Raw genomic sequence first — 230,686 nt, 5'->3', positions numbered from 1 at the left:
GGCCGCAGAGACCAGGGGGAAGCGACTGTTTACTAAAAACACAGGTCCGTGCGAAGTCGCAAGACGATGTATACGGACTGACTCCTGCCCGGTGCTGGAAGGTTAAGAGGACCGGTTAGCCGCAAGGCGAAGCTGAGAATTTAAGCCCCAGTAAACGGCGGTGGTAACTATAACCATCCTAAGGTAGCGAAATTCCTTGTCGGGTAAGTTCCGACCTGCACGAATGGAGTAACGACTTCCCCGCTGTCTCAACCATAAACTCGGCGAAATTGCAGTACGAGTAAAGATGCTCGTTACGCGCAGCAGGACGGAAAGACCCCGAGACCTTTACTATAGTTTGGTATTGGTGTTCGGAGTGGCTTGTGTAGGATAGGTGGGAGACGTTGAAGCCCGGACGCCAGTTCGGGTGGAGTCATCGTTGAAATACCACTCTGGTCACTTTGGACATCTAACTTCGGCCCGTAATCCGGGTCAGGGACAGTGCCTGATGGGTAGTTTAACTGGGGCGGTTGCCTCCTAAAAAGTAACGGAGGCGCCCAAAGGTTCCCTCAGCCTGGTTGGCAATCAGGTGTCGAGTGTAAGTGCACAAGGGAGCTTGACTGTGAGAGAGACATCTCGAGCAGGGACGAAAGTCGGGACTAGTGATCCGGCGGTACATTGTGGAATGGCCGTCGCTCAACGGATAAAAGGTACCTCGGGGATAACAGGCTGATCTTGCCCAAGAGTCCATATCGACGGCATGGTTTGGCACCTCGATGTCGGCTCGTCGCATCCTGGGGCTGGAGTAGGTCCCAAGGGTTGGGCTGTTCGCCCATTAAAGCGGTACGCGAGCTGGGTTTAGAACGTCGTGAGACAGTTCGGTCCCTATCCGCTGCGCGCGCAGGAAATTTGAGAAGGGCTGTCCTTAGTACGAGAGGACCGGGACGGACGAACCTCTGGTGTGTCAGTTGTACTGCCAAGTGCACCGCTGATTAGCTACGTTCGGATGGGATAACCGCTGAAAGCATCTAAGCGGGAAGCTCGCTTCGAGATGAGATTTCCATACACCCTCGGGTGTGAGAGGCCCCCAGCCAGACCACTGGGTTGATAGGCCGGATGTGGAAGCGAGGACTAACGACTCGTGAAGCTGACCGGTACTAATAGGCCAACAACTTACACCACACAGATACATACAAAACTCTGCTTGCGTCCACTATGTGGTTCCCAACCAACAACCCCCCAACACCGGGGTTGTCACGGCACGGAACCAACACAACTGAAGAACAACACCACAATGTTGTAACCACCAGACTTCCCACCCCCGGACAAAATACCGGGCGGGCGGGTACAAGGGTTACGGCGGTCATAGCGTGGGGGAAACGCCCGGTCCCATTCCGAACCCGGAAGCTAAGACCCACAGCGCCGATGGTACTGCACCCGGGAGGGTGTGGGAGAGTAGGTCACCGCCGGACACACATTGGTCGAGGCCCCAACCACCAGGTTGGGGCCTCCCACATTTAACCCACCAATCACCGGTATCAAAACGGGCCTTCGCCACCGCCTAGACTTACCGTTTATGACCCCCCGAACGCCCAGTCCCAGGGACCGGCGTGCAACCATCCTGGATGTGGCAGCCGCTGCAGGCGTATCGCGCCAAACCGTCACCCGGGCCATGAATGACATGGCAGGCATCAGCGCGGAAACCCGCGCCCGGGTCCAAAAGCTCGCAGCAGAAATGGGCTACAGCCCCAGCCGCTTCGCCAAGGGCCTTGTGCAGGGCGCGCGGATCTCTGTTGGCCTCGCCATCCCGGACCTGACCAACCCCTATTTCCCGGCCTTTGCCTCAAGCGTGGTGGAGGCCGCCACGGAGCGCGGCTGGAACGTGGTGGTGGACGACTACGGCCACGGGACCGGCAGCGCCGTTGACGCCGCCGCGCGGCTTGCGCCCCAGGTGGATGCACTGATCGGATACCTTGCACCCCACCAGGACGAGGCGCAGGCGCTGATGGGCCGCCGTCCCGTCGTCGCCCTTGACTCCCCGGACGCCGGCACCGCCGGCAGCATCTCCTTTGACTACCGTCACGCTGCCAGGCTCGCCCTCCGCCATCTCGCATCCCTCGGGTGCCGGAGCATCCTCTTCCTGGACTCGGACCAGGGCGGCCCCGCCGGCAGCCGGAGCGCGGCCGCCGCCGCGGTGGCAGCGGAGGCAGGCATCCAGCTCGCCCGCCTCCAGGCACAGCCATCGGCGGCCGCGGCACGGTCGGCGGTGGCCCTCCATCTGGCCGGAGGCGGGAGCCCCGATGGCATCCTCGCCTTCAACGACCTGATGGCAGCCGGCGCCTTGAAGGCACTGCGGGAGTCAGGCACCTCCGTCCCCAATGAGTGTGCCGTCATCGGCATGGACGGGATACCGCTGGGGGAACTGCTCACACCTGAGCTGACCACCCTCGCACTGGACCTGCGCGCCGTGGGCCGCGCCGCCGTCGGACTCCTGGATGGTTTACTCACAGGTGCCATCCAGGACCGCACCCCAGGCGCCCACCTGACCCTGCAGCACCAACTGGTCCTCCGGCAATCAGCCTGACCCCTACTCAAATCATGACCGAGCGGATAGGCTTAACATGCAACTGCGTGAACGTTCACGTAGGCACTTCCGAAACTCCCCTCAAGGACCTCCATGCCAGCCCACACCCCTGCCGCAACTGCCGGCCACGGCTCCGCTCCGGCGACCAGACCCTCCTACCGCAGACTCGATCCGGCTGCCGCAGACGTCGCAGAATTAGCCTCGCTGGGACCCGGCCGGGGAAGCCTCCCGGCGCGGGCCTACCTGGAGTCCGACGCACCCCGGCTCCTACTCAACGGAGAATGGCAGTTCCGGCTGAGCCCGGGAATCCGGGCGGCCCCACACGACGACTGGCAGCAGGGCAATGACCTCTCCGGCTTCACCCCGCTGCCCGTCCCCTCCAGCTGGAACATGCACGGGCACGGCTCTCCGGCCTACACCAACGTGCAGTTTCCCTTCCCGGTGGAACCTCCCTACCCACCGGACGCCAACCCCATCGGCGATCACCTGGTGACCTTTGAGGCCGGCCCGGAGTTCTTCCCGCACGCCGTGCTCCGGTTCGACGGCATCGACTCGGCCGGAACCGTGTGGCTGAACGGAGTGGAGCTCGGGACCACCCGCGGAAGCCGCCTGGCCCACGAATTCGACGTGTCCGGCATCCTGGTCGAGGGAGCCAACACGCTGACCGTGCGGGTGGCCCAGTTCTCCGCCGCCAGCTATGTGGAGGACCAGGACATGTGGTGGCTCCCGGGGATCTTCCGGGACGTCACCCTGCAGGCGCGGCCGGTGGACGGCATCGACGACGTCTTCGTCCACGCCGGCTATGACCCGGGCACGGGCGAGGGCACGCTCCGCGTCGAGGTGAGCCGGGCCGGGCGGGCGATTGACGCCGTCGTACGCATTCCGGAACTTGGCCTGGAACTTCCAGCAGGGGCGGAGCAGCGTGTCCCCGGCGTGCAGCCCTGGTCCGCCGAAGTTCCCCGCCTGTATGGCGCAACGGTCAGCACCCCGGGCGAGACCGTTGCCCTGCAGGTGGGTTTCCGCAGCATCGTCATCGAGGACGCGCAGTTCAAGGTGAACGGCCGCCGGATCCTGCTCCGGGGAGTGAACCGCCACGAGCACCACCCCGGCTGGGCCGTGTGGTTCCGCGGGACGTGGTGGAGGCGGAGTTGCGGCTGATGAAGCAACACAACATCAATGCCATCCGGACCTCGCACTACCCGCCGCACCCGGAGTTCCTGGCGCTGGCAGACCAGCTGGGTTTCTACGTAGTCCTGGAATGCGACCTGGAAACGCACGGCTTCCACAGCGCCGGCTGGGCACAGAACCCCAGCGACGATCCGCAGTGGGAGGAGGCCCTGCTGGACCGGATGCAGCGAACCCTTGAGCGCGACAAGAACCACCCTTCCGTGATCATGTGGTCGCTGGGCAACGAGGCAGGCACCGGCCGGAACCTTGCGGCGATGTCCCGCTGGGCCAAGGACCGTGACCCGTCCCGTCCCATCCACTACGAGGGCGACTGGTCCTCACCGTACGTGGACGTCTACTCCCGGATGTATGCCAGCCAGGCCGAGACGGCGCTCATCGGGCAGGGCATCGAGCCGGCGCTTGAGGACGCCGAACTGGACGCTCGGCGCCGAGCCATGCCGTTCGTGCTGTGCGAATATGTGCATGCCATGGGAAACGGGCCGGGTGGCATGACCGAGTACCAGGACCTGTTCGACACGTATCCGCGGCTGATGGGCGGTTTTGTCTGGGAGTGGCTGGAGCACGGGATCCTTGTTCCCTCCCCGGGCGGCGGTGAACACTTCGCTTACGGCGGGGACTTTGGCGAGGAAGTCCACGACGGCAACTTCGTCACGGACGGGCTGGTTGATGCCAACCGCAAACCTCGTCCCGGGCTGTTGGATTTCAAGAAGGTCATCGAGCCTCTGGGCATTGACGTTTCCTCCTCATGGGCCCGCTTCACGCTGCGGAACCGGCAGGACTTTGCGGACACCTCCGCCTACCGCTTTGAGTACAAGGTGGAGGACGACGGCGGAACACGGTTGGAGGGAACGGTGGCCGTTGCGCCGCTTGCGGCGCAGTCCACGGCTGTTGTTGAGCTGCCGGCGGAGGTTGCCGCGTGTGTGGCGGGGTTGGCGCAGGACGCGGGTGCGGTGCTCACCGTCAGCGCTGTGCTGGCCGCCGATACTGGGTGGGCTGCCGCAGGACACGAGGTTGCCTGGGGGCAGGCTGTCCGCCTTGCCTCACCAGGCACGGGGGTGCAGGCCCGGGACCTGGTGGAGGCCGGCCAGGACGAATTGCAGCTGGGTACCGCGGTGTTCAACCGGGCAACCGGCATGCCCACATCCATTGGCGGACTTCCCGTGGAAAAGTTCGGCCTGGTCCTGTGGTGGCCCCCGACCGACAACGACCTCGGCCGCGAGTGGGGAAGCCCGGACGAACGGCCCCTTGCGACGCAGTGGAAGGACGCAGGACTCCACCGGCTCCGCACCCGCCTGCTGGGCATCCGGGCGGAATCTTCTCCTGACGGCGGAGAGTACCTGCGCGTCAGCACGCGCATGGGTGCCGCGGACAAGCAGTTCGGTGTGCTGGTGGATTACCTGTGGACCGCCAGCTCCGACTCCCTGGGACTACGGACGCAGGTCAGGCCCGTGGGGGACTGGGTCAATGCCGGCTTCGAGGTGGAATGGGCGCGGATCGGGCTGGAGCTGGTGCTGGGTTCCCGGACCACCGGGGTGCGGTGGTTCGGCCAGGGCCCGCACCAGGGCTACCCGGACACCGGCCAGGGTGCGCGGACGGGATGGTTCGAGCTGCCCCTTGCCGCGCTGGACGTTGAGTACGTCCGTCCCCAGGAGTCGGGAGCCCGGTCCGGCGTGCGGTCCGCTGTCCTGCACGCCGGCGGAAGGGAGCTGCACCTTTCCGGCGAGCCCTTTGCCCTCACAGTCCGGCCGTACAGCATGCAGGCTCTGGATGCCGCAAACCACAGGCCGGATCTGGTGCCGGACGGGCGGAGCTACATCTACGTGGACCATCTCATGCGTGGCGTTGGCACCGCCGCCTGCGGCCCCGGCGTTCTGGAGCCGTACCGGCTGAAGCCGAGGCAGTCCGACTTCGAAGTGGTCCTCAAGGTACTGGGGTAGGGAAGTCCCGGCTCCCCCTTCGGCTACTCCCTCGGCTCCTCTTCGGATGTGAGCCACTCCATAGAAGCAGCAAACGAGCTTCAGAAGCGGAAATCTCTTGCCCACGCTGCCGGAAACCGCGGAATTCCGGGGTTTCCGGCAGCACAAGAGGCCCCCGGGGGTCGATTTGCGGTTGGGTGTGGGGGCGGGTATTGTTTTCTGAGTCGCCGCCGCTGAAGCGGAAAGATAGCGGCCAAACCCCTTACTGAACGGCCTGGAAATGGTTCGCCTCTTGGCGTGCCGGACGCGGGTGGGGCTGGTTTCGGAGTGGAGTGGATCGCGGTAACGCTGATTTGCGAAGCTTGTTGGAACCGGGTAAGTTTGGAAAGTTGCTCCGGAGCGAGCCTGGACGTTGGTTTGGGTGGTGCCGGGTGTGTCTGTTGTTTGAGAACTCAATAGTGTGCCAAGTTTGTTGATACCGATTATGTATGTAATTGGTTGATTGTGCTGTGCCGCCACCCCGTGGTGTGCATGGTGTTTTTAGCTGGTTTCAAATTTTGTGCAGCTGTTTCTGCCGTTATTTCCGGTGGTTGTGGTTGTGTCTGTTTTTGTTTTACTTCAACGGAGAGTTTGATCCTGGCTCAGGATGAACGCTGGCGGCGTGCTTAACACATGCAAGTCGAACGATGATGCCAGCTTGCTGGTGGATTAGTGGCGAACGGGTGAGTAACACGTGAGTAACCTGCCCTTGACTCTGGGATAAGCCTGGGAAACTGGGTCTAATACCGGATATGACCTTCCATCGCATGGTGGTTGGTGGAAAGCTTTTGTGGTTTTGGATGGACTCGCGGCCTATCAGCTTGTTGGTGGGGTAATGGCCTACCAAGGCGACGACGGGTAGCCGGCCTGAGAGGGTGACCGGCCACACTGGGACTGAGACACGGCCCAGACTCCTACGGGAGGCAGCAGTGGGGAATATTGCACAATGGGCGAAAGCCTGATGCAGCGACGCCGCGTGAGGGATGACGGCCTTCGGGTTGTAAACCTCTTTCAGTAGGGAAGAAGCGTAAGTGACGGTACCTGCAGAAGAAGCGCCGGCTAACTACGTGCCAGCAGCCGCGGTAATACGTAGGGCGCAAGCGTTATCCGGAATTATTGGGCGTAAAGAGCTCGTAGGCGGTTTGTCGCGTCTGCCGTGAAAGTCCGGGGCTCAACTCCGGATCTGCGGTGGGTACGGGCAGACTAGAGTGATGTAGGGGAGACTGGAATTCCTGGTGTAGCGGTGAAATGCGCAGATATCAGGAGGAACACCGATGGCGAAGGCAGGTCTCTGGGCATTAACTGACGCTGAGGAGCGAAAGCATGGGGAGCGAACAGGATTAGATACCCTGGTAGTCCATGCCGTAAACGTTGGGCACTAGGTGTGGGGGACATTCCACGTTTTCCGCGCCGTAGCTAACGCATTAAGTGCCCCGCCTGGGGAGTACGGCCGCAAGGCTAAAACTCAAAGGAATTGACGGGGGCCCGCACAAGCGGCGGAGCATGCGGATTAATTCGATGCAACGCGAAGAACCTTACCAAGGCTTGACATGAACCGGACCGCTGCAGAAATGTGGTTTCCCCTTTGGGGCTGGTTTACAGGTGGTGCATGGTTGTCGTCAGCTCGTGTCGTGAGATGTTGGTTAAGTCCCGCAACGAGCGCAACCCTCGTTCTATGTTGCCAGCACGTGATGGTGGGGACTCATAGGAGACTGCCGGGGTCAACTCGGAGGAAGGTGGGGACGACGTCAAATCATCATGCCCCTTATGTCTTGGGCTTCACGCATGCTACAATGGCCGGTACAAAGGGTTGCGATACTGTGAGGTGGAGCTAATCCCAAAAAGCCGGTCTCAGTTCGGATTGGGGTCTGCAACTCGACCCCATGAAGTCGGAGTCGCTAGTAATCGCAGATCAGCAACGCTGCGGTGAATACGTTCCCGGGCCTTGTACACACCGCCCGTCAAGTCACGAAAGTTGGTAACACCCGAAGCCGGTGGCCTAACCCCTTGTGGGAGGGAGCTGTCGAAGGTGGGACTGGCGATTGGGACTAAGTCGTAACAAGGTAGCCGTACCGGAAGGTGCGGCTGGATCACCTCCTTTCTAAGGAGCACCTCCAACTCTTCTGTGCTGGTGAATGCCGGTGTGGGGGTTGTCAGGAAGCAAGCCCGCAGCATGGACGATTGTTCCGTGGCGGGTGCTCATGGGTGGAATATCAACAAATAGGTGCCTGGTGGCACGGACCGGTTTGGTTAGTACGAATGTTTTGTTCTTCTCTTCGGGGGAGGGCGGGTGTTCTGGAACGCGGCTGGTTTGGGTTGCTGGGTAGTGTTTGGCACACTGTTGGGTCCTGAGGCAACAGGGCCGGGGGTTTTCCCTCGGGTTTGTTTGTTTCTGGTTTCCCTGCCGTGACGTTCCGTGCGCCTGTTGTGGGTGTGTGGGGTGTGTGGTGTGGGGTTGTTGTTTGAGAACTACATAGTGGACGCGAGCATCTTGTATAAGAAGCAATTTCCAAGATTAATGAACCTGGATCTGGCTGCGCTGTTGATGCCCTTTGGGTGTTGGGGTGTGGTTGGTTTCTGTGGTTCTCTCGAGAAATGTTTTTGATCTTTGTGGTCAAGTTTTTAAGAGCACACGGTGGATGCCTTGGCATTAGGAGCCGAAGAAGGACGTAGGAATCTGCGATAAGCCTGGGGGAGTCGATAACCGGACTGTGATCCCAGGGTGTCCGAATGGGGAAACCCCGCCGAGCGCGCGAGTGACTCGGTGACCCGTACCTGAACACATAGGGTGCGTGGGGGGAACGCGGGGAAGTGAAACATCTCAGTACCCGCAGGAAGAGAAAACAATAGTGATTCCGTTAGTAGTGGCGAGCGAACGCGGATCAGGCTAAACCGTTCCATGTGTGATAGCCGGCGGGCGTTGCATGGTCGGGGTTGTGGGACTTTCCATACCAGTTCTGCCGGGCTGGTGGGGTGTGATGTGCGCGCATAGGTGAACGGTTTTGAAAGGCCGGCCAGAGAGGGTGTTAGTCCCGTAACCGTAATGTGTTTGTACCGCCTGTGAGAGTATCCCAAGTAGTACGGGGCCCGAGAAATCCCGTGCGAATCTGTCAGGACCACCTGATAAGCCTAAATACTCCCTAATGACCGATAGCGGACCAGTACCGTGAGGGAAAGGTGAAAAGTACCCCGGGAGGGGAGTGAAACAGTACCTGAAACCGTGTGCTTACAATCCGTCGGAGCCAGTCTGATTCTGGTGACGGCGTGCCTTTTGAAGAATGAGCCTGCGAGTTAGTGTTACGTCGCGAGGTTAACCCGTGTGGGGCAGCCGTAGCGAAAGCGAGTCTGAATAGGGCGTGTGAGTGGCGTGATCTAGACCCGAAGCGAAGTGATCTACCCATGGCCAGGTTGAAGCGACGGTAAGACGTCGTGGAGGACCGAACCCACTTCAGTTGAAAATGGAGGGGATGAGCTGTGGGTAGGGGTGAAAGGCCAATCAAACTTCGTGATAGCTGGTTCTCCCCGAAATGCATTTAGGTGCAGCGTTGCGTGTTTCTTGCTGGAGGTAGAGCTACTGGATGGCTAATGGGCCCTACAAGGTTACTGACGTCAGCCAAACTCCGAATGCCGGTAAGTGAGAGCGCAGCAGTGAGACTGTGGGGGATAAGCTTCATAGTCGAGAGGGAAACAGCCCAGACCACCAACTAAGGCCCCTAAGCGTGTGCTAAGTGGGAAAGGATGTGGAGTTGCCCAGACAACCAGGAGGTTGGCTTAGAAGCAGCCACCCTTAAAAGAGTGCGTAATAGCTCACTGGTCAAGTGATTCCGCGCCGACAATGTAGCGGGGCTCAAGTACACCGCCGAAGTTGTGGCATTCACATTTTAGCTAAGCCCTTGTGGTTCAGGCGTGTGGATGGGTAGGGGAGCGTCGTGTGGGCGGTGAAGTCGCGGTGTAAACCAGCGGTGGAGCCTACACGAGTGAGAATGCAGGCATGAGTAGCGAAAGACGGGTGAGAAACCCGTCCGCCGAATGATCAAGGGTTCCAGGGTCAAGCTAATCTGCCCTGGGTAAGTCGGGACCTAAGGCGAGGCCGACAGGCGTAGTCGATGGACAACGGGTTGATATTCCCGTACCGGCGAAAAACCGCCCATGCTGAGCGGGGGATACTAACTGCCCGAAGCCTGCCCGAGCGCCCTTGTGGTGTGAGGGTTTTGGTGGAGCGCAGGACCTGATCCCGGGAGGCAAGCGTATTAACAGGTGTGACGCAGGAAGGTAGCCGAGCCGGGCGATGGTTGTCCCGGTCTAAGGATGTAGGGCGAGTGGTAGGCAAATCCGCCACTCATGGTGCCTGAGATCTGATGGGACCCCCGTTTGGGGGGATTTGGTGATCCTATGCTGCCGAGAAAAGCATCGACGCGAGGTTTTAGCCGCCCGTACCCCAAACCGACACAGGTGATCAGGTAGAGAATACCAAGGCGATCGAGAGAATTATGGTTAAGGAACTCGGCAAAATGCCCCCGTAACTTCGGGAGAAGGGGGCCCCAACCTTGATACACCCTTTGCGGTGTGGAGGGGATCGGGGCCGCAGAGACCAGGGGGAAGCGACTGTTTACTAAAAACACAGGTCCGTGCGAAGTCGCAAGACGATGTATACGGACTGACTCCTGCCCGGTGCTGGAAGGTTAAGAGGACCGGTTAGCCGCAAGGCGAAGCTGAGAATTTAAGCCCCAGTAAACGGCGGTGGTAACTATAACCATCCTAAGGTAGCGAAATTCCTTGTCGGGTAAGTTCCGACCTGCACGAATGGAGTAACGACTTCCCCGCTGTCTCAACCATAAACTCGGCGAAATTGCAGTACGAGTAAAGATGCTCGTTACGCGCAGCAGGACGGAAAGACCCCGAGACCTTTACTATAGTTTGGTATTGGTGTTCGGAGTGGCTTGTGTAGGATAGGTGGGAGACGTTGAAGCCCGGACGCCAGTTCGGGTGGAGTCATCGTTGAAATACCACTCTGGTCACTTTGGACATCTAACTTCGGCCCGTAATCCGGGTCAGGGACAGTGCCTGATGGGTAGTTTAACTGGGGCGGTTGCCTCCTAAAAAGTAACGGAGGCGCCCAAAGGTTCCCTCAGCCTGGTTGGCAATCAGGTGTCGAGTGTAAGTGCACAAGGGAGCTTGACTGTGAGAGAGACATCTCGAGCAGGGACGAAAGTCGGGACTAGTGATCCGGCGGTACATTGTGGAATGGCCGTCGCTCAACGGATAAAAGGTACCTCGGGGATAACAGGCTGATCTTGCCCAAGAGTCCATATCGACGGCATGGTTTGGCACCTCGATGTCGGCTCGTCGCATCCTGGGGCTGGAGTAGGTCCCAAGGGTTGGGCTGTTCGCCCATTAAAGCGGTACGCGAGCTGGGTTTAGAACGTCGTGAGACAGTTCGGTCCCTATCCGCTGCGCGCGCAGGAAATTTGAGAAGGGCTGTCCTTAGTACGAGAGGACCGGGACGGACGAACCTCTGGTGTGTCAGTTGTACTGCCAAGTGCACCGCTGATTAGCTACGTTCGGATGGGATAACCGCTGAAAGCATCTAAGCGGGAAGCTCGCTTCGAGATGAGATTTCCATACACCCTCGGGTGTGAGAGGCCCCCAGCCAGACCACTGGGTTGATAGGCCGGATGTGGAAGCGAGGACTAACGACTCGTGAAGCTGACCGGTACTAATAGGCCAACAACTTACACCACACAGATACATACAAAACTCTGCTTGCGTCCACTATGTGGTTCCCAACCAACAACCCCCCAACACCGGGGTTGTCACGGCACGGAACCAACACAACTGAAGAACAACACCACAATGTTGTAACCACGAGTCTTCCCACCCCCGAACAAAACACCGGGCGGGCGGGTACAAGGGTTACGGCGGTCATAGCGTGGGGGAAACGCCCGGTCCCATTCCGAACCCGGAAGCTAAGACCCACAGCGCCGATGGTACTGCACCCGGGAGGGTGTGGGAGAGTAGGTCACCGCCGGACACACATTGGTCGAGGCCCCAACCACCAGGTTGGGGCCTCCCACATTTAACCCCAACTCCCCTTCATGGAACCGGACGCGGTGTCCCAGGAAACCCGGCAGGAAGCGCAAAGCCTTCCTCCAAGGGCTGAAAATGGGCCCCGGAATCGGTGATTAACCTCAAAAAGTCGCGGAAACACGCGGAATTTGCGGACCGGAAGCGCCCAAGCTGGTAAGTTTTCGGACAGTGGCTTGTGCGCATGCCGCGTGCAGGCTCCAGAATCAGAATCGTCCAGGAGGACATAAATGGCTAAGAACCGTAGTGAACTTGTTGCAGAGGTAGCAGGCAAGGCCGGCACCAGCCAGGCTGCCGTCAACTCCGTCCTCGATGCACTGTTCGAGGTTTTCGAGACTTCTGTCGCCGCGGGCGAGAAGATCACCATCCCGGGCTGGCTCGCCGTCGAGCGCACTGACCGTGCAGCACGCACCGGCCGCAACCCGCAGACCGGCGAAACCATCCAGATCGCAGCAGGCCACAGTGTCAAGCTGACCGCCGGCTCCAAGCTGAAGGCTGCAGTCTCCAAGAAGTAAAGCTTGTCCCTCCCGGCATGCAGCCGGCTGGAACAAGGAGCGGCAACCCATCGGGTTGCCGCTCCTTTGCTTTAACGGCCCGGCTCCAACTGCTCACTCGCATACAACCCGGATTCGCGGCGCAGGCAGGCGTAGCGGACAATGGAATGGTGTCTTCCGCCGCAACTCCACGTTCCACCGCGCCCCAGTCCGATCCTGGCAAGGGAGCTGCGGTCCGGGACGCCGGAAGCCGGGGGATCCCCGTGCCCTGGCAGCTTGCAGGCCTGGCGGCACTCTTCCTGGCCCTTGCAGCAGCACTGATCTTCTCCGGCGCTGCAGCGGCGCGCAGCGTCGCCGACCCCGGCGCCCTGGTGCGGTGGGGCCTGCCCGTCAGCAAGGCAATCCATAACGTCTCCCTGGCGACCGTCGTCGGAGGCCTGATCTTCGCCGTCGGCATCCTCCCCAAAAACCTGAACCCCCGGAACAGTGCCGTGCGGGGCCGGGACCGGGAAACTCCACCAGCCGGAGGTGCGCCCGAACATCCCGCCTTCACCCGCGTGCTCTCTGTGGCGGCCGTCGCGGGCGCCGTGTGGACCTTGTCCGCCATCGCAGTCCTGGTGTTCACCTATGCCGACGTAGCAGGGCAGGGGCTGTCCGGCGATCCCGCGTTCACCCAGGCCCTGGTGTACTTCATGACGGACATCGAAACGGGCCGGGCATGGCTTGCCGTCATCATCATTGCCGCCGTGGTGACCACCGCGCTGTTCGGCGTCAGGTCCCTGGGCGGCCTCGCCCTGACCCTCATCCTGGCCCTCATCGGCCTGGTCCCCACCGCCCTGATCGGACACTCGTCGAGCTCTTCGGACCACGAGGGCGCCATCAACTCAATCGGCCTGCACCTGGTGGGCGTGAGCACCTGGGTGGGCGGCATCATCATCCTGGCCCTGCTGTCCGGGATCCTCACGGGGTCCAAGGCCGGGGCAGCCACGGATATCACCGAACCCACGCTCCGGCGGTTCTCCACCCTGGCCGGCTTCGCGTTCGTGCTGGTCTTCGCCTCGGGCATTATCAACGCCAGCATCCGCGTCACCAGCTGGCATGATCTCTTCGGCTCGGCCTACGGCCAGCTGATCCTGGCCAAGACTGCCGCGGCGGTGGTCCTGGGCGGCATCGGCTTCATGCACCGGCAGTGGGTTATCCCGCAGCTGGGGCGCAAGGGCTCCACCCTGTCCTGGCGGCGGGTCCTCTGGCAGCTGGTGCTGGCTGAGCTGCTGGTCATGGGCGCCACCTCGGGCATCGCCGTGGCCCTGGGCCGCTCGGCGCCGCCGCAGCCAACGGAAGTGGCGGCCAATGCCTCGCCAGCCTTCATCCTCAGCGGCTACGAGCTGCCCCCGGAGCTGACGCCCGAACGCTGGTTGACCGAGTGGCGGCTGGACTGGCTCTGGGTGGGCGTGGCCCTCTTCGGCCTGGCCACCTACTTCCTGGGCGTGGCCAAGGTCCGCCGCCGGGGCGATTCCTGGCAGTGGTTCCGGTCCCTGAACTGGGTCGTCGGCCTGGTGGTCCTGACGTTCATCACGTCCGGGCCGCCGTCGGTCTATGGCCGCGTCCTGTTCTCCGCGCACATGGTGGACCATATGGCCCTGACCATGGTTGCCCCGATCTTCCTGGTGCTGGGCGCCCCCGTGACCCTGGCCCTGCGTGCGCTGCCCGCCCGCGGCGACGGCTCACGCGGGATGCGCGAATGGCTGCTGGTCTTCGTCCATTCGAAGTTCTCTCAGCTGGTCACCCACCCGCTGTTCGCCGCTGCCAACTTCGCCGGCTCGATCGTGCTGTTCTACTACTCGGACCTGTTTGGCTTCGCCATGCGCGAGCATGTGGGCCACGAGCTGATGAACCTGCACTTCCTGCTCACCGGGTACATCTTTGTGCTCAGCATGATCGGCACGGACCCGCTGCCGCGCCGTGCGCCGTACCCCATGCGGCTGCTCCTGCTGCTGGCCACCATGGGCTTCCATGCCTTCTTCGGGGTCTCCATCATGGGCGGCACCGGGCTGCTGGCCGCGGACTACTTCGGCAACCTTGGCCGCGCCTGGGGACCGTCGGCCCTCGTCGACCAGCAGACCGGCGGCGCGGTGGCCTGGGGCATCGGTGAGGTGCCAACGCTGCTGGTGGCGATCGGCGTCGCCATCATGTGGTCCAGGTCCGACCAGCGGGAGACCAAACGCGTGGACCGCGCGGCGGACAGGAATAACGACGCCGATCTGACCGCTTACAACGATATGTTTGCCAAATTGGCCGAACGCGACGCCAAGCTGGCTGAACGCAACAAGCTGGAAGGACGCTGATGAGCGAAACCGTACGCACGCATGCCCGGGTCCGGGCCTCCGAACTGGTAGGCCGCAACTGGCTGAACACCGGCGGCAAGACCCTGGACCTGGAGGCCCTGCGCGGCAAGATCGTGCTGCTGGACTTCTGGACCTTCTGCTGCATCAACTGCCTGCACGTCCTGGACGAGCTTCGGCCGCTGGAGGAGCAGTACTCCGATGTCCTGGTGACGGTGGGCGTCCACTCGCCCAAGTTCGAGCACGAGGCGGACCCGGTGGCGCTGGCCGCGGCCGTGGAGCGGTACGAGATCCACCACCCCGTCCTGGATGATCCAGAGCTGGACACCTGGAAGGCCTACACCGCCCGTGCCTGGCCCACCCTGGTGGTCATCGACCCCGAGGGCTACATCGTGGCGCACCTCTCCGGCGAGGGCCACGCGGACGGGCTCGCCGTGCTGATCCCCGAGCTCATCGCCGAACACGAAGCCAAGGGCACCCTCCACCGCGGCTCCGGCCCGTACGTGGCGCCCGAGGCAACCTCCGGCACCCTTCGCTTCCCCGGCAAGGCGCTGTTCCTGCCCGCCGGCCGCGGGTCTGCTTCAGGGGCAGCGTCCGACGGCGGCACGTCCGCAGGTGCCCCGACGTCCGGCACCTGGCTGGTCACCGACACCGGCCACCACCGGCTGGTGGAACTGGACACCGACTTCCACACGGTGCTGGCAACCTTTGGCTCGGGCACCAAGGGCTATGCCGACGGTCCCGCCGCCGGTGACACGGCCACCGCCCAGTTCAACGAACCCCAGGGCCTGGTCCTGCTGCCGGAAGATGTGGCAGCCAAGGTGGGCTACGACGTCGTAATTGCTGACTCCGTCAACCACCGGCTGCGCGGTCTGTCCCTCACGGACGGCAAGGCGTCCACGCTGGCCGGTAACGGGATCCAACGCCTGCTGGAGACCGGCCCCGCCCGCGTGGACGAGGACGCCGCGGGGTTCACGGGCAAGCTGAGCGAGCACTCGCTCGAAGTCTCCCTGAGCTCTCCCTGGGACGTGGTGTGGTCACGGAAGCTGAACGCCGTGGTGGTCGCGATGGCCGGTACGCACCAGATCTTCAGCTTCGACCCTGTGGGCGGCGAAGTGGACATCATCGCGGGCAACGGGCTTGAGGGCCTGCTGGACGGCGCCGCGCACGAATCCTGGTTCGCCCAGCCCTCAGGCGTGGCCGAGGACGCCGACGGCAACATCTGGGTGGCTGATTCGGAGACCTCCGCACTGCGGAAGCTGGTGGTTGACGATTCCGGGAAGGTCACCGTGGAGTCTGCAGTAGGCAAGGGCCTGTTCGACTTCGGCTTCCGCGACGGCCCGGCCGCCGACGCACGCCTGCAGCACCCGCTGGGCGTGACCGTCCTGCCCGACGGCTCCGTGGCGATCGCGGACACATACAACGGTGCCGTCCGCCGCTACGACCCCGCATCCGGCACCGTGTCCACCCTGGCACGAGGTTTGGCCGAGCCCTCCGACGTGATCGTGGACCACACCCACTCGGCCGGTTCCGAGCCCCTGCTGGTAGTGGTGGAGGCCAACAAGCACCAGATCGTCTACGTGCCCATTCCCAAGGAAGCACAGCAGGTGGATGAGGGCGCATCCCAGACCCACCGGCCCAAGAGCCCGGTGGCGCCCGGCGCGCTGGACCTGACCGTCCGCTTCACGGCGCCCACGGGGCAGAAGCTCGACGACCGCTGGGGCGACCCCACCCAGCTGAAGATCTCCTCCACGCCTCCCGGGCTGCTGGTCTCCGGCGGCGGAACCTCCGTGGGACTGCAGCGCACCCTTCAGCTGTCCCCGGACGTGCCCGAGGGCGTGCTGCACATTACCGCCCGCGCCGCGGCCTGCGACGGCCCCGAGACCGAGGACGGCGAGATCCCCGACCACGCCGCCTGCCACCTGTACCAGCAGGACTGGGGCATCCCCGTGGTCCTGCAGGCCGATGGTGACACGGAACTGGTCCTGGACCTGCGCGGAATGGACTGACCCTCCGCTGGTTTTGATGAACTGGCCCGGTTTCCAGAGCGTCGTGCCCTGAAGACCGGGCCAGTCCTGTCTCTGCTCCCCGAAAACTGGGCCAGTCTGGACGCGCCGTTGTCCACATAGCCTCCGTTACTTCTGCCGCAGGCCAGGGCAGGCAGGCATTGTGGCCACATGGACCCTACAGAGATCCTCAGGTCGGCCGGGGGAGTACTGCTGCGGCGTGACGTGCTGGCCGCAGGGGCTACGGAAACGGCGCTTCGGCGGGCGGTCCGGAGCGGCCGGGTGGTACGCCTGGAGCGGGGCGTCTTGGCCGTTGCAGGCGCTGATCCGGAGCTGATGGCTGCCGGCATGGCCCGCGGTCTCCTGACATGTGCCTCCGCAGCCCCGAAATACGGCCTATGGCAGCTGCGTTCCGCCGCGACGCCCCATTACTGGCACAGCAATGGGCGGAGTGCAGCCCGATGTGTCAGCCACAGGCTTCCCCTGACCCAGCAGCCGCAGCACAGGACGCTTGCAGCACTGCCCGACGTCCTGCTCCACGCGCTGCTGTGCCTGCCGGAACTCGAATCCGTGGTCATGGTGGAATGCGCCTATAACCGCGGAGACATTGAGCCCGGCCATCTCTTCCGCCTCTTGGATGGCAATCGATGCGGCAAGGCCCGGCAGGTTCTGTCCAAGGTTGAGCGCGGCGCGGACTCCCTCCTGGAAACCCTGGCCCGGGTGCTGTTCAGGGATGCCGGGATAGCCACGGAGACGCAAGTGTGGATCGAGGGAATAGGACGTGTGGACTTCCTCCTGGAGGGATTCCTCATCGTCGAGATCGATGGAATCGCCTTCCACATGGAGCCACGGCAATACAAGAAGGACCGCCGCAGGGATAACGCCGCAATACGTCGGGGCCTGCCCGTGCTCAGATTCTTCTACGACGATGTGGTTTACGCGCCGGAGTCCGTCTTGGCGCAGGTGCGGGAGGTGCTGGCGCGGGGTTCGCTGCGGTGGCCGCAGCCGAACCAGCCCAGTTTTCGACAGGACTGGGTCTAAAACTCCAGGCAGCACGTCAACTATGGGACCAAAACTGGGCCACTTTGGATGCAGGGCCTAGAAGCTCAGCATCGGGGTGACCTTGACGGTGTCGCCGGAGACGTCCAGGCGGGTGGTGAAGCTGAAGTCCACCTCTGCGTCCAGCGGGTACCAGGCCCCGGTGAACGAGTTCTGCTGGAGCGCCTCCACCTTGGCCTTGCCGTCCAGGGGCGCCACCACCCAGCGGCCGTCGAACGGCTCCACTGATACACCCGGGTACTTGGTCACGGTCCACCGGATGGTGCCGTCCTGGACCCTGTTGTTGCTGGTGTAGTAGAAGGGGCAGTCCGGCTGGAGCTTCTGTTCCTTGACGGCCTCCGCCGCGCAGCCGTCCAGGAACTCCCGGATCTTGGCTGCAACGTCGTTCTTCAGCTTGTCCGTGGCCTGGGTCAGCAGGTTGAGGGGCGCCACCGGGGCGTCCTTGGAGGTGACGGTGGCCCTGGTGGCGGGTGCCGAGAAGTACTGTCCGTCCAGGGACGCCTCGTATTCGCCCGGGTAGAACACGGCAAAGGAGTTGCGGCCGTTGGGCATATTGACCGGGACGCCGTTGACGTCAGCCTCGTTGCCGTTGACCACGGTGATATCAACGGTGGGCAGCCGGGACGGGACAAACGCCCAGGTGTTGAAGAACAGCCACTCGGTGCCGGTCTTCTGCAGGAGGAAGTCAGTGTGCAGCCGGCTGCCGTCGATGGTGTACTCCAGGGGCACCGTGACCTGGTTGTTCGGACGTTCCTCAGGGTCGCCGATCTTGATGTTCGCTACACGGGACGCCGCCGTCTGCAGCCCGGGGCCATCCAGCATTGCAGCATTGCTGGGCGGGACCGCGGCCCGCAGGAGTCCGAGTGCACGCCCGCCGTCTCCGCTCCTCAAAGCATCCAGGTATTCCCGTACCGGCTGCTGCGGGCTGGCCACGGTGTTGTTCACAACGTTGATGGCCACGATGGCTCCGGCGATGGCAAGCATGAGGCCCAGCAGCCATCCGGCCGCGATCCTCACCAACGCTTGACTCATCTGCACGTTCCTTACAGTAACGGCAGTGCGGACGCACACTAAAGTTGGCGTCCCCCTATCTTGCCGGGCAACACCCGGTTAATGCCCGACGGCGGGTGGCCGGGCCGGCATTGACACGAGCCCTGGCGGTTCCCGGGACACCCGTTGCAGGGTGGGCGCGGCAGGGTCAGCGGCGGCGGCGCCGGGACGATGTGCCGAACACGCCGCGGAGCAGTTCGCGCCCCAATTGGGTGCCCATGGACCGTGCCATGCTCTTGAGTCCGCCGCCCAGGGCGCCGCCGAGCACTCCGCCGAGGTCGCCCATCATGCCGCCCGGTTGCGGCTCGGGCTCCCGCGACTGCGGCTGCCGGGACCGCGGTGCCCGGGGGCCTTGGCCCGGGGCTTGGACGCGCGTGGTTCAGACTCACGCGCCTCCCCGTCCTCCGCGCCGCCGTACTGGGGTTCAGGATCCTGCGCGGGAACCGGGCCTGCGGCGGCCTGCTGCTGGGCCGGCCCAGGATTTCCTCCTCGATCCGGCGGGCTTCGGCGTCCACGTCGTAGCCGGCGGGCGCCGCAGGTTCCCCGGCCGGGGTGTCGGCCGCCGGACCCGTGGGCGCGGCCGCCTTGCCGGTGAGCTTTTCGTAGGCGGAGGGGTTGTCCACCGCTGTTCCGTACTTACCCAGCAGCGCGGAACCGGCCACCGTGCTGCGCACCAGGGTCTCCTCGCTGGGGCCCATCAAGGACTCGGGTGCCCGGAGCCGGGTGAGGGCCACCGGCGTGGGCGCGCCCTTTTCGTTCATGACGGTAATGACGGCCTCGCCGATACCCGCTGAGGTGAGGGTCTCTTCGAGGTCGTAGTCGCTGACCGGGAACGTGGACACCGTGGCTTTGAGCGCCTTGGCGTCCTCGGGGGTGAACGCGCGGAGGGCGTGCTGCACCCGGTTGGCCAGCTGGCCCAGGACATCGGCGGGGACGTCCTTGGGTGTTTGGGTGACGAAGAAGATGCCCACCCCCTTGGACCGGATGAGCCGGACGGTGGTGGTGATGGCGTCAAGGAAGGCCTTGCTGGCCCCGTTGAACAGCAGGTGGGCCTCGTCCAGGAAGAACACGAGTTTGGGCTTGTCCAGGTCGCCGGCCTCCGGAAGGTCCTCGAACAGGTCCGCCAGCAGCCACATCAGGAAGGTGGAGAACAGCATGGGCTTGGTCTGCAGGGTGGGCAGCTCCAGGCAGGTGACCACGCCGCGGCCGTCGGGGGCGGTGCGCAGCAGCTCGGCGGTATCGAACTCCGGCTCACCGAAGAACTTTTCCAGCCCCTGCGCCTCGAGGCCCACCAGTTCGCGGAGGATCACCCCGGCGGTCGCCTTGGACAGCCCGCCCAGTTCCTCCAGCTGGTCCTTGCCCTCGTCCGAGGTGAGGAACTGGATGACGGCGCGGAGGTCCTTGAGGTCGATCAGCTCCAGGCCGTTCTTGTCCGCAAAATAGAACACCAGCTGCAGGCTCGATTCCTGCGTGTCGTTCAGTTCCATGATGCGCGAGAGCAGGATGGGCCCGAACGAGGACACGGTGGCGCGCACAGGAACACCGTTGCCGTCCCCGCCCAGCGCCAGGAACTCCACTGGAAACGCCTTGCCCTGCCACGGCTGGCCGATGCTTTGCGTGCGTGCGGTGAGCTTGTCGCTGCCGGCGGCGGCAGTCGCCAGGCCGGAAAGGTCGCCCTTGATGTCGGCCAGGAAGACGGGGACGCCGGCTGTGGACAGCTGTTCGGCCATCATGTGCAGGGTGACGGTCTTGCCCGTTCCGGTGGCGCCGGCCACCAGCCCGTGCCTGTTCATCATGGCCAGCGGCAGCCGCACCGGCGCGTCCTTGTGGAGCTCGCCGTCGATGATGGCGGCCCCCAGCTCGATGGTGGCGCCTTCGAGCGTGTAGCCCTTCTGGATGGTGGCAAGCTTCTCTGCTGTGGTTTTGGAGGCCATGGCGCCAGCATAACCGCGGCGGCCCCGGATGCGGCGGTGGCCGGGCGGTCAGTCCGGCCGGGAATTCCGCGGAACCGGGGCGAGCTCCTTGGTGAACGCCAGCGGTCCGATGGTTTCCGGATCGGCGTCGAGGTCGAACTGCGCCTGGTAGCCGCTGGTGAGGTAAAGGTGCTTGGCTTCGGGCTGCCGCGGGCCCGTGGTGAGGTACAGCCGGGTGTAGCCGCGGGCGGCAGCCAGGGCTTCCAGCTCGGCCAGCACCAGCCTGCCCAGACCACGACGGCGGTGGGCCGAGTGCGTCCAGATCCGCTTCAGTTCCGCGGTGGTTTCGTCATACCGGCGGAACGCGCCGCCGGCGATCGACTCGCCGTCCTCCTGGATGACCAGGAGGGCTCCGTGCGGTCCCTCGAATTCCGCGGCGGGGTAGCGGTTCAGTTCCTCTGCGGCAGCCGTGCGGCCGAACAGGTCCCCGTAGCGGGTGTCGTATTCGACGGCGAGCTCGTCCAGGAGCGGCCGGACGCGCGGATCGTGCATGGGCAGGTTGAGGACCACCAGGCTGGCGGGATCAAGCGGCCTGGGACGAAGGTGTGGTTCTGCGGTCACTGGTTATTCCTTGTCACTGGTCGTTATTGTTGCCGGTCAGTTCTGTCCGGCGGCGGCTGGTTCCGGAGTCATGGCGGCCGGGGCAGACACATCCCCGGCAGCCACGCCGCGGGCAGCGCGGAGGATGGTCCGGGCCAGGGCATCGTTCTCGCGGAACGGCGCGGCGTTCGTGTTGGGCCGGGCAAAGGCGCCCGCGCCCCAGCCCGACGTTCCCGGGCCGACGCCGAAAAGGGCGGTGTGCGGCTTGCCGCCGGCCCCCACCAGCTGGTGCTGCGGGGAGACCAGGAGTTTCCCGGTGGAGTGGATGCCGTCGGAGGTCAGCAGCTGCTGCTCGCTGCCCAGGCCGCTCCCGTGCAGCGAGGCGAGCACGGGGTTCAGCGAGCGGGCCACGGACGTGGCCGGCAGCCGCGCCTCGATCAGGGCCTTCGCCGTGACGGTCACCCCGGACTGGGCGGACGAAGCAACAAAAGCCCCATGGCCTCATCGGCGGAGACCTGGAGGCCGGGACCCAGGAACTGCAGCAGGCCGGCCCGGTGCAGCGCCAGGACCTGGCGGAGCCGGTGCGGCGGCGGACCGGAGTCCACGAAGCTGAAGAAGCCGTGCCACCAGCCGTGGATGACCTGCTGCGAGCGTGCGTTCAGCCGCTCGGGCGGGACTATGCGCCCCACCTCCATATAGACGTGCAGCAGGGCCAGGAACAGGGCAAGGGTTTCGGGGTGGTCAGGGCTGTCCCGCCTAGCCAGGTCCTGCTCGATGTATCCGGCCACCGCGTCCTGGACTTCCGCGTGATCGCTGAAGCGGCGGCCGTCGAAGGGGCGGTCCAGCCGCTCCAGGTCCAGGTGCAGGCCGGCGTCAGGGACCGCTGCGGCCACCAGGTCTTTCCGCCCGGGGCTGTACCAGTCCAGTCCTGCATAGGCGGAGGCGAACCCGTCCCAGCCCATGGCGGCGCGTTCAGGGCTTCCGGTCAGAAGCTCGCGGTAATAGTAGTAGCCGGCTTCCTTGGCGATCAGGGGCCAGAGATGCCGGTGGAAGTCCAGCTCGCCATGCTGCTGCAGCAGCGCATCCACGGCGGCGGCCGTAAAGAACCGCAACGGCCCGGGAGCCTGCCCCCGGAGGGCAGCGGAAATCTTGGAGTGGTACGGCACTCCCCGCCGGGAGCCGGCCCACAGCACCGGTTCCCGTCCGGACGGAAGGTAGCGCAGCCCGGCGTCGGACGTTTCCTGGAACCTGCCGCCGCGCCCTTCCATCAGGAGGACCAGCAGGTCCACGAACGCCAGGCCCATCCCGGCGACGATGACGTCCTGTCCGGGGGCAATGGGGGAGTAGTCGACGTCGGTGGTGTAGCTGGGTGCCGCGTGGCAGCCGCCGTGCCGGGCGGCGAAGTCCGTGAAGCCGGCGGACACGGCGTCCGGGAGGGAATCGGTGTGGCCCAGGGCGGTCACCACGATGTCCGCGTGCAGGGTCCGGCCGTTGGCCAGCCCAACCTGGTGGCCGCCGCCTTTCAGTTCCGTAATGCCCACTGCGGTGGTCCGGTGGACCGTGACGCTGCGGCCCAGGGACCTGGCGGCGCGGCGGAAGAACCACTCCAGGTACTGGCTCTGCAGCTGGCGGGTGGGAAAGGTGGTGCCGGTCAGGGACCGCAGCTGGTCCCACAGCGGCTGGGGAAAATCCGGGACGTCGATGATGGAGGCGTCCAGGACGCCGGCGGCCCATTCGGCCAGCGCCGGACCCGGCGCGGCGGGGCCCTGGCAGTCCACCGACTGGTCCGTGAACATGGTGATGTCCGCGGCCATGGAGTTGAGGAGGAGCCCGGGGTCCTGGTCGTACCGCCAGATGCGGCCCGAGCCCGGGATGTGCGGCTCCACCACGTGGATCTGCAGCGGCCCGGCGAAGACGTCCGGCCGGTTGGCGGCGATCCGTTCCAGCACACCCGCCGTGCGCGGCCCGCCGCCGATGAAGGCGATGGCCGGGATGGTGGCTGGCATGGGCTCTCCTGACGGCGAGTGGGTGCGGGGACGGCGCGGAAGTGGCCGTCGGAGTGCCCATGCTAGGCAGCCGTGACGACGGCGGTCGAGCACCTGGTCACGGCCGTTAACTCCGCGTCACGGCGCGTTAAGGGACGCAAAACCGACTCATGACGCCGTGCGAAGCCCCGTGAAGTATTGCAACCATGCGCCTTGCTGGCCCGTTCCGGCCGGTCCTAGATTTGCAGCCAGCACCCCGGGGCGAGCCGCCCCGACGCCGGGCAGTCCGGCTCCAGTCCAGGAATGAGAAGTGAGGTGGCCCCGTGAGTTCAGCAACCAGGGTGGCGCAGTCAAAGCAGCCGCAACCGGCACAGCCGCAGCCGGCACAGCCCGCGGCAGCGTCACCGGCAGCGTCACCGGGCAGGGCCGGCGTCCCGGAACGGGTCCCCGCGGACTATTCGTCGTACCGCGTGGTGGCCACCAAGCATCCGTGGCGCTGGGTGGGGACTGCCGGCGTCGCCCTGGGTGTCCTGGCCGTGGCCTGGTCGCTGGCCACCAACCCGCGCTGGGAGTGGGGTGTGGTGGCGCAGTGGTTCACGGCCCAGTCCGTGGTCAACGGCCTGGTGGAAACGCTGAAGCTGACCGCCATCTCCGGTGTCCTCGGATTTGTGCTCGGCTTCATCCTGGCGCTGATGCGGCTCTCTGCATCGCCGCTGCTGGTGTCCGTGTCCTGGACGTTCTCCTGGATCTTCCGGTCCACGCCGCTGCTGGTGCAGATGCTCCTTTGGTACAACCTGGGCTACCTGTACGAGAAGATCAGCCTGGGAATCCCCTTCACGGACGTCCGGTTCTTCGAGGTCCAGACCACCACACTGATCAGCCAGTTTGCGGCAGCAGTGCTGGGCCTGACCCTGAACCAGGCCGCCTACTCGGCCGAAATCATCCGCGGCGGCATCCTGTCCGTGGACCAGGGACAGCTGGAGGCCGCGGCCGCCCTGGGCATCCCGGCCTGGCGCCGCTCCACGCGGATCGTGCTGCCGCAGGCCATGCGCGCCATCCTGCCCACCGCGTTCAACGAGATCATCGGCCTGGTCAAGGGCACCTCGATCGTCTACGTGCTGGCTTACTCGGAGCTGTTCTACACGGTCCAGGTCATCTACAACCGCACCCAGCAGGTCCTGCCGCTGCTGCTGGTGGCCACGCTCTGGTACATCGTGATCACCTCCGTGCTGAGCGTGTTCCAGTACTACATCGAACGGCACTACTCCAGGGGCGCGGTGCGGAGCCTGCCGCTGACGCCCCTGCAGAAGGCCCGTAAATTCTTCGCCACCCACGCGGCAGTGCCCACCCGGAGGAACCCCTGATGACTGAGACCCTTACCGCCCCCACAGCCACCCGCGGCCTGGTGGAAATCACCGGCGTCCGCAAATCCTTCGGCGCCACCGAAGTCCTCAAAGGTGTCAGCCTCACCGTGGAACCGGGCGGGGTGGCCGTGATCGTAGGCCCCTCCGGCTCCGGAAAATCCACCCTGCTGCGCACCATCAACCACCTGGAAAAGGTGGACGGCGGCCACATCACCATCGACGGACAGCTGGTGGGCTACAGACTCCGCGGCGACCGCCTGCACGAGCTGCGGGAAAAGGAGATCCTGAAACAGCGCACCGACATCGGCATGGTGTTCCAGAACTTCAACCTGTTCCCGCACCTCACTGCCCTGGAGAACGTGGCGGAAGCACCCGTCGTGGCGCAGGGGCGGTCCAGGAGGAGGCCCGCCGCCGCGGCCTGGAACTGCTGGACCGGGTGGGGCTCGAGGACCGGGCGGACGCCTATCCCCGCCAGCTTTCCGGTGGCCAGCAGCAGCGCGTGGCCATCGCCCGGGCCCTGGCCCTGGACCCCAAGATCCTGCTGTTCGACGAGCCCACCTCCGCCCTGGATCCCGAGCTGGTCAACGAAGTGCTGGACGTGATCCGCGAACTGGCCACGTCCGGCACCACGCTGATCATCGTCACGCACGAGATGGGCTTTGCCCGCGACGTGGCGGACACCGTGGTGTTCATGGACCAGGGCCAGATCGTGGAACAGGGCACCCCCAAGGAAATTTTCAGCAACCCCCAGGAACCGCGCACCCGGAGCTTCTTCTCCAAGGTGCTGGAACCGGCCTTCAACATCTAAGGACCACCCCATGGCTTTCCCCACCCGCGGCCTCCGCCGCAGCCGCGCCCTCGCGGCGCGTCCCGCCGTCGTACTCCTCGGCACCGCACTCCTTGGCACCGCCGCGCTCGCCGGCTGCGCCGACCCCGGCGCCTCCGCCGCCGGCAACCCCAGCGGAGGAGCGCAAACGACGGCGGCACGCAACGGCGTGGTCTACAACACCTCACCGGACCAGCAGCGGATCCGGGGCGAGAAGGACGCGGCGCTCGCCGCCAAGGTCCCCGGGCTGATCGGCAAGGACGGCAAGCTGACGGTGGCCACCACCGCCGGGTCCATCCCGCTGTCCTTCCACGCCACCGACGACAAGACGCCGATCGGCTCCGAACTGGACATCGCCCAGCTGGTGGCGGACAAGCTGGGCCTGGAGCTGGACGTGCAGGTGACGTCCTGGGAGAACTGGCCGCTGAAGACCCAGTCCGGCGACTTTGAGGCTGTGTTCTCCAACGTGGGCGTGAACAAGGACCGGGTGAAGCTGTTCGACTTCGCCAGCTACCGGGCCGCGTACATGGGTTTCGAGGCCAAAAAGTCCTCCACCTATGACATCAAGGGCGCGGACGACATCTCCGGCCTGAAGATCTCCGTGGGGTCCGGGACCAACCAGGAGAAGATCCTGCTGGCGTGGAACAAGGAGCTCGAGGGCAAGGGCAAGGCGCCGGCCACGCTGCAGTACTACTCCTCCGACGCGGACACCATCCTGGCGCTGTCCTCCGGCCGGACGGACCTGAACATCGCCCCCTACCCGTCCACCGTGTACCGCGAGAACACCCGGGACGACCTGAAGGTGGTGGGCAAGGTCAACGCCGGCTGGCCCTCCGAGACCCTGGTGGCCGCCACCACCCTGCGCGGCAACGGGCTGGCGCCGGTCATTTCCGAGGCCCTCAATGCCGTCATCAAGGACGGCTCCTACGGCAAGGTGCTGGAGCGCTGGGGCCTGTCCGAGGAAGCGCTGCCGGAATCCAAGACCATCACTGAAGAGAACTTCGCGGCCACGCAGGCATCGGCCGGCGCGGCCCCGTCAGGGAAGGCATCATGACCGCACAATCCACCGGAACAGCCCTCGAATCCTTCGACGCCGACTGGCAGGAATGGCACGCCGCCCACGAACAGCAGCGCGCCCACCCGCACGGTTTCCTGGCGGTGACCCACCTGCACTGGCTGGGCGACGAACCCGCCCGGCTGGAAGGCGTCCCGGGCACCTGGAGCGTGGCGGCCGACGTCGTCCGCGTCCTTTTGGAGCCGGGTGACAGCCTGCAGCAGGACGGCAGGGAGCTGAACACTGCGTCCGGGGCCACCGTTGAGCTTGGCCCCATCGAGGAGCGCGGCGGCATCAACCTGGTGTCCGGCGAGACCGTCATTGAGTTGGCCAAGCGCGGCGGCGAATACATCGTCCGGCCCCGTCATCCGGAAAACCCGCTGTTGCAGGCCTACCAGGGCACGCCCGCCTACTCGCCCGATGCCGCGTATGCCGTGCGCGGAACCTATGTGCCGTTCGAGGCGCCGAGGTCCACCACGGTGAGCGCCGCCGTCGAGGGCATCCAGCATGTGTATGAGGCGCCGGGCGAGATTCGCTTCAAGCTGGCCGGCCGGGAGCTGGCGCTGACCGCATTCAACGGCCACGCCCCCGGCGCCCTGTCCGTGCTGTTCACAGACCAGACCTCCGGCAAGACCACTTATGCCGCCAACCGCTCGCTGTCCGTGGTGCCGGCCGCAGACGGGTCCGTGCTGCTGGACTTCAACCGGGCCGTGAACCTGCCGTGCGCGTACACGGACCTGGCCACCTGCCCGCTGCCGCCGGCGGAAAACCGGCTGCCGGTGGCCATCGAGGCCGGCGAGAAGATTCCCTACGACCGTCAGGACCAGCAGTGAGCATCTCTTCAACCCGCCAGGGAGGGTTCCTTGCCCTTGAGCTCGACGGCGCCGGCTGGGACGGCGCGCACCTCACCCGGGCCGTGCTGGCAGCAGAGTCCGCGGGCTTCCATGCAGCAACCTTCACCGACGCACCCGCTCCGGGCCGCGCCAACGCGCTGCAGCGGGCGGCCTTCGCCGGGCCCGCCACCCGGACCATCGCCCTGGTACCCGAGGTGGACACCGTCTACACCGAGCCGTTCCACATCTCCACCCAGCTGGCCAGCCTGGACTACGTGTCCGGCGGCCGGGCCGGGTGGATCGTGACGGCAGCCGAATCGCCGGAGGCTGCTGCCGCCGTCGGACGCCCGTCCGTGACCGGCGCCGCGCTGGGTCAGGAGGCCGCGGCGTCCATCGAGGTGTCCCGGCGGCTGTGGGATTCGTGGGAGGACGACGCCGTGATCCGCGACGTGGCCACCGGCCGGTACATCGACGTGGACAAGCTGCACTATGTCGATTTTGATACGGCGGTCGGTTTCGAGACTCGTGCCGATTTTGCCGGCGCCGGCTATTCCGTGAAGGGACCGTCCATCATTCCGCGGCCGATGCAGGGGCAGCTGCCCGTGCTGGCGCCCGCGTCCCTGCTGGGGGAGGTTCCCGCGGACGCCGTGGATGCCGTGCTGGTGTCCGCACCTGCCGCCGAACTGCTGGCGGCAGAGGTCCGCGATGTGCGGTCCCGGGTGGCTGCCGGCGTTGCAGTGGTCGCCGAGCTCGACGTCGTCCTGGACTCCCGCGGGCAGGCCGCGGCGGGGCGGGTGGCTGGCTTTGGCTCCGGCCGTGCTAACTACGCCAGTTCCGCCGCCGGTCTCACGGACTTCCTCATGGAACTCCTGAAGGTGGCCGACGGCGTGCGCCTGCACCCGGCGTCGCTCTTTGTCGACCTGGAGGAACTGGGCCGCCTGGTCCTGCCGGAACTGCGCCGCCGCGGAGTCCTCCGCCCGCTGGTGCAGGACGGCACCTTCCGCGACCTGCTGGGGCTCTCACGCCCGGTGAGCCGCTACGCCACCGCCGCATCCAATGCCGCTGCGCCCGCCGGCGCGGGAAAGTAAGGGGAACCACCGTGACACAGCACAACCGTGCTAAATCCGACGTCTTTGTGCCGTCGGGCCAGATCCAGTTTGGGGTCTTCTTCCAGGGCGTGAACTCCGGCACCATCTGGAAGGCCGCCGAATCGGGCTCGCAGACGGACTTCGAATCGTTCCGCCGCATCGCCCAGACCGCCGAGCGGGGGCTGTTCGCCGCGTTCTTCCTGGGCGAGGGGCTCCGCCTCCGTGAACACCTGGGCCGCCCGCACGCGCTGGACGTGGTGGGCCGGCCGGACGCGCAGACCATGCTGGCCGCGCTGGCCTCGGTGACCACAAACATCGGGCTCGTGGCCACCCAGAACACCACGTACAACGATCCCGCCGACCTGGCGCACCGGCTCGCGTCGCTGGACCTGATCTCGGGCGGGCGTGCCGCGTGGAACATCGTGACCACTGACAACGCCTGGACCGGGGCCAACTTCCGCCGCGGGGGATACCTTGACCACGCTGACCGGTACAAGCACGCCGAGGCGTTCGTGGAGACGGCCAAGCGGATCTGGGATTCGTGGGAAACCCCGGACGGTCCTGCCCGGCGGGTGGTGCACCAGGGCCAGCACTACACGGTGGACGTGACGCCGCGGCTGCCGCGCAGCGCCCAGTACCGCCCGGTGCTGTTCCAGGCCGGCGACTCGCCCGAGGGCCGCAACTTTGCCGCCCGGCAGGCTGATGTGATTTTCTCCGCGCACCCCAAGTTCGACGACGCCGTGGAGTTCCGCAAGGACCTCGTGGAGCGGTCCCTGGCCGCTGGCCGGGGTGCCAACGCCGTGCAGATCATGCCGGCCAGTGAGTTCATCCTGGCGCCCACCGCTGCGGAGGCGGCGGAGAAGAAGGAGTGGGTGCGGAGCCTGCAGATCGGCCCGCAGCAGGCCATCGCCTACCTGGAGCAGTTCTGGGGCCGCGAGCTGTCGTCGTACGATCCGGACGGACCGCTGCCGGAGATCGATCCGGTGGTGGAGGAAACGTCCGAGACCCGCGGCAGCGGCTTCCACGGCGCCAAGGCGCGGCAGCTGGCGGACCAGTGGCGGGCCGAGGCCAAGGACAAGGGGCTGTCCATCCGGCAGTTCGTCACCTCCCGCACTGCACGGGTGGATTCCACCTTCACGGGTTCGTACGTTGAGGTGGCGGACCAGCTGGCCGAGTTCGCGCGGGTGGGGGCGGTGGACGGATTCAACATCTCGCCGTGGCTCATTCCCTCCGGCCTGGACGACATCGTCAACCACCTGGTGCCGGAGCTGCAGGAACGCGGGGTGTACCCCACGGAGTACCGCGGGAACACCCTGCGGGAAAACCTTGGGCTGGAGACGCCCGTGCGTTCTTCGGATGCGGCTGCTGAGGCGGTCCGGGCGTGATGCGGCTGATGCGGCTGGCTGTTTTTGCTGGAAGGGACGACGACGGCGGCAACGTGGGTGCCGTCGTCGACCCTTCCGCGGGGGCCGGTTCCGTTGTGGCTGGTTCGTCCGGGACCGTCAGCCTGCAGCTGACGCTGTGGGAGCAGTGGGTCTAGGGCCTGTTGCCGCCCTGCCTCGCAATGCCCAGGCTGACGGCGTGGCCCGAGGGCTGGGGCGCTAGTCGGTTTCCGGGCTCTGGCAGTAGAAGCAGGTGCCGGCGTCGCAGTCTTCTGCAGTTTCCTGTTCCGTTTGGCGCTCACTCATTTCGGGTCCTTTCCGTGCGGATTGTGAAGTAGTACCCCTTGCAGGGGTTTGCCCGGGACCCCTGCTGGGATCCCGGGCAAACGCTGGTGGTGGTGGCCTGGCGGCCGGTTAGTGGGCCAGGGCCGGTTCGGCCAGCTGAACCTTCTCCGCCTCGGTGGGCACGAAGCCCGCCTGGAGCTCGGAGCGGAGCTTGACCATGTCCAGCTCACCCTGCCACTTGGCGATTGCCACGCAGGAGACGATGTTGCAGACCGTGCTGGTGAGGGCACGGGCCTCGCTCATGAAGCGGTCGATGCCCACGATGAGGGCCACGCCGGCCACCGGCAGGGTGGGCATGACCGTCAGCGTCGCCACCAGGGCCACGAAACCACTTCCGGTGACGCCCGCCGCGCCCTTGGAGGTCAGCAGCATCATGCCGAGCATCAGCAGGATCTGGCCCCAGCTGAGGTGGATGTCGCAGGCCTGGGCGATGAACATGGAGGCGAGGGTGAGGTAGATGGCCGTTCCGGTCAGGTTGAAGGAGTAGCCGGTGGGGACCACCAGGCCCACAACGCTGCGGTCGCAGCCGATCCGTTCGAGCTTGGACAGCAGGCGCGGCAGGACCGGTTCGCTGGAGGACGTCGCGAGGACGATCAGGAATTCATCCTTGAAGTAGCGCAGGATCTGCCACAGGCTGAAGCCGGTCACCTTGGCCAGGATGCCCAGGCCGACCACCACGAAGACGATGCAGGCGGCGTAGAAGGCAAGGATCAGCATGCCGAGGTTTCCGATGGAGTGGGCGCCGTACTTGCCCACCGTGAAGGCCATGGCCCCAAAGGCTCCCAGCGGAGCCACCTTCATGATGTAGCCGAACATGATGAAAAGCAGCTTGTTGAAGCTGTTGACCACGTTCAGGGCCAGCTGGCCCGGTGCGCCGAGCTTGCTGAAGGCGAAGCCGCACAGCATTGCAATGACCAGCACGGGCAGGACCTCACCGTCGGCGAAGGCGCCAACGAAGGTGGTGGGGATGATGCTGAGGATGAAGTCCACGGGGTTGCTGCTGGGCAGTTGCGTGGTGTACTTCTGCGCCACCGAGGAGTCCAGGTGCGTGGGATCGATGTGCATCCCGGCGCCGGGCTGGAACAGCGTCACCGCGGCCAGGCCCAGGGCCAGGGCGAGTGCCGTCAGCGCGTAGAAGAGGCCAAGCGAACGGATCAGGGTGGGGCCCACCTTCTTGGTGTCCCGCAGCGAGGTGATGCCTCCGACGATGGTGCAGAACACGATGGGGGCGATCATGAACTTCACGAGTTTCACGAAGCCGTCGCCGATGGGCTTGAGGGACGAACCGAGGTCGGGCCACAGTGCGCCCACAACGACGCCGAGGGCGACTCCGATGAGTACCTGGACATACAGGTGTCCGAGGATGGATTTGATCTTCATTGAACAACTTCCTGGTTGGTGCGGCCCCTTAATGATGGGGCAAAGAGATAGGGGTGTTAGGCAGACAGCTCGGCGGCCGGGGCCACGTCGATATCTGCGGTGGCGATGTGGCGGGCTGCCCGGTGGAGGGCCACTTCGCTGACGGCGCCGGTGTCATCGGTGATGATTTCGGCGGTGATCACGCCGGCGGGCGTCCCGACCCGCAGCAAGCGGGGAGTTCCGGTGCCGGTGGAGGGTGATTGGCCTGCTGCGTTGGCTACGACCGATGACTGCAGCGAGGATGCAAGGGCAACTGCCACGGCTGAGGTCAGGCCAATGGCCGGGTGGGGTGCGAGCATGGACAGCATCCGCACCCGCACGTCGTGGCTGCCGGCGGTGATGGTTGTTCCGTCCGCGGCGATGTAATCGCCGGCTGGCGCCACAACCCCGACTTTCGGGACAGCGTTCTGCGGCGGATCCTCAGGCTTCCGCAGCCCCATGATGAGGCCGGCTGATGCCCGTGCCGCGATGAGGTCCGGCAGCTGGGCAGTGAGGTTGTCTGCCATTGAGGAAAGATCGACGCCGGCCTGGTCGGCTGCGAGGAGCACGGCAGGGGCGCCGGCGTCCACCATCGTTGCGCCCAGGGTCCTGCCGTTGACCTGGAGTTGGTCCACGGTGTTGCCGGTAGGCAGGAGTGCACCGGTGTTCTGGCCCCAGGGGCCGTGGAACGAGAGGCTGACGGGAACACCGGCGGCGCTGCTGCCCGGAACCCGTGCCAGGCCGGACTTGGGAATGTGGCCGCCGGGAGTTGGAACCGCTCCGCTGAGCACGGCGCCGGAAGTGACGTGGCGCATGCGGACCTTGGTCATGCCGTCCCGGGCGGGAACAATGCCCGTCTGGACGGCGAACAGGGCAATGGCGGTGGCGCAGTTGCCGCAGTTGGAACCCAGCTCAACGGTGGGGTCACCGATCCCTACCTGGGCGAAAAGGTAGTCGAGGTCTGCCTCGGCACCAGGGGTTGCCCAGATGACTGCAGCCTTTGACGTGGTGGACGTTCCGCCCCCGACGCCGTCCAGCTGCCGCGCATCCGCTGCGCCGAAGGCGGCTGACAGCAGTACGGGGATTTCCTCGCGGGTGGGGGCGTGGAGGGCCACGTCCCTGGCATCGAAGAGCCAGCACTTGCTGGTGCCGCCCCGGTACCAATGTCCTTTGAGTCCCACTGTATTTCTCCCTCGTAACTTGCAGGTGCTCTACTTCACAGCACCTTGTACTTCTACGATCCGGGATGGGAGCCTTCAGCACAATCGCTAATAAATGGACGACTATCTACTTTTGCTAAACTCAGTGCATGGCAATCCTCGATCTCCACCGGCTCCATGTGCTCCGTGAGGTGGGCCGTTCCGGCTCCCTGACCTCGGCTGCTGCCGCCCTTTCCTTCACCACCTCGGCGGTGTCGCAGCAGATAGCCAAACTCGAGCAGGAGATGGGCGTGGTCCTCATCGAGCGCCATCCCCGGGGCGTGGTCCTGACCGAGGCGGGGCACGCCCTGCTGCACTACGCCGACGACATCGACAGGACCGTTGAAGCTGCCCGCGCCGAAATGGGGGAGTTCGCGGGCCTTCGGCGGGGCCAGCTCCGGCTTGGGACCTTTCCCACCGGCGGGGCCTCCCTGATGCCCGACGTTGTGCTGGCGTTCCGCGCCCGCCACCCGGAGGTGGCAGTGACGGTTGTCAGCGCCCGCCGGGACGGACTGCTGGAGCGGCTGCGGCGGCGGGAAATCGAACTGACGCTGCTGTGGGACTATCCCTGGCAGCAGATCGAGGACCCCGACCTGGCCCTGGTCAGGCTGACCAACGATCCAACAGTGCTGCTGGTACCGCGGGAGCACCCCATTGCCAAACTGGGCTCGGTCCGCATCGGCGCCTTGAGCGACCAGGAATGGGTGGTGCGCGACGAGCACCCCGTGGCCGATGTCCTCAGCCGGGTATGCCGCGACGCCGGGTTCGAACCGCGGATCGCCTTCGCCGCCAACGATTACCAGGAGACACAGGGCATGGTGGCGGCCGGTATCGGGATCGCCCTGGCACCCAGGCTGGCGCTGACGGCCCTGCGCCCCGACGTCGTGGCGGTCCCGCTCGCCGGGTCCCCAAAGCGCCGGATCCTCCTGGCCCACCTGGCAAACCGGCGGCTCAGCCCCGCGGCGCAGCAGGCAACCAAGGTGTTCCGTTCCATCGCCAAGGGCACGACTTCCTGACAAAGGAGGGTGCCGCCGTCGTACGGTGCCTTTCCTGACGCCTACCGGGCCAGGGGCCCGGCAACCAGCGCCCGGGCAAGGTCCATGAATTCGGCGTGGGTCACCGGAGCGGGGCCTGCCGTCGAGGCAGCTGCCGTGTGGGTGTTCCGGGCGACGGCGAAGCTGTCGCTGACGAAGCGCCGGTGCACAATGACGCTCCCGATCGCCGGCAGGACCAGCAGGAACTGGCCGTAGTTGCCCTCCGCCATGAACGCCCCCTCCCACTGCGGGCCGGATTCCCGGGGGAGCCACCACAGGTAGCCGTAGTCGCAGGTGCCAAAACCGGTGGCCGGCGCCATGTCTGCGCGCCTGACATGGGTGGCCACGCTGTCCCTGACCCACTCCCGGGGGACATGCTGCCGTCCCTCCCACTGGCCGCCGGCAGCCATCAGCATCCCGATCTTGGCCAGGTCCCGGGCGGAGAGGAAGAAGTGGTAGGCAGGGAAGGCGGACTTTCGGGCGTCCCCGAGCATTCGCTGGCGTGTGGGGTCGTAGTCGTCGAACCCCAGCGGACCGGCCAGGTGCTTCTGGAACGCTTCGAAGACGGTCAGGCCGCTGGCCTTCTCGAAGATCGCGCCCGCGGCGTTGAAATCCCAGTTGTTGTAGAGGAAATACTGCCCCGGTGCTTTTGTGCCACGTGAAGGGAAAACATCCTCGTCACTGCCCGGGCTGGAGGGCGGATGGTAGACGCCCGAACGCGACGTCAACAGGTCACGGAGCCGGGCCGTCCGCTCGATGGGCAGCAGGCCGCCAACATCATCAACACCGAGCTCATCGACTGTGGCGTCGAGGCTGACCGTGCCGGCGTCCACCTGGATTCCGAAAAGGATCGAGAGCAGGCTTTTGCGGACGGAGGCGACGTAGCTGGCGCGGGTGGTGTCGCCGAGTTCAAGGATGGTCCTGCCGTCCTGGCGGACCAGCAGGGACGAGGTGTTCCGGGGCAGCGGAAGTTCTGGGGCGGCGGTCACGGGGCCTCCTGGTGGCGGGTAAAACCAAAGCCTGGGGACCCGGCGGAGGCCGGGTCCCCAGGCATGGGATTTGGAGGTTACTTGGTGTAGCCGAACACCTGGTTCCACTTGGCGAGGTCGTCCTTGCCGTAGGTCACGGCGTCGGTGTTCTGCATGCGGAAAACCTTGCCGGAGTCGACGGCGGGGAGCGTCACACCCATGATGGTGGGCGGTGCCACGTCGGTGCGGACCGGGTATTCACCGATCTGCGCAAAGACCTGCTGGCCCTGCTTGGAAAGGTTGTAGTTCATGAAGACCTTCGCGGCTTCCACGTTCGTGGCGGTGCCCGTCATGCCCAGATAGTAGTCGTATGAGACGAGGCCTTCCTCGGGGACGATGAACTTGACCGGAGCCTTGTCCTGGACGGCTGAGATGTTGGTGCCGCTGATGGTGACCGTGCCCACGGCCACTTCGCCGCGGGCCAGAGCCGTGGCTTCAGCGCCCAGGGAGTCGTAGATCTTGGGCTTCTGCGCAGCGTACTTGGCGAAGTAGTCGCCGCCCATCTTGGTTTCCATGAACCGGTTCAGTGCCGCGGTGCTGCCGCCAGAGCCGCCCTGGACGATGCCCAGCTTGCCCTGCCACTTGCCGCCGACGGCATCCGCCCATGACTTGGGCGCGTCGGCTTCCTTCACCAGCTGGGTGTTGTAGCCCAGGGTGTACACGGAGTTGAACATGCGGGTGAACTGGCCACCGTCCACGGAAACGTCCTTGAGGGCGGAGGCGCCGGGGACGTCGTAGGCCTTCCAGACCTTGGCGTCCTCCATGGACTTGGCAATCCGGTAGTCGGACGTGCGGATGACATCGGCGCTGAGCTTGCCGGCACCCTGCTCGGAGAGAACGCGTTCGGAGAGCTTGTTCGGGGTGAGGCGGACGACGTTGACCTTGATGCCGGTGTCCTTGGTGAAGGCGTCCACCAGGGCGCTTTCGGACGAGTCGGTGTAGCCGGAGTAGAGGGACAGGGTCTGGGTCTTGGCCTTCTCGTAGGTGTCCTTGTCCGCGATGGATTCGCCGTTGATCACCAGTCCGTTGTCGGTGTTCACGGCTGCGGTGGCAGTGACTACGCCGGCACTCTGGGCGGCGCTTCCACAGCCGGTCAGGCTGAGGGCCAGGAGCACTCCGGCGGCGGTGAGGGCGGGGAGCTTGGACGCTAACTTCATTGAGGGTGTCCCTTTCAAAGGTGGGTGTGAGGTCAGTTCTTGGTCTTGCGTTCGCCGCCGACTTTTTGGGCGATGACGGCGAGAATTCCGATGACGAGGCAGTACAGGACGCTGACGGCGGCAGCTGCCTGGCTCTGGCCGTTGTCGAAGTTGTCGAACACGAGGATGGACAGGATCCGGGTGTTCGAGGTGAAGAGGAAGATGGAGGCGCTGAGCTCACGCATGGACAGCATGAGGAACAGCAGGAACGAGGACATGATGCCGACGCGCATCAGGGGCAGGGTGACGTCCAGGACGGACCGGGTCCGTCCGGCGCCGAGCATGACCGCGCTGTCCTCGAGGTCCTGGTCCATCTGGAGCATCGATGCGGAGACGCCGCGGTAGCCCTGGGGCATGAACACTGCAACGCAGGCGACGGCGAGGATCGCCAGGGTGCCGTAGATGGGCAGGGGCAGCAGCAGCCAGGTCCAGAGCAGTCCGATGCCCATCACGATGGCGGGGACGGCAAGGGGGGTCATGGCGACCAGTTCGATCAGCCGTCCCACCTTGGACTTGGTGCGGTAGCGGATGTACGAGGCGATGAAGCTGAGGGTGGTGCCGGCGAATGCCGCGATCAGGGCCACCAGGACGCTGTTCTTGAGGGCGAGCTGGAAATCGTTGGATCCGAGGACTTCGATCAGCTTGGCGAAGCTGAGGGAATTGGCCTCCAGCAGCTGCGACATCGAGGACACGAAGGGGGTGGCCTGCATGGACGCAGCGAGCAGTGCGAGCATGGGCAGGACGACGGACACCGCGAAGTAGGCCAGGGCCAGGATGGTGAAGGGCCAGCGCATCTTGCGCAGCGGCACCTGCCGGGGACGGTTGCCCTTGCCGGTCATGGTGGTGAATTTGCGCTTGTTGATGATGCGCTGCTGGATGAGGGTCACGGCCATCAGCGCAACGGTCAGGATCACGGCGACGCTGGCAGCCTGGTTGCTCTTGGCCGGAGTGGCACTCATGAGGCGGTAGATATAGGTGGGCAGCGTGTCCACGCCGGCGGGGTTGCCGATGACCTGGGCCACGGGGAAGTTTTCCATCGTCAGCGCGAAGACCAGGACGGCGGAGCCCAGGATGGCCGGCAGGGCCAGGGGCAGGGTGACGGTCCGCAGCATGGTGCGCAGCGGAGCCCCGTGGACGGTGGCAGCCTCCTCGAGGTCGGCGTTCATCATCGACAGCGAGCTGTGCAGCAGCAGGAAAGCGTACGGGGCGTAGAAGATTCCCAGCACGAACACCAGGCCCGGCAGGCTGTAGATGTTGATGGCGGCGTCAATGCCCAGGTCGCGGAGGAAGATGTTGATATAGCCGGCGCTGGGCGAGCACAGCAGCGACCACGCCAGGGCGCCCACCAGGGCGGGGATGAACATCGGCGCCATGCCGATGAAGAAGATGAACTTCCGCCACGGCGCATCGGAGCGGGCGCAGACGAAGGCCAGGAAGGCGCCGATCAGCAGGGCGATGAGCGCCGAGCCGGCACCGACCATGAGCGAGTTGACCAACGCGCCGAGTGCTTCCGGGGTGGCCAGCAGCGCCAGGTTGGACAGCGTCAGGCCGCCCAGGGAGATGCTGCCCGGCCGGGGCACGCTGTCCGAGAACGCGGCGAGCAGGACCAGGGCCAGGGGAAGGACGATGAGGACGCCGAGGATGACCAGGACAATGAGGCCCGGTGTGTTCTTCCGGAGGCCCGAGAGGGTCCGGGCAGAGCGGTAGTTCCGGGGTTCGGGCTTCGGTGCCAGGCGGGCCTCGACGCGGCCGGCCGCCTCGGTGGTCTTGAGGCTCATGCGAGGACCTCAGCCGGCAGGATCTGGACTTCGCGGGGGTTGACGGTGACCCACACGCGGTCCCCCACCTTGTGCTGTTCGCCGCGCCTCAGCCCGCCCAGTGCGTCCAGTTCGGGCCCGGATTCCAGCTGGATCGCGTACCGGATGTCGTTCCCCTGGAAGCCCGCCACGCGTACCGTCCCCGGCCACGAGTTGGGGTGTTCGGTGGGCATGGCAGTGATCTGCAGGTCCTCGGCCCGGATGCAGACCTTGGGGGATGCGCCCGCATCACTGGCCTGCTGCGCCGACTGGATGGTGAGCTCACTGTTGGCGATGCGTGCCGTGGTGGCGCCGGTGGCCGTGCCCTCCGGGGTGCAGTCCATGATGTTGGAAACACCCAGGAAGTGGGCGATCGAGGCGCTGGCGGGTGCCTCGTACATGTGCTGCGGGGCGCCCATCTGCACAATCCGGCCGCCCTGGAGCAGGGCGATGCGGTCTGCCAGGGCGAAGGCTTCGTGCTGGTCGTGGGTGACGTACACGCAGGTGAGCCCCAACTGGAGCTGGATCTCACGCAGTTCAACCCGGAGCCGGTCACGCAGGCGGGCGTCAAGGTTGGAGAGCGGTTCGTCGAGCATGAGCACGCTGGGCCGCATGACCAGGCTGCGTGCCAGGGCCACGCGCTGCATCTGGCCACCGCTGAGCAGGCTGGCGCCGCGGTCGGCGTAGGGCTCCAGGCCGACCAGCGTGAGCGCCTCCATGACGCGCTCATCGATTTCGCTCTTGGAGAGTTTCTTCTGCTTGAGCGAATAGGCAACGTTCTGGGCAACCGTCATGTGCGGCCATACCGCGTAGGACTGGAAGACCATGCCGACGTTGCGCTTGTTCGGGGGCAGGTTGATGCCCTTTTCGGAGTCGAAGACCACAACGTCGTCGATGATGATCCGCCCTGAGGTGGGTTCCTCCAGGCCGGCGATGCAGCGCATGGTGCTGGTCTTGCCGCAACCGGACTGGCCCAGGAGGACGAGGGCCTCGCCGTCTTCGATGTCGAGGTTGAGGTTTTCGATGGCAGTGAAGCTTCCGTACTTCAGCTGCAGGTTTTGAATGCTGATTTTCATGGCTGATTCCTTGGCTGGGTTTTTCCGGTAGGGGTTTCTTTAGTCACTGGGCACCAGGATGGTGCTTTCGCTGATGACGCGGGCCGAGCGTTGAAAGGAGACTTCAGCGGGATCGGCTGCATCCAGTGCCAGCGCCGTCGTGCCTTTCAGTAAGTGGATAAAGAGTCCGGCCTCCGCCGCCGGAACTACGCTGCGCTGCACCACGCTGTCTGGTGTGCCCGAGGCGGCAGCGACGGCGACCGCGCTGGTGAGGCCGATGGCGGGGTGCAGTGCGGTCATCGAGATCATCCGGGCCGAGACGCCGGTTGCGCCTGCGGGCGGAGGCCCCACGATGCCAACCTTCGGAATGGAAGTGAGGTCCTGCGGCAGGCCCATCCTGCGGGCAGCCGCTGCGCGCAGCTGCGGGGCAAGCCGGACCAGTGCCTCCAGGGCTTCCTCGCTGCCGGTTGCGTCCAGCCCCAGGTCCTGGGCGTCGAAGAGCGCAGCCGGGGCGCCGGCGTCGATTAGTGTCGCCCGGTACCGCTTCCCGTCGACCTCGATGTCATCCGTGGCGTTGCCTGTGGGGAACTGTGCACCGTAGCTGGACCAGGAGGACTTCTGGAAGATGACGTCGATGGGGACGCCGGGGTAGTGCTGGCCGTCGAGGCGCCGCCCGCCGTAGGCCGGTACCTGCGCCCCCGGTGTGGGGATCTCGCAAACGAGGCGCAGCCCGGTCACGGTGTTCAGGATGGGGACCCGGGTGACTTCCCCGGTGGGAGCGACCAGCCCGGCATGGAGCGCGTAGAGGCCCAGCGCTGTTGCGCAGTTGCCGCAGTTGCTGGCCCACTCGACTGCCGGCTTGTCGATGGCCACCTGGGCGAACCGGTAGCGGACCGTTCCGTCCCGGTCGGTGCCGGCCACGGTGATCGCCTTGCTGGTGGTCGACGAGGCGCCGCCTACTCCGTCGATCTGGCGGAGGTCCGGCGAACCGAAGGTGCGGATGAGGAGACGGTCCGTCTCCAGGGCGTCAGCCGGAAGGTCCTCGTCCCGGAATATCCAGCACTTGCTGGTGCCGCCACGGACGAGGGTGGCCGGCACCGGGGTGACCGGGAGGGTGCCGGCCTGCGGCTCTTCCCTGAATAGAAGCGTCATTGGTTCTCCTGAAAAACCCCGGGCTACCGTGTGCAGCCGCCGGATGAATGTTCAAAGCTGAGCAAACCAGAATCCGGTAATTACCCTGCTGTATGGCGTTGGTCACAAACGGTATACCGTTCATATGACTTAAGCAACAGTCTTCAAAAGATGAATACCGAAAGGGGAGTGTGGATGCCTGGTGCTTTTGGGAGAGTGTGCGAAATATCGGCACGGTGTTCACAGCCCGCCGGAACGGTATGCAGTGCGCTAGAATTGCGGCTAAAGGTATGGCGCCGGCGCGTCCTGCCGCTTGTTTGCATGAAGACCGGAGGCCGCCCGTGGCGTCGCAACCAGAGACAAGCCCCTACCTGATGATCAGGAACGCCATCATCTCGCAGGAGCTGCCTCCCCGTGCCCAGCTCGTTGAAAGCGCCCTGGCCAAGAAGTACAACGTCTCCCGGACGCCCATCAGGGAAGCCTTGCGGCGCCTCGAAACCGAGGGGCTCGTGGAGCGCTACGGTTCACGCATGCAGGTGCGGGAGTACCGCCCGGAGGAGATGCTGGACCTCTATGAGGTGCGGACCTTCCTGGAGGAGGCGGCCGCAAAAACTGCGGCTCTCCGGCACACGGACATGGACCTGATGCTGATCGACCGCGCACACCAGGCCATGGTCACCCTTGATTTCGATGCTGCCACTCCGGCTGAACTGGCCGCCGCCAACCGCACCTTCCATGAGCGCATCTGGGCCGCCAGCCACAGCGCTGCCCTCCTTGACCTGCTCGACCGGATCCTGGTCCACTTCATCCGCTACCCCGGCACCACGCTCTCCACCAAGGAGCGCTGGGACCGCGTGCTGAAGGAGCACGAGGAGCTGCTGGTTGCCATCCGCGCACGGAACGCGGAGGAGGCCGGCCGCATCGCCAGCGCCCACATGGACGAAGCAAAGAACATCCGCATCCAGATGTACATCGACGCCCAGGAAATCAGCCACCCGCGCCTGGGGTAGCCACCACCTCCGGCACTCACCCTCTCCTGCCATGCCCCCAAGGCATGTGCCGCCACCCCATTGCATGCTACGGCATACTTATGTATACAATCGTGTACAGCGATGGAGCTGAGGAGATTGATGATGATCAAGAGCGACGTTTTGGTAGTGGGCGGCGGCAACGCCGGATTTGCGGCAGCACTCGCAGCCGCCGAGCGTGGACGCAAGGTTGTCCTGCTGGAAAAGGCGCGGGAAGCCGCCTCGGGCGGCAACAGCTTCTACACCGCCGGTGCCACGCGCATCTCCCACGACGGGCTCCAGGAGCTCATCGAATTCGTGGAACCGGATGAGCGGCACGCCGCCAGCGAAGTCCCCGCGTACACCGCTGCCGAATACCTTGCCGATCTGTCCAAGGTCTCTGAAGGGCGCAACGACCCCGAACTGTCCGCGGTCCTGGTCAACGAAAGCAACCCGACCTTGCGCTGGCTTCAGGGCATGGGACTCAAATACCGCCTGATGTACGAACGCCAGGCGTACCGGACCCAGGACGGCGGGTATCTGTTCTGGGGCGGACTGCACGTGGGCAACGTGGGCGGCGGCAAGGGACTCATGGCGGACCACCGGGCCGCCGCAGAGCGCATGGGCGTGGAGGTTATCTATGATTGCGCAGCCACCGGACTGGTCCAGGAGGACGGCCGCGTGTGCGGGGTCCGGTACCGCAGCTCATCCGAAGAAGGTGAGCTCCGGGCCGAGTCGGTCATCCTCGCCTCGGGAGGGTTCGAAGCCTCGCCTGAACTGCGCCGCCGGCACCTGGGGGAGGGCTGGCAGAACGCGAAGGTACGCGGCACGCCGGGCAACACGGGGGAGATGATCCTCGCTGCGCTGGACGCCGGGGCGGCCAGGGGCGGCGATTGGTCCACCTGCCACAGCGTGGCCTGGGACGCCTGGCACCCGGAGAACGAGAGCAACCTGGCGCTTACCAACCAGCTCACCCGCGGGGGTACCCGCTGGGCATCGTGGTGAACAGCGACGGCAAGCGGTTCGTGGACGAGGGCGCCGACTACCGCAACTACACCTACGCGAAGTACGGCCGGGACATCCTTGCCCAGCCGGGCTCGGCCGCCTTCCAGATCTTTGACGCTTCTTCCCGCCCCATGCTGCGCGCCGAGGAGTACGACATGCCGGGCGTCTCGGTGGTCACCGCTCCAACCCTCGCCGAGCTGGCCCAAAAGGCCGGTATCAGCCCCGAGGGTTTGGAGGAGACGGTGCACAACTTCAATGCTTCGATCACCGGCAGCTCGCCCTTCGACCCCAACGTCAAGGACGGACGCCGGGCCGACACCCAGCCGCCGAAGAGCAACTGGGCCCGCAGCATCGCCACCGGCCCGTTCTACGCTTTCCCGGTGACCTGCGGCATCACCTTCACCTTCGGTGGCCTCAAGACGGACACCTGGGGCCGCGTGCTCACCGAAGACGCGGAGCCGCTCGAAGGGCTGTATGCCTGCGGGGAAGCGCTGGGCGGACTGTTCAGCGGAAACTACCCCGGCGGCTCCGGGCTTGCGGCGGGCGCCGTCTTCGGCCGCCGGGCCGGCTCCATCGCCTAAGCAACCCAGCAGCCCCACCAGCAACGGAAAAGAGGAAAAAGTGGCCAGTCCCATCCATCAGCGGCTCCGCGAGGACGTTCTCGCGAGCGTCTTTGCCCCTGACGAGCCGCTCACGGAGGCCAAGCTCACCGAGCGCTACGGGGCTTCCCGGACGCCCGTGCGGGAGGCGCTGCAGCGGCTGGAGCAGGACGGGCTGGTGGAACGGCGCGGCAAGGCGGTGGTGGTCCGCACGCATTCGGCCGAGGAGATCATCGACATCTACGAGTCGAGGATCATCCTGGAGCAGGCCGCCGCGGCCAAGGCCGCCGTCAAGGCAACCGCCCTGGACCGCCAGCTGCTCACGGGGCTGCTGGCGCAGATGCAGCAGCTGGATCCCAATGACGGCCGGGCGCTCGCGGAAACCAACCGCGCCTTCCACGCCCAGCTGTGGCACGCCACCCACAGCCCGTCGCTGATCGGACTGCTGGAACGCCTTGACCAGCAGGTGCGCCGGTACACCCTCACCACCCTGACCTACCCGGGAAGGTGGCCGGTGGTGCTGGCGGACTACGCCGAGCTGCTGGACGCCATCGGGGAAGGCGACTCCGAGCGCGCGGGTGAGATCGCCGCCCGCCACATGTCCGACGCCTTGAACATCAGGCTGAAGATGTACGCCGACGATCCCAGGACGCTCTAGGCCGCCGGCGACCGCGGGCGGCCGCACCAGACCCGCCGGCAGATGTTCCTGCATACTCCATCGCAACAGGAAACCCGAAAGTCGGGCGCAGGGCGTCAGCCGGTGCAAAGAGGCGGGGCAGGCTCCAATGGGCCTGCCCCGCCTCGCTTTTCCGGCGCCTTATGCGCCGGGCCGGCTTCGCTGGAAGGGACGACGACGGCGGCGGGTGGATGCCGCCGTCGTACTATCTGCGGGGCTGGTTTCCTGCGGGGAAGCGCGCGTCCGGACGCACAGGAACGGCACAGCAGCAACCGGCCCACGACATAGCCCCGTGCGGTTTCCTTGCATCATGACCACTTCACGCACACCCCGCCAGCCCGACCTTGACCAGCCGCACCCCGACCACGACCGGGGGCTGGAGTTCGACTTGAACACCCTGGTAAGCCGCAGGTCCCTGGGACTGTTCCTGGGCGCAGGCGGTGCTGTGGCCGCGCTCGCCGCCTGCACGCCGGCCGGAACCTCTGGCTCTGTCTCCCCGGCATCAAGCACGGCGGCGGCCGCCACATCCTCCGCGTCTGCCACGACCACTGACTCCGCCGCCACGCCAACGCTGACCCGGGCCATCGCCGAGTGCGGCGTGGAAATCCCGCAGGAGACCGCAGGCCCCTATCCGGGGGATGGCTCCAACGGGCCGAATGTCCTGGAGGCATCCGGGGTGGTGCGGAAGGACATCACGTCGAGCTTCGGGACTGCCTCCGCAAAGGCGGAGGGCGTTCCGCTGACCTTCATCCTGACCCTCCTGGACAACGCCAAGGGCTGCACCCCGATGGCCGGTGCCGCGGTGTACGCCTGGCACTGCGACCGGGACGGAAAATACTCGATGTACGACTCGAGCCTGAAGAACGAGAACTACCTGCGCGGCGTGCAGGAAGCCGACGCCAACGGGCAGGTCACGTTCACGTCGATCTTCCCGGCCGCCTACTCCGGGCGCTGGCCGCACATCCACTTCGAAGTGTTTGAGTCCATGAACAATGCCACCGCCGCCGGGCAGGTATTGGCCGTCTCCCAGATCGCGCTGCCGCAGGCGGCCTGCGACGACGTGTACGCCACCCCCGGGTACGAGCGCAGCGTCGCGAACATGACCCGCACAACGCTCAAGTCGGACAACGTGTTCGGGAACGACGGCGGCATCTACCAGCTGGCAACGATGACCGGTTCCGCCGCTGCCGGCTACACAGCGGGACTCAACGTGACAATCTAGGCTGCCGCAGCTCCCCGGTTCCAGGCAACTGCCTCCGGTTTCGTCATGTGGGCCTGGTAGTAAGGGACAATCGAGAGGTCAACACCTGAGGAGCGTGCGGATCGATGGGGCTGGGTATGGGGCGCACCCGCGGGAGCGTGGCTGTTGCCTGCCTGCGTTTGTTCGTTGCCTCGCTCTGCGCAGCGGCGGTGCTGGCCAGCGGTGCTGGCAGTGCGGTGGCCCCTTCCCTGCTGCAGCCCCATGACCGGGTTTCCAGCCAGCCGCGGGTGGTGCCGATGCCACCGCCATTGTCGGACATGCTGGATCAGCCGGCCGCTGTCCCTGGCGGGTACCCGATGGCCTTGACGGCCCAGGTGGGAAACCACCACGTCCATGCGTCCTGGACCTACGTTGACGGGCTGCCCGCCTTCAACGCCCGGATTGACTCGTGGCTGCTGGGACTCCTGGATGCGGCGGCTCCGGCGGGTGGCCGCTACCGGCCCGCGATGGCACTGAACGCCGGCCAGCACCAGGGCCGGGAAATGGTCATTTCGGCCAAACCCGTCCAGGCCAAGGGCAATGTGCTCGTGGTCCGTCAAAGAGTGTCGGACGCCGGGCCGGACGGAGTCAGTGCGATGGCGGCCGCCACCGTTTATATCGACCTGGCCTCCGGCGCGGTCCGGAGCGGCACCGACCTGCTAAGGCCTGAGTCCATCCCCGCCATCCAGGCACGCGCGACGGGCATCCCTGCCGACATCGCCGTCCGCGCCCCTCAAGGAATCCCGACCGACCTTGTCCTCAGTCCGGAAGGCGAACTAACCGTCTCCGCAGGGCAGCCCGGCATGCCCGGCCGGGAGGTGACGGCCACGATGAATGCCGCAGACACGGCGGCTGCCCTCAGCGATTACGGCCGCCAAGTGCTGGGGCAGCTGAACGCCGCCGCAGCACCGCGCCCGGCAAGCGCCCCGGCCCACAGGCACGTGAACTGCGATATTGTCCCCTGCGCTGCACTGACCTACGACGACGGGCCCGACCCCCGCACCACGCCCCAGTTGCTGGACATCCTGAAGGCCAACGACGCGCAGGCCACGTTCTTCATGACCGGGTCCAACACCACCGCCAACCCGGCCACCGCCAGGCAGGTTGCCGAGACCGGGTACGCAATCGGCAACCACACCTTCAGCCACCCCTACCTGACCAAGCTGTCACCGCCCGCGATCAGGAAAGAGATGGACCGGACGGATGCCGCGATCCTGGCCGCCACGGGTTCCACGCCGGCCCTGATGCGTCCGCCGTACGGCGCGGCCGATGCAGCGGTCCAGGCGGCAGTGGGCAAACCATTGATGATCTGGGCAGTGGACTCGCTGGACTGGCAGAGCAAGAATCCGGCGGCCTTCGTGCCCAAGGTGCTGAAGGAGATCACGGCCGGGGCGATGGTGCTCATGCATGACGTCCAGCCGTCGACAATATCCGGGCAGCAGGAGCTGATTGCGGGCTTGCAGGGGCAGGGTTACAAGCTGGTGTCCGTCCCCCAGCTCTTCGAGGGGATTCCGCTGCTGCCCGGGCACGTTTACCGGTCCCGCCCGGCGCGGCCCTAGTCATCGACGCGCGGCGCCCGTTGACCGCAAACAACGGCGTGAGTACTGTGGGCCGCCTATTCATCCTCGCCGCGGAGGCAGCCATGGGCGATTCGAAAAGCAGCACCGATTATGAGTTCCTAACCGTCTGGCGCGTGGCCGGGACACCACGGGAGGTGGTGGACGTCCTGGGCGATGCCGGCACGCTTCCGCGCTGGTGGCCATCGGTGTATCTGGACGTCGAGCCCCGGGATGCGGGCAATCCGGACGGCACCGGCAAGGCGTTCTTCCTCCACACCAAAGGCTGGCTGCCCTACACGCTCAAGTGGCAGCTCACCCTCACGGAGCCCGTTACTGAGCAGGGTTTCGCGCTGTCCGCGCGGGGCGACCTTAACGGCACGGGACGCTGGACGTTCGAGCAGGACGGGCCTGAAACGGTGGTCACCTATGACTGGCGGGTCAGTGCGGCGAAACCGTTGCTGCGGCGGCTGGGCTGGCTGCTCAAGCCGGCCTTTGCCGCGAACCACCGGTGGGCGATGGCGCGTGGACAGGAGGCGCTGGCGCTGGAACTGCGCCGACGGCGGCCGGGCGCCGACCCAGCCAAAGTCCCGGAGCCCGCTGGCCCCACGTTCGCACGCCTGTCCCGCTGGCAGCAGAAGGCTACGCACACCTGACGTGACCGGCCGGTTTTGCTGGAAGGTTCGACGACGGCGCCGGGTGAGTGCCGCCGTCGACCATTTTTGCGGGTGCTTTTCTCCAGGGCCGCCTTCCAGGGCTGGACCCTGCAGGCCTTTAGCGCGCGACCGGGGCGGTAACGGGCGCGCAGCTGTTGCGCGGAAGGTAGTCCGCTTTGACCTCGATGCGGCGGGCCCCGTCCGGAAGTTTCCCATGCATCCGCCCAAGCACAAGCTCGATGGCATGGACGGCGAGCATGTCGAGTGGCTGGCGGATGACGCTCAGCGGGGGAGAGGTGAGTTCAGTCCAGGGATTGTCGTCAAAGACGATGAGCGAAAGCTGATCGGGGATGTCAGTGCCCATCTGGACGAGCCTGCGGACTGAACTTTGCACCTGTGCCGTGTTGGCAACGATGAGTGCTGTTGGCGGTTGGCGCATCGCAAGCAGCGATCCTACGGCGTCCCCGCCCGCGTCCCCGCGAAAAGGTACGTCACGTATCAGCGTGGGGTCTACTGGCAGGGAGGCGTTCCGGTGTGCAGCCCTGTAGCCGTTCAACCTCGCACTCCCGGTGGAGGTGGTAAGCGGGCCCGTGATCAGCCCGATCCGGGTATGGCCCAGGCTGATGAGATGCTCGGTTGAGCGTTGTCCCGAGTCAAAGTTTTCGATGCTGACAACATCGACATCTTCGAGTTCTTCGATGGCCCGGTCGATGAAGACGACATTGACGCCGAGGTCGCGCAGGCGCCTCCATTTTTCGATGTTGCCCCCGGTGGGAGTGGCAATGACGCCACTGACCGACCGGTCCAGCAACGTATCCAGGGAGTCCGCCTCCAGGTGCGGATCCTCCTGCGTGGTCATCAACACCACCTGCACGCCATGGCTGCGTGCCTCCCAGACGATCCTGTCCGCCAGGCGGGCGAAGAACGGGTTGGAGAGATCGGTGACCACCAGGCCGATGGTGAGTGCATGCCCGGCGCTGAGTTCACGCGCTGCCGCCCTGGGCCGGTAACCCAGTTCATCGATGACCCTCAAGACCTCTTGCCTCTTTGCGGGTGCGACCGGTCCCGACTCCGGGTTCAGTACCCGTGAGACCACAGAGACGGATACTCCCGCAGCAGACGCTACGTCGCGAATGGTAGGCGCTTTGCGCACCGCTCCTCCTTGAGACACAAGACCTTCGTGGTTATGACCTACGCGATTTCTTTCAGCCGTTTGCTTCATGACGCCGGGCTGGAAGGTGATCGTTGACACATCTTATCAGCAGCTGGTACAAAAGTGGAACCGGTTCCACTCCGGACGGTTTTCCCACAAAACGCGACAAAGAAGTTGTGCCATCCGGCAACCCGGAGGTGCTTTTCTTTGGCCAAGCACCCCCTAGAGAGATTCCCGTGAACCTTCATAAACTCCTCAGCGAGCGTGAGCAGCAGTCCCGTCCCATCCGCGTTGGACTGATCGGCGCCGGCCGCTACGGGACCATGTACCTGGCGCAGGCCAACAACATCCCCGGCATCCACGTTGTTGCCATTGCCGACATCAACGTCAAGCGGGCGCAGGGGGCCTTCGAGCTGGTGGACTGGCCTGCCTCCCAGGTAGCTCCCGATATCGCTACGGCGCTGAAGGACCGCTCCACCGCCATCGTCGCCAACGCTGACGAACTGTTCGACGTGGACATCGACGTCATTGTCGAAGCCACCGGTAACCCGATCGTCGGCATCAAGCACGCCCTGAAGGCAATCGAAACCAAGAAGCACATCATCATGGTGACCGTCGAAGCTGATGCCCTTGCCGGCCCTGCGCTGGCCAAGCGGGCCGAGGAAGCAGGCGTGGTCTACTCCATGGCCTACGGGGACCAGCCGGCCCTCATCATGGAACTCGTCGACTGGGCCCGCACCAGCGGCTTTGATGTGGTTTGCGCCGGCAAGGGCGCAAAATACCTGGAGCACTACCACGAGATGAACCCGGACAACGTCTGGGAGAACTGGGAGTTCTCCAAGGAATTGACCGACTCCGGCCAGCTCAACCCCTACATGCACACCTCGTTCCGCGACGGCACCAAGGCCGCCATCGAAATGGCGGCGGTGGCCAACGGCGCGGGGCTGGCCCCCTCCGATTCCGGCCTGAGCTTCACACCGGGCAACGTTGAAGAGATCGCCACCATCTGCCGCCCCGCATCCGTCGGTGGATCCCTGGCCCACGAAGGAAGCGTCGACGTCATGTCCAGCGTCAACCGCGACGGCAGCTGGATCAGCCACAACACCCAGGAGGGCGTCTTCGTCGTCGTCAAGGCAACCAACAATTACGTTTCCGGCTGCTTCAACGAATACCCCTGGCACCCGGACCCCACCGGCCAGTACGCCGCCCTGTACCGCCCCTACCACTACGTAGGCCTCGAACTGAACATGTCCATCGCCAACGCAGCCCTCCGCGGCATCCCCACCGGCGGGCCCGTCGGCTTCTATGGCGATGTGGTCGCTACCGCCAAGAAAGACCTCAAGGCCGGTGAATTCCTCGACGGCGAAGGCGGCTTCACGGTGTGGGGCAAGCTGGTTTCCGCCAAGCACTCGGTCTCCACCGGCGCCCTCCCCGTCGCCCTGGCCCACCACGTGGAGCTGCGTAACGATGTGCCCAAGGGAGCGATCGTTGGTTGGGACGATGTCATCATTGATGACTCCCTGTCCCAAGCGCTGGAACTCCGCCGCGAAACCGAAGCGCTGATTTCCGCCCCCGTCACCGTCTCCTGAACCAGTACCACCGCATCCTTCCAATGAAGAAAGGCATCGAATGAACCTCAAGACCCGCGCCCTCACCGGGGTACTGGCAACCAGCCTGGCCGCCGCCCTGCTGTCCGGCTGTGCAGGCGGAACCCCCGCCGGCCAAAGCGCCCCGGTGGCCAAGATCCAGCTCTCCATCCCCGATCCGCTGACGTCCTCCGTCGGCGTCACCGCCCAGCACTTCGCCGACCAGGTCAAGAAGACCTCCAACGGTTCCGTCCAGGTCACCGTGGTACCCAACGGCACGAGCTTCAGCGGGGACCAGAACGCCGCCGTCACCCGGCTGCAGGGCGGATCACTCGACGGACTCATCCTGTCCACCTCCGTCTACGCCTCGGTGGTGCCGGAAATGAACGGCATCAGCATCCCCTACCTCTTCTCGGACACCAAGGAAGAGGCAAAGTTCCTGGCCGGAGAACCTGGAAAGGTCCTGAAGGACAAGCTGGCGGCAAAGGACACCGTGGCACTCGCCTTCCTGACCCGGACCGGCCGCGAGATCACCAACTCCGTGCGCCCGATTGAACAGCCGTCCGACCTGAAGGGGCTGAAGATCCGGGTGCCGGGCAACACCCTGTGGACCGACTTCTTCGGCAAGCTGGGCGCAAGCCCCACCACCATGGCCTTCTCGGAAGTCTTTACCGGCCTGCAGACCGGAACGATCGACGGCCAGGAAAACCCGATTGAGGTCCCTTGGACGAACAAGTTCTCCGAGGTGCAGAAATACGTCTCAATGACCAACCACATCAACGACGCCTGGGTCCTGGCACTGTCATCGAAGAAGTGGGATTCCCTCACGGAGGACCAGAAGAAGGCACTCACCGCCGCTTCAGAGGAAACGGCAACCTTCAAAACCGGTTATGACGAGGAACAGTCCAAGAAGCAGCTGGATGAGCTGGCGGCCAAGGGCATGAAGGCCAACGAGCTCAGCGCGTCCGGGCTCGCCGAGTTCAAGGCGACCTCCCAAAGCCTCTACCCGGAGTTCTCCAAGCTCATCGGCAAGGAGTTCTTCGATCAGGCCATCGCCTTCGCCGGCAAGAAGTAGCAAGGACGGGTGGGAGCCCACAAGGCGGCTCCCACCCGTACCACCACCCCACTCCCCCCACACACACATCCCGCTCTCAATGTCGACAGTCTGGAAAACCATGAAACCCACCGTTGCTCCCCAGGACTACGAGGAAGTCCTTCCCCTCGAAGCGGAGGAAATCCTTCACCACGACCACGTGCCAGACCGCTGGAGCGGCGCAGCTTGGCTCGACAAGACGCTCGAAGGGATTGTGGGAGCGGCGATTCTCGCGGAACTCGTGGTCATCCTCCTGAACATCACCGTCCGCCTCATTACCGGTGATTCAGTGCTCTGGACACAGGAAGTGTCCGAGATTGCCCTGCTGACCATTGCCTTCATCGGCGGCGCCATCGCCTACCCGAAAGGCGCACACATGTCCGTCCAGGCGCTCATCATGCGCCTGCCCGCAACCTGGAAGCCGTACCTCGCGGCGCTGGTCGACTGGCTCGTCTTTGTCATGAGCGCCGGCGCGCTTGCCCTGTTCGTGCCCACCCTCGTCCAGCAGGTCGAGGAAAAGACTCCAATCCTTCAGCTGCCTGTGTTCTGGGTCAACCTGCCCTTCTCGGTGGGCATGGTCCTCATCGCCTGGTTTGCCTTGGTCAAGCTTCGGCGCCAGGCCTGGCGTCCCGCCGTCGTCGGTGCCGGAATCGCAGCCGCCCTCGTCGCCGTCGTCCTGATTTCCCCGCCGCTGTTCTACTACGCCTCACCTAACGTCCTGCTCGTGGTGGTCCTCGTGGCCCTGTTCGGCCTGCTGTTCCTGGGACTGCCCATTGCGTTTGTCCTGGCCCTCGCCTCCGGCATCTACCTGTACCTCGGCGGCATTTCCGACGTAAGCGCCATCCCCATCGGCATGGCGTCCGGAGCCAAGGGATTCGTCCTGCTGGCCATCCCGTTCTTCATCCTGGCCGGCACGGTCATGAACTCGGCCGGCCTTACCCTGCCGCTGGCCAAGCTCGTCGATGCGCTGATCGGGCATCTCCGCGGAGGCCTGCTGCAGGTGGTGGTGGTGACGATGTACATCTTCTCCGGTATTTCCGGCTCCAAGGTCGCCGATGTCGCAGCAGTGGGCACCACCATGCGCGGCATGCTCGAAGAGCGTAAGTACCCGCGCGGCGAAGTGGTCGCCGTGCTGTCGGCGTCGGCCATTATGGGCGAAACCATCCCGCCCAGCATCGTCCTGCTCATCCTGGGCTCCATCACCACCATCTCGACCACCACCCTCTTCCTTGCAGGCTTCGTGCCGGCAGCCTTCCTGGCCCTGGTGGTCATGGCACTGGTGTTCCTGAGGGCGCGCAAGCAGGGCGGCGTGCCAAGCGCCAAGGCCACGTGGCGGGCCCGGGGCTCAGCCACGTTCTTCGCCCTGCCGACGCTCCTGCTGCCCGTAGGCATGGTGGTGGGGATCCTCAGCGGATTCGCCACCCCCACGGAAGTTTCCTCGGTCGCCGTCGCCTACGCCTTCGTGCTCGCGGCAGCCTACCGCCGCGCCAGCCGGCGCCTGCTGGGCGACACCCTGCGTGAAACAACCACGACGGCGGGCATGGTGCTGTTCATCATCGCCGCGGCGTCGCCCCTGGCGCAGACTCTCGCCCTGGCCGGCGTTTCGCAGCAGATCCACGACCTGATGTCCGGGCTGGGCGATTCCCCCATCCTGTTCATGCTCTTCACGGTGGTGCTGCTGATCATCATGGGCCAGCTCCTCGAAGGCCTGCCAGCGGTGCTCATCTTCGCGCCCCTGCTGCTGCCGATCGCCACCGACTTCGGCGTCAACCCCGTGCAGTACGCCATGGTCCTCATCATCTCCATGGGCATCGGATCCTTCGCCCCGCCGGCAGGGGTTGGCTTCTACGTCGCCTGCGCCACCGCCCGCGAAACCGTGGAAAACAGCCTCAAACACTTCTGGCCGTACCTGGTGGCGGTGTTTGTCGGCCTCCTCGTCCTCGCCGCCGTGCCCTGGTTCAGCACCTTCCTTCCCGCCCTCGCCGGCCTGATCCCCTTCTAACCGATGACAGAAACCAAACCTCCCTCGCCGCTCGATCCCGGTGTCTCCGTCTCGCTGCTCGGCACCGGTCCCATGGGAGCCCCCATCGCCCGGAACATCATCAACGCCGGGGTAGCCCTGACGCTGTGGAACCGCACCCTCCAGAAAGCCGAAGCCATCGAAGGGGGGACAGTAGCGCTCCGGCCGGCGGATGCCGCGGCGGATGTGGTCCTCACCGTTCTGCCGGACCTGCCCCAGGTCGAAGCACTCCTGGAAGGCGAGGACGGCCTGCTCGCGGGGTGGGCGCGGGCAGGCGTGGCTGAACCTGTCCTGGTCATCCACGGCACCGTGTCCCCCACGGCGGTCACCGCCTTCGCAGCCCACTGCAAGTCCCGTTACGGGGTGGTGGTCATCGACGCACCGCTCAGCGGCGGGACCATCGGAGCGGAGCAGGGGCGGCTGAGCATCATGACCGGCGGCCCCCGGAGTTCGGTCGAGTGGCTGACGCCGCTTTTCAAGCTCTACAGTTCCACCGTCATGTGGTTCGGGGAGTGCGGGGCCGGGGCCATCGTGAAAGCCTGCAACCAGATCGTGGTGGCGGCAACGGTTACCGCCCTGTCGGAATCCATGGCGCTGGCGAAGGCGTCCGGCCTGGACCTGGAAAAGGTCCAAGCCATCCTCAAAGGCGGGCTGGCCAACTCCGAAGTCCTCCAGCAAAAAGGCAGCCGCTGGATCACGGGGGACTTCCACGGCGGTGGCTCTGCCAAGAACCAGCTCAAAGACCTGCGCTTTGTCACGGAGGCGGCCGCGGAGGCCGGACTCGCACTGCCCGTCGCCAACACCCTCACATCGGCTTTCCAGGCAATGGTCACCGACGGTCTCGGGGACCTTGACCACACAGGCATTTATCTGAGCATCACCAGCAATCGAGTAAAGGAACCATCATGACCATCGTCGTCACTGCAGTCTTCACGCCCAACGACGGCGCCCGCGACCAGGTTGCCGCGGCCCTCAAGCCCGCCATCGCCGAGGTCCACGAAGAACCCGGATGCCTCCTGTACGCCATCCACGATGCGCCCAACGGCCAGATCGTCATGATTGAGAAATGGGAGAGCGCCGAGCTGCTCGACGCCCACGGAGTGGGGGACGCCGTCAAGAGGCTCAACGCCTCCCTCGAAGGACTCCTGGCCGAACCCGTCGAGGTCACCCGCCTGACGCCCATTCCCGCCGGCACCCCCGGCAGGGCGCCCTGTAATGCCCCAGAGCATCGTGGTGATGGGGGTCTCCGGTGCAGGGAAATCCTCCGTGGGCCAGGCGCTCGCCACCCGGCTCGGCGCCAGTTTCGTCGATGGCGACACCCTGCATCCGGAAGCAAACGTCAGGAAAATGGCTTCGGGCGTTCCCCTCACGGACGATGACCGATGGCCGTGGCTGCACCTGGTGGGTACCAAGCTGTCCGCCAGCACCGAAAAACCAACCATTGTTGCCTGCTCAGCACTGAAGCGAAGCTACCGGGACGCCATCCGGACGGCCGCGCCTGCCACCACGTTCATCCTGCTGAAAGCCGACAGGCCGGCACTGCAGGACCGCCTCACCCAACGCCCCGGACATTTCATGCCGGCCTCGCTGCTCACGTCCCAGCTGGAAACCCTGGAGGAGCTGCAGACCGACGAATCCGGCCTGATGGTCGAGTCAACAGGGGGCATCGACCCAACCGTCGAACGCATCCGACGGCTGCTGGAGCAATCAGCAGCGGACTGAGCCTCCCCTTGCTGGAAGGTACGACGACGGCGGCGGGTGAGTGCCGCCGTCGAACCTTCCAGCGGGGTGCTTTTCTCGGGGACCGTCAGCCTGCAGCTGACGGTGTGGGGGAGTCCTGCCGCTGGGTGACACGCTGGATGAACTCGACCGTCTCGCGCTCTGTCTCTGCGCGGGTGGTGGGTTCGTTGTGCACTTCATGCCGGACGCCGGGGAAGACGCGGGTGCGGACGTCCGCGTGGCCTGAATCGGCAAGGCGGTTTGCCACGTGGTAGGCGCCTTCGCCGTAGTTGGCCACGGGGTCCTGGTCGCCGGCGAGGATCAGCACGGGGAGGTCCGCGGGGAGCTGTTTGTACCAGTCGTCCGAGGTGACCTGATCGTAGAGGTCCACGAAGCCCTGCAGGAACCGTGCGCTCAGGGGTGCGCCGAAGTTGTTGAAGGGGTCCCTACCGTGGTCCGTGACGACGCCGGCGTCCAGCGCCACCCAGGCGGTGGGGCCGGCGTTTTCTCCCAGGCGGCCCAGGAAGCCGTCGAACAACTGGCCCACCAGTTCCTCGGGCGCGGGGTCCGCGGCGCGCTCGCCGGAGGCAAGCCGTGCCAGTTCCGGCCGGTCGACCATTTTCTCGATGCCCCGCATTTGGGCGGCGATTCCGCAGAGGATCAAGCCGGAAAGCTGGGCCTGTGGATCGATGGCCATGCCGCGGGCGATCATGGAGCCCCAGCTGTGGCCGAACACCACGTACGGAAGCTGGGGGAGTGCCTCCCTGGCTATGGCCTGGAGGGTGACCTCGTCCGCCACCACCACGCTGGCTGCGTCCTCGCCGGCATCGCCCCACGTGCCCTGCTGCATCGCGGTGCGCCCGTGCCCGGAATGGTCGCCTGCCACCACGATGCATCCCGCGTCCACCAGGGTGGAGATGAGGTGGAGGTAGCGGCGGGAGTGCTCGCCGAGCCCGTGGATCAGCTGCACGATGGCCTTGGGTTGGCCGATGGGCTCGTAGACCCACGACTGGATTTTGTCGCGGCCGTTGGCGGACGTGAATTCGATTTCCTGCAATGACATGTATTCCTCCTGTGGCGGCGCCGTCGCTGGCTCGTGGTGAGCCTAACCACAAGGCCGTCATGTGCGTCAATGCTTGCTGGTTCATTTAAGGGGCTTCCGCCTAGTGTGAAACCAGCCCCGTCCGCCGCTTTGAAGGAAGCCGATGCCGCACACCAACCGTCCCCTGCGCAAGCTGGGGTTTCTGACCATTGGTTTGTTTGATCCGGCAAACCCGGCTGCGGGCCACGAGTCCACGTTGCAGATCATCGAGCTGGGGGAGCGGCTGGGGTTCGACAGTGCCTGGCTGCGCCACCGCCACCTGCAGTTCGGGATTTCCTCTCCCGTGGCAGTGATGGCGGCGGCGAGCCAGCGCACCTCCCGGATTGAGCTTGGCACTGCCGTGACGCCCCTGGGCTGGGAGAACCCGCTGCGCCTGGCCGAGGACCTGGCCACGGTGGACCTGCTCGCCGGTGGACGGATAAACCCCGGCGTAAGCGTTGGGGAGCCGATGCAGTACGACACGGTGAAGCATGAGCTGTACCCGGACACCGCGGACGTGGAGGACTTCAGCTACGCGCGGGTGGGGCGGTTTGCGCGGTTGGTTGCCGGGGAGCCGGTGCGGGAATTCTCCGGCAAACAGGGCGTGGTGGAGGAATTCTCCAACCGGGTGGAGCCGCACTCGCCAGGGCTGCGGAGCCGTCTTTGGTATGGAGCCGGGAGTACGAAGTCAGCGGTATGGGCGGGTTCGAATGGGTTCAATCTGCTCTCCAGCAGCGTGATTTTTCCGGACAAGGACCAGAAACCTGATTTCGCCTTGGTCCAGCAGTCGCAGATCCGGGCGTTCCGCGAAGCGGCTTTGGCCTCGGGGCATGCTCCGGCTCGGGTCTCGCAGGGCCTGGTGGTGATCCCGACTGACTCGGCGACTCCTGCCCAGCGGGAGAAGTACCAGCGGTATGTCGACGAACGCACTCCGCGCGCGGCTGCTCCGCAGGGGCCGCGGGGCATGATGTTCGCTGCTGATCTCATTGGTACCAGTGAGGAGATCGCGGAGCAGCTGTACGCGCATGCAGGGTTCCAGGAGGTGGATGAGGTGGCGTTCGCACTACCCTTCAGCTTCGACCACGAGGATTACGTCCAGATCTTGACCGACATCGCGGGGACGTTGGGGCCTGCGTTGGGCTGGGCTCCGTAAATCAACCAGCCTCTCTTTAACACAAGGAGGCGAGTTTCGGGGCGCAGTTCATTTCGGGGCTGATCATGCCGGCCATGACGTTCATCGGGAACCTGGTGTACGTGGGGATTGCCGTGGTGGGCGGGCTGCAGGTGGCGTCCGGGGCCATGCAGCTGGGCGACGTGCAGGCGTTCATCCAGTACTCGCGGCAGTTCACCATGCCGCTGGCGCAGCTGGGGTCCATGGCGAACGTGTTGCAGTCCGGGGTGGCGTCGGCCGAGCGGGTGTTCGAGCTGCTGGATGAATCTGAGGAGTCTGTTGAGCCGTCGCCCTCTGCCGGGCCGGTGTTCGGGCGCGGGCGGCTGGTGTTCGAGGATGTGTCGTTCTCCTATTCGCCGGACAAGCCGCTGATCTCCGGGCTCTCCCTGGTGGCGGAGCCGGGGCAGACGGTGGCGATTGTGGGGCCCACCGGTGCGGGCAAGACCACGCTGGTGAACCTGATGATGCGGTTCTACGAGCTGGACGCGGGGCGGATAACGCTCGACGGCGTGGACATCACCCCGGTGCCGCGGCGCGAGCTGCGCTCACGGCTGGGGATGGTGCTGCAGGATACGTGGCTGTTCGGCGGGACCATCCGGGACAACATCGCGTATGGCCGGCCTTCGGCTACCTCGGAGGAGGTGCTGGAGGCGGCGCGGGCGACGTATGTGGACCGGTTCGTACGGTCCTTGCCGGACGGGTACGACACGGTGCTGGAGGACGAGGGATCCAATGTGTCGGCGGGGGAGAAGCAGCTGCTGACGATTGCGCGGGCGTTCCTGGCCCGGCCGTCCGTGCTGATCCTGGACGAGGCAACGTCGTCAGTGGATACCCGCACCGAGGTGCTGGTGCAGAAGGCCATGCGTGCACTGCGGTCCGACCAGACGTCGTTTGTGATCGCGCACCGCCTGTCCACGATCCGCGACGCCGACCTCATCCTTGTGATGGAGGCCGGCCGGATCGTGGAGCAGGGGACGCACGCCTCACTGCTGGCCGCGGGCGGGGCTTACGCGCGGCTGTACGAGGCCCAGTTCGCTGCGCCTGTGGCGGAGGTTTAGCTCAGGTTAGCCGCCCTATGACTGGAAATCTGGATTTCAGGACCTTTCGACGGGCTGTCTCACGCCTGGTCAACCTTGTCAGTATGGGCCTACGACCCTTCATTCACCGTCGGCTAAAGAGGGTTAGGATCCTACTCTCACCGTATGCCCCGTCCTGCCTGACATAGGGTTGGGTGTACCGCAGCCTGACAGGGCAAAGCCTCGCACCACCGTCGTCATCAATCGCGACGAAGAGCATCGCAGGCTCCGGGCGATGCGAAGATCCCTCCCTTGGTTCACGCAAGAGAGCATCTTCTGTGCTGTTGCCAATGGGCGCTGAGGGCGTCCAGCTTGTCGGCCAAAGATCTTGTTTGCCGTCGGTGTGGTGCGGCCATGGCAAGTTCCGTCGCCCGGACGAATTAGCATGGGCAGGTGACCAAGGCGCTATCAATGAATGAGATCCGCACTCGAGCTGCGCGGTTTGCCCGTGATTGGCAGCATGAGCCGGGCGATGAACGGCAACAAGCACAGTCCTTCGTTCGGGACCTACTTGGCGTGTTTGGGATAACCCAGACCCGAGCGGCGTTCTACGAGAAGCGAGTCAAGCGATCCTCCACAGGATCGCGCGGTTACATTGATGCGCTTATTCCGGGTCTCGCGCTGATCGAGATGAAGTCCGCTGGGAAGGACCTCGTCGCTGCCGAGCAGCAGGCCCTAGACTACATCGACGATCTCCCGGACCCTGAAGTTCCTCGATGGGTGCTCACGAGCGACTTCCATAGGTTCCGGCTGATGGACTTGCGGGCAGAGACCGATGTGGAGTCGGTCGAGTTCTCGCTAAGCCAGCTGCGCGAACATGCAGACAAGCTGGCATTCCTGGCCGGCTACGGTGAGCGCTCGTTTGGATCGAAGGCCCAGGAAGCGGCTTCAATCAAGGCGGCAAAACTGATGGCCTCGTTGTATGAAGCCCTTGAGGGTTCCGGGTACGACGACCACGAGGCGTCAGTGTTTCTTGTGCGCACACTCTTCGCTCTCTACGCTGACGATTCAGGGGTGTGGGACCGTGACATGTTCCTCGAGTTTCTGGAGACCCGAACAGCGCCAGATGGCTCGGATCTCGGCCCACAGCTCTCGCTGCTTTACCAAGTCATGGGCCGTGAGCCGTCCCGCCGCCAGTCGAACCTTGATGAGCTGATAGCCCGTTTCCCGTACGTCAACGGCGGCGTCTTCGAAGAATCCCTGTCCATCCCGTCTTTCGACGCGGTGATGCGACGCCGATTGATTGAGTCCGCCATGTTCAATTGGTCCGTGATCTCACCGGCCATCTTCGGCAGCCTGTTCCAAGCGGTCAAGGACAAGTCCGCGCGTCGTGAACTCGGCGAGCACTACACGACCGAAACCAACATCATGAAGGTCATCGGCCCTATGTTCCTCGACGAACTCCGACAGCGCTTCGTCGACGGGTTCCACGACACTCGGGCGTTGAAGAAGCTGCGCGCCGATATGAGTGAGATGCGGTTTCTGGATCCCGCATGCGGTTGCGGTAACTTCCTAGTGGTTGCATATCGGCAGATGCGGGCTCTCGACCTCTCGGTGCTCCAGCGTATCCGGGACCTCACCAACGAGACGGCGACCACGATGTTCTTCACCGAGGATCATCTCGCCGTGCGGCACTCCAGTTTTCATGGCATCGAACTCGAGGAGTGGCCAGCGCAGATCGCTGCCACTGCACTGCACCTTGTTGAGCATCAGGCAAACCAAGCAATGGAGTTGGCTCTCGGAGCAGCCCCTGACCCGCTGCCGCTCGATAAGGTCCGCAGCATCTTTGTCGGCAATGCGCTCCGCATTAATTGGGCGGATGTTGTCGAACCCAGTGAACGCCTCTACATCATGGGGAACCCACCCTTCCTCGGACACGCGACCCGCTCACCCGAACAGGCCCAGGAGCTGCGCGACGTCTGGGGGAGGGACGACATCGGCCGGCTGGACTATGCGACCGGTTGGTACGCAAAGTCGCTCGAGCTGATGAGTCGCCCCGGGTACGCCGGAGAATTCGCTTTCGTATCAACGAATTCGATCGCCCAAGGGGAACCTGTACCTGCCCTGTTCGGCCCCGTCTTTTCAGCCGGATGGCGAGTGAAATTCGCTCATCGCACCTTCGCGTGGACGAGCGAAGCCCCTGGTGCCGCCGTCGTGCACTGCGCGGTCATCGGCTTTGACCGCGCAACAAAGAAACGAGCGCGGCTGTTCGACTACGCCAGCAACCTGAGAGGGGAGCCTGAAGAAATTCCCGTAGCGGACCAACTTAATGGGTACCTTGTCGACGGGCCTAATGTGCTCATAGACCAAAGGCGTGCACCCCTTGCGCCAGGTCTTCCTCCAATGGTCTTTGGCAGCATGGCTCGAGATGACGGGAATCTCCTCATCGAACCTGACGAATATGACGAAGTCGCGGGCGACTCGGTCGCCGCACGTTACATACGACCGTTCGTTGGTGCACGCCAGTTGATCCACAATGAGCCGCGGTGGTGCCTCTGGCTTGTAGATCTCGATCCGAGCGACGTCGGCCGCTCGGCGATCATCCGTCGGCGTCTTGAGGCAGTCCGACGGTTCCGGGCAGGTTCCAGAGCAGAGTCGACCAGGCAGATGTCCGAGACGCCGCATCTGTTTGGTCAGCGATCGCAGCCTGATACCCCGTATGTGTGCGTTCCGCGTCACGTCAGCGAGACACGGCGATTCTTCCCAGCGGCTTTGTTCGGACCAGAGGTTATCTGCGGTGACGCGAATTTTAAGGCTGATGACCCTGACGGTATAGCCTTCGCCGCGATATCTTCCTCGGCGTTCATTGCTTGGCAGCGGGCCGTCGGTGGCCGTATCAAATCGGACCTCCGCTTCTCAAACACGCTGACGTGGAACACCTTCCCGTTGCCCGAACTCACCCACCAACAGCGTATTGAGATCATCGAAGGCGGCAAGGCTGTGCTGAATGCGCGCGCGCTCCACTCGCAGAGATCTCTAGCAGATCATTACAACCCCCTCTCAATGGACCCCCAGCTCCTACGAGCGCATCGCCAGCTCGACGCGGCTGTTGACAGCGCATTGGGGTTGCGCGGTGCGGTGACCGAAGACCAACGACTACGCGCGCTTTTCTCCAGCTACGCGAAACTTAGCACGGCAGGGCAACTTGCCATGGCGGTAAAGACGCCGCGCCGTCCGATGGCCAAGAGCGCACTGTGAGGGGCATGCCGAAGTACGAGATGGACGTCTACGCGCAGGATTCGAGTGTTGGCAGAGTGGGCGTAGTGCTTGACGCTATCGCCGATGCCGCAAAGCAGGCCGGTGGTTATGCCTGGGTCGATGTCGCAGTGGCTTATGCATCGGTCGAAGGCGTCCGAATGCTGAATCAGAGGCTTTCCGGCGGGATTTGGAATGGTGCACAGAAGCGGTTTCTGGTTAGCATTGATTTTGGCTTCACACAGCCGGACGCGTTGACCCGCCTGAGCGAGCTTCATGGTGCCGAGGTCCGGGTCCCTAACGGGCGTGCTGTGTTGAGGGAGCCTACTCTTCGTCCCCCTTACGCGTTTCACGCTAAAACGTTCGCTTTCGGTACCGATGAGCCGCATGATGTGAGGGATCAAGGTCTGGTGAGGGCTGCAAATCTCAATGCTCTTATCGTCGGATCCGCCAACCTCACCGCGAGTGCTCTCTCGACAGGGGCTGAAGTCGTGACCAAGCAGGTTTGGACCGGTTCCGCCGGATGGCGCGAGCGGATGCGCGCAAAGCCTGTTCTGAGTTGGTTCGAAGACACATGGGAGGCTGCAGACCCGCTCCCAGATGTGGTGGAAGAGTATCGATTGCGCCACCGCGCGATGCCTAGGCCTGAACAACTCTTGGAGGATAGCACTCCGGCCGCCCGCCGCTACCTTGCTCCATCGGACTCACACGAGATCAGCGGCGCTCTACCGGTTCAGCTTGCGGCGGCAAAGTCGCTGTGGGTCGACGTATCCTCTATCATCCACAACCGTAAACAGCTCCCAGGAACTCAACTGAACACTCCCCGCGGGACGAGAGTGTTTTTTGGGTTCGGCTCCGAAAAGGTTCCCAAGAATAGGACGCTTGGTGCAGTCAACATGCGAGTAGGCGCCCATCCGTACGTTGAACGCACGGTGCGCTTCTCCGACAACAGCATGGATATCGTCAATCTTCCGATTCCCGAGCACAACGGACTTGAAACTTATGAGGGCACCATCTTGGTCTTCACTCGCGATAGTCCTGCGCCCTCCGGGCTCAGCCAATTCACGCTGACTGTCACCGACGCCCCAGGCCTAGATGAAAAGAAAAAGGCTGTCTCGAACAGCATCGAACTCAAAATGAATGGAGGTAGGAAATACGGGCTGCTCTTCTAGCCATTCGTTTCAGGGGACCCTTGTGGGGAGACGAAGGTGCGCCCAAAATCATTCCCTGCTGAGGTATCAGTCCTCCACAGGGGCCTCCGATGATGTGAGCCAAGCCTGGGGCTTCCCAATTGGTCCAGTGGTGGCGTCACAGAGCCGCTCCCCCAATGAATATCGCCTGAATGTCGCGAATTCCAATTAGAGCAAGAGCATCGTCTGGGCACCAGGACATGACGACAGTAGCGGCGATTGCTCGCGTGACGTTGAAGAACTTGTCACCCTTTGTTAGATGGCTGGCTGGTATGATCCGTCCTTATCTCGAACTTTTGAAAAAGGTCAGGACCAAAACGCCAGTCCTGTGATTCTCGTTGATAACGCCCGGCAACAATTGCCGGCGCCACGCCAATGGTATCGGCTAACTTAATTGCATCGTGCGGGTTTTTAATCACGCGAATCTGATCGTCGTATTGCTTTGGTATGAGCAGGGAAGATGCAAATTCATTGGCTTCTGCTTCGGCAGCAGAAACATCGACTGTCGGCGTTGTGAACTCGACGAAGAGCTCTTTTTTCCATGCAGCAACAGATGTCCAAGCTCGTGAAACAGGGCAAACCAAAACTTGTCATTTCGCTTTCCCCGATTACTGAGCTGTATTAGCGCTTTTGATGGGGAGATGAAACGGGACGCGCCACTTGCCCGGGCTCCGGTAACTTCAGGGACAAGGACAACACAGACCCCTGCTGTCGCACAAAGGGCTACAAGTTCCGGGAAGAATTCCTTTGGTTGCTTTACTGTGAGTGCCCTAAGTTCGGGCAAAATTCGCCTGAGGACGGCCCTGTCGAAGGGTGCGCAGTCTATTTCTTTCGCCTGCAATTCTCCTAGACGCAACCAGGCGGCAACGGCACCAGAGTCCGCATCAAATGCTGTCGATTGCAGGAATGCTGCTGCAGGCGTATTCCAGCTTTTTTCCCAAGCTTCGATTGATCCAACGCCGAAAAATGCTAACGCCTCCTGAAGAAGCGCGCCTGGTTTGCGCTTGTCCGACTTTACGTAGCCCAGTTTTCGAAGCGCGGAGAGCGGCATGCGCTCGAGAAATTCTTCATGCTTGCCAAGCCGGGCCGCCTCTTTTTCTCGGACTCTGTGGTCCTGAAATCTGGCTTCAAGGGAGTTCCAAAAGTCAGCGTCGACGCCTGTGACTCTCTCAAGGGCTAGGGAGGTTTCAGGGCTTATCGCTGCGTTGCCTTGGATGATCTGATTGATGTGCTTCAGGGTCAGCCCTGTCCGTGCAGCCAGTTTGCTCTGGCTCATGTCGAGGGATTCAAGCGTCTCACGGAGAGTTTCACCCGGAGCGGGGATCTCTGTGGGCTTATAAGGATGCCATCCGCCACCTCGAATGTCGGTGTCCATGTTCATGCCCTTCCTCATCCCTTCGGCGCCCGTTCTCGGAGTGCAATGAACTTGAGTCGGGTCACTTGCTCTAGTTCTATCGTCCCGTCAGGCCGGTACGGAACTGGGTCATGCGCCACTGCCACTATCAGCACGCGCAGTTCATCAATGGCAAGCGAGTAGTGGCGGCGGTGATCGGAACCAAGCTGCCGACAGCGGGCCTGCGGAAGTCGGCTAAGCAGCGCGAGATTAGCGGCTGCGTCAATCTGCGACAGTCGCAACAAAATTTTCTGGCCCGTGATGTCTCCGTACACACGCCGGAGGTGCTGCACATCACTGTACGTCTCTGCCTCATAATGGCTGCCGAACCCTAGTTCCACTAACCGTACACCCCAAAGTCTATACCAGCTTGGTGTACACTTGGATTGTTGTACCAGCCGGGTATAGAAACTCTATGCTCGAATCGTAGGGTGGCGCGCCGATGGAAGCCGACCGCGCCACCCAGAAGCCTGAAAGGGGGCTTCGGCCATGACTGTAGCCGAGCACCACACCGGAAACGAAACCAGCACGCCGAACGAAGGCGGCATCAAAAATCCCAAGGTTGTCGAGGCCGTCTTCAATAAGAAGCCGATTTTGCTGCCGAAGGGGCGCACCTCCGGATTGGAAATCAAGCACGAAGCGATCTCGCAGGGGTTTGCCATCCAGCCGTCGTACGTGCTGTTCCAGATAAAGAACCGCAACCATCGCACCGTGATAGGCGACACTGACATCGTCGAGATCCGTGAGGGTATCGAGTTTGCCGCTGTCGCTGACGATGACAACTCTTAGGGGCACCCATGGCTATCACCGATGAAGTGCGGGTGGCGCTTGAGGAACTGCGCACCTCGTTCCCGGACTCCTCACTTACCTTCGAGGAAACCGGCGACGGCGGAGCGTGGGTGCGCGTCGAACCCGTTCCAACCGGGCCGGCCTTCTCTCAGGGGGAAACTTGGATTGCCTTCCAGATTCCCTATAGCTATCCCGAAGCGGACGTGTACCCTCACTTCGTTCGACCTGACCTCGCCCGCATCGACGGGCAGCCCCTCGGTGAGGGATTCCAGCAGTCAATCGGCTGCTGGACAGGTGGCACGATGATGGCGACCCAGCTCTCGCGTCGCACTAATGTTCTGGACAGCGCTACTAATACGGCAGCAGGCAAGCTCTTGAAGGTCCTGAGATGGCTGGCCGACCGATGATGTGGACGATAACTATGGGTGGTGAGCACTGGGCCACGCTCCGCGCTCACCTGTTCCCTGGGGACGGTGACGAGCATGGGGCAATCCTCAGGTGCGGCATTGCACGCACGACGCGGGAGGTCCGGTTGCTCGTGCGCGAAGTCCTGACTGCGTCTGATGGGAAGCATTATGTTCCCGGCACCAGGGGCTATCGAAAGCTGACCGCTGACTTTGTGCTGGATTCTGCGCTGAACTTCGCGGAAGACCAGTCTGTGTACCTTGCAGTTCACTGCCACGGAGGACGGGGAACCGTTGCGTTTTCGCAAACAGATCTGGAATCGCACGAACTCGGTTACCCTGGCCTTCTCGAGCTGATTGGAGCTCCCGTCGTAGGAGCGCTGGTCTTCGCCGAGGACGCTGTGGCAGGAGACCTATGGACAAGCACAGGGGAGCGATTCGAACTTGACCACCTCGTCATTACCGACCCGGTGCGCCAGATTCTGACTCCCGCTCCTCGTAAAGCACCGAGTGCCTCCCAGGAGTACGACCGCCAGGCCCGGCTGTTCGGAGATCGGGGTCAGGAAATACTCAAGAGGCAGAAAGTGGCGGTTGTCGGCCTCGGCGGGGCAGGATCCTTGATCAGTGAACAGCTCGCTCGGCTCGGAGTCGGGCACCTGGTTCTGATCGACTCCGACGTGGTGGAGACGTCCAACCTGTCACGGATTGTTGGAGCGCGCCGAACTGATGCTCACCCTTGGATGACAGCAGAACGCCGGCCCAGATGGATGAGGCAGCTGGGCTATCGCCTCGCAGCGAAGAAGGTTCATGTTGCCAGGCGGGTGGCTCGAACCGCTTCACCCGCAATTCAGGTCGACGCGATCGTAAGCGGAGTGGAGGAGCATGAGGTCGCACAGCTCCTGCGCGATTGCGACCATGTGTTTCTTTCCGCCGATAGCGCCACCGCGCGACTTGTCGTCAACGCTATAGCTCACCAGTACCTCATCACTGTCACCCAGGTCGGGGCAAAGGTCTCCGTCGATAAGCTCAGCGGCGATGTCACCGACGTGTTTGCGGTGAGTCGGCGGGCGGGGCCCGGCGGGGCCTGCTTGAAGTGCAACGGATTGATTTCCTCCGACAGGCTTCGGCAGGAGGCCACTTCCGCAGAGCAGCTCGATCGGCAACGCTACGTGGACGACCCGGGAGTGCACGCTCCCAGCGTCATTACTCTCAACTCGGTCGCAACCAGCCATGCGGTCAACGAATGGCTCATGCGCACTACCGGTCTCTCAACGCAGCCGTTGGACGTGGCGTGGTTTCACGCGGACACCCTTAGTGGTGAAGTGCTGATCGATGAGCCGCGACAGGATTTCGGCTGCACTCAGTGCGGACCGTCGCGCTTCGCCCTTGGCGACAGTCGCCGCCTTCCGACGAAAATGCCAAAGGACGCATAACCCGTCAAACAGAGAACTGGCGGCCGGTGATACTACTTACCGGCCGCCGCTTTTTTAGTAAGGTCCGCCCGGAATGCTATGCCGCAACAGCTAATAAGTTGAAGACTCAACTTACATATTGCACTAGCGTTCCCCGTCGTAGTACACGGACACACAGCGCAACGTTCCGGCCCCCGCACGTAACCTGTTTAGATGCCTCGTTTTGCGCTTGATATTGAGTCCGTGCCCCGCCCTGCCCGTTCGCAGGAGCTCCTGGACGCCGTGAACCACCGCGTGGTCATTGCCGACGGCGCCATGGGCACCATGCTGCAGGGCCGGGACCTGCAGCTCGAAACCGACTTCCAAAACCTCGAGGGCTGCAACGAGATCCTCAACGACACCCGCCCGGACGTCATCGCGGACATCCACGACGCCTACTTCGCCACCGGCATCGACGCCGTCGAAACCAACACCTTCGGCGCCAACTGGTCCAACCTCTCCGACTACGGCATCGACGACCGGATCGAAGAGCTCGCCCAAAAGGGTGCCAGAATCGCCCGCGAACGCGCCGAGGCGGCAGAGAAAACAGACGGCCGCATGCGCTGGGTCCTCGGCTCCATGGGCCCAGGCACCAAGCTCCCCAGCCTGGGCCACACCAGCTACGACTACCTCAAGCAGACCTTCGCCCTCCAGGCAGAGGGCCTCATCGACGGCGGCGCGGACGCCTTCCTCATCGAAACCAGCCAGGACCTCCTGCAGACCAAAGCCGCCGTCAACGGCTGCAAACAGGCCATCGTCGCCAAAGGCGTCCGCCTCCCCATCTTCGTCGAGGTGACGGTGGAAACCACCGGAACCATGCTCATGGGCTCCGAAATCGGCGCCGCGCTCACTGCCCTCGAACCGCTCGGCGTCGACGCGATCGGCCTGAACTGCGCCACCGGCCCGGACGAGATGAGCGAGCACCTCCGCCACCTCTCCAAGCAGTCCTCCGTGGCCATCGCCTGCATGCCCAACGCCGGCCTGCCTGTCCTCGGCGCCAACGGCGCCCACTACCCGCTCTCACCCTCCGAACTCGCCACCGCGCATGAGCAGTTCGTGCGCGAATTCGGCCTGGGCCTGGTGGGCGGCTGCTGCGGTACGACGCCGGAGCACATGGCCGCCGTCGTCGAACGTCTTGCCCCCTTCCGCACCAAAGCCGTGGCGACCAAGGAAGACAACGCGCCGGCGAGAATCCCCGAAGAACGCGAGGCCGGCGTCGCCTCCCTCTACCAGCACGTCAACTTCGACCAGGAGTCCGCGTATCTGGCCATCGGCGAACGTACCAACGCGAACGGCTCCAAGGCCTTCCGCCAGGCCATGCTCGAGGAACGCTGGGACGACTGCGTGGATATCGCCCGCGAACAGATCCGCGTCGGCGCCCACCTGCTGGACGTCTGCGTCGACTACGTGGGCCGCGACGGTGTCGCGGACATCAAAGAGGTCGTCAGCCGCTTCGCCTCCGCCTCCACCCTCCCGCTGGTCATCGACTCCACGGAGCCGCCCGTCCTGCAGGCCGGCCTGGAACTCATCGGCGGCCGCCCCGTGGTCAACTCCGTCAACTACGAGGACGGCGACGGACCCAACAGCCGCTTCGCCCGCATCATGCCTCTGGTCAAGGAACACGGCACCGCCGTCATCGCCCTGACCATCAACGAAGAGGGCCAGGCCCGCACCACCGAAGGCAAGGTGGCCATCGCCTCCCGCCTGGTGGACGCCCTGGTGGGCGAATGGGGCATGCGCGTCGAGGACATCATCGTCGACTGCCTCACCTTCCCCGTGGCCACCGGCCAGGAGGAAACCCGCCGGGACGGCATCGAAACCATCGAGGCCATCCGCCAGATCACCGCCAAGTACCCCGGCATCAACACCACCCTCGGCGTCTCCAACGTCTCCTTCGGCCTGAACCCCGCAGCGCGCATCGTCCTGAACTCCGTGTTCCTGCACGAGGCCGTCCAGGCCGGCCTGACCAGCGGCATCATCGACGCCGCCAAGATCGTCCCGCTCGCCTCACTGCCGGAAGAGCAGCGCAAGGTGGCCCTGGACCTGGTCTGGGACCGCCGCGAATACGACGCCGACGGCAACGTCACCTATGACCCCCTGGCCAGCATGCTGGACCTCTTCGCCGGCGTCGACACCGCAGCGCTCAAGGACCAGCGCGCCGCCGAACTCGCCGCGCTGCCCACCGGCGCGCGCCTGGAGCGGCGCATCATCGACGGCGAAGGCAAGGGCCTGGAAGAGGACCTGGACCTGGCCCGCAGCGAGGGCATGACCCCGCTGGGCATCATCAACGACCACCTTCTCGAGGGCATGAAGGTGGTGGGCGAGCGCTTCGGCGCCGGCGAGATGCAGCTGCCGTTCGTACTGCAGTCCGCCGAGGTGATGAAGAACGCCGTCGCCCTGCTCGAACCGCACATGGAGAAATCGGACTCCTCCGGCAAGGGCACCATGGTGATCGCCACCGTCCGCGGTGACGTGCACGACATCGGCAAGAACCTGGTGGACATCATCCTCACCAACAACGGCTACAAGGTCATCAACATCGGCATCAAGCAGGGCATCGCCGAGATCATCGCCGCAGCCGAGCAGCACAACGCCGACGTGATCGGCATGTCCGGCCTGCTGGTGAAGTCCACCGTGGTGATGAAGGAAAACCTCGCGGAGCTGCAGTCCCGCGGCCTGGCCAAGAAGTGGCCGGTCATCCTGGGCGGCGCAGCACTCACCCGTGCCTACGTGGAACAGGACCTGGCGGAGCAGTTCGACGGCGTGGTCCGCTACGCCAAGGACGCCTTCGAGGGCCTCTCCCTCATGGAGCCGCTGGTCCGCGTGGCCCGCGGTGAATCACCGGACGACGTCGGCCTGCCGCCGTTGAAGAAACGCATCCACAAGGGCGGCGCGAAGTTCACGGTCACCGAGCCCGAGGCCATGCCCGGCCGGTCCGACGTCGCCACCGACAACCCCGTCCCCGTGCCGCCGTTCTGGGGCACCCGCATTGTCCGCGGCGTCTCGCTCCACGAGTACGCTGCGTTCCTCGACGAGCGTGCCACGTTCATGGGGCAGTGGGGCCTCAAGCCCGGCCGCGGCGAGGACGGCGCCTCCTACGAGGAACTGGTGGAACGCGAGGGCCGGCCGCGGCTGCGCTACTGGCTGGACCGCATCCTGGGCGAGGGCATGCTGGACGCGTCCGTCGCCTACGGCTACTTCCCGGTGGTTTCCGAAGGGGAGCAGGTGGTGGTGCTTCACCACGGCGAGGATCCCGACGGCGTCCTGGGCACGGCGGGCCTGCTCGCCCCGGACGGTGGTTCAGGCGGTCCGATCGGCAGCGACCGGCTGCGGTTCGATTTCCCGCGCCAGCGCCGCGACCGGCACCTGTGCCTGGCCGACTTCGTGAAGTCCCGCGAGTCCGGGCAGATCGACGTGCTGCCCGTGCAGCTGGTCACCGCCGGCTCCAAGATCGAAGAGTTCACGTCCAAGATGTTCGCGGCCAACCAGTACCGCGACTATTACGAGCTCAACGGCCTGGTCATGCAGCTCACCGAGGCGCTGGCCGAGTTCTGGCATGCCCGGATCCGGAAGGAGCTGGGCTTCGCGTCCGAGGAGCCCAAGGACACGGCAGGGTACTTCAAGCTGGACTACCGCGGTGCCCGGTTCTCGCTGGGCTACCCCGCCTGCCCTGACATGGAGGACCGCCGCAAGGTCACCGAGCTGCTGAAGCCCGAGCGCATGGGCGTGGTCCTGAGCGATGAGCTGATGCTGCACCCCGAACAGTCCACCGACGCGTTCGTGTTCCACCACCCGGAGGCGAAGTACTTCAAGGTGTGAGGTGAAGCCGGTCGTTGGCCGGGCATGGGATCGCCCTCGACCAGGTCTCGGTCGAGGGCGATCCCCGAAGTGCGGGGCGTTGCATGGTTACGAGGGCACCAGAGGGACGCCTATGGCTTGGAATTGTGCGCCTGGATCCCGCCGTGTGGAGTCTCGAAGAGCAGGTGCTCTCCCTCCAGCACTTCGCGGTCTGCCGGGGCGACGGTGGCACGCGGGCCCTTGCTGCCAGTTTCCGGAAGCGTGAAGTAGGCGATGAGGGAGAGGGCGACAATGGCGATCATGTAATACGCGACGAACATGGGCTGTCCGGCGCCGACGAATGCAGCGGCAATCAGTGGTGCAGTGCCTCCGAAGACGGCGATCACGATCTGGTGTGCAAAGCCGATTCCGGAGACCCGGACAGAAGCCGGGAACAGCTCGGCCTGGATTGTCGGATAGACCGACTGCCAGATTCCAAGAACCACCCATCCCGACGCTGAGACCAGAACGTACACGCCGAAGCCTGGCTGGTTCAGCAGCAGAAGCAGTGGGTAGAAGAGCACGATCATGCCGATGGCACCGATGATGGGGAAGATCTTTCGTCGGCCGAGGCGGTCGGAAAGGTATCCGCAGACCGGCACGATGACCACCAGCAAGGCAAGGCCGATAACGCTTCCGGCAAGAGTGGAGGACAGGTCGCGGCCGGTGGTCAGCTTGGCATAGGTGGGAAGGAAGGTGGCCCAGGTGTAGTAGGCCACGGCCGGAGCAGACAGCGCAGCTGCCTGCAGCAGAGCCTTCGGGTGTTCGCGCAGCAGGTCCATCAGGCGCGCCGCCGCGGACTTTTGGTCGACAAGGGCAGTCGCCTCAAACTCAGGGGTCTCATCAGAGCGAGCCCGCAGGATAAGCCCGACTACGCCAAGAACACCGCCTATGAGGAACGGGATGCGCCAGCCCCAGGCGGCGAGGTCGTCGGGAGCAAAAGAGGAGGTCACGATCGCGGCGGCACCGGTCGCGGCGAGGGTCGCCAGGCCGCTTGCCATATTGGAGAACGAGCCAAACAGGCCCCTCCGGTTCGCGGGAGCGTGTTCGACCATGAAAGCGATAGCGCTCTGCTGCTCGCTGCCGGCCGAGATGCCTTGAAGAATGCGTGCAACCAGGAAAAGAACTGGCGCTGCGTACCCGATTGTCGCAAATGACGGCGTGAGACCGATGATCAAAGCGCCGAGCGCCATTCCGGAGATGGAGAGCGTCAGGACGAGCCTGCGGCCGAAACGGTCGGCCAGTGGTGAAATGATGATTCCGCTTAGCGGTCGGACGACAAACCCGATTGCGTAGGTCAGCAGTGCTGCGACCAGGGACGCAAACGGGGAGTCGCCGGGGAAAATCTGCGATGAGAATACTGCTGCCAGCAGCCCGTAGATGTACCAGTCGTACCACTCCACGAAGTGGCCGATCGTGCCTGCCACCATGTTGACGGAGCGCCTGCGTGGCTCCGGCACTTCCGGAAATCCCGAAGGGCCCGAGCTGTCGAGCGCATCTTTTGAGGTCTTCATTGAACTCTCCATACTTCCACGTTTGCTGAGGAGGGGTTAGGGGTTGAGCCGGGGCGGTCAATGCTCCGGCTGCAGCTGCCGCTACCGCCTTGGCGGATCAGCAAAACCAATAAGATCGGTTGCTGAGATCGGTTGCTGAGATCGGTTGCAATCAGATTACGGACGACAGAACAGACTTGTCAACGTTTTTTGTGAGCCTCGTCGCAGATTCTGGTGTCGCCCCTCTAGGAGGGGCAACCGCTTTGCGGCAGTGGGTGCAGCGGTGGGGCCATTACCCCTCTGCCGGAAGGGGTGTCTCATTGTTGAAGTCCAGGTACTGCACGCCGGACCAGGCGCATTCCAGGTCTCCGTAGACCGACCAATACTCATTCCAGTGGGTGAGCTTCCATTGGTCCCGTTCCAGGCCGCGGAGGGTGAGCCGTTCGCGTAGAAGGTCCTGCGGGACCCTCACCCGTACCACCGTGGTTTGGGAAGGTGGCCAATCGAATTTCTTTGCCGCGTTGGTCAGAAAATCCGGGTCTTCGAAGTAGGCCCCGAAGGGGGCGTCGAGCACGACGGACCGGCCCAGGCGCAGGTTAGCCCCGGCCACGTCCATGAGGGTCTCGTACTCGAGGGGAAGCAGGTTGTCGCGGTAGTAGTCGTTGGACTCCCGGTCGGTGGGGTCGTGTCCGGTTGCCTTCAGTGCGAACTCGACAAAGCGTCCGCATACCCGGTCCTTGTCCAGGTAGGCCGCGTTGTTTTCTCTTGCTGTTTTCTGTGCGACCGTTGTTTTCCCCGAGCCGGCCGGTCCGATCACGACAAAGACGCTAGGGGTCGTCATCGGCGGGCCTCTGCCACTGCTGACAGGAACTGCTTGGCGGCTTTGGTGACGCGGTCGAAGTCGCCGTCGGGCTGCCATGCTTTGGTGACGTAACTGCCGACGCCGACGCCGGCTACGCCCGCGGCGAACCATTCGCCTACGTTCTCCAGGGTGACGCCGCCGGCCGGCATGATCGGCAGGTGGGCGAGCGGTGCGAGAACGGATTTTGCGTAGGGGATACCGCCGGCTTCGGTGGGGAAGAGCTTGAGGATGTCAGCGCCTGCCTCGGCGGAGTTAACAAGCTCGGTCGGCGTGTAGGCTCCGCTAACGGTGGGCACCTGGTACCGGTTTGCTGTCCGGATCATCGCCGGGTTGAGCTGGGGACTGACCAGGAATTCAGCCCCGGCCCGGATGCACTCATAGGCTGCGTGCTCGTCCAGCACCGTTCCGGCGCCGATCGCGACTCCATTGGCAGCATGTTTGGCGGCGAGGCGGCGGATTACCTCGACGGCGCCTGGGATCGAAAGTGTGATTTCAAGGGCGCGGAAGCCTCCAGCGATGGCAGCTTCGGCAACTCGTTCTGCGACGTCGGCGTTCTCGAGGCGGACGATGAGGACGGCGCCTGATTCGTCGATGGTCTGCAAGGTGCGGAGTTTCTTGTACATGGTGGCCTTTCTTGGGGCCGAGGCTTCGGACGATCCTTGTTGCCTGGGCCACTGTTGAAGTGTCGTTGACAAACTTTCCCACCATCCATACTGTTATTGCAACCGATCTCAGCAACCGATCTCATGTTGAGTGGACAGCAAGACCCATACTTAGCAAAGGAGCTGTGAGGGTGAGCAAAACACGCACGATCATTCTTGGTGCTTCACACTGGCACGTTCCGTTGTATGCCCGGGCAATCGGCGAAGAACACCAGGTCGTCGGCATCAGTGACGAGGACGTGTCACTCGTTCAGGGACTGGCAAAGACTTGGGCCGCTCCCGTTGAGGCGGACTGGCGGAGCCTGCTCGATCTGCCCGAGGTGGGGCTCGCCTATGTTTTCGGCCCGCACGATGGAATGGCCGAAAAGTGTCTTGACCTGATCGAGCGTGGCATTCCGATTGTGGTGGAGAAGCCGCTGGGAACGTCCTTGACGGAACTTTCGCAGGTGCGCAAGGCGGCTGAGGCAGCCGGCGTCCCGGTCACCGTCCCGCTGGTCCAGCGGGGTGGTCCGACGGACCGTTGGCTGGCCAAGGCTGGCCGGCCTACGTACCAGAGGATCTCCTTTATTGCCGGTCCGCCTTCGCGTTACCTGGCTAACGGCAACCCTTGGATGCTGGACCCTTCCACCGCCGGGGGAGGGTGCCTGGCAAACCTGGGACCGCATTTCGTGGACCTGTTCCTGCAGGCCTGTGACGAGTCAGCGGCGAGTGTCGAGTCGCGGCTGTCGGCGGCGCTGCATGGCGGGGCTGTTGAGGACCATGCCAGTCTCATCATCACCACCCCGAGCGGGTGTGAAGCCATTGTGGAGGTGGGGTACGCCTTCCCGGGTTCGCCGTTGAAGCGGTACTGCAGCTACACGTCGGCGGGCGGGGCAGGATTCGCCTCCGTCAACTCGGATGGTTCTGCCACGTTCACCGCGTTGGACGGGACAACGGAGTCTGCCGTGATCGACGTGGACAGTGACCCTCTCTATGATCCGTTCGTGCGCCGTGTCGCCCAGACACTGGAAGATGGATTCAAGGGGCTGCCAACATTGGCCCAGCTCGAAGATGTGATGCGCCCGATCTGGCAGGCGTATGACGACCAGCGCGGAGGAAAAGAAGATGGCTGACCTAAGTATTGACGTTGTCGCGAAGGCGGCCGGTGTCCACCGCTCAACGGTTTCCCGGGCATTCTCCCGGCCGGAAGCGGTGAAGAGCGAAACCCGCGAGCACATCCTCCGGGTTGCCGAGGGCCTTGGCTACACAATGAGTCCACTCGCCCAGGCACTCCGCCGAAAGACCAGCACCTTCATCCCGCTGATCGTCCCTGACATCACCAACCCGTTCTTTGCAGAACTGGCCAAGACGATGACGCAGGCGGCGGATGAGCGCGGCTACCAGCTGCTGCTCTGCGTCACCAATGGGGACCCCGCTAAAACTGAGGGATACTTCGTCGCCATGCAGGCCATGTATGCCCCCTTTGGTATCGTCGCGCCCTCCACGAAGGTCGATACCGAGGCGTTGAAGCGCTTCGATTTCGGCCACAAGGTGGTGGTGATCGACCGGGTGGAAGGCGATGATACGGTTCCAACTGTCACCGTCGACAGCCGCCGCGGAATTATGCTTGCGCTGGACCACCTGCACTCACTGGGGCACACTTCCATTGGCTATGTTTCCGGCATCGCCGGTACGCACACCGCCCAGGACCGGATGGACGCGTATCTGGAGCTGTCCGCCGAGAGCGGCAGTGCACCTGTTGTGCTGGACAGCGGGTCGGATCTGGATGCGGGTACGCGTGGGGCAGAGCATTTCCTCGAGATGGAGAATCCGCCGACGGCCATCATCGCCGCGAATGACATGGTGGCCTTTGCGGTCATCTCGGCCCTCGGTAGAAGCGGCGTGCGTGTACCGGAGGACGTGTCGGTCATCGGTTTCGACGGTCTGGCTTTGGGGGCCCGGTTCAACCCGGCCCTGACCACCATCCGGCAGCCTATCTCCGACATGGGACACCTCGCCATCGAACTGGCCGAGAAGCAGAACGCGGACGGTTCCGTGGACCACATCGTGCTCGAACCTGAGCTTCTTGTCCGTGCCTCCACCGCAGGACCGCGCAAATGACCGCGCAAAGGTACGATGCCACAGCAGGCTCACTGCGGCGTTTGCCGGGGCTCCAGCATGCGGACCACATCGGCCTGACCGTTCCCAACCTCGAGGAGGGCGTCCGGTTCTTCGTCGACGTGCTCGGGGCCGAGGAACTGTACCGCTCCGAACGTGGGCCTGACGAAGAATTCATGCCCACAAACTTCGACGTCCCGGCCGATGCGAAACTCACGCTCGCCATGCTTCGCCTGCCCCCGAATCTGAACATTGAGCTGTTCGAATGGAGCAGCGCCGAGCGGCGCGAGACCCCGCCACGGCATTGCGACGCGGGCGGACACCACCTGTGCTTTGTCGTGGACGACGTTGACGAAGCGATCGCCGTACTGCAGGAAACCCCGGGAGTCCGCGTGCTCGGGGAGCGCAAAGAAGTCGCCGGCGACAGCCCGCGCGTGGCCGGCAACCGCTGGACCTACTTCATCACCCCTTGGGGCCTGCTGATGGAGATCGTCGACCGATCCCGGGTCGCGTCCCCACCCAGGCTCGTCGGTCCAGCGGACTGGACGGCAATACAACACACTTCCAGGAAGGACAATCAACAATGAGGTTTGCAGGTCACACACTAGGCACTCCGCACCATACGGTCCCCCAAGCGCTAAAGCTCTTCCGGGACGCAGGGCTTGATGCCGCGGAAGTCATCTACCAAAACGGCTACACCTCAGGGTTGCCGCTGGGGGACCGCCGCGCCGCCATGGAGGCACTGACGGCGGCAGACGGCGAGGGCCTTCCGATCCTTGGCCTCACGCCCTACACCACGGCCATCAACTCCCTTGACGAGAGTCAGTGGCGCGGGGGAGTTGACGAATTCCGCGGCGCAATTGAGACCGCCCACCTGCTTGGCGCCGACCGGGTGCGTGTATACGCGGGAGCGTGGCATCCCGGTGACACCGATCGTGACCGGCGATGGGCGAAACTGCGGGAGGCCCTGCAGACCCTGGCACCCGAGGCTGAACAGGCCGGCGTGCGGCTGTGTGTGGAGAACCACTTCGGCACCATGACCCAGACCGCGGCAGAAACCGCTGCGCTCGTCCGGGAGGTTGCCCACCCGGCCGTTCGTGTTCTTTACGATCAGGCCAACCTCACCTTCACCCATGACGAGACGTTCGAGGAAGCCTTTGCCGTCCAGGGCGACCTGATCGGTCACGTGCACGTGAAGGACCTCGTGTTCACCGATCCGAACGCAGCTTTCCGTGCCACGGAAACAGCGCGCGTCGACGCGTCCGAGCGCGCCGTCCGATCAAGGGTCATCGGTACCGGTGTTCTTCCCTGGCCCCAGATCCTCGCTGCGCTGCTGCGCCACGGCTACGATGACCTGCTGAGTATCGAGTATGAGTACCGTTGGCACCCGCAAGACCTCCCCACCCCTGAGGACGGATTCCGGGAATCCGTGACCGCACTGCGCGGAATGCTCACTGATCTGGCTGAAATGGAGAACGCCCGATGACCGGGCAGCGCCTCCGCGTCGGCGTCATCGGCGCAGGCAATATCGCCACCATCGCCCAACTACCCACACTCGTCCAGCGCGATGATGTGGAGCTGGCAGCCCTGGTATCCCGCCGCGAGGACCCGGGCAACCTGGTCCGGCGCTGGGGATTCGGCGCCGCCTACCGGTCAGTGGAGGACATGCTGGACGCGCAGGACCTGGATGCCGTCTTCGTCCTCACGCCCCGATCCGAACACGCGCACGCGGTCCAGTTGTGCCTCAACAACGACGTCGATGTGTTCTGCGAAAAACCTCTTGCCCCGGCAACCGAGGAAGCAGAACGTTTGGCGGACCTGGCCGACGAGCGCGGCCGCATCCTCATGGTGGATTTCAACCGCCGCTACGCACCCGTCTATGCCGCCGGCCGTGAGCTGTTCGGCGCAAAAGGCGCTACCTTCTGCGTCGCGCAGAAGAACCGCCCCGGATCCGAATACCGTGCAACGTTCGAGAACGCCATTCACATGGTTGACCTGCTCCGCTGGTACTGCGGCGGCGATCCCGTGGACGTTGCCGCACACGCAGCCGGTGACGACCCCTGGGAAGAAGACGGCGTCGCAGCCATGATCCGCTTCAGCACCGGCAACACGGGAGTGCTGATGGCTGCCCGGACAGCAGGTGCGTGGAATGAGAAACTCGACGCCTACGGCGATGGCAAGACCGTGGAAGTCAGGGCGCCGGAGACCGTCTCGACCACCGTCAAGGGAGTCACAACCTCACGGGAGCTCAGCTCTGAGGCGTATGGCTGGGCAACGGCGACCGACACACTCGGATTCTCCGCAGCCGTCCACCACTTCCTGGACCGGGTCGCCGACAGGGAACAGCCACTGACCTCCGGTCGCGAAGCCGTCCACACCCAGCGGCTGCTTGACCAGGTCCTCGCCGCCTCCGGACTGCCCACACAAGAACAAGAAGGCCGGCAATGGGCAAGCCACGCCGTTAGCGGCAACAGCTAGGCAGCACGGGCAGGTGCACCACCCTGGTCCGCGCCCGGAGCGACGGCTCATCCCCATGAAACCTCAAGTAAGGAGCTGGAAAGATGAAACGAGCAGCCCACCAGCCAGCCGCAGGGCAGCAACAGATAAGCGGAGAAATCAGATGAGCCTCAAAGACCAAGTCGTTCTGGTGACCGGATCAAGCGGCGGAATCGGTAATGCAGTCGTCGAGGCACTCACGGCCGAAGGGGCACTCGTCATAGGTGCCGACCGCGGCCCGAAGGATGGCCAGGAACTCGCCGGCTTCTTCCCGCTGGACATCACCTCCGAAGAACAATGCGCCACAGTCGTCCGTGATGTCACAACCACGCACGGGCGCATCGACGCTCTCGTCCACGCAGCTGGAGTCCTGGGTGCCACGCCGGACATCATGAAAACAACGACCGAAGAATTCGACTCCATCATGCGGATCAACGGTTCCGGAACCTTCACCATGGTCCGCGAAACCGCACAATCAATGATTGGGACCGGCACTGCCGGCGCCATCGTGATCCTCTCCTCCGTTGCAGCCAAAGAAGCCCGCCTCAACTACTTGCCCTACAACGCAAGCAAACTCGCAGTACTCCACATCATGTGGTCCTTCGCCGAGCTGCTCGGCCCCAACGGCATCTCGGTCAACGCCATCGCGCCCGGCCCGGTAAACACTCCCATGTGGGCACAATTCGCCAAAGACTCTGGCCCTGATGCAGCCGCAAACCGCGCCAAGCGCGCCGCCCAGCTTCCAATGCGCCGGTTCGCCGAACCAGAGGAAGTCGCCCGCGCCATCCTTTTCCTTGCCGACCCGGACAACCGCTACATCACGGGCGTATCCCTCGATGTGGCAGGCGGAGCCCACCTGGGAATAGGAACCTGATCCGGGGCTTAGGGCTCAGCGCCTAGGGCTGGTGCCGGATGGCCTGTGCAATCACTGGCATGGGACAGCTCTTCATGCCTCTCATGATCGAAGAGCTTGTAGTGATGAGATCAGGGTCACAGGAGCTGCAACAAAAGCGCGAGATTTTGAAGATAACCATGCGGAATAGATGCATGATTCATCCACAGCTCATGCCAACGCAACTATCTTTCGGCGGGTCCTCAGGCCCTGAGTTGTAGCGGGTCCACGACGTGGGTGGGCTGGGGCCGCGCGGCCTGCCCACCCGCGCCGGAGACCGGCTTTACCCGCCGCAGCGCGGCGAGGATGGCGCGGCCCACCACGGCGATCCCGATCACCGTGGTGACGGCACGCAGGGTGTCCCAGCCCGCCGTCGACGTCAACAGCGAGTAGAGCAGGAAGCTGCTGAGGTTGGTGGCCAACGGCGCGCCGGGCACGTAGGAGATGCCGGTGCCGGTGCCCACCGCGAAGGGCCAGAACCACAGGTTGGTCAGCAGGCCGAACACATAGGACGCCACCACGCCGTAGCCTGCCAGCATCCACAGCTCGGCCCTGCCCCGCACCCGGCGGGGGAGCAGCCCGGCCCCGGCGCCCACCCAGGCGCAGGCGAAGACCTGGAAGGGCGTCCACGGCCCAACGCCACCCCACAGCACACTGGAGACGGCGATGGTGGCGGCGCCGAGGAGCAGGCCAAACCGGGCGCCGAACGCCCGTCCGGCCAGGATCAGCAGGATGAAGACCGCCTCCACGCCGCCGACGCCGGTGCTCGCCACCCGGACAGCGGAACCGACCGCGGCCAGCACGCCCAGCAGTGCCACCGTGTGTGCCGAGCGGACCGACCCGTCCAGGGACACCACGACGGCGACCGCGGCCACGGGTGCGATGGCCAGCGCAGCGTAGGGGAGGGCAGCCGTGGCATCCTGCGGCACGGCGGCGGCGAGCAGCGGCCAGCAGAAGGCCGCCAAGGCCAGCAGGTTTGCGGCCGCGAGGACTGCCAGTTCGAGCGCCCGCGGCATCCGGGGGCGCCGGGGCTTTGCAGCGTCCCGTGGGCCAGCCTGCTCGTTGAGGGTCGCTGGCTGTGGCCTCGTTGCTGCTGGCCGCGATGGGAGGACAAGCGGTTCGGGGCTGATGGCTGCTTTGGCTGCAGGCGCCACGCCGTCCCGCATCGGCAGGATCCGGGCGCCCAGGCCGCGGGCAAACTCAAGGTCGTGGGTGGCAATCAGGACTGCGGCGCCGTCATCCGCCGCCGCCCGCAAAGCCGCCGAGACAGCCGTCCGCGCCGCGGGATCCAGGCCGCGCGTGGGCTCATCGATCAGGAGGACCTGCGGGCTGTCCATGGTCTGCAGCGCGATGGCGAGGATCCTGCGCTCACCGGCAGAGAGGTCCCGGGGATGCTCGTGGCCAATGGGAATCTGCACGCCTCCCCGCAGCCGGGCCAGGCGTGCCGCCGCAAAGCCGGGGGCGGGCTGTCCGCCCTTCTTCCCACGGGCACCACTCTTCCCACGAGCGCCACTCTTTCCACGGGCCAGGCGCCGCTCGGCCGCACGGAGCTCTCCGGACACGGTGTCGCTGGTGAAGAGGTCGTCCGACGCGTCCGGCACCAGGGCCACCCGGCCGCCGTCGAGCACTCCTTCGTCAGCAGCTCCCTCACCCAGGGCCAGCGCCACCAGGAGGGAGGACTTGCCGGCTCCGTTCGGCCCCACCAGTGCCACCACTTCACCGGGGTGGAGGGCCAGGGACGCGTCGCGCACCAGCGGCGTACCTTTGCGGTGCACGGCGAGGTGGGCCGCCGTCAGCACCGGCACGGAGCCGGCCACCTCCCGCGCCGGACTGTCACCGGAAGGCACCGGCGCCGCGGGCGGCGCAGAACCCTGCACCAGCGCGCCACCATCAATGGTCCACCATGCATCGGCGACGGGGGCGAGTGCTGACGCCCGGTGCTCCGCCACGATGACGCAGACGCCGACGCCGGCGAGTGCGTTGAGCACTGCGATGACGCGTGCGCGGGCTGCCGTATCAAGATCCGCCAGGGGCTCGTCCGCCAGGAGAAGCTTTGGATGGTCCACGACGGCGGCGGCGATGGCCACCAGCGTCGCCTCACCGGCCGAGAGGGTGCTGACATTCCGGTCCAGCAGTGCCGGGATTCCGATCCGCCCGGCCACCTCCAGCACCCGCGCCTGCGCAGCGGCGGTCGGCACGCCGCGCAGCTCAAGGGCCAGGGCAATTTCATCCCGGACCCGGGTGGTGGCGAAGGCAGCCCGGGGATTCTGGAGCACGGTGCCGATGAGGCGGGCGGTGTCCCGCGGCGGTGTGGCGGCGCGGTCCAGTCCGCCGGCGAGAACGGTGCCGGAAACCGCTCCGCCGTCAACGTGGGAGAGCAGGCCGGCGATGCCCCGCAGGATGGTGGACTTTCCGGAACCCGTGGGCCCGGTGATCACAATGACGGAGCCGGGCATCGGCGCGAACCCGTCAACCCTTACGCAGGTGTCCCCAATCCGGAACTGTGCGTTCCGGACGATAAGCGGCAGGCCGCCGTCGAGCCCTGGCTGGTGCGCTGCCCGGCTCCCGAAACCGCGCAGCTCCAAAGCTGCGGCAACCCGCCCGGCGTGCTCCAGGGTGCGCTCCAGTATGGGGACCAGGGCGCGGGGGCCGAAGCGTTCGCCCCGCAGCCGGAACGCCAGGCGCACGGAGGCGACGGCGTCGGACAGGGCGGGGAGGGCCGCCCATGCCACCACCAGCATCCGGGCCACGCCCTGCAGCGGGCCGCCGCGGGCCAGCCGCACGAAGCCGCGGGACACATCAACCCACGCGTTGAGCAGGCCGAAGCCGAGGATGGTCGCCGCAATGGGCAGGGCGGACAGCACCGCCTGCCAGAGGCCCGGCGCGGTGACCGGACCGAGGAAGACTACATGGGCATACGGGGCGGGAAGCCGCAGCGGCGGCAGGTCGAGCAGGACCGGGCTGCCGGTGCCCGCCCCATTGAAAAGGACGCGGTAAATGACCCGCGCCGCGATGAACACAGCGGCGAGGACTGCCGCTGCGCGCAACGGCGCGGGCCGGAAGGTCATGCCGCGGGCGCGGCCGGCTCGCCGTCGACCGTGAAGAGCAGTTCCAGGCTCTCACCGGGGCTCACCTTCAAGGTGGCGAGGCCTTCCTGTGCGTAGGCCCATTCACCGGAGGCGGGCTTGACCCAGAGACCCCAGTAGGCGAAAGCGGCGGGCATGCCCTTGCACTCTTCGCGGTAGGTGCCGTCCTTGTGCTTGATATCGAAGTCGGCGGCGGGCACGCCGTTCACGCGGCACACGATTTCGTTGGGGTACTGGGTGGTGCCCTCGGTCTTGACCTTTGCCTCGTCGAGCACCTTGGACGCCACGGTGGGTCCGTCCACGGACACGCAGGTGGAGGTGTCCGCAGCGGCCTGCTTCAGGGCGCCGGAATCGACGATGACCTTAACCCCGGCGCAGGGGCCGGCTGTGGTGGACGCGGCGCTGGCAGAAGCTGAGGAAGCGGGCGCAGAGGCGCTTGGCTGGGTGGCGGCCGGGGTGGAACAGCCGGCGAGGGTCAACAGGAGACCGGCGGCGGCGAGGGAGCCCGCGGCGGCGGTACGAATCTTAGTCAAAGTCACCTGTCAAGGGTAGGGCGTTGCCGCTCCGGATCAGGAGGCCGCTTCCTTGTGTGACGACGGGCCTCAACATGGCGGTGGCCGGAGGCGCAGAAAAGGCCGACGACGGCACTCACGTGAGTGCCGCCGTCGGCCCCTTCCTTTGTATGCACTGCTGCAGCGGACCCTGCTGCAGCAGCAGCCCTATTGGACCTGCACGTCCACCAGCTGGTGCTCCCCGGAAGCGGCGCGTGTGGCGCTCGACGACGGGTGGGCGGCCACGGCTGCGGCGTGCTCGGCCAGCACCCCTGTCTGGTGGCGGATCTTCAGGCGGTAGAGGAGGGTCCCGCCAATGATGACGGCGGCCACGAACATCACGCCGCCCCACTGCAGGTACCACTCGAACGGCGGCACCGAGTTGTAGATCTCCGGGCGGGGCCACACCAGGTTCACCGTCATGGCAGCGCCCCACAGGACGGCCAGGATGTTCACGGGAACGCCCCACTTGCCCATGCAGAACCCCGGCTCGGAAACGTCATCGGCCAGCGGCCATTTCCTCAGGAACCGCTTGCGCAGCAGGGGAACCGTGACCAGGAGGTAGGACAGGTAGATCAGCACGATGCTGATGCTGGACAGGATGGTGAAGATGGCCGGCTGCATCACGTTGACCAGCAGCGGGATGACGGCCATGATTCCGATGACGATGGCGGCGACAGTGGGGGTCCGGCGGACCGGATCCACCTTGCTGAGCTGCCGGCTGAAGGGCAGGTTGTTGTCGCGGGCCATGGCGAACATCATCCGGATGGCAGCGGCGTGGACGGCCAGGGTGCAGACCACCACGGCCACCACGATGCAGGCCAGGAAGGCCTTGCCGAACGGGCCGCCCAGGACGGAGAGCACGATGTGCTGCAGCCCGCCGTCGGCCGCCCCCACCTGGGGGTCGCCGAGGTCCGGCGCGGCCAGGATGCCGAAGAGCAGGATTCCGCCGCCCAGCAGGAACGATGCCGTAACGGCGCGCAGGATGGCCTTGGGAGCGGTCTTCTTGGGATCCTTGGTTTCCTCGCCGAGGGAGCTGGCGGTGTCGAAGCCGTACATGACGTAGCCGGAGGCCATGGCGCCGATCAGGAAGACGCCAAAGAAGCCCAGGTCGTGGCCTTCGCCGAAGCCGTTGGTCTGGAAGAAGACCTCCGGGCCGCGCACCACATGCCAGCCCAGCGCGAGGATCAGCAGCACGGCCGCGATCAGCTCCACGAAGACGCCGATGCTGTTGATCCGGGTCATCAGCTTCACGCCGAATGCGTTGATGAGGGTGGAGATGGTGATCATGATGGTGGCCAGGACCACGCCGTTCATGGCGAAGTCGTAGGGGCCCGTGCCGTCACCCACGAACTGGAAGCCGGACCAGAGCTGGGGCAGGGTGATCTGCAGGGCCAGTGCCACGGAGCCCAGCGCCATGATGGAGGACAACAGCAGCAGCCAGCCGGCCAGCCAGGACGAGGTCCCGGACGCCAGGCGCTTGGCCCAGTTGTAGACCGAACCCGCCACGGGGTAGCGGCCGGCCAGTTCGGCAAAACACAGGGCCACCATCAGCTGGCCGACGAACACGATGGGCCAGGACCAGGCGTACGCCGGGCCGGCCATGGAAAAGCCAAAGTAGAACAGTTGGAAAACACCGGTGAGGATGGAGATATAGCTGACACCTGCGGCGAAGCTGGCAAACTTGCCGATGCTCCGGTCAAGGGTCTGGGTGTAGCCGAATTCATCCATGCCGCTTGAATCAATACTCTTGCTGGGTTCCAATATGGACTCCTAGATCAGAAAAGCACGATGGGACCGGCCGCCCTGGGGTGCGGCGGAATAACGAGGGTGGGGGCCGCCGCTGTTGGGGAAGTGCGGCCCCCTAAGACCTGCCGCTCAGGCGAGGGATGTGGTGAGCTCCTTTTCTTCCATGGCGTCTTCGACCGTGCGGTCCGCGCGGATCAGATCGGCACAGCGCTCGCCGATCATCATGACGGTGATGTTGGGGTTGACGGTGACGTGTTCGGGCATGACGGACGCATCGGCGACGCGGAGGCCGGTGACGCCCTTGACCCGCAGCCCGGGATCCAGCGGCGACATGTCGTCGTCCGCCGGGCCCATGCGGACGGTGCCCACCGGGTGGTAAACGGTGTTGTGGGTCTTGCGGATGTAGTCCTGCAGCTCTTCATCCGTCTGCGCCTCGATGCCGGGCGACAGTTCCCGGCCGGTCCATTCCGCCATGGCGGGCTGGCCGGCGATTTCACGGGCCTTGCGGATGCCGGCCACCATGACGCGCATGTCGTGGCCGTCGGGGTCCGTGAAGTAGCGGGGGTCCACCATCGGCTTGTCGCGGAAGTCGCGGCTGCGCAGCCGGACGGTGCCGCGGGAGCGGGCGTGCGTGACGTTGGGGGTGAGGCTGAAGCCGTTCTCCGTGGTGGGGTAGCCGTGCCGCAGCGTGTTCATGTCGAACGGGACGGAACCGTAGTGCATCATCAGGTCGGGGCGGTCCAGGCCGTCCTCGGTGGGGGTGAAGATTCCGATCTCCCACCACTGCGTTGAGGTCTGCACCATGGGCTGTTTTGCCTCGAACTGGACTACGCCCTCGGGGTGGTCCTGCAGGTGCTCGCCCACGCCGGGGGAGTCCACCAGGACGTCGATGCCGTGCTGTTCAAGGTGTGCTGCCGGTCCGATGCCGGAGAGCATGAGCAGTTTGGGGGAGTCGATGGCACCGGTGGACAGGACCACCTCGCGGTGTGCGGAGAGCCGGTGGGTGCGGCCGAAGGCCGAGTCCACCACGTCCACACCGGTGCAGCGCTTGGCCGCATCGAACACCAGCTGGCGGGCGCGGAGGCCGGTCAGCAGGGTGAAGTTGGGCCGGTCGATGATGGGGTGGATGTAGGAGACGGAACTGGAGGCGCGCGTGCCGTCCGCCCGGCGGTTGATCTGGAAGAAGTTGGCGCCGTTGACCACGGTGGTGCCGGTGTTGAACTTGGCGCGGGGAATTCCCGCCTGCTCGCAGGCGTCCAGAAGAGCGACGCCGGCAGGATCCGCCGGGGGCACGTTCATCAGGTGCACGGGGCCGGAGTCCCCGTGGTGGGGTGCGTCCGGGCCGGCGTCCTCGTTGGTTTCCAGCCGCTTGTACAGCGGCCAGGCCGCGTCGGCATTCCAGCCGGCGGCGCCGTACTTGGACTCCCACTCGTCCAGGTCCTCCCGTGGCGCCCAGAAGGCGATGCACGAGTTGTGGCTGGAACAGCCGCCCATCACCTTGGCACGGGCGTGGCGCATGAAGGAGTTGCCGTTTTCCTGCGGTTCCACCGGGTAGTCCCAGTCGTAGCCGGATTCCAGCAGCTCCATCCAGCGGTCCAGCTGCAGGATCTCGGGGATGTTGCGGTCGTCCGGGCCGGCCTCCACGAGGGCCACGGTTACGTCCGGGTCCTCGCTCAGGCGGGCGGCAACCGCGGCGCCGGCGGATCCGCCGCCGATGACGATGTAATCGAACGAGCGCTCGCTGAGGTCCTCGATGTTGTCGAAGTGCATCTAGTTCTCCTTGCCGTGGTCAGCGAACCAGCCGGTGACCTGCGGGCTTGTGTTCTGGTAGATGTGCTTGGCTTCCTGGTACTCCGCCAGGCCCGTGGGGCCCAGCTCGCGGCCGACGCCGGACTGGCCGAAGCCGCCCCACTCGGCCTGGGGGAGGTAGGGGTGGTAGTCGTTGATCCAGATGGTGCCGTGCCGCAGCCGGCCTGCCACCCGCTGCGCCTTGCCGGCGTCCTGGGTCCATACCGCCCCGGCCAGGCCGTAGATGGTGTCGTTGGCGGTGGCCACGGCCTCGTCCTCGGTGCGGAAGGTTTCCACTGTCACCACGGGGCCGAACGCCTCGTCGGTGACCACGGACATGCCGCGCTGCACCTGGTCCAGGATGGTCGGCTGGTAGTAGAACCCGCCGTCGTACTTCTCCCCGGAAGGTGCCGCGCCGCCGGTGCGGAGCCGCGCGCCCTCCTGGATTCCGCGCTGGACGTACGCGTGCACCTTGTCCCGGTGGGCGGCGGAGATCAGCGGGCCGGTCTCGGCGGCGTCGTCAAAGGGGCCGCCGAGCCGGATGCCCTGGGCGCGGCGGACCAGCTCGTCCACGAAGCGTTCGGCGATGGATTCCTCCACCAGCAGCCGGGCGCCTGCCGAGCAGACCTGCCCGGAGTGGACGAAGGCACCGTTGAGGGCGTTGTCCACGGCGGCGTCGAAGTCCGCGTCGGCAAAGATCACGTTGGGGTTCTTGCCGCCCAGCTCCAGCGCCACCTTCTTGACGGTGGCTGCGGCGGCAGCGGCGATCCGCTTGCCGGTTTCCAGGCCGCCGGTGAAGGAAACGAGGTCGACGGCGGGGTGTTCCGAGAGCGGTGCGCCCGCCTCGGCGCCGGGTCCGGTGACCAGGTTGGCCACGCCGGCCGGCAGGCCAAGGTCCTTCAACAGCTGCATGGCCATGATGCTGGTGGAAGGGGTCAGCTCGGACGGCTTAAGGACGAAGGTGCAGCCGGCGGCCAGCGCGGGGGCGATCTTCCACGCCGCCTGGAGCAGGGGGTAGTTCCATGGTGTGATCAGGCCGCAGACGCCAACGGGTTCGTAGACGATCCTGCTCACGACGCCGGGGTCCCCGGCGTCCACCACCCGGCCGGCCTGCTGCCCGGCGAGCCTGCCGAAGTATTCAAAGCAGGCGGCGATGTCGTCCATGTCGATGCGGCTCTCGACCATGCGCTTTCCGGTGTCAAGGGACTCGGCCCGGGCGAACTCTTCCCGCCGTTCCCGCAGGCCGGCAGCGACCTTGAGGAGGAAGGCCCCGCGCTGGGGTGCCGGGACGGAGGACCAGGCGCCGGAGTCGAAGGCTGCGCGGGCTGCGGCAATGGCGCGTTCGGCGTCTTCCCGGCCGGCCTCGGAGACCGTGGCCACCAGCTCGCCGTCTGCCGGGTTGCGGATCTGGCGCACGGCGCCGGATGCCGCCGGCTCCCATGCGCCGTTGATGAACAGGGAGGACGCTGCGTCCGTTGTGGTGCTCTCGACGGCGTCCAGGGTTGGTGTGGCGTAAGTCATAGGAAGGACAGTAATGCACACTGAACGAGTGTTCAATACTTTTTGAACACTCGTTCAATGTTACTTTCGGGCCGTCTGCGCCCGGGAGCAGGCGGGTTAGCGCGGGCTAGGCTCCTGCCCGCCGGCCCCTTCATCCTGGACCGGCGCGAAGGCAATCTGTTCCGTGCGCTGGATACTTCGCTGGATGGCGGCCTTGTCCACCCCGAGCAGTGCGGTCAGCCACATGCCGTTCTGGATGACCACGATGTCCGATGCGCGCTCCCGGCATGCCTCCCAGGAGAGCCCTGGCCTGGCGCTGGATACCAGTGCTGCGAGCCCGTCGATGTAGCGGTCGAAGGCGGCGGCGTTGATCTGGGCGTAGTCCTCGTCGGCCTGGGCGAGGGCCCAAAGGTGGAGGCGCAGGGACAGGTAGCGCGTGGTCAGCAGGTCGGCGCCGGCAACCCGCCGCAGGGCCTTGCGCAGCTGTTCATCCGGGGGCGTGGACGGATCGGGGGCGACGAGCAGAAGGTCATGCTCATCCACCCGGCGCAGGGCTGCCCGGATCAGGGTGGTTTTGTCGTCGTAGTAATAGTTGACCAGGCCCAGCGCCACGCCGGCTTCCCGCGCCACGGACCGCATGCTCACTCCGGAAATGCCGTGCCGGGACAGCAGGTCCATGGCCGCCTCGAGTATGCGCGTCTGCCTGTCCACTTGTTCGCCGGAGTTAACGGCACTGGTCCCCATCTGGCCAGACTATTGCCTAACCGGCCGGGAGCGCACTTTCGCGTATCCGCACTCAAACAGAAGAATCCCCGCCCTGCTGCAGGCAGGGCGGGGATTCCTTCGTCGGCAGGCTGCCTTATTTCTTGGGCAGGCCCGCCGGGTTCAGCTCGGACTTCTGGATGGCCTCGGAGGAGAGGCCCCAGCGGTCCAGGATTTTCGCGTAGGTGCCGTCCTCGATCAGGTGGTTCAGCGCAGCCTGGGCGGCCACCGCCAGGCCGTTGCCCTTCTTGGTGGTGAAGGCGATCTGTGCCGTCAGCGGCCAGCCGCCGTTCAATGTGCCCACCTGCTTCGTCTTTCCGTCCTGCGCTGCCTTGTAGGCGGCAGCCGCGTTGGGGCCGAACGTCAGGTCCGCACGTCCTGACTGAAGGGCCAGACTCGAGGCGGAGTCGTCGTCGTAATACTGGAACTGGACCGGCGCCAAACCGTTCTTCTTGTTCTCCTCGTCCCAGCGCACCAGGATGGCTTCCTGGTTGGTGCCGGAGCCCACGATGATCCTCTTGCCGGCCACGTCCTTGGCTTCCTTGATTTCACCGATGCCGGAATCGCTCTTGGCGTAGAAGCCCAGCAGGTCATTGCGGTAGGTGGCGAAATCGAACTTCTCCTTCCGCGCCTCGGTGACGGTCACGTTGGAAAGCACGGCCTCGTACTTGGCAGACTCCACGCCCAGCGGCCAGTCTGCCCACGCCACAGGCAGGACCTCCACGTCCAGGCCCAGCGCCTCGCCCACCGCGTAGGCGATGTCCACCTCGCTGCCAATCAGGGTCTTGTTGTCCGTGGCGAACAGGCTGAGCGGCGCCGCCCCGCCGGTGGTCACTACGGTCAGCTTGCCGTCCGCTTTGATGGCCTCCGGCACCAGGGCCGCCGCGGACGGGTCTTTGGTCGCTGTGATGCGGTTCTGATCCGGGGACAGGTTGAAGGTCTTGCCACTGGCGTTGGTGGCGGACGACGACGGTGCCGTCGCCGCCGAGGCGCCGGGATCGGAGCAGGCAGCCAGTCCCAGCAGGGCTGAGACGGCCAGGGCAACGACGGCGGCCGGCTTGGGCTTGATGGCCATGATTCCTCCTTGGGGGGTGGAGATGCAACGGAATGTGCGCGTTGCAGCAACTATCCGGCAGCCGCCGACAGCGAATCAAAGCCCCCGAAACGCTGGGATACAGGAAGTAACGGCGGTTAACCGGAGGACCGCGGCGGTCACATTTCAGCCCAGCCCGGGCCACTACCCCCATGGCGCGTCACAGATCCATCAGAAAACGAGTACCCGGCCGGAAAAGACAGGTGGTGACTACGCGTGTTCTCCGCCCGTGCCCCAACTTACGGTGAGATACGCTGCGGCCCGGATGGGCTGCGGGCAAATGAGGGAGGCACAAACATGAATCATTCGCCGGGTGGGAAGACTGCAACTGGGGGGACGGGCCTGCTTAGGCGAACCAGCACCAGGACAGCGGCGGCAGTAGCTGCGGGAAGCATGCTGCTTGCGGGCGGTGGGGTGGCTTACGCCGATGACATTTTCAACAACCTTGACGGCACGGTTGACTCAGTGGCAGAGCTGATGCCGCTCAACGTCGGCGGTGCCAACGGCAGCACTACGCTGGCAGTGGCGCCTACGGGCAGCGATGGCAAGAGCGGCTGCAACCTGACAGGTGCAACCACGCTCACGCTGAACCTCAGCTCCAGCAACCCTGCCGTCGCCACGGTGTCCCCGTCGTCGGTGACCTTCACGTCATGCGGTGACACGAAGTCCTTGACCGTCACCCCGGTCAGCGCCGGTTCTGCCACCGTGAGTGCAAGCCAGGCAAGCAACAACAGTGGCGGAACCTTCAACCTTGCCCCAGCCACGTTCACGGTGAACGTGGTTGCCCCCGCGCCGTCCAACACGGCGCCCAAGCTCAATATCACCGGCGTCACCGCTGGCGCCTCGTACCCGAAGGGCGCCGTTCCTGCCGCAACCTGCAGCGTGACTGACGTTGAGGACGGCAACAGCTCCTTCCCGGCAACCTTCGGTGCCGTCTCGGGCGCCGACGGAGCCGGCGGTGTCGGCACGCAGGAAGCCAGCTGCAGCTACACGGACAAGGGCGGACTCACCGTAGCCAGCTCCGTTACCTACGGGATCACTGACGGGTCGGCTCCCGTCATTTCCTATACCCTGTCGCCCACTACGCCGGATGGCTCGAACGACTGGTACAAGAGCGCTGTCGCCCTGCATTGGACGGTGACAGAAAGCGATTCTTTGAGCACCCTCAGCAAGACGGGGTGCCAGGACCAGACCATCGCCGCGGACCAGGTGGCTACCGACTTCAGCTGTTCCGCCTCCAGCTCCGGTGGGACTGCGGCCACTCAAACCGTCAACCTGAAGAAGGACGGCACCGCCCCCACGGTTGGTTTCACAGACGCAACGGGAACCGCCGGCACCAACGGCTGGTACACGTCCGACGTGGATGCCACATTTACCGGATCGGATGCCACTTCGGGATTGCTGACCTCATCACAGAAGGTGACCTCCTCCGGCGAAGGACCGGCAGTCCAGGTAAACAGCCCGTCTTTCACTGACATTGCGGGCAACACCGCCGCGGAGGGCGCGGCTTCACACACCTTCAAGATCGACAAGACGGCTCCGGAGGTAAGCTACGCCGATGAAACCGGAACCGCCGGCACCAACGGCTGGTACACCTCCGATGTCCAGACGGACTTCAGCGCCACGGACCTGATCTCCGGACCGCTCACCGCAACGCAAACTGTAACCTCTGCCGGGGAAGGCGAGGCGGTGACGGTCCAGAGTCCTGCGTTCACCGACAACGCGGGCAATACCACCGCCGCTGGTGCCGTTTCCCGGTCATACAAAATCGACAAGACCGCACCGGATGTCAGCTACGCCGACGTTGCGTTCGGCACCCTGGGCCTGAACGACTGGTACGTATCGGACGTCGAGGCCCGCTTTACAGCCACGGACAAGACATCGGGGCTGGCTGTCTCCTCCCAGGCGGCAACCTCCAGCGGTGAGGGCTTGGACGTGTTGGTACCGAGCCCTGCCTTCGTCGACAACGCCGGCAACACCACACCCACCGGGGCCACCACCAAGTCGTTCAGGATTGACAAGACCGCGCCGAAGGTCGCCTACAGCGGGGCCACGACGCAGGCCAACAGCAACGGCTGGTACAACACAGACGTCACTGCCACCTTTACAGGAACTGACGACGTGTCAGGTCCTGCCTCCGCAACCCAGTCACGGACCACCACCGGCGAGGGTGGGACGGTGACCGTGAACAGCCCCGCCTTCACGGATGGCGCCGGCAACACCACTCCTGAAGGCGCCACCTCGGCCACCTTCAAGGTCGACAAAACGGCGCCCGCCGTTTCCTTCGACTCGGTCGTGGGGGACAGCTTCTTTGGCTCCACCGCCGCCAAACCCACCTGCACGGCAACGGACAGCGGCGGTTCGGGCCTCTCGGGCAGCTGCGCGGTCACCGGCTATGACACCAAGAACGGGACGCACACGCTCAAGGCAACGGCAACCGACCTGGCCGGCAACACCACAACGGTGGAGCAGACCTACACGGTCAAGGCCTGGACGCTGAAGGGGTTCTACCAGCCGGTGGACATGAACGGTGTCCTGAACACGGTGAAGAACGGCAGCACGGTTCCGGCGAAGTTCGAGATCTTCGCCGGTGCTACCGAGCTGACTGATCCGGCACTTGCCAAGTTCACCACCAAGCAAGTGGCCTGCTCGCTCCTGAGCCCGATCGACGACATCGAAACCACAGCCACCGGCAACACCTCGCTGCGGTACGACGCCACGTCAGGCCAGTTCATCTACAACTGGAAGACGCCCGCCACGGCCGGCAGCTGCTACACGCTGACCATGACGGCGAACGACGGCAGCTTCATCAGTGCGAACTTTAAGCTGAAGTAGCACTGCCGGGCCGGCGCCCAATGACGCGCGCCGCAAGGAGGGGACCAGCTCATTGCGAACTGGTCCCCTCTGCTATTGCCCGGAAAGCGGCACTGCTCAGCTGAGGGCAGCTAGGACTTCCTTGGCCACGTCCTCGCTGGACTGCGGGTTCTGCCCGGTGATGAGGTTGCCGTCGCGGACCACGTTGGAGGACCAGGCGGCACCGTTTTCGATCACCGCGCCCTTCTCCTTCAGCGCATCCTCCACCAGCCACGGGGTGTTCTCCCCGGTCCCGCCGCCCAGCTCCTCCTCGTTGGTGAAGACCGTCAAACGCCGGCCCTTGAACGCGAACCCGCCGTCGTCGTCCGTTGCACGCAGCAGCCCCGCCGGACCGTGGCAGAACGGCGCAATGATCTTGCCGTCCCTGTTGGCTGACACCAGAAGGCGTCCCAGGTCGGCGTCCTTGTAGAGGTCCGCCATGGGGCCGTGGCCGCCGGGCATCACCACGGCGTCATACGCTGCGGCGTCGACGTCGGCCAGCACCAGCGGGTGCGCCAGCTCGCCGTCGATCTTTTCCAGGTAGTCCCGGAAGCCCTGTGCCCGGTCCTCGCCACCGGCCGATTCGGCAGCCAGGCTGACTTGGTCCACGGTGGGCTTCCGGCCGCCGGGGGTTGCGATGTGGACGGTGTTGCCGGCCTGCGTCAGGGTCTGGTGGGCCACCACCAGTTCCTCTGCCCAGTAGCCGGTGGGGTGCTCGCTGCCGTCCTTCATGGTGAGGGAATCCGCGGCCGAGACGACCATCAAAATGTTTGCCATGGTGTTTCTCCTGTCTCTGATGCTTTACTTGCCGGCCGCTTCAAGCTCCGCGTACGTATCGTCGTCGAGCGTGATGCCTGCGGCGCCCATGTTCTCTTCGAGGTGCTGCACGGAGCCGGTGCCGGGGATGGGCATCATCACGGGGGAGCGGCGCAGCAGCCAGGCCAGGGCCACCTGGGAGGTGGTGGCGCCAAGGCGCTTGGCGGCCTCATCCAGCGGTCCGCCCGGCCGGGCGAGCTCGCCGGCGGAGATCGGCGCCCACGGGATGAAGCCGATTCCGTTCTCCTCGGAGTAGCGCAGCACGTCCTCGGAGCTGCGGTCCGTCAGGTTGTAGCGGTTCTGGACGGTGGACACCGTGAAGTGCTTTCCGGCGGCTTCGAGTTCGGCCACGCCCACCTGGGACAGGCCCAGGGCGCGGACCTTGCCTTCGTCCTGGAGCTCCCGCAGCACGCCGAACTGCTCCTCGGCGTCCACCTTGGGATCGATGCGGTGCAGCTGCAGCAGGTCCAGTGTGTCCACCTTCAGCTTGCGCAGGCTCAGTTCCGTCTGCTGGCGCAGGTATTCCGGCCGGCCAACGGGAACCCATTTGTTGGGCCCCGTGCGTGTGAAGCCCACCTTCGTGGCGATCTTCAGCCCCTCCTTGTAGGGGTGGAGGGCCTCGGCAATGATTTCCTCGCTGATGTTGGGGCCGTACGAGTCGGCGGTGTCAATGAAATCCACGCCGAGTTCGACGGCGCGGCGCACCACGGCCACGGCGGCCTGCCGGTCTGCGGGCTCACCCCAGACGCCGTCACCCACAATGCGCATGGCACCAAAACCCAGCCGGTGCACGGTTCCCAGGTCCTTGAGGTCGATCGTTGCGGACAGTTCCAGCTGCTTCGTTGAATCATGGCTCATAGGGGCGGCAACCTCATCAGTATGCTGAGTATTCCCCAGCTCACAGAAATAAGGCGGGGCCCGCCGTCGTTATGCATCACGTGCCCGCCGCCATCCGGCCGGCACCCCCTACGAAACATTTTGAAAGGCCGGCACCTGACGTGACTCTTCCCCTCTCCATCCTTGACCTGGCAACCATCGGCAAAGGCCAGACGGCGGCGGAGAGTTTCGCAGGTAGCGTGGCCATGGCGCAGGACGCCGAGAAGCTGGGCTACCGGCGCGTCTGGTACGCCGAGCACCACAACATGTCCTCCATCGCCTCCTCCGCCACCAGCGTGCTGATCGCCCACGTGGCGGCGCACACCGAAAGCATCCGGCTGGGCGCCGGCGGCGTCATGCTGCCCAACCATTCCCCGCTGACCATCGCAGAGCAGTTCGGCACCCTGGAAACGCTGCACCCCGGACGGATCGACCTGGGCCTGGGCCGGGCCCCGGGCAGTGACCAGAACACCATGCGCGCCCTGCGCCGGGACCCGATGTCCGCCGACAGCTTCCCGCAGGACGTCCTTGAACTGCAGGGCTACCTGACCGGCCCCACCCGCATCGAGGGCGTCGAGGCCACCCCGGGCAAGGGGACCAACGTGCCGCTGTACATCCTGGGGTCGTCCCTGTTCGGCGCCCGCCTGGCCGCGCAGCTGGGCCTGCCCTACGCCTTCGCCTCGCACTTCGCCCCCGCCGCTTTGCAGGACGCGGTGGCCATCTACCGCAGCGAGTTCAAACCGTCCGCCCAGCTGGACGCGCCGCACGTGATCGCCGGCGTCAACGTCATCGCCGCCGACTCCGCGTCCGAGGCGCAGGCCATGTTCCAGGCCACCAAGCGCGCCCGCGTCTCCCTGTTCTTCGGCGGCGGCCGCGAATTCACCGACGACGAGGCGGACATGATCCTGGACTCGCCGCAGGGACGCCACATGGCACAAATGATGACGTACTCCGCAGTGGGGACGCCCGACGTCGTCATTGACTACCTGGACAGCTTTGGAAAGCACGCCGATGCAGACGAACTCATCGTGGCGCACCAGAGCCCGGGGACGGAGGCGCGCCTGCGGTCCGTGGAACTCCTGGCCGAGGCGGCCGGGCTGGTCCGGGTGTAGCCGCTGTGGTTTGCCGGCCGGTGCGCAACATGCAACGCCACTCGGTCGGTCGGACTTTTACACATACGCAATGAAGGGGACTTCCGGGGGTAACTGCCCGGGCTGAGGATGGGATGTGCCCCGGGTCATCCACCCGGAACCCCGGGGCGCCAACCGGTAGCCCGCGGACCGTCCGTGCGGCTGTGTTCCCGGCCTGGCCCTGCCTCAAAGGGGTTTTGGATGCCGACGCCATTGAACCAGAGCGTGGCGGATTCCGCGCTGCTCACACGGTCCCTTCCGCTGGACATGCTGCGCGCCTTCATCCAGTCCGATGCGGCGGACAACGGGCTGACCCCCGCCCTGCTCACGGAACTCAAGGTGCTGGCCCGCGTCCCCAGCCTCCTGGTGGCCTGCAATTACGGCGGAACGCTGTGCGACGCCGAAGGCATCTCCACCGAGACGCTCCCGCTGGGGAGTGCGGCCATTGCGCTTCGTGCGCTGGCAGCGCTGCCCAATACCCATGCGGCGATCATCTCGGGCCGCTCACTGCGTGACCTGGCAGCGGTGTCACGGCTGCCCGCGGAGGTGCACCTCATCGGTTCGCACGGCGCCGAAGCGGACATGGGGTTCGCCCACGCGCAGACCCTGGCCACCGAGTCCGTCCTGCAAAAGGTCAATGCCGCCCTCAACGAGGCCGTCGGCTTCCACGAGGGCATCTGGATCGAACGCAAACCGGTGGCAGTTTCGGTGCACACCCGGCCGGCCCGGCCGGACGTGGTGGCGACCGTGACGGAAATTTCCCGGCAGATCGCTGCTGCCCACGGGCTGTTCTTCATTGTGGACGGCTCGGTGCTGGACCTGTCCGTGGTGGAACCGTCCAAGGGCGAGGCCTTGGAGACCCTCAGGTCCCGGCTGGGGGCCAGCGCGGCCATGTTCGCCGGGGACGCCGCCAGCGACGAACTGGCCATCGCCACCCTGCGCGGGCCCGACCTCGGGCTGCACGTGGGCCCGGGCGAGACGGCAGCCCCGCACCGCCTCCGCGACCCCCAATCCTTCGCCCGCGTCCTGGCGTTCCTCTTCGAACTGCGGCGGGCGTGGCTGTTCGGGGAGGACGCGGTTGGCCTTGAACGCCACTCGATGATCGGCAACGGCTCCTCCACCGCGCTGCTGACGCCCGACGCGAAGATCTGCTGGATGAGCCACCCTCTGCCGGACTCCGGTTCACTGTTCGCCCACATTTTGGGCGGCGATGCCGCCGGGCACTTCTCGGTGGAACCGGTCAAAGCCTCCCAGGTGCTGGGACAGCGCTACGTGGACAGCACCATGATTGTCGAAACCCGCTGGGCGGACGTCACGGTCACCGACTACCTGGAGCCCGCACCGGAAGGCATCACCAGCCTGGTCCGGGTGCTGACGGGCCACGGCGCAGCCAGGATCACGTTTGCTCCGCGGCCGGACTACGCCAACGCCCCGTTCAGCATGGAGGCGCGGGGCGGGGAACTGCATGTGCTGGGCACCTCGGAGCCCATCATCCTGTTCGCGCCGGGCGCCGCGTTCAGCATCACCTCGGACGGCCGCCATGCCACGGCAACGGCATCCGTCAACCTCCAGGACGGGCCCGTGGTACTCAACCTCCGCTGCGGGGACACCGAACCGCAGTCCGCGGACCCCGGCGGGGAGACGGAACGGCGGGCCCGGGTGGCGCTCCATGCCCGGCAGTGGGTGCAGAACCTTTCCCTGCCATCGGTCAAGCCCTCGCTGGTACGGCGGTCGGCGCTGGTGCTCCGCGCCCTGGTGCATGAACCCACGGGCGCCGTACTCGCGGCCCCCACCACTTCCCTGCCCGAGGGAATCGGCGGGACCAGGAACTGGGATTACCGGTACTGCTGGCTGCGGGATGCCTCCATGACCGTCAATGCGCTGGTGGACCTGGGCTCGACGGCGGAGGCGGCCGGATTCCTGGGCTGGCTGGGCCGGATCCTCGAACACGCACCCGGCCCCGAATGGCTGCACCCCCTTTACTCGGTGACGGGCGCGCCGCTGTCCACGGAAGCCGTGGTCGACAGCCTTCCCGGGTACGCGGGCTCCCGTCCGGTGCGGATCGGAAACGCGGCGGACCACCAGGTCCAGCTGGACGTCTTTGGGCCGGTGGCCGAACTCATCCACTCGCTGAGTGAACGCGAGGGCGCGCTCGCCGACGACCACTGGGAGCTGATGATCCAGATGGCCTCGGCGGTCCTGGCCCGCTGGCATGAGCCGGACCACGGGATCTGGGAAGCCCGGCGGGCGGCACGGCATCACGTGTATTCAAAGGTGATGTGCTGGGTGACCCTGGACCGCGCGCTGCGGACCGCGGCGCGGCACGGCCGGGAGCCGGACCCGGCCTGGGCGCCGGCGGCAGCCACGATCCGTGCGGAAGTGCTCCGTGAGGGCTGGGACGAGTCCGCGAAGTCCTACACTGTTGCCTACGACAGCCCGGACCTGGATGCCGCCGTCCTTCACATCGGTCTCTCCGGCCTGCTGGACGTCACGGACCAGCGTTTCCTGGACACCGTCACCGCTGTGGAGCGGGAGCTGCGGGTGGGGCCAACGGTCTTCCGCTACAGGTACGACGACGGGCTGCCGGGCCTGGAGGGCGGGTTCCACATCTGCACCACCTGGCTGATCGAGGCGTACGTGGCCGTGGGCCGCATCGATGAGGCCTGGGACCTTTTTGACCAGCTGGTGAACCTTTTCGGCCCCACCGGGCTGCTCCCCGAGGAATACGACCCCGGCACCGAGACCCACCTGGGCAACCATCCGCAGGCCTACTCGCACCTGGGTTTCATCCGCTGTGCCCGGCTGCTGGACGAACACCAGGACAGGAGATAGTCGGCTCCCGTCGTGGGTACGTAGAGTGGAGGTAACAGGGACCCACATTACTGAAACGAGACTGATGACGACCGCCCGCGCCCAGGGAGTGGGGTTCCGGTCCGAACGCGGACCCATCCTCATCGCACTGATGCTGTCCACGGGACTCGTGGCCATCGACTCCACCATCGTGGCCACGGCCGTGCCGTCGATCGTCCGTGACGTGGGCGGCTTTTCGTCCTTCCCCTGGCTGTTCTCCGCCTACCTGCTGGCGCAGGCAGTCACCGTACCCATCTACGGGAAACTTTCGGACATGGCGGGCCGCAAGCCCATCATCCTGACCGGCATTGGCCTGTTCCTGCTGGGCTCCGTGCTGTGCGGCTTCGCCTGGAGCATGCCGTCGCTGATCGCCTTCCGGGCCCTGCAGGGACTGGGCGCCGGCGCGGTGCTTCCGGTGTCCATCACCATCGCGGGCGACATCTACACGCTGCAGGAGCGCGCCAAGGTCCAGGGCTACCTGGCCAGCGTGTGGGCTGTTTCCTCGGTGGTTGGCCCCAGCCTGGGCGGCATTTTCTCCGCGCTGGGCATCTGGCGCGGCATCTTCCTGGTCAACGTCCCGCTCTGCCTGCTGGCCGGGTGGATGCTGGTCCGCACGCTCCACGAAAACGTGGAACGCGCCAAGCACAAGGTGGACTACGCCGGCGCCGTGCTCCTGGCCGGCTCCCTTGGCCTGCTGATCCTCGGCGCCCTCCAGGGCGGCCAGGCCTGGGCCTGGAATTCGCCCATCAGCATTGGCGTCTTCGTGGTGGGCGCAGTCCTGCTGGCCGCGTTCCTCCTGGTGGAGCGGCGCGCGGCCGAACCCATCCTGCCCTCCTGGGTGGTATCGCGGCGCCTGCTGGCCACTACCGCCCTGGTGTCCTTCGGGGTTGGCACGGTGATGATCGGCCTCACCTCCTACGTGCCCACCTTCCTGGAGGGAGCACTGTCTTCCTCGCCCCTGGTGGCCGGCCTGGCCCTGGCAGCCCTGACCCTCGGCTGGCCGCTCAGCGCTTCGCAGGCCGGCAGGTTCTACCTGCGCATCGGCTTCAAGTCCACGGCCCTGATCGGCATCGCCATTTCCGTGGCGGGCCTGCTGATCCTGTCGCTGACCGCCGGCGCCCCCAACGTTGCGCTGATCGCCGTCAGCTGCTTCGTCGTCGGGCTCGGCCTGGGCCTGCTGGCCACGCCAACCCTGATCGCCGCCCAGTCCAGCGTCCCCTGGGATGAACGCGGCGTGGTGACCAGCACCAACATGTTTGCCCGCTCCATCGGCAGTGCGCTGGGCGTGGCCGTGTTCGGTGCCGTGGCCAACGCCATCTACGGCCGCAGCAGCGGCGGCGAGGGGGACCCCGCCACCGTGGTGGCCGCGTCCGGGGCTGTGTTCCTGGCCGCGCTGGTGGCTGGGTTGCTGACCGTCGCGGCGGTGCTGGCCATGCCCGCCGTCAAGGCCGAAACAGCGGATCCTGCCGCAGAACCTGTGAAGGAACCTGTCGATCCGGAACCCGTGTCCAGCCCCGAAGGCGGCTCCAGCCATGGCCGCGCCGTCTAGCGGAATGCCGGCTGGCGCGATGCCCGCCGGGGGATGACTACCGGGAGGCTCGGAAGATCGACGGCGCGGGCCGGGCCCCGGTGGCAAGGTCGGCCAGGATCCGTCCGATGACGGGGGTGAACTTGAAGCCGTGCCCGGAGAAGCCGGCGCCGATCACGACAGGCCCCACCCGGTCCAGGATGAAGTCCTCGTCCGGGGTGGTGGTGTACGTGCAGCTGATGGCCTCGAGGTCATCGGGGTCGACGCCGGGCAGCCACTGCCGCGCGTAGTCCTGCAGCGCTGCCAGCTGCGTCGGTTCGGGCCGGAAGTCGCGGTGGTCCGGGTCCACCACGGGTCCCACCCCATGCCAGCCGGCCTTGATGCCCTCGCCCGGAGTCTGCATGCCATAGACAGGGGAGTACCAGCCCCGGTAGTCCGGGCCCGGATAGTGGTTGAAGCCGGGCCACACGGCGCCGGCGTCCGCCACCCGGAAATGCGCAGGCTGCTCCTGCGTCACCCGGAGGCGGGGTAGGCGGATCCCGCCAGCGTCCACGCCTGACGCGTTGCCGGAGAGAATATCCAGCAGCTTCCCGGTCCAGCCGCCTGCCGTCACCACTGCCTGCGCTGCCGTAACCACCTCGGTGCCCGCAGCCGATTCGAGCGTCAGCCGCACGCCGTCGTCGAGCACCACAAAGTCCACCACCTTGGTGTGGTGCCTGATCTCGGCGCCCCGGGCGGTGGCCAGCCGCTGGAAGGCGGGCAACGCGGCTTCCGGGTTGAGCTGGCCGCCGTCGGGCATGTGCAGGACCTGCTGGTCGAAGCGGATGCCGCGCCACCGTTCATGCGCCGCGGCAGGGTCCAGGAACTCGGCACGGATCCCGGCAGCGGTGAGGGCAGCCGAAACCTTTTGGAGGTCCCCGCCGGGGCCGTGGTTGACGATCCCGGTGCGCGCCAGCAGCTGTGTGCCGCTTTCCTGCTCCAGCTCGTCCCACAGGGCCAGCCCCTCGGCCAGCATGTCCACGTACTCGGGCCGGTGGTAGCCCGGGTTCAGGTTCCGTGTTGCCCCGTGGGATGCGCCGATCCTGTGCCCGGGACCGAACTGCTCCACCAGCGTTACCTGCCGGCCGCGCCGGGACAACGCCCACGCGGCGGCGGAGCCCATGGCGCCGCCGCCGATCACCACGGTGTCAAGAACAGTGTTCATCAGCCCTCCAAGCTGGGTGTGCGGTTCAACAGATTTACAGGCTTATGCCAACAAAAGCGCGACGCCGATCATCGCCGGCACTGCCACCACGGTGGTGATCAGCACGGTGTCCTTCGCCACGGTGAGCCCCGTCTGGTACCGGCTGGCGGCCACGAACACGTTCTGCGCGGTGGGCAGGGCCGACGTGACCACCACCGCGAACAAGGCATGGCCGTCCATCCCCAGCGCGAAGCGCGCGAAAACATAGGCAAGGGCCGGCTGGACCACCAGCTTGAAGCCGCTCGCCAGCAGGGTGTCCACGCGCCGCCCGGCCGAGGCCTGCAGCGGGCGGGTGCCGTTCAGGCTCATCCCGAAAGCGATCAGCATGGCGGGAATCGCCGCGCCGCCAATGAGGTGGATGGGTTCCATCACCAGCGCCGGAACCTGGAATCCGGTGCCGGCCACCAGCAGCCCCAGGCCGGAGCCCACAATCATGGGGTTCCGCAGGATCATCAGGAAGAAGCCCAGGGCAGTGGTGCGGTGCGTGCTGGTGCTCGAGTCAAGGATCATCAGGAACATCGGGGTGAAGAACGCCAGCTGGAAGATCAGCAGCGGGGCCACGTAGCTGGCGTCGCCCAAGACATATACCGCGATGGGAATACCCAGGTTCGCCGAGTTGGCCAGCGATGCTGACATGGCTGACATCAGCGATTCGGGGAGCGCCCGCTTCAGCCATAACCTGGCGACGGCGAAGAAGATGGCGGCGGTGGTGATGGCCGCCGCCGCGGTAACCAGCAGCGGTTCGGCGAACACTTCCTGCAGCCGGGCCTTGCTGAGGGTTTCGAAGAGCAGCGCCGGGCTGGCGACGAAGAAGGTGAGGCCGCTGAGTACGGGCCGGGCGTTGTCGCCCAGGATCCTCCGCCGGCCCACGAACCATCCCACCAGGATGATGCACCAGACCACGAAGAACCCGGCCAGCACCCCTAGCAAGGATCAGCCTTTTGGGCGCACTGGAGTAAAGGACCGGGTTGCACGCTCCGGTTACAGGGTGGCGTTGTTAAGCGCGAAAGGGGGCGCATCATCCCGGGGGTGAGGCCCTCTGCGGGATCGTTGCCCAGCTGGATCATCCGGTTGTTTTCATCCACATGGACCACGCGGGGCTCGTAGGCCTTGGCCTCTTCGGTGGTCATCTGGGCATAGGTGATGAGGATGACAATGTCGTTCTCGTGCATGAGATGCGCCGCTGCACCATTGATGCCGATCACGCCGGAGCCGCGCTCGCCGGCGATGGTGTAGGTCTCAAGCCGCGCGCCGTTGGTGACATCCACAATGGACACCAGCTCGCCGGGGAGGATGTCGGCGGCCTCGAGCAGGTCAAGGTCCACGGTGACCGACCCAACGTAGTGCAGGTCGGCGTGCGTGACGGTGGCCCGGTGGATTTTGGACTTGAACATTGTTCGATTCATAACGGCTCCAGTCTAGACCTGCGGCCTTCTGCCCGCAGTGACGCAGGAAACACAAGAGTCACGTACGCTGCTGCGCAGTGATGCCGGGGATCGCTGCGCAGGGTGCGCACCTGCGCAACGACGTGCTGTGTGGCGGCGCAGGGAAGGGTGCGTACGACGGCGGCCGGTCACCCGGCGTCGTCCCTCGCCACTGCGGCGGCGGCCGCAGCCAGGGTCTCCCGGGCGGCCAGGATGGCCGGGCGCTGGGCGCTGGAGCGGCGGACCGAGGTGAAGATGGTGCGGTGCGGCTTGCCGGGAAGCTCCAGCAGCTGGGCCGTGGTGCCGCGGCCGGTCCACACCAGGTCCGGCATCAGGGCCACGGCATTGCCGGACTCGATCAGGCGTGCCTGGGCCTGCAGGTCTGCGGTCTCAAAGCGGACATCGGGCTCGAAGCCGGCGCTGCGGCAGGCCTGTTCCGCCCAATGGCGCGACGCGGCACCCCTCGGTTCCATGACCCAGGCGAGGTGCGCCGTGTCCTCGATTCCGCGAATGGCCGGGCCGCCGTCGGACGCCGGGGGGACCGCCAGCCGGATGGCGTCGGTGGTCAGCTTTACCCGGTCCAGCTCCGGATAGCGCGGGGCGGCGTGCCCGGGGTATTGCTCGGCGATGACCAGGTCGAAGTCGCGCGCCCATGTCTCATGCAGCGCGGTCTCGGGCTCGCGCTGGATCATCTCGATCCGGACCTCGGGGTAGGCGGTGGCCATGCGGGTGAGGGTGTCCGGCATCAGGGCCAGCGCCGCGGACTGGAACACGGCAATCCGCACCGTCCCCGTGACTGTGGTCAGGGACGCGGCCAGGTCCGCTTCGGCCTGCTCCATGGTTTCCAGCAGCTGCGCCGTGTGCGCCACGAGCACCTCCGCCTGGGGTGTGAGCTGCACCCGCCGCCCGGTCTTCCGGAGCAGTTCCACGCCCACTTCCTTCTCCAGCAGGGCCAGCTGCTGGGATACCGACGACGGGCTGTACTGCAGTGCCTCAGCCACCTCTGCCAGCGTCCCCCGGATGCTTAACTCGCGGAGCAGCCGAAGCCTGCGGACGTCAAGCATGATGGATTCCTAACTGAAACTAATGAATATAGGTTAGAAGTAGTCACTTTATCTAACGCAACCGCGCACGCATACTGTTGAAACCGAGTTACCCCCGTCACAGCCAGTTTCCTTGGCGTGCCGCGGCGGGGTCGCACCCCAAGCAGGAGTTCCTGATGAGCAGTAAAGATATGAGCCAATCGATCATGCGGCGCAAGCCTATTGATGACATCGAAGAAGAAAACAAGCACAGCGGACTGTTCAAGTCCCTTGGCCTGTGGCAGCTCACCGCCATCGGCGTTGGCGGAATCATCGGCGTCGGCATCTTTTCCCTCGCGGGACTGGTGGCCGCCGGCAGCGAAGGAACACCCGGGGTGGGGCCCGCGGTGCTGATTTCCTTCCTGATCGCAGGCCTGGCCTCAGCGGCCGCAGCCCTGTCCTACGCGGAGTTCGCGGGCATGATCCCGCGCGCCGGCTCCGCCTACACCTATGGCTACGTAGCGCTCGGCGAGGTGATCGGCTGGTTCATCGGCTGGGACCTGCTGCTGGAATACATTGCCATTGTGGCGGTGGTGGCCATCGGCATCTCCGGCTACCTTGACGCCTTCCTCGCCGGCATCGGCATCCATTTGCCCACCTGGATGACCTCCACCGCAGACGAGGGCAAGGGCGGCATCGTCAACATTCCCGCCATCCTGGTCTGCCTGCTGGTGACCTGGATCCTCTCCCGCGGCACCAAGGCGTTCGGCCGGTTCGAACTCGTGGCCGTGGCCATCAAGGTCATCCTGATCCTCTTCATCATCGGGCTGGGCATCTTCTACATCGACACCAACAACTACAACCCGTTCATGCCCAGCGGCTTCGGTCCCGTGGTGGCAGGCTCCGCCACTGTCTTCTTCGCCGTGTTCGGCTACGACGCCATGAGCACCGCGGCAGAGGAAGCCAAGGACGGCAAGAAGCACATGCCCAAGGCCATCGTGCTTTCGCTCATCATCGCCATGCTGCTTTACGTTGCCGCCACCCTGGTCCTCACCGGCATGCAGAACTACAAGGACATCGACCCCAAGGCGGGCTTCGCCTCGGCCTTCACCTCCGTGGGGCTCCCGGTCATCGCCACCATCATCTCTGTGTTCGCCGTGCTGTCCATCCTCACCGTGATGCTGACGTTCCTCCTGGGCGTTACCCGTGTCTGGTTCTCCATGAGCCGCGACGGCCTGCTCCCCGGCTGGTTCTCCAAGACCGACCGCCACGGCACCCCGCAGCGCGTCACCTGGATCGGCGGCATCGCGTCCGCTTTCCTTGCCGGCGTGTTCCCCATCAAGGCGGTCGCTGACCTGACCAACATCGGCATCCTGGCCGCGTTCGTCGTCGTCTGCCTGTCCGTGATCATCTTCCGCTACAAGCGCCCCGACGCCCCCCGCACGTTCCGCCTGCCGCTGATGCCCCTGGTTCCGGCCTTCGGCGTCCTTGCCTCGGCCTTCCTGATGCTGCAGCTGCACTGGGAGACCTGGCTGCGGTTCGTGGTGTGGCTGATCATCGGCCTGGCCATCTACTTCGGCTACGGCCGCAAGCACTCGCTGATGAACCCCAACAGCCCGCGCCATGAGGAGCTCGTGGAGCTGCACCGCCCCCTCGCCTAGCCCACCTCCGGGACGCCCGCTCACATCCGGCGGGTTTTCCGGGAACCCCCGCTCACTTATGGGCGTCCCGCAGCGAACCCCGCTCACCCAGTGAGCGGGGGTTCGCTGTTTGTTGCCGGAAGTGAGCGGGCGTTGAGGTTTCGGGCGTCAAAGGTGAGCGGGCGTGCGGGGGCGGAACCAGGGCGGCAAATCATCGGTTTTCCTAACCTGTATTAGTTGGAAAAGATCGCTTTATCTTATGTGAGCAGAAGCTCATACTGATGGAAAGACCTTCTCCCACGGCAAGAAAGATCGGGAAAAATCATGACCCACGTTGCAATGGAACCAGCAACTTCAGCCGGTACCGCACCGCTGACCGTCGACGTCGACGTCCCCCAGGCAAAGGCCCTCGCCAATGAGTCAGTCGCCTTGGTCCGCCGCTGGCTCACCGAGGCCTCCAAGGTCCCCGTGGACGCCTCCGCCGAGCAGTTGGCCGGCGTGCTGAAGGACCCCAACGGCCTGGACTTCACCGTGGGCTTCGTGGACGGCGTGGTCCGTCCCGAGGACCTGAACGTGGCGGCCCGCAACCTGGCCAAGCTCGCCCCCAAGGTCCCGGCCTTCCTGCCCTGGTACATGCGCAGCGCCGTGGCCCTCGGCGGCACCATGGCCCCCGTCATGCCGCAGGTGGTCATCCCCATCGCCCGCAGGGTACTCCGTGAAATGGTGGGCCACCTGATCGTTGACGCCACCGACGCCAAGCTGGGCCCGGCCATCGCCAAGATCCGCAAGGACGGCATCAAGCTCAACGTCAACCTCCTCGGCGAGGCAGTCCTGGGGGAGCACGAGGCGTCCCGCCGGCTCGAGGGCACGCACACGCTGCTGGCCCGTCCCGACGTCGACTACGTTTCCATCAAGGTCTCCTCCACCGTGGCCCCGCACTCCGCCTGGGCGTTCGATGAAGCCGTGGAACACGTCGTCGAAAAGCTCACCCCGCTCTTCCAGCGCGCAAACTCCTTCGCCGGCCCGGGAAAGAAGGCCAAGTTCATCAACCTGGACATGGAGGAGTACAAGGACCTGGACATGACCATCGCGGTCTTCACCAGGATCCTGGACAAGCCCGAGTTCAAGGACCTCGAGGCCGGCATCGTGCTCCAGGCCTACCTCCCGGACGCACTCTCCGCCATGATCCGCCTGCAGGACTGGGCCGCCGAGCGCCGCGCCAAGGGCGGCGCCGGCATCAAGGTCCGCGTGGTCAAGGGTGCCAACCTGCCCATGGAGCAGGTGGAGGCCTCCCTGCATGACTGGCCGCTGGCCACCTGGGGCACCAAGCAGGACTCGGACACCAGCTACAAGCGGGTCATCAACTACGCGCTGCACCCGGACCGGATCCAGAACATCAGAATCGGCGTGGCCGGCCACAACCTGTTCGACATCGCCTTCGCCTGGCTCCTGGCCAAGCAGCGCGGCGTGGAGTCCGGCATCGAGTTCGAGATGCTGCTGGGCATGGCGCAGGGCCAGGCAGAGGCCGTCAAGAAGGACGTGGGCTCCCTGCTGCTCTACACCCCCGTGGTGCACCCCTCCGAGTTCGACGTCGCCATCGCCTACCTGATCCGCCGCCTGGAAGAAGGCGCCAGCCAGGAAAACTTCATGTCCGCCGTCTTCGAACTCAGCGAGAACGAAGGCCTCTTCGAGCGCGAAAAGCAGCGCTTCCTGTCCTCGCTCGACGCCCTGGACAACAGCGTGCCGCTGCCCAACCGCCGCCAGGACCGCAACCTCCCGCCGGAGCCCATGCCGCACGCCGGTTTCAAGAACACCCCGGACACCGATCCCGCGCTGCCGGCCAACCGCACCTGGGGCCGCGCCATCCTGGAACGCGTCCCGGCCTCCACCCTGGGCAACGCTTCGGTCAAGGCCGCGTTCATCAACGATGAAGCAACCCTCAAGGCGGCCATCGCCAACGCCGTGGAAAAGGGCAAGGCCTGGGGAGAACTCTCCGGCAACGAACGCGCCGAGATCCTGCACCGGGCCGGAGAGATTCTGGAAGCCCGCCGGGCCGACCTCCTGGAGGTCATGGCCAGCGAGACTGGCAAGACGATCGACCAGGGCGACCCCGAGGTCAGCGAAGCCGTGGACTTCGCCCACTACTACGCCGCGTCCGCGCGGAAGCTGGACACGGTCGACGGCGCCACGTTCGTCCCAGCCAGGCTCACCGTTGTCACGCCGCCCTGGAACTTCCCGGTCGCCATCCCCGCAGGGTCCACCCTCGCGGCACTCGCCGCCGGCTCCGCCGTCGTCATCAAGCCTGCCAAGCAGGCCGCACGCAGCGGCGCCGTGATGATCGAAGCCCTGTGGGAAGCCGGCGTGCCCAAGGGCGTGCTGACCATGGTGCAGCTGGGGGAGCGGGAACTGGGCCCGCAGCTGATCAGCCACCCGTCCGTGGACCGCGTGATCCTCACCGGCGGCTACGAAACCGCCGAGCTGTTCCGTTCCTTCCGCAAGGACTTGCCGCTGCTTGCTGAAACGAGCGGCAAGAATGCCATCATCGTCACGCCCAGCGCGGACCTGGACCTGGCGGCCAAGGATGTGGCCTACTCCGCGTTCGGCCATGCCGGCCAGAAGTGCTCCGCGGCCTCGCTGGTGATCCTTGTGGGCTCGGTTGCCAAGTCCAAGCGCTTCCACAACCAGCTGATTGACGCCGTGACGTCCCTGAAGGTGGGCTACCCGCAGGACCCCACCAGCCAGATGGGCCCCATCATCGAGCCCGCCAACGGCAAACTCCTCAACGCCCTGACCACCCTGGGCGACGGCGAGAACTGGGCCGTGGAACCGCGGAAGCTGGATGACACCGGGCGGCTGTGGAGCCCCGGCGTGCGGTACGGCGTCAAGCGCGGCTCCTACTTCCACCTGACCGAGTTCTTCGGCCCGGTCCTGGGTGTGATGACCGCTGACACGCTGGAAGAGGCCATCGCCATCCAGAACCAGATCGAGTACGGCCTCACCGCAGGCCTGCACTCGCTGAACTCCGAGGAGCTGGGCATCTGGCTGGACACCATCCAGGCCGGCAACCTCTATGTGAACCGCGGCATCACCGGCGCCATCGTGCAGCGCCAGCCGTTCGGCGGCTGGAAGAAGTCCGCCGTCGGAGCCGGAACCAAGGCCGGCGGCCCCAACTACCTGGCCGGGCTCGGCGATTGGGCGCCGGGAACGGCCTCGGCGAATGCCGCTGTCACCCACCCCGGCGTGCGGCGCATCGTCAACGCCGCCGGCCCCGCCCTGCAGCCCGCCGAGCTCGAATCCGTCCAGCGCGCACTGGCCTCCGACGCCGAAGCGTGGGCCGATGAGTTCGGCACCGCCAAGGACGTCTCCGGACTCAGCGCCGAGCGCAACATCTTCCGCTACCGGAGCCTGCCGGTCACCATCCGGCTCTCCGAAGGCGCGCCGCTGGCGCACCTCGTCCGGACTGTGGCGGCCGGCGTGCTGGCGGGTTCGGCAGTCACCGTGTCCACCGCCGTCGAACTTCCCGCCCAGCTGCGCTCCGTGCTCACCGCCCTTGATATCGACGTAGTGGTGGAGTCCGACGCCGGCTGGCTGGCTTCGGCGGCGGGCCTCGCCTCCGCGGGCAAACTGTCCGGTGCGCGCATCCGCCTGATCGGCGGCGACGCTTCCGCGCTCGCCGATGCGACCGGCGGCCGGCCGGACGTGGCCATCTATGCCCACGCCGTCACAGAGGCCGGGCGCGTGGAACTGCTTCCGTTCCTGCACGAGCAGGCCGTCAGCATCACGGCACACCGGTTCGGCACCCCGAACCACCTGTCGGACGCGCTGATCTGAGCCATTGAGGCTCTGATCCCTTGAAACCCGCGCGCCGGAGCCAGGCGCAAGGAATGGCCGGGCAGCCACCGAACGGTGGCTGCCCGGCCGTGTCTCTTTAGGGCCGTGTCTCTTTAGAGCAGTGTGTTTAGCCGGTCTCGCTAGCCCAGATACCAGCCCGGTGGTGTCCAGGTGGCCGGGACGCTGTGGGCCGAGAATTCCTCGCAGCGGGTGCAGGTGTACGCCACTTCGCCAAGAGTGGCTACGGTTCCGTCACGCCGGTAGGTGGGCGGAATGTACGATTCGAGGTAGACGAACTCGTCCGTACGGCATTTGTCGCAAGTGGGTTTTCCCACGTAGCCGGAGTCCACGGAGGCGTGTCCGGTTCCGAGGGTGTTCTGGCGGGTGGACGGCCGTGCGGTGTTGTACGGGCGCGCGTGCGCTGAACCGAGATGGATGTTCCTGGCTGTCGTCATTGGCTGCCTGTCCCAAGCGCGGCTTTCCGGCATGCGGATGCGCGCTTGTTTTAGTGAACCGGCCTGCTGCTTGACCTTGGTAATTGAGCATAGGGGATGGCACCTCCCCTATCAATGGACACGGGCCCCCTAACTCCCCTAAATGCAGGAATTTGTGCCGGTAGGGAGTTAAGTTTGGCGGTTAATGGTCCTTCCGACGATCGATTGGGTGAGGGCGTCGATCACCTCGGCGTTGGCCAACGGGTTGCGGATCAGCGTGAAATCCACATCCCCCACCGCCGGAAGATCGAACCGGCGCGTGATGATTTTCAGGTCCTTAGGCACCAGCGACGTCGGCATCACGGCCACGCCGATGCCGGCCCGGACTGCCGCAAGCACGCCGCTGATCTGGCGGGTGGTGCAGGTAATCCGCCAGGTCCTGCCATGGGCTTCCAGCGCATCGATGGCCAGCTTTCGGCTGAGGCTCGGGGAAGGGTAGGCGATCAAGGGCACGGGCGTCCCAGGCTCCAGCACCGTCTGCTCCAGCCCCACCCAGGAGAAGGAATCGTGCTGGACCACGGTGCCGTCCTTTGCGCCGGCAACCCATTTCACGAACACCAGGTCCAGCTGTCCGGCGTTGAGCTTCCGGTACAGCTGGTCGCTTTGCCCAACGGTCAGTTCCAGGTTGATCTGCGGGTAGATCTGCCGGAATTCACGCAGGATCCGGGGCAGCCCGGTGATGGCGAGGTCGTCCGCGGTGCCGAACCTCAGGCGGCCGCGCATTGCCGAGCCGGAGAAGTAGCGCGCGGCGGCGTCGTGCGCGGACAGGATGTTGCGGGCAAAACCCGCCATGGCGTCGCCGTTGTCCGTGAGCCTGACGTCCCGGGTATCCCGGGCAATCAGGCTGCGTTTGGCGGCCGCTTCAAGTTTTCGGATGTGCTGGCTGATGGTGGGCTGGGCCAGGCCCAGACGCTCGGCGGCCTTGGTGAAACTCAGGGTGTCCGCCACCGCGAGGAAGGAACGCAGCTGGGCTGGTTCAAACATTGTGGGTTCCCGGGCCTTCCACTCTGGATGGGTTATTGCGTTTCGCAATACGAGTTATAGGGACCATACGCCTCCATAATCTGCTCCGCCAGCCTAGCGTTAAGGACATCCCAGACCGCCCGCAATTTGAGGACACTCCTGTGGCACCCCCACCGCCTTCGTCGGCCTCCGTCTCCCAGCCAGTCATCGACGCCGCGGGCACACCGCCGCCGGACAACCAGACCCAGCCGCTCGCCGTCGTCGCCGAAAAGCTCCCCTGGAAGCACACCTTCATCTCGTTGAAAGTGCCCAACTTCCGGATCTTCGCCGTGGGCCACTTCATCGCCGTCATTGCCATCTGGATGCAGCGCATCGCCCAGGACTGGCTGGTGCTGCAGCTCTCGGGATCGGTGACGGCCGTCGGATTCACGGTGGCCCTGCAGTTCATGCCCTCCCTGCTGCTTGGCCCGTGGGGCGGCATGATCGCCGACCGGTTCGCCAAGCGGAAAATCCTCATCCTGTGCCAGGCTGTGGCCGCCATCCTGGCTGCATCACTGGCCCTGCTGGCCCTCACCGGCGTCATCATGGTCTGGCATGTCTATGTCATCGCCTGCGTCCTGGGCCTGGTGACCGTCCTTGACCAGCCCGCACGGCAGGTGTTCGTCAATGAACTCGTCGGCCCCAAGTATCTGCGGAACGCCATCAGCGTCAACTCCACCACCTTCCAGCTGGGCGGGCTGATCGGCCCTGCGATCGCGGGCCTGCTCCTGACGGCAGTAGGGGCGGGCTGGGCGTTCGCGGCGAACGCCCTGGCCTGCTGCTCAACGGTGACCATGCTCCTGCTCCTGCGCAAGGACCAGCTGTACGTCAGTGCCCCGACGCCCAAGAGCAAGGGCATGCTCCGGGAAGGGCTGCGCTACGCCCTGAGCAAGCCCACCATCTACTGGCCATGGCTCATGGCGGGGTTCATCTCGGTCTTCGCCATGAGCCTGCCGGTGCTGCTTGCCGCCTACGCGGACCACATCTTCCAGGTGGGCGCCGGCGGGTACGGACTCCTCAACGCCCTGGTGGCACTGGGTGCCCTGTCCGGCGCCGTGGCGTCCACCCGCCGTCGGCAGCTCCGCCTCCGGTCCGTGGTGTTCTGCGCGGGGATGTATGGCCTGATGCTCTGCCTCGCAACCCTCGCCCCGTCCATGGTGTGGTTCGGGGCCGTGATGGTCCTGTCAGGGTTCTGGTGCCTGATGTTCCTTACCGGCTCAAACCAGCTGGTGCAGGTCAGTTCCAACATGGCCATCCGCGGCCGCGTGATGAGCCTGTACATCATGGTGCTGATCGGGGGCCAGGCGCTGGGCGGCCCCATGCTGGGCTGGATCGCCGAACATGCCGATCCCCACGTTGCCCTGCTGGTATCCGGCGGTGTTCCCGCTCTGGCGGCCATGACGGTGGCGGTGGTCCTGGCGCGCAAGGGTGGATTGAAGCTCCGGATGGACCTGAAAGGCGGCCACCCGGTGAGGATCGTCAGCCGCCACGCAGGTGCCTAGGACTGCGCCAGCCGGTCCGCCATGTGAAGAACATGGTGCGGATACTCCGGGGAGCGCTCCTGGAACTGGAGCACGGCTTCATTGCGGATGACCCCGTCACGGATCTCGATGGCCCGCGCGATGGTGTCATTGCCTTCCCAGGCGTCAGGACCGGCCATCACGGTTTCGAGGAACGGCTGCAGGGCCTGGCTGATCTCCCAGCTGGAGGAGTTCCAGAGGTAGGAGGGGCTGTGGTCCACCGCGTAGTAGTTGATGTGGTCCCCGACCGTAAACATCGGATCGGCAAACGTAGTGGAGCGGGCCCAGCTGAATCCCATGCCCTCATCACAGGAGACATCGATGATGAGGCTGCCCGGGCGGAATCCCGCCAGGTCCTCTGGCCGCAGGTACGTCAGCGGGTTGTTGGGGTCCTGCAGCGTGCAGTTGACCACGATGTCGCTTTCGGCGAGGAACGGGGCCAGCGGAACCCGGCCCCGCTCGGTGATGACCTGGCTCAGGAAGGGGGCCTCGGCGTCGTGGTCAAACTGCACGATGTTCACCGAATGGATAGGGGCACCCACCGCAGCCACACCGCGGTTGGTGAGCACCTGGACGTCGTGGACGCCGTGCGCGTTCAGTGCCGTCACAGCCCCGCGGGCGGTGGCGCCGAAACCGATCACCACGGCACTGAGGCGGCGCCCGTAGTCCCCGGTGGAACCGGTCAGGGCCAGCGCGTGCAGGACCGAACAGTAGCCGGCAAGTTCGTTGTTCTTGTGGAACACGTGCAGGCCGAACCCACCGTCGCTGGCCCAGTGGTTCATCGCCTCAAAGGCGATGAGGGTGAGCTTCTTGTCAATGGCGAGTTGGGTGATGGCACGGTCCTGGACGCAGTGCGGCCACCCCCAGAGGACCTGCCCCTCGCGCATGTCGGCAAGGTCTTCCGGCTGGGGTTTGGGCAGGAGCACGACGTCGGCCGCGGCCAGCAGTTCTTCCCTGTCCGCCATTCTTCCCACCAAGGTGGAGAGGTGGTTGTCCGGAACACCGAAGCGCTCGCCGTAGCCCTGTTCCAGGATGATGCGTCCGCGGAGTTCGGGGTCGATCCGCTCAAAATGCAGGGGATGGATGGGAACCCGGCGCTCGTCCGGTTTCCGCGTAGCGGCCAGGACGCCCAGGCTCAGCTGGGCCTGTTGGCCTGTCACTTCTTCTTAGCGGCCTTGCTGGATGTGATGTCCAGGGAGCTGGCCGGCGCAGCGGCGGCCTTCTTGTCTGCGCGCTTTTCCTTGAGGGACTTGCCGGACTTTTTGATGCCGTTTGACGCGGGGACTTGTCAGCCATGATTGCTCCTGTAGCGGAACCGAAAAGGTTCCTGACTACCGACCCTACACCCCTGTACCTAATACGCGCCGGGGGGTTGCAAAGCTGTGGGAAGAGGGAAAACAGAGCGGCTGACGGGAATCGAACCCGCGTATCAAGCTTGGGAAGCTAGCGCTCTACCATTGAGCTACAGCCGCATGCCGCCACTCGCGCGGGGCAGAACTTAGCTTAGCGCAGATCTGCGGGCTCCCCGCCAACCCCGAAGCTGTGCGGGTTCCGTGTCCTGAACGCGGGACGTCATCCAGTAACTCTTCAATAACGTCGGCGCTGTCGGCTGGGTCTGGGCGCCGGGCGCTGGCTAACCTGATCCGGGTAGCGGCCGCGTTGGGGGAGGCAGCTATTGCGGCAGCCCACGTCAACCACAGGAACTATCTTCATGGCAATCGCAGAGTACGAGGTCCTCATAGAACGCGACGCCATGGCCGTCTACCAGTACCTCCTCGACGCCACCAATCTTCCCTCCTGGCGCAACGATGTCCGCAGCGTGAAGCTCGTGCAGGGGCCGGCCGAGGCCGCGGGGGCTGTCTACCGGAAAATGGTGGCGGGCCGTTCGGGCCTGAGCATTCCCGCGGACCTGGAAATCACCAACGTGCGCCCCGGCGCAGAAATCCAGTTCCACGTTGTGTCCGGGCCGGCAACCCGCTGGGGCGGCTATTACCTAAGCACCGAAGACGCGGGAACCCGGGTCCGGTTCGCCATGGAAGCCAAACGCGAGGGGCGCCTCGGTTTCTTCAGCAGGTTCGGCTTCCTGGACGGTATGCTGCAGCGCCGTGTCAGCGCGGATGTGGCCCAACTGGACCGGCTGAAGCACGTGCTGGAGCTCCAACCGGCCATCTGAGCCCATGCCGGCAGTCCCGGCCTACTGGGCCAGCCGCTGCCCGGTCCAGGGTCCGGCAAGGTTCGACGGCGAGGCAAGGCTTCCCGCGGTCAGGTCCCAGTACTGCACGGTGTCGTTGGCGCGGCGGAGCGCCACGCCCGTGGAGTTCAGCCCAGTGACGTTGCGCAGCGCCCGGATTCCCGTAACGTCCGTCCAGCCGGTGGCCACGGTGGGCCGCGTCTCTGCACGTAGTGCGGTGGTGCCCCACCCGCGGTAGAGCTGCACGCTGCCGTCCGCTTTCAGCGCCAGCACGTCCTGGAAGCCATCGGCGTCATAGTCCACCATCGAAAGCCGGGAAGCGTAAACACCGGTGGCAACGGTGGCCCGCTCCGCGATGTCGCCGGTGCCCTTGTTGGCGTAGAGGAACAGGTTCCCGGCCCCGTCCAGGGCCAGGATCTGGGGCATCCGGTTGTTGGCGCACCAGCCGCCCACGGCCAGGGTCAGCGTGTTCCAGCCGCCCTTACCGAGAGTGATGGCGGCCTGGAACCCACCCCCGGCGATGCCCCGGTGCAGTGTGAGGTCGCCGCCGGTCCACTGGGTGAGGACGTCATATGTGCCGTCACGGTCCCAGTCCGTGACAAAGACTTCCTTCGCTCCGCTGAACCCTGCGCCGATCACCCTGGCCGGAGCATAGGTGCGGGGTCCGGTGGATGCCCTGTCCAGCAGCTGCCCTGCGGAGTCGACGGACACGATGTCGGCCGGGCCTGTGATCGCGGCGGCGGCGAGATTAAGCGTGGGCGGCATGTGCTTGGCGGGTGCATCGCACAGGCTAGGCGCCGGCGGCGGGAAAGCGTCCCCTGATCCCCGGCCGCCCGGGGAATCCAGGGTCCCCGCCGGCAGCGTGGTGTAGCCGAAGAAGTTCACCACGCCCCAGATCTGGTAGGTGGAGTTGGTGTAGGAAATGCCGGCACCCATCACGTTGAACCGTGGATCGAGGAGCATGGCGTTGTGGCCCGGCGACCCCTTCCACCATTCCACCAGCTGGGCGGCGTCGCGGTCGGTACGGATGGCGATCACCTCGCCGGCGCCGTTGTTGGGGCTGAGGGCGCGGGGATCGGTCCAGAAACTTGCCCGGTGCTCGATCACGTCACGGCCGGCGATGCTGTCCGACCATTCCTGCGACATGCCCGCCACCGTGGGGTGGTACTTGACCTTGTTCAGGCCGTTGGCCACCCGGTATTCGTTGATCCTGGTGAACACGGTGAGGATGGCTGCAGCATTCGAGTCCGGGACCAGTGCCTCCGTGGAGGGAAGCGCGGTGCCGGACTCAGGGGTGGCCAGCCGGGTGGCCGGCGGCGAAGCCAGTTCCTGGTCCGGCGCCCACAACGGAGGGATGGACACCGTCTGGGCTGCGGACTCCGCCGGAACGGCAGTTGGTGATGCCACCGGTGACGTTTCCGTGGAGGGCACAAGCGCAGTTGTTGCAGGAGCGGCTGTCACGGGCGCGGACGCCGCAGTTGGCGTGGCTGTGGCCGCCGGCAGGGGCGAGGCCACCCGGATGTCCGGGTCCACGGCAGGGGTGAGGCGTCCTGCGGAACCGCCACCATCGACGGATGTTCCGCCCCGAACCACGGGAGCCGCCAGCGAGATGCCAGCCGAATCCGCCTGGCTGAACGGCAGCGGCGCGGGAGGCGCTGCTGCCGACGAAGAGACCAGTGCCCACGCACAGAGCACGCCAATGAAAGAGGGTGCCACCAATTTATTCACAAACATCCCCAGCCCTGTTACGCCATCCGGGAGACCATTCCGGCGGCTTTCATTCGCAACATTAGCCCCACAAGGCCACAGCAACAACGGGAAAGTGCGGCTGTGGATAACCGATACGGTAATTTGGGACGGTGCTGATCTCTGACCGCGACATTCGTGCCGAAATTGATTCCCAGCGGATCGTGCTGGAACCGTTCGATCCTGCGATGGTCCAGCCGTCGTCCGTGGATGTCCGGATCGACAAGTTCTTCCGCCTGTTCGACAACCACAAGTACGCGCACATCGATCCCGCGCAGGAGCAGCCTGAGCTGACGAGGTTGGTGGAAGTGGAGCAGGACGAGGCCTTTATCCTGCACCCGGGGAGTTCGTCCTGGGTTCCACCTATGAAACCGTGACGCTGCCCGACGACATCGCGGCCCGCCTGGAAGGCAAATCATCCCTGGGCCGCCTGGGCCTGCTCACGCACTCCACCGCAGGTTTCATCGACCCCGGATTTTCCGGCCACGTCACCCTGGAGCTGTCCAACATGGCCACGCTGCCCATCAAGCTGTGGCCGGGGATGAAGATCGGGCAGTTGTGCTTCTTCCGGCTCAGCTCGGCCGCGGAATACCCCTACGGCCAGGGCGAATACGGCAACCGGTACCAGGGCCAGCGCGGCCCGACCGCAAGCCGCAGCCACCTCAACTTCCACCGCACCAGCATTTAGCCGCACCAGCGTTCAGCTGCGGCAGTGTCCGGCAGAACCGGCACGGCCGCCGGCGCGCCCCCAACGCCTAGAGCTGCGGGGCGACGGCCGGCCTCCGGATAAACGGCCTGGCCAGCGGTTCCACGTAACGTGCGGCCAGCGGGCCCAGCACCGCCATCAGCAGCACGTAGGCCGTAGCCAGCGCCGCCAGCTCGCGCGGGACCACTCCCGATGCAACGGCCAGGCCGGCGATCACGATGGAGAATTCGCCGCGGGCCACGAGCGCGGCGCCGGCGCGGAACCGGCCGGGCCTGGCGATGCCGGCGCGTTTGGCGGCCCAAATCCCGGTGGCCATCTTGGTGGCGGTGGTGGCCGCAGCAAGTACCAGGGCCCAGCCAAGGACCGGGGGAATGGATGACGGGTCCGTGTTGAGTCCGAACGCCACAAAGAAGATGGCGGCAAACAGGTCGCGCAGGGGTTCAAGGATCCGGGTGGCGTTGTGGGCCGTGGAACCCGAGATCGCGATGCCCAGCATGAAGGCCCCCACCGCGGCGGAGACCTGCATTGCCGATGCCGCCCCCGCCACCAGCAGGGCGGCCCCCAGGACGTTGAGCAGGAAGACCTCGGAATTCTCGCTGTGCACTGCCTTGGAAACATGGTGCCCGTGCCGCAGCGCCACCATGAGGACCATGGTGACCACCGCCAGGGCGATGCCCACCGCGGTGAGCCCGCCCAGGAAACTTACTCCCGCGAGCGTTGCCGTGAGGATGGGCAGGTAGACGGCCATGGCCAGGTCCTCGAACACCAGGATGGACAGCACCACTGGTGTCTCGCGGTTTCCCAGCCGGCCGAGGTCGGTGATGACCTTGGCGGCGATGCCGGATGAGGATATGTACGTGACGCCGCCCATGACCATGGCGCCCACGCCGCCCCAGCCCAGGAGCAGGGCCAGTCCCGCGCCGGGCAGGAAGTTAAGGACCAGGTCCAGGACGCCGGCCTGCCACGAGCGCCGCAGGCCGGTGAAGAGCTCAGACGCCGTATATTCCAGTCCGAGCATAAGCAGCAGCAGGATGACGCCGATCTCGCCGGAGAGATGCGCGAACTCGTGCATGCCTTCCAGCTTGACGATGCCGCCCGCACCAAAAGCCAATCCGCCCAGCAGGTAGAGCGGGATGGGCGACATTCCGATCCGTCCGGCCAGCCTGGCCAACAGCCCCAGGCAGAACACAACGGCCCCCAGTTCAATGAGGGTCAGGGCCAACGGGTCCATAGGGCTTAGCCGTGGCGCAGGATATCGGCCGCTGAGTCGAGGCCTTCCTGGGTACCCACAGCCACCAGCAGGTCGCCGGGGTGCAGCACGACGTCGGGACCCGGCGACGGCAGCACCTCGCCCTCGCGCATGATGGCCACGATCGACACGCCGCAGCGGGTGCGGATGCAGGCCTTGCCCATGGGCTGGTTCTGGAACGGGGAGTCCGCGGCGATGGAGAACTGCCGGGTGACAATCCCGGGAACGTCCTTGTGCTCTTCCGCGAGCTTCATTGCCAGGTGCGTGCCGCCGAGGAGGTTGCCCAGGGTGGCGGCTTCGTCGCTGGTGAGCGGAATGGAAGCCTGGCAGGTGTCGGGGTCGTCCCAGGTGGAAACGATGAGTTCCGTCTGGCCTTCCCGCCGCTCCACGACACCGATGCGGCGTCCGGAGGCGGTCATGAAATCCTTCCGGCGGCCCAGGCCGGGAAGGTTGGTTTCGTCCACGTTCATAGGTCAAGCCTAGTCTGCCTGGCAACACTTGGCCGGGGCCTGGAACGTTGCCCGGAAGGTGTTTTCAGGCGGCGGGGACCACGGCGATGGGTGCCTTGGCCGGCGACTTCACCGGCAGCAGCACCAGGAGCCCTGCCAGGAGGACCACCATGATGCCCAGGATCCCCCACCGCTGTGCCTGCCCGGCCGGCACCAGGGGGTGGCCACGGTGATGCAGAGGGTGAACAGCGCCGGCGCCAGGAAGCTGACGGCCCGTCCGGTGGTGGCGTAGAGGCCGAACAGCTCCCCGGATTCGCCGTGCGGCGCGAGCCGGGCCAGGTATGCGCGGGATGAGGACTGGGCAGGCCCGACGAACAGGCAGAGGAAGAGCCCGAATACCCAGAACGTGGTGGTCCCGGCCCACTGCATGCCGAAGAAGACATAGTCCCCGTTGCCCAGGGCCAGGATCGCCGACCCGGCGACCAGGAGGCCTGCCAGGGACCCGGCGATGACAGCCTTGGGGCCCACCTTGTCGTCCAGGAATCCGCCAATGACCGCCCCGACGGCAGCCACCACGTTTCCGAAAATGGCGAAGAAAATCACCTGGGACAGGGCAAAGCCGAAGGTACCGGCAGCGATGATGCCGCCAAACGTGAAGACGGCGGCCAGTCCGTCACGGAACACGGCACTGGCCAGCAGGAAGTAGATGGTGTGCGGGCTGGTGGCATAGATCGCCTTGATGCGCCGGAACAGCAGTCCGTAGCTGGCAAAAAAACCCAGGCGGCCCGCCTGGGCGGACCGGGGCAGTTCGGGGACGGCAAACAGGACGGGGAGGGCGAAGACGAAGAACCACAGGGCGGAGAAGACGGCAACGAGCCTGATGTTGAGGCTGTCCCGGGTGGACGCGCCGAACCAGTCAAAGGCCGGCTGGACGAACAGCTGCAGGACGATCAGGAGTGCCACGATGCCGCCAAGATAGCCGGCTGCCCAACCCAGGCCGCTGACCTTTCCGATGTTTTGCGGCGTGGAGACCTGGGCCAGCATGGCGTTGTAGTTCACGCCTGCAAATTCAAAGAACACGTTGCCCAGGGCGATCAGCGATACCCCGAGGAGCAGGAATTCCGGGCGGGGGAATACGAAGAAGCACAGGGCCGTCAGGATGGCGACGGCGGCCGAATTGACTCCCAGCCACAGCTTCCGCCGGCCCCCGCGTCCGAACGCTGGCCCGTGACGGGCGCCAGCAGGGCGATGGCGAACCCGGCAACGGCAAGTGCGGCGCCCAGGACCGCAGAGGCACTGTCCTCGCCGCCGAAAGCCTTGGACGTCAGGTAGACGGTGAAGACAAAGGTGGTCATCACTGCGTTGAAGGCCGCCGAGCCCCAGTCCCAGGAAGCCCAGGCCAGTACGCGGCCCTTGCTGGAGTTCCGGGTTCCGGCTTCGAGTTCCGAGGCAGGCTGCATTGCTCCCGGAGCGCTGGCGCTGTTCATACGATGCATCGTATCCGCCGGTGGCGAACACCCTTGGGACCACGGGCCTTTGACGGCGGGGTTCCGCCGTCGGTGGCGCCGCTGACGGGGGAAGACACCCGACGGGCCTTGATAAACTGAGCCCTCCCGGACCTTACTTTTTACCGCCTGCTCCAACTTTTGACAATCGAATTCCTGACGTTGCGGAGAATACAGTGATCACAGTCCTTGCCGTGCACTTTTCGGTGGCTGTCCTCGCGCCCTTCCTCTTCAGGCTCTGGGGCCGCAACGCCTTTTACGCGCTGGCTGCCGTTCCGGCTGCTTCCTTCGGCTGGCTGGTGTTCCAGCACGGTCCCGTCTACTCAGGGTCAGGGGCCGTCACCGAGGCCTTGGACTGGATCCCCAGCCTCCACCTGGAATTCGCCTTTCGCATGGACGCACTGGCTTGGGTGATGTCACTGCTGGTGCTTGGCGTCGGCGCCCTGGTGCTGGTTTATTGCGCCCGGTACTTCAAACGGAAAGACCAGGACCTCGGCCCGTTCGGCGCCCAGCTGCTGGCCTTCGCCGGTGCCATGTTCGGGCTGGTCACCGCCGATGACCTGCTGCTGCTGTTCATCTTCTGGGAACTGACCACCATCCTGTCCTACCTGCTGATCGGCTTCGCCCGGACCAGGCTTGCCGCCCGCCGGTCCGCCCTCCAGGCACTGATGGTCACCACTGCCGGCGGCCTGGCCATGCTGGTGGGCCTGATCATGCTGGGCTACACCGCGGGCACGTACCGTATCTCCAGCATCCTGGAGCAGGCTTCCACACTGGCGTCCGGACCGTCCGGCGCCGTGGTGGGTGCCGCCGTCGTGCTCATCCTGGTGGGTGCCATCACCAAGTCCGCGCTGGTCCCGTTCCACTTCTGGCTCCCCGGCGCCATGGCCGCGCCCACCCCCGTCAGCGCCTACCTGCATGCCGCCGCCATGGTGAAGGCCGGCATCTACCTGGTGGCGCGCCTCGCTCCGGGATTCTCCGCGACGGCGTACTGGCAGCCCGTGGTCCTGGGCCTGGGCCTGGCCACCATGCTGGTGGGCGGCTACCGGGCACTGCGGCAGACCGACATCAAGCTGATCCTCGCGTACGGCACCGTCAGCCAGCTGGGCTTCCTCACCATGGCGGTGGGCCTGGGAACGCCCGACGCCGCGCTGGCGGGCCTTGCCATGCTGCTGGCCCACGGCCTCTTCAAGGCCACGCTCTTCCTGGTGGTGGGCATCATCGATCACCAGTCCGGAACCCGCGACGTGCGCAAGCTGTCAGGGGTCTTCCGTTCCTCCCGTGCGCTGGGCATCGTGGCCGGCATCGGTGCCGCGTCCATGGCGGGCGTTCCGCTGCTGGCCGGCTTCGTCGCCAAGGAATCCGTGCTGGAGGCGTTCGTGCACCACGCCGCGGACCCGCACTCCGGACCGTGGGGCACGGTGGTCCTGGCTGGGCTGGTGGTGGGGTCAATCCTCACGTTCGCCTACAGCGCCCGCTTCATGTGGGGTGCCTTCGCGGTCAAACCCGGCGTGGACCCCATCCCCTTCAAAGCCATCCGGCCCTCCTTCCTCGCCGCCCCCGCCGTCCTCAGCGTCCTGACCATCGTGTACGGGCTCTGGCCCGTGCCGGTGGACGCCTGGATCCAGCCGTACGCGGCGCTGTTCGCTTCCACAGCGCCCGACGCCGGCACTCCGGCCGCGCAGGCGGGCCACCTTGCGCTGTGGCACGGACTGACCCCGGCGCTTGGGCTGACGGCCGTCACCTTCGTGCTTGGCGCGGCCATGTATCTTGGCCGCGACGCGGTGGCCCGCGTCCAGTCCCTGGTCCCGGCCTGGGTGGACGGCGACCGTGCCTACCAGCTGACCATCGGCGCCCTGGACGACGTGGCCGTCTGGATCACCGGCCGGACCCAGCGCGGCTCACTGTACTTCTACCTTGCCGTGATCCTCAGCGTGGCGTTCGTCCTGCCGCTCACGGCCATCCTCCTGGGCGGCAACCCCCTGCCGCAGAACGTCTACCTGGTGGATCCCAACTCCCCGCTGCAGCTTGTGGCCGGGGTGGGCATCGTGATCGGCGCCCTGGCCGCCGTCAAGGCGAACAAACGCTTCCTCGCTGTGCTGATGGTCTCCGTGACCGGGTACGGCATCGCCCTGGTGTTCGCCCTGCAGGGCGCTCCGGACCTGGCGCTGACCCAGATGCTGGTGGAGACCATCATCCTGGTGGCGTTCGTCCTTGCCATGCGCAGCCTCCCGCCGGAACTGCGGGACCGCACCGGCGGCAAATACCGGGTGGTGCGCGTCATCATCGGTTTGGGTTTCGGCGCCACCATGGTGTTCGCGGCCATTTTCGCCATGGGCGCCCGGACCGCCCTGCCCGTATCACTGCAGTTCCCGCAGCTTGCCTACGAGGGCGGCGGCGGCCTGAACGTGGTCAACGTGACCCTGGTGGACATCCGCGCCTGGGACACCTTCGGCGAGATCAGCGTCCTTGCGCTTGCCGCCACCGGCGTCGCCAGCCTGATCTTCGTACGCGGGCGCGGCGACCGGCTGCAGCGGTCCGCATCCGTTGCCGAGGGCACGGTGGGACGGTCCCACGGCGTGGATCCCGGCTCCCGCGACGGCGCGGCACTGGCCATCAGCCGCAGGTTCGCAGCCGCAGCCCGGGATCCCTGGATCGTCGCGGGCCGCACCCTGGCCCCCGAACGGCGCTCCATCATCTTCGAAGTGGTCACCCGGCTGCTCTTCCACTCGATGGTCATCTTCTCGCTCTACCTGCTGCTGGCCGGCCACAACCTGCCGGGCGGCGGTTTCGCCGGCGGCCTCACCGCCGGCCTGGCGCTGACCATCCGCTACCTGGCAGGCGGACGCTTCGAACTGCGGGAGGCGGCGCCACTGAGCGCCGGCGCGCTGCTGGGCACCGGCCTGGCCCTGGCCGCCGTGTCCGGCGTGGTGCCCCTGCTGCTGGGCGGCCAGGTGTTCCAGTCCGCCATCATCCAGGTGTGGCTGCCCGTCTTCGGGGACATCAAATTCGTCACCTCCACGATCTTCGATATCGGGGTGTACATCGTGGTGGTGGGGCTGGTGCTTGACGTGCTGCGCAGCCTCGGGGCCGAAATTGACGAGCACATGGAGGAACGATCGGCGGCCGCCCCACACCAGGACGAGCCGGACATCGACCGCCCCGGGCAGCCGGAACTGGAGGCTGAACGGGACCTGGAACCCCCGCTGGAGCCCGACACCGTCCCCGCCGAGACCACCGCAAAGGGCCACGCATGAGCGTCAACCTGACCCTGCTGATCGTCATGGGCGCCCTGTATGCCTGCGGCATCTACCTCATCCTGGAACGCAGCCTCACCCGGGTCCTGCTGGGGCTGATGCTCCTGGCCAACGCCACCAACCTGCTGATCCTGGCCACCGGGGGCTATGCAGGACTGGCGCCGCTGTTCGCCAAGGACACCCCGGCACAGGACTACAGCGACCCGCTCCCGCAGGCCCTGATCCTGACCTCGATCGTCATCTCCTTCGCCGTCACGGCGTTCATGCTCGGCATCATCTACCGCACCTGGCTGCTGGCGCGCCAGGACGACATCCAGGACGACCTGGAAGACCGCCGCGTGGCGGCGACCCCCAGCTTCGACGCGGAGGACGACGCCGAAATTCCGGCGGAAACCTCCGAGTTCCCGCTCACCATGCTGGGATCGGACGGCCGGGACGTCTCAAACCATGCAGCGTCCAACAACAACGCAGATCTGCAAACGGACCAGCCGGTGGCCACGCTTGTGGCCGGCGGCCGGGAGATGCCCGCCGAACACGCTGCCGCGGAGGAAAAGCCCGGCTCACTCAACGTCGACTCCGGCCCGGAAGGAGGCGGAAAGTGAACATCGCAAGCTTTGCCCCGCTCGCCGTCGTACTTCCCATCCTGGGCGCTGCCCTGACCTTCCTGCTGATCCGGCATACCCGGGCCCAGCGCGCGGTGAGCATCGCCCTGCTCTCGCTGACGCTGGCGCTCGAATGCCTCCTGCTGGCATCGGCGTGGAACGGCGGGACCGCTGCCGTGGCCATCGGCGGCTGGCTGCCGCCGTGGGGCATCGTGATGGTGGTGGACCAGTTCTCGTCCCTGATGCTGGTGGTGTCCTCCGCCGTGAGCCTGGCCGTGCTGGTGTATGCCACCGGGCAGGGCATGGCCGACGGCGACCAGGACGCCCCGGTCTCGATCTTCCACCCCACCTACCTGATCCTGGTGGCGGGGGTGTCCAACGCGTTCCTGTCCGGGGACCTTTTCAACCTGTACGTGGGCTTCGAGATCCTGCTCACGGCAAGCTACGTCCTGATGACGCTGGGCGGCACCGGGCCGCGCATCCGCGCCGGCGTCACCTACGTGGTGGTGTCCGTGGTGTCCTCGGTGCTGTTCCTGATCTCCATAGCCATGGTCTACGGCGCCACCGGAACGGTGAACATGGCGGATCTGGCCATCAAGCTCGGGGACCTGGACCAGGGCACCAGGACCCTGCTGCACGTCATGCTGCTGGTGGCCTTCGGCATCAAGGCCGCCGTCTTCCCCCTGTCCTTCTGGCTCCCTGACTCCTACCCCACGGCGCCGGCCCCCGTCACCGCCGTGTTCGCCGGGCTGCTCACCAAGGTGGGTGTGTACGCGATGGTCCGGACCGAGACCCTGCTGTTCCCCGGGGACACCCTCAACACCCCCTGATGGTGGCGGCGCTGCTGACCATGGTGGTGGGCATCCTTGGTGCCCTGGCCCAAAGCGACATCAAGCGGCTCCTGTCGTTCACCCTGGTCAGCCACATCGGGTACATGGTGTTCGGCCTGGCCATGTCCTCCGTTGCCGGGCTGGCCGCAGCGGTTTTCTACGTGGCCCACCACATCACCATCCAGACCAGCCTCTTCCTGGTCACCGGCCTGATCGAACGGCGGGGCGGGAGTTCCTCCGTGGACCGGCTGGCCGGCCTGGCCAAACTGTCGCCCATGCTGGCGATGCTGTTCTTCGTTCCGGCCATGAACCTCGCTGGCATCCCGCCCTTCTCGGGGTTCCTCGGCAAGGTGGGCCTGATGCAGGCCGGCGTTGAGCTGGGCACGCCACTGGCCTACGCCCTGGTGATCGGCGGGGTGGTGACGAGCCTCCTGACCCTGCTGGCCGTTGCCAGGGTCTGGAACCGCGCGTTCTGGCGCAGGCCCACCGACGCTGAGCATCCGGATCCGGTGCTCCTTGCCAGCCCGGCCCGGGTGTCGGGACCGGGCGCCAAGCTGAACACCGTGACCCTCCTGCCGCGCACCATGGTGGGCCCCACCCTGGGCCTGGTGGCGCTGGGCGTTGCCCTGACCGTCTTTGCCGGGCCGCTGTTCGGGCTCTCGGACCGGGCAGCGCGGGACATGCTGGACCGGACCCCGTACATCCAGTCAGTCCTGGGCCCTGATGTCCCGGTTCCCGCCACGCCTGCCGTGGGAGGTATGCGATGAGCCGCAAACGCATCTCCCTGCGCCAGGAACTGCCTCTCCTGGTCTGGCTGGTGATTGTCTGGGGCGCCCTGTGGCAGGACTTCAGCCCCGGGAACCTCCTCTTCGGTGCCCTGCTGGCAGTGGGCGTGGCCCGGTTGTTCTACCTTCCGCCGGTGGAGCTCAGCGGCCGGTTCAACATCCTTTACGCGGTTCCCTTCGCGCTTGCCTTCGTGGGCAAAGTGGTGGTGGCCAGCGCCCAGGTGCTGTACCTGGCCACGGTCCGCGGCCCCAAGGTGACCAACGCCGTCGTTGCGGTGGGGCTGCGCAGCCACCAGGACCTGATCGTCACCGCCACCGGCCACGTGATCTCCCTGATCCCGGGGTCCCTGGTGGTCGAGGTGGACCGCTCCACATCCACCCTCTACCTGCACGCGCTCAACATCGCCTCCAAGCAGGACGTGGAGGGCCTGCGGAACGAAGTCCGGTCCATCGAGGCCGGCCTGATCCGCATCATGGGCAGCCCGGAGGAACTCGAAGCCGTCCGAATGGAGGCCGCCACGTGATGCATGTTGTCCTGGCTGTTACAGCCGTCATCTTCTCGCTTGCTGCGGCCGGTGCCATCATGCGGATCGCCCGCGGCCCGTCATTGCTGGACCGGGTGCTGGCGGCCGACGTCCTCCTGGCCATCCTGGCCGGAGCCCTGTGCATCGACATGGCCGTGAACCGGCACCTGAACAACCTCATGCTGGTGGTGGCCATTTCCATCATCGGCTTCATCGGGTCCGTCACCGTGGCCCGTTTTGTGGCGGACCGAAGGGTGAAGCCCGATGAATCCTGACTTGTCCGGTCCCGACGGCTGGATCGACGCCGTCTCGGCAGTATTCATGGTGGTGGGGGCGCTCATGTCCCTGGGCGCCGCCATCGGCCTGCTCCGCTTCCCCGACCTGCTGAGCCGCATGCACGCGGCCACCAAACCGCAGGTCCTGGGCCTGTTCCTGCTGCTGGCGGCTATTGGACTGCAGATGCGGACGTGGTGGGTATGGCCCGTCCTGGTGGTGGCCTGGATCTTCCAGCTGCTCACCGTACCGGTGTCCGCGCACATGGTGGGCCGCGCGGGGTACCGCACCAAGCACCTGCACCGGGAGCTGCTCACGGCCGACGAGCTGGAGGCCGTGGTGCAAAAGCCGCCGCCGAGGCTGCCCGGAAAGACAGCCCCGACGGCGGCGGGTAATGCCGGGAGCTAGACGATGTCCTGCGACTTGGCGAAGCGGGTGATGGCGCGCTGGGTGCCGCGGTTGGCCAGCACCTGGATGATGGCGCTGACGGACGCCGAGATCAGCGCGAAGGTCAACGCCGAACGCAGGCTGGTGGGGACATCCTCGTTCTTGCCGGTGGGGGCTTTCTGCCCGGTGGTCTTCTCCCAGATGGTGTTGACCAGCTTGGTGCCGGCCAGGCCTGCGCCGAGGCTCACCCCGGTTCCGAGCAGCTTGATGAAAAGGTTCATTCCTATTACTCCTTGCGGGCGGAAAACGGACTGCCTCCAGCCTAGCCGTACGCCCGTGCCGGTCCGGGCAAGGCCGTGGCGTGCTGCAGGCCGGTTGTTGGACTAAATGGCTTGTTGGACTACTTCGCGGGCGGCTCGGTGCGGAACTTGATCATCTTGTGCGTGCCGTCGCAGTAGGGCTTGATGGCCGAGGCGCCGCAGCGGCACAACGCAACAGTCCTGCGGTCGCGGGGCACCGCGTCCCCGGATGGGGTGACGATCTCGAAATCACCCCTGACGATCAGGGGCCCGTCCGGGCAGACCACGATGGAGCCCGCGGCGGATTCCTGGTCCATGTCCGATCCTGTTCCGTGCTGTCCGGGTTTCATGCCTGCACCGCTTTCGTCTTAGTCATGCTGCCGCCGGCACGGCCGCCCGCAGCGATGATGCCCCGGCTTCCCATGAGGACATCAGATGGGCGGACAGCCGGCCGTCGAGGGCCATGGCGGCAGTGGCCCCAAACAGGACGTCCGCGAGGAGTTCCGGTTCGGCTTCGACGAGGCCGCCGGCGAGGTCCCGGCCTGCGATCTGCTCGTGGACGGCGTCGGCCTCCACATGCTCATCGAAGTAGTGGGTGACGTCCGCGCCGAACCCGTGCCGGCGGAATCCGTTGCCGTAGAACCGGTTGGGCTGGGAGGAGGTCATCTCGTAGATCGCCAGGTGGCCGGTGATGGCACCCCGGAGCCGCCGGTTCAGGCCGCACAGCGACATGAGGTTGACGGACGCGAGGGAGACGGCGGGGACGGCATCCACGTACGCGCCGTAGCTGACGTCGAGGCCCAAACCGCGCATGGTCCGGGCGAACAGCGCGCTGTGCATGCGCTCGGGGCGGCCGCCGCCGTATTCATCCGCCTGGATTTCCACCAGGGCCGCCTTGGGCCGTCCGCTGAGCCGCGGAATGGCCCACGTGTGCGGGTCGGCTTCCTTCAGCTGGTACATGGACTTGTGGATCAGGAACTCCCGGAGCTGGTCCAGGCCCGCCTTCCTGGCGACGTAGCGGGAGACGCTGGGCCCGGTGTCCGTGGCTGCGAGGCCGAACAGGACGTCGGCTACCTGGTCGCTGGTCAGGGCACCGGCAGGCAGTTCGAAGTCTGCGGCGGCCCGGTGCGCGGCGGCACGGAGGGCTGCCTCAAACGGTGCCTCGACCAGCTGCCGGACCCGGATTAACGCCGGCTCCCACTCCCAGTCGTCGGAGACGCCGGCCAGGCCGGAATAGTGGAGCTCGTAGAGGCAGAAGAGGGCCAGCTGGATGTCCTCGTCGCCGATGATGTCACTAGTGCCGGCCACCTGCCCTGCCGCCAGGTGGTACAGCCCGTCCAGCCCCGTCCCGGCTTCGGCCGGAGCCTGCGCAAGGAGTGCGAACAGGGCGTTGCTGAGGGGGCCTCTGGATTCCGGGATTCTCATGGTGCTCCTTGGTCTGCCGCGCTGGTGACGGGAACGAACGCGGGACCGCCCATGGTGACTCCCATGCCCTGTCCTCCTCGAAACCCGCGAACCAATATAGTAAGCATGATTACTAATAAAAGCTAAGCAGGCTTCCTGTTGGCTGCAGGTCAACCGGCGCCTAATCCCGCAGCGACGACCCCAGGATGTCGCGCAGCGCCTCAACCACCAGGTCATGGTCCTGCAGCTGCGGCAACCCGGAGACGGCGACCGTGGCCACGGCGCCCACGCCGGTGACGTAGATCGGAAAGGCGCCGCCATGGGCTGCATACCGGGATTGGTCGAACCAGGCGTTGTCCTCGATCCGGCCGCCGCCCAGCCGGCCCCGCAGCCCCACCAAAAGCGACGGCACCTCGTACCGGGCGGCAGTGCGCTGCTTGGCGCGGATCCAGTGCCCGTTGTCCGGCGTGGCGCCCGGGAGCGCGACGTGGAACAGGACCTGCTCGCCCTTGGTGATGTCGATGGCTATGGGAAGGGACCGCTCCTTGCCCAGCTCCACCAGGAGCAGGCCCAGGTTCAACGCGTCATCCAGCGAAAAGCCGGGGAACTGGAGCTCCCGGACCTCCGCCTCGATGCGGGCGATCGACGCTTCCAGCGACCCCTCCAGCTGGGCGTCGGCGGAATCAGGATCGAATCCGGTCACATCCGGTGGAATGGCGCTCATGGCCCTCAATCTACCCCCGCCAGGTGTAAACTTGACCACGCCCGGAAGGGCAGTTCAAAAGCCTTACCCATCCAAAAGCACCACTAATAACGACAGGGGAGCGCCGCCGTCGGACATCCTGGCACAAGCCGGGCACCGCAGGTGGGCGCTGAGAGTGCGGACAGCCGCAGACCCTCGAACCTGATCCGGTTAGTACCGGCGCAAGGGAGTCGAGTTCTCAAAGTGCCGCGGCTGCACGGCAACAGCCGTCAGCCGGGTCCACTTTCCCCTCCTGTTTCCCAGGAGGATCACATGAGTACTGCAGCAATCAAGAAGACCACCAGTAAGTCCTGGCGCGTCGTGGACATCGTGGTCGCCGCGCTGGTGGCCATTGCGGGCGGCGTCATTTTCTGGGCGTGGGACCAGGGAGCAGCCGCGCTTTCTGCCCCCATGAATGCCGCCTACCCGCCCCTGACCGGGCTGCTGGCGGGCGGCTGGATGATTCCCGGCGTGCTGGGAATGCTGATCATCCGCAAGCCCGGGGCCGCCCTGTTCTGTGAAACCGTGGCCGCCACCGGGGAACTCCTCATGGGTTCCCAGTACGGTGCCTCGGTCCTCTTCTCCGGCTTCATCCAGGGCCTCGGCGCGGAAATCATCTTCGCCATCTTCGTCTACCGCAAGTTCAACCTGCCCGTCTCCCTGCTGGCAGGCGCCGCGGCTGGATTCTTCTGCGGACTGAATGACTCGTTCGCACCGTGGGGCTGGAACATCGCCTACTCCGGTGCGGACAAGCTGGCGTACATCGTGCTGACCACCCTCTCCGGCGCCATTCTCGCCGGCGCCCTGTCCTGGCTGGCCACGCGCGGCCTGGCGCGTACGGGCGTGCTGAGCTCCTTCGCTTCGCGCAAGGCCGCCACGGAGCCTGTCTTCTCCTGATGGCACCAGCCCAGCGTGACGGCGGCACCGTCCGCCCTGCCGCCGTCACAGCCCGGGGCTGGGGGTGGCGGCACGCCGGCAGGGCCAAGCCTGCCGTCCATGCGCTTGACCTGGACATCAGCCCGGGGGAGCGGGTGCTCCTGCTCGGCCCCTCGGGTGCCGGGAAGTCCACGCTCCTGCACGCGCTCGCAGGGGTGCTGGGGGACATCAACGACGACGGCGGCGAGGCGGGGGACGCCGACGAGTCGGGTTCGCTGCTGGTTGACGGCGCCGTGCCCCGCGCCCAGCGCGGGCGCGCCGGACTTATGCAGCAGGACCCCGAGACGCAGGTGGTCCTGTCGCGGGTGGGGGACGACGTCGCCTTCGGTGCCGAAAACCTTGCCGTCCCACGGGAAGCAATCTGGGCGCGCGTGCACGAGGCGCTTGCCGACGTCGGACTGTCCCACCTGCCGCTGGACCACCCGACGTCGGCCCTGTCCGGCGGGCAAAAGCAGCGCCTGGCGCTGGCCGGCATCCTGGCCATGCGCCCGGGCCTGATCCTCCTGGATGAGCCAACCGCCAACCTGGACCCGGACGGCGTGCTGGAGGTCCGCGATGCCGTGGCGCGGTGCCTGGACAAGACCGGGGCCACGCTGGTGGTGGTGGAGCACCGGGTGTCCGTGTGGAAGGACCTGGTGGACCGGATCGTGGTCCTGCAGCCGGGCTCCGCCGCGGATCCTGCCGTACTCCTGGACGGGCCGCCGGACCGGGTGCTCACGGAGGCGCGGGCCATGCTGGCCGCCGCCGGTGTGTGGGTCCCCGGCTACGTCCCGGCAACCCGTGCCCGGGCGGTGGTCCCGGCCCCCGGCACGGGAAACCTCCTGCTCGCAGCCGAACAGTTGGCAGTCTCCCGCGAACGTCCCCGACGCAAGGGCTTAAGGAAGATCCCGCCGTCGCCGGTCCAGGAAGGCCTGGCCGCGCAGGTGCGCGCCGGGCAGGCGCTCGCCGTGACGGGTCCCAACGGCGCCGGTAAGTCCACTTTCGCCCTGACCCTGGCAGGGCTGCTGGAACCGGTGTCCGGAAAGGTCTCCGCCACCATGGACCTGAGCCGCGGTGCCGGCATTGACCCGTACCGGTGGAAGGCGGATCAGCTGATTTCCCGAGTGGGGACGGTGTTCCAGGAGCCGGAGCACCAGTTCGTGACCGGCAAGGTGCTTGACGAACTGCTGTTCGGCCCCCGGCACCTGGGCCACGGCGGGGATCGGGTGGACGAACTGCTGGAGCGGCTGCGGCTCACCGCGCTGGTGGACGCCAACCCCTACACGCTCTCCGGTGGCGAGAAGCGGCGGCTGTCCGTGGCCACCGTCCTTGCCGCCAGCCCGCAGGTCCTGGTCCTGGATGAACCCACGTTCGGGCAGGACGCCAACACCTGGGCCGAGCTGGCGTCCTTCCTGTCCGAGCTCCTGGATGCCGGCACTGCCGTGGTGTCCGTGACCCATGACGCCGAATTCACCCAGGCCTTGGGCGGGGCCGAACTGCGGATGGCCGCGGCGGAAGCGGTGGCGCCATGAGGCAGCAACTCACCCTGGGCGGCAACCATGCCCTCCTGGTCCGCGCCAATCCACTAAGCAAGTTCGCTGCCGTCCTGCTGATCACCGCCGTCCTGGCGCTGTCCATCGACTGGGTTTCGGCGTCCGTGGCCCTGGTCTTTGAGCTTCTGCTCTTTCCCCTGGCCGGGCTCACCCTGTCCCTGCTGTGGCAGCGCGGCTGGCCGCTGATCCTTGCCGCTGCCGTGGGGGCTGGAGCACCTCCATCCTGGCCCCGGACAGCGGCCGGATCCTGCTCGACGCCGGGATCTGGTCCATGAGCGAAGGTTCCCTGCAGCTGGGCATCGGCTTCCTCCTGCGCGGCTTTGCGATCGCCCTTCCGGCCGTGCTCCTGATGAGCTGCACCGATCCCACGGACCTTGCCGACGCGCTGGCGCAGAAGGCGCGCCTGCCGCACCGCTTTGTCCTGGGAACGCTCGCCGCGATGCGCCTGGTGGGGCTCATGGCTGAAGAATGGCAGACCATCGGGATGGCCCGGCGTGCGCGCGGCGTGGGTTCGCGCGGCAGCGTGGCCCAGCGGGTGAAGGCCACGCTGGGCCAGAGTTTCGGGCTGCTGGTACAGGCCATCCGCCGCGCGTCCAGGCTTGCTGTGACCATGGAAGCCCGCGGTTTCGGCGGCGGCAACCGGACCTGGGCCCGGGAATCCACGTTCAGCGCGCTGGACCTTGGGGTGGTGGCCGGCGGTGTCCTGGTGGCCGGCCTCGCGCTATTTGCTGCCCTGGCCGCCGGGACCTGGAACATGGTGTGGCTGGGCAGTTGATGTTGGCGGTCCGGCCCAGGTGATTCCTATCGCATGCAGTGGGTAGAGGCTTCCCCGATGCCCCGTACCAGTGCCCGATCAGGGCCCGCCTAACTCATTTATGATATATTTGCGGGTATGACGCAGGAGACCGCTGAGCACGTTGCCGCCATGTTGAGGGATGCCCGGAGCGAGAAGGGCTGGACCCAGGGCCAGTTGGCCGCCGAGCTCGGCACCAGCCAGAGCGCCGTTGCCCGGATGGAGCAGGGCAAGCAGAACCTGAGCCTGAAGATGATCCAGAGGCTGGAGAAGATCTTCGACCGCAGCATCGTCAACGTCGGCAAGCCGCAGATGACGCACCTGCGGGTGGAGGGCGGCCGTACCCTCTCCGGTGCCGTGGATGTCAACAGCAGCAAGAACGCCGGCGTCGCCCTGCTGTGCGCCAGCCTGATCAACCGTGGCACCACCGTGCTCCGCCGGCTGGCACGGATCGAGGAAGTCAACCGCATCGTCGAAGTGCTGACCAGCATCGGCGTCGAGTGCACCTGGCTTAACGACACTGACCTGCGTCTTCGCCGCCCCGCCGTCCTGGACCTGGAAGCCATGGACGTTGACGCGGCGCGCAGGACCCGCAGCGTCATCATGCTGCTGGGTCCCCTTCTGGATGAGTCGCGGGAGTACCGGCTGCCCTACGCCGGCGGCTGCGACCTCGGCACCCGCACCGTGGAACCGCACATGCAGGCGTTGCGCCAGTTTGGCCTTGCCGTGGAAGCCACGGCCGGTTTCTACACGGTCCAGGCTCCGCCGGCGGACGCGCAGGACCGCTCCTTCGTCCTCACCGAACGCGGGGACACCGTCACCGAGAACGCCATCATGGCCGCGGCGCACCGGCCGGGAACCACCGTGATCCGCAACGCCAGCCCCAATTACATGGTGCAGGACCTGTGCTTCTACCTGCAGATGCTGGGCGTCACCATCGAGGGCGTGGGCACCACCACCCTGAAGATCACGGGCCGGCCCGACATTGACGCGGAGATCGAGTACTTCCCCTCCGAGGATCCCATCGAGGCGATGAGCCTCATCACGGCCGGCATCGTCACCAATTCCGAGGTCACGGTGCGGCGGGTGCCCATCGAGTTCATGGAAATCGAGTTGGCCACCTTGGGCCAGATGGGGCAGAAGCTGGAAATTTCGGGCGAGTACATGGCCCGCAACGGCCGCACCCGGCTGGTGGACGTGACCACCAAGCCCTCCGAGCTGCATGCCCCGGAGGACAAGATCCATCCGATGCCGTTCCCCGGGCTGAACATCGACAACCTGCCGTTCTTTGCCGTCATTGCCGCGAACGCCGATGGCCAGACCATGATCCACGACTGGGTCTACGAGAACCGCGCCATTTACCTGACAGAGCTGAACAGGCTTGGGGCGCAGGTGCAGCTACTGGATCCGCACCGGATCTACGTCAACGGGCCCACCAAGTGGCGCGCCGCCGAGGTGGGCTGCCCGCCTGCGCTTCGTCCGGCCGCCTGCCTGCTGCTGGCCATGCTCGCCGCCCGGGGCGTGTCCGAACTGCGGAACATCTACGTGATCGAGCGTGGCTACGAGGACCTGGCGGAACGCCTGAACACCATTGGCGCCAAGGTGGAGTACTTCCAGGACTAGCATTCACGGTTCGTCATGAATCGCCGGGGCCCCTCGAATGCCGGACAAGTATCGCAGAATGTTCGTATGCGTACTTTTGGCGTAGAGGAGGAACTCCTGATCGTTGATCCGGAGTCCGGGGAACCCCTTGCCCTGGCCGACGCCCTCCTGGCCGGCCACCGCGTTGCGGCTGACGATCTTCCCGTGGACCCGGAGGTCCACCACTCCGGAAAACAGGCGGATTACGACGACGAGATGGGCTTGAGTGCCGAGCTGAAGCTTGAGCAGATCGAGACCCAGACCCGTCCGTGCCTCGAATACGGGAGCCTGCTCGAACAGATCCGCGCGGGCCGCGCCCTGGCGGACCAAGCCGCCAGGAAGCATGGCGCCAGGGTGGCGGCCCTCGCCACCTCGCCCTTGGCCTCCACCACCCACACGACGCCCGACCCCCGGTACGCCAAAATGCTGGAGCGCTTCGGCCTCACCGCCCAGGAGCAGCTGACCTGCGGCTTCCATGTGCACACGTTCATCGAATCGCCCGAAGAGGGCGTGGCGGTCCTGGACCGGATCCGCGACAAGCTGGCAGTGCTGACGGCCCTGAGCGCCAATTCGCCCTTCTGGAACGGCGTTCCAACCGGGTTTGAAAGCTACCGGACCCAGGCCTGGAACCGGTGGCCCACGGCGGGCCCGGCCGGTATTTACGGGACGTACCCTGCCTACCGGCGCGTGGTGACGCGGCTGCTGGAAAGCGGCGTCATGCTCGATGAGGGCATGCTGTACTTCGACGCCCGGCTGTCCCGCAACCACCCCACCGTCGAGGTTCGCGTGGCGGACGTCTGCCTTCGTGCCGAGGATGCAGCGCTCATTGCCGTGCTGGTCCGGGCGCTGGTGGAATCCGCCAGCAGGGAATGGCAGGCCGACGTGGATCCTGCGCCGGTTCCCACCGTCCTCCTCCGGATGGCCTCGTGGCAGGCCAGCAGCGCCGGGCTAAGCGGTGAACTCCTGGATTTTGGGAATTTCCGGCCCGCACCGGCCGCGGACGTGGTCCGGTCCCTGGTGGATTACCTGGCTCCCGTCCTGTCCGAACAGGGGGAACTGGCACTGGCACGGCAGGGGGTGGAGGACATCATCGCCCGCGGAACGGGAGCCGCCGAACAGCGCCGCGCCCGGGACAAGGCGCTGGCGGGACCGCCCCCGGAGGACATGGGGTTCGGCGCCGTGGTGCGGCAGGCCGTCAACGTGACCATGCGGGATGCCCTGGACCTTGCTGACGTGGAGGGCACGCCCGAACTGCTGCGGGTCCGCCAGAGCTGACCTTCGATGCGCATATCCATTCCCGACGCGCAGATTCCTCTTCGCGGCCCATATTTGGTGCGCGCCAGGGAATCTGCGCATCGAGAGTGAGGAAGCGCGTCGCCCGGACCCAGAGGAGCTAGGGCTTCCCGCGCGGCTAGATCTGCTTGAGTGCCTGTTCCAGGTCGCGGAGGAGGTCCTCCGGGTCCTCGAGCCCCACCGAGAGCCGCACCACGCCGTCACTGAGCCCAATGGCGGCTCGCCCTTCCGGCCCCATGGCGCGGTGCGTGGTGGTGGCGGGGTGCGTGATCAGGGACTTCGAATCACCAAGGTTGTTGGAGATGTCGATGATGCGCAGCCCGTCCAGCAGTGCGAAGGCCGCTTCCTTGCCGGAGCGCCCGCCGGAGGGAGCCAGCTCAAGCGTGAGGACCGTACCGCCGGCGCTCATCTGCCGTGCCGCCAGGTCGTACTGCGGGTGGGACTTGAGCAGCGGGTACTTCACCCAGCTCACGGCGGGCTGTTCTTCCAGCCACTCTGCGAGCCGGAGCGCCGTGGCGGAGGAATGGTTCACGCGCAGGCTCATGGTCTCCAGGCCCTTGGTCAGGACCCAGGCGTTGAACGCCGAGAGTGCGGGCCCGGTGTGGCGCATTAGCTGTTTCACGGGACCGTCGATGAACTCCTTGGTGCCCAGGATGGCGCCGCCCATGACCCTGCCCTGGCCGTCGATGTGCTTGGTGCCGGAGTAGACGATGACGTCGGCGCCCAGGTCACCGCAGCGCTGCAGCAGGGGAGTGGCGAAGACGTTGTCCGCCACCACCTTGGCGCCGGCGGCATGCGCAAGTTCGCTGACCGCGGCGATGTCCACGATCTCCTGCATCGGGTTGGACGGGGATTCGAAGAAGACGGCGGTGGTGGGCTTGGAGAGGGCCTCGCGCCACTGGTCCAGGTCCGGCCCGTCCACGAAGACGGTCTCCACGCCCCACCGGGGAAGGATCTCGTTCAAAATCACGAAGCACGAACCGAACAGCGACCGGGCGGCCACCACCCGGTCGCCGGCAGCCAGCAGGGCACCAAGCGCGGTGAACACCGCGGACATGCCCGACGCCGTCGCGAAGCAGGCTTCGGTGCCTTCCAGCAGCCGGAGCCGCTCCTGGAAGGTGGCCACGGACGGGTTGCCGTAGCGGGAGTAGACAAAGCGTTCGTCCTCGCCGGTGAAGGCGCGTTCAGCTGCTGCCGCGGATTCGTAGACGAAGCCGGAGTTCAGGAAAATGGCCTCGGACGTTTCCTGGAAGTTGGTGCGGTCCAGCCCGCCACGGACAGCCTGGGTGTCGGGGTTCCAGCCGGGGGCGTCTTGGTTGAAGGTCACTTAGTTCTTTCCGAGGTTGGTGGGAAGGCCGCGGTTTTTCCAGCCGTTGACGGTGCGTTCGCCATAGCGGTCCGGCTCGCCTTCAAAGCCCTCCAGCACGTTGTAGGAGGTGAAGCCGGCCCGGGTGGCCGCGATGGCTGCCGCGATGGACCGCTGGCCGGAGCGGCACAGGAACACCAGTTCGGTTGAACGGTCCTCGGGCGCCTGCTGGCTGAGGTCGTTGATGAAGTCGGGGTTGGGGATGCCGCCGGGGAAGGTCCACTGGATGAAGAGGGGGTCGTTGTCCGTGGCCTTGGTGTCCGGAATGCCGATGTGGGCCCATTCGCCCTCGGTGCGGACGTCCACCAGGATGGCGCCCTGTTCCAGCTTCTCCCATGCTTCCTGGGGCGTGAGGTCTCCCGCGTAGCTCATGCGTGGCCCTCGCCGTCGAACTCGCCTTCAAATTCGGCGTCCAGTTCATCCACTGCGGTGGCAACCGCGGCATCGGCCGAGGCGATTGCCGCCGGAAGGACCACTGCCTGCGCCACGATCACGCTGGTGCCATTGAAGGTGGCTGCCGGGCTGCCGTGCAGCACATAGCCGTCGGCCAGGGCCGTGGAGATCCGCTCGCAGAATGAACGGTCATCCGGGCCGGTGATCAGGCGGTAGGACAATTTTTCGTCAGGGGCAGGTGCGTCAGACACGACGGATCTCCTTCTTTCACGCTTGCAGCTCGAATCGGTCGATATGCCGAGTATTCACCTGAGGCACCCCGCCGCGAAAGGGAGGGTTGCCGACCGGCCAGTCAGGGCTTCACACCGGTACTCATTACTCCCCAAAAACGTAACATCTGCCGCGCCAAGCCGCACCGCCGCCGTCGTCATGTTCCGTAATTGAGCAGCGCTGAAGGGAGGCGCGGGGTTGAAGGAAAGCGCGACGGCGGACATCGCCGCAGGTGGGCGGCCCGCCACGTGCCGCCCGGGGCCGCGGGGCCGATAAAGTTCTTACCGGGGCGCCGCCCCGTCGTCACAGCAATGAGCACCGGGGGTCCTGTCAGCATGCGGGCAAACACATCGCGCCACCAGGCCGCCATCCGCGGGACCCGCCGGCCGTCCATCGGGGCGTTCCTGGCCGCGGCCATCGTCAGCCTCCTTGCCCTGCTGGCGGCTGCGCCGGCGCATGCGGCGGACGCTGCGCCGGAGAAGGGAAAGCCCTGGCTGGGCGCGGTGCTCGAGTGGGGCGAGGACACCGCCGCAGGCTTCAGCGGCCGGCTTGGTGCCAGTCCGGCCGTCTTCGGCCACGACATCACCATCCCCTACCGCGATTCGGAACGGAACGACCTTGACGGCTTCCTTCAGCAGGCCGCGTCCCTAGGCGCCCACGCCCTGCTCACGGTGAAGCCGTCAGTGCCCCTGGACCAGCTCGGCACCGCGGAAGCGGAAGCATTCGCAGCGCAGGTGCGCGACCTTACGTCCGGGTTCAAGGGGCAGCTGCTGATCCGGTTCGCCCCGGACATGAATGCAAGCTGGGTGGCCTGGGGCCAGCAGCCCGCCGCGTACCGGCAGGCCTTCAGGGCTGTGGCGGCAGCGTTCAAGAAGTACGACGGCGGCCGGGCCACCTTGGTGTGGGCGCCTTACCTGGGCAAGGACTACCCCTTTGACCGCAACCGGGATGCCCCGCAGCCCGGAACCGAAGGCTTTTCCCTCCTGGACACGAACGGCGACGGGGCCTGGAACTCAAGCGACAGCGCCTACGCCCCTTACTACCCGGGCGACGACGCAGTGGACTGGGCGGGGCTGGCCGCCTATCACGACGACACGGCCGGCGGCCCCGCCGTCAACTCCCAGCCGAGGGCCGGCGAGCTCCAGGACATGCTGACGGCCTCCGGCGGCGAAAACTTCTACGGCACCTATTCCGAGGGGCGCAACAAGCCGTTCCTCCTCCAGACCTCTGCTTTCTACAGCCCCGCGTCCGGCGGCGCGCAGGAGGCGGACATCAAGGCGGGCTGGTGGGACCAGGTGGTGGGAACTGCCACTTCCCCAGCTTTTGCCGGGACGGCCGCCGTTGTCTGGGACGAGCGCACCAGCACCAGGGATACCGGCGTGGCGAGCATCAGCTGGCTGCTCACGGGACAGGCGGGCATCGCCAAAGCGGCCCTGGACAGGCTGAAGGCATCGCCAATGGTCACCGGGCCGGTCACCGAAGTGGCATCCGGGAGCACCTACGTCCGGGCCAACACGCTCTCCGGGGCTGCCGCCTGGACTGTTGCCGCCGCCATGGCCATCCTCCTGGTGGCCCTGTGGCAGATACCCCGCCGGATCAACGCAGCCACGGCCTGGGGCTACCAGGATCCCTCCGCCAGGGACTCGCGCATCGATCTGCTGCGCGGGATGGCCATCGTCTTTGTGGTGGTGAACCACCTGGGCATGGCATCGCTGTTCCAGCTGCTCACCCAGGAGGCCGTGGGCTTCGTGTCGGGTGCGGAACTGTTCGTCCTGTTCTCCGGACTGGTGGTGGGCATGGTGTACGGACCCAAGGCCAGGGAGGACTTCGGGCAGGTGGTCGACCTCACGACCCGCCGCGCCGGCAAGCTCTACCTGACGGCGCTGGCCGTGCTGATCGGCGTCTTCCTTCTGTCCCTGCTCCCGTTCTTCCACACCGAGGCCCTGACCACGTTCGTGGACCAGGGGACCGGTGGCGCCGGGCACAACGGGGCCGGCCGGACCTACGACCTCTATTCGGGCATGTCATCGCTGTTCCAGTTCCCCGTCCCGCCCCAGGTGCTTCCGGCCATCGTGCTGCTGCAGTTCGGTCCCTGGCAGTTCAATGTCATGGGGCTCTATGTGGTGCTGTTGCTGGTCAGCCCGCTGATCCTCGCGGCGCTGAACCGCGGAAAGGCCATCTGGGTCGTGGCGGTGTCGGTTGCCGTGTATGCGGCAGGTGCCATGACCAGGTTCCGGATCCTGCCCTCGCAGTTCGAGGACTCCTTCCCGCTGCTGGTGTGGCAGGTGCTTTTCGTGCTTGGGCTGGTTGCGGGCTACCATCGGCGCAGCATCACAGCGTGGCTGTCGCGCCACACGTGGGTGGTGGTTGCCTGCACCACGGCAGCATTCGCTTTGGCCTTCCTGTCCTGGGGCAACCCCTACCTGGCCAACGCCTATGACGTCCGACTGGCGCTTCTGCCGGATGCGTCCTACCGGGCAATGTATGACGCCTTCTTCGGCCGGACATACCTGGCCCCGGGCCGGCTGCTCAACGTCCTGGTCCTGGTGGTGGCTGCGTACGCATTCCTCGGTGCTTACTGGAAACCGGTGGACCGGGCCCTGGACTGGTTCCTGGTCCCGCTGGGCCGGGCCACGCTGTACGTCTTCATCATGCACGTGGTGCTGATCGCCGTCGTGGCCAACATCCCGGCCCTGCAGCAGCAAAGCATCCTCCTCAACACCGTGGCCTACGCCGTGGTCCTGGGGCTGCTCTGGGTGATGGTCCGCACCAGGTTCCTCTTCCGGATCATCCCTACCTAGCCGGGGGCATGAAAAACGCTGCGGCACGGGCGTGCCACAGCATTTGATCATGTACCACCCGGCTGCCCGGTGGCCTCTTACGAATCCGGGGGTCTCAGACGAGGCCCGGGTAGCTGGTCATGATGTAGTCCGCAGCGGCAGGACCCTTCATGCGCAGCCCGTTGCGGCGCGGCGGGATCCGGTGCTTCATGGCTGCCCAGAAGGTGGACTCGGTGCCGGCCGGCTGCTGGTTGAGGAAGCACCAGCTGGTGTACAGGCCGTAGAGGCGGTCGCGGTCCATGCTGGAACCAGCGGCGTGGTCGGGGTAGGTGGCTTCGTGGAGAAAAGTATCGAACTGCGAATGTGCCATGATGGCTTCCCTTCGCTAAGTGCTCGGCGCCGCCGTTCGGCTACAGCAGCAAGATTTGATGCCCTGCACATGGCCATCGAATCTATAGGTTGGGTCCCGTGAAAAGCATCCGGGGCCTCAGCGTCGTCAGCGCCTGTCTACGATGTAGACTTTACTCGTAGACTACAAGTAAGGCAACCGTCTCGATTAATCCGGGCCGCCACTTCCACCGCTAGGACAACACCATGAATCCCCCGCACGCTTCCGGCCGCACCCCCGCCAAGGCCAGGCTGAGCAGGGAGGTCGTGCTGGCCAAGGCCCTGGAACTGGTTGATGCCGAAGGACTGGATGCACTGACCATGCGCCGCCTGGGGCAGGAGCTTGGCCGGGACCCGATGAGCCTGTACCGCTACGCCGAGAACCGCGCCGCGCTGCTGGACGGGGTTTCTGAGCTGGTGCTCAACCAGCTTCCGATTCATCCGGAGGACCCGGATTGGAAAGCGCAGCTGCGGAGCATCGCCCACAACCTGCGGATGCTGGCGCTCAAGCATCCCAACGTTGTCCCCCTGCTGGTGACCCGGCCCCTCTCCACGCCGCTGGGCATGCGTCCGCTGGGCACGTTGCGGCCACTGGAGCAGATCCTGACCCTGCTGGTGGCGGCAGGATTCGAGCCGGCGGATGCGCTGCACGTCTACCGCGCCTACTACGGCTTCCTCTACGGGCACCTCCTGAACGAACTGCAGGAGTACGTGGTGGACCCGGAAGAGAACGAGGTGCTGCTGCGGCTGGGGCTCCACCGGCTGCCCGCGAAGGAATTCCCCCGGCTGCGTGCGCTGGCGCCGGCGTTGGCTGACTACGACGGCGCCAAGGAGCTTGACCAAGGGCTCACCATCCTGCTGTCCGGGCTGGAAGCCCAGCTTTCACGGCAGGCGGCAGGCTCCAGCGCCTGACGGAGCGGCCGTGTAAAGGCGTGGTCGTTGAGCGGCCGCTATTCGAATGACGCCCGGCGCCGGTCCTGGAGGCGGGTGTTCCAGACGTCCGGCCGGTTCACCTGGAACCTGCGTCCGGTCAGCGCCTTGGCGTTCAGCCTGACGTAGTTTGCCTTTTCGCCGGGCTGCCACGGCTCCAGGCCAAGGCTGTCCACCGCATCTTTGACGGCCTGGTCTTCGATGATCCCGGTATTGCCCCGCGCCACCACGCTCCAGGCCAGTTCGGTGGTGGGGTCGTAGCCGTCGATCTCCAGTGCGGCAGGGCGTTCCATTTTCGCGTCCCACAGTTTTGAGCCGGGTGCCGTGCGGAAGACGATGCTGCGCAGGTGGACAACGTAGTTCACGGGGAAGATTTCCGGATGTCCGTCCACCACGATGGCCAGCCTGCCCACCGTGTCGGTGTCAAGGAGTTCCCAGCAGTCGTCAAAGGACAGTTTTTCGATCGGCAGCTTGTGCGAGTCCATGGTGCACACCTTACGGGTGATGCCGGGGCGGGAAAAGGGCCGGCCCTGCCTGTTGCGGGCTAATGGATGCCGGCGAAAAGTCCGCTCAGTTCTGTGGTCAGCTCCTTTTGCACAGACGGGGTGCCGATCTCCCTGCCGTCAATCCGGTTCACGGGCGCCAGCAGGCGGACACTGGAGATCAGCCAGACCGCGTCTGCGTCCAGGAGGTCCTGTGGCACCAGCGGCCCGTAGCCCAGTTCCCAGCCCGCCGCCTTGGCGGCAGCAAAGAGAGCCCCCTGTGACGTTCCAGGCAGGATGCCGCTGTCCAGCTGTGGTGTGATGAGGCGCTTCACTGTTGTGCCGTCGTCGGACTTCTCCACATGCGCCAGCAGCACCGTGGAGGTGGGCCCTTCCAGGACCCGGCCATCGGAGGACGTGAAGATGACGTCGTCGGCGCCCTGTTTATGCGCGTGGCGCAGCGCTGCCATGTTGACGGCGTAGGAGAGCGTCTTGGCGCCCAGAAGCAGCCAGGGTGCCCGTTCGGCCACGTCACTGTCGTAGCCGCGGTCAAGGAGGATGACGTCGACGCCCGTTTCCCGCTGGCGGCGGGCGGCAGCTCCGGCCGGTGAGGCCTGGACCCAGGCGGTGGGGGCGGGCGCGCCTTCCACGCCGCGGGTCACCACCAGTTTGACCACCAGTTCATCTGCCGCCGGGTCTGCCGGCGGGTTCTCCGAACGGTGCCGGGCAACGGCAGCGGCAATGGCGCGCCGCCACACATCCTGGTCCGGGATGTCCAGGTCCAGCGCCGCGGCGGATCCGGCAAGCCGGTCCAGGTGGGCCTGCATCTTCCGCACCGTTCCCCCAACGGCCAGCATGGTTTCGAACACGCCGTCACCGCGCGTGACGCCAAGGTCCGTGACCAGCAGCTGGGGCTGGGAGGCATCCGCCACCCTGCCGTCGGGGAAGGCGGGGTCAAGGAAAACGAGAACCACGGGGGCTGGAGAGCTCATGGCACCAGCTTAGTGCGGCACCGCGGATAAGCTGGGCAGAGCGCCCCGGCCGGAAACCGTTCCCCGGGGCCCAACCTCCCCGGGAGTTATTGACGTGTTGTGGCCTTTTTCGCTTGCCGGCACCGCGCCGACGTGGGTTGTGGTGCTCCTGGGCTTCGCCGACCTTGTCATCAGGGTCCTGGCACTGGGCATCATCCCCGGCAACAGGCGGCCCACCACGGCGATGGCCTGGCTCCTGGGCATCTTCTTTATCCCATTCGTGGGCATCGCGCTGTTCCTGCTGTTTGGAAACTTCCAGCTGTCCAGCCGCCGCCGCGCCCAGCAGGAGCAGGTCAACGACCGGGTGCGGGCCGGCATCACCGCCCTCTCGGACGTGGACAGCGACTACCCCGGCCCCGAGTGGGTCAAGTCCGCCGCCGAGCTCAACCGCACCCTGGGTTCGCTGCCCATGGTGGACAACAACTCCGTTGACCTCATCCCCGGCTACCCGGATTCCATCCTGGCCATGACCCACGCGGTGCGGAAGGCGAAGAAGTTCGTCAACGCCGAATTCTACATCATGAGCTCCGACCACGTCACCAACGACCTGCTCACGGCCATGGAAGAGGCCGCCGAGCGGGGCGTGGAAGTGCGGCTCCTGTTCGACCACATCGGCACGCTGCGCATCAAGGGCTACCGGAAGCTGCTGAAGCGCCTGAGGGCCGGCAAGATCCAGTGGAAGCGGATGCTTCCCCTCCTGCCCATCCATGGCCAGTGGCGCCGGCCGGACCTGCGCAACCACCGCAAGATCATGGTGATCGACGGCGAAATCGCCTTCACGGGGTCGCAGAACCTGATCGAGCCGTCCTACAACAACCCGCGCCACCGCAAGGCCGGCCGCGAGTGGGTGGAGCTGATGGCGTGCCTGCGCGGGCCCATCGTGACCACCCTGAACGTCGTCTTCGCCACCGACTGGCTGAGCGAGACCGACGAATCCCTGGAACACCAGTTGCAGCTCCCCGCGAATCCGGAGCCCGGCCACGTCACGGCCCAGGTGGTGCCCAGCGGTCCCGGGTTCATCACGGAAAACAACCTCCGGCTCTTCAACACGCTCATCTACTCCGCGCAGCACCGGATCTCCATTTGCAGCCCCTATTTCGTTCCGGACGATTCACTGCTGTACGCCATCACCACGGCAGCGCAGCGCGGCGTCGACGTGGAGCTGTTCGTGTCCGAGAAGGGCGACCAGTTCCTGGTCCACCACGCCCAGCGCTCCTACTATGAGGCGCTCCTTGAGGCCGGTGTGCGGATCTACCTCTACAAGGCGCCGTTCGTGCTGCACGCCAAGCACTTCACCATCGACGACGAGGTGGCCGTCCTGGGCTCCAGCAACATGGACATGAGGTCCTTCTCGCTGAACCTCGAGGTCTCCGTGATGCTCCTGGGCGAGGACATCGTGAACAAGATGCGGGCCGTGGAGGACACCTACCGGGACATCTCCCATGAGCTGAAGCTGGCGGACTGGCTGAACCGGCCGCTCGCCGCGCGCTATGTGGACAACGTGGCCCGGCTGACGGCCACGGTGCAGTAGGACGGCCGTACCTCCCTAAACCCGGGTCAGTCTTCGGGAAACTCCGCCCCCAGGGTGGAGAGCACCCCGTAGGCCTTGGTGCGGATCTCCTCATATTCGTCGTCCGGGTCGGAGTCCGAGGTGATGGCACCGCCGACGCCGAGCGACAGTTCCGCGGTTCCGTCGCCAGCCGTGCTGACCACCAGGGTGCGGATGGCGACGGCGAGATCCGCCGCCGCGTTGAGCGAGAAGTAGCCGATGGCACCTGAATAGAGCCCCCGCGGCCCTGCCTCCAGGTCGTCAAGGATGGCCATGGTGCTGATCTTCGGAGCCCCCGTCATGGAGCCGGCCGGGAAGCAGGCCGCCACCGCCTCTGCCCGTGGTGCTCCGGGCAGGAGGTGGGCGTCGATGGTGCTGACCATCTGGTGGACGGTGGCGTAGCTCTCGATGGCGCAAAGCCTGCTGACCGTAACGGAGCCAGGCATGGCAAAGTGGCTGAGGTCGTTGCGCAGCAGGTCCACGATCATGATGTTCTCGGCCCTGTCCTTGACGGAAGTGGCCAGGTCCGTCCGCAGGCGGCTGTCCTCCTGCGGGTCGGCAGCCCGGCGCCGGGTGCCCTTGATCGGTTCGGCGCGCATTCCGCCGTCGGACCCTATCTTCAGGAACCGCTCGGGCGAGGTGCTGGCCACGGCAACGTTTCCCAGCCGGAGGTAACTGGCGAACGGGGCCGGGTTCCTGCTGCGGAGCGACAGGTAGGTGGCCCATGGATCCAGCGAGCCGGCCGGGACAGTGGCTTCGAGGGTGGTGGTCAGGCACACTTCGTAGGTGTTTCCCTGGGCGATCTGATGCTGTGCGGCGGCAATCTTCTCCCGGTACCGTTCCCCGGTGTCCCGGCTGCGGAAAGTGGGCGGTGTGGTGGGACGCACGACGCCGGTGCTGCCGCCGGCTTCCTGCGTTGGGTCCGCGGCGGCTTCCACGGCTGCCCGCGCCTCCACCAGCCACCCGCCGGCGTCCGGTGCCTCCAGGGCCAGGAGCCAGGCCGTGCCTTCGGCGTGGTCCAGGACCACCGCTCGGCCCGCGAAGATCAGGGCTGCGTCCGGCGTGGGCGCGGAAAGATCGCTGCCGCCGGTTTCGCGTTTCAGCTCATACCCCAGGCAGCCCAGCCAGCCCAGGGTGAATTCGCCGGGGTAGCCCTCGGGGGTCCGCACCGCCCGGCGGCCCCAGACGGTGTCGAGCCAGCGGAAGAAGGGGCCGGGAACGTTGGCAGTGGACGAGCCGGCGCTGATCCGGCTCACACCGCCACGGTGCGTGACGCACTGGCCGAATGTGCCGCCGTCGTCCGCCATGATGCTGAACCGGCTGCGCTCTGCGGCAGTCCGCTGTACAGGATCCGTGCTGTCCGGTCCGCTTCCTGTGTTGGAGGAGTCCAGCCAGACGGCGTTGCCAGAGCCGCCATACAGTGAGTGGAACAGGGTGGGTGCGTCCGGGGCGGCTTCAATGCGCTCGGCGTGAAGGCGAAGGCCGCGGCGGGCTGACAACTCGGGGGCGAGGACCGGAGCCAGGGCGGGCAGGTAGGGGAGGAGTTGGAGGAGGTCCGCGGGGGCTGAGCCGTCGGCGAGGTTCCGGACGCGGAGGTCCGCGTGGCCGGGGACGTCGTCGCGGCCCAGCCACTCTTGCTCCTGGGCTGCCCACAGGTCCCAGTACGGTTCATATGTTGCGCCGTCGCGCTCCAGTGCCCGGGTCCGCCGGACGTCGTCCGGGGATTCCGCCCAGATCACCGCGCCCAGCATGGGGCGGGCGGCCTCGGCGGCGGCCCCCACTCCCTCAACGATGACGATCTCCGCAGGCAGCGTCACCCGGGCGTCGCCGTCGTAGTGGTTAGCCCAGTCCCAGCTGGTCCAGGAGGCCGCCTGCCCCCGGCTCAGCGGGGTGAGGACCGTGGAGACGTAGCGTTCAATGCCCGCCGCCAGTCCGTCCCAGCCCGGGTAGATGTCCTCAAGGTGGAACAGCGAGACCTTGTGGTGCGCCCGGAGCCGGGCCGCGAGCTCGACGGCGAGGGTGGTCTTGCCTGCGCCGGAGCGCCCGTCGATGGCGATGATGACGGGGGCTGGGCTCATGGACTAGAGCGTACCGTTTTCCGTTGCACCCTTTCACCCGTGGGGCAGTTGCTGCGCCGATGCGTGACGGCCGCTGCTCAGGTGGCCGCCCAGGAACCCGCTCACCAGCAGCAGGCCCCTGCCCTCGCCAGCCGGCGTTGGCGCCGGCATGCACGATGCCTGCACGCTTCAGGGCGCGGTCCTTGTCGGGCCATGTCGCCCAGCCGGAGACTCTGCCTCTTCCAGTGTGGCGAGGAGCCGTGCGTACTTGCCGGATGTGCTGGGAAGGCCGTCCATGCAGCAAGAAAATACTCCTGGTGCCGCTGGATTGCACCGTCTTTTGAAGAGTTTTGGTGCCTAGTGCGGCTGCAGCTGGGTGTTCCGAAGGACCGCGGACCTGATGTGCTGGACCAGGCCGGGCAGGGCTGCATGGATCTGGTGCCAGACGGCGTCGAAATCCGCCTGGCCGCCGTACCAGGGGTCCTCGATGCCCTGATCCAGGCGGTCCCGCTCCGCCATGGTGGGATCGAAGCTGCGGAGCATCCGGATCTTGTCCAGGGATTCCTGGTCCGGCGCCGCCTCGGTGAGCCAGGCGTAGTGGTCGATGTCCAGGGCCAGGATCAGGTCGCGCTCGCGGAACCACCCGGGTTCCCACTCTCGGGCCACGTGGTGGTCCGAGGCCAGCTGGGTTGCGGCGAGCCGGCGGGCGGCGCGGGGATCAATGGGCCGGCCCGCCTCGTAACCGGTGGTGCCGGCGGAGTCCACCTCCACCAGGCCGTCAAGGCCCTCGCGTTCAAGCGCTGCCTTGAGCATGAGCTCGGCCATGGGGGACCGGCAGATATTGCCCGTGCAGACGGTGATGACGCGATATGCGCTCGACGCTGAGTTCATGCCCTAAGCATGCGCGCTTCCGAACGCTCTTGGCTAGCCGCCTGTTCACAAAGTTTTACGGGTTTGTAAAGATGCATGACTAACGCCCGAATGGGTACGTCACACGCTGGTGCCGAGTTTGGTGGGTACCTGGTTCAGTGGATCAGGGCCAGCAGGATACCCACACCCACGAACAGGACACCGAACACCCTGCTGAGGACCATTTGGCCCTGTTCCGTGTTGGTGAAGCGCTGGAATGACCTGGCAGCCGCCGCAAAGAAGAACCACATCACCAGGATGTCGATGACAACGATTGTTGCCGTCAACACGGCGTACTGGGTGAACAGGGGCAGGTCGGGCCGGATGAACTGGGGAGTGAAGGCGAGGAAGAACACGATCGCCTTCGGGTTCAACAGATTGACCCAGAAGCCGCGCCGGAAAATGGACCACGCGGGTTCGTTACGAAGGGCAGCTGCCTGCTCCTGGGCCACCGTGGGCTTGCTCAGGAACTGGCGGATGCCCAGGTACACCAGATAGGCCGCGCCCGCGTAACGGATCACGTTGAAGGCAAGGGGGAACTGGCCACCAGCACCCCGACGCCCAGGGCCACGATCAGGACGTGCACCATCAGCGCAGCCTGCTGGCCCAGGATTCCCCAGATGGACCGGCGGAACCCCGCGTTCAGCGAGTTGCTCATGGTGTTGATGGCCCCGGCGCCCGGGGTGAAGCTGATCAGGGCGCCGGCACCTGCCAGGGCCAGCCAGAGGGAAAATTGCACTCAACAATCCTACGGTGGCAATTGGCTGCCCCTTTTTCAGTCCCTGTGCTGCTGTCTGGGCAACCAGGGATCAGGCCCGGGCGATGACCTCACCGTTTGGGATCAGGAACCATCCGTCGTCCGTGGAGCCCCAGCGGTGCCAGCCTGCAGAGATACGGGCAAGGTCGGCCGGGTTGGCAAACCCGTACTCCAGCGCCTGCTCGGCGAAGGCTGAGTGGAGCACCCGCTCACCCCAGACGCGCGCCTGCCAGCGCCGCTGCTGCGAGGTGGCGTAAAGCCAGTTGCTGCTGGTGGGGGCGACGTCGGTGAATCCCGCAGCCTGTGCCCAGCTGACCAGCCGCCGCCCGGCGTCGGGTTCTGCACCGTTCCGGCGGGCAATCCGCTGGTACAGGTCCATCCACTCGTCCAGTTCCGGAATGGCGGGGTACCAGCTCATGCCGTGGAAGTCGGCGTCGCGCACTGCCACGATGCCGCCGGGCTTGGCCACCCTCCGCATCTCCCTGAGGGCCTCAACGGGATCGGTCAGGTGCTGGAGCACCTGGTGGGCGTGGACGACGTCGAACGTTTCGTCGGCGAAGTCGAGGTCGTAGATGTTGCCGGCAACGAATTCAACGTTGGGTACTTCCCGCTCGGTGGCGAGGGCCTGCGCCTGGGCGATGATGTCAGGTGAGCGGTCCAGGCCCGTGACCTTGCCGGGGCTGACCAGGGCGGCGAAGTCGCAGGTGATGGTGCCGGGGCCGCAGCCCACATCGAGCAGCGACTTACCAGGCGTGAGGTGCGGGAGGACAAACGCCGCGGAGTTTTCGGCGGTACGGGCGGCATGGGCGCGGACCACCGATTCGTGGTGGCCGTGCGTGTAAACGTCGTCTTCAGGCTGCTGCGCACTCATAACCAAACGCTACCCCCAACCTGCATTGCATGAGCGGACGCCCGGTCCGCGTCATGCAGCCCCCGGAAGGCGGGCCCGAAGGTATGGGTGCTATCCCCGTATCCCCCTGCCTGCGGCCGGGAATACGATGGCCCTCCAGCCGGCGCCGGGCTCCTGACCTCGCTGGACGTTCCATGACACCGCCGTTGCCGCCGAATAGATGCGGCAACCAGTATTGGGGAGGCAAGAGTGACGCTCAAATCGAGGTTGGCTGCCGCATTGACGGTGGGCGGACTGCTGTCCGGACTGCTCGCGGGACTGGGTGCCCCGGCGGCAAACGCGGCCGTGGCGCAGGTGAATGCGACGGTGGAAACTGCCCCAATGCACGGAACGGGGGACGCTGCGGACGACGCAGCGATCTGGATCCATCCCACCGACCCGTCGAAGAGCACCATCATCGGCACGGACAAGAGCACGGATGGCCACGGTCTGGTGGTCTATGACCTGTCGGGCCGGGAACTGTTCTATTACCCCGACGGGCGGATGAACAATGTGGACGTCCGCTACAACTTCCCCCTCGGCAGCAGCCGAGTGGGCCTGGTGGGTGTCAGCAACCGGGTCCGGAGCCTTGACTTCTACAAGGTCAACGAGGCCGACCGTTCGCTCACCAAGGTGGGCAGCTTTGCGCCGACCTCCAACATCGCCACACCCCGCGGGTTCTCCTTCTATCACTCGCCGGACACCGGCAAGTACTTTGCCTACGTCACTGACGTTGGCAAGGTCGAGCAGTGGGAGCTTGACGGCTCCACCGGATCGGTCACCGGCAAGCTCGTGCGCAGCTGGACCGTAAGCGGCCCCGCCCACACCGAGGGCCTGGTGGCCGATGACGAGATGAAACGGCTCTACATTGCGCAGGAGGATATCGGCGGAATCTGGCGGTACGGGGCTGAACCCGGGGATTCAACCGCGGGGACGAAGGTTGTCAGCACCACCGAGAACGGCGGGGACATCGTCCAGGACATCAAGGGCATCAGCATCTACTACGGCAGCGGGGGCGCCGGCTACCTGCTGGCAGCAAGCCAGGGCTCCAACCGGTTCCACGTCTACTCCCGCGACGACAACCGGCCATTGGGGGCCTTCGCCATCCCGGCCGGTAACGGAATCGACGCTGTCACGGGCATGGACGGCATAGACGTCACCAACTTCGGGGTTGGGGGCCCGTTCCCCCAGGGTTTCTTTGTCACCCAGGACACCAGCAACGACACCGGCAAGCAGAACTTCAAGCTCGTACCATGGCAGTCCATCGCAGCCGCCTACGTACCTGCCCTGCTCGTCGATGCGGCCTACGACCCCCGGAAGGTCGGGGCCGGCACCTCCACTCCGCCTCCGCCGGGGGACACCACGCCGCCCGAGACAACCATCACTTCCGGACCGCCCGCGACAACGACGTCGACCAGTGCCTCCTTCGCATTCACCTCGAGTGAGGCCAATTCAACCTTCCAGTGCAGCCTGGACGGCGCGGCGCGGACAGCGTGCACCTCGCCACAGACGTACTCCGGACTGGCGGTTGCATCGCATAACTTCAGCGTGTGGGCCACCGACGCTGCCGGCAATACGGACGCCACGGCGGCCACGCAGGCCTGGAGCGTCACCTCCGGCAACACCGGCGGTGGCGGCACCATCGTCCGCGAGTCAGTGAGCCAGGCCGTGAACACCACGGCAACCACCACCCTCAGGATCCCCAAGCCGGCCAATGTCGCGCAGGGCGACCTGCTGGTCAGCTGCGTGTCCCTCACGGGCGGTACCATCGCAACGTCAGGTGTCCCCGCCGGGTGGACAGTGCTGGCATCGGTGACCAATATCGCGAACCCCAAGGTCTACGGCTACTACAAAGTCGCCACCGGGACCGAGCCGGCGGATTATGCCTGGACCACCTCTTCGACGACGAGCGGGGGAGGCATCGCCAGGTATTCCGGCGCCTCAGGGCCCGACACCGCTGCCACGTCCGGCTCGGGCGCGGCGGCATCGTCGGGATCCATTCCAGCGGTGGCCACCACGGCCGCGAACGCGATGCTGGTGGGATGCATGAGCGTCAACTCAAGCTCCGTGACCCTGACTTCGCCGGCCGGGATGTCCCAGGCAGTGGAAACCGGTGCGCGCCGCTTCGAAGTTGCGGATGGCATCCAGGCGGCAGCGGGGCCAAGCGGGGCGAAGACGTGGAACTTCAGTGCGGCCCGCGAGTGGGCCGGGTGGCTGGTGGCGCTTCGACCCAAGGCGCCTTAGTCCCCGGGCGCCGCCCTGATTGGGGGAAGCAGGAAGGGCCGTCTTCGGAAATCCGAAACGGCCCTTTCCTGCGCTTTCCGGGAATGTCACCTAGCCATCGGCGGACTCGCTCCGGGCAGCCACCGTGGCCTCCACCATTGCGGTCATGAAGCGTGTGACTGTTTCCAGCTCGTCTTGCGAGAAGTCCGCCATGGCGCTGCCCATGTGCTGGGCCAGGGGAGCGAAGACAGCGCCCCCGTCCTGGAAGGCCTTGGGGGTCATCTTCAGCTGGACCTGGCGCCGGTCCGTGCTGTTCCGCTCGCGCACGATATGCCCCGAGTGGTCCAGTCGGTCGATGAGGGCGGTGGTGGCAGGCGAGCTCAGGTTCAGCTCTTTGCGCAGGACCCCGGGCGTCACCACGCTCCCGGCGGCCGTGTGCCGCATGATGACAGCGAGGGCATTCATGTCCGTGCGGTGCATGTCCTTCCTGCCGCCGGCGACATCCACATAGCGGTTGGCCTCCATGGTGAACTCCTGCAGGAGGCGGATCAGCGGGTGTGGCGGACCACCGGGAGGGCTGCCGGATGGTCCTGGTGCCGCGCCAGCTGACGTCTTGCGTTCCATGCCCACCTCCCTGCCTTCCTGGTTCCACGCCCACACTTCCGTCCGGCCGTACTGACGGATATTACTGCAGGCCCGGCATTCGTCCCCTACCTGCCGAAAAAAGCTTGGCAGCCACTTATCTCTATGGTGGAGATAATCTATGCTGGAACAAATACTACTCCGCCCGCTTATCGATGGAAGGCGCCATGAACCGCAATAAAGTTGCCAAGGAGCGAGTCCCTTTCTGGCTGCGCTGGCTGGTCCCTGTCGTCCTGGTGCTGACCTGGCTGGGTCTCGCCGGGGTCGGCGGCCCCACCTTCGGCCGGTTGGAGGAGGTCTCCTCCAACGACCAGGCGTCATTCCTGCCCGCCAGCGCCGAGGCCACCGAGGCGCAGGACTGGCAGGCAAAGTTCCGGGACTCGGATGAGGTCCCGGGGATCATCGTCATCGAGAAAAGCGAGGCTTTCACTCCCGCCCAGTTGGGGGAGCTGGCCACGCTCAAGACCAGCCTTGAAGACCTCAAGCTGGGCAGCACGGTGATCGGCCCGATTCCCTCCAAGGACGCCAAGGCGGTGCAGTTCGTGGTCCCGGTGGGGTCCTCGGTTGAGCTCAAGGATGCGGTCAAGGAACTCCGCGGGACTGTCACAGAAGCGGCCCCGGCAGGTGCCCAGACCTTCGTGACCGGCCCCGCCGGCCTTGCCGCCGACCTCACCGCAGCCTTCGGCGGCATTGACGGCATCCTCCTGCTGGTGGCCTTGTCCGCGGTGTTCGTCATCCTCCTCATCGTTTACCGGTCCCTGCTGCTGCCCATCATGGTGCTGCTGACCTCCGTGTTTGCCCTGTGCGCAGCAATCCTGCTGGTGTTCGGCATGGCCAAAGCCGGCTGGATCCAGCTCAACGGCCAAAGCCAGGGCATCCTCTCCATCCTGGTAATCGGCGCGGCCACGGACTACGCCCTGCTGTTCGTGGCACGCTTCCGGGAAGCGCTCACCCACACCACCAACCGCACCGCGGCTGTCCTGAACGCCTGGAAGGCGTCCTTCGAGCCCATCCTGGCGTCCGGCGCCACTGTGATCATCGCGCTGCTGTGCCTGCTCTTCTCCGACCTGAACTCCAACAAGGCGCTGGGACCGGTGGCGGCCGCAGGCATCCTGTGTGCCCTGTTCGCAGCACTGACCCTGCTGCCCGCGCTGATGGCCCTGCTGGGCCGGGCAGCCTTCTGGCCGTTCCGTCCCAAGCTCCTCCCCGCAGACCAGCGTGAACCCGAGCTGGTTACGGGCCTGGAAGGCCAGAAGGGGCTGTGGCGTGCCACCGGTTCGCTGGTAGCGCGGCGGCCCAGGACCGTCTGGGTGGCTTCGGTCCTCCTGCTGCTGGTTGCGGCAGGCGGCCTGTTCCAGCTGAAGGCCAACGGCGTACCGCAGACCGACGTCATCCTCACCGCCTCCAACGCCGTCGACGGCCAGGACGCACTGGCCCGCCATTTCGACGCCGGCAGCGGCAGCCCCGCCGTCGTGATTGCTGACCAGGCCAAGGCCGCCGAGGTGCTGGACCGCGTGAAAGCGGACGACGGCGTGGGCGAGGCCTACCTGCTGGGCCCGGGCAGCGTCCCCATCACCGGAGCCCCCGGGGCTCCCAGCGCCCCGGACGTCCGCGAAGGAAAGGTGATCATCAACGCCACCCTCAACGACGCGGCGGACTCGCTGGAAGCGGAGGAAACCGTCAAGGCGCTGCGGGCCGGGGTGAAGGCCGTCGATCCCGGCGCCCTGGTGGGCGGCGTCACCGCTACGGCGCTGGACACCAACACCACCGCCCAGCACGACCTGGTGGTCATCATTCCGGTGGTCCTGGTGGTGATCCTCTTCATCCTGATGCTGCTGCTGCGCTCGATCGTGGCCCCGGTCCTGCTGGTGCTCTCCGTGGTGCTTTCCTACGCGGCGGCGCTCGGTGTGTCTGCCTTTGTCTTCAACAACATCCTTGGCTTCCCGGGCGCGGATGCGACGGTTCCGCTGTTTGGCTTCGTGTTCCTGGTGGCCCTGGGCGTGGACTACAACATCTTCCTGATGAGCCGGGTCCGTGAAGAGTCGCTCAAGCACGGCACCCGGCCCGGCATACTCCGTGGCCTGGTGGTGACTGGAGGGGTCATCACCTCCGCGGGCGTGGTGCTCGCGGCCACATTTGCAGCGCTTGGCGTCATTCCCATCATGTTCCTGGTGCAGCTGGCGTTCATAGTGGCGTTCGGTGTGCTGCTGGACACCGTCCTGGTGCGCTCGCTGCTGGTGCCGGCCCTGGCCTACGACATCGGACCGAAGATCTGGTGGCCCAGCAAGCTGGGGCGCGCGGACGGCGGGAATGCAGCCCGGCCGCGGGAGCCCGGCGTCGAGCCGCTGGAAGAAGTGCCCAGCCGCTGACCCTGCGCCAAAGCGCTAAAAATCGGAGCACTAACCCTGCTGCCGCCACCAGTCCACGGTGGCGGCAGCAGCCGTTTCCAGCGGAGTCGGACCGACTTCCAGGGCAGCCTGGGACGCGGCCGAGTCCATGATGAACGGCCGCTCAAACTGGTACAGCATCTCGGCCAGCTCGCGGGCGTCGGTTGAGAGCATCCCGGCGGTGCGGAGGGTCCAGCCGGGCAGGGCGCGCACCTTGGGCGCCGGCCGTCCTGCCGCGGCGGCGAAGGCGTGGGCCAGCTCCATCTGGGTAAGGGCCGGACCCGTGGGGGCGTGCCATACGGCATTCCAGGCGGAGGGCCTGTCCGCCGCCGCGATCATCGCCGTGGCCAGGTCCGGGACGTACGTGAACGAGTGCGGCTGCCGTGAGCTGCCCACCACGCTGACGTTCTTCCCCGCCAGGATGGGCACCACCATGCGCTCCCCGCCGTGCGCCATCCGGACGCGGGGACCAAAAAAGTCGCCTGCCACCACGCTCACCGTTGGCGTTGTGGCGGCCTCGCGGGCCCGGAGCAGCTCCGTCCGCACCCCGCGTTTGCCGCCCGCAGCGTGGCGCGGGCTGACCTCCGTCATCACGCTGTCCGGCTCGCTGTAGGAGTAGAGGCTTTCCGGGAATACGACGACGGCACCCGCTTGGTGCGCCGCAGTGAGGACCGCCTGCTCGGCGGCGGGAAGCTCCGCCCGCCATGCCGCGGCGGTGTACGCCGAGCCGTGAATGCAGTGGAAGACTGCCCGGGCGCCGGCCAGGGCTGATCGCAGAACCTCGGGATCCTTCGCATCACCGGCGATGAGCTCGATCAGCGGGTGCTGTGGTCCGCTGCCCGACCGCGTGAGGACGCGCACCTGCCGTCCCAGGTCTGCCAACTGTTCGGCCACCGTCCACCCCACCGGTCCCGCTCCGGTTACTACGTACACATCTGCCATTGTGGCCTCCTTGTTCCTTTTCCGAGAGCACCGCTCTCGGAAACAGCATGACCCCATAAACCGGCTAAGTCAAGAGCGGTGCTCTCTTTTGATTCCGGCGCTCTCGTTTATGGCATGCTGGATCCGTGACTGACGTCGAAAAAACAGCCGGCACTGTTGTCCGCCCCCTCACCCCGCGGCAACGGGCAAGGGCGCAAACCGTGGCGGATATCGTCCGCCTGGGGCGGCAGCACCTGGCAACGCACGGTGCGGCCGCTCTCTCCCTGCGGGCGGTGGCGAGGGACCTCGGGGTGGTGTCCTCCGCGGTCTACCGCTATGTGGAGAGCCGGGACGAGCTCCTGACCTTGTTGCTGATAGACGCCTTCGGCGAGCTTGGGGACGCGGTGGACGCCGCCGTCGCCCAAGCGCCGGAGGATGACCACACTGCCCGCTTCCGGGCGCTGGGCCGCGCGGTCCGGGAATGGGCCCTGCGCGAGCCTGCCGGCTACGCGCTCCTTTTTGGCAGCCCCGTGCCCGGCTACAGCGCCCCGGCGGAGCGCACGACGGGCCCGGGCACCAGGGTCATCGTCAGCCTCATCGGCATCCTGGATGCAGCTTCCCGGGCAGGGCAGCTGGCAGTTCCGGCCGAAGGCGCACCACAAGTGCCGCCAACCCTGGGCAGGGACCTTGCCGCCATCCGTTCCGAGTTTGGCCTGGACCTTCCGGAGGAACTGGTGGCGAGGGGTGTCCTGGTGTGGAGCTCCCTCTTTGGTGCGGTCAGCTTCGAGGTGTTCAACCAGTACGGGCCGGATACCTTCCATGCGCCCGCTGACCTCTTCGACCATCACCTCGCCGTCCTGGCAGGCATCGCCGGCCTGCCGGCAGGGGCCTCCCGATAGGTGCCGGCGAAGCCCTGTTGGTGCGCGCGGGCCGTCGATAGACTGCCAGTGCGCCCGCATGGACGCGGAGCCTCGAAGGAGAGATGCACCATGACCGAGAACCCTGAAGTTGCAGCCGAGGAGCCCCGCAAGGGAAGCAGCGCACCCGGACTGGAGGGTGAAGGCGGGCAGTACGTGGATGGTGACTATGGCGATGCCGGAGCGGTGGAAAGGCCGGCAGGCGAACGGGACGACCAGTATCCGGAAGGCAACTACGGCGATGCCGGAACAGTTGGGGCCCCTGCCGGAGGTGCGGGCGAAGGCGGGCAATACGTGGACGCGGACCATGGAGCCGCCGGTACCGTCAACGGGCCCGGGCGGGACCTTGCCGACGGCGAATACGAGGAAGGCGACTACGGGGAGGCCGGCGCGGCCGGTGGCGCCCGAACAGAGGAGGCCGTGCGTGAAGGGCTTACCGACCGCCAGGTCCAGGCGACGGCGGAAGAGCGCGGCCCGCTGCACGGCGACCGGGACACGGAGCGCTGAGTAGCCCGGCGCCGCGTTCTCCTAAAGCGAACCCGCCTTCCGGCGTCGTAATTCTGCGCGCAAAAGCCCGGAAATCCAAGGAATACCGCGGCTGTAATCCGGTGCGGCACCCAAAGTTGAGCGGAGTCCACTCAACTTTGGATTGACATCGGTGGCGCCCTGAGTAAAGTTGAGTGCAGAACGCTCAATGCTTAGGGCGCCAACCAGTTTCCAAGGAAAGAAGGAAGCAACACATGTCACGTGCAGTAGGTATCGACCTCGGAACCACCAACTCCGTCGTCTCCGTTCTCGAAGGTGGCGAGCCCACCGTTATTGCCAACGCCGAGGGTGGCCGCACCACGCCGTCGGTCGTTGCATTCTCCAAGTCCGGCGAGGTCCTGGTTGGCGAAATCGCCAAGCGCCAGGCCGTCAACAACATCGAGCGCACCATCGCTTCAGTCAAGCGCCACATGGGCACCGACTGGAAGGTGGACATCGACGCCAAGAAGTACACCCCGCAGGAAATTTCCGCGCGTATCCTCATGAAGCTGAAGAACGACGCCGAGTCCTACCTGGGTGAAAAGGTCACCGACGCCGTCATCACCGTCCCGGCCTACTTCAACGACGCCGAGCGCCAGGCCACCAAGGAAGCCGGCGAAATCGCAGGCCTGAACGTCCTGCGCATCGTCAACGAGCCCACCGCCGCGGCACTGGCCTACGGCCTGGACAAGGGCAAGGAAGACGAACTCATCCTGGTCTTCGACCTCGGTGGCGGCACCTTCGACGTCTCCCTGCTGGAAGTCGGCAAGGACGAAGACAACTTCTCCACCATCCAGGTCCGCGCCACCGCCGGTGACAACCGCCTGGGCGGCGACGACTGGGACCAGCGCGTCGTTGACTACCTGCTGAACCAGCTCAAGGTGAAGGGCATCGACCTCTCCAAGGACAAGATCGCCCTTCAGCGCCTCCGCGAAGCAGCTGAGCAGGCCAAGAAGGAACTCTCCTCCTCCACCAGCACCAACGTCTCGCTCCAGTACCTCTCCGTCACCCCCGACGGCCCGGTCCACCTGGACGAGCAGCTGACCCGCGCCAAGTTCCAGGACCTCACCAAGGACCTGCTGGAGCGCACCAAGAAGCCGTTCCACGACGTCATCAAGGAAGCCGGCATCAAGCTCTCCGACATCAACCACATCGTGCTGGTGGGCGGTTCAACCCGTATGCCCGCCGTCTACGACCTCGTGAAGGAACTGGCCGGCGGCAAGGAGCCCAACAAGGGCGTGAACCCGGACGAGGTCGTCGCAGTCGGCGCAGCCCTGCAGGCCGGCGTGCTGAAGGGTGAGCGCAAGGACGTCCTCCTGATCGACGTCACCCCGCTGTCCCTCGGCATCGAAACCAAGGGTGGCGTGATGACGCACCTGATCGAGCGCAACACCGCCATCCCCACCAAGCGGTCCGAGACCTTCACCACGGCGGATGACAACCAGCCGTCCGTGGCCATCCAGGTCTTCCAGGGCGAGCGCGAGTTCACCCGCGACAACAAGCCGCTGGGCACGTTCGAACTCACCGGCATCGCCCCGGCACCGCGCGGTATTCCGCAGATCGAGGTCACCTTCGACATCGACGCGAACGGCATCGTGCACGTCTCCGCCAAGGACAAGGGCACCGGCAAGGAGCAGTCCATGACCATCACCGGTGGCTCCAGCCTCTCCAAGGAAGACATCGACCGGATGGTCCGCGACGCCGAGGAGCACGCAGCCGAGGACAAGGCGCGCCGCGAGGCAACCGACACCCGCAACACGGCCGAGCAGCTTGCCTACTCCGTGGACAAGCTGATCGCCGACAACGCGGACAAGCTGCCCGAAGAGGTCAAGACCGAGGTCCAGGCCGACGTCGACAGCCTCAAGAAGGCCCTTGAGGGCACCGACGACGCCGCTGTGAAGTCCGCGTTCGAGAAGCTGCAGGCTTCCCAGACCAAGCTGGGCGAGGCCATCTACGCCCAGGCCGGTTCGCCGGACGGCGCAGGCGCTGCAGGTGCTGCAGGTGCTGAAGGTGCCGCCGGAGCTTCGGCAGGTTCCAAGGACGAGGACATCGTCGACGCCGAAATCATCGACGAAGACGAAGCGAAGAAGTAACCCATGCCGCACCACGGTAACGAGGAAGAGCACAACACATCCGCAAGCCAGCAGAACACGCAGGGCAACGGCCAGGAGCCCGTCATCCGGGACAACCGCAAGGTTGACCCGGTGACCGGGCAGGCCCGGCACCCCGAGGGCGGCCAGTCCGCTCCGGGGGCCGGTTCCCGGGCCGGGGCAGCAGATTCCGACGGCGACGCGCTGGCCCAGGCCGAGGAGATTCTCAACGGCGTGGACGTGCCGGCCGAGGAATCCGTGGCCCAGGGTGCGCCCGCAGGGTCCGCCGGCGCCGAGGCAGCCGAACTGCGCAACGACCTGCTCCGTCTTCAGGCTGAGTACGTCAACTACCGCAAGCGCGTTGAACGCGACCGTGCCGTGGCAGGGGAAATGGCCGTCATCGGCGTCCTGAATTCCCTGCTCCCGGTCCTGGACGACGTCGACGCCGCACGGCAGCACGGTGACCTCACCGACGGCCCATTCGCCGCGATCGCCACCAAACTGGAGAACGCGCTGAAGACCTACGGCCTGGTCCGCATCGACGAAACCGGCGTGGAGTTCGATCCCACGATCCACGAAGCCCTGATCCAGCAGCCCGGCGAGGACATCGAGGTTGACACCGTCAGCCAGGTCCTCCGCTCCGGCTACAAGTCAGGCGACCGTGTCCTCCGCGCAGCCCAGGTGATCGTGGCCGTCCCGGCTTAGTTGCCCCTCGCCTCCGCGGATGAGGGGGTCCCGCCCGGGCCCCCTCATCCGCTCCGGCGTTCAGCGGTAATCTCGCCCTAACGCTTTTGTACTTTGAAAGGAAACGCCATTGGCTAGCCAGGATTGGGTGGACAAGGACTTTTACAAGATCCTTGGTGTTGCCAAGGACGCTTCCGACGCCGACATCAAGAAGGCCTACCGGAAGCTTGCGCGGCAGCACCACCCTGATACGAATGCGGGGAACGCCGCTTCCGAGAGGAAGTTCAAGGACATCTCCGAGGCTTATTCGGTGCTTTCGGATCCGGATGAGCGCCAGCAGTATGACGCCATCCGGGCCATGGGCAGCGGGGCCCGCTTTGCTCCCGGCGGCGCCGGCGCCCCCAACGGCGGGTTTGAGGACATGTTCGGCGGCCTGTTCACCGGCAATACCGGACGGCACGCCGGTGGTTTCAATCCCTCCGCCGGCGGCATCCCGCCCGAGTTCGCCGACCTCTTCGGCGGCTTCGGCGGCGCCCCCGGATTCCAGCGCGCCCCGCAGAAGGGCGCCGACCGGACCGCGTCGACCAGCATCTCCTTTGCCGGCTCCATCCGCGGCACCACGATCGGCCTGCGTGAACCCAGCGGCGAGGTCATCGATGTCCGGGTTCCCGCGGGTATCAAAGACGGCCAGAAGGTCCGCGTGCGTGGCAAGGGCCAGCCCGGTCCCGCCGGCAATGGTGACCTGGTGGTCTCCGTGTCGGTCCAGCCACATGCGTTTTACACGCGCGACGGCGACAACCTCCGGATCCACGTCCCCGTCACCTTCCCGGAGGCTGCTTTGGGCGCGGACATTGAAGTTCCCACCATCGACGGCGACAAGGTCAAGGTCCGCGTCCCGGCAGGCACGCCGTCCGGCCGTACCCTGCGGGTCAAGGGCAAAGGCGTCAAGACGCCCAAGGCCACCGGCGACCTGCTGGTGACGATCGACGTCGCGGTTCCCAAGAATCTCAACAAGGACGCCGAAGCTGCGGTCAAGGCGTTCGCCGAGGCCACGTCGTCGGCGGACGTTCGCGAGGGCCTGGCAGCCAAGGCCCGGCTCTAGGCGCGGAGGTGAGGCGTGGACATCAATGCTGACCAGCCGATCTTTGTGATTTCGGTGGCGGCAGAGCTGGCGGACATGCACCCCCAGACCCTGCGGCAGTACGACAGGCTTGGCATCGTCAAGCCCAGCCGTGCCCCCGGAAAGTCCCGGCGCTATTCGCAGCGTGACGTGAACATGCTGCGGGAAGTGCAGCGGCTGTCGCACGAAGGTGTGTCGCTGGAGGGGATCAAGCGCATCCTGGAACTCGAAAACCAGGTGGCAGCCCTCCAGAGCAGGATCGCTGAACTCACCGAGGAACTCGGGCGGCGGCCGCGTTCCGTGGATTCGCGCATCTTCGCCGCCGGCGCCGCGGGCGATGTGGTGAGCCTGGCCCGTGGCCAGCGCCCCCGGCCCCGGTCACAGGCGGTCATGTTGTGGCGGCCCCGGGCGATCGGACAATAAGTGCGATCGGACAATAACGGGATGCCGGAGAGCAGGTAGCGTTTCCCGGTGCCCCGGACAAATATGAGTACCCGCTACTCGTGACGGAAAAGCCCCCTGGAATTTGAATGGAACCATCGCCGGATCAGCGGCGATGGTTCCGCAATTTCTGGGGGTTTTCGTGTTTAAGGTTCTCAGCGAAGCTGCTTCAACCCGGGTCCGGCCATGAGCCCGGGGATGGAATCCGTGGCCGCGTTCAGCAGCTCCTTGCCGGGGCAGATCCTGCTGGCCATCGGGCAGACCATTGTTGTGGTCTGCGTCTGCTTTGACATGGTCCGTGAATTGTCCGTCCCGCGGTCCCACCGGCGTTACGTGGCCAGCACCGTCTTCCGTACCCTGGCGATCCCGTCGATCGTGGCCAATGCCATGACCGTCTTCATCGCCCTGGTGGTGTCCTCCTGGGTGGACGTGGTGATGGGCATGTTTGTCCTGGTGGCCATTGTTTTCCGGTTCCACCACAACCAGGACGAGGACAACTGGTGGAAGGGCAAGGGCAAGAAACTTGCCCGGTGGGCCCGCCGGCAGTTCGCCGGCCGGACGTCCACGGCCCCGGCCATGGGGTAGCGCCGCGAAGCCCCGGGAGCCCGGCGCCGGCAACCTTGCGTGCCGGGCTCCCGCGTCAACATCAGCCGTTGATCACCTGCGGTACGCCCAGGGCCTTGAGGCCCTCCACGCCGAATTCCACGCCGTAGCCGGACTGCTTGGCGCCGCCGAACGGGATGCGCGGGTCCACGGCGCCATGGCGGTTGATCCACACGGTTCCGGCCTGGATGCGGGCCGCGACCTCCCGGGCTGCTTCCAGGTTGGGGGACCAGACGGAGGCGCCCAGGCCGACGTCGAGCCCGTTAGCCTTTTCCACCGCCTCGTCGATGCTGCTGTAGCGGATGATCGGCAGGGCGGGGCCGAACTGTTCCTCGGCCACCAGCGGGTTGTCGTTGTCGATGTCCGCCACCAGTGTGGTGGGGTAGAAGTAGCCGGGCTGGCTGGTATCCGGGTTCCCGCCCAGCAGGACGCGTGCCCCGGAAGCCTTGGCCGCCTCCACGAGGGTGGCCACGACGTCGTACTGCGCCTTGTTCTGCAGCGGTCCCAGCACGTTGTTCTCGTCCAGGCCGTTGCCCATGGGCATCTGCTTGGCGACCGCCACGAGCTCGTCACAAACGGCGTCGTAGATGTCGTCGTGGACGTAGAGGCGCTTGAGCGCGGCGCAGGTCTGGCCGGTGTTGAGGAAGGCGCCCCAGAAGATGTCCGTGGCAATGGCCTTGGGGTCGGCGTCGGGCAGGACAATACCGGCGTCGTTGCCCCCAAGTTCCAGGGTGAGCCGCTTGACGGTGTCGGCGGAGGACTTGATGATGGCGCGGCCGCCGGCGGTGGAGCCGGTGAACATGATCTTGCCGATCGCCGGGTGGTCGGTGAGGCGGGCGCCCACCTCGCGGCCGCAGGACACCACGGACAGGATGCCTTCGGGGAGTTCTTCGTTGAGGACCTTGACCAGCGCCAGCACGGAGAGCGGGGTGTTGCCGGAGGGCTTGACGACGACGGTGTTGCCCATGCGCAGGGCCGGCGCCAGCTGCCAGACGGCGATCATCATGGGCCAGTTCCACGGGCCGATCGCCCCGACCACGCCGATGGGCCGGTAATGCAGCTCGGCGCGGGTCTCACCGTCGTCCACGATGGTTTCCGGTTCCAGCGGCAGGCCGGCCGTGGCGCGGAGCCAGGCGACGCAGGCGCCCACTTCGAAGCGGGCGTTGGGGCCGTTCAGCGGTTTGCCCTGCTCGCGGGAGAGCAGCTGGGCGAGTTCCTCGGCGGAGCGTTCGACGGCGTCGGCTGCCTTGAGCAGCGCGGCGGACCTTGCGTCGTGGCCCAGGGCAGCCCAGGCTGGCTGCGCGGCCACGGCTGCGGCCACGGCGCTTTCCAGGTAATCGAGGCTGTGGACGGGGGCTTCGCCTACCGGTTCGCCCGTGGCCGGATTGAGGATGGTCCGGCCAGTGCCGGCAGCGGGGGCAATGGAGGCAAGAAGTGCATCGTACGTTTCCAAGGGATACTCCACATCGAGTAGGCGAGGACGCCAGCCGGTCGGCGTAGCGGGTTACTCCCCAGTTTGGGTGAGTGCCCGCCCCCGCTCTTGTGTTTGTGCGCAGGACTGTTGGCGGAGAGGGAACGGCGTAAAAATCAGCCCGCCTTATTGTGAAATTGTCAGATTAAGCCTTAGGGTGGGGATCAGGCCGGCGAAGCCCTCGAGAACCGCCGGGTAACTCCTCCCCGGATCCAGGCAAACGACCCCGTCAAACGCCCAGCAGCGGTACCGCGGACCTTATTGCGCCACGGGCCACAGGTGCTGGGTTTTGCGTCGTCGACGCCCCCGACAAGCAGGAGAACACCATGACCGTAGAGTCCGAGCTCACTGAAGCGCCCGCAACAGCACCTACCGACATCTCCCGAGGGGGCAGCTACGTTACGTTGCCACCCGGATCGGAGGTATCGCCGAAGCTTGAGGGCAGCTACGTCACGGTGCCCGGAGCCCTTCCCGGACATGGCAACAGGGCCCAGGGCACGTACGTGACACTTCCCGCGGCGCCGGCGGGGGCGACCGAGATCAGCTACACCCGCGTCGGCTGACCCGCGTCAAGAAGCACCTGCCACCCTTTCGACCAGGGCGGCAGGTGCTTCTTCCCCGCGGTTACCCGTCGTAGGGGTTGTTGATGCCGATGTATTGGGTGGTGGTGTATTCGGCGATGCCTTCGGAGCCGCCTTCGCGGCCCAGGCCGGATTGCTTGACGCCGCCGAAGGGTGCGGCGGCGTTGGAGATGACGCCGGCGTTGAACCCGACCATGCCGAACTCGATCTGTTCCGCGACGCGCAGGAGGCGGTTGAAGTCGCGGCTGTAGAGGTAGGACGCCAGACCGTATTCGGTGTTGTTGGCGAGCCGGATGGCGTCTTCCTCGGTGCTGAAGGTGGTCACCGGGGCTACGGGGCCGAAGATTTCCTGGCCAAGGATCGCCGCGTGGTTGGGCACGTTGGTCAGGACGGTGGGCTGGTAGAAGTAGCCCGGTCCGTCCACAGGCGCCCCGCCGGTGAGCGCCACAGCCCCGGCCTGGACAGCTGCGGTGACCAAGGCGTGGACGTCGTCGCGGGCACCGGCGTCGATGAGGGGTCCCACCTGGGTGGCCGCCTCGGTGCCGCGCCCGGTGTGCAGGGCGCCCATGGCGGCGGCGAACTTCCGGGTGAACTCCTGCGCCACGGATTCGTGGACGAGGAAGCGGTTGGCGGCGGTGCAGGCTTCGCCCATGTTCCGCATCTTGGCTGCCATGGCCCCTTCGACGGCCTTGTCCAGGTCGGCGTCTTCGAAGACGATGAACGGAGCGTTGCCGCCGAGCTCCATCGAGGTCCTTAGCACGTTCTGCGCGGCGTCGGCCATGAGGCGCTTGCCGACGGGGGTGGAGCCGGTGAAGGAGACCTTCCGCAGCCTGGAGTCCTTCAGGAGCGGGCCGGAAATCCCGGACGCGGAGGAGGATGCGACGACGTTCAGGACCCCGGCGGGAAGGCCGGCGTCGAGCATGGTCTGGGCGAAGTACTGCGCCGTAAGCGGGGTGAGCTTGGCGGGTTTGAGGACCATGGTGCAGCCGGCGGCGATGGCGGGGGCGACCTTGCGGGTGGCCATCGCGAGCGGGAAGTTCCAGGGGGTGATGAGCAGGCAGGGGCCCACGGGTTTGTGCTGGACCAGGATCTTGTTCCTGCCCTCCGGGGTGGTGAGGTAGCGGCCGTAATCGCGGACGGTTTCCTCCGCGAACCAGCGCAGGAACTCCGCCCCGTAGGTGACCTCACCGCGGGCCTCGGCCAGCGGTTTGCCCATTTCCAGGGTCATCAGCAGGGCGAAGTCCTCGGCCCGCTCGGTCACCAGGTCGAAGGCCCGCCGGAGGATCTCCGCCCGGGTCCTGGGTGCGGTGCGCGCCCAGGACGCCTGCACGGCGTCGGCTGCATCGAGTGCGGCAATGGCGTCTTCGCTGGTGGCGGAGGCGAGGGTGGCGAGCACCTCCCCGGTGGCGGGGTCGTGCACATCAAACGTGCCGCCGTCGGACGCCTCGCGCCACTGACCGTTGATGAGCAGGCCGGTAGGGACGGAAGCCAGGAGCGAGGCTTCATGCTCCGGCGAAAAGGCAGGGGAGATCGCAGAAAGTGTCATGGGAAGTCCTTAGGAAGGGAAGGTCAGTAGCTGGCGGGGGTGTCGCCGTCGGCGTGGGGAATGTACTTTGCTGCGAGGGCCTCGGAACCGCGGGCGAGGAGTGCGACGTCGGCGCCCACCAGGATGAAGTCCGCGCCGTTGGCGAGGTAGTGCTCGGCCGTGGCGGGAGCGAAGGCGTTGACGCCCCCGGGTTTCCCGGCCGCCTTGGCAACGGACAGGCAGTGTTCGACGGCGGCGCGCACCTCGGGGTGTTCCTGCTGTCCCAGCAGGCCCATGGAAGCGGCGAGGTCGGAGGGGCCCACGAAGATGGCGTCCACACCGTCCACTTTGAGGATGTCCTCCACAGCCTCGACGGCCGCCGTCGATTCAATCTGGACGGTGACGCTGATGGTCTCGCTGGCCCGGGCGAGGTAGTCCGGGACCCGGTTCCAGCGTGCGGCGCGGGCCAGGGCCGAGCCCACGCCGCGGGCGCCGTAGGGCGGATAGCGGGTGGCAGCAACCGCCGCCTCCGCTTCCGCCACCGAATTCACCATGGGGATCAGCAGGTTCTGAACCCCCAGGTCCAGGTACTGCTTGATCACCACCGTGTCATTCACCGGCGGCCGGACCACGGTGTGGACCGGGTAGCCATGGATGGCCTGGAGCTGGGCGAGGATGGACTCGAGGCCGTTGGGGCTGTGCTCCGCGTCCACCAGCAGCCAGTCCAGCCCTGCCCCCGCGCAGAGTTCGGCGACCAGCGGGCTGCCGGAGCACACCCACATCCCGGCGAGCGGGCGGCCTGCCTTTCCCTTTTGCTTTTGCGCAGCCAGGGCGGAGCGGAAGGTGTCTTCTATTCGAAACGGCATGTCACAGCTCCCAGGGGTCCGTAGTCGGCGTGGACGGTGTCGCCCTTGTACACCCACAGTGGGCGGGTGAACGAGCCGGCCAGGATGATGTCGCCTGCCTTGAGCGCGTCGCCGTGGGCGGCGATCTTGTTGGCCAGCCAGTGCACGCCGTTGGCGGGATGGTCCAGCACGCCCGCGGCCACGCCGGTTTCCTCCACGGTCTGGTTCTTGTAGAGGATGGCGGAGACCCAGCGCAGGTCAACGGCGTCCGGCTTGACCGGGTTGCCGCCGATCACCATGGCGCCCATGGCGGCGTTGTCCGAGATGGTGTCCACGATGGTCCGGCCCTCCATCTCGATCCGGGAGTCCAGGATTTCGAGGGCCGGAACCACGTAGTCGGTGGCCTTCAGGACATCGAAGATGGTCACGCCCGGGCCCTTGAGTCCGTCCCTGAGGACGAACGCCAGCTCCACCTCCACGCGCGGGTGGGTGTACTGGTCCCACCGAACGGAGCAGCCGGTCTCCAGCACCATGTCATCGAAGATGGCGCCGTAGTCCGGTTCGGTGATGCCGGTGGCGGCCTGCATGGCCTTGGACGTGAGGCCGATCTTGCGCCCCACCAGGGTCCGGCCGGCGTCCTCGTTGCGGCGCCGCCACAGCTGCTGCACCGCGTAGGAATCCTCCACCGTCATCTCCGGGTACCGGGCGGTCAGGCGGGGGACAGGGGTGCGGGTCCGGCCGGCTTCCACCAGCTCGTCCGCGATGGCCTCAATCGTCGTGGGCTCCAGCATGGCTAGACCTGGACTCCCAGCTTGAAGCCCGTCCGGTCGCCTTCGGGCGAGCCGTCCTTGCGGGTGTAGGAGAAGCCGTCGGCGCCCACCGTGACCGCCATCTCGGACTTTTCCTCGCGGACGATGACCGGCTGCGGGTTGCCGTCCAGGTCCAGGACCAGGGAGGCCTCGGTGTACCAGGAGGGGACCACGGGGTTGCCCCACCAGTCGCGGCGCTGGTTGTCGTGGACGTCCCAGGTGATGGTGGGGTTGTCCGGGTCGCCGGTGTAGTAGTCCTGGGTGTAGATCTCAATGCGGTGGCCGTCCGGGTCCAGGATGTAGAGGTAGAACGCGTTGGACACGCCGTGGCGGCCGGGGCCGCGTTCGATCCGGTCGCTGATGCGCAGGGCGCCCATCTTGTCGCAGATCTGGATGATGTTGTGCTTCTCGTGCGTGGCGAACGCGACGTGGTGCATGCGGGGGCCGTTGCCGCCGGTCAGCGCGGTGTCATGGACGGTCTGCTTGCGGTGCATCCAGGCGGCGTAGGTGACGCCGTCGGCATCCTTGATGTCCTCGGAGACGCGGAAGCCCAGGTCCTCCAGGTACTTGCGGCCGCGCGGGACGTCCGGGGTGACCTGGTTGAAGTGGTCCAGGCGGACCAGTTCACCGGCGGAGTAGAGGTCGTAGCGCTGGGTGAGCCGCTCCACGTGCTCCACGTCGTAGAAGAACTCGTACGGGAAGCCCAGCGGGTCCTCCACTCGGACGGAGTCGCCGATGCCTTTGGTGAAGCCTTCCTTGCGGCGCTCCACCCGGCAGCCGAGCTCCTTGTAGTAGGCCTCGGCGGCATCCACCTCCGCAGGGGACTTCACCCGGTAGGCGAAGGCGGCGACGGCGGCGATGGGTCCCTTGCGGAGCACCAGGTTGTGGTGGATGAATTCCTCCAGGGAGCGCAGGTAGATCGCGTTCTCGTCTTCCTCGGTGACGTGCAGGCCCAGGACGTCGACGTAGAACTCGCGGGACCTGGCGAGGTCGGTGACCACGATCTCCATGTAGGCGCAGCGGACGATGTCCGGTGCCGGGACGGTGGGGGTGGGAACGAAGTTGGTCATGATGGTCTCTCTTCTTTGAAAGGGGGCTTCTTCCCCAACTGACTGGCAGTTGTTGTCGTTTTGAGGCCTCAAAACGACAACAAGTGCGAGCTGGTTGGGTTCAGGCGCCGAATTTGGGGGTGTGGACGGTGCCGAGCGTGATGTGCACGGCCTGCTGGTCGGTGTAGAAGTCGATGGAGCGGTAGCCGCCCTCGTGGCCCAGGCCGGAGGCCTTGACGCCGCCGAACGGGGTGCGCAGGTCGCGGACGTTGTGGCTGTTCAGCCACACCATGCCGGCCTCGACGTTCTGCGAGAAGTTGTGGGCCCGGGTCAGGTTCTGGGTCCAGATGTAGGCGGCCAGGCCGTACTTGGTGTTGTTCGCCAGGGCGAGGGCCTCGTCGTCGTTCTCGAACGGGGTGATGGCCACGACGGGTCCGAAGATTTCCTCCTGGAAGATCCGGGCATCGGGCGCGACGTCGGCGAACACCGTGGGTGCGATGTAGTTGCCTTCGGGCAGGTGGCCGGGGCGGCCGCCGCCGGCCAGGAGCCGGCCTTCGGACTTTCCAATCTCCACGTAGGAGGCCACCTTGTCGTAGTGCTCGGGGTGGACCAGGGCCCCCACTTCGGTCTTGGGGTCATGGGGGTCACCCACCACGATGTTCTTTGCCCGGGCGGCGTACTTTTCGCAGAATTCGTCGTAGATGGCGCGCTCCACCAGGATGCGTGAGCCGGCGGTGCAGCGCTCCCCGTTGAGGGAGAAGACCCCGAACAGGGCGGAGTCGATGGCGGCGTCCACGTCGGCGTCGGCGAACACGACGCAGGGGGATTTGCCGCCGAGCTCCATGGACAGGCCCTTGAGGTTGGCCGCGGCGTTGCGGAAGATCGTCTGGCCGGTGGTGGTCTCGCCGGTGAAGGAGATCAGCGGGACGTCCGGGTGCTTGACCAGGGCGTCGCCGGCCTCCTCGCCCAGGCCGTTGACCAGGTTGAAGACGCCGTCCGGCAGCCCTGCATCCTTGAAGATGGTGGCCCACAGGGAGGCGGACAGCGGGGTGAATTCGGCGGGCTTGAGGACCACGGTGTTGCCGGTGGCCAGCGCCGGGGCGAGCTTCCACGACTCCAGCATGAAGGGGGTGTTCCACGGCGTAATCAGGCCGGCGACGCCGATGGGCTTGCGGTTGACGTAGTTGATCTGGGAGCCGGGGACCTTCATGGCGTCATCGAACTGGGCCACGATCAGGTCGGCGAAGAACCGGAAGTTCTCCGCAGCGCGGAGGGCCTGGCCCTTGGCCTGGGTGATCGGCAGGCCGGTGTCGAACGTTTCGAGTTCGGCGAGCCGGGCTTCCTGGGCCTCGACGGCGTCGGCAATCCGGTTCAGGACACGGGCGCGTTCACGGGGCTTCATCCGGGGCCACGGGCCGTTCACGAATGCTTCACGGGCGGCCGCGACGGCGAGCTCGATGTCTTCCTTCTGCCCGGCCGCGGCGGTGGCGTAGTTGCGGTTGGACACCGGGTCCAGGACATCGAAGGTCTTGCCGGAGATTGAGTCCACGAACTTGCCGTTGATGTAGTGCTGGATGTGGCTGGGCAGGTCATCCGGAACGTAGTGCTTGGTGGTTTCTACTGAGGTCGTCATCGTTGAAGTCCTAACTGTGGTCTCTTCGTACAAGTGGTCGCGTCGTACAACTGGTCTTTTCGTACTAATTGGTTTGGGCGAGGTAAGCGTCCAAGGTCGCCGTGCGGTGCCGGCGGGCTGCCTTCTCGATGTCGTCGGCATCGGCACCGGACTCGATCAGCTTCAGGAGTTCCTCATGTTCCTCCACCGAGTCGCGGGCCCGGCCGGGGACGAAGCGGAAGGTGGAGGACCTGAGTGCGGCCAGCCGGTTCCAGCCGCGGTGTACCAGGTCCAGGATGTGCGGGTTGGGGCAGTGTTCGAACAGGACGCTGTGGAAGTCCTGGTTGAGCTGGGTGAAGCGCACCGGATCGAAGTGCTCCAGGCACTGGCGCATTTCCTGGTTCACGGCACGGGCCCGGGCAATGGCCTGGCCGTCGATCAGCGGTGCGGAGAGTGCCGTGGCGGCACCTTCCACGATGCTGAGGGTCTGCATGGTGTAGAGGTATTCGGTGGGGTCGATGCCTGCCACCGTGGCGCCGACGTTCCGTTCAAACGTCACCAGTCCCTCGGCTTCAAGCCTGCGGATCGCTTCCCGGACCGGAACCACGCTGAAGCCCAGGTCCTTCGCTATGGCACCCAGGACCAGCCGGTAGCCGGGAGTGTAGGTGCCTTCCACGATCCGTGCCTTGACGGCCTGGTACGCCTGTTGGGACTTGCTGCCGGGAGTGGCTGCCACGGCGGTTTCAGTCATGGCGGTTGCCTGCCCATTCCTTGTACCGGGCCTGCCATTCGGCGTTCATCGGGTAGAGGCCGTCCACGCTGTTGCCCTGCTTGACCATCTCGAAGATGAAGGTTTCCTCCTTTTCCTGCTGGATGCAGTCCTCAACGAGTTCTTCGGCGATGGCGGGCGGGATGACCAGGATGCCGTCGGAGTCGGCCACGATGATGTCGCCGGGCTGGACGGTGGCTCCGCCGCAGGCGATGGTGATGTCCGTGTCCCACGGGATGTGTCGGCGGCCCAGCACGGCGGGGTGCGGGTTGGCGAAGTACGTGGGCATTTCCAGGCCGGCCACCGCGGTATAGTCGCGGACGCCGCCGTCGGTGATGATCGCTGCCGCGCCGCGGACCTGGGCGCGCAGGGCCAGGATGTCGCCCACGGTGCCGGTGCCCTTTTCGCCGCGGGCTTCCATGACCAGGATTTCGCCTTCGTTGACGGAATCGATGGCCCGTTTCTGGGCGTTGAAGCCGCCGCCATGGGTCTTGAAGAGGTCTTCCCGGTTGGGCACGTAGCGCAGGGTCCGGGCCAGTCCCACCACGCGCCGGTCCGGGCGGGTGGCCTGGAGGCCGTCGATGCTGACGTTGTTAAGGCCGCGCTTGCGCATCTGGGATGACAGGGTGGCGGTGGCGACCGACTCGAGCTTGGCTTTCAGTTCCGGGGTGAGGGCGCTGTCAGGAGCAGGGAGCCCTGCGGCTTCGCGGGATCCGTAGGCCTCCTCCCGCTGCAGGTCGTCAACCTTGGGCTGGGCACCAAAGTCCGCGAACGCCGTCGTGCCTTGCTCAACGGTGGTGACCAGGCGTCCGGTGGTGAGGGTGCCATCAATCGTGCCCGCCTCAACCTCCAGGACGTCGCCCGGTGCGGCCACGGAGGCGCCGGCAGGGGTGCCGGTGAGGATGATGTCGCCCTCCTCGAGGGTGAGGAGCTGGGACAGGTCCGCCACCAGCCGGGCGAAGGGGAAGAGCAGGTCAGCGGTGGTGTCGTCCTGGACCAGTTCACCGTTGTGCCAGGTGCGGATGCGAAGTTTGGAAGGGTCGACGGCGTCTGCCGGAAGAAGTGCCGGGCCTACGGGGGTGAACCCGTCCCCGCCCTTGGACCGGAGGTTGGAGCCCTTGTCCGCGTAGCGCAGGTCGTACACGCCGAGGTCGTTGCTGGCGGTGACGGCGGCAACGTGGCTCCAGGCCTCCTCGACCGTGACGCGGCGGGCGGCCTTGCCGATGATGAGCGCAATCTCGCCTTCGTAGCCGAGCAGTTCGCAGCCGGCCGGGCGCTCCACGGGGCTTCCGCTCAGCGCCAGCGAGCTGGAAGGCTTGAGGAAGTAGGACGGTTGGGCCGGGGTGCGGCCACGCTGGGCGGCCCGGCTGGGGTAGTTGATGTGCACCGCGACCACCTTGCGTGCTGCTGCCAGGGTGTCGCCGTTGACCTGCTCCAAAACGTCTCCTCATCAGGTACGAAATCGTATACGATCACTATCCATAGATTTGCAGCTTCCGTCAACCCCCTTGTTTCGGCTGTTTTTGCGGCACTTCCGGAGCCACTTGTCGCCCGCGTCACAACCGGCGTACAGTGGACAACAAGTTTAGAGTTTTCGATTATCGAATCTACTGTTCTGATATAGAACACGAACTGATGTGAATCATCCACAACGAAGTGAGGAAAGCCCGTGCAGTTCCACCACCACGGATACGTATCCGGTGACCCGCGCATCAAGCCGGCAGCCGGCGTCGGACTGAACCGCCCCGAGGAGCTCCCGGAGGAAGTGGACGTGCTCATCGTCGGCACCGGCCCGGCCGGAATGCTCGCCGCCGCGCAGCTGTCCATGTTCCCCAATGTCACCACGCGGATCATTGACCGCCGGCCGGGCCGCCTCGCTATTGGGCAGGCTGACGGGATCCAGGCGCGCAGCGTCGAAACCTTCCAGGCCTTCGGGTTCGCAGAGCGGATCATCGCCGAGGCGTACCGGATCACGGAGATGGCGTTCTGGAAGCCGGACCCTGCCAACAACGCCAACATCATCCGCGCCGCACGCGCCGTCGACGACGAAACAGGGATCAGCGAGTTCCCGCACCTGATCGTCAACCAGGCCCGCGTGCTGGACTACTTTGCCGAGTTTGCGGCGAACTCTCCCACCCGCCTCAAGCCCGACTATGGCTATGACTTCCAGGGCCTCACCGTCGCCACCGAGGGCGACTACCCGGTCACTGTGACGCTGCTTCACACCGCCGGACCCAACGAGGGCCAGGAGCGGATTGTCCGTGCAAAGTACGTGGTGGGGGCCGACGGCGCGCGCAGCAAGGTTCGCCAGGCGATCGGCTGCACGCTGGCAGGGGACCAGGCCAACCACGCCTGGGGCGTCATGGACGTCCTGGCCGTCACCGACTTCCCTGACATCCGCACCAAGTGCGCCATCCAGGCCGAGAAGGGCAGCATCCTGCTGATTCCGCGGGAAGGCGGCTACCTGTTCCGCATGTACGTGGACCTGGGCGAAGTGGATCCTGCCACCCACCACGCCGTCCGCAACACGAGCATCGAGCAGATCATCCACAAGGCAAACGAGATCCTGCACCCCTACACCCTGGATGTACGCAACGTGGCATGGCACAGCGTGTACGAGGTGGGCCACCGCCTCACGGACAGGTTCGACGACGTCCTGCCCGCGGACCGCGGCACCCGCACCCCGCGGGTGTTCATCACCGGCGATGCCTGCCACACCCACAGTGCCAAGGCCGGCCAGGGCATGAACGTCTCCATGCAGGACGGGTTCAACATCGCCTGGAAGCTGGGGCATGTGCTGGAGGGCCGCAGCCCCGAGAGCCTGCTGACCACCTACTCGGAGGAGCGGCAGGTGGTGGCCAGGAACCTGATCGACTTCGACAAGGAGTGGTCCACCATGATGGCCAAGAAGCCCGAGGAGTTCGAGCACCCCTCGGACCTTGAGGACTTCTACGTGCGGACCGCCGAGTTCCCGGCAGGTTTCATGACCCAGTACGCGCCGTCCCTGATTGTTGGCGGCACCGACCACCAGGACCTGGCCGCCGGCTTCCCCGTGGGCAAGCGTTTCAAGTCGGCACCGGTAGTCCGCGTGGGCGACACCAACCCCATCCACCTGGGCCACCACGCCACGGCTGACGGCCGCTGGCGGATCTATGTCTTCGCGGATGCGGCCCAGCCCGGAACGGACTCCACCACGGACAAGCTTGCCGAGTGGTTCGCGCACTCGCCGGAATCACCCCTGGCAGCAACACCCGCGGACGCCGACCCGGACGCGTGGTTCGATCTGAAGGTCATTTACCAGCAGCCGCACACCGCCGTCGACATCAATGCCGTCCCCTCCGTCTTCAAGCCGCAGGTGGGCCCGTTCAAGCTCACCGACTACGAGAAGGTGTACGCAACCGATCCCACGGCGGACATCTTCGACCTGCGCGGACTGGACCGCAACGGCGTCGTCGTGGTGGTCCGCCCGGACCAGTACGTGGCCAACGTCCTGCCGCTGACGGCAACCGCCGAGCTCGGCGCGTTCTTCGCGCCGCTGCTCAAGGCCGCGCCCGCACAGCCACGTCAGGCGGTGGCTGCCGCCGCCCGGTAGTCAGCCGCGGGGTACACGCCGAGGATCCGCACCTCGGTGGTGAAGAAGTCCAGTTCCTCGAGGGCCAGCTTCAGCGGCAGGTCCTCGGGGTGGCCTTCGACGTCGGCCATGAACATGGTGGCGGCAAACTCGTTGCCCACCATGTAGCTCTCCAGCCGCGTCATGTTCACGCCGTTCGTGGCAAACCCGCCCAGCGCCTTGTACAGGGCGGAGGGGACGTTGCGGACGCGGAACACGAAACTGGTGACTGCCGGTCCGGGAAGATCCTGCCGGGCCGGCAGTGCCGTTTCCCGGGCAAGGACCACGAAGCGGGTGGTGTTGGAGGGGTCGTCCTCCACGCGCGAGGCCAGCACCTGGAGGCCGTAGATCTCCGCGGCCAGCGGGGGAGCCAGCGAGAGCTTGCGGGGGTCATTCCACTCGGCCACCTCCCGGGCGGACCCGGCGGTGTCACCGGCGATGACCGGCTTGAGGCCGTGGTCGCGGATCAGCTTCCGGCACTGGCCCAGGGCGTGGATGTGGCTGTGCACCTCGGTGGCGCCCTCAATGGTGCTGCCCGGAATGCCCAGCAGGTCGAAATGGATGGGCAGGAAGTATTCGCCCACGATCTGCAGGTTGGACTGCGGCAGCAGGATGTGGATGTCCGCCACCCGGCCCGCGATGGAATTCTCGATGGGTATCATGGCCAGGTCCGCTTCGCCGCCGGCCACCAGTTCGAAGGCGTCCTCGAAGCTGGCGCACGGGACGCTTTCCATGTCCGGGAACATCTGCTGACACGCGATATTGGAGTTGGCGCCAGGCTCACCCTGGTACGCAATCTTGGAGGCCATGGTCCGTATGCTTTCACGCGCGCGGGCCCGTTGCGAAAACGGGCCCGCGAGTGCTACGCCGGGGTGACGCGCAGCCAGAGGTACTGCCGGGGGAGGAGGGTGATGCCGTCGTCCAGTTGCAGGGTGGCTTCGGAGAGAAGGTCGACGGCGGCAGGGGAGTACCCGCCAAAGGTTTCCGCCGGGAGGGTCTGGGCGGAGTCGCTGAAATTGGCGAGGGCCAGGACGGTGCTGCCACCGTCCGGACCGCCCGGGCGCTGGTAGCCGAGCACCGAGCGGTTGTTCGTACTGAAATCCACCAGCGTGGTTCCGGCAAATTCAGGAGTGCCCGCCCGGACCTCGATCATGCGCTTCAATCCGGCGTAGACGGCCCCCTCGGGGGTGGAGGGATCGGCACGGCGGGCGTATTGTTCGGCGGGAAAGTGCGGCCGGTGCACCCAGCGGCTGTCCTCCTCGTGGCCGGGCTCGGACGCGTAGGAGTAGTCGTTGACCTGCCCCACTTCGTCGCCCAGGTACAGCAGCGGGATGCCGCCGGTGCTGAAGGGCACCGAATGGGCCAGGAGGATCCGTTCCACCGCCTCCGCCGGGTCAACCTCCATCCCGCACAGGGACGCCGTCGTGCCGGAAATCCGGCAGTCACCCGTCTTGGGGTTGTCCTGGAAGGGGACGCCGCGGGCGAAGCTGCCCGGGAACCGGTTGACGTAGAAGGAGTTCAGGAAGCGGCGGTGGTCAAAGCCGTTGATGCCCAGCTCGGCCGCGTCCTCATCGGCGAAGGTCCAGCCGATGTCGTCATGGCTGCGGACGTAGTTCACCCATGCCGTACCGTCGGGGATGTTGTGCCTGCGCTCCAGCGCCTGTGACAGCAGGGACACGTCCCTGGTGGCCAGGGACTCCCAGATCAGGGCCATCTGCAGCGGGTTGTAGGAAAGCTGGCATTCCGCGGGGTCGATGTACAGTGCCACCTCGTCGGGGTGCACGATGGCCTCCGACTTGAACAGCAGCGACGGTGCCGCCAGGCGGCAGACCGCGTTGAACGCCCGGAGCAGCGTGTGCGCCTGGGGGAGGTTTTCGCAGGGCGTCCCCAGCTGCTTCCAGATGAAGGCGACAGCGTCCATGCGCAGGATATCCACCCCCTGGTTGGCCAGGAACAGCATCTCGGCGGCCATGGCCCGGAAGACGCCGGGGTTGGAGTAGTTCAGGTCCCACTGGTAGGTGTGGAACGTGGCCCACACCCACCGGCCGTCCGCCATCTGGATGAAGGACCCCGGATGGTTCTCCGGGAAGATCTCGCGGACATTCGCCTCAAAGGCGTCCGGCATGGTCCGGTCCGGGAAGATCCAGTAGTAGTCGCTGTACTCGGGATCGCCCGCGGCTGCCTTCCGGGCCCATTCGTGCTCGTCCGAGGTGTGGTTGAAGATGAAGTCCACCACCAGGCTGATCCCGTTGGCGCGCAGTTCGGCCGCGAGGGAGCGCAGCTGTTCCATGGTGCCCAGCTTGGCGTTGACCTCCCGGTAGCTCGACACGGCGTAGCCGCCGTCCGAATGCGGTTCGGGCGCCAGGAACAGCGGCATCAGGTGCAGGTAGGTGAGGCCCAGCTCCTTGAAATAGGGAATGCGGCTGCGCACTCCTCCAGGCTTTCGGCGTAGCGGTCCACATAGCAGACGCCGCCCAGCATGCCGTTGGACTGGAACCAGTCCGGCGCCTCCTCGCGTTCGGCGTCCAGCGCCTTCAGCTCCGGGGAGCGCTCCTGCCACGACCGCGCGCTCTGCACCACCAGGGCGGACAGCTGCTCCAGCCAGTCCTGCCGGGCGCCGTAAAGCGAGTGGAACAGGCTGCGGAGGGTGGGGAAGTGCTCATCCAGCCGCCGGTCAAAGTCCGGATCCGCAGGGAGGCCGAGGTCCCGCTGCCGGGCGAGTGAAGCGATGACCGCCTGGCGCGCCTCTTCGTCCTCGTTAACGGTTTCCTGCATGCCACTGCCCCTTCCAGCCGCCGCCGAGATGTCCGGCCGCACATGTACTGAAGTATTCCATGTCACACATACTGAGCCTGTCCATCCTTGAGCCGCCTGCCGGCAAGGGCGGCGCCCACAACGCCCGCGGCGTTCTCGAGGCTGGCCGGAATGACCGGGGTGCGCAGTGAGAGGCGAGGGAGGTATTCGGTACTGCACGCTGAAATGCCCCCACCGATGATGATGAGGTCGGGCGAGAAGAGGAACTCCACGTGCGACAGGTACTGCTGCAGCCGGTCGGCGTACTCCACCCAGGTGAGGCCTTGGTTCTCCCTGACGACGGCCGATGCCCGGGACTCTGCTTTGCAGCCGCCGATTTCCAGGTGGCCCAGCTCGAAATTGGGAACGAGCCTGCCGTCCACCAGCAGTGCGGATCCGATGCCCGTCCCCAGGGTCAGGACCAGGACAACGCCGCGCCGGCCTTTCCCGGCGCCGTACAAGGCTTCCGCCGTACCGGCAGCGTCTGCGTCATTCACGACGCAAACGGATCGTCCAAGCCGGGACTCCAGGTAGGACTGGACATCAAGTCCCACCCAGCTGCCGTCCATGTTTGCTGCCGACAGCGCCACTCCGCGCTGGACAATCGAGGGGATGGCGACGCCGGCAGCCAGGTTCCCGTGCCCGGGGCTTTCGGATTGGAGCTCACTGATGAGCTGGTCCAGGGTGTCTGCCACGTCATCCACCCTGCCGCTGGACGGGGTCCGCAGGCGGCGGACACCGCCGGCCGGGATGCCGCTGCCCAGGTTGACGAGTGCACCCTTGATCCAGGTCCCGCCAACATCGATTCCTATTCCGAAATCCGGTCCGGAGCCGGCGGCAGGTGCGCTCACCGCAGCCACGCCGTGGCAGCGCCGGGCAGCCGGCCGGCTTCGAGTGGCGAGCTGGAGACCAGCAGCTGGCCCGCGGGCAGCTCGAAGGGTTCCGTACCGAAGTTCGTTATGGAGGTCCAGCCGTTGGGGCGCCGGAAGGCCAGGACGTCATCCCGGCCGGTTTCCAGCAGCTCCAGCGCTTCTGTTGTTTGCAGCTGCGACCGCAGGGCGAGTGCCCGGCGGTAGAGGGACAGGGTTGAATCCCCTGGCCCTCCTGGGCCTCCACTGAGCTGCCCGCGAACCATTCCGGCTGCGGCAGGTGGGAGCCGCCGGGGCCGAAACCGAATGAGCTGCCCGCCGAGGTCCACGGCAAGGGGACGCGGCAGCCGTCGCGGCCGATCTCCACGCCCTTGTTCCGGAAGAAGGCCGGATCCTGCCGGGCGGAGTCCGGGATTTCATTGCCGACTTCCTGCAGTCCCAGTTCCTCGCCTTGGTACGGGTACGCAGAACCCGGAAGGGCGAACATCAGCAGGGACGCGGCTCGGGCGCGGCGCAGGCCGAGTTCGGCGTCGACATCTTCCTGCCTGCCGCCGGCCAGAAGCCACCGCTTGCCCGCCTGCCCGGCCATGATGTCACCTCCGGCCGAAGGCTCGGACGCGGGGAGGCCGTAGCGCGTGGCATGCCGGACCACATCGTGGTTTGAGAACACCCAGGTGGACGACGCGCCGGATGCTTTGGCCTCTGCCAGGTTCTTGATGATCGTCTTCCGGAACTGGGCGGCGTCGAAGTCCGCCTGCAGCAGGTCGAAGTTGAAGGCCTGGCCCAGTCCCTCCGGGCTGGCGTAGCGGGCGCGGCGGTCGGTATGGACCCAGGCTTCGGCGACGGCGGTGCGCGGCGGGTTGTATTCATTGAACACGCGGCGCCACTCGGCGTAGATTTCGTGGACCTCGTCGCGGTCCCAGTACGGGTGCTGCCCCGTGAGGTACAGCGCCTCGCCCTGGGCCTCGAGGTCCGCCTTGGTGGGCAGGGTTTCTTCCAGGTTCTTCGTCAGGGCGTGGGCGACGTCGATGCGGAAGCCGTCCACGCCCCGGTCCGACCAGAAGCGCAGGGTTTTCAGGAAGTCTTCGCGGACTTCGGGGTTGTCCCAGTTGAAGTCGGGCTGTTCCTTGGCAAAGATGTGCATGTACCACTGCCCCGGGCTGCCGTCGGGTTCGGTGATGCGCTCCCAGGCGGGGCCGCCGAACACCGAGTCCCAGTCCGACGGCGGCAGCTCGCCTTCTTCGCCCAGCCCGTCGCGGAAGATGTACCGGTTGCGCGCCGCGGACCCCCTGGGCGAGGCGAGGGCTTCCCGGAACCACTGGTGCCGGTCCGACGAGTGGTTGGGCACGATGTCCACGATCAGCTTGAGGCCGGCGGCGTGCAGGGCGTTGGCCATCGCGTCGAAGTCCTCCAGCGTGCCCAGCAGCGGGTCCACGTTGCGGTAGTCGTCCACGTCGTAGCCCCCATCGGCGAGTGCGGAGGGGTAGAAGGGGCTCAGCCAGACGGCATCGATGCCCAGGTTTTTCAGGTACGGAACCTTGGCGGTGATGCCGTTGATGTCGCCGATGCCGTCGCCGTTCGAGTCCGCAAAGCTGCGGGGGTAGATCTGGTAGACGGAAGCCTGACGCCACCAGTTGGGGTCGGCCGTGGGGGCGGGGTTGCTTTGGGTTGCCTGGGTGGCGGTGGTGGGCAAGATTGCTTCCTTCAGTTTCAGCTGTATCAGGTGTGTGGGTCCGGAGTTACTTGACGGCGCCCTGGGTGAGGCCGGACATGACCCAGCGCTGGGTAAACAGGTAGACGATGATCGCGGGGGCCATTGCCATCAGGTAGGAGGCGAAGGCCACGTTGTAGCTGTTGCTGAACTGCGTCTGGAAGATCTTTTGCAGCACGGGGATGGTCTGCAGTTCAGGATCGGAAATGATGAGTGACGGCATCATGAAGTCGTTCCATGACGCGATGAAGGCGAAGATGCCCACGGTTGCGCTCATGGGCCCCAGCAGGGGGAAGATGAGCTTCCAAAACACCTGCCACGTTCCCGCGCCGTCCATCCGCATGCTTTCCTCCAACTCCAGGGGGATCGAGCGGAGGAAGGCGGTGAAGAGCATGGTGTTGAAGGCCAGGGCGAAAACGATGTGCAGGATGGCTACCCCGAGCGGGTTGTCGAGTCCGACGAGTCCCGTGAGCTGGATCTGCGGCAGCGCCACCACGGGGAACGGGATGAACATTGCCGCGAGCAGGTAAAAGAAGGACCAGCGGAAGAGCGGACGGTCCCAGTTGCGGACGATGGCGTAGGCGGCCAGGGCCGAAACGATGATCTCCCCTGCAACGGCGATCACCGACACGAACACGGAAATTCCAAAGCCGCGAGGGAAGTTTGTGAGCGTCCAGGCCTGGGCAAAGCTGTCGAAGGTCAGGGGGCTTGGCAGGGAGAAGGCGTTGCCGTCCACTGCCTGGCCAGTGGTTTTGAAGGCCATGCTGACCGTGACGTAGAGCGGGACGAGCACGCTGAGCGTGCAGACAATGAGGATGATGGTGGCGGGCCACTGGATGCGTTCGGGCCCGGCGGGTATCCGGCGGCCCTTGGCGGCCGCCGTGGGTTCTACCTGGATGATGCTGGGTGCGCTGCTCATGCTGCGATCCCTCCCTTGCCACGTGTGAAGCGAAGTTGGACGAGTGCGATGACGATGCTGATGAGGAAGAAGATCACGGCGTTGGCCATCTGGTAGGCATAGTCGCCGCCTTCGAAGCCGCGGAAGATCGACATCGCGACGCTTCGTGTGGCCACGCCGGGCCCGCCGTCGGTGAGGCCGATGATGATGTCGTAGGCGTTGAGGTAGTTCTTGAAGCCGAGGACCGTGTTGATCACGGCGTACCCCGCAATGAGCGGCAGGGTGATGTGCCGCAGGTTCTGCCAGGGCGATGCCCCGTCGATGGAACTCGCCTCGTAGACCTCGGCGGGGACCGTGAGGAGCCCCGCGATGTAGATCAGCATGGCACTCGGGATGGACTGCCACGCCGTGACGAAGACGATCGCAAGCCACGCGAGCTGGGGGTTTGCGAGAAGGCTGGTGGCCAGCGGCTCGATTCCCATGCTTTTGCCGGCAAGGGGCAGCGAGTTCGAGAAGAGGTACTGGAACACGAACGCGATGACGATGCCGGAGATCACCATGGGGATGACGAAGACGGTGCGAAGCGCGGCACGGAAACGGACGCGGGACGTGAGGCCCAGGGCCAGGAGGAAGGCCACGGCATTCACGACGATGACGGTGACCAGCGAGAAAACGAGGGTGAAGCCGTAGGCGCCGAGGACTCCTTCATCACGGAACACCGCGATGAAGTTCCGGATGCCGATGAAATCGAAGTCACCGAAGCCCACGGAGTTCGTGAAGCTGTAGATGAACCCGAGAACGGCGGGCAGCGTGACTGCCAGCGTGAAGATCACCAGCGAGGGCAGGAGGAAAACATAGTAGAGCGGATCAATGCGGCTTTTGCGCACGCGTGTGGTTCCAGTCGCTGCCGGGGCCGTCACCTCCACCCTGGTGGAAGGTCTCGTCATTGATGACATGGATGGTCCTCGTTTCGTGCTTTGAGAGATCGAAAGTGTGGGTCTAAGCGCGGAAAGCCAGGCGGGCCCAGTCGGCGTCCATCCTGCGCAGCGTGCTCTCGGCATCGGCGCCGCCGATGATCGACTGGATGTAGTTGGCGGCCGGAATCGAGTTCGGAATGAACTGTGAGGCGCCCATGTAGAAGCGGCCCTCGTCGTAGTACTTCTGCATCTCGACGATTCGTGGGTCGGTCACCGGTGGCGCGTCCTTGGTCGTCCCGAAACCCAGGAATTTGGCGTTGTAAGGGTTCTGGATCTCCGGCCGCATCAGGTACTGCAGGAAATCGCGGGCACCCTGCTGCCCGTTGGCGACCTCGGGAACCCAGAGCGAGAGGTCGATGTTGACGCGGACTTTGAGATCTGCGGGATCACCGGTCATGGGCAGCGGGAAAGTTCCCAGATCCAGGTCTTTGCCGGCCTTTTCGATCTCGCCAAAGGCCCAGGGTCCCTGGAAGTACATGGCGGCCTGGCCCTGGGCCATTGCCGTGTTGCCGTCTCCGTAGCCGCGGCTTGCCGCATCGGGATTGACGTATTTGGTCAGTTGGACCATGCGCTTCACCGGCTCGAGCATCGTTTTCTGGAACGAAACTTCCGAATCCGGTCCGACGTTTTCGCCAATCCCATGCATTTTCTGATAGAAGTCGCGCACGTTGACCATGCCGCCCACCGTGTAGTCGAACAATCCCTGTGCCACGGTCCAGGGGTCGCGGAAAGTGCCGTAGATCGGCGTGATGCCTGCTGCCTTGAGCACCTCGCACACCTCGATCAGTTCATCCCAGGTTGTTGGGACGGCCACCCCGTTCTCTTCGAAGATGCGGCGGTTGTAGATGACCGAGGCCGCCATGACCGAGTAGGGGATGACGCTGGTGCGGCCGGCATAGGTTGGATACCAGTTGGTGAGGTCCAGCACGTCGTCCCGGATGGAGGCCGCTGCCGGGAGGTCGGAAAGATCCGAGAGCGCCCCGCGCTCCATGAACCGCGCCATCTCCAGGTTGTAGTTGAGGCATCCGAGGTCCGGGGGACTGCTGCGGACGAAGCTGGCAGAGAGATTTGTGGCCATGTCATGCAGGACGCGCACCCGGTCCTGCGAGTCGGTGAACTTCGCAGCCAGGTCCCGGAAGTATGGAACTGCCTCCGGCTTTGACTGGTGGAACGTGATGGTGGGCCTGGCACTGGCCGGGGCGCAGCCGGCCAACCCGAAAGCGGTGAGCGCACCTCCCGCAGCGGCAAGGAAAGTGCGCCGGGAAACGTGTCTCCCGGCGGACGTCAAAGGTGGCAACATCGGCTCCTCTTGGACTCTCGGATAATTTATATGGGTCTTATATTTAGGACCTATATGAGGATGGGGGACGCAGGGGCTATCGTCAAGGGGTGGACGGAAATACGGCGAGCTCGACACAACTGTTACGGCAGATCAACTCGGAGGCGCTGTTGCGCTTCGCCCTCCAGGAACAGGTGTTTACTGCCGGAGAAGCCATGGCTGCCACCGGGCTTACCCGCGCCACGGTGCTCGGGGTTTGTGACGGCCTGGTTGATGCGGGCTGGCTGGAGGAATTGACTGACGCCCGTACCGAGGCCGGCAGGCTCAAGGGCAGGCCGGCGCGGCAGTACCAGCTGCGCGAAGCTGCGGGTGTGGTTGTGGGCCTGGATGCCGGGGAGGGCTACTTCACAACCATCGTTGCCGACCTGCGCGGCCGCGAGCTGGGCAAGCGCCGCCAAAGCATTGATTCGCACGCGCTGGGACGCGCCGGCCGCGTGGCGAATGCACGGGAGCTGATCCGCCTGACCCTTGAGGATGTTTCATGCACCCCGGAGGATGTCCTGCTCACGGCCGTCGGCGTCCCGGCGCCCATTGACGCGAACGGCGCGTCTCCCGCCGGAGGAGAATTCTGGCAGTTGATGAATTCCGGCTTCGCAGGGCACCTTTGGGGCACTGTCATCGTCGAAAATGACGCCAATCTCGCCGCCATCGCGGAGCAGGCACAGGAGCCGTCAGCCAACGTGGCCACCTTGCTGTCGGGTGAGCGGTTTGGTGCCGGCCTGATTGTCGATGGGCGCCTGCTGCGGGGTCGCCAGGGGGGCGCGGGGGAGATGCGGTTCCTGGATGAGCTGGACAGCAAGTTCGTGCCGGATGAGGGGAGCTCGGACGGGTTCGGAGCACTTGCGCGGAAGTGGGCGCGTGCCCGCATCCATTCCTACGATGGCGAGACGGTGCTGCGGCAAATACCCGAGGAGGACATCAACGCCGAAGATGTCTTCCAGGCGGCCCGCGCGGGAGACCCGCTGGCACAGGACATCATCGCCAGGCTCGGGGTGCGGCTGGCGCGAATCGCTGTGGTGCTCTCCAGCCTTCTTGACATTGAGCGGGTGGTCATCGCCGGCGCGATCTCACGCGCCATCGAACCGGTCCTGGAGCACGCCCGCAGCCTGCTGCCCACGGATTCCGGCCTGCCGCTGCCGGATCTGGTTGCGAGCACTCTCGGGGCGGAATCCGTAGTCCGGGGTGCCATTGAGTCGGCGCTGATGCGGATCAGGCGTGAACCCTCAGCGTTCATTCCGCGGGCGCCCCGTTCCTGAAAGGCGGGCGGGCGGACAGCCTAAAGCACGCTGCGGATGGCCTGCTCGAAACTGGTCACGTGCTCAAGGGCCAGCTTGCCCGCCCGGTCCGAGTCGCCGTCGGCCACTGCCTCCAGCAGTTCCACGTGTTCGGCGATGTGCTCCGCCACTGACGGCACCTTTTCCAGCACCATGCACCAAATGCGGGTGGCCAGGTTGTCGTAACGGATCAGCACGTCCTCGAGGTGGGTGTTGGCGGCGGCCCGGTAGATGAGGCGGTGGACCTTGATGTCATACCGCATGAGGTCATAGGGATCGTCATCCGCCCCCATCCTGGCAATTGCCGCCGCGGTTTCCCGTATTTCCTTGCGCAGGGCAGGGGTTGCCAGCTTGGCGGCCCGGCGGGCTGCCAGGGGTTCCAATGACTCCCGGAGTTCGGAGACGTCCGCGAGTTCGGTGATGTCGACGACGGTGGCGAACGTTCCACGGCGGGGGTACGACACGACGAGGTGGTCACCTTCCAGGCGCTTGAGCGCTTCCCGGACCGGCGTGCGGCCGATCCCGAGCTCGGCGGCGAGCTTGCCGTCGTTGATGGCCTCACCCGGCCGGATGTCGAGCATGATGAGCCGGTCCCGGAGGTGCCGGTAGGCCTGCTCGGCGAGCGAGAGGTCGCCTTCTCCGGCCAGCTGGTTCTCTGTCATTACGCTCATTCCGAGCTCTCCCAAGGTAGCTATTGACTGCCGCGTGATCTACAACATACTATTACGTCAGTTCTAATATATCAGTTACAGATCAGTTATGGATCAGTAACTCCGAAGGGCCCCAGAAGGAGAACCATGCAGGATGTACTGAACGCCTCGCTCGCCACGGTTGACGCCGACGTCGCCGCCGCTGTGGCGCGGGAACTGCACCGCCAGCAGTCCACCCTTGAAATGATCGCGTCGGAGAACTTCGCTCCGTCAGCCGTGATGGAAGCCCAGGGCTCGGTCCTGACCAACAAGTACGCCGAAGGCTACCCGGGCAAGCGCTACTACGGCGGCTGCGAGCACGTGGACGTCATTGAACAGCTCGCCATCGACCGCGTCAAAGCCCTCTTCGGCGCCGAATTCGCCAACGTCCAGCCGCACTCCGGCGCGCAGGCCAACGCCGCCGCCATGTTCGCCCTGCTGAACCCGGGTGACACCATCCTTGGCCTCTCCCTGGCCCACGGCGGCCACCTGACCCACGGGATGAAGATTAACTTCTCCGGCAAGCTCTACAACGTGGTCCCCTACCACGTCCGCGAATCAGACCTCCGCGTGGACATGGCCGAGGTGGAAGCGCTGGCCCTGGAACACAAGCCCAAACTGATCGTGGCCGGCTGGTCCGCCTACTCCCGCCAGCTGGACTTCGCCGAATTCCGCCGTATCGCCGACCTCGTGGGCGCCTACCTCATGGTGGACATGGCCCACTTCGCCGGCCTGGTGGCTGCAGGCCTGCATCCCAACCCCGTCCCGTACGCCGACGTGGTCACCACCACCACCCACAAGACCCTTGGCGGACCCCGCGGCGGCGTCATCCTCGCCAAGGAGGAATACGCCAAGAAGATCAACAGCGCCGTGTTCCCCGGCCAGCAGGGCGGACCGCTGGAGCACGTGGTTGCCGCCAAGGCGGTGGCCTTCAAGCTTGCCGCTGCTCCTGAATTCAAGGAACGCCAGGAGCGCGTCCTGCAGGGAGCAAAGCTGCTGGCAGAGCGACTCCTCCAGCCGGACGTCCAGGCCGCAGGCATCTCCGTGGTCAACGGCGGCACCGACGTCCACCTGGTCCTGGTGGACCTGCGCCACTCCGAACTGGACGGCCAGCAGGGTGAAGACGCCCTCCACAAGATCGGCATCACCGTCAACCGCAACGCCGTCCCGTTCGATCCCCGCCCGCCGATGGTTTCCTCCGGCCTCCGGATCGGCACCCCCGCCCTGGCCGCCCGCGGATTCGGCGCCGCCGAGTTCACCGAAGTGGCCGACATCATCGCCTCCGCGCTGATTGCATCGGCCGGCACGGGCACCCTGCCCGGGGACACCGCCGTCGAACTCCGCGAACGCGTGACGGCCCTGGCCGAAAAGTTCCCCCTTTACCCGCACCTCACCGCCGACGCCGGCCTGGCCGACGCTGAAGCAGACCTGATTGGAGCCGCCCAGTGAGCACCCAGCACCTTCCGGAGCACCCGGACTTCCTCTGGCGGAACCCGGAACCCAAGTCCTCCTATGACGCCGTGATCGTGGGCGGCGGCGGGCACGGCCTGGCCACCGCCTACTTCCTGGCCAAGAACCACGGGATGACCAACATTGCCGTCCTGGAAAAAGGCTGGCTGGCCGGCGGCAACATGGCCCGCAACACCACCATCATCCGCTCCAACTACCTCTGGGATGAGAGTGCGGCCATCTACGAGCACGCCCTCAAGCTCTGGGAGATCCTGCCCGAGGAACTCGAGTACGACTTCCTGTTCAGCCAGCGCGGCGTGATGAACCTGGCCCACACCCTGGGCGACGTCCGCGAAAGCATCCGCCGCGTGGGCGCCAACAAGCTCAACGGCGTGGACGCCGAATGGCTGGACCCGCAGCAGGTCAAGGAACTCTGCCCCATCCTGAACATCCGCGACAACATCCGCTACCCCGTCATGGGCGCCACCTACCAGCCGCGCGCCGGCATCGCCAAGCACGACCACGTGGCCTGGGCCTTCGCCCGCAAATGCGACGAAATGGGCGTTGACATCATCCAGAACTGCGAGGTGACCGGCTTCCTGAAGGAGGGGGACCGCGTGGTGGGCGTCAAGACCAACCGCGGCACCATCAACACCGAAAAGGTGGGCCTCTGCGCCGCAGGCCACAGCTCGGTCCTGGCCGAAATGGCCGGCTTCCAGCTGCCCATCCAGTCCCACCCGCTGCAGGCGCTGGTGTCCGAACTGCACGAGCCCGTCCACCCCACGGTGGTCATGTCCAACCACGTCCACGTCTACGTCTCCCAGGCCCACAAGGGCGAACTGGTCATGGGCGCCGGCGTCGACTCCTACAACGGCTACGGCCAGCGCGGCTCCTTCCACGTCATCGAGCAGCAGATGGCGGCCGCCGTCGAGCTCTTCCCCATCTTCGCCCGGGCCCACGTGCTCCGGACCTGGGGCGGGATCGTGGACACCACCCTGGACGCTTCCCCGATCGTGGGCCTGACCCCGGTGGAGAACATGTTCGTGAACTGCGGCTGGGGTACCGGCGGGTTCAAGGGCACGCCCGCCGCCGGCCTGACCTTCGCGCACACCATCGCCACCGGCGCCCCGCACGCACTGAACAAGCCGTTCTCGCTGGAGCGCTTCGAAACCGGCGCCCTCATCGACGAACACGGCGCCGCCGCCGTGGCCCACTAGCCGCCGCCACCAGAAAAGGACTAACGCACATGCTGCTGATCCCATGCCCCAACTGCGGCCCGCGGGACGAAACCGAATTCCACTACGGTGGCCAGGCCCACGTTCCGTACCCGGAGAACCCGTACGAGCTGAGCGACACCGAATGGTCCCGCTACCTCTTCTACCGCGAGAACCCCAAGGGCATCTTCGCCGAACGCTGGGTGCACAGCACCGGCTGCCGCCAGTGGTTCAACATGCTCCGCGACACCGTGAGCTACGACATCCAGGCCGTGTACCCGATGGGCGTGCCGCGGCCGGCCGCGCCCGTCCCGCCTGCAGCCGATACCGGCACCGCAAGCACCGGCCCGGCGAGCACCACCCCCTCAGCCCCAGCACCGCCCCGGAAGGAGCGACCAAGTGACTTCCCAGAACGCCCGCCTGGCAACCGGCGGCCGCATCGACCGCACCATTTCCTGGCGCTTCACCGTTGACGGCGAGGAGTTCACCGGGCACCCCGGCGACACCCTGGCCTCGGCACTGCTGGCCAACGGCCACATCGCCGCAGGCAACTCGCTCTACGAGGACCGCCCCCGCGGCATCATGTCCGCCGGCGTCGAGGAAGCCAACGCCCTGGTCCGCGTGGAGGCCCGGTTCCCCGGCCACGTCGCCGAGTCCATGCTCCCTGCCACCACCGTCTCGCTGGTGGACGGGCTGCAGGCCACCCTGCTGAACGGCCTGGGCAAGCTGGATCCGGAAGATGACCGCGCCGAGTACGACAAGAAGTACGTCCACACCGACATCCTGGTCATCGGCGGCGGCCCTGCCGGCCTGGCCGCGGCCCGCGAGGCAGTCCGCAGCGGTGCCCGCGTGATGCTCCTGGACGACCAGCCCGAGCTCGGCGGCTCCCTGCTCTCCGGCTCCACGGCCCCGGGCGTGGCAGAGACCATCGAGGGCAAGCCCGCCCTGGAATGGGTGGCCGACGTCGAAGCCGAGCTGGTGTCCGGCGCGGAAAGCACCGTGCTGAACCGCACCACCGCGTTCGGCGCCTACGACGCCAACTACGTCATCGCCGTCCAGAACCGCACCGACCACCTGGGCAGCCCCGCGGCTCCCGGTGTGTCACGCCAGCGGATTTGGCACATCCGTGCCAACCAGGTGGTCCTGGCGCCCGGCGCCCACGAACGTCCCCTGGTGTTCGAGAACAACGACCGCCCCGGCATCATGCTGGCATCGGCCGTCCGCACCTACCTCAACCGGTACGGCGTGGCCGCCGGGAAGCGCGTGGTCATCAGCACCACCAACGACAGTGCCTACGCCGCCGCAGCCGATCTCGCCGCCGCCGGCGTCAAGGTTGCCGCGGTGGTGGACGCCCGCCCTGCGCTGACCGCCGTGGCAACTGCCGCCGTCGAATCCGGGATCCGGGTGCTGATCGGCAGCGCGGTGGCCAACACCTCTGCCGACGCATCCGGCCGGCTGGACGGCGTCACCGTCCGCAGCATCAACGACGACGGCGCGCTCACCTCCGGCATCGAGCAGATCGCCTGCGACCTGCTGGCGGTGTCCGGCGGCTGGAGCCCGCTGGTCCACCTGCACTCGCAGCGGCAGGGCAAGCTGCGCTGGGACGACGAGCTGGCAGCCTTCGTGCCCAGCACCGAAGTGCCCAACCAGCAGACCATCGGCTCCGGCCGCGGCTCCTTCGCCACCGCCGACTGCCTTGCCGAGGGCGTCTCCGCCGGCGCGCGGGCCGCCATCGCCGCGGGCTTCGAATCCGCCGTCGAGCCTTCCGTTTTCGCTGAGCCCAAGGCCGCCGCCCCCACCCGCCAGCTCTGGCTGGTGCCGGGGGAGAACGGCACCCCCGACGACTGGCACCACCACTTCGTGGACTTCCAGCGCGACCAGTCCGTGGCTGATGTGCTGCGCTCCACCGGGGCCGGCATGCGTTCCGTGGAGCACATCAAGCGGTACACCTCCATCAGCACCGCCAACGACCAGGGCAAGACCTCCGGCGTCAACGCCATCGGCGTGATCGCGGCGGCCCTCCGCACGGCCGGCGAGGCCTCGCGCGGCATCGGCGACATCGGCACCACCACCTACCGTGCACCGTTCACCCCGGTGGCCTTCGCGGCACTGGCCGGACGCCAGCGCGGTGAACTGTTCGACCCCGCCCGCATCACCTCCATCCACCCCTGGCACGTCGCCAAGGGCGCACTGTTCGAGGACGTTGGACAGTGGAAGCGGCCCTGGTACTACCCCCAGGGCGGGGAGGACATGGACGCTGCCGTGCTCCGCGAGTGCGCCGCCGTCCGCGAATCCGTGGGCTTCATGGACGCCACCACCCTGGGCAAGATCGAGATCCGCGGCAAGGACGCGGGGGAGTTCCTGAACCGGGTTTACACCAACGCGTTCAAGAAGCTCGCCCCGGGTTCGGCGCGTTACGGCGTCATGTGCACGCCGGACGGGATGATCTTCGACGACGGCGTGACCCTGCGCGTGGACGACGACACCTACTTCATGACCACCACCACCGGCGGCGCCGCGAAGGTCCTGGACTGGCTGGAGGAGTGGCTGCAGACCGAGTGGCCCGAACTGGACGTGCACTGCACCTCGGTGACGGAACAGTGGAGCACCATCGCCGTCGTGGGACCCAAGTCCCGCGAAGTCATCGCGAAGGTGGCTCCGGAACTGGCTGCCAACGGTGGCCTGGAGGCCGAGGCGTTCCCGTTCATGACCTTCCGCGAAACCATCCTTGCCTCCGGCGTGCGGGCCCGGATCTGCCGGATTTCGTTCTCCGGTGAACTGGCCTACGAAATCAACGTGCCGGCCTGGTACGGACTGAACACCTGGGAAGCCGTGGCCGCCGCAGGTGCTGAATTCAACATCACCCCCTACGGCACGGAAACCATGCACGTGCTGCGCGCCGAAAAGGGTTACCCGATCGTCGGCCAGGACACGGACGGCACCGTCACGCCGCAGGATGCCGGGATGGAATGGATTGTCTCCAAGGCCAAGGACTTCATCGGCAAGCGCTCCTACTCCCGGGCCGATGCCCGGCGCGAGGACCGCAAGCACCTGGTGAGCGTCCTGCCCGTCGACGGAACGCTCCGGCTGCCCGAAGGCACCCAGCTGGTGGAAAAGGGCCGCTCCACCAACCCGGCCTACGGCCCGGTGCCGATGGAAGGCTTCGTGACTTCCAGCTACCACAGCGCAGCGCTGGGCAGGTCCTTCGGCCTGGCCCTGATCAAGAACGGCCGCAACCGCATCGGTGAGACCCTGGTGGCCGCCGCCGGCGACCAGCTGGTTGACGTGGTTGTTGCAGAAACAGTGCTTTTTGACCCAGAAGGGACCCGTAAAGATGGCTGAAACAGCAGCATCCCCCACCGCCGCAGACAAGAATCTCGCAGCCCGCGTCAGCCCCGCCAGGCAGCTCGCGGAGGCCTTCGCGGCAGGCTCCCTGGCCGGCACCGTCGAACTTAAGGAGCTGCCCTTCCTCACCATGGTGGGTCTCCGGGCCCAGGCAGGATCGGACACCGCGCAGCGCCTGGCCGCCGTCACCGGCGGACTGCCGGCCGGCGTCGGCGCCGTGGACAGCTCCGGCGACACCTCGGTCCTCTGGCTGGGACCCGGTGAATTCCTGGTGGTGGCACCCACCGAGGCACACGAGTCCCTGGGCGGCGGCCTGATCCCCGCCCTCCGGGACGCGCTGGGCGACGGCGCGGGCCAGGTGGTGGACCTGTCCGCCAACCGGACCACGTTCGAACTGTCCGGCCCCCGTGCCCGGGCGGTCCTGGAAAAGGGCTGCTCGCTGGACCTGCACCCCCGGGTGTTCAAGGCCGGCACCGCCTACTCCACGGAGATCGCCAACATCCCCGCCATCCTGTGGAAGACCGGTGAGGACTCCTTCCGGATCTTCCCGCGGGCATCGTTCGCCGAGTTCCTGGGCCGGTGGCTGCTGGACGCCATGCGGGAGTACGCCTCGCCAGAGGTCCCCTGATGGCGCTCAGCGTCCTGGACCTGTTCTCTGTTGGCATCGGGCCCTCGTCATCACACACGGTGGGCCCGATGCGGGCGGCCAAGCTCTTCGCCGATGGCCTGAAGGGCGACGGCCAGCTGGCATCCACCGTGCGCGTCCAGTCGGAACTGTTCGGTTCCCTGGGCGCCACGGGGCGCGGCCACGGCTCCGACAAGGCGGTGGTCCTGGGACTGCAGGGCCTGGAACCCGAAACGGTGGATACGTTCACCGCGGACGACCAGGTGGCGGCCGCGGCCCTCAACGCTGAACTGCACGTCGCCGGCTCGCACCGCGTGGACTTCAACTGGGAAGAGGACGTGGTGCTCCACCGCCGCAAGTCCCTTCCCGCGCACCCCAACGGCATGACCTTCCGGGCTTTCGACCACACCGGAGCCGTGCTGAGCGAGCGGAGCTTCTACTCGATCGGCGGCGGGTTCGTGGTGGACGGCGACGCGGAAGGCGCGGACAAGGTGGTGGCGGACGACACCGTCCTGCCCTACCCGTTCTCCACGGCGGACGAGCTCCTGCAGATCTGCAGCCGCGAAGGCATGTCCATCTCCGACGTCATGCTGGCCAACGAGCTCACCTGGCACAGCGAAGCCGAACTGCGGGAGAAGCTGCTGGGCCTGTGGGCCGTGATGCGCGAATGCGTGGAGAACGGCTGCAACGCCGAGGGCATCCTGCCGGGCGGCCTCAAGGTACCCCGGCGCGCACCTGCGCTGTTCCGCACGCTGACTGCCTCCGCAGCATCGGCGGAGGCGTCCGCAAAGGCGGCGGCAGCAACGCCGTCGCCCGTCCAGGCGCCGGCGGACCCGCTGCTGGCGATGGAATGGGTCAACCTGTTCGCGCTCGCCGTCAATGAGGAGAATGCCGCCGGCGGGCGGATCGTCACCGCGCCCACCAATGGCGCTGCCGGGATCGTGCCTGCCGTGCTGCACTACTACGTGAAATTTGTTCCGGGAGCAGACGACGACGGCGTGGTCCGCTTCCTGCTGGCGGCTGCCGCCGTCGGAATCCTGTTCAAGACGAACGCCTCCATCTCCGGTGCCGAAGTGGGCTGCCAGGGGGAGGTGGGCTCCGCCTGCTCGATGGCGGCGGCCGGGCTCTGCGAAGTGCTCGGCGGAACGCCCGCCCAGGTTGAGAACGCCGCGGAGGTGGGGATCGAGCACAACCTGGGCCTCACCTGCGATCCGGTGGGCGGCCTGGTGCAGATCCCCTGCATCGAGCGGAACGCGATCGCCAGCGTGAAGGCGATCAACGCAGCCCGCCTGGCCCTGCACGGGGACGGCAGCCACAAGGTCTCGCTGGACAAGGCCATCAAGACCATGCGCGACACCGGAGCCGACATGAAAACCAAGTACAAGGAAACCTCCAGAGGAGGACTCGCCGTGAATGTGATCGAGTGCTGAGCCATGACTGTTACTGAAACCCAGATGCCCGCCCCGAAGGCGCCCACCACCGTGGAACACGTCCTGACCCTCGACTGCGCCGAGGGCCCCGGCATTGTGCACGCCGTCTCCGGCTTCCTGCTGGAACACGGCTGCGACATCATCGACAACAAGCAGTTCGGTGAGCGCTCCGAGGGCCACTTCTTCATGCGCGTCCACTTCGTGTCCGAGGGGGACGAGTCCACGCTGGATACCCTGCGGAAATCGTTTGCTCCCGTGGCGGACAAGTTCGGCATGCGGTGGCAGCTGGAACGCCACGGTTCAAAGCGCAGGGTGCTGATCATGGTGTCCAAGTTTGGGCACTGCCTCAACGACCTGCTGTTCCGGGCCCGCATCGGCGAACTTCCCGTTGACGTGGTGGCGGTGGTGTCCAACCACCGTGACCACCAGGCCCTGGTGGAGTGGCACGGCATCCCGTTCCACCATATCCCGGTCACGGCTGACACCAAGCCCGACGCCGAGGCCAGGCTCATGGAACTGGTTGATGGGCTGGAGGTGGAACTGGTGGTGCTGGCCCGCTACATGCAGGTGCTCAGTGACGACCTGACCCGGAAGCTGGACGGCCGCGCCATCAACATCCACCACTCGTTCCTGCCCAGCTTCAAGGGCGCCAAGCCGTACCACCAGGCCTATGCACGCGGCGTCAAGACCGTGGGCGCCACCGCCCACTACGTCAACGCCGAACTGGACGAGGGACCCATCATCGCCCAGCAGGTGGTGGAGGTGGACCACACCTACGGGCCCGAGGACCTGGTGGCCGCCGGCCGCGACACGGAATGCAAGGCCCTCTCCAACGCGGTGAAATGGCACTGCGAGGGCAGGGTCCTGCTGCAGGGCAACCGGACCGTGGTGCTGCGGTAGGCCGGTACAACTAAACATCACCGGCGCGGCCGGCTGCCCCCAAGGGCGGCCGGCCGCGCTTTGGCGTGCCCGGGCGGTGGCGGCCGCTCACGCCTCCCGCCGCGAAAGCACAACCCGGTGTACCTCCTCAAGGGCCGCGGCAATCTGGTCCCGCCCAACCCCGGCCAGGTACTGCAGCACCAGTCCGTCCAGGGCCGCGAAGAGCGTGCGGGCAACAATGCGGACGTCGCCCTGGACGCCAAAAGCCTGCAGCCCCTCGGCAAGTGCGTTGACGTAGTTTTCGTACAGTTCCGCCACCGGGCCGGCCAACTCGGGGCGCCGGCGTGCTTCCAGGATCATCTCGTACTGGAATACCTGCAGTCCGGGATCCTCCAGCAGCAGCTCCAGCAGTGCTTCGGTGAAGCTTCCCTCCTGCTCCGCTGCCTCCCGCAACCTGGACGCGGCGATGGATTGCTCCGAAGCCCATCGCAGCGCGGCGGCAATCAGCGCATCCCGGGACCCGAAGTGGTGTGCCACCAGGGAATTGTTCACGCCCGCGGCCTCCGCCACTGCCCGGTAGGTAAGCCCGCGCAGGCCCTTTTGCGCCACCACGTCCACCGCGGCCCGCAGCAGGGCTTCACGCCCTTTGCCGTACCCAGGAGTCCCCGCGGGAGCAGTTGAAGCAGTCATGACGACGAGTCTAGCCAGCACCAGGCCGGTTCAAATCCCCTATTGACTTAAAACTAAGCAATTGCTTAGATTGCTTTCATCGGGTGATGCCCATCACAGGCGAACCTCTTCCGTCCCGTTTTCCGGTGACCGCCCCGGCAACAAGCCGGCCCTTCCCTTGGAGCACTTATGACCACAACGACTGCATTCACCACCTCGTCCTCCTTTGACCCCGCCAGGAATGAGCCCTTTGAACTTGGCCGCGTCCAGTGGATCCGCCGCTTTGGCGAGGGCGGCCGGCCTGCCCTCGCCTGCGGCTACTGGCACGTCGACCCCACAGAGGCGCCCGAGCCTTTCGATCTCGTTATGGAGGCGGACGAGACCATCCACATCATCGAGGGCCACCTCCGCATCGAAGTGGAGGGCGGGGATGTGCATGAGCTCACCGCCGGCGGTGCCGCATCCTTCAACAAAGGGGCACGCACACGCTGGGCCGTGCTGGCGCCCACCGTCGAATTCTTCGTCTACTCCTAGGCCGCCCCATGGATCAGGAACGCAGCGCCGCGGAAAACGACGGCCTGGACGTCATTATCGTGGGGGCCGGGTTCGCCGGCCTGACCGCTGCCCGGGAACTGAACCGGCAGGGGTTGTCCGTGCACATCGTGGAAGCCCGGGCCCGCATAGGAGGCAGGACCTGGCTGGACCACCGGCTGGGCCGGGACCTTGAGATCGGCGGAACGTGGGTGCACTGGACCCAGCCTTACGTTTGGGCCGAACTGAAGCGCTACGGCATCGGCACGGTTCCGAGCCCGGAGCCGCAGCAGGCCTTCTGGTGGGCCGACGGCGCCCGCCGGGCGGGTGCCCCCGCCGACCTTCTGGAACTGATCGGCACCTGCAATGCGCAGTTCGTCCAGGACTCGCGCCGCTACTTCCCCGAGCCCTTCAGTCCGTTGGCCAGCGATGACTTCAAGGAGATCGACCACATCGCGGTCCAGGACCGGATCCGGGAGCAGTTCCCCGCGGGGACTGCGCGGGACATCCTGGAATCGTTCTGGGCATTGAACTTCAATGGTCCGCTGGAGCACGCCGCCCTGACCCAGGCGCTGCGTTGGGTGGCCCTGACCAACGGTGACTGGGCCGTCAGCTTCGAAGCCTGCGCCACCTACAAGATTCAGGGTGGAACCGCGGCCCTGGCCAACGCCATCCTCCAGGACACACAGGCGGGCATGGACTTCGGCTTCACGGCAGCGGGGATCGTCGACGACGGACATTCCGTGACCGTCCGCAGCACCGGCGGCCGGACGGTGACCGCAAAGACGGCCATTGTGACGGTGCCTATGCATGTCCTCCCGGGAATCGTGTTCGAGCCGCCGCTGCCACCGGCCAAAACGGACGGCGCCCGGCGCGGGCAGATCTCCAAAGGCGTCAAGGTATGGATCCGGCTCCGGGGCGAACGTGCACCCTTTGTCGCACTGGGGAACGCCGACTGGCCGTTGAACTTCTTCCAGGCTGAATACACGCTCGACGGCGACACGATCGTCGTCGGCTTCGGCCCGGACGCGTCGAAGATCGACGCCGCTGACAGGGCCGCAGTGCAGGCTCAGCTGTCCCGGCTGGTGCCCGGCGTTGAGGTGCTGGAGGTGGCCACCCACGACTGGGTGGCGGATCCGCTGGCAGGGGAGACATGGCCGATGCACAGGACAGGCTTCCTGGCCAACCACCTGGCCGCCCTGCAGGCGGGGCACGGAAACGTCCTCTTTGCCGGCTCTGACATCGCCAACGGCTGGGGCGGCTTCATTGACGGTGCCATCGAGAGCGGCATGGAGGCCGCGCTTGAAGCAGCATCGATTGTCAGCGGCCGGCCGGCACTGCGCTGACGGACAACAACTCATCGCTGGTGGACAAAGCAGCAGCGGGCGCCGCTGCCAAGCTGGATCCCACAGCAATTTTCCCGAACTCATGACCGTTAAGAAGGATCCAATGAGTATTTCGAATTCCGAGGCCCGGACCACTGACGCTCCGGCAAAGGAGCATTCCACGGCCCTCCGCGCCGGCAGCATCGGCGTGCTGGGCATCCTGTTCTTCGTCCTGTCCGCCCAGGCACCACTGACGGGGATCGTCGGCGCAGCGCCGCTCGCCGCAGCGCTGGGCAACGGCGCCGGCGCCCCGGGCGCCTACCTGATCGTGGGCATCGTCATCGTGATCTTCGCCGTGGGTTTTGTGGCGATGAGCCGGAAGATCCAGGCCAACGGCGCCTTCTACGCCTACGTGACGGCGGCATTCGGCAGGCGGACAGGAGCCGGCGCGGCCTGGCTGGCACTGCTGGCCTACAGCACTGTCCAGGCTGCCATGTACGGGCTCTACGGTGCGGCCTTCTCCGGGCTCCTTGCCTCTGCCGGGCTGGACATTCCCTGGTGGTTGCTGGCCCTGGCCACCATGGCCGGCGTCCAGGTACTGGGCTCCCTCAACATCGAACTCGGCGCCCGCGTGCTCGCCGTGCTGGTGGGGCTGGAGGTGGCCATCCTCCTGATGTTCGGCTTCACCGTGCTGTTCCATGGCGGCGGCCCGGAAGGCATCAGCGTGGCCGCGTCCTTCTCCCCGGAAGCCATCGGCGCAGGAGCTCCCGGTGTTGCCATCATGTTCGCGGTGGCCTCCATGTTCGGCTTCGAGTCCACGGCCATCTACTCCGCCGAGGCCAAGGATCCGCACCGCACCGTGGCCCGGGCAACCTACCTGTCCGTCGGCGTGATCTCGGTGTTCTTCGCCTTTATTTCCTGGATGCTGGTCAGCTATTACGGCCCCTCGCAGGTGATGGACGCCGCGGGCGCCGCGCTCGAATCAGGGGATGCCACGTCCTTCGTCCTGGGCCCGCTCGTGGAACTGTTCGGCCCCTGGGCGGGCATCGTGGCCGGCATCCTGCTGGTCACCTCGCTGCTCGCCGGCATCATCGCCTTCCATAACGGCATCAACCGCTACCTCCACTCCCTGGCGCTGCGTGGTTCCATGCCCGCCGTCCTCGCCCGGACCAACCGGCACCGGGCACCTGCCGTGGCAGCCTGGGTCCAGTCCGCCACCGCCGTCGTGCTGGTGGTGCCCTTCGCCATCCTGGCCCTGGATCCTGTCCTGACGCTGTTTTCCTGGTTCAGCGGCCTGGCCGTAGCGGCACTGCTGGTGCTGTACATGCTGTGCTCCGCGGCCGTCGTCGCGTTCTTCCGCCGGGAAAGCGCCGGCGCCCAACTGTGGCAGACCCGCGTCGCTCCCGTCCTGGCGGCGGTCCTGCTGGCCTGGGTTTTGTCCCTGGTGGTCAGCAACTTCACCGCCCTCATCGGTGGCAGCGCCGAGACTGCGACGGCCCTGCTGGTGGCGGTCCCGGTGGTCTTCCTGGCCGGCGTCCTGGTGGAATCGGCCATCCAGCGCCGCCACCACATTGCCACCCTGGGCCACGCGCTCACTTAGCCGGCAGGGACTTCCCGGCACCGGCCCGGCGCGGAACATTCTGTCCGCGCCGGGCCAGTGTGCGTGCCGCCACGAACAGGCCCGCCAGGAGCAACGCGGCCAGCCACGCAACGGCGGCCGATCGCGGCCAGAGACCGGCCAGGCCAAGAAGCGCCGGAACCGTGGCCGACGCCTGGCTGGTGAGCACCAGGGCCCAGCCCGTGAAGGGTTCGAGCCGCACTGCGTCGAGGGCCATGCCGGCGAACAGCAGTGCCCACAGCGCGGACCAGCACAGCCAAAGAACCGCGAGCAGCGGGTCAACGGTCAGCCAGGCGGCCGCCAGCACCAGCCCGCAGAATGCCACCATCCCGCAGAACCAGCCCAGGCCACGGCCCCCGAGTGCCAGCAGCAGGTCCAGTCCCGAGTACAGGTAGGTCACCGCGAACAGGAACATGCCGGCGGCCGTCAGGAGCATCGCCGGAGCGTCCCCGGACGAGGAAAGCTGGACGACGCCGAGCGCCAGTTGGGTGCCCCCGACGACGAGGCTGAGGACGGCGGCGTCGCGGCGGGGGAGGTGCCCAAGGGTGGCGAGGCCGTTGACCAGCAGGGCGGCGCCCGAAAGGAGGAGGCAGACGTACGGCATCAGGGCATCCTGTCCCGGCCACGCGGCTGATGGAATCTCATATAGCGGAAGGTTGCTGTCACAATGTGGAGATTAGCGCACGTGGGGGCGCCCGGCTAACGGCGCCCGGTCGCAATCCGATAGGTTGAAACGTAAACCTATCGGGGCGATGTTGCCTGCCTGGCGGCCGCTCCTGCCCCGGCGCAACGGTAAGGAAAAAGTTCATGGACGCACGGCTGGAAGCCATTAGGGACACCGTCCTGGCACGGAACCCGGGGGAAACAGAATTCCACCAGGCGGTGGTGGAGGTCTTTGAAAGCCTGGGCCCGGTGCACGACCGCCACCCCGAATTCCTGGAAGCCGCGATCCTGGAGCGCCTCTGCGAGCCCGAGCGCCAGATCATCTTCCGGGTCCCCTGGACGGACGACTCCGGCCGCGTGCGGATCAACCGCGGCTTCCGGGTGGAGTTCAACTCCGCCCTGGGCCCGTACAAGGGAGGCCTGCGCTTCCACCCCTCCGTATACCTCGGGATCGTCAAGTTCCTCGGCTTTGAGCAGATTTTCAAGAACGCCCTGACGGGAATGCCCATCGGCGGCGGCAAGGGCGGTTCCGACTTCGATCCCCGCGGCCGCAGCGACGCCGAAGTCATGAGGTTCTGCCAGTCCTTCATGACCGAGCTCTACCGCCATATCGGCGAATACACCGACGTCCCCGCCGGCGACATCGGTGTGGGCGGCCGCGAAATTGGCTACCTCTTCGGCCAGTACAAGCGGATCACCAACCGGTATGAGTCCGGGGTTCTCACCGGCAAGGGCATCTCCTGGGGCGGATCACTGGTGCGGCCGGAGGCCACCGGATTTGGCACTGTGATCTTCACAGAGCAGATGCTCCGGACCCGCGGGACGTCCTTTGATGGCCAGCGCGTGGTTGTCTCCGGATCCGGCAACGTGGCCATCAACGCCATCGCCAAGGCGCAGTCGCTCGGCGCCACCGTGGTGGCCTGCTCCGATTCCTCCGGTTATGTGGTGGATGAGGCGGGCATCGACGTTGGACTGCTCCGCGAGGTGAAGGAAGTGCAGCGGGCGCGGCTCAAGGACTACGCCGAGCGGCGGGCGGGCGTTGCCTACGTGGACGGCGGCTCGGTCTGGGACGTGGACGCTTCGGTGGCGCTGCCGTGCGCCACCCAGAATGAGCTCGACGGCGGTGCTGCCGCCCGGCTGGTGCGCGGCGGCCTGATGGCCGTCGGGGAAGGTGCCAACATGCCGTCCACGCGCGACGCCGTGGCGGTGTTCCAGGACGCCGGGGTGCTCTTCGGTCCCGGCAAAGCGGCGAATGCGGGAGGGGTAGCCACGTCGGCCCTGGAAATGCAGCAGAACGCCAGCCGGGACGCGTGGTCCTTCGAGCATACCGAGGCGCGGCTGACGGACATCATGGTGGGCATCCACGACCGGTGCGCGGCAACCGCCGAGGAATACGGCGAACCGGGCAACTACGTGCTCGGCGCGAACATCGGCGGCTTCATCAAGGTGGCCGACGCCATGTTGGCGCAGGGCTTGATCTAGCAGGGCTTGATCCGGGAGGGCTTTTTCCATCAGGGCTTGATTTAGCCGCCGCGGCGCCACTGGGTGGGGAGACCCCGAACGCGTCCCGGAACGTGCGGCTGAAGTGGGCGGCGTCCAGGAATCCCCAGGCGGCGGCCACGGCGCCCACGGACTTTCCGGCGTGCAGCGGGTCCCGAAGGTCCCGCCGGGCACCGTCCAGGCGCTGGCTCCGGATGAAGCCGGCAACGGTGCTGCCGGACTCGTGGAAGACGTTGTGCAGGTGCCGGGTGGAGATGAAGTGCGCCGCGGCGATTCCCGCCGGTGACAGCAGCGGATCGGAGAGGTTGGCCTCGATGTACTCCCGGATCGACACGGCCAGGAGTGCCTGCGGCTTCATCCTGTCCGGGGAGATGTCCATTTCCGCATGCAGCATGGTGGACACCAGGTCCAGGGCATTCGTGGCCAGCCTGGATCCGCTGGGCCCGTTCAGGACATCCAGGTTCGACGACAGCTGCCGGATGAACTGGCCCACAATGCCGCTGAGGCCGCTGCTGCCCATCCGTACCGCCGCAAGCTGGCCGACGTAATCCGTGGGCAGGGACAGCGCGTCGCAGGGAAACATGAGCACCATGATCCGGGTATTTTCCTCGAAGGCGAGGGTATAGGGCCGGTTGGTGTCGTAGATGGCAAGGTCCCCGGGGTGAAGCACCGCTTCCCGGTTGTCCTGGATCAGCAGGCCCGTTCCCTCCAGCTGCAGGTTCAGCTTGAAGTAGCGCTCGTGGGCCTGGGCGATCAACGCCGGCGTGCGGTGGACCTCGTGGGAGCTGGCGGTGACTTCAACGATGGACATCCGGTCCAGCACCCGCGAACGCATCTGTCCCCGGAAGCCGTCCACGTCGTCGGTCCGCGCTGTGAGGGGCACGAAGGATTCGGCCACCAGGTGCTTCCAGTGGTCGAACGAGCCGGCCACCCTGGAAACAAGGTCCTGCGGTGCATGTCCGGACGTTGCCCGGGTTGGAGCTGTTGCTGGCATGGTGTTCCTCGTTACGTATGCAGCGTGACGTTCCCCCGGCTGTGTCGTGGGACACAGTGAGTCCAGATTAACCCCGGCTCCGTCTTTTTTCAACAGTTGGCGAAAATAAAACTGCGGCTCCGCGCTGGGTAAATCCGGCGCGCGCTTCACAGGTGGGCTGCAGCCTCCCGTGGCAGGATCGAGCCATGGACGGAGCAGCTGCCCCCGGGGGCATCAAGCGGAACTTTAATTCCCCTGCGCACCACTCGCGGCTCAGGATGCTGGTGATGCTGGGCGTGGGCCTGGCTGCCGCCCTGCTGGTGGGCTTTTGGGGCAATTGGGCATACGCACCCGCTCTTGGCTGGGCTGCTGCGTCCGTGACGTACCTGCTGTGGGTGTGGATCGTCATTGGGCGCCTGGGGCCCGCCGCCACCGCGGCCCATGCGTTGCGTGAGGACCCGGGCCGGGTCTTTTCGGATGCGCTGGTGCTCACGGCCACGGTGGCCAGCTTTGCGGGCGTGGGGCTGATCCTGGCGGATGCCTCCAATGCCCAGGGCTACACCAAGGACGCAACCGTGGCCATGGCCCTGGGCAGCATTGCCTTGTCCTGGTTCCTGGTCCACACCCTGTTCACCCTGAGGTATGCGGCCATTTACTACCGGGACGGGACCGGCGTTGATTTCAACGAGGAGACCCCTCCCCGGTACGCGGACTTCGCCTACCTGGCCTTCACTGTGGGGATGACGTTCCAGGTGTCCGATACCGACCTCAAAACCAACGCCATCCGTTCCACCGTCCTGCGGCAGGCACTGCTGTCCTACCTCCTTGGTGCGATCGTGCTGGCCACCACCATCAACCTCGTGTCGGGTCTTATCCACTAGCCGCGCCGCCGGGCTGGCGGGACATAGTCTGGGTCCATGGCGGACATCAGAGTCAACTGGCACCGGCGGCACAAGGAAGGGCTCACCCCTGGCGAAAGGGCCGCGGACACCCTCCGGAACGGGATGGGCAGCTGGCCCTTCGTGGGCATCTTTTTGGCTTTCATGATGCTGTGGGCTGCCCTGAACTCCTACGTCCTGGCAACCAGTGCGTGGGACCCCTATCCCTACATCCTCCTGAACCTTTTCCTGTCCATGCTGGCCGGCCTGCAGGGGGCCATCCTGCTGATCGCGGCCAAGCGCCAGGATGCCATTGCCTCGGCGATGGCGCAGCATGACTATGAGACGGACGTGAGGGCGGCGGCGCAGATAGAAATGCTCATGAACATCAATGCCGAACAGTTGAAGCTGCTGCAGGAACTGCGGGACATGAGGAACGGGCCGCCCGCCGAAGGCGCCGGAGCCGAATTCCCCTGAAAACGACAATGGGTGCAGCTCCTGCTGGAGCTGCACCCATTACGCGAGCGTCGATTAATCCTTCTTGAACGCATCCTTGACGTGCTCGCCGGCCTGCTTGAGGTCCGACTTTGCCTGGTCTGTCTGGCCTTCGGCCTTCAGGCTTTCATCGCCTGTGGCGTTTCCGGCAGCTTCCTTGCCCTTGCCGCCGAGCTTCTCTGCTGCGTTGCCAATCTTGTCATCCAAACCCATGGAGATGCTCCTTACAGTTCGTGCTCGCTCCGGTGTGAACCAGAACCTGACCCCTCAATAGTAAGCATACTTTCGAGTATGGCGCTCATTTGCCCGCGGGATTTTTGCCGAGCAGCGCAAGGTAGCCCTCAAGCTGGGCGGCGTGTCCAAAGTCCGTCCTGCCCTCCGGCGCAAGGGCAGCCTCAATCTGCGCGCCGAGGAGCATGTTCAAAAGTTGGCCGGCCAGGACGTGGTCGTCGACGGCGGCGGTCACGTCCCCGCTGTCCCTCGCCTCCGCCAGGTAGCGCCGGATGGCAGCCAGCCATTCGTCCATGGAGCGCTGGTGGATCCCGGCTTTTTCGGCATCGTTGACCGCCCTCTGCCAGAACGGGATAACAATCCGTGCCTCGTTGACGCGCTCCTCATCCAGGGGGAGCACTTCAAGGCAAAAGGCCCGGAGTGCGGCGAGGCCGGACTTGCCCTGCGTGACCTCTGCAATCCGCTGGTTGGTGCGGTTGAACACATGGCTGAATGCGAACTCCAGCAGTGTGTCCTTGGTGGGGAAGTAGGGTTTCAGTGCGCCGTTGGCGAATCCTGCCTCCATGGCAATCTCCCGCATGGTGGCGCCTTCGAGACCTTGCCGGGCAATGATCCGCCAGGTGGCATCCACCAGTTCCAGGCGCCGCTCGTCATGGTCAACAATCTTGGGCACTGCGGCCACTCCCCGAAAAAATATTGGTCCAGCCTCTTGTGAGCCATGTTACGGACGTTTATTCTCTACAACTATAGAAAATAAACCCAGTGGCCGGAAACGGCCCGGACAAAGGTTCACCCCCATGACGCTTGCCCCAACCGAAACTGTCTCCGCCTTTGGCCTGGCAACCGCCGCCGAAATCCTGCAGGTTCGGGCCATCCTGCAGGCGGAAGGCCACCTGGGCCCGCAGCACAGGATCGCCTACCTTGGCCTGCTCGATCCCGCCCGCGGCGCGGCTCCGCAAACCGCGGACCGCCGCTTCCGTGTGTTCATCCACGACGTCTCCGGCGCGGCCCCACGCGACGTCATTGTCTCCGCCACGCACCAAAAGGTGGCCTCCGCCGTCGAACTCGACACCGCGGTGACCGGCGAACTGCCGGTCCTGGAGGAGGAATTCGAAGTGGTGGAGTCCCTGCTGGCCACCGATGAACGGTGGCTCAAGGCGCTGGCGGACCGCGGTCTCGCCGTGGAGAAAGTCCGCGTGGCTCCGCTGTCCGCCGGTGTCTTCGAATATGCCGGGGAGAAGGGCCGGCGCATTCTGCGCGGGCTGGCATTCGTCCAGGAGTTCCCGGAGGACAGCGCCTGGGCGCACCCCGTGGACGGCCTGGTGGCCTATGTGGACGTGGTCAGCAAGGAGGTCACCCAGGTGATCGACCTCGGCGTGATGCCCATCCCGGCCGAGCACGGCAACTACACGGACCCGGAACTGACCGGGCCGCTGCGGACCACCCAGAAACCCATCAGCATTACCCAGCCGGAGGGGCCCAGCTTCACGGTGACGGGCGGCAACCACGTGGAGTGGGAAAAGTGGAGCGTGGATGTGGGGTTCGATGTCCGCGAAGGCGTGGTCCTGCACAACCTTGCCTTCCAGGACTGCGGCCGGAAGCGGCCCATCATCAACCGGGCGTCCATCGCCGAGATGGTGGTCCCGTACGGTGACCCGTCACCGGTCCGGTCCTGGCAGAACTACTTCGACACCGGCGAATACCTGGTGGGCCAGTACGCCAACTCCCTGGAACTGGGCTGCGACTGCCTGGGCGAGATCACCTACCTGAGCCCCGTCATCTCCGATGCCTTTGGCAACCCCCGGGAAATCCGCAACGGCATCTGCATGCACGAGGAGGACTGGAGCATCCTCTCCAAGCACTCGGACCTCTGGAGCGGCGTCACCTACACCCGCCGCAACCGGCGCCTGGTCATTTCCTTCTTCACCACCATCGGCAACTACGACTACGGCTTCTACTGGTACCTCTACCTGGACGGCACCATCGAATTCGAGGCCAAGGCCACCGGCATTGTCTTCACGTCTGCCTTCCCCGAGGGCGGCTCGGATAACATTTCGCAGCTGGCACCCGGGCTGGGCGCGCCCTTCCATCAGCACCTCTTCAGTGCCCGGCTGGACATGGCCATCGACGGGTTCACCAACCGCGTGGAGGAGGAGGATGTGGTCCGCCAGGCCATGGGACCCGGCAATGAGCGGGGCAATGCCTTCTCCCGCAGGCGCACCGTCCTGGCCCGTGAATCACAGGGTGTCCGGGAGGCCGACGCGCGCACCGGCCGGACCTGGATCATCTCCAACCCGGACTCCCGGAACCGGCTGGGCGAACCCGTGGGCTACAAGCTGCATTCCCACAACCAGCCCACCCTGCTGGCGGATCCCGGCTCCTCCATCGCCCGCCGGGCCGCGTTCGCCACCAAGGACCTGTGGGTCACCCGCTACGCCGAGGACGAGCGCTACCCCACGGGCGACTTCGTGAACCAGCACGCCGGGGGAGCGGGCCTGCCGGCCTACGTGGCGCAGGACCGCGATATCGACGGGCAGGACATCGTGGTGTGGCACACCTTTGGCCTCACCCACTTCCCCCGCGTGGAGGACTGGCCCATCATGCCCGTGGACACCGTGGGCTTCAAGCTCCGTCCCGAGGGCTTCTTCGACCGCAGCCCGGTGCTGGATGTCCCGGCCAATCCGAACATGCAGGCTGCGGCCTGCCACACCGAGGGCGGCAGCGGTGGCTCCTGCCACTGACCTCCTTGCGCCGGCAGGGAGCACGACGGCGGCAGGACGGGCCGGTGCCAGGGGTCCGGTCCTGCATCCGCGGCTGGTGGCCGTGGTCACCGCCGTCTGCTGCGCGGCACACCTGTGGCTGGCCGCTGCCGGCCGTCACGGGGTGTGGCTGAGTGTACTCATGCTGGCACTCGCCGCCATCTGCATGCCGTGCGCGGTCCACATCTGGCGGCACAGCCGCGTGGGCGCCCTGCACCAGGTCACCGCCGCTGCAGTGGCCATGGCCGCCGTGCACGCCGTCCTGCTGCTGGCCGCCGGCGGTGCGGGGCACGCCCATGCCGGCGCCCCGCCGTCGTCCGTTGCCCCTGCGGACGGCGCGGCGGAACTGCTGCTGGTCATCGCACTGGAATTGGCGACAGCCCTGCTGGCCGCCGCGCTGGTGGCACGGCTCCGACGGGTGCCCGTTTAGCGGGTGCCGCCCGGCCGGAGTCAGCCCGCGGGGACGCCCAGGGGCCGGGCGACGTGCAGCCGCTCATGCTCCACCAGCCATTGGATGGATTCCAAGACGGCCTGCTCCGGCTCATACCGGGGCGCATAACCCAGCACGGACGCGGCCTTTTCAATGCTGAAGCAGTGGCTGCGGTAGAGGTGGCCCCAGCTGGACTCGGCGTAGTCCCGGGATGTGTTTTCGCGGAAGCGGTCCCACGTCACCGTCTCCAGCACGGCGGCGTGCCCGAACCAGGCGGCCGCGATGTCCGCGTAGCCACGCACGGTCAGGGCCGTCGGGGCCACGATGTTGAAGTCCTCGCCGGCGGCCGCCTCCCGCTGCGCGATGGCCTTTTCGAAAGCCTGGGCGACGTCGTCGGCATGCACGTGGTGCATCAGTTCCGCGCCGCTGCCGGGGATCCGGAGGGGTTGGCCGGCGGAGAGCGTCTGCCAGACGGACGGATCCAGGTTTCCGAGCGGGCCAACGGGGTGCCACCCCGGACCGACGATGTGGCCGGGGTGCAGCGACGTGGTTGCCAGGCCTCCGCTGGCGGTCTCTTCCTTGAGCATCAACGCGATCCGGTTCTTCTGGATGCCGTAGTCGCCAAAGGGTGCTGCGGCGGAATCCGAACCTTCCCGGATGGGCAGCTTCAGGCTTTGCCCGTAGCGCCAGATGGAGCCGCAGTGCAGCAGGTGCCCCACCTCGCCGCGCAACCGGTGCACCAGCGCCGCCGCAGATTCGAGGGTGAAGCAGACCAGGTCCACCACGGCATCCGGCTTGATCGCGGACACCCGCTCGGCGAACGTTCCGTCCCGGTCTTCCTCCTGCCGGTCCGCGGTGACCTGGTGGACCTGTTGCCATTCGGGCGAGTCCGTGTAGGGGGCGCTGGTGCCGCGGCTGATGTTGGTGACTTCGTGGCCTGCGCGGACCAGCCGGGGGACCAGGAACGAACCGATGTGGCCGCTGCCGCCGATGACGGTGACTTTCATTGCTCTCCGATCGTCGTGTTCCCCTCAACGGTAGGGCCCCGGCGGCAGGAAAGGGAGGTCTGGGGGACCTCCCTTTCCTGCCGGTTTGCCGTGCTTCCGCAGAATCAGGCGGGCTTGGCGTACTCGGCCGCGCTGATGACTTCATACCCAACGAACGTCTCGCCGCCCTCCACCCAGGCGTCGTGCCCGGCCGGGATGGAATAGGCGTCACCGGCCTGGATGGTCTTCTGCGTTCCATCGTTGAGCTGCACCGTCAAGGTGCCGCCGGTGCAGAAGCCCAGATGGTTGTTCTGGCAGCTGTCCGTCTTGACCACCGTCTTCACGGTTTCAGACCAGCGCCAGCCGGGCTCGAAGGTGAACCGGCCAAGGGTGGCGCCGCCAATGCTGACCACATCCACCTGGGTCTTGGGTGGGCGGCGCTTCTCATCGGGTTCGTCGAAAGATTTGGTTGCAAGGTCCGTGACCGTTACTGCGGGCATTTCTGGCTCCTTCATAAGGAGTGGTTATTGAGTTCGTCCGGGGCTGTGTGCGCCGGGAAAGGGGACCGGCAGGGCGGGATGTGCCCGTCCAGAACCTGCCGGCCCCGTGTGCGACGCTCCCAATGTGCTCCCGGACGGACCCGATGTCAATGACGCTTCTCGCAGATCAACCTACTTTTCGCCAGGGCCCAGGTCCGGGGCGCCGGCGAACCCCACCAGCCGTGTGGAGCTGCCGTGCAGTTCCAGGATGGCCAGCTCATTGAGCCCCTGCCGGACGAGCGGCCCGGGTATGTAGAGGGTGCGCTGCGGGCCGCGGCTCCAGTAGCGTCCCAGGTTGACCCCGTTGATAAAGGCGTTGCCCTTGGTCCAGCCGTCGAGCCGGAGGTATCGGTCGCCGGGACCGTCGGCAGCAAACGACCCGAAGGACACGGATGGGCCCGCAACGCCGCCGGAACCTTGGAGTTCCCCGGCTTCCTGCCGGAAGTCACCCAGCGGGGCAAGGTCCACCGGCCGGAGGGCCCAGTCCAGAACCTCTGCGCCATCCAGTAGCGCCGGTGCGATCAGGCCCTTCGCTTCGCCGATCCTGGGCCCGTAGTTGACCCTGCCCTGGTCCTCTACAAGCACCTGCAACAGCCCTTCCCGGGGGATGACGATGGAGCGCTCGCCGAGTTCGCGGCTCAGCGTTCCCAGCGGAAAGCCGTCCAGGAAGAACTGCGCCCGGTCACGTACGTCGGTGAAGGAGAGTACACCGCTGCGGGCAAGGACCTTTTCGTAAAGGAAGAATCCGCGGTATTGGCCGGTGGCTTCGGCGGCTGGAACCGCTCCGGCCACCACCTGGGCCGGACTGCCCAGCCATGAGACATCCAGCAGCGGTACGCTTTCCGTCAATTCCACCCCGGCCTGGGCGGCAACAGGCCGGCGGCCTGGTACTTCGGCCGGAACCGGGAAGTGCTTGGCGATGACACTGCGGAACGCGAAGTACTTTTCCGTAGGGAAGCCGTCTTCGGCCAGGGGGGCGTCGTAGTCGTAGGACGTAATGGTGGGCTCGTAGATGCCCTTGTCATTGGCGCCGTTGGTGAAACCGAAATTGGTGCCGCCGTGGAACATGTAGATGTTTACCGATGCCCCGGCGGACAGCAGGGCGTCCAGTTCCGCTGCAGCGGCGGCAGCATCGGTGGTGTGGTGGTGGGTTCCCCAGTTGTCGAACCAGCCGTTCCAGAACTCGGCGCACATCAACGGCCCCGTGGGCTGCCGCTCCCGCAGGAAGGCCAGCCGTTCATCCGCCCTCGAGCCAAAGGTGCCGGTCTTGTGCAGCCCGGGGAGCGAACCGTCCTCGATCATGGTGCCGAAAGGCTGGTCACAGGTGAACAACGGCACCTCCACGCCCGCACGCTTGGCAACGTCCACGAGGTGCTGGAGGTATTCCTTGTCCGCGCCGTAGGCTCCGTACTCGTTTTCTATCTGGAGCAGGATGACGGGACCGCCCGTGGTGACCTGCCGTTCCACCACGATGGGCAGCAGCTGGTCCATGAAGGCATCCACGGCGGCCAGGTAGCCGGGCTCACTGCTGCGCACGCCGATGGTGGGATCCGTGAACAGCCACGCCGGCAGCCCGCCGTTGTCCCATTCTGCACAGATATACGGGCCGGGCCGGACGATGGCACGCATGCCCTCGGCCGCCACGAGGTCCAGGAAGCGGCCAAGGTCCAGGCTGCCATCAGTCCGGAAAACGCCTGGGCTGGGGGCGTGTTCATTCCAGGCCACATACGTTTCGATGGTGTTGAGCCCCATCAGCCGTGCCTTGCGGATCCGGTCTGCCCATGAACCCGGGTGCACCCGGAAGTAGTGGATGGCGCCGGAAAGGATTCGAAACGGCTCGCCGTCCAGGAGGAAGTCGCGCTCGCCGATGGCAAAAGAGGTCAATGGGTATCCTGGGGAGTGCGGAGTGCAGCGGAGAAGGCATAATCGGAGTTGCTCCACACCACGAACAGCAGCGGCGCCGGGGCCAGCGCCACGCCGAGGACCGGCTGGAGCAGGGCGGCGGCAGCGATGATTCCCAGAAGCACCAGCATGGCCAGGCTCAGGTACCAGCGCTGCACGGACACGTATAAAGCGGCCTTGACCAGGCCCTTGAGGCCGGCGGCCGGGAAGAGTGCGACGCCGGCAACCGCCATCACGGCAACGGCCACCGTTAGGGCTGCGGCCACCGCGATCACCGGCACCAGCAGCGCCGCGGCCGGCATGGACTGGACGATGGCCAGGTCCACGCCAAGGAACAGCAGTGCCGCCACGGCGGCCAGGCCCAGCAGGGCCGAGCGCCGGAAGCCGTGCCGGTAGCCCCGCAGGAAGGAGGCGACCGGCTTGACCGCAATACCGTCGTCGTTCAATGCCTTGAAGGCGGCGAACAGGCCGGAGAGAGACGGCGGGACGGTGGCCGAAAGTGCCAGGAAGAACGGCCATGCGGCAACAGGGTCCGCTACCAGGGCCAGGCACAGCACCAGCGGGGCGTTGGCCGCAGCCATCAGCACGTTCCCGGCCAGGAACGTATAAACGAACCCGAAGATGCTCCCAAAGGTGTCAAACCCGGGACTCGGAATCCGCCCGGCCAGTCCGCGCCGCGGTGCTGCTTGCTCCCGCACTGCACTCAACCCTTCATGCCGCTCGTTGCGATGCCTTGGATGAAGTACCGCTGGCCAACCAGGAAGATCGCCAGGATGGGGATCACCGAGATGACCGAGCCGGTCATGATCATTGCGTACTCCGCGTCGAACTGTCCTACGAATGAACGCAGTCCCAGCTGGACCGTCCAGAGCCGGTTGGACGTGAGGTAGATGAACGGCCCCATGTAGTCATTCCAGGTGTTCACGAACGTCAGCAGTGCCAGGCTGGCGAGCGCCGGCTTGGACAGCGGCAGGATCACCCGCGCCCAGATGCCGTACTCGCTCAGGCCGTCAATCCGGGCGGCCTCGCACAGTTCATCCGGGATGGTCATGTAGTACTGGCGCATCAGGAACACGCCGAACGCGCCGAACGCCTGCAGCAGGATCAGGGCGTTAAAGCTGTTGGTGAGCCCCAGGTTCTGCATCATGATGTACTGCGGCACCATGTAGGCCTGCCACGGCACAGCGATGGTGCCGATGTAGGCCAGGAACAGGACATCCCTGCCTGGGAAGCGGACCTTCGAGAACCCGTAGGCGGCCAGGGAACCCGTCAGCACCTGCAGGCACGTGATGATCACGGCCAGGTACAGCGAATTCTGCAAGTAGCCCATCATGGGAATGCGGGTCCAGATGTCCGTGTAGTTGCTCCACACGAATTCGCTGGGAATCCACTGGATGGGAACCGTGAGGACCTGGTTGTTCTCCTTCAGCGACGAGGAGACCATCCAGATAAACGGCACCATGAGTGCCACCACCAGGACGGCGAGGACGGAATAGATGACCAGGTCACTGGTGCGCTTTTCCCGCTCCCGGGTCGAGCGTCTGCGGTCAATCCGACGGCGGTCTTCCGTGGCAGGTGCCAGGCCGGCGAGGGGAGCTTCGGTCTTGAGGTCTTCGGCCATGTTGGTCATCAGCGTTCCCTCCGCTGTTGGATCTTGAACTGCAGGACGGTGACCGTCAGGACGATGAGGAACAGCACCAGGGAGATGGCGGACGAGTAGCCGAACTTTCCTTCACCGATGCCTTCCTGGTAGATGAGCTGGGACAGCACGGTGGTGGAGCGTCCCGGTCCGCCGTTGGTCATGACCACGATCAGGTCGAAGACCTTGAAGCTGGAGACTGTCAGCATGACCACCACGAAGAAGGTGGTGGGCCGCAGGGACGGGATGGTGACGTTCCAGAAGCGCTGCCACGCACTGGCGCCGTCCACCTCTGCCGCTTCATACAGTTCGGTAGGGATGGCCTGCAGCCCGGCCAGGTACAGGACCATGTAATAGCCCATATCCCGCCAGACGCTGGTGATGATGACTGCGGGCAGTGCCCAGTCGGAGCTGGAGGTCCAGCCCGGCGCATTGGCGATGCCAATGGCGTGCAGGAACTGGTTGATGGGGCCGTTGTCCGGGCTGAACAGCATGTTCCAGACCACTGCCACCGCCACCAGGGAGGTGATGTAGGGGAAGAAGATGGCCACCCGGAAGAAGCCAATGCCCTTGAGTTTGCGGTTCAGCAGCATGGCCAGCAGAAGGGCCAGGGCCATGGTGAGCGGAACGTGCCCGATGGCGTAGACCACGGTGTTCCGCAGTGCCACCCAGAAGGAATCGCTGGCGAACATCCGCTGGAAGTTGGCCAACCCCACCCATTTGGGGGCGGTGAAGGAGGTCCACTCCATGAAGGAGAGGGCGAATGCTGCCAGCACCGGAATGAGCGTGAAGGCCAGGAACCCCAGGAAGTTTGGCAGGATGAACGTCCAGCCGATCAGGGTGTTGCGCCTGGCCTGCTTCCGGTTGCCCCGGCCGGCGGCCGGGGCAACCTTCGAAGGAATGGTTTCAGTAGTCATGCTGCTGTTACTGACCGAGGACTTCGCTCTTGACGCGCTTGCCCATCTCGGCAATAGCGTCGTCCACCGGGCGTTCACCCACCATGATGAGGTCGTGCTCCTGGTTCAGGACCTTGTCTGTCGCAGCGGACTTGTCGCTGACCGGCATTTCCAGGGCAATCTGGTCCGGGGTGAAGGCCTTCTTGGACAGGTCGTCCGTGGGCATCCCCTCGAGCTTGAAGTAGGCGTCCTTGACGGCATCGTTCTGCAGGGCCGGAACAACGCCGATCCTGGAGATCGCCTTGGCGCCCTCCTCACCGGCTGCCCATTCAATGAACTTCCTTGCCTCGTCCGAGTGCGCAGCGTTCTTGTTTACGGCGAAAGCCGTGGGGGAGCCGAACGTGGTAACCTTCCCGCCCTCGCTCTTCTGGGGCATGGGAGCCAGGCCCCAGTTTACGTTCGTCTTTCCGTCCTTCTTAGCCTGCAAAACTCCTGCGATGTACCAGGTGCCCATGGGCATCATGGCAGCCTGCCCACTTTCAAACATGGTGCGGTAGCTGGTCTTCTGGCTCTTGGCCGTCCCGAAATCCAGTGTGGCGCCGCTCTTCTGGAGGTCCAGTGCGGTGTTGTACTGGTCCTTGAAGAAGCTGTAGTCGCCGCTGTTCTGGTCGGCGTTGTTCTGTGCGGCGGCGATGGCCTGCACCACGGAACGCCAAATGTGGTGGTAGGTGCCGTACACCTTCTTGCCGCCCGCTTCGGTGGTGAGTTTCTTGGCAAGCGCGGTGTACTCGTCCCAGGTCAGGTCCGCCGGGTTCTCCACGCCGGCGGCCTTGAGCAGGTCCTTGTTGTAGTAAAGCAGCCAGAAGTCCTGCCGGTACGGCGCGGCGAAGTACTTGCCGTTGATATCGAACGCATCAATGCCGGCCAGGTTGTCCTTGCCCACCTTGTCCACCACAGTGTTTATTTCCTGCAGCTGGCCGTTGTTGGCGTAGCGCGCGTAATCAATGACGTTCTTCATGGTCAGGACGTCCGTGGTGTCGCCGCCGGCCAGCATGGTGGTGACCTTCTGGGGGTAGTCGTCCGCCAGGATGTCCACGGGTTCAATGTCCACCTTGGGGTTGGCGGCCTCGTAGCTGTCGAACAGTGCCTTGAATTCGGGGGTGCCTTCGTAGTTCCACACGGACACGGTAAGGCGGGTCTTTCCGTCCTGGCCTTGGGGTTCGGCCGGGCCGGCTGCCCCGGCGCAGCCGGTGAGTCCAAGGCCGGCAGTCACTGCCAGGGCGATGGCGGCGAGGGTTGTGCGCTTCATTGCGGTCTCCTTACTAGGTTTTCAAATGGGCCGCGGGCTGCGGCGGTTACGTTGTCAGGCGCTGAGTGAAAGGTCCGCGGACACCACTTGCGCGGCCAGCTGTTGTCCGGTGAGGTACCGTTCGAGGTCGTTCAGGGCGGCGTCGGACATGCGGCGGGTTTCGGTGCCCAGCGACCCTGCAATGTGGGGGTGATCTGGACATTCGGGAGGTCGTACAGCACCGAATCCGCCGGCAGCGGTTCGGGCTCAGTCACGTCCAGCAGGGCCTGGATGCGCCCGGTAGCGCACTCGGCTTCGAGGGCCTTCGTGTCCACGAGTGAGCCCCTGGCCGTGTTGATCAGCGTTGCGTTGTCCTTCATGGCCCGTAGTTCGGCCGCGCCGATCATGTGTTTGGTCTCGGGTAGGGCAGGTGCATGCACCGTCACCACGTCCGATGCGGCCATCAACTCCGGGAGGGACACCAGCTGCCCTCCCTCCGCGGCCACGGCGGCGGGATCCGCGTAGGGATCGCTGACTAGGCAACGGACATCCTGCAGTTGCTGGACCAGGTGCACTACCCGGCGTCCAATGCGGGAGAACCCGATGACGCCAATGACCCGTCCAATGTTGCCCAGCTCACCCCGTTTCGTGGTGTAGTTCCAGTCGTCCCGGAAGACCCGGGCATCATTGGCCAGCACGTGTGCCTTCTTTCCAGCCAGCACGATGGACGCAAAGGTGAACTCCGCTACCGGGATGGCATTGGCGTCTGCCCCGTTGGTCACCAGGATGCCCCGCTCCCACAGTTCCGGAGTGACAAAGCTGCGCACGGTGCCTGCGCAATGGAATATTGCACGAAGCTTTGGCATGCGTGCGAGGGCGGCACCGTCGAGCCGCGGCACGCCCCAGCTCGTCAGCAGGATTTCAACATCGGCCAGGCGCCCGGCAAGCGCAGGCCGGTCAAGGGACGCGGTCCAGGGTTCCGGGCCGAGATCTACCAGGCGCGCCAAACGGTCAAGCCGTGTGGAATCGAACTGGTCAGCAAATGTTTTCTGGTTCATGACCAGCAGGGCCTTGGGTTTCCGCGCCACTCGGGCCTCCTTTCCTCCGTGAAGTGAAATGCGGGAATCCGCGTTCCATGTCTTGCATCACATCTAACAATCAGTAGATACTCATGAACAAGACAGAACATTCAACATGGTCATGATCGTCCTAAAACGATCGTATTCGAACAAGAGAACCGGTTTCTGCATGACAACCACCACAGGCCATTCCGACGCGGAGCGTCCGGCACCGCTCATCTCCGCATGGTGCCAGGCCGCCACCGCTGCGGAGTTGGTCACGTCACTTCAGGGCGCAACTAAGCGACTGTCCGTCCCGCCCGCTGAGGCGTCCGCATGGAGTGCAGTTCCGGCTGACGCCCTACGCATGATCAGGGAGCAGGCCGGCACGGAACGGGGAACTCCGTGGCCGCAGCCCCTGGTGTCCCATTACGCGCGCTTCTTCCGCGACGGGAACCGTACCGCGTACGAAAGCCTGGTGCGTGCACGGCAGCAAAGGCTCACCCGCGCGGTGGTCATGGCCCTGACGTCAGCGGACCGTGAGGCCACCGACCTCTGGCTCGACGAATCTATCGACGGTGCCTATCTTCTGTGCGAACAGAGTTCCTGGAGCTGGGCGGCCCACGATGATGTCTACAGCCGCTCTGGAGAAGTTGTCCCGGACCTGGCCCGGCCCTTCCTGGACCTGGGCGCCGGCGAGGTGGCTGCCCAGCTGGGCTGGCTGGACCACGTGCTGGGCAGTGAACTCGACGCGCGAGCCCCTGGCCTGCGGCGGCGCCTGCGCGATGAGGCGGCTGCACGCGTCTTCCAGCCGTTCCTTGAACGGCTGGACTGGCACTGGCTGGGCCTGGACGGGGACGTCCACAACTGGAACCCGTGGATCCACTCGAACCTGGGCGCCGCCGCACTGTTCCTGGTGGAGGATCCCCACCTCCAGGCACGGATCATGGAACGGTGCATCGAGGGCCTGGACCGCTTCCTGGCCTCAATCCCGGTTGACGGCGCCATCGATGAAGGATTCGCCTACTGGTGGAACGGCGCGGGGCGGGCGCTGGAGGGGCTCAAGCTGCTGGAGGAGGCCACCGGAGGAGCCGTCGACGCCGGACTGCCAGTCGTCCGTGAACTGGTGGCCTTCCCGCACCGCATGCACATCGGAGGTTCCTGGTTCCTGAACGTGGCAGACGGGCCGGCGCGGGCGGCGGACGCCCTCCCCTGGGACATGCTGCACGGCTGGGCGGGCCGGCTGGGGGACCAGGATGCAGCGAACCATGCCGCGTCGATGCTCGCCCGGGAGCCGGATGCCGCTGCCGGGCTGGGCCGCGTCCTGCACTCGCTCCTCGCCACCTCACCGAGGCCCGCAGGGATCCCGCCACTGGTTTCCTTCAGCTATCTCCCGTCCGTCCAGATCATGGTGGCCCGCCAGAAGGCCGGGTCTACGGAGGGGCTGCTCCTGGCAGCGAAGGGCGGCCACAATGGCGAGCACCATAACCACCAGGATGTGGGTTCTGTGGTGGTGGCGGTGGATGGTGTTCCCCTCCTGGTGGACGCCGGCCAGCCCACCTACACGGCGAAAACCTTCGGCCCGGAGCGCTACGGCATCCGCGCCATGCAGAGCGCATGGCATAGCGTCCCGGCGCCATGGGGGCTTGAGCAGGGCACGGGCAGCGAATTCACCGCCCAGGTCCTTCGGCAGCCCACGGTCCACCAGCCCCGCCTGGAACTTGCCCTCGGCGCAGCCTATGGCCTCGATCCCGGGCAGTGGGTTCGAACTTTCGATCTCGACAGAAACACCGGCCGCGTCACCATCGGGGACCGCTGGGAGCTTCCGGAGTCCGCGGCACCGGGGACGCCCGACGTCGACATCACCTACCTCACGGCCGGTACCCTGCGCCGTGGACCGGACGGGGCGGCCACTGTGCATCCCGCCGGAATCCCCACCGCCGCAATCCCGGGAAAACCATCGGGCCGCGGAGCCGTGCTGCGCTGGGAGCCGGCCACCGCCGTCGTGCTGGTGGATGAATGGCACCTGGATGATCCGCTGCTGGCGGACATCTGGGGACAGTCCCTGACCCGGCTTCGCTTCCGCATGCCCGCAACAACCGGTGCCGACGGCGCATTCACCCTCACCGTGGAGGCAGCATCATGAGTCCTGACCAACCCGCCGAGCCCGCAGGAAAATCCCTCTTCTCGCTTCAGCGCAGGGAGCGGCTCATGGAGGAGCTGCGCGCCCACGGCGCCATCACCGTCCGGGACATCGCCGGCAAGCTGGGCGTCAGTGAACTCACCATCCGCCGCGACGTTAATCTACTGGCAGATGAGGGCCTGGTGTCCCGCGTGCACGGCGGGGCCACGCTTCCCAGCCCGCTGGACCGGACCGCCGCCGGGCGCGCAGTAACCCACAGCTACTCAATCGGCATGGTGGTGCCGTCCCTGGATTACTACTGGCCGCAGGTCATCAGCGGCGCCCGTGCCGAAGCGGAAGAGCAGAACCTGCGGATCATGGTCCGGGGTTCCACATATGACGCCGCGGACAACCGCCGCCAGGTACAGGCCCTGCTGGACACCCAGAACATTGACGGGCTGATCGTGGCACCTGACATGGGAGGGGAACGCGGCCAGGAACTGCTGCGGTGGCTGAACGCGCTTCCCATTCCCGTGGTGCTGGCCGAACGGCGCGCACCCGCAGAAGTCCCCGCCCACCGCCTGGAATGGGCGGCAACGGACCACGCGTTCGGTGCCGGCATGGCCGTGCGCCACTTGTGGCAGGAAGGGCACCGGCGGATCGGCTGCCTGACCGACTCGTCCAGCCCCACCAGCCCGCACGTGGTCCGCGGTTGGCAGCAGGCCCTGGCGGCGCTGAAAATCCCACTCCAGGAAACCGTCCACGAGGATTCGGTCAAGCAGGGGGACGGCGGGCGCAGCGCCCACTTCGATCATGTCCTGGAGCTCTGCCGCAAAACCGGCACCACGGCCATGCTGGTGCATTCAGACACCCAGGCGGTGGCGTTCGTGCAACATTGCGTGGACCGGGGGCTGGCAGTTCCGGGCGACATCGCGGTAGTGGGCTACGACGACGAGGTAGCCTACCTGGCAGAGCCGGCCATCTCTGCCGTCCGTCCGCCCAAGCACTACGTGGGCAAGGTGGCTGTGCAGCTCATGGCAGCTCGGCTTGCCGAGGGGCGCATGCGCCCGGTGCACCGTGTGGAACTCAACCCCGAACTGATCCTGCGGGACTCCTCAATAGGCGCTCCGCGGCTGCCTGCCATGGGCGTACTCGAGGATTCCCGGTGACCGCCCCGCTGGGCGGTGCGCCCACCGCCCTGCTCCTCACCGGCGAGGGACGGTATGCGGATCCGTGGCACCCGTTCGCTGACACCTCGCATGCGTTGGCAGGCCTGTTGCGGGACACGGGCTTCGACGTCGTCATTTCCGGCGATGTTGACGAAGCGCTGGCCGACCTTGCACATGCGGACGCCACTGGCCTTCCTTCGGTACTGGCCGTGAACGTCGGCCTGCCCCGTGACGGCCGCCCGTCGCCGGGAACGCCGGATGCCTCGGCAGGGCTAGTGCGGTGGCTGGGCTCGGCCCGGCCAATGCTGGTGACCCATTCAAGCTCCACCAGCTTTGTTGACCTGCCTGCCTGGGAGGACGGGCTGGGCGGCCGCTGGGTCAGGGGCACGTCCATGCACCCGGATTATGGGCCGGCTGCCGTCCGTCTCCTTCATGACTCCGGGCCGGTGGTTGCCGGCATCCCGGATTTCGTGCTGCCGGATGAGCGCTACAGCTATCTCAGCACCTGCCCGGACATCACCGTTCACGCCACCCACAGGCACGACGGACGCGACCATCCGCTGATGTGGTCCCTGCACCGGGGGACCGGCACGGGCGGCAGGCGGGGCCGGACCTTCTATGACGCCCTGGGCCACGACGCCGCCTCGTATTCGTCCCCTGAACACCGTGCCATCCTGCTGCGGGCCATCGCCTGGCTCGGTGGCAACTGAGACAACCCAAGGAATCCATGACCACCTCTGCACTCCCTGCTGCCCTGGTCCTTCCGCCACTGGACCGCGAACTCTCCCCGTTCACCGGCTTGACCCGTGAGCACTGGTGCGCCTGCGCCGACCACCTGCTGCGGTCCGCTCACCGTTACGCCACCGGTGATCACGCCAACTTGTACCTGCCCGGCGCCACCAGCAACTATGGCCCTCGCAGCGACTCCCTGGAGGCCTTCGCCAGGACATTCCTGCTGGCGTCTTTCCGGATCGCCGGCAGCCCGGAGGACACCGGATGGCTTGTGGATTGGTACGCGCAGGGGCTTGACGCCGGAACCGACCCGGCCAACCCTGACCGCTGGCCCACGCCGGGGAGCTGGGCCAGGCGAAGGTGGAAGCCGCCTCGCTCGCGGTGGGCCTGTCGCTTACCCGGGAGCTGCTGTGGGACAAGCTGCCGCAGCGGGTCCAGGAGCAGCTCATTGCCTGGTTCGAGACCGTGATCGGCGGCCAGTACCCGCCCATCAACTGGGTGTGGTTCCAGATCGTCGTGGAGATGTTCCTGGCCAGCGTGGGAGGCCAGTTCTCCAACGCCGACATCGACGCCGGCCTGGCCATCCACGACTCGCTGTACCGGGGCCATGGCTGGTTCGCCGACGGCCCGGAGCGGGCTTACGACCACTATGTGGGCTGGGCATTCCAGGTCTATCCGCAGCTGCTGCAGCTGATGGTACCGGAGGACCCGCGTGTCCAGGCCAGAACTGCTGTTGACGGGGAACGGCTTGCCGATTTCCTTGATGACGCCGTGCATCTGGTGGGGGCTGACGGCGCCCCGCTGGTCCAGGGCCGGAGCCTGATCTACCGGTTTGCGGCGGCTGCGCCCTTCTGGTCAGGGCAGCTCTTGGGCCATACCCGGCTCAGCCCTGGCCTCTCGCGGCGGGCCGCGTCCGGGATCCTGGGCTATTTCCTGGAACGCGGGGCAGTGAACCGCGACGGTTTGCTGACTATCGGGTTCCACGGCGAGTTTCCCGGCATGAAGCAGGCCTACTCCGGGGCCGGCTCGCCCTACTGGGCGGCCAAGGGGATGATGGGCCTGGCCCTGCCGGCAGACCATCCCGTTTGGACCGCGGTGGAGGAGCCGTTGCCGGTGGAGGTTGGAGACACGCAGCGCTTCATTGTTGCGCCGGGCTGGCAGGTGGACGGGACTGTGGCAGACGGCATCGTCCGGGTCCTCAACCATGGGACCGACCACGCCAACCCCGGCGTCCAGGTGGCCGATTCGCCGCTGTATGCCCGCTTGGGCTATTCCACGGCCACCTTTCCGGACTTGGAGCCGGAGTCGCTCGATAACGCGGTGGTCTTCGAAGATGCCGGCGGCCGGCTGACGCACCGCACGGGATTCGAATTCTTGGGGCACTTCACGCTGGACGGTATTCAGGTGGGAGCCTCCCGGACCGCCACCAGCTGGATCGCCATTGATCCCGACTGCGGTCCCGACCACGGCAGCGGCGCCGCCGGGACCGCAACTCCAGGCCCCGAGGCCACAGTGGTGTCCCTGACGCGCGGTGCCGTAGAGCTGCGGCTGGTCCGCGTCCGTGGCGGGTCCAGCCTTGCCGCCAGGATGAGGATCGGCGGGTGGCCCATCGAGGCAGGCTCCGCGCTTGCCTCCGAGGTCAGGCCCGTCCCCTGGGGAGGGAAGCTCGACGACGGCGGAACCTGGGGACGGCAGGCGCCGTACCCTATGGGATCACACCTGACCATCCCCTGGATCGGCACGTCGGGTGGGGTTGCAGACGGCGACTATGCCGCCGTCGTCGGACTGGGCGGACAAGGCCTGCATGTGGAACTGGACGGCTCGCACGTCCTGCCGGACGGCCGTTTTGCCTTCGTCGACGGCAGCACAGTGGATCCCATCGACGTCTGGGCCCGGCTCGGGCTGTAGCCGTTTGCGCCTACTACTCCTGGAACCACTCCCGGGCAGGGTTGGTCACCGCCGGGGCTGAACGGGCCAGCTCCGGCTGGGCGGCCCACTTCACGCCGTTGGCCAGGACCCGCTGGATCTGCGGGTGGTGGTACACCGGGTACTCCTGGTCGCCGGGGCTGAAGTAGAAGATGCGGCCCTTGCCCCGGGTGAAGGTGACGCCGGAACGGAACACCTCGCCGCCCGCGAAGGAGCTGATGAAGATGAGGTCGTCCGGCTCCGGGATATCGAACAGCTCGCCGTACATCTCCTGTTCGGGGATGACGATGGGACTGTCCACGCCTTCGGCGATGGGATGGGACGGCTTGACGGTCCAGACCAGTTCGCGCCCGCCGTCGTTGCGCCAGGCGAGGGAGCAGCTGGTGCCCAGGAGTTTGGTGAAGATCTTCGCGAAGTGCCCCGAATGGAGCACAATCAGTCCCATGCCGCCAAGCACGTGCCGGTGGACGCGTTCGACGACGGCGTCGCCCACCTCGGCGTGGGCCATATGGCCCCACCAGAGCAGGACGTCCGTCTCCGCAAGCACCTCCTCGTCAAGGCCGTGCTGGTCGTCGGTAGCCAGGACCGCCGTCGTGATGTCAGCGTCCGGGAAGTAGGAACGAAGTCCTGCCGCAAGGGCACCGTGGATGCCGTCAGGATAGATCTCCCCGATGTGCGACGGCTCGTTGATGGCCTCGTGGACGCCCTCGTTCCACACCCGGATCCTCAGTTTGCCGTTCATTAGAGACGAACCTCCCTCTGCTCAAGTGCGGACTGGTAGCACGCGTCGATGATCTGTGCACGGTAGAGCGCGAGGGAGCCGTCATGCCCGGCCCAAACGGCGTCGCCGCCGCGCACTGCCGTAACGAAGTCTTCCACCACTGCGTCATGCGCGCGGCCCGGGAGCACAGTTGGCACGTAGTCTGCGGATTCGCCGTCCTTGTCGGTAAACACCCGGAGCTGGCCGACCGGCGGGAAGGGTGCGCCGTGCACCTTGAGCTCCGCGCCGCCGTCGGTGCCGTAAACCGTGAAATCGAGCAGGTCGTCCTGTTCCCGGTAGGTGGCCCAGCCCGCCTCGATCAGCAGTGTGCCGCCGCCCTCAAGCCGGAGGAACGCTGACGCGAAGTCTTCCACCTCGAACGCGTGGCTGGTGGCCTGGGCCGTATACCGGCTGCCGCCGCCCTGCCCTGCGGGCCAAGCTCCGAGTGGGTGGCGGCGGAGACAGCCAGCACCTTCGGTTCGCCCAGGAGGTGGAGGGCGTAATCCAGCGCGTGCACGCCGATGTCCGCCAGCGGTCCGCCGCCGGCAAGTTCGGGGTTGGTGAACCAGCTTCCCAGCGTCGGGATGCCGGAGCGGCGCAGCCAGGAAGCCTTGGCGTAGTAGGGCCGGCCCAGCCCGCCGTCGTCGATCACTTCCTTCAACGCCTGGATGTCGCCGCGCCGGCGGTGGTTGAAGGCGACGTCCAGGACACGGCCTGCCTTGCGGGCGGCGTCCACCATGGCCTGGCCCTCGACGGCGTTGCGCGCGATGGGCTTTTCGCTCAGCACGTGGATTCCCCGCTCCAGGGCGGCGATGGCGATGGGTGCGTGGAGGAAGGTGGGCACTGCCACACTGATGGCGTCCAGGCCGCCGTGGTCCAGCATGTCCTGCCAGTCCGCGAAGGCGTTGGGGATGGCGTATTCGGCCTGCAGGGAGTCACGGAGCTCCTGCTCCATCCCGGCCAGCGACACGATGCGGACACCGTCCAGCTCGGAATAGGCCTTGAGGTGCTGCTGGCCGGCCCAGCCAATACCCACCACGCCCACGCGCAGTTCCGGGTTTCCTCCTGGCGCTGGCGGCTGCTGGACGGGGGTTTGCTGGTTGTTCACGAGGTTCTTTCCTTTTCCGGGCGGCGTTGGGGTGAGGGTCATGGAATCGATTCCAAAATGGTTGGGGGTGGATCGCAGAGGTTTTGGAATCGATTCCAAAATCCTTTCAGGAACTGCCCCGGGGAGTCAACCCCTGTCAGTTCTTTGTGGAATCCCGGATGACGAGCTCGTGCGGGAGGAATGTCCGGCCGCGGCGGTGGGCCTGGCCGGTCATCCGTTCGAGGAGTGCTTCGAAGGCCACGCGGCCCAGGTCGTAGGCCGGTTGCCGGATGGTGGTGAGCTCCGGGATGCACATCTCCGCCTGGATGGAATCATCGAAGCCGGCAACCGCCACATCGTCCGGCACCCGCAGGTCGGCGTCGATGATTTCCCGGACGCAGCCTGCCGCCACCGTGTCGCTGCCGCAGAACACGGCATCGGGCAGGCGGTCCATGGCCAGCAGTTCCCTGGTGAGGCGGCGGCCGGCGTGGAAATCGAAGTCACCGTTGGCGAACAGGCCCTGTTCCGCGGCCAGGCCCGCCTCGGACAGGGCCTCCCGGAACCCCTGTTCGCGCAGCCTGCCGGAGCGGGCAGCCCGGTTGCCGATGATGGCAAGCCGCCGGGCGCCTGTCCCGATGAGGTGCCGCGTAATGTCGTAAGCGGCCTGCCGGTCGTCAATGGATACACCGAACGCTGCCTCGGAATCGACGATCTCGCAGACCTGGACAACGCTCAGCTGCTCAGCCAGCGCTTCAACGTGGCCGTCCGGCATGGTGGGGGAAAACAGGATCAATCCGTCCACGGACCCGTTGCGCAGCATATCCACGAGCTGCTGTTCCCGCTCGAGGTCGCCGGACGTCGGGGCGATCAGGCTGACATAGCCGGACAAGGCCGCGGCGTCACCGAAGCCACGGAACGCTTCGCTGATGACGGGGGACTCGAGGTTTTTCGAGAGCGCCAGGATGCGCATGGTGCGGTCGCGGCGCAGGTCGCGTGCGGAGGCGAGCGGGCGGTAGTTGAGCTGCCGGATGGCACCGGCCACCTTTTCCCTGCTTGACGCGCTCACGGCCGGGCTTCCATTCAGCACGCGCGATACCGTGCCGACGGACACTCCCGCCGTTTTGGCGACGTCCTGCACAGTTGCTCGAGCCATTCCGATTCGTCCTTCCGCGGCCACTGGCCGAAGCCGCCCTCCACCCGGTGGTTGCGATTTTCAGCTTAGCCGCCGTTGCGGGTGCGGCGGGCCGGCTGCTGCGGCCCCATCATGCCCATCCCTTCCCGTCGGCTGAAACATGCATTTAACCTTCCTGTCCGACGCACGAAATCATCCCTTGGCTAATCTGGTGCAACAAGGTTTACTGATAGCTAACGCCAACCCTGACAGGAATGTTTCGATGACGAGTGTCGCAACCCCTGCTGTGACCCCAATGCCAGAAGGCGGGCTGAAGGCGCCCGCGCCGGCCGAAGAACCAACCATCTCCCTGGCCGATATTGCGCGTGCCCACAACGTCCGCTTCCTGCTGGCCACGTTCGTGGACATGACCGGGAAGCCCTGCGCCAAGCTGGTCCCGGTGGAGGCCGCGGCTGAACTCGAGGACGGCGCCATGGGGTTCGCGGGCTATGCCGCGGGCCTGATGGGGCAGAAGCCGCAGGACCCGGACCTGATCGCTGTTCCCGATCTGGCGTCCTTCACCCCGGTCCCCTTCATCAAGGAAGGCCTGGCCATCATCCACTGCGACCCGCATGTGGGCGGGAAGCCCTGGCCCTACGCCCCGCGCGTCATCCTGAAGAACACGTTGGCCGGCCTGGCGGAGAAAGGCATGCAGGCCAAGGTGGGCGCCGAGGTGGAGTACTTCCTGGTGAAGAAAAACGACGACGGGACGCTGAGTACCGCCGACGACAGGGACGATTCGCCCCGCCCCTGCTACGACGCCCGCGGCGTCACCCGGATGTACGACCACCTCACCTCCATTTCGGAGGCGATGAACTCCCTGGGCTGGGGCAACTATGCGAACGATCACGAGGACGCCGCCGGCCAGTTCGAGCAGAACTTCAACTTCACGGACGCGCTGACCACGGCGGACCGCGTGGTGTCCCTCCGCTACATCCTGAATATCCTGGCCGGGCAGCGCGGCATGACCGCCACCTTCATGCCCAAGCCGTTCACCGACCGCACCGGCACCGGCCTGCACTTCCACTTTTCGCTGTGGGCAGGTTCCGATCCGCTGTTCCCCAGTGAGGGAACGGACGACGGCGGCCGCGGCCTCGGGCTTTCCGGCCTGGCTTGTTCGTTCATCGCCGGGATCCTGGAACATGCTCCTGCGCTGCAGGCCTTCCTCGCCCCCACCGTGAACTCCTACAAGCGGACCGGCGCCACCACCAGCTCCTCGGGTGCCACCTGGTCGCCGCGGAAGGCATCCTTCGGCGGGAACGACCGCACCCACATGATCCGGGTGCCGGACAACAAACGGATCGAACTCCGCTCCGGCGACGGCTCCGCCAACCCGTACCTGGCCATCGCCACCGCCCTTGCCGCCGGGCTGGACGGCGTGGAGAAGTCCCTGGATCCGGGCCCGCCGTCCGGGCCGGGAGAGTCCAAACCCGACGCGCATCTCCTTCCGGCCACGCTGCTCCACGCCGTGGAAGCACTGCGGAAGGACCCCGTGATCCTGGCCAGCCTCAGCGGGGATCCTGCCGTCGGCGGCTACTACGCGGACGCCAAGGAAGAGGAATTCCTCAGCTGGCACAACCAGGTCAGCGACTGGGAAATCCGCATGTACCTGACCTCGATTTAGCAACCCACACATCCAAGAAAAGGACTTTCCATGTGCGGAATCGCCGCGCTGCAGCTGCGCAATCCCTCGCTGCACCCCCAAATGGGCGCCCTGCTGTCCTCCATGCTCTGCCAGATCGTGGACCGCGGACCGGACTCGGCCGGCCTGGCCGTCTACAACACCCCGGGCCTGGTTTCCCCCGGAACCTCCACCCTCAGCCTCCTGGGCAAGGACCAGGGAATGACGCCGGCGGCCATCACCGCCGGCGTGGCCGGCCTCCTCCCGCTGGACGCGGCAGCAGCCGTCCGCGTGGTGGGTGACACCACCCTGGTGAGTGCCGGCGTCGGGACGGACCTCCTGGTGAAGGCCGTCGGCGAAACCCTGCCCGCCGCCACCATCATTGGCCGTGGCGAACACGTGGCCGTGATGAAGAGCGTGGGCCATCCCATGGAGATCGCCGCCGAGCACGGACTTGAGGCGATGGCCGGCAGCCAGGGCCTGTCCCACACCCGGATGGCCACCGAGTCAGCCGTCACCGCCGGGGGCTCGCACCCCTTTTCCGTGGCCGACGACCTCTGCCTGGTGCACAACGGCTCCTTCTCCAACCACGCCACCGTCCGCCGGGAACTCAAGCGCGAAGGCGTGGTGTTCGATTCCGAGAATGACACCGAGGTGGGCGCCCGATACGTAGCCTCCCGCCTGCAGCAGGGCGACACCCTCGAGGAAGCCCTGGTGAACCTGGGTAAGGTCCTGGACGGCTTCTACACGCTGGTGGTCACCACGGCGGACAGCATGGCCGTGGTCCGCGACCCCATCGCCTGCAAGCCGGCCATCATCGCCGAAACGGACGACTACGTGGCCATGGCCTCCGAATACCGTGCCCTGGCCGGGCTGCCCGGCATCGACAACGCCCGCATCTTTGAACCGGAACCCGGAAAGGTCTACACATGGTCACTCTGACGGCCCCCGAAACTTTCGCCCCGACGGCCGCCCCCGATGCCGGGCAGGTAGTGGTTGACCTGGCCATCAGCTCTGTCCGGGAACTGAACCAGGCCATCCACGACGCCGAAGACGGCCAGTCCTGGACCGTCACCAACCCCGGCGGGAAGCACAGCCTGGCCGTTGGCATCGACGCGGACATCGCGGTGGCCATCGACGGCCATGCCGGCTACTACGCAGCCGGGATGCACCAAAAGGGGAGCGTGGCCATCAACGGCAATGCCGGCGTCGGGCTGGCGGAAAACATCATGTCCGGGAAGGTCCATGTGACGGGGGATGCGTCCCAGTCCGCCGCGGCCACCGGGCACGGCGGACTGGTGGTCATCGACGGCAACGCCGGAGCCCGCTGCGGGATCTCCATGAAAGGCGTGGACATCGTGGTGGGCGGCAACATCGGCCACATGTCCGCCTTTATGGCCCAGGCCGGCCGGCTGGTGGTCTGCGGCGACGCCGGTGACGCCCTGGGCGACTCCATCTACGAGGCACGGATCTACGTCAAAGGCACGGTGGCCTCCCTCGGCGCGGACTGCGTCGAAAAGCCGCTGCGCGAAGAGCACCTTGCCGAACTGGCAGAACTGCTCGCCGCCGCCGGGCGTACCGACAACCCGGCCGACTTCAAGCGCTACGGCTCAGCCCGGAACCTCTACCACTTCCACGTCGACAACTCGACTGCCTACTAGGAGGCCCCCATGACCATCACCTCCATGCCCGCCCCTGACATCGCTGAGCTTGGCCTGCGCGAGTCCGCCACCTTCGACCGCGCCACCATCGCCGACATCCAGCGCGCGGCCGCCACCGGCGTGTACGACATCCGCGGCTGGGGCGCCAAGCGCAAGGTCCCGCACTTCGACGACCTGCTCTTCCTCGGCGCCTCCATGTCCCGCTACCCGCTGGAGGGCTACCGCGAAAAGTGCGATACCGACGTCGTCCTCGGCGACCGGTACGCCAGCCGCCCGCTGCACCTGCAGACCCCGGTGACCATCGCCGGCATGAGCTTTGGCGCCCTCTCCGCCAACGCCAAGGAAGCGCTGGGGCGCGGCGCGTCCGAGGTGGGAACCTCCACAACCACGGGCGACGGCGGCATGACGCCCGAGGAGCGCGGCCAGTCCAGGCACCTGGTGTACCAGTACCTGCCGTCCCGGTACGGCATGAACCCTGACGACCTCCGCAAGGCGGACGCCATCGAGATCGTGCTCGGCCAAGGCGCCAAGCCCGGCGGCGGGGGCATGCTCCTGGGCCAGAAAATCACCGAACGCGTCGCCGGGATGCGCACCCTGCCGGTGGGCATCGACCAGCGCTCCGCCAGCCGCCACCCGGACTGGACCGGCCCGGACGACCTGGAAATCAAGATCGGCGAGCTGCGTGAAATCACCGACTGGAAAACCCCCATTTACGTCAAGATCGGCGCCTCCCGGCCGTACTACGACACCGCCCTGGCAGTGAAGTCCGGCGCGGATGTGGTGGTGGTGGACGGGATGCAGGGCGGAACCGCCGCCACGCAGCAGGTGTTCATCGAGAACGTGGGCATCCCCACCCTGGCCGCCATCCCGCAGGCCGTCCAGGCCCTCCAGGAACTCGGCGTCCACCGCAAGGTCCAGCTCATCGTCTCCGGCGGAATCCGGACGGGGGCCGACGTCGCCAAGGCCATGGCCCTGGGTGCCGACGCCGTGGCCATCGGCACCGCGGCGCTGATCGCGCTGGGCGACAACGATCCCCGCTACGCTGCCGAATACTCCGCGCTGGGTTCCGCCGCCGGCTTCTACGACGACTTCCAGGACGGCCGCGACCCCGCCGGCATCACCACCCAGGACCCCGAATTGTCCTCCCGGCTCGACCCGGTGGTTGCCGGCAAGCGCCTGGCCAACTACCTGCGCGTCCTGACCATGGAGGCCCAGACCATCGCCCGGGCCTGCGGAAAGTCGCACCTGCACAACCTGGAACCGGAGGACCTGGTGGCACTGACCATCGAGGCGGCCGCCATGGCCCGGGTGCCGCTGGCCGGGACCAGCTGGATCCCGGGGGCAGGCCAAGGGGGCTTCTGATGACCGAGGCTTCCGACTATGTGGTGGTGGGTGCCGGCCTGGCCGGCGCCGCCACCGCCTGGCAACTGGCATCCCGCGGCCACCAGGTCACCCTGCTGGAACGCGACATCCCCGCCGCGCACGACGGCAGTTCCCACGGATCCGCCCGGATCTTCCGCTACGCCTACCCGGACCCGTTCTACGCGCAGGCGGTGCTGGACTCGAAAGTCCTGTGGGACAGGCTCGCCCTGGATGCCGGCACGGAGCTGATCACACCTTTCGGGGCGGTGGACCACGGGTCCAGGCGGCAACCGGACCTGCTCGCCAAGGTGCTCGCCGACGTCGGAATTGACCACGAACTCCTCTCCGCCGCGGACGCCCGGAAGCGGTGGCCGCAGATCGCCTTCGACACGGAGGTCCTCTGGCACCCCGCTGCCGGCGTGATCGACGCCGAAACCGCGGTCAACGCCATGGTGTCCCTCGCCGTCAGGAAGGGGGCGCGGCTACTGACGGGCTGGCACCTGGAGAGCATTGAGCGGGACGGCACCGGCTACCGCCTCTTCTCCTCCATCGGGGAAACGTTCGACGCGGGCCACGTGGTGGTCAGCGCGGGCGGCTGGCTGCCGGAGCTGCTGGGCTCCCTGTCACTTCCGGCGGGCTTCCTGGCCGCGCTCCCGGCGATCACCGTCCGGCAGGAGCAGGCGTTCCACTTCCGGTACAGGGACCACGACGGCGGCGCAGCCCCGGGTGCGGGCCCCTGGCCGACGTTCATCCACAAGGCGGCGGACATCCAGGCCTACGGTCTGCCCGGGGGCCGGGATGCCGGGTTCGCGGGCCAGAAAGTCGCCGAATACAACGGCGGCAGGCTCATTCCTTCCGCGGCAGGCCAGACGGGCCGGGTGGACCCGGCCAACCGCGCACGGGTGGTGGACTACGTGCGCCGCTGCCTGCCCGGCCTGGACCCGGAACCGTACGCCGAAACCACCTGCCTGTTCACCAACACTCCAAACGAGGACTTCCTCATCGACCGCGTGGACAACCTCACCGTCGTCTCGCCGTGCTCCGGGCACGGGGCAAAGTTCGCACCCCTGATCGGCCGGTGGGCAGCGGACCTGGCCACCGGCAGCGGGAATGTTCCGGACCGGTTCCGGAGCGCCTCTTCCACAGCATTCACCACCTAGAACGGACACCGTGAGCATTTCCCAGACAGCACCGGCGTCGGAGGCCCTGCCCTCCGCCGCAGCCAGCGCATCCACTGTTACCGGCCTCCTGCAGGACATCTCCACCGTCGGCAGGGATGCCTCCCGCGGCGGCTACTCCCGCCCGGTATTCTCCACCGCCGAGACGGACCTCCGCAGTTGGTTCATTGAGCAGGCGGCCCGGCGCGGGCTGGACGTGCACACGGATGCCAACGGGATTATCTGGGCCTGGTGGGACACAGCAACGGGAGTGCGGAAAGACGCCGTCGCCACCGGAAGCCACCTCGATTCCGTCCCCGGCGGCGGGGCGTACGACGGCCCGCTGGGGGTCGCCTCGGCGCTGGTCGCCGTCGACCTCCTCAAGGCCCGGAACTTGCGGCCCCGGCGGCCGCTGGCGATCGCCGTCTTCCCGGAAGAGGAGGGGTCACGGTTCGGCGTGGCCTGCCTGGGCTCACGGCTCCTCACCGGGGAACTGGACGCCAACAAGGCGCGCAACCTCAAAGACCCGGACGGCAACACGTATGCGGATGTCGCCGCGGCAAACGGCCAGGACCCGCGGCTGATCGGAGCCGACTACAAGACCCTGCAGCACCTGGGGATGTTCGTGGAGCTGCACGTCGAGCAGGGGCGGGGGCTGATCGACCTCAACCAGCCGGTGGCCATCGGCTCGTCGATCCTGGGCCACGGCCGCTGGAAGCTGAGCATCACGGGGGAGGGGAACCACGCCGGCACCACGCTGATGAAGGACCGCCGGGACCCGATGATCGCCGCGGCCAAGGTGATGGTTTCCATCCGGGACACTGCCCGCAAATACCGTGACGCCCGTGCCACCGTGGGCCGGCTGCAGCCTGTTCCCGGCGGCACCAACGTCATCGCCTCCCGCGTTGACCTGTGGATCGACGTCCGGCACCCGGAGGACTCGGTCACCGCGGCCCTGGTGGAGGCCATCGGGCTCAACGCCCAGGTCCTTGCCGCCGAGGAAAACTGCACGGCGAGCCTGGGCACGGAGTCCCTGAGCCCCACAGTGCATTTCGACGGCGGGCTGCGGGACCGGCTGCGGGAACTGCTGCCTTCCGCGCCGGTGCTGGACACCGGCGCGGGCCACGACGCCGGCGTGCTGGCCGCGCACCTGCCCACCGCCATGCTGTTCGTCCGGAATCCCACGGGCGTCTCGCATTCACCGGACGAACTGGTGGAGGACTGGGACGCCGAAGCCGGCGCGCTCGCCCTGGCGGACTCACTCTCCGGCCTGCTGGGTGAGGCACGGGCGATCGGCTAGCGCCGCCGTCGTCCGTCCACCCGCCTAAGATGGCTGACATGACCGAACAGGCCCGGGACCGCGCAGAAGACCAGCACGCCGGCGACGGATCTGCAGAGGTAGCCGGGCGCCTGGAACAGGTCATCGCGGCGCAGGTGCGGCACTACCGCACGGCCGCAGGCCTGTCGTCCGCTGAGCTTGCCGCCCGCACCGGCCTGTCCAAAGCCATGATTTCGCGGGTGGAAACAGCCACCACATCCTGCTCGCTCACCACTTTGCAGCGGCTGGCGGACGGACTGAAGGTTCCCGTGACCGCGCTGTTCCGCGGCGCGGACACGGACCGGGACGCCACCTTCACCAAGAGCGGCCAGGAAGCCTCACCGTCCGCAGCGGAACCCAGCATGGCCACGAATACCGTGTCCTGGGCACGCTGAAAGGGCGCACCGACGCCATCGAACCCACGCTGGTCACCCTCACCGACGCCTCCGACGTGTTTCCCCTCTTCCAGCACCCGGGCACCGAGTTCATCTACATGCTCTCCGGCAGGATGGTGTACGGCCACGGCTCCTACGAATACGCCATGGAAGCGGGCGACTCGCTGCTGCTGGACGGCGAAGGCCCCCACGGACCGCTGGAGCTGCTGGACCTGCCCATCCAGTTCCTGGCGATTTCCGCCAAATAGCTTCCTGTTGCCGGCTGTTTCTGCAGCAACTCCTGCGTGCGGCGGGACGCCTGAAACTCGGTGGCGGATGACCGAAACGATCATTTAACACGCCGGAAACCCACCCAGAAACAGCCGCCATACAGTTGGAACCAGACGGCAACAGCCGCCCCTCCGCTGAACGTGGTCTCTCCATCCGCGTCCCTCCACGGAGCGGCTCTGACGGCAACTTACCGTTCTCTCTTCGCATCTTGAAAGGGGTTTCCCATGGATTCGGGAAATGTCGCTTGGATTTTGGCCAGCTCGGCGCTGGTTTGCATGATGATCCCCGCCCTGGCCCTGTTTTACGGGGGCATGGTGGGGTCGCGGCGCATCCTCAACATGATGATGATGTGCTTCGGCGGCGCCAGCCTGGTGGCCGTGCTCTGGGCATTGTTCGGGTACTCGATGGCGTTCGGCAACTCGGTTGGGGGCTGGGGCTGATCGGTGACGTCACCGAGTTCCCCGGCATGGGGCAGATGCTGGCAAAGGATGACGCAGCGTCCATCCCGGTCATCCTGTTCGCCGCCTTCCAGCTGTTCTTCGCCTGCGTCACCACGGCACTGGTTGCCGGCGCGGCGGCCGGGCGCATGAAGTTCGGCGCCTGGATGCTGTTCGCAGGCATCTGGGCCACCGTGGTCTACTTCCCCATCGCGCACTGGGTGTTCGCATTCGACTCGGCGGACGGCAGCACGGCTGGCGGCTGGATCGCCAACGGCATCAAGGCCATCGACTTCGCAGGCGGCACCGCGGTCCACATGAACGCCGGTGCGGCCGCCCTGGCCCTGGCCCTGGTCCTCGGCAAGAGCTCCGGCTGGCCCAAGGTGGAACACGCCAAGCCGCACAGCCGGCCGCTGGTCCTGGTGGGCGCAGGCCTGCTGTGGGTGGGCTGGTTCGGCTTCAACGCCGGTTCCGCCCTCTCCGCCGGCCAGTCGGCGTCGGTGGTCTTCCTCAACACCGCTGTGGCCGCATCCGCCGGCCTGCTCGCCTGGGCCCTGGTGGAGCGCGTCCGCCACGGTGCCGCCACCAGCATGGGCGCCGCCTCCGGCCTGATCTCCGCTCTCGTGGCCATCACCCCCGCCTGTGGTGCCGTCAGCCCGTTGGGCGCGGTGGCCATCGGCGCCATCGCCGGCGCTGTCTGCTCCCTGGCCATCGAGCTGAAGTTCCGGCTCGG

176 protein-coding genes, 1 tRNA gene, 5 rRNA genes, 16 pseudogenes and 2 riboswitches (2 of these 200 only partly in view) are annotated in these 230,686 nt (G+C 66.1%); of the genes and pseudogenes, 112 read left to right on the top strand and 86 right to left on the bottom strand.

The features are described 5' to 3' along the window. The 12 genes and pseudogenes from OUO20_RS16295 to OUO20_RS16240 form a co-directional block, all read left to right on the top strand. Positions 1–1,161 (top strand): 23S ribosomal RNA (locus OUO20_RS16295) (it extends 1,969 nt beyond the left edge of the window). A 173-nt stretch (positions 1,162–1,334) separates the two neighbouring features. Then, positions 1,335–1,451: ribosomal RNA gene (rrf, locus tag OUO20_RS16290) — 5S ribosomal RNA — on the top strand. Positions 1,452–1,555: 104 nt separating this feature from the next. After that, positions 1,556–2,563, top strand: a complete 1,008-nt coding sequence (locus OUO20_RS16285; RefSeq protein WP_224084158.1) for a LacI family DNA-binding transcriptional regulator — start codon at positions 1,556–1,558, stop codon at positions 2,561–2,563. Between the two features lie 93 nt (positions 2,564–2,656). Beyond that, positions 2,657–4,719 (top strand): annotated as a pseudogene (locus OUO20_RS21735) (glycoside hydrolase family 2 TIM barrel-domain containing protein); the annotation flags it as partial. 165 nt (positions 4,720–4,884) lie between these two features. Beyond that, positions 4,885–5,688, top strand: a complete 804-nt coding sequence (locus OUO20_RS21730) for a hypothetical protein (RefSeq protein ID WP_442781142.1) — start codon at positions 4,885–4,887, stop codon at positions 5,686–5,688. A gap of 597 nt (positions 5,689–6,285) precedes the next feature. After that, positions 6,286–7,807 (top strand): 16S ribosomal RNA (locus OUO20_RS16270). A 511-nt stretch (positions 7,808–8,318) separates the two neighbouring features. After that, a 23S ribosomal RNA gene (locus tag OUO20_RS16265) occupies positions 8,319–11,447 on the top strand. 173 nt (positions 11,448–11,620) lie between these two features. Next, positions 11,621–11,737: ribosomal RNA gene (rrf, locus tag OUO20_RS16260) — 5S ribosomal RNA — on the top strand. Together the 16S, 23S and 5S rRNA genes form the textbook arrangement of a ribosomal RNA operon. Positions 11,738–12,020: 283 nt before the next feature. Next, entirely contained in the window at positions 12,021–12,305 is a 285-nt protein-coding gene (locus OUO20_RS16255; protein ID WP_011693739.1) for an HU family DNA-binding protein, read from the top strand. Positions 12,306–12,451: 146 nt separating this feature from the next. Continuing rightward, positions 12,452–14,629, top strand: coding sequence for a cytochrome c oxidase assembly protein (locus tag OUO20_RS16250; protein ID WP_268002169.1), 2,178 nt, complete (start codon positions 12,452–12,454; stop codon positions 14,627–14,629). Continuing rightward, a complete protein-coding gene (locus tag OUO20_RS16245; RefSeq protein ID WP_268002168.1) occupies positions 14,629–16,635 on the top strand; it encodes an NHL domain-containing thioredoxin family protein in 2,007 nt (668 codons plus the stop codon). Before OUO20_RS16250 ends, OUO20_RS16245 begins: the two co-directional genes overlap by 1 nt. A 168-nt stretch (positions 16,636–16,803) precedes the next feature. Beyond that, on the top strand, positions 16,804–17,673 hold the full coding sequence (locus OUO20_RS16240) for a type IV toxin-antitoxin system AbiEi family antitoxin domain-containing protein (protein ID WP_056392042.1): 870 nt from the start codon (positions 16,804–16,806) through the stop codon (positions 17,671–17,673). Between the two features lie 57 nt (positions 17,674–17,730). Here OUO20_RS16240 and OUO20_RS16235 read toward each other — a convergent pair whose 3' ends face one another. The 4 genes and pseudogenes from OUO20_RS16235 to OUO20_RS16220 form a co-directional block, all read right to left on the bottom strand. Then, complete coding sequence (locus tag OUO20_RS16235) at positions 17,731–18,723, bottom strand: hypothetical protein (RefSeq protein ID WP_196804800.1); 993 nt, start codon at positions 18,721–18,723, stop codon at positions 17,731–17,733. Positions 18,724–18,761: 38 nt separating this feature from the next. Beyond that, positions 18,762–20,675 (bottom strand): helicase HerA-like domain-containing protein, encoded by a 1,914-nt coding sequence (locus OUO20_RS16230; RefSeq protein WP_442781088.1) that lies wholly within the window; start codon positions 20,673–20,675, stop codon positions 18,762–18,764. A gap of 48 nt (positions 20,676–20,723) precedes the next feature. After that, positions 20,724–21,275 (bottom strand): GNAT family N-acetyltransferase, encoded by a 552-nt coding sequence (locus OUO20_RS16225; RefSeq protein WP_268002167.1) that lies wholly within the window; start codon positions 21,273–21,275, stop codon positions 20,724–20,726. Positions 21,276–21,311: 36 nt separating this feature from the next. Next, positions 21,312–23,260: pseudogene (locus OUO20_RS16220) on the bottom strand (FAD/NAD(P)-binding protein). Positions 23,261–23,562: 302 nt separating this feature from the next. Between OUO20_RS16220 and OUO20_RS16215 the strand changes: the two are divergent. From OUO20_RS16215 to OUO20_RS16185, 7 genes and pseudogenes are all read left to right on the top strand, one after another. Continuing rightward, on the top strand, positions 23,563–24,603 hold the full coding sequence (locus OUO20_RS16215) for an amino acid ABC transporter permease (RefSeq protein WP_442781087.1): 1,041 nt from the start codon (positions 23,563–23,565) through the stop codon (positions 24,601–24,603). Next, positions 24,603–25,411, top strand: a pseudogene (locus OUO20_RS16210) (amino acid ABC transporter ATP-binding protein). The gene OUO20_RS16215 and the pseudogene OUO20_RS16210 overlap by 1 nt, the downstream one beginning before the upstream one ends. A 10-nt stretch (positions 25,412–25,421) precedes the next feature. After that, the gene (locus OUO20_RS16205) at positions 25,422–26,483 is read left to right on the top strand and encodes a transporter substrate-binding domain-containing protein (RefSeq protein ID WP_268002166.1); all 1,062 of its coding nucleotides are present in this window, start codon (positions 25,422–25,424) and stop codon (positions 26,481–26,483) included. Further along, positions 26,480–27,316 (top strand): DUF1684 domain-containing protein, encoded by an 837-nt coding sequence (locus tag OUO20_RS16200; RefSeq protein WP_268002165.1) that lies wholly within the window; start codon positions 26,480–26,482, stop codon positions 27,314–27,316. The genes OUO20_RS16205 and OUO20_RS16200 overlap by 4 nt, the downstream gene beginning before the upstream one ends. Then, on the top strand, positions 27,313–28,404 hold the full coding sequence (locus tag OUO20_RS16195) for an LLM class flavin-dependent oxidoreductase (RefSeq protein ID WP_268002164.1): 1,092 nt from the start codon (positions 27,313–27,315) through the stop codon (positions 28,402–28,404). Before OUO20_RS16200 ends, OUO20_RS16195 begins: the two co-directional genes overlap by 4 nt. 11 nt (positions 28,405–28,415) lie before the next feature. Next, positions 28,416–29,789 carry an NtaA/DmoA family FMN-dependent monooxygenase gene (locus OUO20_RS16190; RefSeq protein WP_268002163.1) on the top strand — a complete coding sequence of 458 codons (1,374 nt, stop codon included), beginning with the start codon at positions 28,416–28,418 and terminating at the stop codon, positions 29,787–29,789. Continuing rightward, the gene (locus OUO20_RS16185; RefSeq protein ID WP_166673101.1) at positions 29,786–29,944 is read left to right on the top strand and encodes a hypothetical protein; all 159 of its coding nucleotides are present in this window, start codon (positions 29,786–29,788) and stop codon (positions 29,942–29,944) included. The genes OUO20_RS16190 and OUO20_RS16185 overlap by 4 nt, the downstream gene beginning before the upstream one ends. 256 nt (positions 29,945–30,200) lie before the next feature. On the opposite strand, the gene dctA is transcribed toward OUO20_RS16185, so the two are convergent. Next, a complete protein-coding gene (gene dctA, locus OUO20_RS16180) occupies positions 30,201–31,511 on the bottom strand; it encodes a C4-dicarboxylate transporter DctA (protein ID WP_134164971.1) in 1,311 nt (436 codons plus the stop codon). A 56-nt stretch (positions 31,512–31,567) separates the two neighbouring features. Then, positions 31,568–32,710, bottom strand: coding sequence for a PrpF domain-containing protein (locus OUO20_RS16175; RefSeq protein WP_268002162.1), 1,143 nt, complete (start codon positions 32,708–32,710; stop codon positions 31,568–31,570). A 128-nt stretch (positions 32,711–32,838) separates the two neighbouring features. Between OUO20_RS16175 and OUO20_RS16170 the strand changes: the two genes are divergently transcribed. Further along, positions 32,839–33,744, top strand: a complete 906-nt coding sequence (locus tag OUO20_RS16170; RefSeq protein ID WP_268002161.1) for a LysR family transcriptional regulator — start codon at positions 32,839–32,841, stop codon at positions 33,742–33,744. 41 nt (positions 33,745–33,785) lie between these two features. Here the strand turns inward: OUO20_RS16170 and OUO20_RS16165 are convergent, their stop codons facing one another. The 5 genes from OUO20_RS16165 to OUO20_RS16145 all read right to left on the bottom strand — a co-directional run bounded on the left by OUO20_RS16165 (position 33,786) and on the right by OUO20_RS16145 (position 39,989). After that, positions 33,786–34,751, bottom strand: a complete 966-nt coding sequence (locus OUO20_RS16165) for a serine hydrolase domain-containing protein (RefSeq protein WP_268002160.1) — start codon at positions 34,749–34,751, stop codon at positions 33,786–33,788. Between the two features lie 77 nt (positions 34,752–34,828). Next, positions 34,829–35,947 (bottom strand): ABC transporter substrate-binding protein, encoded by a 1,119-nt coding sequence (locus tag OUO20_RS16160; protein WP_268002159.1) that lies wholly within the window; start codon positions 35,945–35,947, stop codon positions 34,829–34,831. Positions 35,948–35,979: 32 nt separating this feature from the next. Beyond that, complete coding sequence (locus OUO20_RS16155) at positions 35,980–37,764, bottom strand: ABC transporter permease (protein ID WP_268002158.1); 1,785 nt, start codon at positions 37,762–37,764, stop codon at positions 35,980–35,982. Beyond that, positions 37,761–38,858: an ABC transporter ATP-binding protein gene (locus tag OUO20_RS16150; protein ID WP_134164974.1), complete on the bottom strand. Its 1,098-nt coding sequence runs from the start codon at positions 38,856–38,858 to the stop codon at positions 37,761–37,763. The genes OUO20_RS16155 and OUO20_RS16150 overlap by 4 nt, the downstream gene beginning before the upstream one ends. Before the next feature lie 39 nt (positions 38,859–38,897). Next, positions 38,898–39,989, bottom strand: a complete 1,092-nt coding sequence (locus OUO20_RS16145) for a PrpF domain-containing protein (RefSeq protein WP_268002157.1) — start codon at positions 39,987–39,989, stop codon at positions 38,898–38,900. Between the two features lie 320 nt (positions 39,990–40,309). Between OUO20_RS16145 and OUO20_RS16140 the strand changes: the two genes are divergently transcribed. The 7 genes from OUO20_RS16140 to OUO20_RS16110 all read left to right on the top strand — a co-directional run bounded on the left by OUO20_RS16140 (position 40,310) and on the right by OUO20_RS16110 (position 46,707). Beyond that, positions 40,310–40,978, top strand: a complete 669-nt coding sequence (locus OUO20_RS16140; RefSeq protein ID WP_223992974.1) for a GntR family transcriptional regulator — start codon at positions 40,310–40,312, stop codon at positions 40,976–40,978. A 120-nt stretch (positions 40,979–41,098) separates the two neighbouring features. Beyond that, a complete protein-coding gene (locus OUO20_RS16135; RefSeq protein ID WP_268002156.1) occupies positions 41,099–41,980 on the top strand; it encodes an FAD-dependent oxidoreductase in 882 nt (293 codons plus the stop codon). Beyond that, positions 41,869–42,561 carry an FAD-binding protein gene (locus OUO20_RS16130; RefSeq protein ID WP_268002155.1) on the top strand — a complete coding sequence of 231 codons (693 nt, stop codon included), beginning with the start codon at positions 41,869–41,871 and terminating at the stop codon, positions 42,559–42,561. Before OUO20_RS16135 ends, OUO20_RS16130 begins: the two co-directional genes overlap by 112 nt. Before the next feature lie 40 nt (positions 42,562–42,601). Beyond that, positions 42,602–43,237, top strand: coding sequence for a GntR family transcriptional regulator (locus OUO20_RS16125; RefSeq protein ID WP_268002154.1), 636 nt, complete (start codon positions 42,602–42,604; stop codon positions 43,235–43,237). Between the two features lie 328 nt (positions 43,238–43,565). After that, positions 43,566–44,477 carry an intradiol ring-cleavage dioxygenase gene (locus OUO20_RS16120; protein WP_268002153.1) on the top strand — a complete coding sequence of 304 codons (912 nt, stop codon included), beginning with the start codon at positions 43,566–43,568 and terminating at the stop codon, positions 44,475–44,477. Between the two features lie 116 nt (positions 44,478–44,593). Then, entirely contained in the window at positions 44,594–46,054 is a 1,461-nt protein-coding gene (locus tag OUO20_RS16115; protein WP_268002152.1) for a polysaccharide deacetylase family protein, read from the top strand. A gap of 83 nt (positions 46,055–46,137) precedes the next feature. Next, a complete protein-coding gene (locus tag OUO20_RS16110; RefSeq protein WP_268003450.1) occupies positions 46,138–46,707 on the top strand; it encodes an SRPBCC family protein in 570 nt (189 codons plus the stop codon). Positions 46,708–46,825: 118 nt separating this feature from the next. Here the strand turns inward: OUO20_RS16110 and OUO20_RS16105 are convergent, their stop codons facing one another. Next, entirely contained in the window at positions 46,826–47,929 is a 1,104-nt protein-coding gene (locus OUO20_RS16105) for a LacI family DNA-binding transcriptional regulator (RefSeq protein WP_268003449.1), read from the bottom strand. A gap of 167 nt (positions 47,930–48,096) precedes the next feature. Between OUO20_RS16105 and OUO20_RS16100 the strand changes: the two genes are divergently transcribed. The 6 genes and pseudogenes from OUO20_RS16100 (at position 48,097) to OUO20_RS16075 (ending at position 54,281) form a co-directional block, all read left to right on the top strand. Further along, positions 48,097–49,449: an NAD(P)H-dependent oxidoreductase gene (locus tag OUO20_RS16100; RefSeq protein ID WP_268002151.1), complete on the top strand. Its 1,353-nt coding sequence runs from the start codon at positions 48,097–48,099 to the stop codon at positions 49,447–49,449. Between the two features lie 40 nt (positions 49,450–49,489). Then, positions 49,490–50,521, top strand: a complete 1,032-nt coding sequence (locus OUO20_RS16095) for a DctP family TRAP transporter solute-binding subunit (protein ID WP_268002150.1) — start codon at positions 49,490–49,492, stop codon at positions 50,519–50,521. Between the two features lie 100 nt (positions 50,522–50,621). Then, a complete protein-coding gene (locus OUO20_RS16090; protein WP_268002149.1) occupies positions 50,622–52,541 on the top strand; it encodes a TRAP transporter large permease in 1,920 nt (639 codons plus the stop codon). Between the two features lie 3 nt (positions 52,542–52,544). After that, positions 52,545–53,468, top strand: coding sequence for an NAD(P)-dependent oxidoreductase (locus OUO20_RS16085; protein WP_268002148.1), 924 nt, complete (start codon positions 52,545–52,547; stop codon positions 53,466–53,468). After that, positions 53,465–53,775: pseudogene (locus tag OUO20_RS16080) on the top strand (putative quinol monooxygenase). Before OUO20_RS16085 ends, OUO20_RS16080 begins: the two are co-directional and overlap by 4 nt. Continuing rightward, positions 53,775–54,281 (top strand): gluconokinase, encoded by a 507-nt coding sequence (locus tag OUO20_RS16075; protein ID WP_268002147.1) that lies wholly within the window; start codon positions 53,775–53,777, stop codon positions 54,279–54,281. The pseudogene OUO20_RS16080 and the gene OUO20_RS16075 overlap by 1 nt, the downstream one beginning before the upstream one ends. Before the next feature lie 85 nt (positions 54,282–54,366). On the opposite strand, the gene OUO20_RS16070 is transcribed toward OUO20_RS16075, so the two are convergent. Then, positions 54,367–55,341, bottom strand: a complete 975-nt coding sequence (locus tag OUO20_RS16070) for an alpha/beta fold hydrolase (protein WP_268002146.1) — start codon at positions 55,339–55,341, stop codon at positions 54,367–54,369. 142 nt (positions 55,342–55,483) lie between these two features. On the opposite strand from OUO20_RS16070, the gene OUO20_RS16065 reads away from it, so the two are divergent. From OUO20_RS16065 to OUO20_RS16050, 4 genes and pseudogenes are all read left to right on the top strand, one after another. Further along, on the top strand, positions 55,484–56,512 hold the full coding sequence (locus OUO20_RS16065) for an LLM class flavin-dependent oxidoreductase (protein WP_268002145.1): 1,029 nt from the start codon (positions 55,484–55,486) through the stop codon (positions 56,510–56,512). Between the two features lie 26 nt (positions 56,513–56,538). Next, positions 56,539–57,588, top strand: a pseudogene (locus OUO20_RS16060) (ABC transporter ATP-binding protein); the annotation flags it as partial. 429 nt (positions 57,589–58,017) lie between these two features. Beyond that, positions 58,018–60,804: a DNA methyltransferase gene (locus OUO20_RS16055; RefSeq protein ID WP_268002144.1), complete on the top strand. Its 2,787-nt coding sequence runs from the start codon at positions 58,018–58,020 to the stop codon at positions 60,802–60,804. A gap of 5 nt (positions 60,805–60,809) precedes the next feature. Next, the gene (locus OUO20_RS16050; protein ID WP_268002143.1) at positions 60,810–61,973 is read left to right on the top strand and encodes a hypothetical protein; all 1,164 of its coding nucleotides are present in this window, start codon (positions 60,810–60,812) and stop codon (positions 61,971–61,973) included. A gap of 433 nt (positions 61,974–62,406) precedes the next feature. Here the strand turns inward: OUO20_RS16050 and OUO20_RS16045 are convergent, their stop codons facing one another. Next, the gene (locus OUO20_RS16045) at positions 62,407–63,372 is read right to left on the bottom strand and encodes a HigA family addiction module antitoxin (protein WP_268002142.1); all 966 of its coding nucleotides are present in this window, start codon (positions 63,370–63,372) and stop codon (positions 62,407–62,409) included. 104 nt (positions 63,373–63,476) lie between these two features. Between OUO20_RS16045 and OUO20_RS16040 the strand changes: the two genes are divergently transcribed. The 5 genes from OUO20_RS16040 to metH all read left to right on the top strand — a co-directional run bounded on the left by OUO20_RS16040 (position 63,477) and on the right by metH (position 69,847). Continuing rightward, positions 63,477–63,719 carry a hypothetical protein gene (locus tag OUO20_RS16040; protein WP_268002141.1) on the top strand — a complete coding sequence of 81 codons (243 nt, stop codon included), beginning with the start codon at positions 63,477–63,479 and terminating at the stop codon, positions 63,717–63,719. A gap of 154 nt (positions 63,720–63,873) precedes the next feature. Continuing rightward, positions 63,874–64,173, top strand: a complete 300-nt coding sequence (locus OUO20_RS16035) for a multiubiquitin domain-containing protein (protein WP_268002140.1) — start codon at positions 63,874–63,876, stop codon at positions 64,171–64,173. A gap of 8 nt (positions 64,174–64,181) precedes the next feature. Next, entirely contained in the window at positions 64,182–64,580 is a 399-nt protein-coding gene (locus OUO20_RS16030; RefSeq protein WP_268002139.1) for a hypothetical protein, read from the top strand. A 131-nt stretch (positions 64,581–64,711) separates the two neighbouring features. Beyond that, entirely contained in the window at positions 64,712–66,010 is a 1,299-nt protein-coding gene (locus tag OUO20_RS16025; protein ID WP_268002138.1) for a HesA/MoeB/ThiF family protein, read from the top strand. Positions 66,011–66,202: 192 nt separating this feature from the next. After that, positions 66,203–69,847 carry a methionine synthase gene (gene metH, locus OUO20_RS16020; protein ID WP_268002137.1) on the top strand — a complete coding sequence of 1,215 codons (3,645 nt, stop codon included), beginning with the start codon at positions 66,203–66,205 and terminating at the stop codon, positions 69,845–69,847. Between the two features lie 110 nt (positions 69,848–69,957). Here the strand turns inward: metH and OUO20_RS16015 are convergent, their stop codons facing one another. From OUO20_RS16015 to OUO20_RS16005, 3 genes are all read right to left on the bottom strand, one after another. Then, positions 69,958–71,379 (bottom strand): MFS transporter, encoded by a 1,422-nt coding sequence (locus OUO20_RS16015; protein WP_134164989.1) that lies wholly within the window; start codon positions 71,377–71,379, stop codon positions 69,958–69,960. Between the two features lie 271 nt (positions 71,380–71,650). After that, entirely contained in the window at positions 71,651–72,199 is a 549-nt protein-coding gene (locus OUO20_RS16010) for an AAA family ATPase (RefSeq protein WP_223992944.1), read from the bottom strand. Continuing rightward, entirely contained in the window at positions 72,196–72,843 is a 648-nt protein-coding gene (locus OUO20_RS16005) for a bifunctional 4-hydroxy-2-oxoglutarate aldolase/2-dehydro-3-deoxy-phosphogluconate aldolase (RefSeq protein ID WP_268002136.1), read from the bottom strand. Before OUO20_RS16005 ends, OUO20_RS16010 begins: the two co-directional genes overlap by 4 nt. Before the next feature lie 170 nt (positions 72,844–73,013). Here OUO20_RS16005 and OUO20_RS16000 point away from each other — a divergent pair, with 170 nt between their 5' ends. From OUO20_RS16000 to OUO20_RS15975, 6 genes are all read left to right on the top strand, one after another. Beyond that, the gene (locus OUO20_RS16000; RefSeq protein WP_018769935.1) at positions 73,014–73,994 is read left to right on the top strand and encodes a Gfo/Idh/MocA family protein; all 981 of its coding nucleotides are present in this window, start codon (positions 73,014–73,016) and stop codon (positions 73,992–73,994) included. Beyond that, on the top strand, positions 73,987–74,982 hold the full coding sequence (locus OUO20_RS15995; protein ID WP_134164991.1) for a LacI family DNA-binding transcriptional regulator: 996 nt from the start codon (positions 73,987–73,989) through the stop codon (positions 74,980–74,982). The genes OUO20_RS16000 and OUO20_RS15995 overlap by 8 nt, the downstream gene beginning before the upstream one ends. Beyond that, on the top strand, positions 74,979–75,566 hold the full coding sequence (locus tag OUO20_RS15990; protein ID WP_268002135.1) for a VOC family protein: 588 nt from the start codon (positions 74,979–74,981) through the stop codon (positions 75,564–75,566). The genes OUO20_RS15995 and OUO20_RS15990 overlap by 4 nt, the downstream gene beginning before the upstream one ends. Beyond that, positions 75,563–76,465 (top strand): sugar phosphate isomerase/epimerase family protein, encoded by a 903-nt coding sequence (locus OUO20_RS15985; RefSeq protein ID WP_056391970.1) that lies wholly within the window; start codon positions 75,563–75,565, stop codon positions 76,463–76,465. The genes OUO20_RS15990 and OUO20_RS15985 overlap by 4 nt, the downstream gene beginning before the upstream one ends. Further along, complete coding sequence (locus OUO20_RS15980; RefSeq protein WP_056391968.1) at positions 76,462–77,457, top strand: Gfo/Idh/MocA family protein; 996 nt, start codon at positions 76,462–76,464, stop codon at positions 77,455–77,457. The genes OUO20_RS15985 and OUO20_RS15980 overlap by 4 nt, the downstream gene beginning before the upstream one ends. A 142-nt stretch (positions 77,458–77,599) precedes the next feature. After that, positions 77,600–78,349, top strand: a complete 750-nt coding sequence (locus tag OUO20_RS15975) for an SDR family NAD(P)-dependent oxidoreductase (RefSeq protein WP_056391966.1) — start codon at positions 77,600–77,602, stop codon at positions 78,347–78,349. Positions 78,350–78,570: 221 nt separating this feature from the next. On the opposite strand, the gene OUO20_RS15970 is transcribed toward OUO20_RS15975, so the two are convergent. The 7 genes from OUO20_RS15970 to OUO20_RS15940 form a co-directional block, all read right to left on the bottom strand. Continuing rightward, entirely contained in the window at positions 78,571–81,435 is a 2,865-nt protein-coding gene (locus tag OUO20_RS15970) for an ATP-binding cassette domain-containing protein (protein WP_268002134.1), read from the bottom strand. Beyond that, the gene (locus tag OUO20_RS15965; RefSeq protein ID WP_056391962.1) at positions 81,432–81,992 is read right to left on the bottom strand and encodes a hypothetical protein; all 561 of its coding nucleotides are present in this window, start codon (positions 81,990–81,992) and stop codon (positions 81,432–81,434) included. The genes OUO20_RS15970 and OUO20_RS15965 overlap by 4 nt, the downstream gene beginning before the upstream one ends. Before the next feature lie 180 nt (positions 81,993–82,172). After that, the gene (locus OUO20_RS15960; RefSeq protein ID WP_268003448.1) at positions 82,173–83,735 is read right to left on the bottom strand and encodes an APC family permease; all 1,563 of its coding nucleotides are present in this window, start codon (positions 83,733–83,735) and stop codon (positions 82,173–82,175) included. Between the two features lie 147 nt (positions 83,736–83,882). Further along, on the bottom strand, positions 83,883–85,523 hold the full coding sequence (locus tag OUO20_RS15955) for a GMC family oxidoreductase (RefSeq protein ID WP_018769945.1): 1,641 nt from the start codon (positions 85,521–85,523) through the stop codon (positions 83,883–83,885). Beyond that, the gene (locus tag OUO20_RS15950) at positions 85,524–87,062 is read right to left on the bottom strand and encodes an aldehyde dehydrogenase family protein (protein WP_268002133.1); all 1,539 of its coding nucleotides are present in this window, start codon (positions 87,060–87,062) and stop codon (positions 85,524–85,526) included. Positions 87,063–87,158: 96 nt separating this feature from the next. Beyond that, positions 87,159–87,785 carry a TetR/AcrR family transcriptional regulator gene (locus OUO20_RS15945; RefSeq protein ID WP_056391959.1) on the bottom strand — a complete coding sequence of 209 codons (627 nt, stop codon included), beginning with the start codon at positions 87,783–87,785 and terminating at the stop codon, positions 87,159–87,161. A 115-nt stretch (positions 87,786–87,900) separates the two neighbouring features. After that, positions 87,901–88,878 (bottom strand): ABC transporter substrate-binding protein, encoded by a 978-nt coding sequence (locus OUO20_RS15940; protein ID WP_018769948.1) that lies wholly within the window; start codon positions 88,876–88,878, stop codon positions 87,901–87,903. A 432-nt stretch (positions 88,879–89,310) separates the two neighbouring features. Here OUO20_RS15940 and OUO20_RS15935 point away from each other — a divergent pair, with 432 nt between their 5' ends. Beyond that, complete coding sequence (locus OUO20_RS15935; protein WP_268002132.1) at positions 89,311–91,731, top strand: PxKF domain-containing protein; 2,421 nt, start codon at positions 89,311–89,313, stop codon at positions 91,729–91,731. 96 nt (positions 91,732–91,827) lie between these two features. Here OUO20_RS15935 and OUO20_RS15930 read toward each other — a convergent pair whose 3' ends face one another. Next, positions 91,828–92,526, bottom strand: a complete 699-nt coding sequence (locus tag OUO20_RS15930) for a type 1 glutamine amidotransferase domain-containing protein (RefSeq protein ID WP_268002131.1) — start codon at positions 92,524–92,526, stop codon at positions 91,828–91,830. A 24-nt stretch (positions 92,527–92,550) separates the two neighbouring features. After that, complete coding sequence (locus OUO20_RS15925) at positions 92,551–93,423, bottom strand: aldo/keto reductase (protein WP_056391954.1); 873 nt, start codon at positions 93,421–93,423, stop codon at positions 92,551–92,553. Between the two features lie 140 nt (positions 93,424–93,563). On the opposite strand from OUO20_RS15925, the gene OUO20_RS15920 reads away from it, so the two are divergent. The 3 genes from OUO20_RS15920 to OUO20_RS15910 all read left to right on the top strand — a co-directional run bounded on the left by OUO20_RS15920 (position 93,564) and on the right by OUO20_RS15910 (position 98,970). Further along, positions 93,564–94,553, top strand: a complete 990-nt coding sequence (locus OUO20_RS15920) for an LLM class flavin-dependent oxidoreductase (protein WP_018769951.1) — start codon at positions 93,564–93,566, stop codon at positions 94,551–94,553. A gap of 219 nt (positions 94,554–94,772) precedes the next feature. Next, positions 94,773–97,403, top strand: a complete 2,631-nt coding sequence (locus OUO20_RS15915; protein WP_056391950.1) for a trehalase-like domain-containing protein — start codon at positions 94,773–94,775, stop codon at positions 97,401–97,403. 64 nt (positions 97,404–97,467) lie between these two features. Beyond that, positions 97,468–98,970, top strand: a complete 1,503-nt coding sequence (locus OUO20_RS15910; RefSeq protein ID WP_268002130.1) for an MFS transporter — start codon at positions 97,468–97,470, stop codon at positions 98,968–98,970. Between the two features lie 37 nt (positions 98,971–99,007). On the opposite strand, the gene OUO20_RS15905 is transcribed toward OUO20_RS15910, so the two are convergent. From OUO20_RS15905 to OUO20_RS15890, 4 genes are all read right to left on the bottom strand, one after another. Then, complete coding sequence (locus OUO20_RS15905) at positions 99,008–100,153, bottom strand: FAD-dependent oxidoreductase (protein ID WP_268002129.1); 1,146 nt, start codon at positions 100,151–100,153, stop codon at positions 99,008–99,010. Between the two features lie 42 nt (positions 100,154–100,195). Next, positions 100,196–101,122, bottom strand: coding sequence for an AEC family transporter (locus OUO20_RS15900; protein ID WP_056391946.1), 927 nt, complete (start codon positions 101,120–101,122; stop codon positions 100,196–100,198). Beyond that, complete coding sequence (gene panD, locus OUO20_RS15895) at positions 101,116–101,598, bottom strand: aspartate 1-decarboxylase (RefSeq protein WP_268002128.1); 483 nt, start codon at positions 101,596–101,598, stop codon at positions 101,116–101,118. Before panD ends, OUO20_RS15900 begins: the two co-directional genes overlap by 7 nt. 167 nt (positions 101,599–101,765) lie before the next feature. Then, positions 101,766–102,680 carry a LysR substrate-binding domain-containing protein gene (locus OUO20_RS15890; RefSeq protein ID WP_018769957.1) on the bottom strand — a complete coding sequence of 305 codons (915 nt, stop codon included), beginning with the start codon at positions 102,678–102,680 and terminating at the stop codon, positions 101,766–101,768. A gap of 155 nt (positions 102,681–102,835) precedes the next feature. Here OUO20_RS15890 and OUO20_RS15885 point away from each other — a divergent pair, with 155 nt between their 5' ends. Beyond that, positions 102,836–104,299 (top strand): amino acid permease, encoded by a 1,464-nt coding sequence (locus OUO20_RS15885; RefSeq protein WP_026265879.1) that lies wholly within the window; start codon positions 102,836–102,838, stop codon positions 104,297–104,299. A 303-nt stretch (positions 104,300–104,602) separates the two neighbouring features. Beyond that, entirely contained in the window at positions 104,603–108,109 is a 3,507-nt protein-coding gene (locus OUO20_RS15880) for a bifunctional proline dehydrogenase/L-glutamate gamma-semialdehyde dehydrogenase (protein WP_268002127.1), read from the top strand. Between the two features lie 140 nt (positions 108,110–108,249). Here OUO20_RS15880 and OUO20_RS15875 read toward each other — a convergent pair whose 3' ends face one another. Both OUO20_RS15875 and OUO20_RS15870 read right to left on the bottom strand, forming a co-directional pair. Next, positions 108,250–108,564, bottom strand: a complete 315-nt coding sequence (locus OUO20_RS15875) for a hypothetical protein (RefSeq protein WP_018769960.1) — start codon at positions 108,562–108,564, stop codon at positions 108,250–108,252. A gap of 168 nt (positions 108,565–108,732) precedes the next feature. Next, complete coding sequence (locus OUO20_RS15870) at positions 108,733–109,587, bottom strand: LysR substrate-binding domain-containing protein (RefSeq protein ID WP_268002126.1); 855 nt, start codon at positions 109,585–109,587, stop codon at positions 108,733–108,735. Positions 109,588–109,727: 140 nt separating this feature from the next. Here OUO20_RS15870 and OUO20_RS15865 point away from each other — a divergent pair, with 140 nt between their 5' ends. Then, the gene (locus tag OUO20_RS15865) at positions 109,728–111,107 is read left to right on the top strand and encodes an MFS transporter (protein ID WP_018769962.1); all 1,380 of its coding nucleotides are present in this window, start codon (positions 109,728–109,730) and stop codon (positions 111,105–111,107) included. Here OUO20_RS15865 and OUO20_RS15860 read toward each other — a convergent pair. Together OUO20_RS15860 and OUO20_RS15855 are read right to left on the bottom strand one after the other, a co-directional pair. Continuing rightward, the gene (locus tag OUO20_RS15860) at positions 111,104–112,285 is read right to left on the bottom strand and encodes a N(5)-(carboxyethyl)ornithine synthase (protein ID WP_268002125.1); all 1,182 of its coding nucleotides are present in this window, start codon (positions 112,283–112,285) and stop codon (positions 111,104–111,106) included. The two genes, OUO20_RS15865 and OUO20_RS15860, sit on opposite strands and share 4 nt — an antisense overlap. 241 nt (positions 112,286–112,526) lie before the next feature. Next, positions 112,527–112,597: transfer RNA gene (locus OUO20_RS15855), tRNA-Gly, on the bottom strand. A gap of 239 nt (positions 112,598–112,836) precedes the next feature. Here OUO20_RS15855 and OUO20_RS15850 point away from each other — a divergent pair. Then, the gene (locus OUO20_RS15850; RefSeq protein ID WP_056391937.1) at positions 112,837–113,298 is read left to right on the top strand and encodes an SRPBCC family protein; all 462 of its coding nucleotides are present in this window, start codon (positions 112,837–112,839) and stop codon (positions 113,296–113,298) included. A 21-nt stretch (positions 113,299–113,319) separates the two neighbouring features. Here the strand turns inward: OUO20_RS15850 and OUO20_RS15845 are convergent, their stop codons facing one another. Continuing rightward, positions 113,320–115,050, bottom strand: a complete 1,731-nt coding sequence (locus OUO20_RS15845) for a CAP domain-containing protein (protein WP_268002124.1) — start codon at positions 115,048–115,050, stop codon at positions 113,320–113,322. 125 nt (positions 115,051–115,175) lie between these two features. Between OUO20_RS15845 and dcd the strand changes: the two are divergent. Beyond that, positions 115,176–115,750: pseudogene (gene dcd, locus OUO20_RS15840) on the top strand (dCTP deaminase). Between the two features lie 67 nt (positions 115,751–115,817). On the opposite strand, the gene OUO20_RS15835 reads toward dcd, so the two are convergent. From OUO20_RS15835 to OUO20_RS15825, 3 genes and pseudogenes are all read right to left on the bottom strand, one after another. Next, positions 115,818–116,999 carry a cation:proton antiporter gene (locus OUO20_RS15835; RefSeq protein ID WP_026265881.1) on the bottom strand — a complete coding sequence of 394 codons (1,182 nt, stop codon included), beginning with the start codon at positions 116,997–116,999 and terminating at the stop codon, positions 115,818–115,820. Between the two features lie 5 nt (positions 117,000–117,004). Beyond that, on the bottom strand, positions 117,005–117,487 hold the full coding sequence (locus tag OUO20_RS15830; RefSeq protein ID WP_018769969.1) for a cation:proton antiporter regulatory subunit: 483 nt from the start codon (positions 117,485–117,487) through the stop codon (positions 117,005–117,007). Between the two features lie 64 nt (positions 117,488–117,551). Next, positions 117,552–118,953, bottom strand: a pseudogene (locus OUO20_RS15825) (MFS transporter). A gap of 194 nt (positions 118,954–119,147) precedes the next feature. Between OUO20_RS15825 and OUO20_RS15820 the strand changes: the two are divergent. The 6 genes and pseudogenes from OUO20_RS15820 (at position 119,148) to mnhG (ending at position 125,637) form a co-directional block, all read left to right on the top strand. After that, positions 119,148–122,228, top strand: coding sequence for a Na+/H+ antiporter subunit A (locus OUO20_RS15820; RefSeq protein ID WP_268002123.1), 3,081 nt, complete (start codon positions 119,148–119,150; stop codon positions 122,226–122,228). Then, positions 122,225–122,830: a Na(+)/H(+) antiporter subunit C gene (locus OUO20_RS15815; protein ID WP_268002122.1), complete on the top strand. Its 606-nt coding sequence runs from the start codon at positions 122,225–122,227 to the stop codon at positions 122,828–122,830. Before OUO20_RS15820 ends, OUO20_RS15815 begins: the two co-directional genes overlap by 4 nt. Beyond that, positions 122,827–124,427 (top strand): annotated as a pseudogene (locus OUO20_RS15810) (Na+/H+ antiporter subunit D). Before OUO20_RS15815 ends, OUO20_RS15810 begins: the two are co-directional and overlap by 4 nt. After that, on the top strand, positions 124,424–124,969 hold the full coding sequence (locus tag OUO20_RS15805) for a Na+/H+ antiporter subunit E (RefSeq protein WP_268002121.1): 546 nt from the start codon (positions 124,424–124,426) through the stop codon (positions 124,967–124,969). Before OUO20_RS15810 ends, OUO20_RS15805 begins: the two are co-directional and overlap by 4 nt. Continuing rightward, positions 124,969–125,244, top strand: a complete 276-nt coding sequence (locus OUO20_RS15800; protein WP_018769975.1) for a monovalent cation/H+ antiporter complex subunit F — start codon at positions 124,969–124,971, stop codon at positions 125,242–125,244. The genes OUO20_RS15805 and OUO20_RS15800 overlap by 1 nt, the downstream gene beginning before the upstream one ends. After that, positions 125,234–125,637: pseudogene (mnhG, locus tag OUO20_RS15795) on the top strand (monovalent cation/H(+) antiporter subunit G). Before OUO20_RS15800 ends, mnhG begins: the two are co-directional and overlap by 11 nt. A gap of 9 nt (positions 125,638–125,646) precedes the next feature. Here mnhG and OUO20_RS15790 read toward each other — a convergent pair. From OUO20_RS15790 to OUO20_RS15775, 4 genes are all read right to left on the bottom strand, one after another. Next, the gene (locus OUO20_RS15790; RefSeq protein WP_018769977.1) at positions 125,647–125,910 is read right to left on the bottom strand and encodes a DUF4235 domain-containing protein; all 264 of its coding nucleotides are present in this window, start codon (positions 125,908–125,910) and stop codon (positions 125,647–125,649) included. Positions 125,911–126,029: 119 nt separating this feature from the next. Next, complete coding sequence (locus OUO20_RS15785) at positions 126,030–126,245, bottom strand: CDGSH iron-sulfur domain-containing protein (protein ID WP_144600106.1); 216 nt, start codon at positions 126,243–126,245, stop codon at positions 126,030–126,032. A gap of 55 nt (positions 126,246–126,300) precedes the next feature. Next, positions 126,301–127,353 (bottom strand): iron-containing redox enzyme family protein, encoded by a 1,053-nt coding sequence (locus OUO20_RS15780; protein WP_268002120.1) that lies wholly within the window; start codon positions 127,351–127,353, stop codon positions 126,301–126,303. Between the two features lie 160 nt (positions 127,354–127,513). Further along, on the bottom strand, positions 127,514–128,056 hold the full coding sequence (locus OUO20_RS15775; RefSeq protein WP_268002119.1) for a heme-degrading domain-containing protein: 543 nt from the start codon (positions 128,054–128,056) through the stop codon (positions 127,514–127,516). An 84-nt stretch (positions 128,057–128,140) separates the two neighbouring features. Next, positions 128,141–128,281, top strand: a riboswitch (TPP riboswitch). Positions 128,282–128,347: 66 nt separating this feature from the next. Here OUO20_RS15775 and OUO20_RS15770 point away from each other — a divergent pair. The 5 genes and pseudogenes from OUO20_RS15770 (at position 128,348) to OUO20_RS15750 (ending at position 134,251) form a co-directional block, all read left to right on the top strand. Continuing rightward, on the top strand, positions 128,348–128,971 hold the full coding sequence (locus tag OUO20_RS15770; protein ID WP_018769981.1) for an ECF transporter S component: 624 nt from the start codon (positions 128,348–128,350) through the stop codon (positions 128,969–128,971). After that, positions 128,971–130,521, top strand: coding sequence for an ABC transporter ATP-binding protein (locus OUO20_RS15765; RefSeq protein WP_268002118.1), 1,551 nt, complete (start codon positions 128,971–128,973; stop codon positions 130,519–130,521). Before OUO20_RS15770 ends, OUO20_RS15765 begins: the two co-directional genes overlap by 1 nt. Then, positions 130,518–131,317: pseudogene (locus OUO20_RS15760) on the top strand (energy-coupling factor transporter transmembrane component T family protein). Before OUO20_RS15765 ends, OUO20_RS15760 begins: the two are co-directional and overlap by 4 nt. A gap of 117 nt (positions 131,318–131,434) precedes the next feature. Further along, positions 131,435–132,958 (top strand): UDP-N-acetylglucosamine 1-carboxyvinyltransferase, encoded by a 1,524-nt coding sequence (locus tag OUO20_RS15755; RefSeq protein ID WP_142070475.1) that lies wholly within the window; start codon positions 131,435–131,437, stop codon positions 132,956–132,958. 66 nt (positions 132,959–133,024) lie between these two features. Beyond that, the gene (locus OUO20_RS15750) at positions 133,025–134,251 is read left to right on the top strand and encodes a glutamate--cysteine ligase 2 (protein ID WP_056391918.1); all 1,227 of its coding nucleotides are present in this window, start codon (positions 133,025–133,027) and stop codon (positions 134,249–134,251) included. Positions 134,252–134,387: 136 nt separating this feature from the next. Here OUO20_RS15750 and OUO20_RS15745 read toward each other — a convergent pair whose 3' ends face one another. From OUO20_RS15745 to OUO20_RS15735, 3 genes are read right to left on the bottom strand one after another with little or no spacing between them, the layout of a single operon-like run. Next, complete coding sequence (locus OUO20_RS15745; protein WP_056391915.1) at positions 134,388–135,596, bottom strand: O-succinylhomoserine sulfhydrylase; 1,209 nt, start codon at positions 135,594–135,596, stop codon at positions 134,388–134,390. Then, complete coding sequence (locus tag OUO20_RS15740; RefSeq protein WP_018769987.1) at positions 135,597–136,007, bottom strand: rhodanese-like domain-containing protein; 411 nt, start codon at positions 136,005–136,007, stop codon at positions 135,597–135,599. Beyond that, positions 136,004–136,279: a DUF1737 domain-containing protein gene (locus tag OUO20_RS15735; protein WP_018769988.1), complete on the bottom strand. Its 276-nt coding sequence runs from the start codon at positions 136,277–136,279 to the stop codon at positions 136,004–136,006. Before OUO20_RS15735 ends, OUO20_RS15740 begins: the two co-directional genes overlap by 4 nt. 13 nt (positions 136,280–136,292) lie before the next feature. Next, positions 136,293–136,408, bottom strand: a riboswitch (SAM riboswitch). A 225-nt stretch (positions 136,409–136,633) separates the two neighbouring features. Between OUO20_RS15735 and opgC the strand changes: the two genes are divergently transcribed. Then, positions 136,634–139,099: an OpgC domain-containing protein gene (opgC, locus tag OUO20_RS15730; protein ID WP_268002117.1), complete on the top strand. Its 2,466-nt coding sequence runs from the start codon at positions 136,634–136,636 to the stop codon at positions 139,097–139,099. Between the two features lie 94 nt (positions 139,100–139,193). On the opposite strand, the gene OUO20_RS15725 is transcribed toward opgC, so the two are convergent. Then, on the bottom strand, positions 139,194–139,448 hold the full coding sequence (locus tag OUO20_RS15725) for a hypothetical protein (protein ID WP_018769990.1): 255 nt from the start codon (positions 139,446–139,448) through the stop codon (positions 139,194–139,196). A 224-nt stretch (positions 139,449–139,672) separates the two neighbouring features. On the opposite strand from OUO20_RS15725, the gene OUO20_RS15720 reads away from it, so the two are divergent. Further along, positions 139,673–140,377 carry a TetR/AcrR family transcriptional regulator C-terminal domain-containing protein gene (locus OUO20_RS15720; protein WP_056391914.1) on the top strand — a complete coding sequence of 235 codons (705 nt, stop codon included), beginning with the start codon at positions 139,673–139,675 and terminating at the stop codon, positions 140,375–140,377. Between the two features lie 38 nt (positions 140,378–140,415). On the opposite strand, the gene OUO20_RS15715 is transcribed toward OUO20_RS15720, so the two are convergent. After that, the gene (locus OUO20_RS15715; RefSeq protein WP_018769992.1) at positions 140,416–140,880 is read right to left on the bottom strand and encodes a pyridoxamine 5'-phosphate oxidase family protein; all 465 of its coding nucleotides are present in this window, start codon (positions 140,878–140,880) and stop codon (positions 140,416–140,418) included. Between the two features lie 59 nt (positions 140,881–140,939). Continuing rightward, positions 140,940–141,869 carry an aminodeoxychorismate lyase gene (locus tag OUO20_RS15710; protein WP_056391913.1) on the bottom strand — a complete coding sequence of 310 codons (930 nt, stop codon included), beginning with the start codon at positions 141,867–141,869 and terminating at the stop codon, positions 140,940–140,942. A gap of 94 nt (positions 141,870–141,963) precedes the next feature. Here OUO20_RS15710 and cls point away from each other — a divergent pair, with 94 nt between their 5' ends. Continuing rightward, positions 141,964–143,439 (top strand): cardiolipin synthase, encoded by a 1,476-nt coding sequence (gene cls, locus OUO20_RS15705; RefSeq protein WP_026265885.1) that lies wholly within the window; start codon positions 141,964–141,966, stop codon positions 143,437–143,439. Between the two features lie 26 nt (positions 143,440–143,465). Here the strand turns inward: cls and pabB are convergent, their stop codons facing one another. The 4 genes and pseudogenes from pabB to OUO20_RS15685 all read right to left on the bottom strand — a co-directional run bounded on the left by pabB (position 143,466) and on the right by OUO20_RS15685 (position 148,051). Then, positions 143,466–145,535 carry an aminodeoxychorismate synthase component I gene (gene pabB / locus OUO20_RS15700; RefSeq protein ID WP_268002116.1) on the bottom strand — a complete coding sequence of 690 codons (2,070 nt, stop codon included), beginning with the start codon at positions 145,533–145,535 and terminating at the stop codon, positions 143,466–143,468. 336 nt (positions 145,536–145,871) lie between these two features. Beyond that, positions 145,872–146,405, bottom strand: a complete 534-nt coding sequence (locus tag OUO20_RS15695; RefSeq protein ID WP_268002115.1) for a low molecular weight protein-tyrosine-phosphatase — start codon at positions 146,403–146,405, stop codon at positions 145,872–145,874. A 134-nt stretch (positions 146,406–146,539) separates the two neighbouring features. Continuing rightward, positions 146,540–147,162, bottom strand: a pseudogene (locus tag OUO20_RS15690) (LysE family transporter). A gap of 70 nt (positions 147,163–147,232) precedes the next feature. After that, positions 147,233–148,051: a methyltransferase domain-containing protein gene (locus OUO20_RS15685; protein WP_018769998.1), complete on the bottom strand. Its 819-nt coding sequence runs from the start codon at positions 148,049–148,051 to the stop codon at positions 147,233–147,235. 228 nt (positions 148,052–148,279) lie between these two features. Here OUO20_RS15685 and OUO20_RS15680 point away from each other — a divergent pair, with 228 nt between their 5' ends. Beyond that, positions 148,280–150,313 carry a phytase gene (locus OUO20_RS15680; protein WP_268002114.1) on the top strand — a complete coding sequence of 678 codons (2,034 nt, stop codon included), beginning with the start codon at positions 148,280–148,282 and terminating at the stop codon, positions 150,311–150,313. Between the two features lie 90 nt (positions 150,314–150,403). Here OUO20_RS15680 and OUO20_RS15675 read toward each other — a convergent pair whose 3' ends face one another. Further along, the gene (locus OUO20_RS15675; RefSeq protein WP_268002113.1) at positions 150,404–150,916 is read right to left on the bottom strand and encodes a MarR family winged helix-turn-helix transcriptional regulator; all 513 of its coding nucleotides are present in this window, start codon (positions 150,914–150,916) and stop codon (positions 150,404–150,406) included. A gap of 185 nt (positions 150,917–151,101) precedes the next feature. Between OUO20_RS15675 and OUO20_RS15670 the strand changes: the two genes are divergently transcribed. Beyond that, positions 151,102–153,303 carry an MMPL family transporter gene (locus OUO20_RS15670; protein ID WP_056392092.1) on the top strand — a complete coding sequence of 734 codons (2,202 nt, stop codon included), beginning with the start codon at positions 151,102–151,104 and terminating at the stop codon, positions 153,301–153,303. 30 nt (positions 153,304–153,333) lie between these two features. Here OUO20_RS15670 and OUO20_RS15665 read toward each other — a convergent pair whose 3' ends face one another. Further along, the gene (locus OUO20_RS15665; RefSeq protein WP_268002112.1) at positions 153,334–154,263 is read right to left on the bottom strand and encodes an NAD-dependent epimerase/dehydratase family protein; all 930 of its coding nucleotides are present in this window, start codon (positions 154,261–154,263) and stop codon (positions 153,334–153,336) included. Positions 154,264–154,388: 125 nt separating this feature from the next. Here OUO20_RS15665 and OUO20_RS15660 point away from each other — a divergent pair, with 125 nt between their 5' ends. The 7 genes from OUO20_RS15660 to OUO20_RS15630 all read left to right on the top strand — a co-directional run bounded on the left by OUO20_RS15660 (position 154,389) and on the right by OUO20_RS15630 (position 160,604). Continuing rightward, positions 154,389–155,141 (top strand): TetR/AcrR family transcriptional regulator, encoded by a 753-nt coding sequence (locus OUO20_RS15660; RefSeq protein ID WP_268002111.1) that lies wholly within the window; start codon positions 154,389–154,391, stop codon positions 155,139–155,141. Positions 155,142–155,231: 90 nt separating this feature from the next. After that, a complete protein-coding gene (locus OUO20_RS15655; RefSeq protein ID WP_268002110.1) occupies positions 155,232–155,666 on the top strand; it encodes a hypothetical protein in 435 nt (144 codons plus the stop codon). Between the two features lie 233 nt (positions 155,667–155,899). Then, complete coding sequence (dnaK, locus tag OUO20_RS15650) at positions 155,900–157,777, top strand: molecular chaperone DnaK (protein ID WP_018770004.1); 1,878 nt, start codon at positions 155,900–155,902, stop codon at positions 157,775–157,777. Positions 157,778–157,780: 3 nt separating this feature from the next. Next, entirely contained in the window at positions 157,781–158,479 is a 699-nt protein-coding gene (locus OUO20_RS15645; RefSeq protein ID WP_018770005.1) for a nucleotide exchange factor GrpE, read from the top strand. A gap of 109 nt (positions 158,480–158,588) precedes the next feature. Beyond that, on the top strand, positions 158,589–159,560 hold the full coding sequence (locus tag OUO20_RS15640) for a DnaJ C-terminal domain-containing protein (protein WP_026265889.1): 972 nt from the start codon (positions 158,589–158,591) through the stop codon (positions 159,558–159,560). Positions 159,561–159,575: 15 nt separating this feature from the next. Continuing rightward, entirely contained in the window at positions 159,576–160,001 is a 426-nt protein-coding gene (locus tag OUO20_RS15635) for a heat shock protein transcriptional repressor HspR (protein WP_018770007.1), read from the top strand. A gap of 216 nt (positions 160,002–160,217) precedes the next feature. Further along, positions 160,218–160,604, top strand: coding sequence for a hypothetical protein (locus OUO20_RS15630; protein ID WP_018770008.1), 387 nt, complete (start codon positions 160,218–160,220; stop codon positions 160,602–160,604). A gap of 61 nt (positions 160,605–160,665) precedes the next feature. Here OUO20_RS15630 and OUO20_RS15625 read toward each other — a convergent pair whose 3' ends face one another. Then, complete coding sequence (locus tag OUO20_RS15625; protein WP_018770009.1) at positions 160,666–162,075, bottom strand: aldehyde dehydrogenase family protein; 1,410 nt, start codon at positions 162,073–162,075, stop codon at positions 160,666–160,668. A 344-nt stretch (positions 162,076–162,419) separates the two neighbouring features. Here OUO20_RS15625 and OUO20_RS15620 point away from each other — a divergent pair, with 344 nt between their 5' ends. Beyond that, a complete protein-coding gene (locus tag OUO20_RS15620) occupies positions 162,420–162,656 on the top strand; it encodes a hypothetical protein (protein WP_056391903.1) in 237 nt (78 codons plus the stop codon). Between the two features lie 61 nt (positions 162,657–162,717). Here the strand turns inward: OUO20_RS15620 and OUO20_RS15615 are convergent, their stop codons facing one another. The 7 genes from OUO20_RS15615 to OUO20_RS15585 form a co-directional block, all read right to left on the bottom strand. Then, complete coding sequence (locus tag OUO20_RS15615; protein WP_268002109.1) at positions 162,718–164,220, bottom strand: NAD-dependent succinate-semialdehyde dehydrogenase; 1,503 nt, start codon at positions 164,218–164,220, stop codon at positions 162,718–162,720. Positions 164,221–164,243: 23 nt separating this feature from the next. Next, positions 164,244–165,065 (bottom strand): HpcH/HpaI aldolase family protein, encoded by an 822-nt coding sequence (locus OUO20_RS15610; protein WP_186447761.1) that lies wholly within the window; start codon positions 165,063–165,065, stop codon positions 164,244–164,246. After that, positions 165,050–165,835, bottom strand: coding sequence for a 2-oxo-hept-4-ene-1,7-dioate hydratase (gene hpaH / locus OUO20_RS15605; protein ID WP_056391900.1), 786 nt, complete (start codon positions 165,833–165,835; stop codon positions 165,050–165,052). The genes OUO20_RS15610 and hpaH overlap by 16 nt, the downstream gene beginning before the upstream one ends. A 2-nt stretch (positions 165,836–165,837) precedes the next feature. Next, positions 165,838–166,923, bottom strand: coding sequence for a 3,4-dihydroxyphenylacetate 2,3-dioxygenase (hpaD, locus tag OUO20_RS15600; protein ID WP_018770014.1), 1,086 nt, complete (start codon positions 166,921–166,923; stop codon positions 165,838–165,840). Between the two features lie 100 nt (positions 166,924–167,023). Further along, on the bottom strand, positions 167,024–168,535 hold the full coding sequence (gene hpaE, locus OUO20_RS15595) for a 5-carboxymethyl-2-hydroxymuconate semialdehyde dehydrogenase (RefSeq protein ID WP_056391899.1): 1,512 nt from the start codon (positions 168,533–168,535) through the stop codon (positions 167,024–167,026). 64 nt (positions 168,536–168,599) lie between these two features. Then, positions 168,600–169,265 carry a GntR family transcriptional regulator gene (locus OUO20_RS15590; RefSeq protein WP_056391898.1) on the bottom strand — a complete coding sequence of 222 codons (666 nt, stop codon included), beginning with the start codon at positions 169,263–169,265 and terminating at the stop codon, positions 168,600–168,602. Further along, positions 169,258–170,721 carry a fumarylacetoacetate hydrolase family protein gene (locus OUO20_RS15585; RefSeq protein WP_056391897.1) on the bottom strand — a complete coding sequence of 488 codons (1,464 nt, stop codon included), beginning with the start codon at positions 170,719–170,721 and terminating at the stop codon, positions 169,258–169,260. The genes OUO20_RS15590 and OUO20_RS15585 overlap by 8 nt, the downstream gene beginning before the upstream one ends. Before the next feature lie 231 nt (positions 170,722–170,952). On the opposite strand from OUO20_RS15585, the gene OUO20_RS15580 reads away from it, so the two are divergent. After that, positions 170,953–172,875 carry an FAD-binding monooxygenase gene (locus OUO20_RS15580; RefSeq protein WP_268002108.1) on the top strand — a complete coding sequence of 641 codons (1,923 nt, stop codon included), beginning with the start codon at positions 170,953–170,955 and terminating at the stop codon, positions 172,873–172,875. Here the strand turns inward: OUO20_RS15580 and OUO20_RS15575 are convergent. The 7 genes and pseudogenes from OUO20_RS15575 to OUO20_RS15545 form a co-directional block, all read right to left on the bottom strand. Next, on the bottom strand, positions 172,848–173,702 hold the full coding sequence (locus OUO20_RS15575; protein WP_056391895.1) for a prephenate dehydratase: 855 nt from the start codon (positions 173,700–173,702) through the stop codon (positions 172,848–172,850). The genes OUO20_RS15580 and OUO20_RS15575 overlap by 28 nt on opposite strands. A gap of 53 nt (positions 173,703–173,755) precedes the next feature. Next, positions 173,756–175,668 (bottom strand): annotated as a pseudogene (locus OUO20_RS15570) (amylosucrase). 62 nt (positions 175,669–175,730) lie between these two features. After that, positions 175,731–176,546: a polyphosphate--glucose phosphotransferase gene (gene ppgK / locus OUO20_RS15565; RefSeq protein WP_268002107.1), complete on the bottom strand. Its 816-nt coding sequence runs from the start codon at positions 176,544–176,546 to the stop codon at positions 175,731–175,733. Beyond that, positions 176,534–178,248 (bottom strand): annotated as a pseudogene (locus tag OUO20_RS15560) (glycoside hydrolase family 13 protein). The gene ppgK and the pseudogene OUO20_RS15560 overlap by 13 nt, the downstream one beginning before the upstream one ends. Before the next feature lie 46 nt (positions 178,249–178,294). Beyond that, a complete protein-coding gene (locus OUO20_RS15555; protein WP_018770023.1) occupies positions 178,295–179,185 on the bottom strand; it encodes a carbohydrate ABC transporter permease in 891 nt (296 codons plus the stop codon). Next, on the bottom strand, positions 179,182–180,120 hold the full coding sequence (locus OUO20_RS15550) for a carbohydrate ABC transporter permease (RefSeq protein ID WP_166673104.1): 939 nt from the start codon (positions 180,118–180,120) through the stop codon (positions 179,182–179,184). The genes OUO20_RS15555 and OUO20_RS15550 overlap by 4 nt, the downstream gene beginning before the upstream one ends. Positions 180,121–180,163: 43 nt before the next feature. Beyond that, positions 180,164–181,441: an ABC transporter substrate-binding protein gene (locus OUO20_RS15545; RefSeq protein WP_196804766.1), complete on the bottom strand. Its 1,278-nt coding sequence runs from the start codon at positions 181,439–181,441 to the stop codon at positions 180,164–180,166. Between the two features lie 89 nt (positions 181,442–181,530). Between OUO20_RS15545 and OUO20_RS15540 the strand changes: the two genes are divergently transcribed. Then, positions 181,531–182,736 carry an ROK family transcriptional regulator gene (locus OUO20_RS15540; RefSeq protein WP_166673105.1) on the top strand — a complete coding sequence of 402 codons (1,206 nt, stop codon included), beginning with the start codon at positions 181,531–181,533 and terminating at the stop codon, positions 182,734–182,736. 20 nt (positions 182,737–182,756) lie between these two features. Here OUO20_RS15540 and OUO20_RS15535 read toward each other — a convergent pair whose 3' ends face one another. Next, the gene (locus OUO20_RS15535; RefSeq protein ID WP_082581758.1) at positions 182,757–183,416 is read right to left on the bottom strand and encodes a GntR family transcriptional regulator; all 660 of its coding nucleotides are present in this window, start codon (positions 183,414–183,416) and stop codon (positions 182,757–182,759) included. A gap of 135 nt (positions 183,417–183,551) precedes the next feature. Between OUO20_RS15535 and glyA the strand changes: the two genes are divergently transcribed. From glyA to purU, 7 genes are read left to right on the top strand one after another with little or no spacing between them, the layout of a single operon-like run. After that, on the top strand, positions 183,552–184,892 hold the full coding sequence (gene glyA, locus OUO20_RS15530; protein ID WP_018770028.1) for a serine hydroxymethyltransferase: 1,341 nt from the start codon (positions 183,552–183,554) through the stop codon (positions 184,890–184,892). Further along, a complete protein-coding gene (locus OUO20_RS15525) occupies positions 184,889–186,109 on the top strand; it encodes a sarcosine oxidase subunit beta family protein (RefSeq protein WP_018770029.1) in 1,221 nt (406 codons plus the stop codon). The genes glyA and OUO20_RS15525 overlap by 4 nt, the downstream gene beginning before the upstream one ends. Before the next feature lie 29 nt (positions 186,110–186,138). Further along, positions 186,139–186,579, top strand: a complete 441-nt coding sequence (locus OUO20_RS15520) for a sarcosine oxidase subunit delta (RefSeq protein ID WP_268002106.1) — start codon at positions 186,139–186,141, stop codon at positions 186,577–186,579. Continuing rightward, positions 186,506–189,448, top strand: coding sequence for a sarcosine oxidase subunit alpha family protein (locus OUO20_RS15515; protein WP_268002105.1), 2,943 nt, complete (start codon positions 186,506–186,508; stop codon positions 189,446–189,448). The genes OUO20_RS15520 and OUO20_RS15515 overlap by 74 nt, the downstream gene beginning before the upstream one ends. Next, a complete protein-coding gene (locus OUO20_RS15510) occupies positions 189,441–190,079 on the top strand; it encodes a sarcosine oxidase subunit gamma (protein ID WP_144600129.1) in 639 nt (212 codons plus the stop codon). The genes OUO20_RS15515 and OUO20_RS15510 overlap by 8 nt, the downstream gene beginning before the upstream one ends. Beyond that, positions 190,079–191,506: an L-serine ammonia-lyase gene (locus OUO20_RS15505; RefSeq protein WP_134165037.1), complete on the top strand. Its 1,428-nt coding sequence runs from the start codon at positions 190,079–190,081 to the stop codon at positions 191,504–191,506. The genes OUO20_RS15510 and OUO20_RS15505 overlap by 1 nt, the downstream gene beginning before the upstream one ends. A gap of 3 nt (positions 191,507–191,509) precedes the next feature. After that, positions 191,510–192,406, top strand: a complete 897-nt coding sequence (gene purU / locus OUO20_RS15500) for a formyltetrahydrofolate deformylase (RefSeq protein WP_056391878.1) — start codon at positions 191,510–191,512, stop codon at positions 192,404–192,406. An 87-nt stretch (positions 192,407–192,493) separates the two neighbouring features. On the opposite strand, the gene OUO20_RS15495 is transcribed toward purU, so the two are convergent. Then, positions 192,494–193,075 (bottom strand): TetR/AcrR family transcriptional regulator, encoded by a 582-nt coding sequence (locus OUO20_RS15495; RefSeq protein WP_268002104.1) that lies wholly within the window; start codon positions 193,073–193,075, stop codon positions 192,494–192,496. 168 nt (positions 193,076–193,243) lie between these two features. Here OUO20_RS15495 and OUO20_RS15490 point away from each other — a divergent pair, with 168 nt between their 5' ends. From OUO20_RS15490 to OUO20_RS15480, 3 genes are all read left to right on the top strand, one after another. Beyond that, positions 193,244–193,588 carry a cupin domain-containing protein gene (locus tag OUO20_RS15490; RefSeq protein WP_223992883.1) on the top strand — a complete coding sequence of 115 codons (345 nt, stop codon included), beginning with the start codon at positions 193,244–193,246 and terminating at the stop codon, positions 193,586–193,588. Between the two features lie 8 nt (positions 193,589–193,596). After that, positions 193,597–194,931, top strand: a complete 1,335-nt coding sequence (locus OUO20_RS15485; protein WP_268002103.1) for a flavin monoamine oxidase family protein — start codon at positions 193,597–193,599, stop codon at positions 194,929–194,931. 103 nt (positions 194,932–195,034) lie between these two features. After that, on the top strand, positions 195,035–196,510 hold the full coding sequence (locus tag OUO20_RS15480) for an APC family permease (protein WP_018770038.1): 1,476 nt from the start codon (positions 195,035–195,037) through the stop codon (positions 196,508–196,510). On the opposite strand, the gene OUO20_RS15475 is transcribed toward OUO20_RS15480, so the two are convergent. Then, a complete protein-coding gene (locus tag OUO20_RS15475; protein WP_268002102.1) occupies positions 196,503–197,132 on the bottom strand; it encodes an AmiS/UreI family transporter in 630 nt (209 codons plus the stop codon). The genes OUO20_RS15480 and OUO20_RS15475 overlap by 8 nt on opposite strands. A gap of 203 nt (positions 197,133–197,335) precedes the next feature. Between OUO20_RS15475 and gdhA the strand changes: the two genes are divergently transcribed. Continuing rightward, positions 197,336–198,673 (top strand): NADP-specific glutamate dehydrogenase, encoded by a 1,338-nt coding sequence (gdhA, locus tag OUO20_RS15470; protein WP_018770040.1) that lies wholly within the window; start codon positions 197,336–197,338, stop codon positions 198,671–198,673. 41 nt (positions 198,674–198,714) lie between these two features. On the opposite strand, the pseudogene OUO20_RS15465 reads toward gdhA, so the two are convergent. Next, a pseudogene (locus tag OUO20_RS15465) lies at positions 198,715–199,685 on the bottom strand (helix-turn-helix domain-containing protein). A 185-nt stretch (positions 199,686–199,870) separates the two neighbouring features. Here OUO20_RS15465 and OUO20_RS15460 point away from each other — a divergent pair. After that, positions 199,871–200,545 (top strand): DUF1345 domain-containing protein, encoded by a 675-nt coding sequence (locus tag OUO20_RS15460; RefSeq protein ID WP_223992878.1) that lies wholly within the window; start codon positions 199,871–199,873, stop codon positions 200,543–200,545. A gap of 36 nt (positions 200,546–200,581) precedes the next feature. Then, complete coding sequence (locus OUO20_RS15455; protein WP_018770043.1) at positions 200,582–201,019, top strand: DUF1003 domain-containing protein; 438 nt, start codon at positions 200,582–200,584, stop codon at positions 201,017–201,019. Between the two features lie 54 nt (positions 201,020–201,073). Here OUO20_RS15455 and OUO20_RS15450 read toward each other — a convergent pair whose 3' ends face one another. Both OUO20_RS15450 and OUO20_RS15445 read right to left on the bottom strand, forming a co-directional pair. Beyond that, positions 201,074–201,250 (bottom strand): CsbD family protein, encoded by a 177-nt coding sequence (locus tag OUO20_RS15450; RefSeq protein WP_018770044.1) that lies wholly within the window; start codon positions 201,248–201,250, stop codon positions 201,074–201,076. Positions 201,251–201,335: 85 nt separating this feature from the next. After that, entirely contained in the window at positions 201,336–201,941 is a 606-nt protein-coding gene (locus tag OUO20_RS15445; RefSeq protein WP_056392088.1) for a TetR/AcrR family transcriptional regulator, read from the bottom strand. 124 nt (positions 201,942–202,065) lie between these two features. Between OUO20_RS15445 and OUO20_RS15440 the strand changes: the two genes are divergently transcribed. Then, entirely contained in the window at positions 202,066–204,009 is a 1,944-nt protein-coding gene (locus OUO20_RS15440) for a primary-amine oxidase (RefSeq protein WP_268002100.1), read from the top strand. Beyond that, on the top strand, positions 203,993–204,457 hold the full coding sequence (locus OUO20_RS15435) for a hypothetical protein (RefSeq protein WP_268002099.1): 465 nt from the start codon (positions 203,993–203,995) through the stop codon (positions 204,455–204,457). Before OUO20_RS15440 ends, OUO20_RS15435 begins: the two co-directional genes overlap by 17 nt. A 20-nt stretch (positions 204,458–204,477) precedes the next feature. Here OUO20_RS15435 and OUO20_RS15430 read toward each other — a convergent pair whose 3' ends face one another. The 8 genes from OUO20_RS15430 to OUO20_RS15395 form a co-directional block, all read right to left on the bottom strand. Beyond that, on the bottom strand, positions 204,478–205,464 hold the full coding sequence (locus OUO20_RS15430; RefSeq protein ID WP_268002098.1) for an NAD-dependent epimerase/dehydratase family protein: 987 nt from the start codon (positions 205,462–205,464) through the stop codon (positions 204,478–204,480). Between the two features lie 104 nt (positions 205,465–205,568). Continuing rightward, positions 205,569–205,943, bottom strand: a complete 375-nt coding sequence (locus OUO20_RS15425; RefSeq protein WP_268002097.1) for a cupin domain-containing protein — start codon at positions 205,941–205,943, stop codon at positions 205,569–205,571. A 171-nt stretch (positions 205,944–206,114) separates the two neighbouring features. Further along, complete coding sequence (locus OUO20_RS15420) at positions 206,115–207,866, bottom strand: glycoside hydrolase family 35 protein (protein ID WP_056391854.1); 1,752 nt, start codon at positions 207,864–207,866, stop codon at positions 206,115–206,117. Next, positions 207,863–208,582 carry a hypothetical protein gene (locus tag OUO20_RS15415; protein ID WP_235509809.1) on the bottom strand — a complete coding sequence of 240 codons (720 nt, stop codon included), beginning with the start codon at positions 208,580–208,582 and terminating at the stop codon, positions 207,863–207,865. The genes OUO20_RS15420 and OUO20_RS15415 overlap by 4 nt, the downstream gene beginning before the upstream one ends. Positions 208,583–208,587: 5 nt before the next feature. Continuing rightward, positions 208,588–209,514, bottom strand: coding sequence for a carbohydrate ABC transporter permease (locus OUO20_RS15410; protein WP_082581756.1), 927 nt, complete (start codon positions 209,512–209,514; stop codon positions 208,588–208,590). Further along, positions 209,514–210,440 carry a carbohydrate ABC transporter permease gene (locus tag OUO20_RS15405; protein WP_056391847.1) on the bottom strand — a complete coding sequence of 309 codons (927 nt, stop codon included), beginning with the start codon at positions 210,438–210,440 and terminating at the stop codon, positions 209,514–209,516. Before OUO20_RS15405 ends, OUO20_RS15410 begins: the two co-directional genes overlap by 1 nt. A 7-nt stretch (positions 210,441–210,447) precedes the next feature. Further along, positions 210,448–211,728: an ABC transporter substrate-binding protein gene (locus OUO20_RS15400; RefSeq protein WP_056391844.1), complete on the bottom strand. Its 1,281-nt coding sequence runs from the start codon at positions 211,726–211,728 to the stop codon at positions 210,448–210,450. Positions 211,729–211,859: 131 nt separating this feature from the next. Further along, on the bottom strand, positions 211,860–212,795 hold the full coding sequence (locus OUO20_RS15395) for a hydroxyacid dehydrogenase (protein ID WP_268002096.1): 936 nt from the start codon (positions 212,793–212,795) through the stop codon (positions 211,860–211,862). A gap of 160 nt (positions 212,796–212,955) precedes the next feature. On the opposite strand from OUO20_RS15395, the gene OUO20_RS15390 reads away from it, so the two are divergent. From OUO20_RS15390 to OUO20_RS15375, 5 genes are read left to right on the top strand one after another with little or no spacing between them, the layout of a single operon-like run. Beyond that, positions 212,956–214,911: a heparinase II/III family protein gene (locus OUO20_RS15390; protein ID WP_268002095.1), complete on the top strand. Its 1,956-nt coding sequence runs from the start codon at positions 212,956–212,958 to the stop codon at positions 214,909–214,911. Beyond that, positions 214,908–216,056, top strand: a complete 1,149-nt coding sequence (locus tag OUO20_RS15385; RefSeq protein ID WP_056391843.1) for a LacI family DNA-binding transcriptional regulator — start codon at positions 214,908–214,910, stop codon at positions 216,054–216,056. Before OUO20_RS15390 ends, OUO20_RS15385 begins: the two co-directional genes overlap by 4 nt. Further along, entirely contained in the window at positions 216,053–216,766 is a 714-nt protein-coding gene (locus OUO20_RS15380) for a ThuA domain-containing protein (RefSeq protein WP_056391841.1), read from the top strand. The genes OUO20_RS15385 and OUO20_RS15380 overlap by 4 nt, the downstream gene beginning before the upstream one ends. Before the next feature lie 17 nt (positions 216,767–216,783). Further along, positions 216,784–217,257 (top strand): DUF2264 domain-containing protein, encoded by a 474-nt coding sequence (locus OUO20_RS21570; RefSeq protein WP_326498045.1) that lies wholly within the window; start codon positions 216,784–216,786, stop codon positions 217,255–217,257. Continuing rightward, positions 217,149–218,696, top strand: a complete 1,548-nt coding sequence (locus OUO20_RS15375; RefSeq protein WP_326498044.1) for a DUF2264 domain-containing protein — start codon at positions 217,149–217,151, stop codon at positions 218,694–218,696. The genes OUO20_RS21570 and OUO20_RS15375 overlap by 109 nt, the downstream gene beginning before the upstream one ends. A gap of 13 nt (positions 218,697–218,709) precedes the next feature. Here OUO20_RS15375 and OUO20_RS15370 read toward each other — a convergent pair whose 3' ends face one another. The 3 genes and pseudogenes from OUO20_RS15370 to OUO20_RS15360 all read right to left on the bottom strand — a co-directional run bounded on the left by OUO20_RS15370 (position 218,710) and on the right by OUO20_RS15360 (position 221,714). Next, positions 218,710–219,456: a ThuA domain-containing protein gene (locus OUO20_RS15370; RefSeq protein WP_268002094.1), complete on the bottom strand. Its 747-nt coding sequence runs from the start codon at positions 219,454–219,456 to the stop codon at positions 218,710–218,712. Beyond that, a pseudogene (locus OUO20_RS15365) lies at positions 219,456–220,582 on the bottom strand (Gfo/Idh/MocA family protein). The gene OUO20_RS15370 and the pseudogene OUO20_RS15365 overlap by 1 nt, the downstream one beginning before the upstream one ends. Before the next feature lie 136 nt (positions 220,583–220,718). Continuing rightward, positions 220,719–221,714 (bottom strand): LacI family DNA-binding transcriptional regulator, encoded by a 996-nt coding sequence (locus OUO20_RS15360; protein WP_268002093.1) that lies wholly within the window; start codon positions 221,712–221,714, stop codon positions 220,719–220,721. Positions 221,715–221,955: 241 nt separating this feature from the next. Between OUO20_RS15360 and glnT the strand changes: the two genes are divergently transcribed. The 9 genes and pseudogenes from glnT to OUO20_RS15315 all read left to right on the top strand — a co-directional run. Next, positions 221,956–223,356, top strand: a complete 1,401-nt coding sequence (gene glnT / locus OUO20_RS15355; protein WP_224084142.1) for a type III glutamate--ammonia ligase — start codon at positions 221,956–221,958, stop codon at positions 223,354–223,356. Between the two features lie 30 nt (positions 223,357–223,386). Next, positions 223,387–224,295 carry a glutamine amidotransferase gene (locus tag OUO20_RS15350; RefSeq protein WP_223992856.1) on the top strand — a complete coding sequence of 303 codons (909 nt, stop codon included), beginning with the start codon at positions 223,387–223,389 and terminating at the stop codon, positions 224,293–224,295. Then, positions 224,283–225,014, top strand: coding sequence for a protein glxC (locus OUO20_RS15345; protein WP_268002092.1), 732 nt, complete (start codon positions 224,283–224,285; stop codon positions 225,012–225,014). Before OUO20_RS15350 ends, OUO20_RS15345 begins: the two co-directional genes overlap by 13 nt. A 9-nt stretch (positions 225,015–225,023) precedes the next feature. After that, positions 225,024–226,376: an FMN-binding glutamate synthase family protein gene (locus OUO20_RS15340; protein WP_223992853.1), complete on the top strand. Its 1,353-nt coding sequence runs from the start codon at positions 225,024–225,026 to the stop codon at positions 226,374–226,376. Beyond that, positions 226,376–227,536: an FAD-dependent oxidoreductase gene (locus OUO20_RS15335; protein ID WP_268002091.1), complete on the top strand. Its 1,161-nt coding sequence runs from the start codon at positions 226,376–226,378 to the stop codon at positions 227,534–227,536. Before OUO20_RS15340 ends, OUO20_RS15335 begins: the two co-directional genes overlap by 1 nt. Positions 227,537–227,546: 10 nt before the next feature. Beyond that, the gene (locus tag OUO20_RS15330; protein ID WP_268002090.1) at positions 227,547–228,833 is read left to right on the top strand and encodes an allantoate amidohydrolase; all 1,287 of its coding nucleotides are present in this window, start codon (positions 227,547–227,549) and stop codon (positions 228,831–228,833) included. 38 nt (positions 228,834–228,871) lie between these two features. Next, complete coding sequence (locus OUO20_RS15325; protein ID WP_268002089.1) at positions 228,872–229,246, top strand: helix-turn-helix domain-containing protein; 375 nt, start codon at positions 228,872–228,874, stop codon at positions 229,244–229,246. A 56-nt stretch (positions 229,247–229,302) separates the two neighbouring features. Further along, positions 229,303–229,494 carry a cupin domain-containing protein gene (locus OUO20_RS15320; RefSeq protein ID WP_268002088.1) on the top strand — a complete coding sequence of 64 codons (192 nt, stop codon included), beginning with the start codon at positions 229,303–229,305 and terminating at the stop codon, positions 229,492–229,494. A 246-nt stretch (positions 229,495–229,740) separates the two neighbouring features. Further along, positions 229,741–230,686: pseudogene (locus OUO20_RS15315) on the top strand (ammonium transporter) (it continues 346 nt past the right edge of the window).

The sequence above is a fragment of the Arthrobacter sp. FX8 genome (assembly GCF_026723805.1).
Taxonomy (GTDB): Bacteria; Actinomycetota; Actinomycetes; order Actinomycetales; family Micrococcaceae; genus Arthrobacter.
The sequence above is the reverse complement of the archived record's forward strand: the minus strand, read 5'-3'. Positions and strand labels throughout refer to the sequence as shown.

What these genes read in the sequence shown, in the direction of transcription:
- OUO20_RS16285 (WP_224084158.1), top strand. Translation starts at nt 1,556, where the DNA reads ATGACCCCCCGAACGCCCAGTCCCAGGGACCGGCGTGCAACCATCCTG.
- OUO20_RS21730 (WP_442781142.1), top strand. Translation starts at nt 4,885, where the DNA reads ATGCCCACATCCATTGGCGGACTTCCCGTGGAAAAGTTCGGCCTGGTC.
- OUO20_RS16255 (WP_011693739.1), top strand. Translation starts at nt 12,021, where the DNA reads ATGGCTAAGAACCGTAGTGAACTTGTTGCAGAGGTAGCAGGCAAGGCC.
- OUO20_RS16250 (WP_268002169.1), top strand. Translation starts at nt 12,452, where the DNA reads ATGGTGTCTTCCGCCGCAACTCCACGTTCCACCGCGCCCCAGTCCGAT.
- OUO20_RS16245 (WP_268002168.1), top strand. Translation starts at nt 14,629, where the DNA reads ATGAGCGAAACCGTACGCACGCATGCCCGGGTCCGGGCCTCCGAACTG.
- OUO20_RS16240 (WP_056392042.1), top strand. Translation starts at nt 16,804, where the DNA reads ATGGACCCTACAGAGATCCTCAGGTCGGCCGGGGGAGTACTGCTGCGG.
- OUO20_RS16235 (WP_196804800.1), bottom strand. Translation starts at nt 18,723, where the DNA reads ATGAGTCAAGCGTTGGTGAGGATCGCGGCCGGATGGCTGCTGGGCCTC.
- OUO20_RS16230 (WP_442781088.1), bottom strand. Translation starts at nt 20,675, where the DNA reads ATGGCCTCCAAAACCACAGCAGAGAAGCTTGCCACCATCCAGAAGGGC.
- OUO20_RS16205 (WP_268002166.1), top strand. Translation starts at nt 25,422, where the DNA reads ATGGCTTTCCCCACCCGCGGCCTCCGCCGCAGCCGCGCCCTCGCGGCG.
- OUO20_RS16200 (WP_268002165.1), top strand. Translation starts at nt 26,480, where the DNA reads ATGACCGCACAATCCACCGGAACAGCCCTCGAATCCTTCGACGCCGAC.
- dctA (WP_134164971.1), bottom strand. Translation starts at nt 31,511, where the DNA reads ATGAAGATCAAATCCATCCTCGGACACCTGTATGTCCAGGTACTCATC.
- OUO20_RS16170 (WP_268002161.1), top strand. Translation starts at nt 32,839, where the DNA reads ATGGCAATCCTCGATCTCCACCGGCTCCATGTGCTCCGTGAGGTGGGC.
- OUO20_RS16160 (WP_268002159.1), bottom strand. Translation starts at nt 35,947, where the DNA reads ATGAAGTTAGCGTCCAAGCTCCCCGCCCTCACCGCCGCCGGAGTGCTC.
- OUO20_RS16155 (WP_268002158.1), bottom strand. Translation starts at nt 37,764, where the DNA reads ATGAGCCTCAAGACCACCGAGGCGGCCGGCCGCGTCGAGGCCCGCCTG.
- OUO20_RS16150 (WP_134164974.1), bottom strand. Translation starts at nt 38,858, where the DNA reads ATGAAAATCAGCATTCAAAACCTGCAGCTGAAGTACGGAAGCTTCACT.
- OUO20_RS16145 (WP_268002157.1), bottom strand. Translation starts at nt 39,989, where the DNA reads ATGACGCTTCTATTCAGGGAAGAGCCGCAGGCCGGCACCCTCCCGGTC.
- OUO20_RS16135 (WP_268002156.1), top strand. Translation starts at nt 41,099, where the DNA reads ATGATGATCAAGAGCGACGTTTTGGTAGTGGGCGGCGGCAACGCCGGA.
- OUO20_RS16120 (WP_268002153.1), top strand. Translation starts at nt 43,566, where the DNA reads ATGACCACTTCACGCACACCCCGCCAGCCCGACCTTGACCAGCCGCAC.
- OUO20_RS16115 (WP_268002152.1), top strand. Translation starts at nt 44,594, where the DNA reads ATGGGGCGCACCCGCGGGAGCGTGGCTGTTGCCTGCCTGCGTTTGTTC.
- OUO20_RS16110 (WP_268003450.1), top strand. Translation starts at nt 46,138, where the DNA reads ATGGGCGATTCGAAAAGCAGCACCGATTATGAGTTCCTAACCGTCTGG.
- OUO20_RS16105 (WP_268003449.1), bottom strand. Translation starts at nt 47,929, where the DNA reads ATGAAGCAAACGGCTGAAAGAAATCGCGTAGGTCATAACCACGAAGGT.
- OUO20_RS16095 (WP_268002150.1), top strand. Translation starts at nt 49,490, where the DNA reads ATGAACCTCAAGACCCGCGCCCTCACCGGGGTACTGGCAACCAGCCTG.
- OUO20_RS16090 (WP_268002149.1), top strand. Translation starts at nt 50,622, where the DNA reads ATGAAACCCACCGTTGCTCCCCAGGACTACGAGGAAGTCCTTCCCCTC.
- OUO20_RS16085 (WP_268002148.1), top strand. Translation starts at nt 52,545, where the DNA reads ATGACAGAAACCAAACCTCCCTCGCCGCTCGATCCCGGTGTCTCCGTC.
- OUO20_RS16075 (WP_268002147.1), top strand. Translation starts at nt 53,775, where the DNA reads ATGCCCCAGAGCATCGTGGTGATGGGGGTCTCCGGTGCAGGGAAATCC.
- OUO20_RS16070 (WP_268002146.1), bottom strand. Translation starts at nt 55,341, where the DNA reads ATGTCATTGCAGGAAATCGAATTCACGTCCGCCAACGGCCGCGACAAA.
- OUO20_RS16065 (WP_268002145.1), top strand. Translation starts at nt 55,484, where the DNA reads ATGCCGCACACCAACCGTCCCCTGCGCAAGCTGGGGTTTCTGACCATT.
- OUO20_RS16055 (WP_268002144.1), top strand. Translation starts at nt 58,018, where the DNA reads ATGAATGAGATCCGCACTCGAGCTGCGCGGTTTGCCCGTGATTGGCAG.
- OUO20_RS16050 (WP_268002143.1), top strand. Translation starts at nt 60,810, where the DNA reads ATGCCGAAGTACGAGATGGACGTCTACGCGCAGGATTCGAGTGTTGGC.
- OUO20_RS16045 (WP_268002142.1), bottom strand. Translation starts at nt 63,372, where the DNA reads ATGAACATGGACACCGACATTCGAGGTGGCGGATGGCATCCTTATAAG.
- OUO20_RS16040 (WP_268002141.1), top strand. Translation starts at nt 63,477, where the DNA reads ATGCGCCACTGCCACTATCAGCACGCGCAGTTCATCAATGGCAAGCGA.
- OUO20_RS16035 (WP_268002140.1), top strand. Translation starts at nt 63,874, where the DNA reads ATGACTGTAGCCGAGCACCACACCGGAAACGAAACCAGCACGCCGAAC.
- OUO20_RS16030 (WP_268002139.1), top strand. Translation starts at nt 64,182, where the DNA reads ATGGCTATCACCGATGAAGTGCGGGTGGCGCTTGAGGAACTGCGCACC.
- metH (WP_268002137.1), top strand. Translation starts at nt 66,203, where the DNA reads ATGCCTCGTTTTGCGCTTGATATTGAGTCCGTGCCCCGCCCTGCCCGT.
- OUO20_RS16015 (WP_134164989.1), bottom strand. Translation starts at nt 71,379, where the DNA reads ATGAAGACCTCAAAAGATGCGCTCGACAGCTCGGGCCCTTCGGGATTT.
- OUO20_RS16010 (WP_223992944.1), bottom strand. Translation starts at nt 72,199, where the DNA reads ATGACGACCCCTAGCGTCTTTGTCGTGATCGGACCGGCCGGCTCGGGG.
- OUO20_RS16005 (WP_268002136.1), bottom strand. Translation starts at nt 72,843, where the DNA reads ATGTACAAGAAACTCCGCACCTTGCAGACCATCGACGAATCAGGCGCC.
- OUO20_RS15995 (WP_134164991.1), top strand. Translation starts at nt 73,987, where the DNA reads ATGGCTGACCTAAGTATTGACGTTGTCGCGAAGGCGGCCGGTGTCCAC.
- OUO20_RS15990 (WP_268002135.1), top strand. Translation starts at nt 74,979, where the DNA reads ATGACCGCGCAAAGGTACGATGCCACAGCAGGCTCACTGCGGCGTTTG.
- OUO20_RS15985 (WP_056391970.1), top strand. Translation starts at nt 75,563, where the DNA reads ATGAGGTTTGCAGGTCACACACTAGGCACTCCGCACCATACGGTCCCC.
- OUO20_RS15980 (WP_056391968.1), top strand. Translation starts at nt 76,462, where the DNA reads ATGACCGGGCAGCGCCTCCGCGTCGGCGTCATCGGCGCAGGCAATATC.
- OUO20_RS15975 (WP_056391966.1), top strand. Translation starts at nt 77,600, where the DNA reads ATGAGCCTCAAAGACCAAGTCGTTCTGGTGACCGGATCAAGCGGCGGA.
- OUO20_RS15970 (WP_268002134.1), bottom strand. Translation starts at nt 81,435, where the DNA reads ATGACCTTCCGGCCCGCGCCGTTGCGCGCAGCGGCAGTCCTCGCCGCT.
- OUO20_RS15960 (WP_268003448.1), bottom strand. Translation starts at nt 83,735, where the DNA reads ATGGATGAATTCGGCTACACCCAGACCCTTGACCGGAGCATCGGCAAG.
- OUO20_RS15955 (WP_018769945.1), bottom strand. Translation starts at nt 85,523, where the DNA reads ATGCACTTCGACAACATCGAGGACCTCAGCGAGCGCTCGTTCGATTAC.
- OUO20_RS15950 (WP_268002133.1), bottom strand. Translation starts at nt 87,062, where the DNA reads ATGACTTACGCCACACCAACCCTGGACGCCGTCGAGAGCACCACAACG.
- OUO20_RS15945 (WP_056391959.1), bottom strand. Translation starts at nt 87,785, where the DNA reads ATGGGGACCAGTGCCGTTAACTCCGGCGAACAAGTGGACAGGCAGACG.
- OUO20_RS15940 (WP_018769948.1), bottom strand. Translation starts at nt 88,878, where the DNA reads ATGGCCATCAAGCCCAAGCCGGCCGCCGTCGTTGCCCTGGCCGTCTCA.
- OUO20_RS15930 (WP_268002131.1), bottom strand. Translation starts at nt 92,526, where the DNA reads ATGGCAAACATTTTGATGGTCGTCTCGGCCGCGGATTCCCTCACCATG.
- OUO20_RS15925 (WP_056391954.1), bottom strand. Translation starts at nt 93,423, where the DNA reads ATGAGCCATGATTCAACGAAGCAGCTGGAACTGTCCGCAACGATCGAC.
- OUO20_RS15915 (WP_056391950.1), top strand. Translation starts at nt 94,773, where the DNA reads ATGCCGACGCCATTGAACCAGAGCGTGGCGGATTCCGCGCTGCTCACA.
- OUO20_RS15910 (WP_268002130.1), top strand. Translation starts at nt 97,468, where the DNA reads ATGACGACCGCCCGCGCCCAGGGAGTGGGGTTCCGGTCCGAACGCGGA.
- OUO20_RS15905 (WP_268002129.1), bottom strand. Translation starts at nt 100,153, where the DNA reads ATGAACACTGTTCTTGACACCGTGGTGATCGGCGGCGGCGCCATGGGC.
- panD (WP_268002128.1), bottom strand. Translation starts at nt 101,598, where the DNA reads ATGAATCGAACAATGTTCAAGTCCAAAATCCACCGGGCCACCGTCACG.
- OUO20_RS15890 (WP_018769957.1), bottom strand. Translation starts at nt 102,680, where the DNA reads ATGCTTGACGTCCGCAGGCTTCGGCTGCTCCGCGAGTTAAGCATCCGG.
- OUO20_RS15885 (WP_026265879.1), top strand. Translation starts at nt 102,836, where the DNA reads ATGAGCAGTAAAGATATGAGCCAATCGATCATGCGGCGCAAGCCTATT.
- OUO20_RS15880 (WP_268002127.1), top strand. Translation starts at nt 104,603, where the DNA reads ATGACCCACGTTGCAATGGAACCAGCAACTTCAGCCGGTACCGCACCG.
- OUO20_RS15875 (WP_018769960.1), bottom strand. Translation starts at nt 108,564, where the DNA reads ATGACGACAGCCAGGAACATCCATCTCGGTTCAGCGCACGCGCGCCCG.
- OUO20_RS15870 (WP_268002126.1), bottom strand. Translation starts at nt 109,587, where the DNA reads ATGTTTGAACCAGCCCAGCTGCGTTCCTTCCTCGCGGTGGCGGACACC.
- OUO20_RS15850 (WP_056391937.1), top strand. Translation starts at nt 112,837, where the DNA reads ATGGCAATCGCAGAGTACGAGGTCCTCATAGAACGCGACGCCATGGCC.
- OUO20_RS15845 (WP_268002124.1), bottom strand. Translation starts at nt 115,050, where the DNA reads ATGTTTGTGAATAAATTGGTGGCACCCTCTTTCATTGGCGTGCTCTGT.
- OUO20_RS15835 (WP_026265881.1), bottom strand. Translation starts at nt 116,999, where the DNA reads ATGGACCCGTTGGCCCTGACCCTCATTGAACTGGGGGCCGTTGTGTTC.
- OUO20_RS15830 (WP_018769969.1), bottom strand. Translation starts at nt 117,487, where the DNA reads ATGAACGTGGACGAAACCAACCTTCCCGGCCTGGGCCGCCGGAAGGAT.
- OUO20_RS15815 (WP_268002122.1), top strand. Translation starts at nt 122,225, where the DNA reads ATGAGCGTCAACCTGACCCTGCTGATCGTCATGGGCGCCCTGTATGCC.
- OUO20_RS15805 (WP_268002121.1), top strand. Translation starts at nt 124,424, where the DNA reads ATGAGCCGCAAACGCATCTCCCTGCGCCAGGAACTGCCTCTCCTGGTC.
- OUO20_RS15800 (WP_018769975.1), top strand. Translation starts at nt 124,969, where the DNA reads ATGCATGTTGTCCTGGCTGTTACAGCCGTCATCTTCTCGCTTGCTGCG.
- OUO20_RS15790 (WP_018769977.1), bottom strand. Translation starts at nt 125,910, where the DNA reads ATGAACCTTTTCATCAAGCTGCTCGGAACCGGGGTGAGCCTCGGCGCA.
- OUO20_RS15785 (WP_144600106.1), bottom strand. Translation starts at nt 126,245, where the DNA reads ATGGACCAGGAATCCGCCGCGGGCTCCATCGTGGTCTGCCCGGACGGG.
- OUO20_RS15780 (WP_268002120.1), bottom strand. Translation starts at nt 127,353, where the DNA reads ATGAGAATCCCGGAATCCAGAGGCCCCCTCAGCAACGCCCTGTTCGCA.
- OUO20_RS15775 (WP_268002119.1), bottom strand. Translation starts at nt 128,056, where the DNA reads ATGAGCGCCATTCCACCGGATGTGACCGGATTCGATCCTGATTCCGCC.
- OUO20_RS15770 (WP_018769981.1), top strand. Translation starts at nt 128,348, where the DNA reads ATGAGTACTGCAGCAATCAAGAAGACCACCAGTAAGTCCTGGCGCGTC.
- OUO20_RS15765 (WP_268002118.1), top strand. Translation starts at nt 128,971, where the DNA reads ATGGCACCAGCCCAGCGTGACGGCGGCACCGTCCGCCCTGCCGCCGTC.
- OUO20_RS15755 (WP_142070475.1), top strand. Translation starts at nt 131,435, where the DNA reads ATGACGCAGGAGACCGCTGAGCACGTTGCCGCCATGTTGAGGGATGCC.
- OUO20_RS15750 (WP_056391918.1), top strand. Translation starts at nt 133,025, where the DNA reads ATGCGTACTTTTGGCGTAGAGGAGGAACTCCTGATCGTTGATCCGGAG.
- OUO20_RS15740 (WP_018769987.1), bottom strand. Translation starts at nt 136,007, where the DNA reads ATGAGCTACGCGGGAGACCTCACGCCCCAGGAAGCATGGGAGAAGCTG.
- opgC (WP_268002117.1), top strand. Translation starts at nt 136,634, where the DNA reads ATGCGGGCAAACACATCGCGCCACCAGGCCGCCATCCGCGGGACCCGC.
- OUO20_RS15725 (WP_018769990.1), bottom strand. Translation starts at nt 139,448, where the DNA reads ATGGCACATTCGCAGTTCGATACTTTTCTCCACGAAGCCACCTACCCC.
- OUO20_RS15720 (WP_056391914.1), top strand. Translation starts at nt 139,673, where the DNA reads ATGAATCCCCCGCACGCTTCCGGCCGCACCCCCGCCAAGGCCAGGCTG.
- OUO20_RS15715 (WP_018769992.1), bottom strand. Translation starts at nt 140,880, where the DNA reads ATGGACTCGCACAAGCTGCCGATCGAAAAACTGTCCTTTGACGACTGC.
- OUO20_RS15710 (WP_056391913.1), bottom strand. Translation starts at nt 141,869, where the DNA reads ATGAGCTCTCCAGCCCCCGTGGTTCTCGTTTTCCTTGACCCCGCCTTC.
- pabB (WP_268002116.1), bottom strand. Translation starts at nt 145,535, where the DNA reads ATGAGCCCAGCCCCCGTCATCATCGCCATCGACGGGCGCTCCGGCGCA.
- OUO20_RS15695 (WP_268002115.1), bottom strand. Translation starts at nt 146,405, where the DNA reads ATGAACTCAGCGTCGAGCGCATATCGCGTCATCACCGTCTGCACGGGC.
- OUO20_RS15685 (WP_018769998.1), bottom strand. Translation starts at nt 148,051, where the DNA reads ATGAGTGCGCAGCAGCCTGAAGACGACGTTTACACGCACGGCCACCAC.
- OUO20_RS15675 (WP_268002113.1), bottom strand. Translation starts at nt 150,916, where the DNA reads ATGGAACGCAAGACGTCAGCTGGCGCGGCACCAGGACCATCCGGCAGC.
- OUO20_RS15670 (WP_056392092.1), top strand. Translation starts at nt 151,102, where the DNA reads ATGAACCGCAATAAAGTTGCCAAGGAGCGAGTCCCTTTCTGGCTGCGC.
- OUO20_RS15665 (WP_268002112.1), bottom strand. Translation starts at nt 154,263, where the DNA reads ATGGCAGATGTGTACGTAGTAACCGGAGCGGGACCGGTGGGGTGGACG.
- OUO20_RS15655 (WP_268002110.1), top strand. Translation starts at nt 155,232, where the DNA reads ATGACCGAGAACCCTGAAGTTGCAGCCGAGGAGCCCCGCAAGGGAAGC.
- dnaK (WP_018770004.1), top strand. Translation starts at nt 155,900, where the DNA reads ATGTCACGTGCAGTAGGTATCGACCTCGGAACCACCAACTCCGTCGTC.
- OUO20_RS15645 (WP_018770005.1), top strand. Translation starts at nt 157,781, where the DNA reads ATGCCGCACCACGGTAACGAGGAAGAGCACAACACATCCGCAAGCCAG.
- OUO20_RS15630 (WP_018770008.1), top strand. Translation starts at nt 160,218, where the DNA reads ATGGAATCCGTGGCCGCGTTCAGCAGCTCCTTGCCGGGGCAGATCCTG.
- OUO20_RS15620 (WP_056391903.1), top strand. Translation starts at nt 162,420, where the DNA reads ATGACCGTAGAGTCCGAGCTCACTGAAGCGCCCGCAACAGCACCTACC.
- OUO20_RS15615 (WP_268002109.1), bottom strand. Translation starts at nt 164,220, where the DNA reads ATGACACTTTCTGCGATCTCCCCTGCCTTTTCGCCGGAGCATGAAGCC.
- OUO20_RS15610 (WP_186447761.1), bottom strand. Translation starts at nt 165,065, where the DNA reads ATGCCGTTTCGAATAGAAGACACCTTCCGCTCCGCCCTGGCTGCGCAA.
- hpaH (WP_056391900.1), bottom strand. Translation starts at nt 165,835, where the DNA reads ATGCTGGAGCCCACGACGATTGAGGCCATCGCGGACGAGCTGGTGGAA.
- hpaD (WP_018770014.1), bottom strand. Translation starts at nt 166,923, where the DNA reads ATGACCAACTTCGTTCCCACCCCCACCGTCCCGGCACCGGACATCGTC.
- hpaE (WP_056391899.1), bottom strand. Translation starts at nt 168,535, where the DNA reads ATGACGACCTCAGTAGAAACCACCAAGCACTACGTTCCGGATGACCTG.
- OUO20_RS15590 (WP_056391898.1), bottom strand. Translation starts at nt 169,265, where the DNA reads ATGACTGAAACCGCCGTGGCAGCCACTCCCGGCAGCAAGTCCCAACAG.
- OUO20_RS15575 (WP_056391895.1), bottom strand. Translation starts at nt 173,702, where the DNA reads ATGGCCTCCAAGATTGCGTACCAGGGTGAGCCTGGCGCCAACTCCAAT.
- OUO20_RS15555 (WP_018770023.1), bottom strand. Translation starts at nt 179,185, where the DNA reads ATGAGCAGCGCACCCAGCATCATCCAGGTAGAACCCACGGCGGCCGCC.
- OUO20_RS15550 (WP_166673104.1), bottom strand. Translation starts at nt 180,120, where the DNA reads ATGTCATCAATGACGAGACCTTCCACCAGGGTGGAGGTGACGGCCCCG.
- OUO20_RS15545 (WP_196804766.1), bottom strand. Translation starts at nt 181,441, where the DNA reads ATGTTGCCACCTTTGACGTCCGCCGGGAGACACGTTTCCCGGCGCACT.
- OUO20_RS15535 (WP_082581758.1), bottom strand. Translation starts at nt 183,416, where the DNA reads ATGACAGAGAACCAGCTGGCCGGAGAAGGCGACCTCTCGCTCGCCGAG.
- glyA (WP_018770028.1), top strand. Translation starts at nt 183,552, where the DNA reads ATGCAGGATGTACTGAACGCCTCGCTCGCCACGGTTGACGCCGACGTC.
- OUO20_RS15520 (WP_268002106.1), top strand. Translation starts at nt 186,139, where the DNA reads ATGCTGCTGATCCCATGCCCCAACTGCGGCCCGCGGGACGAAACCGAA.
- OUO20_RS15510 (WP_144600129.1), top strand. Translation starts at nt 189,441, where the DNA reads ATGGCTGAAACAGCAGCATCCCCCACCGCCGCAGACAAGAATCTCGCA.
- OUO20_RS15505 (WP_134165037.1), top strand. Translation starts at nt 190,079, where the DNA reads ATGGCGCTCAGCGTCCTGGACCTGTTCTCTGTTGGCATCGGGCCCTCG.
- purU (WP_056391878.1), top strand. Translation starts at nt 191,510, where the DNA reads ATGACTGTTACTGAAACCCAGATGCCCGCCCCGAAGGCGCCCACCACC.
- OUO20_RS15495 (WP_268002104.1), bottom strand. Translation starts at nt 193,075, where the DNA reads ATGACTGCTTCAACTGCTCCCGCGGGGACTCCTGGGTACGGCAAAGGG.
- OUO20_RS15490 (WP_223992883.1), top strand. Translation starts at nt 193,244, where the DNA reads ATGACCACAACGACTGCATTCACCACCTCGTCCTCCTTTGACCCCGCC.
- OUO20_RS15485 (WP_268002103.1), top strand. Translation starts at nt 193,597, where the DNA reads ATGGATCAGGAACGCAGCGCCGCGGAAAACGACGGCCTGGACGTCATT.
- OUO20_RS15480 (WP_018770038.1), top strand. Translation starts at nt 195,035, where the DNA reads ATGAGTATTTCGAATTCCGAGGCCCGGACCACTGACGCTCCGGCAAAG.
- OUO20_RS15475 (WP_268002102.1), bottom strand. Translation starts at nt 197,132, where the DNA reads ATGCCGTACGTCTGCCTCCTCCTTTCGGGCGCCGCCCTGCTGGTCAAC.
- gdhA (WP_018770040.1), top strand. Translation starts at nt 197,336, where the DNA reads ATGGACGCACGGCTGGAAGCCATTAGGGACACCGTCCTGGCACGGAAC.
- OUO20_RS15460 (WP_223992878.1), top strand. Translation starts at nt 199,871, where the DNA reads ATGGACGGAGCAGCTGCCCCCGGGGGCATCAAGCGGAACTTTAATTCC.
- OUO20_RS15455 (WP_018770043.1), top strand. Translation starts at nt 200,582, where the DNA reads ATGGCGGACATCAGAGTCAACTGGCACCGGCGGCACAAGGAAGGGCTC.
- OUO20_RS15450 (WP_018770044.1), bottom strand. Translation starts at nt 201,250, where the DNA reads ATGGGTTTGGATGACAAGATTGGCAACGCAGCAGAGAAGCTCGGCGGC.
- OUO20_RS15440 (WP_268002100.1), top strand. Translation starts at nt 202,066, where the DNA reads ATGACGCTTGCCCCAACCGAAACTGTCTCCGCCTTTGGCCTGGCAACC.
- OUO20_RS15430 (WP_268002098.1), bottom strand. Translation starts at nt 205,464, where the DNA reads ATGAAAGTCACCGTCATCGGCGGCAGCGGCCACATCGGTTCGTTCCTG.
- OUO20_RS15425 (WP_268002097.1), bottom strand. Translation starts at nt 205,943, where the DNA reads ATGCCCGCAGTAACGGTCACGGACCTTGCAACCAAATCTTTCGACGAA.
- OUO20_RS15410 (WP_082581756.1), bottom strand. Translation starts at nt 209,514, where the DNA reads ATGACCAACATGGCCGAAGACCTCAAGACCGAAGCTCCCCTCGCCGGC.
- OUO20_RS15405 (WP_056391847.1), bottom strand. Translation starts at nt 210,440, where the DNA reads ATGACTACTGAAACCATTCCTTCGAAGGTTGCCCCGGCCGCCGGCCGG.
- OUO20_RS15400 (WP_056391844.1), bottom strand. Translation starts at nt 211,728, where the DNA reads ATGAAGCGCACAACCCTCGCCGCCATCGCCCTGGCAGTGACTGCCGGC.
- OUO20_RS15390 (WP_268002095.1), top strand. Translation starts at nt 212,956, where the DNA reads ATGACAACCACCACAGGCCATTCCGACGCGGAGCGTCCGGCACCGCTC.
- OUO20_RS15385 (WP_056391843.1), top strand. Translation starts at nt 214,908, where the DNA reads ATGAGTCCTGACCAACCCGCCGAGCCCGCAGGAAAATCCCTCTTCTCG.
- OUO20_RS21570 (WP_326498045.1), top strand. Translation starts at nt 216,784, where the DNA reads ATGACCACCTCTGCACTCCCTGCTGCCCTGGTCCTTCCGCCACTGGAC.
- OUO20_RS15370 (WP_268002094.1), bottom strand. Translation starts at nt 219,456, where the DNA reads ATGAACGGCAAACTGAGGATCCGGGTGTGGAACGAGGGCGTCCACGAG.
- OUO20_RS15360 (WP_268002093.1), bottom strand. Translation starts at nt 221,714, where the DNA reads ATGGCTCGAGCAACTGTGCAGGACGTCGCCAAAACGGCGGGAGTGTCC.
- glnT (WP_224084142.1), top strand. Translation starts at nt 221,956, where the DNA reads ATGACGAGTGTCGCAACCCCTGCTGTGACCCCAATGCCAGAAGGCGGG.
- OUO20_RS15350 (WP_223992856.1), top strand. Translation starts at nt 223,387, where the DNA reads ATGTGCGGAATCGCCGCGCTGCAGCTGCGCAATCCCTCGCTGCACCCC.
- OUO20_RS15345 (WP_268002092.1), top strand. Translation starts at nt 224,283, where the DNA reads ATGGTCACTCTGACGGCCCCCGAAACTTTCGCCCCGACGGCCGCCCCC.
- OUO20_RS15340 (WP_223992853.1), top strand. Translation starts at nt 225,024, where the DNA reads ATGACCATCACCTCCATGCCCGCCCCTGACATCGCTGAGCTTGGCCTG.
- OUO20_RS15335 (WP_268002091.1), top strand. Translation starts at nt 226,376, where the DNA reads ATGACCGAGGCTTCCGACTATGTGGTGGTGGGTGCCGGCCTGGCCGGC.
- OUO20_RS15325 (WP_268002089.1), top strand. Translation starts at nt 228,872, where the DNA reads ATGACCGAACAGGCCCGGGACCGCGCAGAAGACCAGCACGCCGGCGAC.